The 227,285-nt window shown below is 58.0% G+C and carries 220 protein-coding genes, 6 tRNA genes and 2 pseudogenes (2 of these 228 cut by a window edge); 113 read left to right on the top strand and 115 right to left on the bottom strand.

The genetic code is table 11. The annotated features are described in order from the left end of the window. On the bottom strand, window positions 1–132 hold the 5' portion of the coding sequence (locus tag ACR3EG_RS05355; RefSeq protein WP_480483510.1) for an HAD family hydrolase. 570 nt of this gene lie to the left of the window's left edge; 132 of the gene's 702 nt are visible here — the first part of the coding sequence; its start codon is at window positions 130–132; its stop codon lies off the left edge, out of view. A gap of 93 nt (window positions 133–225) precedes the next feature. Between ACR3EG_RS05355 and clpS the strand changes: the two genes are divergently transcribed. From clpS to hemF, 4 genes are read left to right on the top strand one after another with little or no spacing between them, the layout of a single operon-like run. Beyond that, window positions 226–567, top strand: a complete 342-nt coding sequence (gene clpS / locus ACR3EG_RS05350) for an ATP-dependent Clp protease adapter ClpS (protein ID WP_170356801.1) — start codon at window positions 226–228, stop codon at window positions 565–567. A 24-nt stretch (window positions 568–591) separates the two neighbouring features. Beyond that, on the top strand, window positions 592–1,557 hold the full coding sequence (locus tag ACR3EG_RS05345; RefSeq protein ID WP_480483508.1) for a class I SAM-dependent methyltransferase: 966 nt from the start codon (window positions 592–594) through the stop codon (window positions 1,555–1,557). Window positions 1,558–1,594: 37 nt separating this feature from the next. Next, the gene (locus tag ACR3EG_RS05340) at window positions 1,595–2,392 is read left to right on the top strand and encodes an SDR family NAD(P)-dependent oxidoreductase (RefSeq protein WP_170356805.1); all 798 of its coding nucleotides are present in this window, start codon (window positions 1,595–1,597) and stop codon (window positions 2,390–2,392) included. Between the two features lie 4 nt (window positions 2,393–2,396). Continuing rightward, window positions 2,397–3,281 carry an oxygen-dependent coproporphyrinogen oxidase gene (hemF, locus tag ACR3EG_RS05335; RefSeq protein WP_480483506.1) on the top strand — a complete coding sequence of 295 codons (885 nt, stop codon included), beginning with the start codon at window positions 2,397–2,399 and terminating at the stop codon, window positions 3,279–3,281. On the opposite strand, the gene ACR3EG_RS05330 is transcribed toward hemF, so the two are convergent. From ACR3EG_RS05330 to modA, 5 genes are all read right to left on the bottom strand, one after another. Continuing rightward, window positions 3,282–3,695: a hypothetical protein gene (locus ACR3EG_RS05330; protein ID WP_480483504.1), complete on the bottom strand. Its 414-nt coding sequence runs from the start codon at window positions 3,693–3,695 to the stop codon at window positions 3,282–3,284. A 140-nt stretch (window positions 3,696–3,835) separates the two neighbouring features. Next, window positions 3,836–4,243, bottom strand: a complete 408-nt coding sequence (locus tag ACR3EG_RS05325) for a hypothetical protein (RefSeq protein WP_480483502.1) — start codon at window positions 4,241–4,243, stop codon at window positions 3,836–3,838. Window positions 4,244–4,327: 84 nt separating this feature from the next. Beyond that, on the bottom strand, window positions 4,328–5,425 hold the full coding sequence (modC, locus tag ACR3EG_RS05320; protein ID WP_209198332.1) for a molybdenum ABC transporter ATP-binding protein: 1,098 nt from the start codon (window positions 5,423–5,425) through the stop codon (window positions 4,328–4,330). After that, on the bottom strand, window positions 5,422–6,114 hold the full coding sequence (gene modB, locus ACR3EG_RS05315) for a molybdate ABC transporter permease subunit (RefSeq protein ID WP_480483500.1): 693 nt from the start codon (window positions 6,112–6,114) through the stop codon (window positions 5,422–5,424). Before modB ends, modC begins: the two co-directional genes overlap by 4 nt. 3 nt (window positions 6,115–6,117) lie before the next feature. Continuing rightward, on the bottom strand, window positions 6,118–6,897 hold the full coding sequence (modA, locus tag ACR3EG_RS05310; protein ID WP_480483498.1) for a molybdate ABC transporter substrate-binding protein: 780 nt from the start codon (window positions 6,895–6,897) through the stop codon (window positions 6,118–6,120). Between the two features lie 225 nt (window positions 6,898–7,122). Between modA and ACR3EG_RS05305 the strand changes: the two genes are divergently transcribed. Next, window positions 7,123–8,376, top strand: a complete 1,254-nt coding sequence (locus ACR3EG_RS05305; protein ID WP_480483496.1) for an aminotransferase class V-fold PLP-dependent enzyme — start codon at window positions 7,123–7,125, stop codon at window positions 8,374–8,376. A 62-nt stretch (window positions 8,377–8,438) separates the two neighbouring features. Then, a tRNA-Val gene (locus ACR3EG_RS05300) sits at window positions 8,439–8,514 on the top strand. Between the two features lie 279 nt (window positions 8,515–8,793). Here ACR3EG_RS05300 and ACR3EG_RS05295 read toward each other — a convergent pair. Next, window positions 8,794–10,110, bottom strand: a complete 1,317-nt coding sequence (locus ACR3EG_RS05295; RefSeq protein ID WP_480483494.1) for a SagB family peptide dehydrogenase — start codon at window positions 10,108–10,110, stop codon at window positions 8,794–8,796. Between the two features lie 26 nt (window positions 10,111–10,136). Here ACR3EG_RS05295 and ACR3EG_RS05290 point away from each other — a divergent pair, with 26 nt between their 5' ends. From ACR3EG_RS05290 to ACR3EG_RS05260, 7 genes are all read left to right on the top strand, one after another. Further along, a complete protein-coding gene (locus tag ACR3EG_RS05290) occupies window positions 10,137–11,423 on the top strand; it encodes a cytochrome P450 (protein ID WP_480483492.1) in 1,287 nt (428 codons plus the stop codon). 167 nt (window positions 11,424–11,590) lie between these two features. Further along, window positions 11,591–11,821 (top strand): hypothetical protein, encoded by a 231-nt coding sequence (locus tag ACR3EG_RS05285; RefSeq protein WP_170754847.1) that lies wholly within the window; start codon window positions 11,591–11,593, stop codon window positions 11,819–11,821. Next, window positions 11,812–14,103, top strand: a complete 2,292-nt coding sequence (locus ACR3EG_RS05280) for a TOMM precursor leader peptide-binding protein (RefSeq protein WP_480483490.1) — start codon at window positions 11,812–11,814, stop codon at window positions 14,101–14,103. The genes ACR3EG_RS05285 and ACR3EG_RS05280 overlap by 10 nt, the downstream gene beginning before the upstream one ends. Before the next feature lie 24 nt (window positions 14,104–14,127). Continuing rightward, entirely contained in the window at window positions 14,128–14,649 is a 522-nt protein-coding gene (locus ACR3EG_RS05275) for a hypothetical protein (RefSeq protein ID WP_480483488.1), read from the top strand. Window positions 14,650–14,654: 5 nt separating this feature from the next. Beyond that, on the top strand, window positions 14,655–15,977 hold the full coding sequence (locus ACR3EG_RS05270; RefSeq protein WP_480483486.1) for an FAD-dependent oxidoreductase: 1,323 nt from the start codon (window positions 14,655–14,657) through the stop codon (window positions 15,975–15,977). After that, the gene (locus ACR3EG_RS05265; protein ID WP_480483484.1) at window positions 15,974–17,287 is read left to right on the top strand and encodes a tryptophan 7-halogenase; all 1,314 of its coding nucleotides are present in this window, start codon (window positions 15,974–15,976) and stop codon (window positions 17,285–17,287) included. The genes ACR3EG_RS05270 and ACR3EG_RS05265 overlap by 4 nt, the downstream gene beginning before the upstream one ends. Next, window positions 17,280–22,823, top strand: a complete 5,544-nt coding sequence (locus ACR3EG_RS05260) for an AAA family ATPase (protein WP_480483482.1) — start codon at window positions 17,280–17,282, stop codon at window positions 22,821–22,823. Before ACR3EG_RS05265 ends, ACR3EG_RS05260 begins: the two co-directional genes overlap by 8 nt. Before the next feature lie 722 nt (window positions 22,824–23,545). Here the strand turns inward: ACR3EG_RS05260 and ACR3EG_RS05255 are convergent. The 3 genes from ACR3EG_RS05255 to ACR3EG_RS05245 all read right to left on the bottom strand — a co-directional run bounded on the left by ACR3EG_RS05255 (window position 23,546) and on the right by ACR3EG_RS05245 (window position 24,816). Then, complete coding sequence (locus tag ACR3EG_RS05255; RefSeq protein WP_480483480.1) at window positions 23,546–24,064, bottom strand: hypothetical protein; 519 nt, start codon at window positions 24,062–24,064, stop codon at window positions 23,546–23,548. Window positions 24,065–24,216: 152 nt separating this feature from the next. Continuing rightward, complete coding sequence (locus tag ACR3EG_RS05250; RefSeq protein WP_480483478.1) at window positions 24,217–24,669, bottom strand: hypothetical protein; 453 nt, start codon at window positions 24,667–24,669, stop codon at window positions 24,217–24,219. Continuing rightward, the gene (locus tag ACR3EG_RS05245) at window positions 24,670–24,816 is read right to left on the bottom strand and encodes a hypothetical protein (RefSeq protein ID WP_480483476.1); all 147 of its coding nucleotides are present in this window, start codon (window positions 24,814–24,816) and stop codon (window positions 24,670–24,672) included. It lies immediately after the preceding gene. Window positions 24,817–24,942: 126 nt separating this feature from the next. Here ACR3EG_RS05245 and ACR3EG_RS05240 point away from each other — a divergent pair, with 126 nt between their 5' ends. Beyond that, a complete protein-coding gene (locus ACR3EG_RS05240; RefSeq protein ID WP_480483474.1) occupies window positions 24,943–25,287 on the top strand; it encodes a helix-turn-helix domain-containing protein in 345 nt (114 codons plus the stop codon). A gap of 106 nt (window positions 25,288–25,393) precedes the next feature. Next, window positions 25,394–27,853: pseudogene (locus ACR3EG_RS05235) on the top strand (UvrD-helicase domain-containing protein); the annotation flags it as partial. Here ACR3EG_RS05235 and ACR3EG_RS05230 read toward each other — a convergent pair. The 7 genes from ACR3EG_RS05230 to ACR3EG_RS05200 all read right to left on the bottom strand — a co-directional run bounded on the left by ACR3EG_RS05230 (window position 27,806) and on the right by ACR3EG_RS05200 (window position 32,192). Beyond that, the gene (locus ACR3EG_RS05230; RefSeq protein ID WP_480483472.1) at window positions 27,806–29,002 is read right to left on the bottom strand and encodes a DUF6538 domain-containing protein; all 1,197 of its coding nucleotides are present in this window, start codon (window positions 29,000–29,002) and stop codon (window positions 27,806–27,808) included. The pseudogene ACR3EG_RS05235 and the gene ACR3EG_RS05230 sit on opposite strands and share 48 nt — an antisense overlap. A 63-nt stretch (window positions 29,003–29,065) precedes the next feature. Continuing rightward, a tRNA-Phe gene (locus ACR3EG_RS05225) sits at window positions 29,066–29,140 on the bottom strand. Between the two features lie 79 nt (window positions 29,141–29,219). After that, window positions 29,220–29,402, bottom strand: coding sequence for a DNA gyrase inhibitor YacG (locus tag ACR3EG_RS05220; protein WP_480483470.1), 183 nt, complete (start codon window positions 29,400–29,402; stop codon window positions 29,220–29,222). Beyond that, the gene (locus tag ACR3EG_RS05215) at window positions 29,399–30,421 is read right to left on the bottom strand and encodes a ribonuclease E/G (RefSeq protein WP_480483468.1); all 1,023 of its coding nucleotides are present in this window, start codon (window positions 30,419–30,421) and stop codon (window positions 29,399–29,401) included. The genes ACR3EG_RS05220 and ACR3EG_RS05215 overlap by 4 nt, the downstream gene beginning before the upstream one ends. Continuing rightward, window positions 30,418–30,996, bottom strand: a complete 579-nt coding sequence (locus ACR3EG_RS05210; protein ID WP_170353268.1) for a Maf family protein — start codon at window positions 30,994–30,996, stop codon at window positions 30,418–30,420. Before ACR3EG_RS05210 ends, ACR3EG_RS05215 begins: the two co-directional genes overlap by 4 nt. A gap of 11 nt (window positions 30,997–31,007) precedes the next feature. Then, window positions 31,008–31,226 (bottom strand): translation initiation factor IF-1, encoded by a 219-nt coding sequence (gene infA / locus ACR3EG_RS05205; RefSeq protein WP_005978431.1) that lies wholly within the window; start codon window positions 31,224–31,226, stop codon window positions 31,008–31,010. 87 nt (window positions 31,227–31,313) lie between these two features. Beyond that, window positions 31,314–32,192: a carbon-nitrogen hydrolase family protein gene (locus ACR3EG_RS05200; protein WP_480483466.1), complete on the bottom strand. Its 879-nt coding sequence runs from the start codon at window positions 32,190–32,192 to the stop codon at window positions 31,314–31,316. 86 nt (window positions 32,193–32,278) lie between these two features. On the opposite strand from ACR3EG_RS05200, the gene ACR3EG_RS05195 reads away from it, so the two are divergent. Continuing rightward, a complete protein-coding gene (locus tag ACR3EG_RS05195; protein WP_480483464.1) occupies window positions 32,279–32,749 on the top strand; it encodes a hypothetical protein in 471 nt (156 codons plus the stop codon). Window positions 32,750–32,788: 39 nt separating this feature from the next. Here ACR3EG_RS05195 and ACR3EG_RS05190 read toward each other — a convergent pair whose 3' ends face one another. The 10 genes from ACR3EG_RS05190 to ACR3EG_RS05145 form a co-directional block, all read right to left on the bottom strand. Next, window positions 32,789–33,382 (bottom strand): GNAT family N-acetyltransferase, encoded by a 594-nt coding sequence (locus tag ACR3EG_RS05190; protein WP_480483462.1) that lies wholly within the window; start codon window positions 33,380–33,382, stop codon window positions 32,789–32,791. Then, window positions 33,375–33,773 (bottom strand): ketosteroid isomerase-related protein, encoded by a 399-nt coding sequence (locus ACR3EG_RS05185; RefSeq protein WP_480483460.1) that lies wholly within the window; start codon window positions 33,771–33,773, stop codon window positions 33,375–33,377. Before ACR3EG_RS05185 ends, ACR3EG_RS05190 begins: the two co-directional genes overlap by 8 nt. Window positions 33,774–33,775: 2 nt before the next feature. After that, window positions 33,776–34,228 (bottom strand): arsenate-mycothiol transferase ArsC, encoded by a 453-nt coding sequence (locus ACR3EG_RS05180; protein ID WP_480483458.1) that lies wholly within the window; start codon window positions 34,226–34,228, stop codon window positions 33,776–33,778. Window positions 34,229–34,231: 3 nt separating this feature from the next. Next, window positions 34,232–34,711, bottom strand: coding sequence for a UPF0262 family protein (locus ACR3EG_RS05175; RefSeq protein ID WP_480496696.1), 480 nt, complete (start codon window positions 34,709–34,711; stop codon window positions 34,232–34,234). Between the two features lie 86 nt (window positions 34,712–34,797). Further along, complete coding sequence (locus ACR3EG_RS05170; protein ID WP_480483456.1) at window positions 34,798–35,619, bottom strand: hypothetical protein; 822 nt, start codon at window positions 35,617–35,619, stop codon at window positions 34,798–34,800. A 96-nt stretch (window positions 35,620–35,715) separates the two neighbouring features. After that, window positions 35,716–37,017 (bottom strand): histidinol dehydrogenase, encoded by a 1,302-nt coding sequence (gene hisD, locus ACR3EG_RS05165; RefSeq protein WP_480483454.1) that lies wholly within the window; start codon window positions 37,015–37,017, stop codon window positions 35,716–35,718. 23 nt (window positions 37,018–37,040) lie between these two features. Beyond that, window positions 37,041–37,529 (bottom strand): GNAT family N-acetyltransferase, encoded by a 489-nt coding sequence (locus ACR3EG_RS05160; protein WP_480483452.1) that lies wholly within the window; start codon window positions 37,527–37,529, stop codon window positions 37,041–37,043. Window positions 37,530–37,590: 61 nt separating this feature from the next. Further along, on the bottom strand, window positions 37,591–38,067 hold the full coding sequence (locus ACR3EG_RS05155) for a DUF2948 family protein (RefSeq protein ID WP_480483450.1): 477 nt from the start codon (window positions 38,065–38,067) through the stop codon (window positions 37,591–37,593). Then, window positions 38,067–39,335: a UDP-N-acetylglucosamine 1-carboxyvinyltransferase gene (murA, locus tag ACR3EG_RS05150; protein WP_480483448.1), complete on the bottom strand. Its 1,269-nt coding sequence runs from the start codon at window positions 39,333–39,335 to the stop codon at window positions 38,067–38,069. Before murA ends, ACR3EG_RS05155 begins: the two co-directional genes overlap by 1 nt. 6 nt (window positions 39,336–39,341) lie before the next feature. Continuing rightward, complete coding sequence (locus ACR3EG_RS05145; protein WP_480483446.1) at window positions 39,342–39,497, bottom strand: hypothetical protein; 156 nt, start codon at window positions 39,495–39,497, stop codon at window positions 39,342–39,344. An 83-nt stretch (window positions 39,498–39,580) separates the two neighbouring features. Between ACR3EG_RS05145 and ACR3EG_RS05140 the strand changes: the two genes are divergently transcribed. Further along, window positions 39,581–39,655: transfer RNA gene (locus ACR3EG_RS05140), tRNA-Thr, on the top strand. 118 nt (window positions 39,656–39,773) lie between these two features. Here ACR3EG_RS05140 and ACR3EG_RS05135 read toward each other — a convergent pair. Continuing rightward, complete coding sequence (locus ACR3EG_RS05135; protein WP_170353314.1) at window positions 39,774–40,280, bottom strand: hypothetical protein; 507 nt, start codon at window positions 40,278–40,280, stop codon at window positions 39,774–39,776. Between the two features lie 411 nt (window positions 40,281–40,691). After that, window positions 40,692–41,642: a GlxA family transcriptional regulator gene (locus tag ACR3EG_RS05130; protein WP_480483444.1), complete on the bottom strand. Its 951-nt coding sequence runs from the start codon at window positions 41,640–41,642 to the stop codon at window positions 40,692–40,694. Between the two features lie 121 nt (window positions 41,643–41,763). Between ACR3EG_RS05130 and ACR3EG_RS05125 the strand changes: the two genes are divergently transcribed. From ACR3EG_RS05125 to ACR3EG_RS05110, 4 genes are read left to right on the top strand one after another with little or no spacing between them, the layout of a single operon-like run. Beyond that, entirely contained in the window at window positions 41,764–42,471 is a 708-nt protein-coding gene (locus ACR3EG_RS05125) for a GntR family transcriptional regulator (RefSeq protein WP_170751485.1), read from the top strand. A gap of 7 nt (window positions 42,472–42,478) precedes the next feature. Further along, a complete protein-coding gene (locus tag ACR3EG_RS05120) occupies window positions 42,479–43,396 on the top strand; it encodes a dihydrodipicolinate synthase family protein (RefSeq protein WP_480483442.1) in 918 nt (305 codons plus the stop codon). A gap of 4 nt (window positions 43,397–43,400) precedes the next feature. Continuing rightward, window positions 43,401–44,897, top strand: coding sequence for an aldehyde dehydrogenase (locus ACR3EG_RS05115; protein ID WP_480483440.1), 1,497 nt, complete (start codon window positions 43,401–43,403; stop codon window positions 44,895–44,897). Then, window positions 44,894–46,234, top strand: a complete 1,341-nt coding sequence (locus ACR3EG_RS05110; RefSeq protein WP_480483438.1) for an NAD(P)/FAD-dependent oxidoreductase — start codon at window positions 44,894–44,896, stop codon at window positions 46,232–46,234. Before ACR3EG_RS05115 ends, ACR3EG_RS05110 begins: the two co-directional genes overlap by 4 nt. A 16-nt stretch (window positions 46,235–46,250) precedes the next feature. On the opposite strand, the gene ACR3EG_RS05105 is transcribed toward ACR3EG_RS05110, so the two are convergent. After that, window positions 46,251–47,798, bottom strand: coding sequence for a trimethylamine methyltransferase family protein (locus tag ACR3EG_RS05105; RefSeq protein WP_480483436.1), 1,548 nt, complete (start codon window positions 47,796–47,798; stop codon window positions 46,251–46,253). Window positions 47,799–48,063: 265 nt separating this feature from the next. Between ACR3EG_RS05105 and ACR3EG_RS05100 the strand changes: the two genes are divergently transcribed. The 7 genes from ACR3EG_RS05100 to ACR3EG_RS05070 all read left to right on the top strand — a co-directional run bounded on the left by ACR3EG_RS05100 (window position 48,064) and on the right by ACR3EG_RS05070 (window position 55,759). Then, window positions 48,064–48,969, top strand: coding sequence for a LysR substrate-binding domain-containing protein (locus ACR3EG_RS05100; protein WP_480496683.1), 906 nt, complete (start codon window positions 48,064–48,066; stop codon window positions 48,967–48,969). Between the two features lie 100 nt (window positions 48,970–49,069). After that, window positions 49,070–50,224 (top strand): aromatic ring-hydroxylating oxygenase subunit alpha, encoded by a 1,155-nt coding sequence (locus ACR3EG_RS05095; protein ID WP_480483434.1) that lies wholly within the window; start codon window positions 49,070–49,072, stop codon window positions 50,222–50,224. A 48-nt stretch (window positions 50,225–50,272) separates the two neighbouring features. Further along, on the top strand, window positions 50,273–50,512 hold the full coding sequence (locus tag ACR3EG_RS05090) for a hypothetical protein (RefSeq protein ID WP_480483432.1): 240 nt from the start codon (window positions 50,273–50,275) through the stop codon (window positions 50,510–50,512). A gap of 112 nt (window positions 50,513–50,624) precedes the next feature. After that, complete coding sequence (locus ACR3EG_RS05085) at window positions 50,625–53,045, top strand: GcvT family protein (RefSeq protein WP_480483430.1); 2,421 nt, start codon at window positions 50,625–50,627, stop codon at window positions 53,043–53,045. A gap of 104 nt (window positions 53,046–53,149) precedes the next feature. After that, window positions 53,150–54,622: a flavin-containing monooxygenase gene (locus ACR3EG_RS05080; RefSeq protein ID WP_480483428.1), complete on the top strand. Its 1,473-nt coding sequence runs from the start codon at window positions 53,150–53,152 to the stop codon at window positions 54,620–54,622. A gap of 1 nt (window position 54,623) precedes the next feature. After that, the gene (locus tag ACR3EG_RS05075; protein WP_480483426.1) at window positions 54,624–55,598 is read left to right on the top strand and encodes an alpha/beta fold hydrolase; all 975 of its coding nucleotides are present in this window, start codon (window positions 54,624–54,626) and stop codon (window positions 55,596–55,598) included. An 84-nt stretch (window positions 55,599–55,682) separates the two neighbouring features. Continuing rightward, window positions 55,683–55,759, top strand: a tRNA-Met gene (locus ACR3EG_RS05070). A 16-nt stretch (window positions 55,760–55,775) separates the two neighbouring features. On the opposite strand, the gene ACR3EG_RS05065 is transcribed toward ACR3EG_RS05070, so the two are convergent. Then, window positions 55,776–56,789, bottom strand: a complete 1,014-nt coding sequence (locus tag ACR3EG_RS05065; RefSeq protein WP_480483424.1) for a LacI family DNA-binding transcriptional regulator — start codon at window positions 56,787–56,789, stop codon at window positions 55,776–55,778. A gap of 219 nt (window positions 56,790–57,008) precedes the next feature. On the opposite strand from ACR3EG_RS05065, the gene ACR3EG_RS05060 reads away from it, so the two are divergent. From ACR3EG_RS05060 to ACR3EG_RS05040, 5 genes are all read left to right on the top strand, one after another. Beyond that, entirely contained in the window at window positions 57,009–58,313 is a 1,305-nt protein-coding gene (locus tag ACR3EG_RS05060) for an extracellular solute-binding protein (protein WP_480483422.1), read from the top strand. A 75-nt stretch (window positions 58,314–58,388) separates the two neighbouring features. After that, window positions 58,389–59,270 (top strand): ABC transporter permease subunit, encoded by an 882-nt coding sequence (locus ACR3EG_RS05055; protein WP_480483420.1) that lies wholly within the window; start codon window positions 58,389–58,391, stop codon window positions 59,268–59,270. 11 nt (window positions 59,271–59,281) lie between these two features. Then, the gene (locus ACR3EG_RS05050) at window positions 59,282–60,175 is read left to right on the top strand and encodes an ABC transporter permease subunit (RefSeq protein ID WP_480483418.1); all 894 of its coding nucleotides are present in this window, start codon (window positions 59,282–59,284) and stop codon (window positions 60,173–60,175) included. Window positions 60,176–60,186: 11 nt separating this feature from the next. Continuing rightward, window positions 60,187–61,233, top strand: a complete 1,047-nt coding sequence (gene ugpC, locus ACR3EG_RS05045; RefSeq protein ID WP_480483416.1) for a sn-glycerol-3-phosphate ABC transporter ATP-binding protein UgpC — start codon at window positions 60,187–60,189, stop codon at window positions 61,231–61,233. Further along, complete coding sequence (locus tag ACR3EG_RS05040; protein ID WP_480483414.1) at window positions 61,230–62,237, top strand: endonuclease/exonuclease/phosphatase family protein; 1,008 nt, start codon at window positions 61,230–61,232, stop codon at window positions 62,235–62,237. The genes ugpC and ACR3EG_RS05040 overlap by 4 nt, the downstream gene beginning before the upstream one ends. Window positions 62,238–62,280: 43 nt before the next feature. Here the strand turns inward: ACR3EG_RS05040 and ACR3EG_RS05035 are convergent, their stop codons facing one another. Further along, entirely contained in the window at window positions 62,281–62,640 is a 360-nt protein-coding gene (locus ACR3EG_RS05035) for a hypothetical protein (RefSeq protein WP_480483412.1), read from the bottom strand. 354 nt (window positions 62,641–62,994) lie between these two features. On the opposite strand from ACR3EG_RS05035, the gene ACR3EG_RS05030 reads away from it, so the two are divergent. The 10 genes from ACR3EG_RS05030 (at window position 62,995) to speB (ending at window position 74,059) form a co-directional block, all read left to right on the top strand. Further along, complete coding sequence (locus ACR3EG_RS05030; RefSeq protein ID WP_480483410.1) at window positions 62,995–64,257, top strand: imelysin family protein; 1,263 nt, start codon at window positions 62,995–62,997, stop codon at window positions 64,255–64,257. 124 nt (window positions 64,258–64,381) lie between these two features. Beyond that, a complete protein-coding gene (locus ACR3EG_RS05025; protein WP_170724151.1) occupies window positions 64,382–64,675 on the top strand; it encodes a (2Fe-2S)-binding protein in 294 nt (97 codons plus the stop codon). Continuing rightward, complete coding sequence (bfr, locus tag ACR3EG_RS05020; RefSeq protein WP_170751522.1) at window positions 64,623–65,108, top strand: bacterioferritin; 486 nt, start codon at window positions 64,623–64,625, stop codon at window positions 65,106–65,108. Before ACR3EG_RS05025 ends, bfr begins: the two co-directional genes overlap by 53 nt. Next, window positions 65,068–66,609 carry a di-heme oxidoreductase family protein gene (locus ACR3EG_RS05015; RefSeq protein ID WP_480483408.1) on the top strand — a complete coding sequence of 514 codons (1,542 nt, stop codon included), beginning with the start codon at window positions 65,068–65,070 and terminating at the stop codon, window positions 66,607–66,609. The genes bfr and ACR3EG_RS05015 overlap by 41 nt, the downstream gene beginning before the upstream one ends. Continuing rightward, window positions 66,609–67,619 (top strand): imelysin family protein, encoded by a 1,011-nt coding sequence (locus ACR3EG_RS05010; RefSeq protein ID WP_480483406.1) that lies wholly within the window; start codon window positions 66,609–66,611, stop codon window positions 67,617–67,619. Before ACR3EG_RS05015 ends, ACR3EG_RS05010 begins: the two co-directional genes overlap by 1 nt. 3 nt (window positions 67,620–67,622) lie before the next feature. After that, window positions 67,623–68,705, top strand: coding sequence for a DUF1513 domain-containing protein (locus ACR3EG_RS05005; RefSeq protein WP_480483404.1), 1,083 nt, complete (start codon window positions 67,623–67,625; stop codon window positions 68,703–68,705). 102 nt (window positions 68,706–68,807) lie between these two features. Beyond that, window positions 68,808–70,697 carry a biosynthetic arginine decarboxylase gene (speA, locus tag ACR3EG_RS05000; protein WP_480483402.1) on the top strand — a complete coding sequence of 630 codons (1,890 nt, stop codon included), beginning with the start codon at window positions 68,808–68,810 and terminating at the stop codon, window positions 70,695–70,697. A gap of 23 nt (window positions 70,698–70,720) precedes the next feature. Then, the gene (locus tag ACR3EG_RS04995; protein WP_480483401.1) at window positions 70,721–71,944 is read left to right on the top strand and encodes a saccharopine dehydrogenase family protein; all 1,224 of its coding nucleotides are present in this window, start codon (window positions 70,721–70,723) and stop codon (window positions 71,942–71,944) included. Window positions 71,945–72,050: 106 nt separating this feature from the next. Further along, complete coding sequence (nspC, locus tag ACR3EG_RS04990) at window positions 72,051–73,220, top strand: carboxynorspermidine decarboxylase (protein WP_480483399.1); 1,170 nt, start codon at window positions 72,051–72,053, stop codon at window positions 73,218–73,220. Further along, window positions 73,217–74,059, top strand: coding sequence for an agmatinase (speB, locus tag ACR3EG_RS04985; RefSeq protein WP_480483397.1), 843 nt, complete (start codon window positions 73,217–73,219; stop codon window positions 74,057–74,059). Before nspC ends, speB begins: the two co-directional genes overlap by 4 nt. Here the strand turns inward: speB and ACR3EG_RS04980 are convergent. Continuing rightward, the gene (locus tag ACR3EG_RS04980) at window positions 74,056–74,646 is read right to left on the bottom strand and encodes an HD domain-containing protein (RefSeq protein ID WP_480496680.1); all 591 of its coding nucleotides are present in this window, start codon (window positions 74,644–74,646) and stop codon (window positions 74,056–74,058) included. The genes speB and ACR3EG_RS04980 overlap by 4 nt on opposite strands. A gap of 101 nt (window positions 74,647–74,747) precedes the next feature. Between ACR3EG_RS04980 and ACR3EG_RS04975 the strand changes: the two genes are divergently transcribed. After that, a complete protein-coding gene (locus ACR3EG_RS04975) occupies window positions 74,748–75,578 on the top strand; it encodes a LysR family transcriptional regulator (RefSeq protein ID WP_480483395.1) in 831 nt (276 codons plus the stop codon). Here the strand turns inward: ACR3EG_RS04975 and lptF are convergent. From lptF to ACR3EG_RS04960, 3 genes are all read right to left on the bottom strand, one after another. Next, window positions 75,575–76,708, bottom strand: a complete 1,134-nt coding sequence (lptF, locus tag ACR3EG_RS04970) for an LPS export ABC transporter permease LptF (RefSeq protein WP_170527246.1) — start codon at window positions 76,706–76,708, stop codon at window positions 75,575–75,577. The genes ACR3EG_RS04975 and lptF overlap by 4 nt on opposite strands. Window positions 76,709–76,849: 141 nt before the next feature. Continuing rightward, window positions 76,850–77,053 (bottom strand): hypothetical protein, encoded by a 204-nt coding sequence (locus ACR3EG_RS04965; protein WP_480483393.1) that lies wholly within the window; start codon window positions 77,051–77,053, stop codon window positions 76,850–76,852. Window positions 77,054–77,189: 136 nt separating this feature from the next. Beyond that, window positions 77,190–77,265: transfer RNA gene (locus ACR3EG_RS04960), tRNA-Trp, on the bottom strand. A gap of 143 nt (window positions 77,266–77,408) precedes the next feature. Between ACR3EG_RS04960 and ACR3EG_RS04955 the strand changes: the two genes are divergently transcribed. Further along, the gene (locus tag ACR3EG_RS04955) at window positions 77,409–78,113 is read left to right on the top strand and encodes a lysophospholipid acyltransferase family protein (protein WP_480483391.1); all 705 of its coding nucleotides are present in this window, start codon (window positions 77,409–77,411) and stop codon (window positions 78,111–78,113) included. Here ACR3EG_RS04955 and ACR3EG_RS04950 read toward each other — a convergent pair. The 5 genes from ACR3EG_RS04950 to ACR3EG_RS04930 all read right to left on the bottom strand — a co-directional run bounded on the left by ACR3EG_RS04950 (window position 78,110) and on the right by ACR3EG_RS04930 (window position 85,286). Further along, the gene (locus ACR3EG_RS04950) at window positions 78,110–78,355 is read right to left on the bottom strand and encodes a MoaD/ThiS family protein (RefSeq protein WP_480483389.1); all 246 of its coding nucleotides are present in this window, start codon (window positions 78,353–78,355) and stop codon (window positions 78,110–78,112) included. The two genes, ACR3EG_RS04955 and ACR3EG_RS04950, sit on opposite strands and share 4 nt — an antisense overlap. After that, window positions 78,348–80,603: a xanthine dehydrogenase family protein molybdopterin-binding subunit gene (locus ACR3EG_RS04945; protein ID WP_480483387.1), complete on the bottom strand. Its 2,256-nt coding sequence runs from the start codon at window positions 80,601–80,603 to the stop codon at window positions 78,348–78,350. Before ACR3EG_RS04945 ends, ACR3EG_RS04950 begins: the two co-directional genes overlap by 8 nt. Then, entirely contained in the window at window positions 80,603–81,082 is a 480-nt protein-coding gene (locus ACR3EG_RS04940) for a (2Fe-2S)-binding protein (RefSeq protein WP_170353362.1), read from the bottom strand. The genes ACR3EG_RS04945 and ACR3EG_RS04940 overlap by 1 nt, the downstream gene beginning before the upstream one ends. After that, window positions 81,079–81,945, bottom strand: a complete 867-nt coding sequence (locus tag ACR3EG_RS04935; protein WP_480483385.1) for an FAD binding domain-containing protein — start codon at window positions 81,943–81,945, stop codon at window positions 81,079–81,081. Before ACR3EG_RS04935 ends, ACR3EG_RS04940 begins: the two co-directional genes overlap by 4 nt. Window positions 81,946–82,073: 128 nt before the next feature. Beyond that, window positions 82,074–85,286 carry a reductive dehalogenase gene (locus ACR3EG_RS04930; RefSeq protein WP_480483383.1) on the bottom strand — a complete coding sequence of 1,071 codons (3,213 nt, stop codon included), beginning with the start codon at window positions 85,284–85,286 and terminating at the stop codon, window positions 82,074–82,076. 75 nt (window positions 85,287–85,361) lie between these two features. Here ACR3EG_RS04930 and ACR3EG_RS04925 point away from each other — a divergent pair, with 75 nt between their 5' ends. Continuing rightward, window positions 85,362–86,264 (top strand): LysR family transcriptional regulator, encoded by a 903-nt coding sequence (locus ACR3EG_RS04925; protein ID WP_480483382.1) that lies wholly within the window; start codon window positions 85,362–85,364, stop codon window positions 86,262–86,264. On the opposite strand, the gene ACR3EG_RS04920 is transcribed toward ACR3EG_RS04925, so the two are convergent. After that, on the bottom strand, window positions 86,255–87,106 hold the full coding sequence (locus ACR3EG_RS04920; protein WP_480483380.1) for a LysR substrate-binding domain-containing protein: 852 nt from the start codon (window positions 87,104–87,106) through the stop codon (window positions 86,255–86,257). The two genes, ACR3EG_RS04925 and ACR3EG_RS04920, sit on opposite strands and share 10 nt — an antisense overlap. Window positions 87,107–87,209: 103 nt before the next feature. On the opposite strand from ACR3EG_RS04920, the gene ACR3EG_RS04915 reads away from it, so the two are divergent. Next, a complete protein-coding gene (locus ACR3EG_RS04915) occupies window positions 87,210–87,911 on the top strand; it encodes an SDR family oxidoreductase (RefSeq protein ID WP_480483378.1) in 702 nt (233 codons plus the stop codon). Between the two features lie 2 nt (window positions 87,912–87,913). Here the strand turns inward: ACR3EG_RS04915 and ACR3EG_RS04910 are convergent, their stop codons facing one another. The 3 genes from ACR3EG_RS04910 to ACR3EG_RS04900 are packed head-to-tail and all read right to left on the bottom strand — an operon-like array spanning window position 87,914 to window position 92,448. After that, on the bottom strand, window positions 87,914–89,185 hold the full coding sequence (locus ACR3EG_RS04910; protein WP_480483376.1) for an NAD(P)/FAD-dependent oxidoreductase: 1,272 nt from the start codon (window positions 89,183–89,185) through the stop codon (window positions 87,914–87,916). A gap of 39 nt (window positions 89,186–89,224) precedes the next feature. Then, window positions 89,225–90,259, bottom strand: a complete 1,035-nt coding sequence (locus ACR3EG_RS04905; protein ID WP_480483374.1) for an ACP S-malonyltransferase — start codon at window positions 90,257–90,259, stop codon at window positions 89,225–89,227. Then, the gene (locus tag ACR3EG_RS04900; protein ID WP_480483373.1) at window positions 90,256–92,448 is read right to left on the bottom strand and encodes a dehydrogenase E1 component subunit alpha/beta; all 2,193 of its coding nucleotides are present in this window, start codon (window positions 92,446–92,448) and stop codon (window positions 90,256–90,258) included. Before ACR3EG_RS04900 ends, ACR3EG_RS04905 begins: the two co-directional genes overlap by 4 nt. Before the next feature lie 164 nt (window positions 92,449–92,612). On the opposite strand from ACR3EG_RS04900, the gene ACR3EG_RS04895 reads away from it, so the two are divergent. Further along, window positions 92,613–93,503: a LysR substrate-binding domain-containing protein gene (locus ACR3EG_RS04895; protein ID WP_209195201.1), complete on the top strand. Its 891-nt coding sequence runs from the start codon at window positions 92,613–92,615 to the stop codon at window positions 93,501–93,503. Between the two features lie 165 nt (window positions 93,504–93,668). Here ACR3EG_RS04895 and ACR3EG_RS04890 read toward each other — a convergent pair whose 3' ends face one another. Both ACR3EG_RS04890 and ACR3EG_RS04885 read right to left on the bottom strand, forming a co-directional pair. Further along, complete coding sequence (locus ACR3EG_RS04890) at window positions 93,669–94,826, bottom strand: acyl-CoA dehydrogenase family protein (RefSeq protein ID WP_209195202.1); 1,158 nt, start codon at window positions 94,824–94,826, stop codon at window positions 93,669–93,671. Between the two features lie 101 nt (window positions 94,827–94,927). Continuing rightward, entirely contained in the window at window positions 94,928–95,494 is a 567-nt protein-coding gene (locus tag ACR3EG_RS04885; RefSeq protein ID WP_480483372.1) for a TetR/AcrR family transcriptional regulator, read from the bottom strand. A 300-nt stretch (window positions 95,495–95,794) separates the two neighbouring features. On the opposite strand from ACR3EG_RS04885, the gene ACR3EG_RS04880 reads away from it, so the two are divergent. From ACR3EG_RS04880 to ACR3EG_RS04850, 7 genes are all read left to right on the top strand, one after another. After that, window positions 95,795–96,259 (top strand): nuclear transport factor 2 family protein, encoded by a 465-nt coding sequence (locus ACR3EG_RS04880; RefSeq protein ID WP_170751567.1) that lies wholly within the window; start codon window positions 95,795–95,797, stop codon window positions 96,257–96,259. A 12-nt stretch (window positions 96,260–96,271) separates the two neighbouring features. Beyond that, on the top strand, window positions 96,272–96,892 hold the full coding sequence (locus ACR3EG_RS04875; protein ID WP_480483370.1) for a pyridoxamine 5'-phosphate oxidase family protein: 621 nt from the start codon (window positions 96,272–96,274) through the stop codon (window positions 96,890–96,892). A gap of 45 nt (window positions 96,893–96,937) precedes the next feature. After that, a complete protein-coding gene (locus ACR3EG_RS04870) occupies window positions 96,938–97,099 on the top strand; it encodes a hypothetical protein (RefSeq protein ID WP_480483368.1) in 162 nt (53 codons plus the stop codon). A 106-nt stretch (window positions 97,100–97,205) separates the two neighbouring features. Then, entirely contained in the window at window positions 97,206–99,677 is a 2,472-nt protein-coding gene (locus ACR3EG_RS04865; protein ID WP_480483366.1) for a heavy metal translocating P-type ATPase, read from the top strand. Beyond that, complete coding sequence (gene cueR, locus ACR3EG_RS04860) at window positions 99,674–100,063, top strand: Cu(I)-responsive transcriptional regulator (protein ID WP_480483365.1); 390 nt, start codon at window positions 99,674–99,676, stop codon at window positions 100,061–100,063. Before ACR3EG_RS04865 ends, cueR begins: the two co-directional genes overlap by 4 nt. Window positions 100,064–100,160: 97 nt before the next feature. Beyond that, the gene (locus ACR3EG_RS04855; protein WP_480483363.1) at window positions 100,161–101,033 is read left to right on the top strand and encodes an NAD(P)-dependent oxidoreductase; all 873 of its coding nucleotides are present in this window, start codon (window positions 100,161–100,163) and stop codon (window positions 101,031–101,033) included. A 108-nt stretch (window positions 101,034–101,141) separates the two neighbouring features. Further along, window positions 101,142–104,201: an aminotransferase class III-fold pyridoxal phosphate-dependent enzyme gene (locus ACR3EG_RS04850; RefSeq protein WP_480483361.1), complete on the top strand. Its 3,060-nt coding sequence runs from the start codon at window positions 101,142–101,144 to the stop codon at window positions 104,199–104,201. A gap of 52 nt (window positions 104,202–104,253) precedes the next feature. On the opposite strand, the gene ACR3EG_RS04845 is transcribed toward ACR3EG_RS04850, so the two are convergent. Both ACR3EG_RS04845 and hemP read right to left on the bottom strand, forming a co-directional pair. Beyond that, the gene (locus tag ACR3EG_RS04845) at window positions 104,254–104,715 is read right to left on the bottom strand and encodes a hypothetical protein (protein WP_480483359.1); all 462 of its coding nucleotides are present in this window, start codon (window positions 104,713–104,715) and stop codon (window positions 104,254–104,256) included. Then, complete coding sequence (hemP, locus tag ACR3EG_RS04840; protein ID WP_170751582.1) at window positions 104,712–104,879, bottom strand: hemin uptake protein HemP; 168 nt, start codon at window positions 104,877–104,879, stop codon at window positions 104,712–104,714. The genes ACR3EG_RS04845 and hemP overlap by 4 nt, the downstream gene beginning before the upstream one ends. 224 nt (window positions 104,880–105,103) lie before the next feature. Here hemP and gph point away from each other — a divergent pair, with 224 nt between their 5' ends. Next, a complete protein-coding gene (gene gph / locus ACR3EG_RS04835; protein WP_209195210.1) occupies window positions 105,104–105,778 on the top strand; it encodes a phosphoglycolate phosphatase in 675 nt (224 codons plus the stop codon). 256 nt (window positions 105,779–106,034) lie between these two features. Here gph and ACR3EG_RS04830 read toward each other — a convergent pair whose 3' ends face one another. The 5 genes from ACR3EG_RS04830 to ACR3EG_RS04810 all read right to left on the bottom strand — a co-directional run bounded on the left by ACR3EG_RS04830 (window position 106,035) and on the right by ACR3EG_RS04810 (window position 111,254). Continuing rightward, window positions 106,035–106,790 (bottom strand): ABC transporter ATP-binding protein, encoded by a 756-nt coding sequence (locus tag ACR3EG_RS04830; protein ID WP_170751586.1) that lies wholly within the window; start codon window positions 106,788–106,790, stop codon window positions 106,035–106,037. A gap of 9 nt (window positions 106,791–106,799) precedes the next feature. Next, window positions 106,800–107,555, bottom strand: coding sequence for an ABC transporter ATP-binding protein (locus ACR3EG_RS04825; protein WP_170751588.1), 756 nt, complete (start codon window positions 107,553–107,555; stop codon window positions 106,800–106,802). Between the two features lie 11 nt (window positions 107,556–107,566). Next, on the bottom strand, window positions 107,567–108,772 hold the full coding sequence (locus ACR3EG_RS04820) for a branched-chain amino acid ABC transporter permease (RefSeq protein WP_480483356.1): 1,206 nt from the start codon (window positions 108,770–108,772) through the stop codon (window positions 107,567–107,569). A gap of 3 nt (window positions 108,773–108,775) precedes the next feature. After that, complete coding sequence (locus ACR3EG_RS04815; protein WP_480483354.1) at window positions 108,776–109,807, bottom strand: branched-chain amino acid ABC transporter permease; 1,032 nt, start codon at window positions 109,805–109,807, stop codon at window positions 108,776–108,778. A gap of 100 nt (window positions 109,808–109,907) precedes the next feature. After that, entirely contained in the window at window positions 109,908–111,254 is a 1,347-nt protein-coding gene (locus ACR3EG_RS04810) for a substrate-binding protein (RefSeq protein ID WP_480483352.1), read from the bottom strand. An 866-nt stretch (window positions 111,255–112,120) separates the two neighbouring features. Between ACR3EG_RS04810 and ACR3EG_RS04805 the strand changes: the two genes are divergently transcribed. Both ACR3EG_RS04805 and ACR3EG_RS04800 read left to right on the top strand, forming a co-directional pair. Beyond that, window positions 112,121–112,777 (top strand): helix-turn-helix transcriptional regulator, encoded by a 657-nt coding sequence (locus ACR3EG_RS04805; RefSeq protein ID WP_480483350.1) that lies wholly within the window; start codon window positions 112,121–112,123, stop codon window positions 112,775–112,777. Then, on the top strand, window positions 112,777–113,265 hold the full coding sequence (locus ACR3EG_RS04800) for an A24 family peptidase (protein ID WP_480483348.1): 489 nt from the start codon (window positions 112,777–112,779) through the stop codon (window positions 113,263–113,265). The genes ACR3EG_RS04805 and ACR3EG_RS04800 overlap by 1 nt, the downstream gene beginning before the upstream one ends. 6 nt (window positions 113,266–113,271) lie before the next feature. Here the strand turns inward: ACR3EG_RS04800 and ACR3EG_RS04795 are convergent, their stop codons facing one another. From ACR3EG_RS04795 to urtA, 15 genes are all read right to left on the bottom strand, one after another. Next, window positions 113,272–114,255, bottom strand: a complete 984-nt coding sequence (locus tag ACR3EG_RS04795) for a type II secretion system F family protein (protein ID WP_480483346.1) — start codon at window positions 114,253–114,255, stop codon at window positions 113,272–113,274. A gap of 12 nt (window positions 114,256–114,267) precedes the next feature. After that, a complete protein-coding gene (locus ACR3EG_RS04790) occupies window positions 114,268–115,296 on the bottom strand; it encodes a type II secretion system F family protein (RefSeq protein ID WP_480483344.1) in 1,029 nt (342 codons plus the stop codon). 11 nt (window positions 115,297–115,307) lie between these two features. Then, on the bottom strand, window positions 115,308–116,705 hold the full coding sequence (locus ACR3EG_RS04785; RefSeq protein WP_480483342.1) for a TadA family conjugal transfer-associated ATPase: 1,398 nt from the start codon (window positions 116,703–116,705) through the stop codon (window positions 115,308–115,310). Between the two features lie 48 nt (window positions 116,706–116,753). Beyond that, window positions 116,754–117,956, bottom strand: a complete 1,203-nt coding sequence (locus tag ACR3EG_RS04780; protein ID WP_480483340.1) for a CpaE/TadZ family protein — start codon at window positions 117,954–117,956, stop codon at window positions 116,754–116,756. 11 nt (window positions 117,957–117,967) lie between these two features. Further along, the gene (locus ACR3EG_RS04775; RefSeq protein WP_480483338.1) at window positions 117,968–118,606 is read right to left on the bottom strand and encodes a TadE/TadG family type IV pilus assembly protein; all 639 of its coding nucleotides are present in this window, start codon (window positions 118,604–118,606) and stop codon (window positions 117,968–117,970) included. Continuing rightward, window positions 118,603–119,109: a TadE/TadG family type IV pilus assembly protein gene (locus ACR3EG_RS04770; protein WP_480483336.1), complete on the bottom strand. Its 507-nt coding sequence runs from the start codon at window positions 119,107–119,109 to the stop codon at window positions 118,603–118,605. The genes ACR3EG_RS04775 and ACR3EG_RS04770 overlap by 4 nt, the downstream gene beginning before the upstream one ends. After that, the gene (locus ACR3EG_RS04765) at window positions 119,106–120,683 is read right to left on the bottom strand and encodes a pilus assembly protein TadG-related protein (RefSeq protein ID WP_480483334.1); all 1,578 of its coding nucleotides are present in this window, start codon (window positions 120,681–120,683) and stop codon (window positions 119,106–119,108) included. Before ACR3EG_RS04765 ends, ACR3EG_RS04770 begins: the two co-directional genes overlap by 4 nt. Before the next feature lie 28 nt (window positions 120,684–120,711). Then, on the bottom strand, window positions 120,712–121,572 hold the full coding sequence (gene cpaB / locus ACR3EG_RS04760; RefSeq protein WP_480483332.1) for a Flp pilus assembly protein CpaB: 861 nt from the start codon (window positions 121,570–121,572) through the stop codon (window positions 120,712–120,714). A gap of 164 nt (window positions 121,573–121,736) precedes the next feature. Continuing rightward, window positions 121,737–121,916 carry a Flp family type IVb pilin gene (locus ACR3EG_RS04755; protein WP_209195222.1) on the bottom strand — a complete coding sequence of 60 codons (180 nt, stop codon included), beginning with the start codon at window positions 121,914–121,916 and terminating at the stop codon, window positions 121,737–121,739. A gap of 151 nt (window positions 121,917–122,067) precedes the next feature. After that, on the bottom strand, window positions 122,068–122,247 hold the full coding sequence (locus ACR3EG_RS04750) for a Flp family type IVb pilin (RefSeq protein ID WP_480483330.1): 180 nt from the start codon (window positions 122,245–122,247) through the stop codon (window positions 122,068–122,070). Between the two features lie 389 nt (window positions 122,248–122,636). Next, entirely contained in the window at window positions 122,637–123,332 is a 696-nt protein-coding gene (gene urtE / locus ACR3EG_RS04745) for an urea ABC transporter ATP-binding subunit UrtE (RefSeq protein ID WP_480483328.1), read from the bottom strand. Window positions 123,333–123,335: 3 nt separating this feature from the next. After that, a complete protein-coding gene (gene urtD / locus ACR3EG_RS04740; RefSeq protein ID WP_480483326.1) occupies window positions 123,336–124,076 on the bottom strand; it encodes an urea ABC transporter ATP-binding protein UrtD in 741 nt (246 codons plus the stop codon). Further along, window positions 124,073–125,302 (bottom strand): urea ABC transporter permease subunit UrtC, encoded by a 1,230-nt coding sequence (gene urtC, locus ACR3EG_RS04735; protein ID WP_480483324.1) that lies wholly within the window; start codon window positions 125,300–125,302, stop codon window positions 124,073–124,075. The genes urtD and urtC overlap by 4 nt, the downstream gene beginning before the upstream one ends. Window positions 125,303–125,305: 3 nt before the next feature. After that, window positions 125,306–127,258, bottom strand: coding sequence for an urea ABC transporter permease subunit UrtB (urtB, locus tag ACR3EG_RS04730; protein ID WP_480483322.1), 1,953 nt, complete (start codon window positions 127,256–127,258; stop codon window positions 125,306–125,308). A 61-nt stretch (window positions 127,259–127,319) separates the two neighbouring features. After that, window positions 127,320–128,600 (bottom strand): urea ABC transporter substrate-binding protein, encoded by a 1,281-nt coding sequence (gene urtA / locus ACR3EG_RS04725; RefSeq protein WP_480483320.1) that lies wholly within the window; start codon window positions 128,598–128,600, stop codon window positions 127,320–127,322. 360 nt (window positions 128,601–128,960) lie between these two features. Here urtA and ACR3EG_RS04720 point away from each other — a divergent pair, with 360 nt between their 5' ends. The 13 genes from ACR3EG_RS04720 (at window position 128,961) to ACR3EG_RS04660 (ending at window position 140,996) form a co-directional block, all read left to right on the top strand. Beyond that, on the top strand, window positions 128,961–129,815 hold the full coding sequence (locus ACR3EG_RS04720) for an urease accessory protein UreD (RefSeq protein ID WP_480483318.1): 855 nt from the start codon (window positions 128,961–128,963) through the stop codon (window positions 129,813–129,815). A gap of 1 nt (window position 129,816) precedes the next feature. Next, window positions 129,817–130,119 carry an urease subunit gamma gene (locus tag ACR3EG_RS04715; protein WP_480483316.1) on the top strand — a complete coding sequence of 101 codons (303 nt, stop codon included), beginning with the start codon at window positions 129,817–129,819 and terminating at the stop codon, window positions 130,117–130,119. Window positions 130,120–130,134: 15 nt separating this feature from the next. Beyond that, window positions 130,135–130,296 carry a peptidase M23 gene (locus ACR3EG_RS04710; RefSeq protein WP_170353404.1) on the top strand — a complete coding sequence of 54 codons (162 nt, stop codon included), beginning with the start codon at window positions 130,135–130,137 and terminating at the stop codon, window positions 130,294–130,296. Next, entirely contained in the window at window positions 130,293–130,598 is a 306-nt protein-coding gene (locus tag ACR3EG_RS04705) for an urease subunit beta (protein ID WP_480483314.1), read from the top strand. The genes ACR3EG_RS04710 and ACR3EG_RS04705 overlap by 4 nt, the downstream gene beginning before the upstream one ends. Then, on the top strand, window positions 130,598–132,307 hold the full coding sequence (gene ureC / locus ACR3EG_RS04700) for an urease subunit alpha (protein WP_480483312.1): 1,710 nt from the start codon (window positions 130,598–130,600) through the stop codon (window positions 132,305–132,307). Before ACR3EG_RS04705 ends, ureC begins: the two co-directional genes overlap by 1 nt. Window positions 132,308–132,428: 121 nt before the next feature. Beyond that, complete coding sequence (locus tag ACR3EG_RS04695) at window positions 132,429–132,653, top strand: DUF1127 domain-containing protein (RefSeq protein ID WP_480483310.1); 225 nt, start codon at window positions 132,429–132,431, stop codon at window positions 132,651–132,653. Between the two features lie 28 nt (window positions 132,654–132,681). Further along, complete coding sequence (locus ACR3EG_RS04690) at window positions 132,682–133,134, top strand: urease accessory protein UreE (RefSeq protein WP_170353408.1); 453 nt, start codon at window positions 132,682–132,684, stop codon at window positions 133,132–133,134. Next, the gene (locus ACR3EG_RS04685) at window positions 133,100–133,768 is read left to right on the top strand and encodes an urease accessory protein UreF (protein ID WP_480483308.1); all 669 of its coding nucleotides are present in this window, start codon (window positions 133,100–133,102) and stop codon (window positions 133,766–133,768) included. The genes ACR3EG_RS04690 and ACR3EG_RS04685 overlap by 35 nt, the downstream gene beginning before the upstream one ends. Next, window positions 133,765–134,424 carry an urease accessory protein UreG gene (gene ureG / locus ACR3EG_RS04680; RefSeq protein ID WP_170353409.1) on the top strand — a complete coding sequence of 220 codons (660 nt, stop codon included), beginning with the start codon at window positions 133,765–133,767 and terminating at the stop codon, window positions 134,422–134,424. Before ACR3EG_RS04685 ends, ureG begins: the two co-directional genes overlap by 4 nt. 643 nt (window positions 134,425–135,067) lie before the next feature. Next, complete coding sequence (locus ACR3EG_RS04675) at window positions 135,068–136,576, top strand: FMN-binding glutamate synthase family protein (RefSeq protein ID WP_480483306.1); 1,509 nt, start codon at window positions 135,068–135,070, stop codon at window positions 136,574–136,576. An 84-nt stretch (window positions 136,577–136,660) separates the two neighbouring features. Continuing rightward, window positions 136,661–138,334: an acetolactate synthase large subunit gene (locus ACR3EG_RS04670; protein WP_480483304.1), complete on the top strand. Its 1,674-nt coding sequence runs from the start codon at window positions 136,661–136,663 to the stop codon at window positions 138,332–138,334. After that, complete coding sequence (locus ACR3EG_RS04665; RefSeq protein WP_480483302.1) at window positions 138,331–139,716, top strand: aldehyde dehydrogenase family protein; 1,386 nt, start codon at window positions 138,331–138,333, stop codon at window positions 139,714–139,716. The genes ACR3EG_RS04670 and ACR3EG_RS04665 overlap by 4 nt, the downstream gene beginning before the upstream one ends. Before the next feature lie 281 nt (window positions 139,717–139,997). Beyond that, window positions 139,998–140,996: a LacI family DNA-binding transcriptional regulator gene (locus ACR3EG_RS04660; protein ID WP_480483300.1), complete on the top strand. Its 999-nt coding sequence runs from the start codon at window positions 139,998–140,000 to the stop codon at window positions 140,994–140,996. Here the strand turns inward: ACR3EG_RS04660 and ACR3EG_RS04655 are convergent, their stop codons facing one another. Then, on the bottom strand, window positions 140,997–142,130 hold the full coding sequence (locus ACR3EG_RS04655) for a Gfo/Idh/MocA family protein (RefSeq protein WP_480483298.1): 1,134 nt from the start codon (window positions 142,128–142,130) through the stop codon (window positions 140,997–140,999). A gap of 36 nt (window positions 142,131–142,166) precedes the next feature. Then, window positions 142,167–143,270, bottom strand: coding sequence for a Gfo/Idh/MocA family protein (locus tag ACR3EG_RS04650; RefSeq protein ID WP_480483296.1), 1,104 nt, complete (start codon window positions 143,268–143,270; stop codon window positions 142,167–142,169). A 127-nt stretch (window positions 143,271–143,397) separates the two neighbouring features. On the opposite strand from ACR3EG_RS04650, the gene iolC reads away from it, so the two are divergent. Genes iolC through ACR3EG_RS04635 form a run of 3 tightly spaced genes read left to right on the top strand, consistent with a single transcriptional unit; the run spans window position 143,398 to window position 146,047 of the window. Continuing rightward, window positions 143,398–144,366, top strand: a complete 969-nt coding sequence (gene iolC, locus ACR3EG_RS04645; RefSeq protein ID WP_480496694.1) for a 5-dehydro-2-deoxygluconokinase — start codon at window positions 143,398–143,400, stop codon at window positions 144,364–144,366. 8 nt (window positions 144,367–144,374) lie between these two features. After that, window positions 144,375–145,211, top strand: a complete 837-nt coding sequence (locus tag ACR3EG_RS04640; protein ID WP_480483294.1) for a 5-deoxy-glucuronate isomerase — start codon at window positions 144,375–144,377, stop codon at window positions 145,209–145,211. Then, on the top strand, window positions 145,208–146,047 hold the full coding sequence (locus ACR3EG_RS04635; protein WP_480483292.1) for a class II fructose-bisphosphate aldolase: 840 nt from the start codon (window positions 145,208–145,210) through the stop codon (window positions 146,045–146,047). The genes ACR3EG_RS04640 and ACR3EG_RS04635 overlap by 4 nt, the downstream gene beginning before the upstream one ends. 58 nt (window positions 146,048–146,105) lie before the next feature. On the opposite strand, the gene ACR3EG_RS04630 is transcribed toward ACR3EG_RS04635, so the two are convergent. From ACR3EG_RS04630 to iolG, 9 genes are all read right to left on the bottom strand, one after another. Continuing rightward, on the bottom strand, window positions 146,106–146,864 hold the full coding sequence (locus ACR3EG_RS04630) for an SDR family NAD(P)-dependent oxidoreductase (RefSeq protein WP_480483290.1): 759 nt from the start codon (window positions 146,862–146,864) through the stop codon (window positions 146,106–146,108). Next, window positions 146,861–147,667 (bottom strand): 5-deoxy-glucuronate isomerase, encoded by an 807-nt coding sequence (gene iolB / locus ACR3EG_RS04625; RefSeq protein ID WP_480483288.1) that lies wholly within the window; start codon window positions 147,665–147,667, stop codon window positions 146,861–146,863. The genes ACR3EG_RS04630 and iolB overlap by 4 nt, the downstream gene beginning before the upstream one ends. After that, the gene (locus ACR3EG_RS04620; RefSeq protein WP_480483286.1) at window positions 147,652–148,896 is read right to left on the bottom strand and encodes a phytanoyl-CoA dioxygenase family protein; all 1,245 of its coding nucleotides are present in this window, start codon (window positions 148,894–148,896) and stop codon (window positions 147,652–147,654) included. Before ACR3EG_RS04620 ends, iolB begins: the two co-directional genes overlap by 16 nt. A 47-nt stretch (window positions 148,897–148,943) precedes the next feature. Further along, window positions 148,944–149,843: a myo-inosose-2 dehydratase gene (gene iolE / locus ACR3EG_RS04615; protein WP_480483284.1), complete on the bottom strand. Its 900-nt coding sequence runs from the start codon at window positions 149,841–149,843 to the stop codon at window positions 148,944–148,946. Then, entirely contained in the window at window positions 149,840–151,672 is a 1,833-nt protein-coding gene (iolD, locus tag ACR3EG_RS04610; protein ID WP_480483282.1) for a 3D-(3,5/4)-trihydroxycyclohexane-1,2-dione acylhydrolase (decyclizing), read from the bottom strand. The genes iolE and iolD overlap by 4 nt, the downstream gene beginning before the upstream one ends. 71 nt (window positions 151,673–151,743) lie before the next feature. Beyond that, entirely contained in the window at window positions 151,744–152,565 is an 822-nt protein-coding gene (locus ACR3EG_RS04605) for an ATP-binding cassette domain-containing protein (protein ID WP_209195248.1), read from the bottom strand. A 1-nt stretch (window position 152,566) separates the two neighbouring features. Continuing rightward, complete coding sequence (locus ACR3EG_RS04600; RefSeq protein ID WP_480483280.1) at window positions 152,567–153,673, bottom strand: ABC transporter permease; 1,107 nt, start codon at window positions 153,671–153,673, stop codon at window positions 152,567–152,569. 68 nt (window positions 153,674–153,741) lie between these two features. Next, complete coding sequence (locus tag ACR3EG_RS04595) at window positions 153,742–154,662, bottom strand: sugar ABC transporter substrate-binding protein (protein ID WP_480483278.1); 921 nt, start codon at window positions 154,660–154,662, stop codon at window positions 153,742–153,744. 124 nt (window positions 154,663–154,786) lie between these two features. Beyond that, window positions 154,787–155,800 carry an inositol 2-dehydrogenase gene (gene iolG, locus ACR3EG_RS04590; RefSeq protein WP_480483276.1) on the bottom strand — a complete coding sequence of 338 codons (1,014 nt, stop codon included), beginning with the start codon at window positions 155,798–155,800 and terminating at the stop codon, window positions 154,787–154,789. A 340-nt stretch (window positions 155,801–156,140) separates the two neighbouring features. Between iolG and ACR3EG_RS04585 the strand changes: the two genes are divergently transcribed. Continuing rightward, window positions 156,141–156,302, top strand: coding sequence for a hypothetical protein (locus ACR3EG_RS04585; protein WP_480483274.1), 162 nt, complete (start codon window positions 156,141–156,143; stop codon window positions 156,300–156,302). A gap of 90 nt (window positions 156,303–156,392) precedes the next feature. Here the strand turns inward: ACR3EG_RS04585 and ACR3EG_RS04580 are convergent. From ACR3EG_RS04580 to ACR3EG_RS04570, 3 genes are all read right to left on the bottom strand, one after another. Further along, window positions 156,393–156,469: transfer RNA gene (locus ACR3EG_RS04580), tRNA-Arg, on the bottom strand. Between the two features lie 75 nt (window positions 156,470–156,544). Further along, a complete protein-coding gene (locus tag ACR3EG_RS04575) occupies window positions 156,545–157,021 on the bottom strand; it encodes a GNAT family N-acetyltransferase (protein ID WP_480483272.1) in 477 nt (158 codons plus the stop codon). Then, entirely contained in the window at window positions 157,022–157,333 is a 312-nt protein-coding gene (locus tag ACR3EG_RS04570; protein WP_170353429.1) for an ETC complex I subunit, read from the bottom strand. A gap of 153 nt (window positions 157,334–157,486) precedes the next feature. Between ACR3EG_RS04570 and uvrB the strand changes: the two genes are divergently transcribed. Then, on the top strand, window positions 157,487–159,673 hold the full coding sequence (gene uvrB / locus ACR3EG_RS04565) for an excinuclease ABC subunit UvrB (RefSeq protein ID WP_480483270.1): 2,187 nt from the start codon (window positions 157,487–157,489) through the stop codon (window positions 159,671–159,673). Between the two features lie 4 nt (window positions 159,674–159,677). On the opposite strand, the gene ACR3EG_RS04560 is transcribed toward uvrB, so the two are convergent. Both ACR3EG_RS04560 and ACR3EG_RS04555 read right to left on the bottom strand, forming a co-directional pair. After that, window positions 159,678–160,202: a uracil-DNA glycosylase family protein gene (locus ACR3EG_RS04560; RefSeq protein WP_480483268.1), complete on the bottom strand. Its 525-nt coding sequence runs from the start codon at window positions 160,200–160,202 to the stop codon at window positions 159,678–159,680. Window positions 160,203–160,342: 140 nt separating this feature from the next. Then, window positions 160,343–160,633, bottom strand: a complete 291-nt coding sequence (locus ACR3EG_RS04555) for an antibiotic biosynthesis monooxygenase family protein (protein WP_170353432.1) — start codon at window positions 160,631–160,633, stop codon at window positions 160,343–160,345. Between the two features lie 223 nt (window positions 160,634–160,856). Here ACR3EG_RS04555 and ACR3EG_RS04550 point away from each other — a divergent pair, with 223 nt between their 5' ends. Continuing rightward, the gene (locus tag ACR3EG_RS04550) at window positions 160,857–161,558 is read left to right on the top strand and encodes an ORF6N domain-containing protein (RefSeq protein ID WP_480483266.1); all 702 of its coding nucleotides are present in this window, start codon (window positions 160,857–160,859) and stop codon (window positions 161,556–161,558) included. On the opposite strand, the gene ACR3EG_RS04545 is transcribed toward ACR3EG_RS04550, so the two are convergent. Together ACR3EG_RS04545 and ACR3EG_RS04540 are read right to left on the bottom strand one after the other, a co-directional pair. After that, entirely contained in the window at window positions 161,555–161,908 is a 354-nt protein-coding gene (locus tag ACR3EG_RS04545) for an MmcQ/YjbR family DNA-binding protein (RefSeq protein ID WP_480483264.1), read from the bottom strand. The genes ACR3EG_RS04550 and ACR3EG_RS04545 overlap by 4 nt on opposite strands. Window positions 161,909–161,915: 7 nt before the next feature. Continuing rightward, window positions 161,916–162,323, bottom strand: coding sequence for an excalibur calcium-binding domain-containing protein (locus tag ACR3EG_RS04540; RefSeq protein WP_480483263.1), 408 nt, complete (start codon window positions 162,321–162,323; stop codon window positions 161,916–161,918). A gap of 141 nt (window positions 162,324–162,464) precedes the next feature. Here ACR3EG_RS04540 and ACR3EG_RS04535 point away from each other — a divergent pair, with 141 nt between their 5' ends. Next, window positions 162,465–162,968 (top strand): HugZ family pyridoxamine 5'-phosphate oxidase, encoded by a 504-nt coding sequence (locus tag ACR3EG_RS04535; RefSeq protein ID WP_170353436.1) that lies wholly within the window; start codon window positions 162,465–162,467, stop codon window positions 162,966–162,968. On the opposite strand, the gene ACR3EG_RS04530 is transcribed toward ACR3EG_RS04535, so the two are convergent. Then, entirely contained in the window at window positions 162,953–163,360 is a 408-nt protein-coding gene (locus ACR3EG_RS04530; RefSeq protein WP_170751677.1) for a universal stress protein, read from the bottom strand. The two genes, ACR3EG_RS04535 and ACR3EG_RS04530, sit on opposite strands and share 16 nt — an antisense overlap. A gap of 69 nt (window positions 163,361–163,429) precedes the next feature. After that, window positions 163,430–163,753, bottom strand: a complete 324-nt coding sequence (locus ACR3EG_RS04525; RefSeq protein WP_209195261.1) for an antibiotic biosynthesis monooxygenase family protein — start codon at window positions 163,751–163,753, stop codon at window positions 163,430–163,432. 123 nt (window positions 163,754–163,876) lie between these two features. On the opposite strand from ACR3EG_RS04525, the gene ACR3EG_RS04520 reads away from it, so the two are divergent. Next, window positions 163,877–164,557 (top strand): hypothetical protein, encoded by a 681-nt coding sequence (locus ACR3EG_RS04520; RefSeq protein WP_480483260.1) that lies wholly within the window; start codon window positions 163,877–163,879, stop codon window positions 164,555–164,557. Window positions 164,558–164,567: 10 nt separating this feature from the next. On the opposite strand, the gene ACR3EG_RS04515 is transcribed toward ACR3EG_RS04520, so the two are convergent. The 4 genes and pseudogenes from ACR3EG_RS04515 to phhA form a co-directional block, all read right to left on the bottom strand. After that, window positions 164,568–166,856 carry a glycosyl hydrolase family 28-related protein gene (locus ACR3EG_RS04515; protein ID WP_480483258.1) on the bottom strand — a complete coding sequence of 763 codons (2,289 nt, stop codon included), beginning with the start codon at window positions 166,854–166,856 and terminating at the stop codon, window positions 164,568–164,570. 137 nt (window positions 166,857–166,993) lie between these two features. Then, the gene (locus ACR3EG_RS04510) at window positions 166,994–167,395 is read right to left on the bottom strand and encodes a DUF4864 domain-containing protein (protein ID WP_480483256.1); all 402 of its coding nucleotides are present in this window, start codon (window positions 167,393–167,395) and stop codon (window positions 166,994–166,996) included. A 48-nt stretch (window positions 167,396–167,443) separates the two neighbouring features. Beyond that, the gene (locus ACR3EG_RS04505; protein WP_480483254.1) at window positions 167,444–169,018 is read right to left on the bottom strand and encodes a lysine--tRNA ligase; all 1,575 of its coding nucleotides are present in this window, start codon (window positions 169,016–169,018) and stop codon (window positions 167,444–167,446) included. A 131-nt stretch (window positions 169,019–169,149) separates the two neighbouring features. Continuing rightward, window positions 169,150–169,956: pseudogene (gene phhA, locus ACR3EG_RS04500) on the bottom strand (phenylalanine 4-monooxygenase); the annotation flags it as partial. Between the two features lie 102 nt (window positions 169,957–170,058). Between phhA and ACR3EG_RS04495 the strand changes: the two are divergent. Then, a complete protein-coding gene (locus ACR3EG_RS04495; RefSeq protein ID WP_480483252.1) occupies window positions 170,059–170,526 on the top strand; it encodes an Lrp/AsnC family transcriptional regulator in 468 nt (155 codons plus the stop codon). An 83-nt stretch (window positions 170,527–170,609) separates the two neighbouring features. Beyond that, a complete protein-coding gene (locus tag ACR3EG_RS04490; RefSeq protein ID WP_170353444.1) occupies window positions 170,610–171,032 on the top strand; it encodes a tellurite resistance TerB family protein in 423 nt (140 codons plus the stop codon). Here the strand turns inward: ACR3EG_RS04490 and dacB are convergent. From dacB to ACR3EG_RS04475, 3 genes are all read right to left on the bottom strand, one after another. Further along, a complete protein-coding gene (dacB, locus tag ACR3EG_RS04485) occupies window positions 171,029–172,507 on the bottom strand; it encodes a D-alanyl-D-alanine carboxypeptidase/D-alanyl-D-alanine endopeptidase (RefSeq protein ID WP_480483249.1) in 1,479 nt (492 codons plus the stop codon). The genes ACR3EG_RS04490 and dacB overlap by 4 nt on opposite strands. A gap of 65 nt (window positions 172,508–172,572) precedes the next feature. Further along, the gene (locus ACR3EG_RS04480) at window positions 172,573–173,193 is read right to left on the bottom strand and encodes a nicotinate-nucleotide adenylyltransferase (protein WP_480483247.1); all 621 of its coding nucleotides are present in this window, start codon (window positions 173,191–173,193) and stop codon (window positions 172,573–172,575) included. A gap of 32 nt (window positions 173,194–173,225) precedes the next feature. Beyond that, a complete protein-coding gene (locus ACR3EG_RS04475) occupies window positions 173,226–173,696 on the bottom strand; it encodes an MOSC domain-containing protein (protein WP_480483245.1) in 471 nt (156 codons plus the stop codon). Window positions 173,697–173,834: 138 nt separating this feature from the next. Here ACR3EG_RS04475 and ettA point away from each other — a divergent pair, with 138 nt between their 5' ends. From ettA to ACR3EG_RS04455, 4 genes are all read left to right on the top strand, one after another. Then, the gene (gene ettA, locus ACR3EG_RS04470; protein WP_480483243.1) at window positions 173,835–175,490 is read left to right on the top strand and encodes an energy-dependent translational throttle protein EttA; all 1,656 of its coding nucleotides are present in this window, start codon (window positions 173,835–173,837) and stop codon (window positions 175,488–175,490) included. Window positions 175,491–175,559: 69 nt separating this feature from the next. After that, window positions 175,560–176,555 (top strand): SIR2 family protein, encoded by a 996-nt coding sequence (locus ACR3EG_RS04465; protein WP_480483241.1) that lies wholly within the window; start codon window positions 175,560–175,562, stop codon window positions 176,553–176,555. 194 nt (window positions 176,556–176,749) lie between these two features. Beyond that, on the top strand, window positions 176,750–176,956 hold the full coding sequence (locus tag ACR3EG_RS04460; protein ID WP_170350547.1) for a cold-shock protein: 207 nt from the start codon (window positions 176,750–176,752) through the stop codon (window positions 176,954–176,956). 168 nt (window positions 176,957–177,124) lie between these two features. Next, window positions 177,125–177,685, top strand: coding sequence for a L,D-transpeptidase (locus tag ACR3EG_RS04455; protein ID WP_480483239.1), 561 nt, complete (start codon window positions 177,125–177,127; stop codon window positions 177,683–177,685). Window positions 177,686–177,698: 13 nt separating this feature from the next. Here the strand turns inward: ACR3EG_RS04455 and ACR3EG_RS04450 are convergent, their stop codons facing one another. Continuing rightward, window positions 177,699–178,325, bottom strand: a complete 627-nt coding sequence (locus tag ACR3EG_RS04450) for an arylesterase (RefSeq protein WP_480483237.1) — start codon at window positions 178,323–178,325, stop codon at window positions 177,699–177,701. A 48-nt stretch (window positions 178,326–178,373) separates the two neighbouring features. Between ACR3EG_RS04450 and ACR3EG_RS04445 the strand changes: the two genes are divergently transcribed. Next, a complete protein-coding gene (locus ACR3EG_RS04445) occupies window positions 178,374–179,069 on the top strand; it encodes an ABC transporter ATP-binding protein (protein WP_209195272.1) in 696 nt (231 codons plus the stop codon). Next, complete coding sequence (locus tag ACR3EG_RS04440) at window positions 179,066–181,594, top strand: ABC transporter permease (RefSeq protein ID WP_480483235.1); 2,529 nt, start codon at window positions 179,066–179,068, stop codon at window positions 181,592–181,594. Before ACR3EG_RS04445 ends, ACR3EG_RS04440 begins: the two co-directional genes overlap by 4 nt. Before the next feature lie 2 nt (window positions 181,595–181,596). Here the strand turns inward: ACR3EG_RS04440 and ACR3EG_RS04435 are convergent, their stop codons facing one another. Further along, complete coding sequence (locus ACR3EG_RS04435) at window positions 181,597–182,043, bottom strand: RrF2 family transcriptional regulator (protein WP_480483234.1); 447 nt, start codon at window positions 182,041–182,043, stop codon at window positions 181,597–181,599. Window positions 182,044–182,137: 94 nt separating this feature from the next. Between ACR3EG_RS04435 and ACR3EG_RS04430 the strand changes: the two genes are divergently transcribed. Further along, window positions 182,138–182,707 (top strand): gamma-glutamylcyclotransferase family protein, encoded by a 570-nt coding sequence (locus ACR3EG_RS04430; RefSeq protein ID WP_170353455.1) that lies wholly within the window; start codon window positions 182,138–182,140, stop codon window positions 182,705–182,707. 66 nt (window positions 182,708–182,773) lie between these two features. Here the strand turns inward: ACR3EG_RS04430 and gltX are convergent, their stop codons facing one another. Beyond that, the gene (gltX, locus tag ACR3EG_RS04425; protein WP_480483231.1) at window positions 182,774–184,099 is read right to left on the bottom strand and encodes a glutamate--tRNA ligase; all 1,326 of its coding nucleotides are present in this window, start codon (window positions 184,097–184,099) and stop codon (window positions 182,774–182,776) included. Between the two features lie 233 nt (window positions 184,100–184,332). Between gltX and ACR3EG_RS04420 the strand changes: the two genes are divergently transcribed. After that, a complete protein-coding gene (locus ACR3EG_RS04420) occupies window positions 184,333–185,265 on the top strand; it encodes an MBL fold metallo-hydrolase (RefSeq protein ID WP_170751699.1) in 933 nt (310 codons plus the stop codon). Window positions 185,266–185,268: 3 nt separating this feature from the next. Here the strand turns inward: ACR3EG_RS04420 and ACR3EG_RS04415 are convergent, their stop codons facing one another. From ACR3EG_RS04415 to ACR3EG_RS04405, 3 genes are all read right to left on the bottom strand, one after another. Beyond that, window positions 185,269–186,597, bottom strand: a complete 1,329-nt coding sequence (locus ACR3EG_RS04415) for an NAD(P)/FAD-dependent oxidoreductase (protein WP_480483229.1) — start codon at window positions 186,595–186,597, stop codon at window positions 185,269–185,271. Between the two features lie 135 nt (window positions 186,598–186,732). Further along, on the bottom strand, window positions 186,733–186,999 hold the full coding sequence (locus ACR3EG_RS04410; protein ID WP_480483227.1) for a hypothetical protein: 267 nt from the start codon (window positions 186,997–186,999) through the stop codon (window positions 186,733–186,735). Between the two features lie 257 nt (window positions 187,000–187,256). Then, complete coding sequence (locus tag ACR3EG_RS04405) at window positions 187,257–188,915, bottom strand: NAD+ synthase (RefSeq protein ID WP_480483225.1); 1,659 nt, start codon at window positions 188,913–188,915, stop codon at window positions 187,257–187,259. Between the two features lie 145 nt (window positions 188,916–189,060). Here ACR3EG_RS04405 and ACR3EG_RS04400 point away from each other — a divergent pair, with 145 nt between their 5' ends. After that, on the top strand, window positions 189,061–190,527 hold the full coding sequence (locus ACR3EG_RS04400; RefSeq protein ID WP_480483223.1) for an MORN repeat-containing protein: 1,467 nt from the start codon (window positions 189,061–189,063) through the stop codon (window positions 190,525–190,527). Between the two features lie 6 nt (window positions 190,528–190,533). On the opposite strand, the gene ACR3EG_RS04395 is transcribed toward ACR3EG_RS04400, so the two are convergent. After that, window positions 190,534–191,199, bottom strand: a complete 666-nt coding sequence (locus ACR3EG_RS04395) for an SDR family NAD(P)-dependent oxidoreductase (protein WP_480483221.1) — start codon at window positions 191,197–191,199, stop codon at window positions 190,534–190,536. A gap of 286 nt (window positions 191,200–191,485) precedes the next feature. Between ACR3EG_RS04395 and ACR3EG_RS04390 the strand changes: the two genes are divergently transcribed. Further along, window positions 191,486–193,054, top strand: a complete 1,569-nt coding sequence (locus ACR3EG_RS04390) for a 2-isopropylmalate synthase (protein ID WP_480483219.1) — start codon at window positions 191,486–191,488, stop codon at window positions 193,052–193,054. Between the two features lie 45 nt (window positions 193,055–193,099). Here ACR3EG_RS04390 and ACR3EG_RS04385 read toward each other — a convergent pair whose 3' ends face one another. Together ACR3EG_RS04385 and ACR3EG_RS04380 are read right to left on the bottom strand one after the other, a co-directional pair. Continuing rightward, a complete protein-coding gene (locus ACR3EG_RS04385) occupies window positions 193,100–194,833 on the bottom strand; it encodes an adenylate/guanylate cyclase domain-containing protein (RefSeq protein WP_480483217.1) in 1,734 nt (577 codons plus the stop codon). A 122-nt stretch (window positions 194,834–194,955) separates the two neighbouring features. Further along, a complete protein-coding gene (locus tag ACR3EG_RS04380) occupies window positions 194,956–195,741 on the bottom strand; it encodes a 23S rRNA (adenine(2030)-N(6))-methyltransferase RlmJ (protein ID WP_480483215.1) in 786 nt (261 codons plus the stop codon). A gap of 155 nt (window positions 195,742–195,896) precedes the next feature. On the opposite strand from ACR3EG_RS04380, the gene ACR3EG_RS04375 reads away from it, so the two are divergent. Genes ACR3EG_RS04375 through ACR3EG_RS04350 form a run of 6 tightly spaced genes read left to right on the top strand, consistent with a single transcriptional unit; the run spans window position 195,897 to window position 202,461 of the window. After that, a complete protein-coding gene (locus tag ACR3EG_RS04375) occupies window positions 195,897–196,943 on the top strand; it encodes a rod shape-determining protein (protein WP_039523195.1) in 1,047 nt (348 codons plus the stop codon). Between the two features lie 56 nt (window positions 196,944–196,999). Beyond that, entirely contained in the window at window positions 197,000–197,902 is a 903-nt protein-coding gene (gene mreC / locus ACR3EG_RS04370) for a rod shape-determining protein MreC (RefSeq protein ID WP_480483213.1), read from the top strand. Then, complete coding sequence (locus ACR3EG_RS04365) at window positions 197,895–198,428, top strand: rod shape-determining protein MreD (RefSeq protein WP_480483211.1); 534 nt, start codon at window positions 197,895–197,897, stop codon at window positions 198,426–198,428. The genes mreC and ACR3EG_RS04365 overlap by 8 nt, the downstream gene beginning before the upstream one ends. Continuing rightward, a complete protein-coding gene (mrdA, locus tag ACR3EG_RS04360) occupies window positions 198,428–200,377 on the top strand; it encodes a penicillin-binding protein 2 (protein WP_480483209.1) in 1,950 nt (649 codons plus the stop codon). Before ACR3EG_RS04365 ends, mrdA begins: the two co-directional genes overlap by 1 nt. Then, entirely contained in the window at window positions 200,374–201,513 is a 1,140-nt protein-coding gene (rodA, locus tag ACR3EG_RS04355) for a rod shape-determining protein RodA (protein WP_480483207.1), read from the top strand. The genes mrdA and rodA overlap by 4 nt, the downstream gene beginning before the upstream one ends. Before the next feature lie 15 nt (window positions 201,514–201,528). Then, the gene (locus ACR3EG_RS04350) at window positions 201,529–202,461 is read left to right on the top strand and encodes a 2-hydroxyacid dehydrogenase (protein ID WP_480483205.1); all 933 of its coding nucleotides are present in this window, start codon (window positions 201,529–201,531) and stop codon (window positions 202,459–202,461) included. Here ACR3EG_RS04350 and ACR3EG_RS04345 read toward each other — a convergent pair. The 6 genes from ACR3EG_RS04345 to ACR3EG_RS04320 form a co-directional block, all read right to left on the bottom strand. Next, window positions 202,450–204,462, bottom strand: coding sequence for a M3 family metallopeptidase (locus ACR3EG_RS04345; protein WP_480483203.1), 2,013 nt, complete (start codon window positions 204,460–204,462; stop codon window positions 202,450–202,452). The two genes, ACR3EG_RS04350 and ACR3EG_RS04345, sit on opposite strands and share 12 nt — an antisense overlap. Before the next feature lie 58 nt (window positions 204,463–204,520). Then, window positions 204,521–205,558: a HesA/MoeB/ThiF family protein gene (locus ACR3EG_RS04340; protein WP_480483201.1), complete on the bottom strand. Its 1,038-nt coding sequence runs from the start codon at window positions 205,556–205,558 to the stop codon at window positions 204,521–204,523. Beyond that, window positions 205,558–206,013, bottom strand: coding sequence for a dUTP diphosphatase (gene dut, locus ACR3EG_RS04335; RefSeq protein ID WP_170353472.1), 456 nt, complete (start codon window positions 206,011–206,013; stop codon window positions 205,558–205,560). The genes ACR3EG_RS04340 and dut overlap by 1 nt, the downstream gene beginning before the upstream one ends. Before the next feature lie 15 nt (window positions 206,014–206,028). Beyond that, window positions 206,029–207,225 carry a bifunctional phosphopantothenoylcysteine decarboxylase/phosphopantothenate--cysteine ligase CoaBC gene (gene coaBC, locus ACR3EG_RS04330; RefSeq protein WP_480483199.1) on the bottom strand — a complete coding sequence of 399 codons (1,197 nt, stop codon included), beginning with the start codon at window positions 207,223–207,225 and terminating at the stop codon, window positions 206,029–206,031. A 63-nt stretch (window positions 207,226–207,288) separates the two neighbouring features. Next, the gene (locus tag ACR3EG_RS04325; protein WP_480483197.1) at window positions 207,289–208,104 is read right to left on the bottom strand and encodes a ChaN family lipoprotein; all 816 of its coding nucleotides are present in this window, start codon (window positions 208,102–208,104) and stop codon (window positions 207,289–207,291) included. Next, a complete protein-coding gene (locus tag ACR3EG_RS04320) occupies window positions 208,101–208,979 on the bottom strand; it encodes an RNA polymerase factor sigma-32 (protein WP_480483195.1) in 879 nt (292 codons plus the stop codon). The genes ACR3EG_RS04325 and ACR3EG_RS04320 overlap by 4 nt, the downstream gene beginning before the upstream one ends. 99 nt (window positions 208,980–209,078) lie before the next feature. On the opposite strand from ACR3EG_RS04320, the gene cobU reads away from it, so the two are divergent. The 4 genes from cobU to ACR3EG_RS04300 are packed head-to-tail and all read left to right on the top strand — an operon-like array spanning window position 209,079 to window position 212,672. Beyond that, window positions 209,079–209,600: a bifunctional adenosylcobinamide kinase/adenosylcobinamide-phosphate guanylyltransferase gene (gene cobU / locus ACR3EG_RS04315; protein ID WP_480496692.1), complete on the top strand. Its 522-nt coding sequence runs from the start codon at window positions 209,079–209,081 to the stop codon at window positions 209,598–209,600. Continuing rightward, complete coding sequence (locus tag ACR3EG_RS04310; protein WP_480483193.1) at window positions 209,597–210,175, top strand: histidine phosphatase family protein; 579 nt, start codon at window positions 209,597–209,599, stop codon at window positions 210,173–210,175. Before cobU ends, ACR3EG_RS04310 begins: the two co-directional genes overlap by 4 nt. Window positions 210,176–210,233: 58 nt before the next feature. Further along, window positions 210,234–211,115: a glutathione S-transferase gene (locus ACR3EG_RS04305; protein ID WP_480483191.1), complete on the top strand. Its 882-nt coding sequence runs from the start codon at window positions 210,234–210,236 to the stop codon at window positions 211,113–211,115. A 45-nt stretch (window positions 211,116–211,160) separates the two neighbouring features. After that, a complete protein-coding gene (locus ACR3EG_RS04300; protein ID WP_480483189.1) occupies window positions 211,161–212,672 on the top strand; it encodes a YifB family Mg chelatase-like AAA ATPase in 1,512 nt (503 codons plus the stop codon). Here ACR3EG_RS04300 and gshB read toward each other — a convergent pair. From gshB to rsmI, 3 genes are all read right to left on the bottom strand, one after another. Then, window positions 212,669–213,601 (bottom strand): glutathione synthase, encoded by a 933-nt coding sequence (gene gshB, locus ACR3EG_RS04295; RefSeq protein ID WP_480483187.1) that lies wholly within the window; start codon window positions 213,599–213,601, stop codon window positions 212,669–212,671. The two genes, ACR3EG_RS04300 and gshB, sit on opposite strands and share 4 nt — an antisense overlap. 61 nt (window positions 213,602–213,662) lie before the next feature. After that, the gene (locus tag ACR3EG_RS04290; RefSeq protein ID WP_480483185.1) at window positions 213,663–214,034 is read right to left on the bottom strand and encodes a YraN family protein; all 372 of its coding nucleotides are present in this window, start codon (window positions 214,032–214,034) and stop codon (window positions 213,663–213,665) included. Between the two features lies 1 nt (window position 214,035). Beyond that, on the bottom strand, window positions 214,036–214,893 hold the full coding sequence (gene rsmI / locus ACR3EG_RS04285; RefSeq protein WP_480483183.1) for a 16S rRNA (cytidine(1402)-2'-O)-methyltransferase: 858 nt from the start codon (window positions 214,891–214,893) through the stop codon (window positions 214,036–214,038). Between the two features lie 87 nt (window positions 214,894–214,980). On the opposite strand from rsmI, the gene ACR3EG_RS04280 reads away from it, so the two are divergent. The 3 genes from ACR3EG_RS04280 to murJ are packed head-to-tail and all read left to right on the top strand — an operon-like array spanning window position 214,981 to window position 220,470. Next, the gene (locus tag ACR3EG_RS04280) at window positions 214,981–216,153 is read left to right on the top strand and encodes a penicillin-binding protein activator (protein ID WP_480483181.1); all 1,173 of its coding nucleotides are present in this window, start codon (window positions 214,981–214,983) and stop codon (window positions 216,151–216,153) included. Further along, the gene (locus tag ACR3EG_RS04275) at window positions 216,113–218,932 is read left to right on the top strand and encodes a [protein-PII] uridylyltransferase (RefSeq protein ID WP_480483179.1); all 2,820 of its coding nucleotides are present in this window, start codon (window positions 216,113–216,115) and stop codon (window positions 218,930–218,932) included. The genes ACR3EG_RS04280 and ACR3EG_RS04275 overlap by 41 nt, the downstream gene beginning before the upstream one ends. Further along, window positions 218,929–220,470, top strand: coding sequence for a murein biosynthesis integral membrane protein MurJ (gene murJ / locus ACR3EG_RS04270; protein ID WP_480483177.1), 1,542 nt, complete (start codon window positions 218,929–218,931; stop codon window positions 220,468–220,470). Before ACR3EG_RS04275 ends, murJ begins: the two co-directional genes overlap by 4 nt. Here murJ and ACR3EG_RS04265 read toward each other — a convergent pair whose 3' ends face one another. Next, on the bottom strand, window positions 220,471–221,157 hold the full coding sequence (locus tag ACR3EG_RS04265; RefSeq protein ID WP_480483175.1) for a rhomboid family intramembrane serine protease: 687 nt from the start codon (window positions 221,155–221,157) through the stop codon (window positions 220,471–220,473). It lies immediately after the preceding gene. Window positions 221,158–221,243: 86 nt separating this feature from the next. Between ACR3EG_RS04265 and trpS the strand changes: the two genes are divergently transcribed. From trpS to ACR3EG_RS04220, 9 genes are all read left to right on the top strand, one after another. After that, on the top strand, window positions 221,244–222,272 hold the full coding sequence (gene trpS, locus ACR3EG_RS04260) for a tryptophan--tRNA ligase (RefSeq protein WP_480483173.1): 1,029 nt from the start codon (window positions 221,244–221,246) through the stop codon (window positions 222,270–222,272). A 59-nt stretch (window positions 222,273–222,331) separates the two neighbouring features. After that, the gene (locus ACR3EG_RS04255) at window positions 222,332–223,195 is read left to right on the top strand and encodes a branched-chain amino acid aminotransferase (RefSeq protein WP_480483171.1); all 864 of its coding nucleotides are present in this window, start codon (window positions 222,332–222,334) and stop codon (window positions 223,193–223,195) included. A gap of 60 nt (window positions 223,196–223,255) precedes the next feature. After that, window positions 223,256–223,711: a universal stress protein gene (locus ACR3EG_RS04250; protein ID WP_170353488.1), complete on the top strand. Its 456-nt coding sequence runs from the start codon at window positions 223,256–223,258 to the stop codon at window positions 223,709–223,711. Then, window positions 223,712–224,305 carry a DsbA family protein gene (locus ACR3EG_RS04245; protein WP_480483169.1) on the top strand — a complete coding sequence of 198 codons (594 nt, stop codon included), beginning with the start codon at window positions 223,712–223,714 and terminating at the stop codon, window positions 224,303–224,305. A gap of 69 nt (window positions 224,306–224,374) precedes the next feature. After that, window positions 224,375–224,938: a NifU family protein gene (locus ACR3EG_RS04240; RefSeq protein WP_480483167.1), complete on the top strand. Its 564-nt coding sequence runs from the start codon at window positions 224,375–224,377 to the stop codon at window positions 224,936–224,938. Further along, window positions 224,928–225,515 carry a tRNA (adenosine(37)-N6)-threonylcarbamoyltransferase complex dimerization subunit type 1 TsaB gene (gene tsaB, locus ACR3EG_RS04235; RefSeq protein WP_480483165.1) on the top strand — a complete coding sequence of 196 codons (588 nt, stop codon included), beginning with the start codon at window positions 224,928–224,930 and terminating at the stop codon, window positions 225,513–225,515. Before ACR3EG_RS04240 ends, tsaB begins: the two co-directional genes overlap by 11 nt. After that, window positions 225,512–225,925, top strand: coding sequence for a GNAT family N-acetyltransferase (locus ACR3EG_RS04230; RefSeq protein ID WP_480483163.1), 414 nt, complete (start codon window positions 225,512–225,514; stop codon window positions 225,923–225,925). The genes tsaB and ACR3EG_RS04230 overlap by 4 nt, the downstream gene beginning before the upstream one ends. A 158-nt stretch (window positions 225,926–226,083) precedes the next feature. Continuing rightward, entirely contained in the window at window positions 226,084–227,082 is a 999-nt protein-coding gene (locus ACR3EG_RS04225) for a BMP family lipoprotein (RefSeq protein ID WP_480483161.1), read from the top strand. A gap of 88 nt (window positions 227,083–227,170) precedes the next feature. Continuing rightward, on the top strand, window positions 227,171–227,285 hold the 5' portion of the coding sequence (locus ACR3EG_RS04220; protein WP_480483159.1) for an ABC transporter ATP-binding protein. Its footprint extends 1,415 nt past the window's final position; the window shows 115 of its 1,530 coding nt (coding positions 1–115); its start codon is at window positions 227,171–227,173; its stop codon lies beyond the right edge, outside the window.

Below are 227,285 nucleotides of genomic sequence, written 5' to 3'. Positions count from 1 at the left end.
CATCAGATGATCCCGTTCGGCATGGTCCGCAAGCAGATCGGCGAAATAGGCCTGCGTCAGTTGAAAGAACCGTTCGTTGTGCCACAACGTATCATCAGCATCGAACCCGACGATGGTCAGCTTGTCTTCCATTGCGATTACGTCCTGCTGGCTCTTTTCTCTGGCCCCTAGGACGTTATATAACCGCTCAGATAAACCGAAGCCTGAATCGGACTTTTGCGCGCAATGTTTGAAAACCCTTGGATGATGTCTGACAATTCGGACGACGACGGCGACTCGTCCGTCCTGATTCAGACGCGCCCTAAAACCAAGCGCCCACCGCTGTACAAGGTGCTGCTGCTGAATGACGACTACACCCCGATGGAGTTCGTTGTGCACGTGCTGGAGCGCTTTTTCGGCATGACCCACGCCGAAGCGTTCGAGATCATGCTGACCGTGCACAAGAAAGGCGTCGCCGTGGTTGGCGTATTCAGCCACGAGATCGCCGAGACCAAAGTGGGTCAGGTGATGGACTTTGCTCGCCGACACCAGCACCCCCTGCAATGCACAATGGAACGCGAAGAGTAGCGTCTGCTCTTCCAACGAACGCGTATGTCCCCTCGCCTTGATCTTGCCCTGAACAGCGGCCTTGCGCTGTCACAGCCGCTGACGGTGATCGGGCCGACACCAGCCCATGACCTGTCCGAGCTGCCTCGCGAAACGCAGGTAGTACAGCCCTTCAAACCGTTCCATGATCATTTCGCGGCACAAGGTTTTGACGTTAGCCCCGAGACCCGTGATCCATGCCAGGATGCGGTGATATTCCTACCCCGCGCAAAAGCTTTGGCCCGCAGCCTTGTTCAACAGGCCTGCTTGCGCGCCAAGGGTACGATTGTGGTGGACGGGGCCAAAACCGATGGGGTGGACAGCCTGCTGAAGGACATCCGTAAGCGCGTGCCGGTCGAAGGGCCAATTTCCAAAGCGCATGGCAAGATCTTCTGGTTTGCCTCTGATCCAGAGGCTTTCGCCGACTGGGCCGCGCCCCATGGGCAAATGGTGGACGGCTTTACGACCGCGCCCGGTGTGTTTTCGGCGGACGGAGTGGACCCGGCCTCGGCCCTGTTGCTGGGCGCCCTGCCCGCAAAATTGGGCGCACGGGTGGCCGATCTGGGTGCGGGCTGGGGGTATCTGTCTGCCAACGTGTTGCAAAAACAGGGCTTACGCGCCCTATACTTGGTTGAGGCCGACCACATCGCCCTGACTTGTGCAAAGGCCAATATCACCGATGACCGGGCGTCTTTTCACTGGACCGACGCGGTAACTTGGCGCGCGCCCGAGGGGCTGGACGCCGTCGTTATGAACCCGCCCTTTCACACCTCGCGCAGCGCAGACCCCGCGCTGGGTCAGGGCTTTATTCAATCCGCCGCACGTAATCTCGCAAAACATGGTGAGCTGTGGATGGTGGCCAACCGCCACCTGCCTTACGAAACCACGCTGAACGAAGCTTTCTCGCGCGTCGACGAAGTCACTGGCGACAACCGGTTCAAGGTGTTCCACGCCTCTCGCCCTCGGCGGTGATCCCGGTTAATCTGCGCGCAACTCAGGGAGAAAACGCATGTCCTTTTCCATAGCAGGCAAGACCGCCATCGTCACCGGTGGCGCCAATGGCGTCGGGCTAGCCATTGGGCGGCATTTCGCGGATGCGGGTGCCAATGTGATGTTTGCCGACATGGATGAAAAGCGGCTGACCGACGAGTTGGGCGAGCAGGCCGACGACAGCAATATCCGCTTTTTCGCGGGCGATTTACGGGAAAAGCTGACCATCGCAAACCTGCTTTCCGCCACGATAGACGCCTTTGATCAGGTGGATATCCTGATCAACGGGTCGCGGCAGGTTATCCCGTCCGATCCGTTGGATACAGATGACGACTCGGTCAAAACCCTGCTGAATCAGAATTTGATGCCAGCCCTGCGCCTCAGCCAGGCTGTCGCCAAACGCATGATCAAACAATCCGGAGAAGGAGACGGCCCTGCCGGATCGATCATCAACCTGTCTTCGATAGCCGCACGTCGAACACATCCGGATCTGATGGCCTATTCCGTCTCGACCGCTGCGCTGGATCAGATGACGCGGTCACTGGCCGTGGCTTTCGCCCCGCACCGCATCCGCGTGAACTCGATCGCGCTGGGTTCGGTCATGAGCGCCTCGTTGCAGTCCACGCTCAAGGAAAACCGCGATTTCCGAGACGATATCGAAAAGCACACCCCGTTGGCCCGCATCGCCGCCCCGACCGAACTGACCGAGACGGCGCAGTTTCTGGCCTCGGACGCGGCAGGTTTCATCACCGGGCAAATCCTGACCATTGACGGAGGCCGCACCCTGCTGGACCCCGTCGCAGCACCGGCGCACTGACCCCATGTTTGACACCGAAAAATCTACCGCCTCCGCGTGGTTCCGCACCCTGCGCGACCAGATCGTAACTGCGTTCGAAGCCCTGGAAGACAGCCACGACACTGGGCCGTTTTCCGACGCCACCCCCGGCCGCTTCGAAGTGAAGGAAACCACCCGCCATTCAGACGACGGATCAGACGCAGGCGGCGGTTTGATGTCGGTGATGCGCGGCGGGCGCGTGTTTGAGAAAGTGGGCGTCAATATATCGACCGTTTACGGCACGCTGGGCGAGCGGGCACAGCAGGCTATGGCTGCGCGCAAAGGCATTCCGGGCATGACCGAAGACCCGCGCTTCTGGGCCTCGGGGATATCGCTGGTAGCCCATATGCAGAACCCACATGTGCCCGCCGTTCATATGAACACCCGCATGTTCTGGACGCCCCACGCCTGGTGGTTCGGCGGCGGGTCTGACCTGAACCCGTGTATCGAATATGACGACGACACCACACATTTCCACGCCACGCAAAAGGCGCATCTGGACCCGCATGGGCCTGCGCATTACCCGCGCCTCAAAGACTGGGCGGATGAGTATTTCTACATCCCGCACCGCAAACGCGCGCGCGGTGTGGGCGGCATCTTCATGGATGACTACTGTACCGGCGACTGGAGTGCCGATTTCGCACTGACGCAGGATATCGGCCGCGCCTTTTTGCCCGCTTTCCTGCCCTTGGTCGAAAAGCGCCGGGTGCAGGCGTTTGACGATGCAGACAAAAACACTCAACTGGTGCATCGTGGTCTGTATGCCGAGTACAACCTTGTCTACGACCGAGGCACCAAGTTCGGACTGGAAACCGGCCACGACCCAGATGCCGTTTTGATGAGCCTGCCTCCACTGGCGAAATGGGTGTGATTACTTCTTCATCCTGATATCCAGAACAGCGTCGTAACAATAGCTTTCAGCCTTGGATGCCGAGTAATTTTCGCCCACATACTTCACGGTGATCGAATGTTTGGATGTCGTGTCGGACTCAACTTGCGGGTCCAGGGAAAACTCTACGGTTCGAATACCCGGCTCATATGGTTTTGAAAGATAGATGCGCCGGGTCGACTCAGTTCCCAGTGTCCTGATCGCATAGTCCCCAATCCCGCACCAATACGCCAACGCAACTGATGACCCGACTACGTTCACTTCAAAATTGCCTGTTTGTAATGGCGTCACGTGAACTTGAAAGGTGGGGAATATACCAATACCCGGCTGATCCGCCTGAGCTTCCGCACAGAGAAGCAGCGCCAAAGCTAAAGGCATACATTTAAAGAGTTTCACGGTCGATTACCTCTGCGCAAGTCACAACAGCCCTCATTGGCCGCATACCTTGACTATGCAGCGTTGTTGAACCGCGAAGCGCTGGCAAAACACAAAAGCGTCATTCAGTCGTGATGAATCCCAGCAGAGCGTCCAGGCCCTCAGAATCCGAAATCGAGGAAATTGTCATAGCAATAGGTCTGCGCGGACCCCGCCGACAGGTTCTCGCCCACACGTTTGACCGTGACCGAGTATCCCGGAGTGGTATCGACCCCTTCTGGTGCGGTCAGTGAAAACTGAACCGTCCGGGTTTGTTTTTCATAGGCACGCGTGATGTAAATCCGCTGGGTCGCCTTGGTTCTGAGTGTTCGGATCGCATAATCCCCAATACCGCACCAATACGCGACCGGCGCTGAGGTCCCTCGGGTTGATACCTCGTAGATGCCATTGCCTTTGTCCGCCACGTCAACCCGGACCGCAGGGTTAAGATTCACTCCGAAACCGATCGCCTGAGCGACCCCTGGCAACAATACAATCGCCGCAATGGCAGGCATTTTCCGAAACCGCATAATCCCTTACCCTTTCACACTAAACACCACAGAACAAAGCATAGACAACATCACAGCCTAGTAAAGTTCCTGCACCACAACGTGCTATTCGCTCAGCACACGCCCGCCCACATTCTGTGGTGCCAGGGCAACCGTCTTGATTACCGCATAGCAAAGCTGGCCCGGTTGCAGGCCCAGCGCGTCGACCGAACGGCGAGTGATGCGAGCAAGAACAGATCCCGCCGGAGTTTTCACTGAAACGATCGCCCCCGGACCTTCGCCCGCGCGAATGGTGTCAACCGTGCCTTCCAGCATATTCAGCGCCGACAAACCCTCGGGCCGTTTGTTGGACAAGATGACCTCTTGGGCGGGGATACGGATTCGAAGGTCATCGCCAATCTGATGCGGAATACGCGGCAGGAACAGGCTTGTCCCGCCCGCGTTCAACTCGGTCAGACCATCGGAATGGTGCTTGGCTACCCGCACTTGAAGCACCGCCCCGACCGCGCGAATACCCGCAGGCGCAACCGATGGGTCGGCCAGAACTTCTGAGGCCGGACCGTGGCGCACAGCCTTTCCGTCTTGCAACGCCACAACCGACGTCGCCAGACGCGCCACTTCGGCGGCAGAGTGGGTGACGTACAGAATGGGCACCGACACCTCATCCCTGAGGCGTTCGAAATAGGGCAGGATCTCGGCCTTGCGCGCATCGTCCAGCGCCGCCAGCGGCTCGTCGGCCAAAATCAGGCGTGGGCTGGCCAGCAACGCCCGGCCAATGGCTACGCGCTGTTTCTCGCCCCCTGAAAGGCCAGCAGGACGGCGGTCCAGCAGATGGCCGATCCCCAACATTTCAATCACCTTGTCGGGGTTCTCGCGCGGCGCGCCCTTGGGTGCGAACCAACGACCGTATGACAGGTTTTGGCGCACCGTCAGGTGGGGGAACAGGCGTCCCTCTTGAAAGACATAGCCCAAACGCCGCTTATGCGGCGGAAGCCACAGATGTTTCTCGGTGTCGAACAGCTCCCATCCATCAACTGCGACACGGCCCGAAGTCGGTTTGAGCAATCCAGCGACGGCATTGACAACCGTCGTCTTACCCGAGCCCGAGCGTCCGAACAGAACAGTCACGCCGGACGGTGCGTCAAAATTGAGATCGAGTTTGATGTTGGGCAGATCATGCTGCAATCGGACAGAAAGGCTCATGACCCGGCCACTCTTGCTGCGACACGGCGGGCTATGAACTCTGACAGCAAAAGCGCGCTTAGAGCGATAACGACCGATATAACAACCAGCCGCGTTGCGGCCGCTTCACCGCCGGGAACCTGAAGAAAGGCGTAGACCGCTGACGGCAGCGTTTGGGTCTGCCCGGGGATATTGGACACGAAGGTAATGGTGGCGCCGAATTCGCCCATCGCCTTGGCAAAGGCCAGAATAGCCCCGGCGATAACGCCCGGCAGGATCATCGGCAGAGTGACGGTCGCAAACACCATAATGCGCGAAGCCCCCAATGTAGCCCCAGCCTGCTCTAGCTTGGGGTCCACCGCTTCGATCGACAAACGGATGGCGCGCACCATTAAAGGGAATGCCATGATCCCCGCCGCCAGCGCTGCACCGGTCCAACGGAATGCGAACACAATTCCGACTTCGGACAGGGCGCGACCCAACGGCCCCTGAATGCCAAAGGTCAGCAAGAGGAGGTAGCCCGTGACAACCGGCGGCAGGATCAACGGTAAGTGCACGAGCCCGTTCAAGACCTGTCGCCCCGGAAACCGCCAGCGGGCCAATGCATAGGCGGTGAAAACCCCAAAGGGCAATGTCACCAGCGTGGCCCAAAAGGATACGCGCAATGACAGCCTCAGGGCCTCAAGCTCTTCCGGACCCAACCATCCCATCGCTTATTGCTCCGGCAGGGAAAAGCCCTGCCTTTCAAAGATGTCTTGCGCTTCGGGCGACTGCAGATGCTCTAGAAACGCAAGTGCCTCTGGCCGGGCAGAGGTGGTCACACCAGCCGGGTAAATGATCGCGGGGTGCAAATCAGGCGAAAACTCAGCGAGTACGCGAACGCGGTCTTCGACCACGGTGTCCGATCGGTACACAATGCCCAAGGGCGCTGCTCCTGCCGCAACCAAAGCAAGCGCTGCACGCACATTGTCGGTTTGCGCCACTTGCCCCTGAACACTATCCCAAAGGCCCAGACTGCGCAGCGCCGCCTTGCCATAGATCCCAGCGGGTACAGCATCGACCAATGCCATGGCCAGATGCCCACCGGCCAAAGCCCCCGCCAAATCGGTTTCGGGGGTCACCTCGTGCATGTCGGGGGCCGAGGTACCGCCAATGAGAACCAGTCCATTGCCCAGCAGATCGACCCGCTTATTTGCTTCGATCAGGCCCTTGCCCTGCAGGACATCCATCCATTCGACATTCGCCGAAATGAACACATCCGCCGGTGCGCCCAGCTGAATCTGACGCGCCAGAACCGAGGAAGCCGCATAGGAAACCGTGATCTCTTGTCCTGTCTGTGCCTCGAACGCCGGAGCGATCTCGTCCAGAGCATTCTTCAGACTGGCTGCTGCAAAGACCAGTACGCCGTCTGCCCCCGCGCGCAGCGGAGCCAGTGTAAACATAGCCAGAGTGATGGCCGCAAGAAGTACACGAAGCAGACGTGACAGGATCATCTCATTCCCGCCCCTCGGGGTTAAGGTCCTCTTGGGGATATCTGAGGCACCGGGGGGCGTGCAAGCGCCGATGCGCCGCAGGTTCACCCAAAGGGCAGAGATTGCTGGAAAATCCTTGCCCCAAGCCATTTTCGTCAACAGACTCAGCGACAATGTCGCAAACGATCTTGATCCTGATACATGTCACGGGGATGCTGCGCGCGAGTCAGGAACAGGAAAGCCGACATGTTGCACACTATCCCAGGTTTGATTGACGCCGTACGCGCGCGTTTTGCCCATGTCGAAAGCTGTCCCTTTCAAGGGCCCCGGATTTTCTTTGAAAACGCAGGTGGGGCCCTGACGTTGAATTCCGTGGTCGAGACGTCGGCCAAGTTCGCCGCTATCCCTGACAATCAGGGGCGCGACAACGTCGCCAGCCATGCGCTTGTCGACATCATCAACACCGCCAAGGCTGACTTAGCTTTGTTCATGAATGCGCCGACGGGTCAGTTTTTTGTTGGAGAAAGTGGGACCGAACTTCTGTTTCGTATGATCCGCACCGCTTGCGTGAACGCGCCCAAAGGCGGCAAGGTCATCGGCAGTTCCATCGAACATCCCGCCAGTCGCAGCGCCGCCCGCCGCTGGGCTGACATTGCTGGGCTGGACTATGTCAACGTCCAGCACGACAACGATACAGGTCTCGTCACCGCCGAGGCATTCCGGGCTGCAATGACTCCGGACGTCTGTGTCGCCACAATCGTTCACGCCTCGCCGGTCACAGGTATGGGGATGGATGTGGCAGCCATCGCGCGGGCCATTCGTGAGGTCTCGCCCGAGTGTTTCATCATTGTGGACGGTATTCAGCACGCGGCTCACGGGCAGTTGGATATCAACAGCTACAATGTCGATGGTTATGCAATCTCACCCTACAAAGTGTTCTCGCGCCACGGGTATGGCGTTGCATGGATATCGGACCGGCTGACCGCCCTTCCCCACGACCAATTGATCGACGCCCCGTCTGAAGGGTGGGAATTCGGAACCCGCGACACCGGTGCTTACGCGACCATGTCCGACGTGGTGGCTTATTTCGGGTGGCTGGGCGACCGGGTCTCGGACCACACGGACCGCCGCGCCCGGATCGAGGCTGCTGGCCGTGCCATTCACGCCTACGAATCGCATCTGACAGATGCAATGATCAACGGCACCGGCAATCTGCCGGGCCTGCGCGATATGGAGCATGTTTCAATTCTTGGCGGCGCAAACAACCCTGCCCGCGAAGGGTTGGTTTCAATTGTCGTGCGGGAGATCCCCTCTGCCGATGTTGTTACACGCCTGAATGATCAGGGCATCCGAACCCACATCCGCAAAGCCGATCACTACAGCGGCAACGTTCTGACCCCGCTGGGCCTGAACGACTGCATTCGCATATCGCTTTGTCACTATAACACCGAACAAGAAGTCGCCTATTTGCTTGCCGCAGTGAACGAGATGACAGCTTGATCAAATAATTTCTTACAGACCCTCTTGCACCCGGGCGCTGGCTTGGCTAAATGCACCGTCACGGGTGATTAGCTCAGTTGGTAGAGCGCTTCGTTTACACCGAAGATGTCGGGAGTTCGAGTCTCTCATCACCCACCATCCTTTCCCTCAATGTATCAAGGTTTTACGCGACCAGCGCCTTCTGCTGTTCTGCGCATGAAACTGTGTCCGCTGCGCCTCCGCTGCACTTAAACGGAAAAGATGTCTCCTACACAGGAGATATGCAGACAATGCTGCTGTCAGGTGCCAAACGAAAAATGACCGCTCGCAGTCCAAAGCGGACTTGAAATGCAAGACTTTGCAATTCTGGCTTAAAGGAACTGATAGGTGGTTTGAAGCAGAAGTGGCCAGCCAAATTCTACGGGGGTCGTCGGTCGCTTAGTCGATTGATCCAATCATCATTTCACCAACCAAAGGCATATTGTGTAGATCACGGCTGCTAACAGCCGCGAATGCAACCGAGTTTGCCGTTCCCAGAGGACAGGTCGCCAGTTTCATCGCCGTGCCCGCAAGTTGGATGCTCTGATAAACCGCGCCAACCTCTTTCAAAACCAACGCGTAGGCCAAATCGCCATAGGCCGCTCGGACGGCAGTCATATCCGCAGAGAGCAGTAGCAGAACTTGCGTATGTTCAGAGCTTTTTGCCGACGCGGCGGCGTCCTTCAGCATGCTACACAACAGGGCGTTGACTTCTGCGATCATGTTAAGGCCATGCCCAGCACTGTCATAGACGTACAGACCGGCTTCTAGACCTTCGCAACGATTGACCAAAAGATACGCGGTCAACGCGTAAAGGCCGCCTCCGCTCGGATAAGAATGGTGTTGACCCAACGGATGGAAACACCGGAACAACAACTCGCTCAATTGGTCCTTCGCTATTGGTGTGCGCCCTTGTTCACGGCGGCTCTGGCGATTGCGGGACACCTCCGCGAACGGAGGATCACCTGCGGCAAGGGCGTCTACATCATGTTTCGGCAGGACTATTTCCGGATCATTGCCTGGGGCTTGGGTTGGGCGCTGCGCAGCTCCGGTTTTGCCGATATGCGCGCGGGTGAAGCCTAGGCGGGTGCGCTCGACAAATAGAGTTTCGTGAACCGGCGCAGCGGGTTTTTCGTCGCACTCCAGCAAACCGCACCAAGCAAACAGGCGGATAACAGCCTCGAAAACTTCCGGCTCAATCTCGGGCACACTGTTTGCTGCATTTGCGGAATCTGATCCGGCAGAGAGCTCGAAAAGCAGCGGCGACAGTTTGGCGTCTAAAAGTTGCATCGAAGCCCAGCTTCCTGGTACCCGCGCCTGCAACCCTTGCTTTTGCGGAGACAACAGTGTTTCACGAGACAGCCTGAGACTGTTTTTGGGCGTGAAATCCGGAAGGCCCGAGACAGGGGAGCGTTGCGGAACACAAACCGCGATAGGCTTGTCATCCTGCATAACGAACCGACAGAGAAACCCGCGTTGATCCAGACGAAACAAAAACGATGCACAGACATCCCCGGCCTCCGGGTTTCCGGATACGCAATTCATGAGGTCTGTTTCACTCATAAAGCCCAGCGCAAGCTGTTGGGCAAGCGTCACATGGGCATCGTCTGTCAGGTTGATCGACCCAATCGGACTATTGAGCCTCGTTTCCCCCGCTATCGTTTCCAGCAGAACATCAGGCGCCAGCCCATAGGCCCAGATAGTCGGTCGCTCCATCATATTCCTCCTGCCAGGCTATGGCCGTGACTTTGCCGCCCGGCCCGGTTGGGGCTCAACACGCGCGTCTGAACGCACAGTTCTTCCAACGCAGCCCGCTGACGTTTCTGGAATACCTGTTCGACACGTTCGGTAGCGTGTCGCAATTTGACCTGGGTGCTGGCCCGATCGTCTTTGTGCACGACGCCGATATGGTACGAGCGTTGCTTCGATTTCACGAGGCCGACCTGCGTAAGCCCGACTTTTTGCGAGATTCGAATACAGGCTATTGGGGCGACGGCCTGACAACACTGAATGACCCCGAGACTTGGCGGGCTCGACGACAGGTTTTGCTGCCGTTGTTTCGCAGCAGTCTGCGCGCACCTCGGCTGGCTTTGGCGGCTGAGCTTGCACATGAAACCACGGCGCGTTGGAAAGGCGGTGAACAGATTGACCTGCCCCACGAGGTTCGGTTGCTGATCAGCCGCCTCGCAACGCGCAGCGTGTTGGATGCCGACGTTCAGGGCTTTGGTACGGACCACGAGCGCAGTGGACTTGTGACCATGCAGGAAGCCTATGGTGAGGATTTCACCGCAACCCTGAGACATGCCACCGGAGCACTGCAAATGACGCGTCCTCGTGCGCCGGCGCGTATGGACAATGTAGTTGCCCTTATCCATGCGCGGTTTGACGACTTTATCGATCGCGGTGACATTCTGTCGGCATTGGTTGCGGCCCAGCGCAACGCGCCTGAAATTCTGTCTAGGCAAGATGTTATTGGCGAGGTTGTCCAGATGCTGTTTGCCGGGCATCTCACGATTCCATTTGCCTTGACCCAGTTTTGGCGCGATGTCGCCAGCCACAAGTTGCATGAAGGGCTGCATGCCGAGGCGACGGCTTTTGATGAAGAGAAACGCCTGAACGTTGCGACCCTTAGCGCAAGCGAAACGGTGGCAATCCTTCGCGAGTCGATGCGCCTGTCGCCCCCTGCGCCTATTCTTTACCGAGAAATCGCCAAAAGCTTTACGCTGCAAGACTATCAACTGCCTGAAGGTCTTGGGGTTTGGATCAGCCCGGAGTTGCTGCATCGGGATCCTCGTTACTTTGCTCAGCCATCCCAGTTTCAACCCGACCGCTTTGCCGCGGGACGCGTAAAGCCCAACTCAGCCAAAGCTTATATTCCTTTCGGGGCAGGTCCAAGAGTTTGCGTCGCGGCCGCTCAGTCACTTTTGCAGATGGCCGTTATCATTCAAGTAATTGCGCAAAAATGCAGCCTTCGCCCGATAGCTGGGACAGAAGGTCAGTTTGAAGTTCTAAGCAGAAACCAAACTTGAATTTAGACATGTAGATGAACCGGTTGTGTAGATGAACCGGTTGTGAACAAGACAACAGAAACCCAACTCGCACCTTGATCGACTCCTTAGCCTGTGAAAAGGTTAACAAAACGCTAAGGCCTAATGCAGTTTAGCAGAAGGCGACCTAAAATAGGGAGGGATGTTCCATGACAGCACCAACAAATGAAGACTGGGGCAAAATGCACGCCAAGGCTTGGAAAGACCCAGAGTTCCGGACGCTGCTAGAGCAGGACCCGACCTCAGCGGTCAAGGCGTATGGCGAAGAGATCGGCAAAACCTTCACTCAGATCGTAAACGTCGGCGACCGGCCAGACGGTGTGCATGACGATGACTTGCATGAGCATAACACCGCAGTCGCTCCACCAGCGTGCTGCTAAAGGCATGGGCCCCAATGTATGCCAGTGCCATTGCGGCACCGCGGTTTAAATCAAGCCTAGAGGCGATCGTTGTCCCGGAAGAGGGCTTGTACCTTTTCAGCCACAAGGGCCATGTTTGCCTGACCAGCCCAATTTTCTCGGATCTGGCACCATTGCTGGACGGGTCTTTTCTGGTTGACGACATATTTGACCAACTGTGCCGGCGCTATGTCAGTGCCGACATATTCTCAGCGTTGGACATTCTGAAACAGCGCGGCTTTCTAGCCGAAGATACGGCCCCCATCCCCCGCGAGCAGCAAGCCTTCTGGGAATGCGCTGGGGCATTGCCGTCGCAAGCGGCGGAACGTCTAGCAAACGCGACGGTCGATGTAATCTGCGACGATGGAACTGCCGAAGATCTGCGCATGTTGCTTGAAAGGAACGGGCTTTGTGTCGCGGATCGCGGCGAACTGAGTGTCGTTGTTGCAGACGATTACCTAAACCGGGACTTGGCCGAGTGGAACAAAATGGCCGTCGCAGAACAGAGGCCGTGGATACTGGTCAGCCCCGGCGGAATGGAAAGTTGGCTGGGCCCGGCGTTTGTTCCGGGCGAAACCGCATGTCTTGAATGTTTGACGCAGCGCCTTCGGTGGCATCGCAGGGTCGATACCCACATTGGTCGGTTAAATGGCTTGGGCAAAGCTCGGCTGGCTCCGCAAGGTAGTCTTGCCGCGTCAAAATTTGCGGCCCTCGCCGAAATCGCGACAGAAGTTGCACGCTGGATCGGAACAGGCGGCCCATCGACATTGGCCGACCGAGTGATCAGTACCGATCATATGTCGATGGCGCGAAAGACTCATATTCTGACCCGCCGACCGCAATGTCCGATATGTGGCGACCCTGCCCAAAACACGGCCGTGCCTCATCCACCGGCTTTGCAACCACGCCCCAAGCTGCAAGGAACAGATGGCGGGCACAGATCGCGCGGCCCTGCCGATATTCTGGCTCTTCTGGACAGGCATGTCAGTCCGATCACCGGGATTGTCGGCGCGCTGGAACCAGGTATCCGCAGCGGGCCCGATGGCAGCCCCGAGTGGATCACACCGACTTATTCTGCCGATCACAACTTCTCGGACCTGCACGACAGCAAGTTCTTCCTGCGCGAGGGTCTGCGGCGACGGTCTGGCGGGAAAGGACGTAGCCCGGAACAAGCTCGCATCAGTGCGATAGCCGAGTCGCTCGAGCGGTATTGCGGTGTGTTTGACGGCTCGGAACCTCGGCATCTTGCCCGGTACCGGGACCTAGCCACAGCGATCCTGCCAAACGCGTGTCAGGGCTATAGCGCCCAGCAGTTTGCGGATCGGGCCGAGCTTAATCGCAAGACGCACAAGGCCTATTGGGTGCCTGAACCTTTCGACCCTGAGGCGCAAATTGAATGGACACCGCTCTGGTCATTGGGAGAAGCGCGAATACGCCATCTGCCGACCTCTATGTGTTATTTTGGCTATCGAGGACCCGGCCCAAGTTTCGGCCGCGCCGACTCTAACGGCTGTGCCGCCGGCGGAACACTGGAAGAAGCCATTCTGCAGGGGCTATTGGAGCTGATCGAACGCGACGCTGTCGCGATCTGGTGGTACAACCGGCTGAACCGGCCAGGCGTCGACCTGGCCGCTGCGCGCGACTCTTACGGTCGTGACCTGTCTGCGCACTATGCCCAACTGCATCGAACCCTCACGGTGGTAGACGTTACAAGCGATATCGGCATCCCAACGTTCGCAGCGATATCGGCCCGAACAGACAAACAAGAAGAAGACATCATCTACGGCTTTGGTTGTCACCTTGACCCAGAGGTTGCCCTGTCGCGAGCTTTGACGGAAATAAACCAATCCCTTGAAGCCGTTCCTAAAACGTGTGGCACAACCATGCAGCAAAGCTATCTTGGCAGTTCGGATGCAATAGATTGGTGGCGCACAACACGGCTGCATGAGGCGCGCTACCTTGTGCCCGACGAAACGCAGCCCATGCTTGCGCTGGACAGTTCGCAAAGCCTCGCAGCTGACGACGTGCTTGTGGATATCCAGACCTGCCTCTCACGTTTGAAAGCAAAGAACATCGACGTTCTGGTACTGGATCAGACCCGACCGGACGTGAATTTCCCGGTTGTGCGGGTCGTTGCACCGGGCTTGCGCCACTTCTGGGCCCGGTTCGGCACCGGACGGCTTTATGACGTTCCCGTAGAGCAGGGTTGGCTTGCTGAGCGGGCGCAAGAGAATGACCTGAACCCGCATGTGATACAGTTTTGACCGCAACCAAATAGGATTTCGGATATGATCAGCCCTACCCCTTTTGACTATGCCCGCCCTTTCGACATTATGATCGGGATGTGGACCGGTCATTCGATCGTCTACGATAACAAGGGTGAATACCTGTACACTGGCCCAAGCATCCTGACCATCGACTGGAAAGAGCCTGGGAAGGTCATGCACTACCGGCAAGAAGACCTTGGCAGCCTTGACCAACTGATCCAGGAACACGAACACGGAAAAGCCCTAGAAGACCTTTTTGTGCTGCGAGAATTTGAACTGCAGGTTGATGGTAAATCGTGCCAATCGACTACTGGCGCGGTCAAGGTCCACGGTGTCGAAAGCTCACCGGGGACGTATCTGTTCCACCTCAATTTTCCGACCGGGGACTACTACAACAACCAGTATTTCCTGAACCCCAATCAACGGCGCATAATTGGGCCTTTTGTCCCGCGGGATGAGGAAGGCAAAACCGATGGCTTTCAGTTTGTCGTGTCGCAGACGTTCGAACGCATCTCTTATGATGTCCCCAAGGACGCATTCTGACACGCATGATCACGCCAGCAGCCTCTCAGCCCTTTATGCCAGCCAAGGAAGGCGCACATGCGCTGGTCATTGGTGGCGGTATTGCAGGGCTGCTGTGCGCACATATGCTGAAAGACCGGTTTACGCGCGTCACGGTGCTTGAACGGTCTGAATATGCCCAACCAAACAGCAGCGCCCCAGCGGCCCGCTCAGCCGTGCCGCAAAGCCATTGCCTGCACATGCTTATGGGTGCCGGGGCCCGCGCGTTTGACGATCTGGTGCCCGGTTGGCGCGCGGAATTGATCGCGCTGGGTGCAGTACCATACGATGCGGGCGCGGATGTCGCGATGCGGGTATCTTCGGGATGGCTCCCGCGGGTTGAAACCGGCATAACCCTGTACGGCGCTTCGCGGTGCCTGATTGAAACGGCGCTGACCCGATTACTGAGCCGCGCCGGAAACATACACATCCGCCAAGGCGATCGCGTACTGGGCCTGACGCTCACGCCAGACGCATCGCGCGTCTCTGGTGTCCGGGTTCAGACGACCACGGGCGTTGTTCAGGTCTTGGGCAATGCCGACCTTGTCATCGATGCCAGCGGTGCGGCCTCGCGGCTGCCGCGGTGGCTAGCCCAGCACTTCGGAGACACGCATCACATCACCCGAACCGAGATCGCGCCCGGTCGGCAATACATTTCACTTTGGGTTCGCCTACCTGCGGATAAAGCCCCTGACTGGCAAGGGCTTGCGCTGGCGCCTACCCGCCAATCGAGCGGGCGTGCGGGAATGATGGTGCGTGCTGAAAACGACCTTTGGGGCGTGGTATTGCAAACGCCCGAAAATGAACCTCTGCCCACTGATGGGCCGGGTGTACTGAAGCTGGCGGCTGGGTTGTCCGACCCCACCCTGAGTAACATATTGGAGCACGCCGAAACAGTCGCGCCACCGCATTTGTTTGGGCGCACAGCAAACCGTCGACGTCGGTATGAGGACTATCCCTCGTGGCCCGAAAACCTGTTTGCTCTTGGCGATAGTGTTTGCGCGCTGGATCCCTATGCCGGGCTAGGAATGACTGCGGCCGCGCGGGGGGTCCAGCTGCTTTCGCGATGGTTGGATCAGCCAGAACCAAATGCGCGGTCTTTCCAGTCTCAATTGGCCCGGCACAATGAATGGCCGTGGCGCATTGCCACCGGAATATGGACAGACCCTGAAGCAAATACCAACCTGACACCTCAGATCGAAAGTCTTGTTCAAGCCGCGCCATTTGACCCAGCGTTGGCCATAGTTTTGCTGGAGTTTCAGCATATGCTACGCCCACCCGAATCCCTTTTGAACGAGGCCGTAGCATGAAAGTTGCTGTATTGGGCGGAGGCACCGCCGGATTCATCGCTGCGGCCCATATGACCCGCTATTTCCCAAAGGCGCAGCTTTGGCATATCTACGATTCCCGCATTCCGACGATCGGCGTTGGTGAGGGAACCACACCACGTTTCCCGTTGTGGCTAGACGAAGTCACCGGCGTCGGCCCGGATGAAATCGCGGAACGGTGCGGCGCGACGGTCAAATCGGGGTCCTATTATGAAGGTTGGGGATCACGGGACGTGGATTTCGTGAACCGCTTCCAGCCACCGCGCCTGTTCGGATACCACTTTGACGCCGGTCGCGTGACTGGCATTATCCGAGACCATGTGCGCGCGACCCAGATGGATGCGAGGGTGGTTTCGTTGGACAGTTTGCCCGGCGGCGTGAACATTGGTTTTGAGGATGGCAGCCATCTGCAGTGCGACTATGTTCTGGACGCGCGCGGTTTTCCTTCGGGGGCGTGGGATCAAGCACCGGCAGACCCTGACATCATCCGAATGGATTGGATCCCGACAGGCCGCGCGATGGTGCGCCGCCTTCCGCCCAGCCCGGACACCAGCATGTCCCGCATCGTTGCCCGGCCACACGGGTGGATCTTCCAGATACCGCTCAGGGAATGGACATCGTGCGGATATGTATTCAATCCCTCGCTAAGCAGCGATGAGGATGTATTGGCGGATTTCGACAGCTTCCTCAAAGAAGAAGGTGCGGAATTGGCCGAGATTCGCGTTCGGGTCAGTTTTCCGAATTTCATGCGGCGCACGTGGTTTGATGGGCGCGTCTTTACCATCGGCAACGCGGCCTCGTTCGTTGAACCGCTTGAGGCCACCGCGATTGGCGCAACGATTATGCAGGTCCGTATTGCGCAGCGCTGGATGACGGACCATCACCCCCAAAGCACAACAGATATCCAAGCCGTTGATCATGCCAACAGAACAATGCGGGCTTATGTCCTGCGCAACTCGTTGTTTATCGCCTGGCACTATGTGCGTGGTTCACGCTGGAACAGCCCGTTCTGGGATTTGGCTGCGCGCAGTCTTGAGTACGCTGGGAAACACGCGTACCTGAGGGGGCATATCGGTGCCATGAGTGATTTTCTGGATGTCGGACGCGACTTACCGGGCACGGAAATCGGCGCTTGCACGAAACAGGATATTTGGGAGCAGGACATCTTGCCCAAGCTGACTAAATTCATCCCGTTCGGAAACTTCTCGGAACTAAATTTTGCACAAGTTGGCCATGGTATAGGCTACTATAACGCAAACAATACGTCGGCGGGTAACGGCACACATGTCTAATATCAATATGTCCTTCGTCCCGGGCTTCCAATTGTCCGAACGTCTCTATGAAGGCACCAACTCCTTTGTGTTTCGCGCAACACGGGACTCGGACGGGGAACATGTGGTCATCAAGATCCTCAAGAACGACTTCCCCAGCGCCAGCCGACTTGCGCGATACCGCAGCGAGTTTGAGATTACCAACAGCCTGAACCTGCCGGGCGTGATCCGTGCCCTTCAACTCAATCGTCACGACAAATCGCTGATGATGGTGCTGGAAGACTTCGATGGCATATCAGTCGGTGAACTGCTCTCCAGCCGGGCGCTGTCACATGACGAATTCCTTGAGACCGCCCTGCAGATCACCCGCGCCATAGAGGGCATCCACCAAGCCAACGTCATTCACAAGGATATCTCGCCTCAGAACGTATTGATCAATCCCGGCACGGGAGAAGTCAAACTGATCGACTTTGGGATTGCGACGCAGTTTTCGACCGAACATCCTGTTCTGAAAAGCCCCGAAGTTCTGGAGGGTACGCTTCCCTATATCTCGCCGGAACAGACCGGACGCATGAACCGGACCCTTGATCATCGCACCGACTTTTATTCCATGGGTGCGACTTTCTACGAAATGCTGACCGGCGTGCCCCCGTTTGAGGCCGAAGACAAGCTGGAACTGGTGCATTGCCACGTAGCGCGTGAACCGGTTCCGGCGCATCGCCGCAATCCAGATGTATCGCTGCCCCTGTCGAAGATTGTCGGGCGTATGATGGCCAAAAAGGCTGAAGACCGATACCAGAGCGCCGCAGGAATTATTGCCGATCTCGAAGCCGTTCGCCTTGGCGTGAACCTGGACCGGTTTGAACCGGGACGTCGGGACCAGACAGAACGCTTCACTGTGCCCCAGCGGCTATACGGTCGTGACCGCGAAGTGCGCACCTTGCTAGAGGCCTTTGAACGCGTTCGGCAGGGGCCGGCTGAAATGATGCTGGTTTCAGGGTATTCAGGCGTTGGTAAAACCGCGCTGGTCAACGAAGTCCACAAACCGATCACCCGTGAACGCGGGTATTTCATCAAAGGCAAATTTGAACAGTTCAAGAAGAACGACCCATATTCGGGTTTGACAGTCGCGCTGAAAGACCTTGTGCGGCAGCTCTTGACCGAAAGCCAGACACGCCACGCCACCTGGCACAAAGAACTGAACGAAGCCCTGGCGCCCAACGCCTCGGTTCTGTTGGACGTTGTACCCGAACTTGAACTGATCATCGGCCCGCAGCCGGAAGCTCCGGAACTGGACGCCGCCGAGTCGATGAACCGTTTCAATCAAACAGTTCGGCGGTTCTTGCGTGCTTTGTGTGCACATGACCGGGTTGTGGTGCTTTTCCTGGACGACCTGCAATGGGCCGACAGCGCAACGCTTGGTTTGTTGTCCGTGATTTTGACCGATGAAGAAATCGGGCGCCTTCTGCTGATCGGAGCGTACCGCAGCAACGAAGTGGACGCGATGCATCCGATGACCCGTGCTCTGGATGCTGTAAAAGAAGCCGGGGGACGTCTGTCCAGCCTGTCCCTTGCCCCATTGGGTATGTCGGATATCGCCAGCCTGATTGCAGATACGCTACACGCCGACGCATCACGACTGATCGACCTAGCGCAACTTGTGGTACAAAAAACGCAGGGTAATCCTCTATTCGTGCGTCAGTTCCTTACGGATCTGCACCATGAAAAACTGATCACCCAGCAATCCGAGTCAAACGGTGAACCCGCGAAATGGGTTTGGGACATCCAGGCGATCCGCGCTGCCAAAATAACTGACAACGTGGTTGATCTGTTGCTTGAAAAACTGCGGCGCCTTCAACAGGATACGCAGAACGTCCTGCAAATTGCGGCCTGTATTGGCAACCGTTTCGATATTGAAACACTGGCACTGATCCTCAAGATCGAACCTCAACAAGCATTTGAATGTCTGTTGCCCGCAATTAGGGAAGAGATGATTCAGCCATTGTCCGATCTTGTGGTGACGGAAATGGACAACGCGCTGTCGCCGCTTGTCGTGCGGGATTTCGCATTTCAGCACGACAGAGTGCAACAGGCGGCGTATGGCCTAATCGAAACGGACGGCCACAGCAGCGTGCACCTTGCAATCGGACGCCAACTGAGAGCCCGGCTTACGGAAGATGAAATAAACGACCGTATCTTCGAGGTGGTCGATCAGTTGAATATCGGCCGGGACGATATGGAGGACCGAGCAGAACAGCTTGATCTTGCCCATCTTGACCTGATCGCCGCCCGCAAGGCCTTTGACTCGGCCGCTTACGGTGCCGCGCTGTCTTTCGTGAACACCGCCTCAGAGCTTTTGGGGTCGGACGGCTGGAACCAGAATTACGAGTTGATGTTCGAGGCCCAAAACCTGTCAGCATCTCTGGAATATCTAACTGGTAATTTCGAACGTTGCACCGAAATCGTTAACGCAACCCTTGAACATGCGCGCACCGACCTAGAGAAAGCCGAGATCTACTTTACACGGATCGCCCAGCACACCCTTTTGATGGAGTTCGACGAAGCCATCAATGCGGGGATAAAAGCGCTGGAGCTTGTCGGGGTTCAGATGAGCCTCGAGAACCTCGAAGAGGCTGGGCAAAACGCTATCGGTCAGGCAGCCGGTATGCTGGGCGAGGGCAACCCAGCAGATCTTTTCGGAAACCCGGACGTGGACAGCCCAGAAATCGCGCTGGCCCAACGTTGTTTGCGGCATTTGACCATTGCGGCCTTCCTGAACAGGCAGGAACTTTTCCCACAGATCGTCGGCACCTCGGTTCAACTGTCGCTCAAGCATGGCAACGCACCGGAATCCGCGTTGTTCTTTGCCAATTTTGGCCTGATCATCGGTGCATTCATGGGCAAGTACCGCGAAGGTCTGGCCTTTGGGGAATTGGCCCTGCGGTTGTGTGACAAGTTCGGAGCGCGCGCGCCGACTGCAACCGTTTGCCTGGTCACAGGTGTCGAGTTGATCCCGTGGGTCCAACACGTTCGCAATGCGATTCCGGTGATCGAACGAGGCTATCGCGAGGGAATGAACTCGGGCGATATCTTGTGGGCCGGTTATCTGGTCATGTATCGGGTCGTGATAGACAGTTTTGCCGGCAAACCGCTGGACCAGGTTCTGGATGCGATGCCCGCGCAACTGGACGCTCTGCACAAAGCCCGGAACCATGGGGCAGCCGCAGGTATCAACGCCTATCGTCTGGGGCTTTCGACCCTCGCCGGGCGCACGCAATCCAGTGCCGATTTCTCCACTGACGACCTGGACGAAGCCGCGTTTCTGTCAGCGTGCGAGCAGAACCAGATGTCCATGGCCATCTGTTTCTATCGGATTTTGAAAGCGCAGGCTCTGTATGTCTTTGGACGCCCACATGACGCACTGCTCGAGACAAAACTCGTCGAGCCCCTTCTGAGCTTTGTGATTAACCATCCTTGTCTTGCCGATCACCTGCTTTATCAGTCCCTGTCCATTGCGGCCATTCTGCAGCACGGTGACCCCGACCCGGATCTCAGAGCCCAGCTTGATGCAAATCTTGAAAGGCTGGGCCAATGGGCTGAGTCCGGCCCAGATAACTTTGAAGCCAAACGCCTAATGGTCGCTGCTGAAGTCGCACGTCTGGATGGCAAAGATGTCGAAGTCCTCGATCTGTTTGACGGGGCTATTGAGGCGGCTCAAAAAGGTCGGTTCCTTCAGGACGAAGCGTTGGCCTGCGAACTGGCCGCGCGGTACATCATGACCCCACGACCGAATGCCCGGATCGGGATGATGTATCTGCGGGATGCACGACATGCCTACCGCCTTTGGGGGGCTCAACGCAAAGTCGAAGAGCTTGAGCTGGAGTTCCCGCAACTGCTTGCCGAACATCGCGAGCGTCGCGCCACCAGCCAGCCTGTGACAGAAAGCATTTCTGCGAGTACGCAAGTCGCGACCAATCACTTGCTTGGGCAAGATCTTGACCTGAACACCTTACTTAAGGCCGCGCAAACCATTTCAGCCGAAGTGGTTGTAGGGCGCCTATTGGATCGGCTGCTTGGAATTTTGATCGAGAACGCCGGTGCGCAGCGCGGCGTTCTATTACTGGCGCGCGGGGACGATCTGGTGATCGAAACCGAGGTTAACGTCATTTCCGACGGAACTGGCGTTCAGGAACCCGTTCGGCTCGACTCGGCTGAAGGCGCACGTTTGGTCCCGGCCAGCGTGATCAACTATACGGCGCGTACGCATGACGTTGTTCTCGTGGACGACGCTCAGATCGATGAGCGGTTCATGGTGGACGCCTATGTCCAGGAAAACGAAACACGTTCGGTTCTGTGTCAGCCGATCCTGCACCAGAACGAACTGATCGGCCTTGTATTTCTGGAAAACAATCTGGTCAGTGCAGCGTTTAAACCTGAACGCGCACATTTGCTTTCACTGCTTTCGGGTCAGATTGCGGTATCTATGCGCAATGCCGAGATCGTTGAACATCTCGAAGACAAAGTCCGCGAACGCACCGAACAACTTGAGGTTCACGCCAAGTTCCTAGAACAGACCTTTGGCCAGTTTCTGGCCAGCGAAGTCGTCGATCAACTGTTGAAATCTGCGGACGGGATCGACTTTAGCGGTAAGAAGACGACGGTCACGGTGTTGATGTCAGACCTGCGGGGTTTCTCGACCCTGTCCGACACACTGCCGCCAGAAAACATCGTGGCTATGCTGAACAGCTACCTCAGTGAGATGACAAACGTCATTCAGAAATACAACGGCACGATTGATGCCTTTATCGGTGATGCAATCCTTGTGGTGTTTGGCGCCCCCCTGCAAAGACCCGACGACACCGAACGCGCCCTGGCCTGTGCTTTGGAAATGCAGCAGCGGATGGTGCGGGTGAACGAATGGAACACCGCGAATGGTTTCCCTGAAATCGAGATGGGAATCGGGGTGAACACAGGTGAAGTTGTGGTCGGAAACATCGGCTCAGACAAGCGCGCAAAATACAGTGTTGTCGGTAGCACGACCAATCTGGCGGCGCGGATCGAAAGCTATACTGTCGGTGGGCAAATTCTGATTGCAGATGAGACACTCAAGTCGTCAAGAGCGCCCCTGGAACTTGGCAGCAAGCGCACAGTCGAACCCAAGGGTGCTGGCAAGCCGCTGGTGCTGCACGAACTTTTTGGCGTGGGTGGAACTTATGAAATCAGCCTGTCCGCTCAACCGGTCGAATTGGTCGAGATAAATCCACCTCTACCCGTTCACTTTAGGACCGTCGTGGGCAAGCAAGTCGTTGGCGAAGTTCAGGAGGGCCTGCTTTTTAAACTCTCACCGTCGGAAGCCTGTATTACGACGACAGAGGCGCCCAGCCCCCTTACGGATCTGCAAATTCAAATCACGCAAGCAAACGGCTCTACCGAACCCCTGACGGTGTTTGCGAAAGTACTGGATCAAAACGATCAGGACGGATGCTTTACGGTTCGCTTTACAGCCGTACCCCCTGACGTTCGAGCGTCGCTTCAGAAGTTCGCTAGGGAGACCTAAACCACAACGCTTCGCATTCAATTGTGTTGGCGCGACAAAACAAGTCTTCACTGGCGAAGGACTCGTTGAGTTTCCACCCAGACGAATGCGAGGCATTGTTTTGTGTGTGATCCAGTGCCGTTTCACCGGACAACTAAGCGGTATTGGTTTTTGGCTCTATGAACTTGCGCGGCGGTTTCCATTGCAGGTCGCTGTGCGGGTGGTTTCCGCTTTGATCTTGGGATCCAATTTCCCATCAATTAGAGGACGCTTGCAGCGCCGGGGCCTTCTCATCACTAAGCGGGTCAAAATTGGCTGCCGAGGCAGAGTCGGTTTTGAATGCCGATTGACGGGAAGCCATCGACAACGGTGCGTTTCGCAAATTGCTGTTAACGCGCGTCACAAAGAACATCCTCGCGGATTCTGAAAACCAGAATGCCTTTGATACAGTTACCTACTTCTTCAACAGCTTGGGTCTCTGCCTGGAAGGGAGTATATGTGACAAAAAGACAGTTCAAATATTCTTCGGAGGGACTGTCGCTCAATTCATGGAGTACTTTGAAGAACCACTCAGCGTCGTTGTCGAATATGATCATGGCTATGGGTCAGGATTGTCTAAACTGAAAGAGATAATAGATAGAAGCTGATTATTGCTAAAAAGATATGTGCTTTGGAGCTATCCCGTCTTAGAGCAACCCCAAGTGTTCGATTATGGGCTGTCGCATGCGAGCGTTGTAGTTTTGCTAGAGCAGATCATTTACGGGCAAGAGCGGATTCACCAAAGCAAGGGACCGGCATTTGGATTGCAGTGAGCGGATCGCTTCGGTTGGAATAGGGTCACGATCTTCGACACCGGCACTTCTGTCGTAGTACACACCAGCGATTGGGTTGGTCAGTGTGATACCGGCTTCAGAAGCAGCGAAGTTGGTGACTGATCTGACTGTCCCAAAGATGCGGGTGATACTGCTACCCGCCAATTCTCGCTTCACCAGCTCGTCGCGAAAGCTCCAACCAAACCAAGCATCTTCCCCGATACGCAGGTTTTCTCTGCTTGGTCTTTGCGTGAGTTCACTGCGATTGCCGCCGGTGATACCCAAATCCCTCATGGCGTTGTCATCAGTTGGGCGGATTTCAAAACGTTCCGAATGCGTGCCGTAGCGAACAGGATACGGCGCACCAACTATGTTGAACTGATGCGGCATTTTGGTGCCGCTCCCATTCCAACCATCGCGGGTAAAGCCTTGGCTGCGTTCATAGCGCATGTCTTCATGCCATTGGCTTCGTGGCCAGTTGGGATCAGTGGGTTGCGCTAAGGCCGTTTTGAACCAAACACAAGGCAGCGACGGCGGCAGTTATCAAAAGGCTTTTCATGATGCTCCAAATGAAATTTTGGTTTTCCTTCTTGGTTGGCACGTCATTGTGCCAACGTGATGCCCCTGATTTCGGCTTCCCAACGCAGTGAGGGGTGCAAAGACGCATCCACATTGTCGAGTTGAAGAACCCGCCAACAATTGCTCCACACTTGGTCAGCACCAACGATGCGATCAGCGGTCTCATACCGGGTGGCCACAGGCTCGGAATGATTGGGCTGAAATCCAGTGATTGAGAACCGCATATTGGTGATGGCGGTGTCACCACCATTGTGGATCGTCACCCGCACATGGCGCTCTTCGCATTGATCCGAATATTGAGCGACTACCAATACATTTGCGCTGTCTTCGGCCAATTGATCAGCGCCAAATTTGTACAACGCAAAGATCAGCACCGCCCCAACGAACAACCAACGTGGATTGCGCAGCCCCGCTCCCAGCATATTGAAAGCCAGCAGCAGGATCAGTGCAACGACGAGGCCAACGACGATGGCCATTCAGCGGATTTCACCAACTATGGTGACTTTGTCTGCGCCAAACTGAGCTTCCAGCAGTTGCTTAGCATGCAGCATGTCCCGCGCATCAATGGTTGTGGTGGTGAAGTTACCATCGGCGGTGCGGATACGGGCTTCATAAGTTTTCATCTGCTGCTCCTTGGTGTTCGAAGACGAGTTTGAATTCAGTAATCGGCTCTAAGAGCCGACTTCAGCAGCAATAAGCGAAACCTCATTACATGGGCAAGAACTTTACACGGCTTTATACATCGCGTTATGAGCAAGCAGTTGAAGCAAAACATCGGGTTGCGTGTGAAAGCAGCACGGCAACAAAAGGGCCTCACACAGGCTCAACTGGCGGAAGCCATAGACAAAGCGTTCGAGACGATTTCCAACATCGAGCGCGGCAAAACTGCGCCCAATTTTTCCACGCTCTACGACATCGCCAACGTGCTGGGTCTGCCCATGCGGGAGTTCTTTGAGCTTGAGGATGCTGATGTATCAGATGCTCGCCAACGATTGCTAATGCAGTTGAACACCATGATTGCCCAGATGGATGACCATCAGCTGAATTTGCTACTCAAGTTGGGCAAGGTGCTGCAGGAGAACGAGACCAATTGAAGCCACACGGTGACTTCCAAACAAAATGTAGGGCTCAGTGGCTCTCGAACTCAATCAATACGCGTATCCTTTAGATTACTGCCGTAGCCGTTGAATTGCATTTGTCTTGAGCCCCGTTAGAAACCTAAAACCTAAGCCGATCTCGGGCTTCCTACTCAATCTTTTTGGGCGGAATAGCAGAGGCGTTCAATACGACGGCAACGTATTGACGATTTTTGCACGCCTACCATCCAAAATATCGCTAGCGGAACTGTCCTCGGCACCCACCGTTACCTCGGGCTTCTGGGGGGCGACGCTCAGTTTCAAAGCGGATGAACGCGATGATATTCAGCTCAAAGGTGCAAAGCCAAGCGAGGCGGAGCAGTTCTCATCGATAGTCCAGCAAGACTGGCAACAGTTTCATCAATCGCAGTGGCAAGAACGCCATGCAGAAATCGAAGCGATCATTCAGAGAATTGCAGCACTGAACCAAGCGAGCTCGTATCCAGCTGCCTGCTTGGTCGAACCGTTGTTGGTACAAGCCCGTAAGCTGGACACAACTCTACTTTCTAAGCTCCCAAAAGACGCCATGGCGCAGCAACATCTGCAAAACATTGAGATAGTTCAGGGGTTTATAAAAGCCGCCAAACAAGCGCGTGGTAAAGCCATAGAGGCATTTCAACAACATGAATTGACGGCATGGGCTGAGTTCTTCGATACGTTTGAAAGCAACCCTTTGACGCCGGAACAACGCCTGTCCATCGTGACCGATGAAGACGCGACCCTAGTTCTGGCCGGTGCAGGATCAGGCAAAACCAGCGTTATCACCGCAAAGGCTGGTTACCTGCTAAAATCGGGCATTCGAAAGCCGGAAGAAGTTCTCTTGCTGGCCTTTGCTCGTGATGCCGCCAAAGAAATGAGCGAACGCATAGAAGCCAAATGCAGAGCGCCTTTGGAGGCTCGCACGTTTCACTCTTTGGCCTATGAAATCATAGGTTCAGTCGAAGGCAGCAAACCGGCTCTCGCAGCGCATGCAACGGATGATAAGGCCTTCCTGGCGCTTATTCGTGAAATCCTAGTGGCACTGGTGCGCACCGCCTCAGAGGTTTCGAAATCCATCGTTGGTTGGTTTTCTCATGCGCGCCTAGAGGACAGAAGCGAATGGGACTTCAAAAAGAAGCACGCCTACTACACCTATGTGGAAAAGCTGGACCTCCGCACGCTTCAAGGGGAACAAGTCAAGAGCTTTGAAGAGCTGATGATCGCCAACTGGCTCTTTGAAAACGGTATCGAGTACGAATATGAACCAGATTACGAACACAAGGTGTCCGAGGGCGGATACCGTGACTATTGCCCCGATTTCAGGCTGACAAAAAGCGGGGTCTACATTGAACATTTTGGTGTTCGTCGCGACATGGAAGGCAACCTAACCACTGCGCCGTTCGTTGACCGCAGCGAATATTTGGAAAGCATGGAGTGGAAACGAGGCGTCCATGCCGAACATGAAACCACGCTGGTTGAGACTTTCAGCTATGAACGCTCTGAGGGGCGGTTGTTGGATGCGCTTGCTGAAAAAACTGCACCATACGAGACGGTTTCACCCAGGTCGCCGGATGTGTTGTTTGATCGGATTGTAGAGCTCAACCAAGCAGACAGTTTCGTTCAGTTAATCGGCACATTCCTGCGCCACTACAAGGGCGGTGGCTATCAACTTGAAGAATGCGCAGCAAAGGGAGAGGCGTTAAAGTTGGGCAAGCGAGCCCAAGTATTTCTTTCAATTTTCAAACCAGTCTACACCGAATATCAGCGGCGATTGGATGGACGGATCGACTTTGAGGATATGATCCTGCGCGCCACAAAATACGTGGAATCCGGCGAGTATAGGAGCCCGTTCAAACACATTCTGGTGGACGAATTCCAAGACATCTCGCGCAGCCGAGGTCGATTGGTCAAAGCACTAAAAGCTCAGCATTGGGATGCCCGGGTCTTCGGTGTTGGCGACGATTGGCAGTCCATCTATCGGTTTGCGGGTTCCGACATCAATCTCATGCGGAATTTTGGGGCTGAGTTTGGCGGCGTCTTTGATGGCGAAACAGGTGTCCACCAAACCGTAGGCTTGGGCCGTACATTTCGGTCCATCGACCAAATCGCGCACGCGGCGAAGCGGTTCGTTCTGCAAAACCCAGCCCAATTGGACAAGACTGTTATACCAGCGGGATCGGCAGAAGAGCCTGCGTTGAAAGTCATCCAGACGCTGAAATCAGACGAACAATCCAAATTGACGCAGGTGCTGCGCCCACTGAACAGTTCCGGCGACCCCGACAAACGAACTTCAATCTTGTTGTTGGGGCGATACCGCTACCTTGCACCTTCAAACCTATCACAGCTAAAGCGCGACCTGGCTAACTTGGATATCTCATACCGAACAATTCACGCTTCGAAAGGTTTGGAAGCGGACCATGTGGTGATTTTGAACATGTTCAGGGGACGAACTGGGTTTCCTTCGGAAATCGTGGATGATCCGTTGCTGAGCCTCGTTTCACCCGAAGCCGAGCCATTTGAAAATGCGGAAGAACGCAGGGTCATGTATGTGGCGATGATAGCCCCTACCATATCCTTGCCCGACGCCCTCTGTTTGCCAGCCACCAATCTGGTCGACAATGTCGGATGGACACTCGACGGCGCGAAGCCTGTCACGCATCGAATGACGAAAGCTGTGCATGGTGCAACGGCTCGGTACATATGGCTTCATCCATTTGTTCAGCGCGGCACTGGCAGAATTAGCGTTCGTGGTTTTCGATTTGTTGTACCGGGGAAAAGCGAATTGGCTGTCAGTGTTCTCAGAGAGCAAGCGCTTGGCGGCCCATAGTGACGCCCCGACCAGAGGCACCTTTCGGTTGCTACCTGATGTCTTCAGCCGACGCCAAGGATGCTCTTGGACAACTACGTGAGGCACTGGGTCATTCAGCTCAAAATCCTCTTTGAGCAAACCCGCAGCTTCTGCAAGCCGCATCCCTGTGTCCGAGACCAGAGCAACAAGCCATCGCAAGTCGTCATCAAGGGACCGGCATTTGGATTGCAGAGAGCGGATCGCTTCGATTGGCATAGGTTCACGATCTTCGACACCGGCATTCCTGTCGTAGTACACGCCAGCGAATGGGTTGGTCAGTATGATACCGGCTTCAGAGGCAGCGAAGTTGATAACTGACCTGATGGTCCCAAAGATGCGGGTAATACTGCTACCCGCCAATTCTCGCTTCACCAGCTCGTCGCGAAACGCATTGGCATCCGCCTTGGTATAGCTTCTGATGTCTTTGTCCCCGCAAACATCCAAGACATAGCCACACGACCGCTCAGCAGCCCTGTGGAAAGTGATTGGACGTCCTTGCCCCTTCAGCTGCAGATAGACTGACACGGCCTCTGAGAGCTTTATAGCGTCGACACTGGCTTGATCGGTGCGTGACATCGAAGACCCAAACTCGACCGCAGCTCCAATCCTCAGAAGATGCTTGCCCGGCAGGTCTACGTCTTGGATGCGTAGGTGATACCAGTGTTCATCCAGTTGCTGAGCAGCTCTATGCGCTCGGGACTTTGCGACCGCTGCTGATCTTGTCCGTAGGGAGAATGATATTTTTCTGGTGGTATAGTGGTGATCGAGGTCTTTCGGGATCCGTCGTGTGAAGTAGAAGACCCCTGCTTTTACAAATGAGAAGGGAACGGTTTTGTTCTCCAGCATGTACTACGCCCTTTGTCAGCTCCAGTTAAAGCTGAAGGGAAACAGTAGCTTACCTGTTGGGAATGGTGCCCGGGGGCGGAATCGAACCACCGACACGAGGATTTTCAATCCACTGCTCTACCCCTGAGCTACCCGGGCACGGGAACGGTTGCAGCCGTTGGGTGGAGGCGTTCTATGACTTGCCACTGGCAGTGTCCAGAGCCTTTTTTACATTTTTTCAATGCCGACGCGAATGAGCGGTTTCTTCACCCTCAACATCGGCGTCAGCGTCTTCCTCCCTCTGAGACGGGACCGCATATGAACCGTTCAACCACTTGGCAAGGTCCAGATCGGCACAACGTTTTGAGCAAAACGGACGGTACGCCTGAACAGTATCTTCAGCACAAATCGGACAGGTCATTTCAGCACCTCGCTTAAAGACACTCGCCCCCTTTTGCGTTGCAGTTCAAAATGTCCCAAAGGCGTCCAGCCCGCAAGTGTGGTCTCAATCGGGTCGGACTTGAAGGCAGAGCGCAGGGCGGACTCGAATCCTCTGCGGTCCTTCTTGGGCATCGGTGCCAGATCAAGCGTGATCTGCCCTCCTAAACCCCGCACTCGCAAGGCGCGGGCGAGCGCTTTGGCGCATGCAAAGTTGGCCTTCGTACCCGCCGCCAGAGACGTATCGGCACCAGTGTTAACATCGACGGCGACCAACGCGCGTGTCGGCTGAATGTAGAGGTGCCCTCCGCCAGGTAAAGGCTCAGAGATACCGCGGGCCGTGTCCAATGCCTCCAGCACGCCATGGGTGCCGAAACTACCTGCGCGGGTTTCGACCTCGGCCGGGTCGGTCCAGTCGCGCCAGGCCAGAACATGAGGGCCGTCGCCTTCAAGCAGCAATTCAGGCTCGGTTCCGGGGTCGTTCACCACAGCGTCCGCGTGAGCCAGCATGGCGCTGATATCTTCAGCGATCTCACCCGCATCCTCACCCGCGCAGCACGAGCGCAGGATCAGGCCGTAATCGCTGCCTTCCATCACCTCATGCGCGATCTCAAGGAGGCGGTCACGCTCATCCTCATCGCGGATCGAGCGCGAGATGTTCAGGCCCGGCGCATCCGGAGTGACAATCGCATAGCGGCTTTTGAACAGGACACGATCGGTCACCGGCAGGGCTTTGCCCGGCTCGGCATAGCCAGTCACCTGCGCCAGCAGCAGCGCACCGGGGGCAAGCCCCTTGACCTGCCGCAGAAACGCGGGGCCGTCGGGTGTCGACAGGAACATGCCGCCCTGCCCTTTCACGGGCCGATCTGCGCGAGCACGGTAGATTGTGCCCGGTGCAGGCGCATCGGCGGCGATCAGGAAATCATCCAGCTTGCCGTCGACCATCAACGCGGCCGCCTCGCGGTCGTTGATGTGATCCAGAACGATAGTGCGACCCTTCATGATGCCTCACGATACAGGGGATAGCCGATACCTTGCAAAAGGGCGGCGGTTTCAGACAGGGGCAGACCGACGATACCGGTGAACGATCCCGAAATCCACGGGATGAACGCACCGGCAGGGCCCTGAATAGCATAGGCGCCTGCTTTGCCCTGCCAGTCTCCGGTCGCCAGATAGGCGTTGATCTCAACATCCGACAGGCGCTTGACCTTGACCTGTGAAACCACGTCGCGTTGCAGCACCCGATCCCCGCGTCGCACCGCGACCGAGGTGATTACCCGGTGGCGACGCCCGGACAGGGCGTGCAGAAACTCGGCCGCTTGGCCTGCATTTTCGGGCTTGCCCAGAATGCGGCGACCCAGCGCCACGGTGGTATCCGCGCACAGGGTAACGTCATCGCTATCCGCCTGCACCGCCTGCACTTTTTCGCGTGTGATGCGGCTGCAGTAGGGAACCGGCAGCTCGCCCTTCAGGGGCGTTTCGTCGATGTCAGGGGGGCGGATCGCATCGGGCTGCACGCCAAGCTGGGCCAACAGGTCCAGCCGCCTTGGGCTGCCCGATCCGAGGATAAACGCCATGAGATAAGGCGTTACTTGAAGCGGTAGTTGATCCGACCCTTGGTCAGATCATAAGGGGTCATTTCGACCTGAACTTTGTCGCCGGCCAGAACACGGATGCGGTTCTTGCGCATCTTGCCTGCCGTATGTGCGATGATCTCATGGCCGTTTTCCAGCTCGACCCGAAACGTCGCATTAGGCAGGAGTTCCTTCACGACACCGGGAAATTCGAGCGTATCTTCCTTGGCCATGTTGTCTCCACATTTACGTTGCACTCGCAGAATCTGCGAGGATGTGCGCTTAAATGAGCCTATTTCGGGCTTATTTCAAGGCCGGAATCACGAAAGAGCAGAGATTGTGACTGTTTCAACCCGGGGCATTTGCTCCTGCCAATGGGTTCTGTTCAACACATGGCCATCTGCGCGAACCGCCGCGATCGCGGACAGGTCGACATCGGCATAGGTCCAGCCCGGCTGATTCAGCGCCCCTTCGGCCAGAACGCCGGTGCCCGGAAAACCCTTGTCGGGCGGGCCGAAAATGCCGCCGGTTCCGGTGTTCTTGTCCACCGCCTCGGACCAGTCATTGTCGCCGACCAGCGAGGCCATCACCGTTACGCATTGGTTCTCCAACGCCCGCGCCATCGCGCCGATCCGCACGCGCCAATAGCCCGCCAATGCCTCGGTGCAGGAGGGCACGAGGATCACATCCGCCTCGCGCAGCGCGCGACCCAGCAGGGGAAACTCGCTGTCATAACAGATCAGAATGCCGATTTTCCCCAGCTTGGTATCGAAGAGTTTCAGCGGGCCGCCGGGTGCGATATCCCAGTCCTCACGCTCGAACCGGGTCATGATCTGTTTGTCCTGATGATCCTGCCGGCCATCCGGCGCATAAAGCGCCGCACGGTTCACCGGACGGCCCGGGCCCGCCATAACCGGGGCCGATGCGCCCAGAATATAGGTGTTATAGTCGCGCGCCAGCCGTTGATGCAGCGCCTGCGCCTCTGCCATCCGATCAGACACCGCGCGGATCGACTGTTCCAGATCACCCGCCACATCAGGCCCGTCCAACGTCGACAACTCCATCGCGCCATATTCGGGAAAGACCAGCAATTCGGCCCCCTGTTTGGCGGCCTCGCTGACCCAGCGATCCAGCTTGTCTTCGTATTGCGCCCAACTGTCGAGCCAATCGAGGCTGTAGGCGGCGGCGGCGACTTTCATGGGAGGGGGTTCCTTGCGGTCCAAACTCGCGCGAAATCTAAGTGTGAGATTGCGGACTGTATAGCCCAATCCTGACCCTGTGGATTTTGAACGTTCAAATCCGCTTTAAGTTCATTGCGGAGTTTTCCAAATGCCACCAAACTGTGCAGATGGAGAAAGGAAACGAAAAGACAAGGAGAATGGCTTTGCGCCGCGAAAACGGCACAAGGGAAGTTACGGACACTTCGAAACTCAGACCACTAGGGCCTGAGTATTTGGTAGCAAACGCTTGCTTTGTTTGCCGCAAATCATGGAAAATGTACCCGAAAAAAGATGGGCATACCTGCCCGGAGTGCTCTGGCAAAGTTTTTGAGATGGGCCGATCATTCAAAGTACCCAAGAAAACAGACCACGAGCAGTGGGAGAAAGTCGAAAAATTATGGTTTGCTGGATTTCGGTTCTTTAGCTTCCGTAGTTACCCTGACGCGGAACCATTTCCTGAACAGTCGCGTGATGTGGATGATTTCATTGCACGCAATCCCGATCATCCCTTTAGAGTTGCGAGAAAGTCTGCGTAGGACCAACGTTAGGTTGCTGCGCATAGCAAACAAAAATATCTACAAATCCCGTATCCAGAACTGCAGCGGTTTCTGCGTCTCAGCCTTTTCACCAATATCCTTCCACGAAAACCGCGCGATCACGCCGGGCAGGGGCGCGTAGCCCCGCGCGCGCCAGAACGCATCCAACGGACGATACGCAGCGGGGCGCATGGGATGATCCGCCGGACGTTGGACGCTGCAGAAGGCGCATTTGGAGAAACCCAGTGCGCGGGCGCGGGCCTCGCGTTGGTTAAAGAACTTATGTCCCACGCCCTGCCCCCGGTACTCCGCCAGAAGGACGGATTCGGCGCAGTAGAAAATCTCAGACAGGTCCAGCCCGGTGCCGTCGAACGCCGCAGCAAAATCCTCGGCGTGATCGGCCAGCGGCGCGCCGGTTGAGGCTCCGATCAGGCGGTCGCCGTCAAACGCCCCCACCACGATGGCACGGTCGCTGTCGCGGTAGGATTGCAGGTATTTCCGTTCGTAGTCCAGATCGCCGTCATAGAGATACGGCCAGTCGTGAAACACCGCGATCCGCAGCCGCGCCACATCGTCCAGAGCGCCCTCAAGCGCCGCTCCGGTCAGAGGGCGGATGTCGGTGACCTCAGCCACCGGACACCTGTTTGGTCCAGTCGGCCAGGTTGTAATAGGTGGTCACGCGAGTGATCTTGCCGTCTTGCAGGTCAAAGAACGACCCGGCGGGCAGACGATAGGTCTGACCATGGGCTTCGGGCAGGCCCTCATCGGTTTCAAGATAGGTGCCGTTCACGATGAACTCGGCCGCCGCGCGGGTGCCGCATTGCGCGTCAAAGACCACAATATCAGTGAGGTTTTCGCGATAGCAGCGGTTCATATGGGCGCAGAAGGCGGTGAATTTCTCTTTGCCGACGCGAAACTGGCCTTCGTTTACATGATGGGCCACGTCGTCGGACAGGCAGGCCAGCATGCCGTCAACGTCACCGGCGTTGAAGGCGTCGAAATAGGTTTTGACGGTCTCGTTCATGATCACTCCGTTGGGTCCCCCCAGCGATCCTTCAGATGTTTGATGATCTGATCGCGGGTCTGTCGGTAGTGGCTTAGCTTGTCTTCGCGCGTCTCGCCCAGCCCGGTAGGGTCCATTATTGGCCAATAATCGACATCCAGATGAAAAATACGGGTCAAATCCAACGCTCGCCTTTGGCTGGCGGGTGACAACGCGACGATCAGGTCGAACGAGCTGAGGTCATCGCCCCATTCCTGCATCTCGTCGAAGGAACGCGACCTGTGTCGCGAAAGCTCAACGCCGATTTCCTGGCAGACGGCGACGCAGAAACCGTCGATCTCCAGATCGTTATGGACACCGGCAGATTGCACATAGGTACCGGTGCCGTAGAACTTTTTCATGATGCCTTCGGCCATCGGGGACCGAACCGAGTTGTGGTCGCAACAGAACAGAATGGACTGCGGCAGAGACGTCACCCGTCAGCCCCCAAAGTGCAATACGCAAATCAGCGTGAACAGGCGGCGCGCTGTATCGGTGTCCACTTCGGCCTTGCCATCAAGCCTTTCCTGCAGAACCCGGCTGCCTTCGTTGTGTATGCCGCGCCGCGCCATATCGATGGTTTCGATCTGACTGGGTGGCAGCGACTTCACTGCATCAAAATAGCTTTCGCAAATCTGGAAATAGTCTTTGACAACTTGCTTGAAAGGCCCCAGCGAAAGGTGGAACTCGGCCGCCTTTTCTTCGGCCTCAGTGGCAACGTCAAAGACCAACCGTTTGTCCCGAATGGACAGTTGCAGATGATAGGGGCCGTCAGGCACCACGCGGTCGTCGCGCGCGGGCAACGCAAAGGAGTTCTCCTCCAGCAGATCATAGATCGCGACCTTGCGCTCCTGTTCGATCTCGGGCGTCGGCGGAGGCAGGTTTCGGTCGTCCAGTTCGATATGCGAAATACGGGTCATGGGTGTCTGGTCCATAAGGGTTGAGACAGCCATATCGTAAGAAAAGTGAATGGGCAACGCGCAGAAAATCGGTCTAGGCCAATTCGTCACAAAGGATGTTTGGAGGGGTCAATCCCGTGCTTTGACAGGAGTGTATCGACCAAAGACCCCCGGTTGATCTCCATTTCACGAAACATCTTTCGGAACCACGAACCAAAGAAATGGATCGACATTTTGTTTTGCCACTCCAAAAAATCGAGCTTTGACATATCCGGGTCATTCCACAACCTGCGATGCCTTAAAGGCACGGCGTACAGCTCGGTTCGGGCCGAATTCATCTCGTGTTCTGGCGAGCCATAAAGGCAATGGAAAAAAAGTGGTGGTCCCAGAGTCGACAATGGGAGGCTCCAATATGAGGAGCGGCCGTAGAGTTCGCGATACACCTTCTGATGATCCTCCGACCACCAGAATGGAACAAGATCGCTTTCAAAAGCAAACCGACACATCTTTTGCAGCGCAGAACTGTCGCGTGGCAACGCGACAACGCCGTTCATCATGCGCTGCCGCGCCAAATTCGCTTTTGGAAAAAGATATCCTGCGTTGGTTTCGAATGGCCGAAGGGCATAGGCATCCGCATCGACCCAGATATAATCGGTCTGTTGCATGAGCTTTAGACGAAAAAGATCGGCATGAACGGCAACTGATCGCGTGATCGGGTCACGGTAGATTTCAGAAACATCAAAGATTTCCCGCGCATCACGCGCTTCGACGTAGTCCGGAATGTCTTCAAGCTCGCCATAGTGGTAAACAATGGGCGTCTGGTCGACATCCGCAAAGGACTTCAGGCAAAGATGCTCCAGATAGCTGAACCGCTTACCGATCCACAATGTTGCTACACGTTCCAAACTTACTTCTTCCGACGTTGTCACGTCAGCAAGACGCCTCCGTTCCGTGAGTAAGATCAAGACATATTGTTTAATGAATGAGAATGGCGCAGGGCGTTGTGACCCTCAAACCATAGCTACTTAGTCGTTCAAGCGTTTCAATCTTGCGGTGACCGACAAGCCATGTGCCTCAAGGCTTTCCGATTTCGCAAGTTGTTCGGCCGCAGGGCCGATGGCCCGCAGCGCAGCAGGTGTCATCTGGCTGAGTGTCGTGCGTTTGAGAAAGTCCATCACGCTGAGCCCCGAAGAAAACCGTGCCGATCGCGCCGTGGGCAGAACATGGTTAGGACCACCCACATAATCGCCGATGGCCTCAGGAGTGTATTGACCCAGAAAAATTGCGCCCGCGTGAACGGTTTTCTTGCTAAGCGCCACAGGGTCGCCCACGCAAAGCTCAAGATGTTCCGGGGCGATCCGGTTGGACAGGGCTGCTGCCTCGTCCAGATCACACACAGTGATCACCGCACCAAAATCACGCCAGCTGGGGCCGGCTATTGCGCGGCGTTGTAATGTCTCAAGCCGCTTGTCCACGGCCTCGGCCACCGCCTGCCCGAACGCCGCATCATCGGTGATCAGGATCGACTGTGCACTTTCGTCATGTTCCGCCTGACTCAGCAAATCCAGCGCGATCCAGTCGGGGTCGTTGTCCTTATCGGCAATCACCAGAATTTCGGAGGGGCCGGCGATCATGTCGATGCCCACCTTGCCAAACACCCGCCGCTTTGCCGCCGCGACAAAGGCGTTGCCGGGACCTGTAATCTTGTCCACCGGGGCGATGCTGTCTGTGCCATAGGCAAGCGCTGCAATCGCCTGAGCACCACCGATGCGATAGATCGTATCCACACCTGAAAGCTGCGCCGCCAGCAGGACAAGCGGGTTCACCACCCCATCCGGCGTCGGCACCGCAATGGCCAGCCTTTCAACCCCCGCCACCTTGGCCGGAATCGCATTCATTAAAACCGAGGACGGGTAGGACGCCAGCCCGCCGGGCACATAAAGCCCCGCAGCAGACACCGCCGACCAGCGCCAGCCCAAAGTCGCCCCGGCTTCATCCGTCCATTCGTGATTCTCAGGCAACTGCTTTTCGTGATATGCGCGGATGCGCGCGGCGGCCAGCTCCAGCGCGGCGCGATCCTCATCCGAGACCTGCGCCACCGCAGCCGCAATTTCTTCGGCAGAAAAGGCCAGAGTATCAGGCGTCAACTCAAGCCGGTCGAATTTCGCGGTCAGCTCGATCACCGCAGCATCGCCCCGATTGCGAACATCTTCGATGATCTCAGCCACAACCGCGTCTACATCCGGGCTGTCCTCGCGTTTTGCTGACAACAACGCCCGAAAGGCGAGCTCGAACTCGGGCGAGGTCGTATCAAGGAAAACGGGCATGAGCAGGCACTCCGAACGGGATTTTACCGGGACATATCGCCCGCAGCAGATGGTCTCAACCCTTCGTCGGGTGGGTGCAACGATTTGCGCATAGGATAATGTCGCATTCCGCACCATTGTTCAGGGCCACCCGCATCCTGCCAACCATATCGGCGATAGAATGCACGCGCTGTTGCGGTGGCGTTCAGATGCGCAATCGTGCAGCCTTGCTGCGCAAGCTCGTGCTCCATTCGAACCAGCAGGGCCAACCCGACACCGCGCCGAACATAGGCCGGATCGACATACAACAACGCGATTTCCGACCCGAAGCGAAGAGCCCCGACGCCCGAGACTTGGCCCTCCATTTCGGCCAACCAAAGTTCGGTTCCCGATTGCAACCAGCGTCGGATCGTCTGGGGGTCTTTGTTCGCACTCCACGCCGCCAGCAGATCGGGATCTTTCCGATGATCTGCTGCACCAAGGTAGGTAATCGACCGGATCAACACCTGACTGATCTGAAAAACGTCGAACACGGTCGCCGGACGCAAAACCAGACCCGTTGAGGGTCCGGCAAAGGCTTGTGCTATGCCCCGTTTATTCCGGATGATGCGGTGCCTGACCAGAAGGCGCCTGATAGGGCCGGGTCACATCCTTGAGGGTGACGTCCAGTGCCTCGACCGTCAAACGGATCGCTCCGTCCCCGGCCAGCGTCAAAACAATATGATCCGAGCCATCTTCGCCGGGCTCGAAATCAAGCGACAGCAGGGACATAACCATGTCCTTGTCGCTGCGGTCCACCCCCTGGCTGGCAACCGACAGGACGGAATCGAAAACAAGCAGCGCTTGGACCCGTTCAAACGGACGGTCACGTTGGCTTGCAGCATCTTTGTCCTCCCAGCGGAACCGGTTCAGCAAAAGGCCAAATCGACGCTCCGACGGACGCCATGTCATCTCGGTGATTGGGAACACCGCGTCCTGCGTCAGGGTTGAAATCACCTGAAGGTCATCCGCATCCTCTGCCCCCAGGTTCAGCGGGGCCTCACGACCGTCGTGGAAACTTGCGTCTGTCATTACTGGCCCTTGATCCGTTCAATCTTTGCACCCACGCCTTCCAGCTTGCGCACCACATGTTCATATCCCCGGTCCAAATGATAGACCCGGCTTACAGTCGTCTCACCTTCGGCCGCCAAACCGGCCAGAATCAACGAAACCGAGGCGCGAAGATCCGTCGCCATCACCGGTGCACCTTTCAGACGCTCGACGCCCGTAACCGTAGCATTACCGCCATGGACCTCGATATTGGCCCCCATACGTACCAGCTCAGGAGCGTGCATAAACCGATTCTCGAAAATCCGCTCTTCAAGAACGGACACGCCTTCGGCAGTGCACATCAGCGCCATCATCTGCGCCTGCAAATCGGTCGGAAATCCGGGGAAGGGTTCGGTGACAACATCGACAGACCGTACGCGTCCGTTCTTGCGCGCAACTTTCAACCCGTTTGCTGTTTCCGTGACATCAATGCCTGCAGCATCCAGCTTGGCCGCGAAAGAGTCGACAAGAGACATCCGTCCGCCCAGGAGTTCAACCTCGCCGCCACAGATCGCCGGTGCCAGCATATAGGTGCCCAGTTCGATCCGATCCGTTACAACCTGATGGGTTGCACCGTGCAACCGGTCGACGCCTTGAATTTCGATTGTCGAAGTCCCTTCGCCCGAGATCTGCGCACCCATCTTACGCAGACACTCTACCAGATCGACGATCTCGGGCTCACGCGCGGCATTTTTCAGCACGGTAGTGCCTTTGGCTAGCGTGGCAGCCATGACGATGTTCTCGGTCGCGCCGACAGAGGCAAACCGCATCTCATGCACGGCCCCTTTCAACCCACCCGACGTTTTGGCGTGCAGATACCCGTCTTTCAACTCGATCTCAGCGCCCAGCGCCTCAAGTCCCTCGACATGCAGATCCATAGGTCGCGCACCAATCGCGCAGCCGCCAGGCAACGAGACCACGGCCTCACCAAACCGCGCCAGCAGCGGACCAAGCACCAGGTTCGAGGCGCGCATCTTGCGCACTATCTCGTAGTCAGCGGTATGGCTGGTCAGGTTGTGGCTGGACATGGCCAGCACTTGTCCGTCCTGCAGCGCCGACACTTCGGCCCCCAGCGATTGCAGCAAAGCAGTCATCGTCTTGATGTCGCTCAGCCGGGGTGCGTTTGTCAGCGTCAGCGGCTCTTCGCTTAGCAGCGTCGCTGGCATAAGCGTCAGACATGCGTTCTTGGCCCCCGCAATCGGTATCTGACCGTTCAGCGGACCATTGCCCGTAACCAGAATCGAATCCATGTGCTCTTATCCCTCGTCCTTATCGGTCTTCTCTCCGGATACCGCCCGTGCCTTGGCTTGCGCCTTACGTCGCGCCATATTCGCCTTAAGCGCAGCCTTCAGTCGCTCCTCGCGCGGATCGCGGGTTTTGCTGTGTTTTTTTGGTGTATCTTTGTCTGCCATGATCTTTCTCTACAGGAGGCGAAAAAAACCGTCCAGACACCCTTGCGCCGCGTTTCGTTTGAGTCTAATCACCCGCCCACAGCGCTGCTGTAGCTCAGAGGTAGAGCACTCCCTTGGTAAGGGAGAGGTCGAGAGTTCAATTCTCTCCAGCAGCACCACCTTACAATACAGTATGTAGATGTGCGGATATTTAGTCTAATGTCCCTGCGCCGACAAAGCGTTATTGCGCAGCATCACCGCCATTTGCCGCGCAATTGAACACTTCAGAGCTGTGAATTAGTTCAGACGGCGGGACGCAGCCAACGCCCCTGCCAGAGCATTTTCAATCTCGCCCGGAAAGCTCCGGCCTTTTTCGTGCAGCCCAGCGGCGACCCATCCTACAGTATGTCCACGCGCACCGATGTCGTTGGCCCTGACCACCATCGGAGAAGTCTTTTCAACCCGAACCAGCGCCATCGACTCTTCCACATCGCTTTCGGACAGGATCATTTTGACGGCGCTGCATATATCCATAGATACCTGCAGGGTCTGATGCTCAAGCCGATGGACGGATTCGGACAACAACCGGGTGCAGAAGGCAGACAAGAAATACCACCGAAAGATTTTGAAAACCCGCTTCTGGAAATCACCACTCGCTTCCATGTTACAGGATGCGCTTTGGGAAATCTGTTCGAATGCTGTTTGGGCTAACTGTGCCGCTTCACAAATCTGCGCCTCGCGCTGTTCGACAGGCAAGCCGTGCAAACCCGAGAAAATTGCAGTTTCTTGAGTTTCTAAATTCATTTCGGTCCTCCAGCTTTAACTCCTGAGAAGGACATGGGAAACTTCAAGGCCATTCGAATGTGATTTTCTGCCATAAATTAACATGTCAGTCTGATTTCTGACTTTACAAAAGTGCCACAAACTCGCGCTTAAGGCAAACATGCCTATGATTAACTTATCTTTAAGGGCCAAACTGTGGCCCAGAAGAGGCATTTGAAATGAGGCAGGATGATCGTTTCCCCGCCAAAAAACAGCGCGGAGATGACATGTTCTGGCAATAGTTACGCCCATATTACGGTTTAAACACAGTCAATCTCGCGGAATTGTTGACCAGTTGAATTTTAACGAGGGGGTACAAGCGGGAACACGGGGGTGAGCGCATGTCCAGCCCACCTCGCCAATTGACAGAGCGGCTCCCCCCGTCACCACAATTCAATCGATCTTGCTTTTCTGCGCATGGGGCGTGACCCCGAAACTTGAGCGATACACCCGCGAAAAATGACCGGGGCTTTCGAAACCACATGCCATGGCAACTTCTGTGACCGAGGCTTCGGTCTGCAGCAACAGCCTTTGCGCCTTTTCCAGCCGCAGTTCCATGAAATACTTCTTAGGTGAGGTGTTTAGGTATTTGCCGAACAAACGCTCCAACTGTCGGGTCGAAATGCCAAGCCCATCGGCGATCTGCGATGGAGAAATCGGAGACTCGATACAATCGCGCATTATGTGGATCGCCTTGGCCAGATGGGCATTGCGCATCCCGTTGCGAGATTGCAGCGATACGCGTTGCTTAGCGGTCGCATTTCGCACGGCGTTGTAAACCATCTGGTCGGCCACAGCGATGGCCAGTTCTTCGCCGTGATCCCGCTCAATCAGGTGCAGCATCAGATCCGCTGTGGCCGTCCCGCCCGACGCGGTGATGTGCTTTTCATCCGCCACAAAGACACTGCGCACCAGATTCACCTCGGGGAATGCCTCCATGAATGCGTCGTGGTATTCCCAGTGGATCGCCGCTTGCATTCCGTCCAGAAACCCTGCCTCGGCCAACAGCCACGCGCCGGAACACAAGGCACCAATGGCCGTGCCACGCGCGCGTTCGCGGCGCAAGGCGGCCAGCAGAGGCCGGGTGACGTGGTTGCGCATATGGATGCCGGACAGGACAAATAGCTGGTCGGTCTTAGGCAGGTCTTGCAACCCGCCATGCACCAGCGTCACCAACTCGTTCGAACAGACCGCGCGCTCACCGTCCTCGGAAATTAACGTCCACTCATACAACTCTTCCTCACTGACCAGATTGGCGATTCGAAGAGGTTCGACCGCGCATGAAAAGGCAAGGTGCGAGAACTCCTCGATCAAAATGAAGGTGATGTGCCGAGGCTGACGCATGGGTGGTTCCATTTGGTTGAGCATAAGTCATGCTGCACGATTCTTTTTTGTATACAGTTTGTATTTTTATAGAATACAGAATGAAAGGCCCAGCGCGAATCGTGCATCGACGGAGGACCAGGTGAAAGACGACAGCAAATCCCGCAAAGCGGACCTGACCGAACATCTGAAGGTCGGTATTTTGACCCTGCGCCTGCAGCCTGGAACCGATCTGGATGAGGCACATCTGTCCGATGCGTTCGGCCTGTCCCGCACGCCCCTGCGCGAGGTGTTCCGGCAACTGGCCGGTGAGGGCTATCTGGACCTGCGCACCAACCGATCCGCGCGCGTGTCCGAAATGTCATATACCACATTGCGCGATTTCTTTCTGGCCGCGCCGATGGTTTACGGCGCCATCCTGCGGCTGGCTGCGCAGAACGCCACAGGAACGCAGATCGACGCGCTGAAGGACGCCCAGCAGGCGTTCAAGGCCGCCTTGCGTGCTGGGTCCGCCGAAGATCGCGCGCTGGCCAACAACCGGTTCCATGACGTGACCGGCGAGATGTCGGGCAATGTCTACTTGTTGCCCTCGTTCAATCGGCTTTTGATTGACCACGCCCGTATCGGGATGACGTTTTACCGGCCTCAGACCGCCAAAATGACCGAGAACCTGTCCCAGGCCAGCAATCAGCACGACGCCATCATCGCCGCCATCGAGGCGGGCGATGAGGCGGCTGCTGCGCAGCTGGCCGAGGACCACTGGAACCTGTCACGCGATCAGATTGAGCTGTTCGTGATGCCTGACGCGCTGGATGTGCCCATGGGCGCGCCCCTGTCGAAACCTGCATGAGGACGCAATGAACCCGGTTTTCAAGTTTGAGGGGATCTATACCCCCGTAGTCACGCCCTACCACGCCGATGGGTCCGTGAATTGGGATGCTCTGGCGCAGGTGATCGAGTTTCTGATCAACCATGGCGTGCATGGGCTGATCTCGGGCGGGTCGACGGGTGAGAACTATGCCCAAACGGTCGAAGAACGGCTGGAACTGGCGCGTTTCACGCATCACCAGTTGAAGGGCCGTCTGCCCTTGGTGGTCGGCACCGGTGCGATGTTGACGGCGGATTCGATTGCGTTGGCCTCGGGCGCGCGAGAGATCGACGCGGACGCGATCCTACTGGCCAGCCCACCCTATGCGGTGCCCACCGACCGCGAGAACGCGCTGAACGCGCTGGCCATCGACAAGGCCGCCGACCTGCCGGTGATGCTGTATAACTATCCGCACCGTACCGGCACGATGATGGGAGAGGAGTTCCTCGACCGCGTTGGCCGTAGCCGCAATTTCTGCGGCATCAAGGAAAGTTCGGGCGATATCAACCGGGTTCATCTGTTGGCGCGCGAATACCCTCATATCCAGCTGGGCTGCGGCATGGATGACCAGGCACTGGAATTCTTCGCCTGGGGTGCGCCCTTCTGGGTCTGCGGCGGATCGAATTTTCTGCCTGCCGAGCATGTGGCTCTGTACCAAGCCTGCGTGGTCGAAGGCGATTTCGCCAAGGGCCGACGGATCATGTCGGCGATGATGCCCCTGATGCGGGTGTTGGAACAGGGCGGCAAGTTCATCCAGACAATCAAGCACGGCGTCACAATGAACGGGATTGATGCGGGGGGGATGCGGCCTCCGCTGAAAGGTTTGAACAAGGACGACAAACGCGCGCTGGAACAGGTGACGCGCGTTTTGAAAAAGACAATCGCTGACATCGTGGCGGAGGAGTAAGGCAATGGAACTGCTGACACAGGACGAATACACATCCATCGCCGCCGGGCTGGACCTGCCCACCGGGGCATTCATCGATGGGGGCTATCGCCCCGCGATCTCGGGCCAGACGTTCGCGACGGTGAACCCCGCAACCGGCGCGAAACTGGCTGATATCGCCGCCTGTGGTGCGGCGGATGTGGATTTTGCTGTCGAAAAAGCGCGTGAGGCGTTTGATGATGGCCGTTGGTCGAAACTCCACCCGTCCGAACGCAAGGACGTGCTGATCCGTCTGTGCAAGCTGATGACGCGCAACGCCCGCGAATTGGCGGTGATAGAGAGCATCGACAGCGGCAAGACCATCTATGATTGCGAAACAGTGGACGTGCCCGAGACCATTCACTGCCTGAAATGGCATGCCGAGGCGATCGACAAGATTTACGATCAGGTCTCGCCCGCCAGCGACGATCACATCGCCATGGTGGTGCGCGAACCCATCGGCGTAGTGGGTCTGGTGCTGCCGTGGAACTTCCCGCTGCTGATGCTGGCGTGGAAGATCGGGCCGGCCCTGGCGGCGGGCTGTTCGGTGGTTGTGAAACCGGCGGCTGAGACCACGCTGACCGCCCTGCGACTGGCCGAACTGGCGATGGAAGCCGGGGTGCCGCGCGGTGTGCTGAACATCGTTCCGGGTGGCGGGGCCGAGGTGGGCGAGCCCATCGGGCGGCATATGGATATCGACATGGTGTCCTTCACCGGTTCCACCGTCACCGGCAAGCGGTTTCTGACCTATTCGGCGGAAAGCAACGCCAAGGAAGTGGTGCTTGAGATGGGCGGCAAGAACCCCGCCATCGTGATGGAGGATGCCGAAAATCTGGATCGCGTCGCCGCGCATATCGTCAATGGCGCGTTCTGGAATATGGGCGAGAATTGCTCGGCCTCGTCCCGCCTGATCGTGCATAAGGACGTGAAAGCCGAGTTGCTGGAACGGATCGCCCATCACGCGAAACAGTGGAATATCGGCGACCCTCTTAACCCGGAGACCCGCATGGGCGCGCTGGTCAGCGAGGGGCATTTCACCAAGGTCTGCGGTTATCTGGAACAGGCTGAAAACGTGGTGATAGGCGGCACCGCCACGGATGGGTTTGTCGAGGCCACGGTGGTCGAGGTGCCCGGAAACGACGCGGTCTTGGCGCAAGAGGAGATCTTTGGCCCGGTGCTGTCGGTGATCGAGGTTTCGGGCTTTGATGAGGCCATCAGGATCGCCAATGACACCGAGTATGGCCTCTGCGCCTCGATCTTCACGGCCAATGTCAAACGCGCCATTCGCGGTGCGCGGGCGATCCGCGCCGGGACGGTCACGGTCAACAGCTTTGGTGAGGGCGACATCACCACGCCCTTCGGCGGTTACAAGCAATCGGGCTTTGGCGGGCGCGACAATTCGGTTCACGCGCATGATCAATACACCCAGCTGAAAACCATCTGGATTGATCTGGCTGACGACGAGGATGAGGCGGTGGATTGAGCAGCTACACCGCCCGCACCCTGCCTTTACATCGCGGGCCAGCGGCGTGGAGCGTCCTTCTGGGCGATCCTCCGCCCGCGCGGGAACTGAGCGACAACATCACCGCCGATTTCACCATCATCGGCGCGGGGTTTGCCGGGCTGTCGGCGGCGCGGCGGCTGACCCAATTGCAGCCCGACGCCAAGATCGTGGTGCTGGAGGCTGGACGTGTCGCCGAGGGCGCTGCGGGGCGGAACTCGGGCTTTATGATCGACCTGCCGCATGATCTGGCCTCGGATGATTATGCGGGTGCGGGCGATGACCGGGCGATGATCGCGCTGAACCGGCAAGCCATCGGTTTTGCGCGCGAGGCCGTCGCGCAATATCCGATCGACCCGAACTATTTCGACCCGGCAGGCAAGGTGAATGGTGCGGTCAGCGCAACCGGTCACGCGCATAACGAAAGCTACGCGCAACATCTGGCCAGTCTCGGCGAGACCAGTGAAATGCTGGACCCACAGCAGATGCATGAGTTGACCGGATCGCGCCACTATCGCTCGGGACTTTACACGCCGGGGACGGTGATGCTGCAACCGGCGGGCTATGTGCGCGGCTTGGCGGCGGGGCTGGTCGGACATGGGGTCGCGGTGTTTGAAAACTCGGCTGTCACGGGGTTCGCGAAACAGGGTAGCGCGTGGCAAGTGCAAACCGAACGCGGCACGGTCAGCACAGGCACGGTGATCCTGACGATGAACGGGCATTTGGAAAGCTTCGGGATCGAGACCGATCGGCTGATGCAACTGTTCCTGTTTGCCGCTATGACGCCCGAGCTGGGCGCCGAGCAGATGGACCGTATCGGTGGCCAGCCCCGCTGGGGTGTTACACCGTCTGACCCGATGGGCACAACAATGCGGCGGATTGATACCGGCCAAGGTGGCAACCGGATCATTACCCGAACCTGCGCCACGCTGCGCCCTGGTATGGCGGCGAAAGCGCGCGATCTGAACCGGGCCGCCCGCGTCATGCAGCGCAAGTTCGATCAACGCTTTCCGCAGTTGGCGGGTCTGCAGATGCAATACCAATGGGCCGGTCATCTGTGCCTGAGCCTGAACGGCGTCTCGGTCGCGCGGCAGATCGAACCCGGTGTCTTCTCGGGCTGCGTTCAGAACGGGCTGGGCACCGCGCGCGGCACGTTGACAGGTATCGCTGCGGCGGAACGCGCCTGCGGACACACCTCCGTCATCACCCACCACTTTGAGGCGGAACAACCGCCAAAACGCCTACCTCCACAGCCTTTCCGCGAGCTTGGAGCGAATGCGGTCCTGCGCTGGAAAGAGTGGCGGGCCCGCGACGAATGAACGGACCCGACCCTATTCAGTAGCTTTGATTCAACTCGTCGGCGGCCGGGATTTCGCGTTCGCGCCGGGCGATATAGTCCAACAGGGCTTCATCCTTCGCCTCGTCCAGTTTCGGTTCCTGATATTCCTCCAGCAGAGTTTTGGCGCGATTCAGGGCGCGTTCCGTAATCTCGATGCTGCCTTCGGCCTGCCATTGCTCGATCGAGTTGTTGTCGAAGAGTTCCGGCATGAAGAAGGCGCTTTGGAAATTGTCCTGCGTGTGCGGATGACCCAGATAGTGCCCGCCGGGGCCAACATCCGGCACAGCAGCCAAAGCCTGATCGAAATCACCCCACTTCGGCCCCTCGGCCATACGATAGGCCATGGCGCATTGTTCTGCATCGACGATGAACTTGGCCACGGAACAGTGCATCCCGGCTTCATTCCAGCCCGCCGAATGCCAGATATAGTTGGCCCCCGCATGGATCACCGCCTGCAAGGTAGTGGCGGATTCGTATCCGGCCTGCGCGTCAAAGGTCTTGGCCCCGCCCAATGTGTTCGAGGTCCGCCACGGCACGCCGTAATGGCGCGCCATCTGGCCGATCATGAAATTCATCAGGCTGATCTCGGGCGTGCCCGCCATTGGCGCGCCAGATTTCATCGAGACGGTTGACAGGTAATGGCCGTAGATCGCGGGCGCGCCCTTGCGAATGACCTGCGTATAGGCCAGCGCGCTTAACGCCTCGGCGTTCAACTGCGCCACCGTGGCGGGAACTGATGCAGGTGTGTTGGCCCCACCCAGAACGAAGGGAGAGCAAAGAACCGGCTGATTGCGTCGGCAGAACGCCCGCATCGCGCCCAACATCGTCTCATCCCAGACTAGTGGCGAGTTGCCGTTGCAATTACCCGTCGTGACGGGGTGATCCTCAAGGTAGTCTTCGCCGAACAGGATGGCGCACATCTCCATCACGTCCTCGGCGTTTTTGGGGCTGGTGGTCATGCCCATGAAAGTCTTGTCGGAATGTTTCATCGACGAATAGGTGATCCGCAGATGGCGCTGGCTGATCGGGTGGTCATAGGGTTCGACGATGTGGTGTGCGCTGGAATGCAGCGCAGGCAACATATGCGACAACTTGTGAAACATCGCCAGATCATCCAGCGTCGGATTGCGGCGCACGTCATCGAGATCGCGTAGGAACGGCGCCCCGGTCATCGGCACAAAGATCGAATGCGGTCCGCCCAAGCGCACGTTCTTTTGCGGATCGCGCGCGTGATAGGTGAAATCGCTTGGGATCGAGGAAATCAGCTGACGCACCAACCCGCGGTCCAGATAGACCAGCTCCCCTTCGACCTTGGCCCCAACCCGTTTCCAATCCTCTAACGCGATAGGGTCGCGAAACTGAACACCCACATTTTCCAGAATGTCCATCGAGGCCGCATCGATACGGTCTACTTGCGCACCATCCATAACTTCGCACAAGGGAATGCCTCGGGTCAGGCCAGGCAGCATGTCAAAGTTCGGCGCGGTGCGCAGGGCGCGACGGGCCTGACGGCCTCCGGCGCGGGTTGCGGTGCGAATGTTCATTGGGCGGTCCTCCGATCTTGTGGTCCAGATTGAGGGATTCGGAGGCGTCCTACGTCACTGTTTGCGAAACCTGTTTGCAGGAAACGACACAGATGCCTGCTTTGAATACCGTCACCCCGGGCGCCCGTGCGGGGCCGCAAGCCGGTTGACGGTTTTGTCCGATCGCTTTCAAAAAAACCTGAGAACACTGGTTTTCTTGCACGGATACACCGATATTGACGTGAACCAAACTCATGCGAATGCACTACCCAAGGTCCCTGCGATTATGTCCAGACGTCACTACAACCTACCCCCGCTGACAACGCTTGCCGCGTTCGAAGCCGCCGCGCGGCATCTGAGTTTCAAGAATGCGGCCGAAGAGTTATCGGTGACGCCCGGTGCTGTCAGCCACCAGATCAAGGCATTGGAAGGCGATTTGGAAACGACCCTTTTTCAACGCAAGCATCGCGGGGTTGAACTGACAGAAGACGGAAAAGCCTTGTTCGAGGCACTGTCATCTTCATTTTCCAACATCTCAAAGACTCTGGCCACAATTCGTGGTCGCGTGTCAGTGGGTAAGGTCACTGTCGGATCCACGACCGCCGTAGCAGCCCTGTGGCTGTCGCCGGCTGTGATCCGGTTCTGGCGCGAGATGCCCGAGGTCAACGTGGATCAAATTGCGCAGGACAGACCATTCCGTGACCGGCCGGATATCGACTTTTTCATACGCTATGGTCGCGATAGTGACCCGAGCCTATCGCATACACCATTGTTTCGCGACCACTTGACCCCCGTGGCAAGCCCGGAACTGGCCGGGCAACTGACCGGCTCCGATCTGAAACAGCTTGCCGCGCAGCGCCTGATTCATCTTGAATCGGATGACCGCAGTTGGACCACGTGGCCCGAATGGTTCCAGCAGCTTGGCTACCCCGGTAAAATCCCGATCGTATCCCGCGTGAACAGCTATTCGGTCGCGTTGCAGCTGGCGCGCAAAGGGGCGGGCCTGGTGCTTGGTTGGCAGCGCCTTATTCAACCCATGCTGCAATCGGGAAAACTGGTGACCCTTGGGCCGCATCACCTGACCGCGCCTAACCAATTCTACCTTGTAGGGCGGCCGGATGACGAACTGTCTGAAAGCGCGCGCGCGTTGAAAGAATGGATCCTGCAAGAGGTACGGGATGGTTCGGTTTAGGTGAAGTCACCCAGTGATGAGGTTTTCTGGTATTGAGAAAGGGCAGGCCCTTCCGCCAAAACGGATGAAACGCATCCAGCAATACCCTCAGGAGAGCCCGATGAACAAATATAGCCCGCTGTCCTCGGTTCTGGCCGATGTGAATGTGGCCAACGGTCTGCCGAACGAGCATTACATCGACCCGGTCGTCTTTGCCGAGGAACGCAAGTCCGTCTTATATGCTAACTGGTCAGGGATCGGGTTCGGCAAGGACGTGCCCGAGGAAGGCGATGCCAAACCGGTCGATTTTCTGGGCATGCCCCTGTTGATCGTCCGCGACCGGGATGGTGAGGTCGGTGTATTCCAGAACACATGCCGCCACAGGGGCATGATACTGGTCGACACCCCCCGCAAGATCGGCGGCGCGATCCGCTGCCCCTACCACAGCTGGTGCTACAGCCTGAAAGGCGAGCTACGCGCGACACCCCATGTGGGCGGCCCCGGCCACAACACACACAAGGATGTTGACCGCAAAGATCTGGGTCTTGTCCGCGTCCGCTCGTATGTCTGGCGTGACGTGATTTTTGTTAACGTGGACGGCAACGCCCCCGCATTCGAGGACGCCCACGCCGCGCTAATGGAACGTTGGAAAGAGTTCGACAAACCGGTGCATCACGGTGGCGAGACCTCCTCGTTCAAGCTTGAGGTCAAGACCAACTGGAAGCTGGCAGTCGAAAACTATTGCGAAAGCTATCACCTGCCTTGGGTTCACCCCGGCCTGAACAGCTATTCCCGGCTGGAAGACCATTACAATATCGAAGAGCGCGGGCATTACTCGGGTCAGGGCACATTGGTCTATCGACAGCTGACCGACCAAGACGGCGCTACCTTTGATGATTTTGACGGCCTGAGCGACAAATGGAATGAGGGCGCGGAATATGTGGCGCTGTACCCGAATGTCCTGCTGGGCGTGCAGCGCGACCACGCCTTCGCAATTGTGCTGGAGCCGGTCGACCAGGAAAATACGGTCGAACACATCGAGCTCTACTATGCGAAAAGCATCGACGAGACACCACAGCACGACGGCCTGCGCGCCTCGAATGCGCAACTGTGGAAGACCGTATTCGAAGAAGACGTCTTCGTGGTCGAAGGGATGCAGAAAGGCCGCCACGGCGTGCTGTTCGACGGAGGTCGTTTTTCGCCCGCGATGGACGGTCCGACCCATAACTTCCACCATTGGGTTGCCTCGCAGATCGAAAACGGTCGCGCAGAGTAAGATAGCGGGCTGGTCGGCTTTTTGCTGATCGGCCCTGATGGAGACCCGATGGACAAGACCGATCTGGATCGCCTGCTGCTTGAAGCCCATGATCACAACGATCATGGCGCCCTCATTCGCTATTATACGATGGCCGCAGACGAACGCGAAGCGGTGCAGGATATCGACGCGGCCTGTTTCTATCTGACCCATGCCTTTGTGTTCGCTCTGGAATCCGGCGCGCCTGAGGCAAAGACCCTGAACGCACGACTGGCCGCCTACGGGCGCACTCATCGGTTGGAATTCTGAGGTTAGCGTCAAGTTAAACTCGCTCAACTCAACTTGAAATTTATGTCCGTTGTCCGCGCAACACCCTTGGTGACACAAAGCGCGAAGAACCCAACTTGGATATGGCAGGCTCATGAAAACGAATGCACAGGCGGTGGTAATTGGCGGCGGGGTGATCGGGTGTTCTATCCTGTATCATCTGACCAAATTAGGGTGGTCAGATGTGGTGCTGCTGGAACGGGATGAGTTGACCTCGGGCTCAACCTGGCACGCGGCGGCGAACATCCACGGGCTGCATGACAGCACCAATATCAGCCGTATTCAGCACTATACCATGACCCTGTACAAAGAGCTTGAGGCCGAAACAGGCCAGAGCTGCGGCGTGTTCCAGCCCGGCTCGCTCTATCTGGCGCAGACCCAAGAGCGCGAGCATCAGCTTCGCCTGCAGGCGGCCAAGGCCAAGCTCTATGGCATGAATTTCTATGAGATAAGCATTGAAGAGGCCCAACGCCTGAACCCTCTGGTCAACTATGACGGCATCCGCTGCGTGATGTTCGAACCCGATGGCGGCAATGTGGACCCGTCGGGCGTGACCAATGCCTATGCGGTGGGCGCGCGCCAGCGCGGGGCCGAGATTCATCGTTTCACTCCGGTTACGGCAACCGATCAGCAAGAGGATGGCAGCTGGATCGTGCGCACGCCCAAGGGTGACATCAAAACGCCCTGGGTGGTGAATGCCGCCGGTCTGTGGGGCCGCGAAGTGGCGCAGCTGGCGGGGATCGAGCTGCCGCTGCAGCCCACCGAACACCAGTATTTCGTGACCGAAGCGATGGCAGACGTGCAGGCGCATGGCACCCGCCTGCCCTCGGTCAGTGATCGGGATGGAGAATATTATCTGCGGCAAGAGGGCAACGGCCTGCTGGTCGGTGCTTATGAGAAAGACATGAAATTCTGGGCCGAAGACGGCACGCCGCTGGATTTTGCCCATGACCTGTTCCCCGACGATCTTGAGCGGATCGAAGAGAACATGATGAACGCCATCGAGCGCCTGCCTGCCGTAGGTGAGGCCGGGATCAAGCGTGTCATCAACGGCCCGATGATCTGGTCGCCGGATTCGAATGTCTTGATGGGGCCGGTGCCCGAGGTTGATGGCTATTTCTGCTGCAACGGCATCATCCCCGGCTTTTCGCAATCCGGTGGCATGGGCCTTATGGCCGCGCAGTGGATCATCGAAGGCGAAACCCAATACGACATGTTCGCCTGGGATATGGCCCGGTTCGACACATGGGCGACAAAGGAATTCACCAAAGCCAAGGTGCAGGACCAATACGCCCACCGCTTTGCAATCCACTTCCCGAACGAGGAGCGCAGCGCAGGCCGCCCTGCCCGCGTGCGCCCGATCTATGAGACCCAAAAGGCCATGGGTGCGGTATTCGGCCTGAATGTCGGCTGGGAACATCCGCTTTGGTTCGCGGATGAGCCGGGCACGGTGGATACCAACGGCTTTACCCGCCAGAACTGGTGGGGACCTGTGGGCGAAGAATGCAGGATGCTGCGCGAGCGGGCGGGCATCATCGATATCTCGAACTTTGCCAAATATATCTGCAAAGGTCCCGGCGCGGCGGATTGGCTGAATGCGGTCTTCGCCAACACCATGCCCAAGGCGGTTGGCCGGTCTTGCTTGACGCCACTGATCTCGAAACGCGGGGGCATTGCCGGGGACTTTACTGTCACCCGCGTGACCGAGGACGAATTCTGGATCATCGGCTCGGGCATGGCCGAGCGATATCACAAGCGTTTCTTCAAGCAGGTTCCGCTGCCCAAAGGCACCACATTCGACAGCCACACCGAAGCCATGTGCGGCTTCAACGTCGCCGGTCCGAAATCGCGTGAGATCCTGCAACGCCTGACTAACACATCGTTGGCGACTGAGGACTTCCCGTTCATGCGATCGGCCAGAATCGAGATGGCCGGGATCAAGGTTCTGGCCCTCCGCGTGTCCTTCACCGGTGACTTGGGGTGGGAGTTGCATTGCAAGACCGAAGATCAGGCGCAGCTTTATGAGGCGCTGCTGGCAGCTGGCAAAGAATTCGGTGCAGGCCCCGTGGGCAGCCGCGCGCTGATGTCGCTGCGGGTCGAAAAAGGCTATGGTTCATGGAGCCGCGAATACAGCCCCGAATACTGGCCGCACGAAGTTGGGCTGGATCGTTTGTGCAAGTTCGACAAAGACTTCCTGAACAAGGAGGCCGCGCAGAAGGTTCTTGACAACCCTGCCCGAGAACAGCTGGTCCTGCTGCATCTGGATGAGGCCGACGTGACGGCCTCCAACGCCGACGCAACCGGCGGTGAGCCGATCTTCAAAGACGGCGTAGGCATCGGTCGTGTAACGTCGGGCACCTACGGGTACACGGTCGGAATGTCGCTGGCGCTTGGGTATGTCAAAAACGCCCAACCCGGCGATGAGGTCGAGGTGATGGTGCTGGGCCACCCGCACAAGGCCACCATCCTGCAAGAGCCTCCGTTCGATGCAAACGGTGAAAAACTTCGCGCCTGATCGAACCGTGATCTACCCCTGACCCTACGAGACCCTATCCACGCGCCCTGCCCTGCCTATATCCTTCACATACCATCTGGATCGTTTTGGGAGGGGCGGGGCGCGTGGAACATAAGACCGACATGCTGATTATTGGTGCCGGGTTCTCGGGGCTGATCATGGCGATTGAGGCCCGTAAGCGCGGGATTACCGATATCGCGATCCTTGAAAAAGCGGGCGATATCGGCGGCACATGGCGTGAAAACACCTATCCCGGCGTTGCCTGCGATGTGCCTTCGCACCTTTATTCAATGGCCACTCATCTGAACCCCGACTGGAGCCGCGCATACGCAGGCGGGGCGGAAATCCAGGCTTATCTGCGTAAAGTCGCACAAGACGAAAGCGTGTACGACCTGTGCCATTTTCATCAACAGCTTAAGTCCGCGCGGTGGGACGGAGCCCAATGGCAGGTTGAAACCGAAGACGGGCAGCATTGGTCGTCGCGGATACTGGTTTCCGCCATAGGCGCACTGCACGTGCCCAGCATTCCAGACATCCCCGGCGCGGACAGTTTTACGGGGCCAAGTTTCCACTCTGCCCAGTGGAACCACGACGTCTCTTTGTCGGGTAAACGTATCGCGGTGATCGGCACCGGAGCCTCCGCAGTCCAATTCGTCCCCGAGATCGCGAAAATGGCGGGGCATGTCACAATCTACCAACGCAGCGCCCCATATGTTCTGCCGCGCCCGGATGGCCCAATCGCGCCGTGGGTCCGCAGGCTGTACCAGCGTGTTCCCATGTTACCGAAATTGCGCCGCAAGCTGATCTACATGGTATTCGAATACCGCCACCGGGTTTTTCGCGGAGAAAAAGGCGCTGTGAACTTTGCCATGAAGATGTGGCGCTCTGCCATGGAAAAGGCGATCAGTGACCCGGACGAGCGCGCCAAGCTTACACCCGACTACCAAATTGGCTGCAAGCGTATCCTCAGCTCGAACGATTGGTATTCGACTCTTGCGCGTTCAAACGTGTCCGTTGTTCCGCAGGGCGTGACCGCAATCGAGGGCGATCAGATCACGGCTGCGGATGGATCCCAATCACAGGCCGATATACTGATCTGGGGTACCGGATTTCACGTCACCGATATGGTCGAGTACCTGAATATCTCGGGCGACGACGGTGTAAGCCTGCGCGACGCATGGGCTGACGGAATGAAAGCCAATCTGGGAACTGCGATTGCAGGCTTCCCGAACTTCTTCATTCTGCTTGGGCCCCATACGGGATTGGGGCACAATTCTGTGGTGCTGATGATCGAAGCGCAGGTTCGCCATATCGGCCGCGTTTTGGACGAAATGCAGCGCGACGGTCTGCAGGTTGTAACGCCCGACCCCGAAAAACAGGCGGCCTTTATCCAAGAAATGCAGGACCGGCACACGGACAGCGTTTGGCAGGCGGGCGGATGTACGTCATGGTATCAGGACGCCCAAGGCCGCAACACCACGCTATGGCCCGGAACTGTATCCGAATTTGAAAAGCGTATGGCGCGCTCGGGGTTAGAGCATTACCAACCCCTTCCTTCCCAACACGCGGAGAATTGAGATGAACGTAATTCTGATCCTTGTCCTTCTGATCGCCGCATTTTTCGTGGTCATGAATGTTTGGACCCGAAAGCTGACCCGCGACGGGCTTGTCCGTGTTCCTCAACTGGGTCAGATCACTCCAGTACGTGGGGGCAATATCCACTATGTCGAAAAAGGCGACCCCTCCAAACAGACGCTTGTGCTGATTCATGGCCTCGGTGGGCAGCTGCAACACTATACCTATGCGATGGTCGACCTGCTGGCCGAGGATTACCACGTCCTCGCAGTGGACCGCCCCGGCTGCGGCTACTCGACCCGCGATACTGCTGAACTGGGCCGACTACCGGAACAGGGCCGCATGATACAGGAGTTTCTGGACACCAAAGGCGTGTCTGATGCAATCCTTGTCGGGCATTCGCTCGGGGGGGCGGTCTCATTGGCCATGGCATTGGACTATCCCGAAAAAACAAAAGCATTGGCCCTGTTGGCCCCGCTGACCCAAGTGATGCCCGGGCCGCCTGCCGTGTTTAAACCGCTAGAGATCCGCACCCAATGGCTGCGCACCTTTATCGGCAACACCATTGCCGTTCCAATTGCCGCAAAAACTGCCCCACATACACTTAGCGCGGTGTTTGATCCCGAACCGGCGCCCAGTGATTTTCTCGACCGCGCTGGTGGCGCATTGGGCCTGCGCGCTTCGGCATTCATTACGGCCTCGCAGGACATTGTCGGCATTGACGAAAGCCTTGAGGGGCAAGTGGCCCGCTACGGTGACCTCAAAACCCCCGGAGGCATCCTGTATGGCGCACAGGACGCGATCCTTTCACCCGAGGCACATGGCGCTCCGATGGCTCAATTCGGTCTGGCCGAAGAGCGACTTGAGGGGCTGGGTCACATGATCCCGATAACCGCACCCGACACCTGCGCGGACTTCATTCGCCGCATCGCGAAAAGTACAGCAGAGGCTGATAACTCCGATACCGGAACGATGTGAGACAGGGTTAAAAAAGAATCTCGTACCGGGGCCATTTCCCTCTTGACCCTCTTGGGCCCCTCGCTTAAATCGCCTCTCACCCATGGCGGAGTAGCTCAGTTGGTTAGAGCAGCGGAATCATAATCCGCGTGTCGGGGGTTCAAGTCCCTCCTCCGCTACCATTTCTTCCCACACGATTCAGTGTGTCCCACGCGGAACGAAGAAGGGGTCAATCAACACTGTCTCACTTTCTTTTGCCGGGTCGGCGAGACGCCGCTCTAGCAGCCAGATGACCTGCTCGACAGCCTCGTCAATTGGATTGTTTACTGTACTCAGATTAAACATGGGCCAGCCCGCCATTTCAATGTCATCAAAACCGACAATCGACAGTGCACCCGGCACATCCAAGCCGAGCTCTCGCGCAGCTGCTAGGGCGCCGATGGCGCTTGCATCATTGGCGCAAATCAACGTGTCCAGCTGGTGGGCTTCAAGCATCCTCATCGCTGAACGGTATCCTGCTTCAACTGTGAACTCTCCGACCTCTTCTGCCACCAAAGAAAGACCGGCATCCCCTAGCGCTTGCATCACGCCAGCTTTGCGGTCAGCAGAGGACCCAAACCCTGTTGCGCCCGCTATATAGCCAAATCGCTGGCGACCGCGATCAACCAAAGCCCGAGTTGCTATCTGCATACCTAGCGCGTTTCTGCAGCATACATTGTCTACGCCCAATGCATCCACGATGCGCCCTGATGAGATCATTGGGACGCCGAATTTACTGCATTGCGTCACTACCGATTCAGGCATACTGCCGCCGCGCAGAATCAAAGCGTCCAGCGGGTAGCGCAGCACCTGGTCGATAGCGGAGCCGGCCCGATCATCTTCACCATCAATCAGGACCGGCCACTTGTTCAAAGCATTCAATCGACCGACCAAACGATGCACGAATTCCGAGTCATACGCGCTGCGCATATTGCCAACAAACACCGCCACAAGATGCGAGCGTCCGCCCTTCAGCCCTGCGGCCAACGCATTTGGTTGATACCCCATATGTGCGGCAATTTCTTGAATTTTCCGGCGCTTACCCGCATCAAGATACGCGCCCGGAGTAAACGCGCGCGACACGGCAGACCGCGAAACCCCGGCGGCGTCAGCGACGGTTTGCGCCGTTACACGGCGAGGCCTTTCGGCAGGTTTACTGTTGTCGTCAGCCACCCCTAAGCTGTCCTCCGTTTCCATATAATTTGTCAATATTGCAATAAATCTTTCACCGAACTGTCACAGGAACTGCGTATGTGACCACGTGTGCACACACTGTGCATTCGCAAGCGGACCATGTCCGTTTGTTTTGCTTTTTTGATGCTGCAAGGGGCACCAGCCCCGCGAACTGGTGTGTTGGCCGCAAGCGCGGGAACCACCAAACCGGAGAGAGACATGACCAACCTGACATTCTGCGCAACGGCTGCCGCTGTCGCCTTTACCGCGACCGCAGCTTTTGCCGAAACCGAAATCACCTGGTGGCACGCGATGGGCGGCCAACTGGGCGAGACCGTCAACAAGATCGCCGAGGATTTCAACGCCTCGCAGGACGAGTACAAGATCACTCCGGTCTACAAGGGCAGCTACGAAGAAACCCTGACCGCAGGCATCGCCGCCTTCCGCGCGGGCGAGCAGCCCAACGTCATGCAGGTGTTCGACGCCGGTGCCGCCACCGTCATCGGTGCCAAAGGCGCGACCATCCCGGTTCAGGACCTGCTGGCCGACAATGGCGTTGATTTCGACATCAATGACTACATCGCCGGTGTGCGGTATTTCTATGCCGACAGCGACGGCAAGATGATCGGCATGCCCTTCAACTCGTCCACGCCGATCCTGTACTACAACATGGACGCGCTGGAAGCTGCAGGCGTCACCCCGCCGAAAACCTGGGAAGAGTTCCAGTCGACCACCGCCCCCGCGCTGAAAGACGCAGGCTACATCGCGCTAAGCCAGTCGCACCTGCCCTGGATCTTTACCGAAAACTTCATGTCGCGCCACAACCTGCCGTTTGCCACCAACAACAACGGCTATGACGGCACCGACACGCAGATCCTGGTCAACAACGACGCCATCAAAGCCCATTTCACCGCCGTGAGCGAGTGGAAAGAAAACGGCATGTTTGAATGGTACGGCACCGGCTGGGGCGACAATGCCAAGCCGTTCGAGGAAGGCAAAGTGGCCATGTGGCTGGGTTCTTCGGGCTCGTTCGGCGGCCTGCTGCAGAAAGATCTGCCGTTCGAATTCAGCGCCACCGAGCTGCCCTATTGGGAAGTAGTGACCGCCGAGCCCACACAGACCTTCATCGGTGGTGCCGCTCTGTTTGCCATGTCCGGCCAATCGGACGAGGAGAACAAAGCCACGGCCGAATTCTTCCGCTTCCTGACCGCGCCTGAAACCCAGTATTTCTGGCATCAGGAAACCGGCTATGTGCCGATCACCGAAGCCGCTTATGAAGTTGCCAAGAAAGACGGCCATTATGACCGTTACCCAGCTGCCGAAGTTGGCGTCAACCAACTGCAGGCCGAGGCGGGCGACAACACCAAGGGTTACCGCATGGGCTTTTACGTTCAGATCCGCGACATCATGAACCGCGAATATGGCCGTATCCTGACAGGTGAAACCGACGTGGAAACCGCGTTCAAAACCATCGAAGAGGAAGCCAACGAACTGCTGGCCCGCTTCGCCAAGACCCAGGGCTAAGTACCCGTATCACCCCCAGGGATGGTCGCGCTGTCACGGCGCGGCCATCGCTCTTTTTTCTTACTGGACCACTCAATGAAACGTGCGGGCTTCGACAATATCTGGCTGCCTGTGGCGCTACTGCTGCCACAGTTAATGATCATCGCCATCTTTTTCTACTGGCCTGCGGGCTGGGCACTGCAATCCTCATTCTATCTGCAGGACCCTTTCGGGTTTGGCTCGACCTTTGTGGGTGGCGAGAACTACACGTCGCTTGTGGGCAACGACCAGTACAAGCGTGTCGCCGGATTTACGATCATCTACTCGGTTCTGGTGACGTTCTTCTCTCTGGCCATCGCGCTGTTGCTGGCCGTGAAGGCAGACAAGGTAATCCGAGGCGCCAAGACCTATCGCACGCTGCTGATGTGGGTCTATGCCATCGCGCCGCCCGTTGCCGGCTTCATGGGTATCCTGTTCTTTGATCAAAGCACCGGACCGCTGACCAAGCTCTTTCAGATGTTCGGGTGGGATTTCAAACTGGGCGTGGATTACAACGCCACTGCAACCGCCATGGTCATGGTGGCCGTGTGGAAGCAGATCCCGGTGAACTTCATCTTTTTCCTGTCCGGTCTGCAATCCATCCCCCGATCGGTGCGCGAGGCCGCGATGATCGACAACCGATCCGCCACCGGACGGTTCTGGCAAGTGACCTTCCCGCTGCTGGCCCCCACCGCATTTTTCTTGCTGATCATCAACATCACCTACGCCCTGTTCGACACGTTCGGCATCATCGATGCATTGATGAAGGGCGAGCCGGGCAACAACCCGATGACGCTGGTCTACAAGGTCTATCTGGACGGCTTTCGAGGCAACGACCTGGGCGGATCATCGGCGCAATCGGTCATCCTGATGGTGCTGGTTCTTTTGCTGACCGTGTTTCAGTTCCGGCTGGTGGAACGCCGGATTCACTATACGTAAGGGCTTTGGACATGGCTGAGACAACACTCGAAACTCCCGTTGAAACACATCGTCCCCGCCGCATTAAATGGGGCGCGATCGGCGATCACACCGTCCTGATCCTAGGGGCTTTGCTGATGATGATACCACCGCTGCTGGCGCTGACCACGGCCAGCCACGATGCGGTGACGATCCACCGCGAGGGGTTGCAGCTGACGCTGGGCGACGATCTGGGCAAGAACTTCCATGCCGCCATGTTCGAAAAGGGTGGGTTCACCCAGACGGTGGATGGCACGCTGATGCTGATGAACTCGTTCATCCTTGGCATCGGCTTTGCGGTGGGCAAGATCGTGATCTCGATGATGGCGGCCTATGCCATTGTCTATTTCCGCCTGCGGTTCGCGACGCTGGCCTTCTGGGTGATCTTCACCACACTGCTGCTGCCGCTTGAGGTGCGCATCCTGCCCTCCTACGAGGCGATCCAGAAACTGGGCCTGACAAACACCTATACCGGTCTGATCGTGCCGCTGATCGCCTCCGCAACCGGCACGTTCTTTTTCCGTCAGTTCTTCATGTCCGTCCCTGAGGAGCTGGCAGAGGCCGCCCGGATCGACGGCGCAGGCCCATGGAAGTTCTTTGTCGATATCCTTGTGCCGCTTAGCCGAACGATGATCGCTGCGATCTTCATCATCATGTTTGTCTTTGGATGGAACCAATATCTATGGCCCACGCTGATCACTACGGATGAGAGCTTTTTCACCCTGGTCCGGGGCATCAAACAGATCGTGCTGTCCTACACAGATAGTCAGATCCCAGAACACGGGCAGGCATTGGCGCTGGCCATTGTCGCGATGATCCCACCCGTAGCGATCGTCGTCTTTTTCCAAAACTGGTTCGTCAAGGGCCTAACAGAATCCGACAAATAAGGAATACGCGCATGGCTCAGGTTTCATTAGAGGGCGTCCGCAAGGTCTATCCCAACGGCTTTCAGGCGGTTCAGACCACCAGCTTCACCATTCAGGACGGCGAGTTTGTCGTGCTGGTCGGCCCCTCGGGCTGCGGCAAGTCTACCTTGCTGCGGATGATCGCGGGGTTGGAGGAAATCACAGAAGGTACGCTGAAAATCGGCGACCGGGTGGTCAATGACGTGGATCCGGCGGACCGTGACATCGCGATGGTGTTCCAGAACTATGCGCTATATCCGCATATGACGGTGCGCAAGAATATCGGCTATGGCCTCAAGAATCGCGGCACCCCGGCCGCCGATATCGCAGCCAAGGTCGAAGACGCCGCCCGGATGCTGAATCTGACCGAGTATCTGGACCGCAAACCAGCGCAGCTGTCGGGCGGCCAACGTCAGCGCGTCGCCATGGGCCGTGCCGTCGTGCGTGATCCGGCGCTGTTCTTGTTTGATGAACCGTTGTCGAACCTCGACGCTAAGCTGCGCAACCAGATGCGGATCGAGATTAAGGCCCTGCAACGCCGCCTTGGCACCACAGCCGTCTACGTGACTCATGATCAGGTCGAAGCGATGACGATGGCCGACCGGATCATCGTCCTGAACGCGGGCCGGATCGAACAGATCGGCACTCCGTCCGAGATCTATCACAACCCCGCCTCGACCTTTGTGGCCTCGTTCATGGGGGCACCACCGATGAACCTGATCCGGGCTGAAATCGATCAGAAACAGGTCAAAATAGATGGGTATGACGGGTTAATGGTCGCCCCTGAGGCGTTTAGCGGCCCAATCACAATGGGAATACGCCCCGAAGATGTAGAGCTGGACGACCAAGGCCAGGTGAAATTTCATGTTGATATCCTTGAGGAATTGGGCGCTCATCGCCTGCTGCATGGGCGGATCGATGACCAGCCGTTCTCGGTCATGATTGGTAAAGAAGATACAGCCCATACAGGTGAAACACGGATCAAGTTGAAGCCCGAAGCACTGCGCCTGTTCGACAAGGATACGGGGCTGCGACTGTGATTACTCAAACCCTTGCGACGCTACCTGCGGTTTCACCAAACCAGCGGGCTGCAATCCTGTCGGCGGATCGCACGGCACAAACACACCGCCATTTGCTTGGTGATCTTCCGGCATTGAATGCTGTCCAGGTCGGTGGAACACCTAAGGCAGACCAGTTGCCGTCAGAATTCACGGTCGCCGCCTGGAACGTTGAGCGCTGTTTGTTCCCGGAAGAGACGGCCGCGCATCTGCATAGTGTTTCTCCTGATGTCGTTCTGTTGTCCGAAGTAGACCACGGCATGGCCCGCACGGCGCAACGGCACACGACCGAGGCAATGGCAAGCGCACTTGGCATGACCTATGCTTTCGGAGTCGAGTTTCACGAGCTTGGCTTGGGCGGAGCAACCGAACGCTCCTATTGCACGGACGCTACCAATTCTCTCGGTTGGCATGGCAACGCGATCTTGTCCTCGGTTCCGTTCGAGCGTACGGCGCTGATCCGGCTGGACGATCACGGACACTGGTTCTGCACCGATTCCGGCGCCGCTGACCCAGAGCAGCCAAGAATCGGAGGTCGCATGGCGATCGCGGCGGTGGTTCCAACCGACCGTGGGCTTGTATGTCTGGTGTCCACACATCTGGAAAGCAATGCCGATGCTGCGCATCGTTTCGGTCAATTCCAGAAGCTGTTGCAAGCTATAGACGAATTCGCGCCCGGTCTGCCCGTTCTGATCGGAGGAGACCTGAACACCGGCAATCATATACCCCCCGCCTTTGACTGGAGGGACGAAACCTTGTTCGGATTGGCCGAATCTCAGGGCTATGATTGGGGTTTCACCGCGCCGGGTTTCACCACACGCCCCAGCCTTATCACGCCGCATCCCGAACGTCAGATGAAACTGGACTGGCTGGCTGGTCGGAAACTGACCCCGTTAGAGACAGGTATCGTGACGTCCATATCAAGGGATGGAAAGCCACTCTCGGATCATGACTGCGTCTGGAGTCGCATTACCTTTAAAGACTGAGCCGGGCTGAGGTAATTCCTGACACCCAGCTTGGCCCCGCACTTCAGGAGCTTTGCAAGGATAAACCCGCATCTGCCATATGGATGCTGAAACCTTTGGTGTTGGCAAAAGGGGTAAGGGTTTCCCCAAAGCGCTTCAACACAGCTGCATCCTGGCACGCAACTTCATACTTCGCTTCGAACTTCAAATCCAAAACATCACCGGCCACCAAGGTCCCGCGACCTAGCCCGTAACCCGAAAGAACCACACGCGCAGACGTCACTGAACACTCGGCCTCGACCGGAAGGCCTAAAAATCCATGAGGGTCTGACAAATCCGAGATCGCCCGAGCGATCAGCGCGTTGTCGTCCTCAATCCCACTGGCGGAGACGTCCCCTAGCACATCAAAAGTGGCGACTGTCATGGATATCAGAAGGCGGGAACCAGAGTGAACTGCTTCACTACTCGGCTCTCTATCGCGCCACGCTGTTGCCGGACCAGCCTGGCTGACAAATAAAAACGACAGTGCCGCGAAAACAGTCGAAAAACAAATCCTACGCACAAAAAAAACCAATCAACTAACTTTAGCTTAAACTGGTTGTACCTCCTACAGGTGCGGCCTTGAAGATGGAAGCCCACTATATTTGGGGAAGTCTTTACACCCAAATACCTGACAGTAAAACTCAGGTTGACATAGCCGACTAATTCACTCAGTTATCAGGCAACCGACGCTTTCGTGGCGCCGGATCTGAATTTCTGAGATGAAAGACCTGCCCCAATGACCAGATTGATTGCAACCACAAGCGCCCTGACACTTTGCGCCGTTTCTGCGGTCGCTGCCCCGGCGAAAACTGATGTTCTGACCACTTACGCCAATATTGCCGAAGCCAAGTATGAAGACAGCCTGATTGCAGCCCAGACGTTGCAATCTGCAGTGAACGCGCTGATCGCCAACCCGTCAGATGCAACCCTGAACACTGCCCGCGCGGCATGGATCGCCGCCCGTGTTCCCTATCAGCAGACCGAGGTCTACCGCTTTGGCAACGCCATTGTTGATGACTGGGAAGGCAAGGTGAACGCGTGGCCTCTGGACGAAGGTCTGATCGACTATGTCGATGCCACCTACGGCGGGCCGTCCGATGAAAACGAGTTTGCAGCACTGAACGTCATCGCCAACCCAAGCTTTACGCTGTCCGGTGAAACGATCGACGCATCGGAAATCACGCCTGAATTGCTGGCAGAAACCCTGCACGAAGCAGACGGGATCGAGGCAAACGTGGCCACTGGCTACCATGCGATCGAGTTTCTTTTGTGGGGTCAGGACCTGAACGGCCATGATGCTGGCGCAGGTGACCGTCCGTGGACCGATTATGCCCAAGGTGACGACTGCACCGGCGGACATTGCGACCGACGCGGTCAATACCTAAGCGCAGCCACCGACCTGTTGGTCAGCGATCTGGAGTGGATGGCAGCCCAGTGGGCCGAAGGTGGTGACGCGCGCGTTGCTTTGACCGAAAACGAAGCTGCAGGTGTCAGCGCAATTCTAACGGGTATGGGTTCGCTGTCTTATGGCGAACAGGCGGGCGAGCGGATGCGTCTTGGCCTGATGCTGAATGACCCTGAAGAAGAGCATGATTGTTTTTCCGACAACACCCATAACAGCCACTATTACGACGGCTTGGGCATCCAGAACGTTTATCTGGGCAGCTACACCCGGATCGACGGAACGCCGATCTCGGGCGCGTCACTGTCTGATCTGGTCACCTCTACCGACCCGGCGCTCGACGCCGAGATGAAGGTTAAGCTGGCCAACACCATGCAGGCATTGGGCCTGATCAAATCGACTGCTGAAGCCGGTTTTGCCTATGACCAGATGCTGGAACGCGGCAACGAAGGTGGCGAAGCCTTGATCATGGGCGGCGTGAACGGTCTGGTCGACCAGACCAAAACGATCGAACGGATCGTTACGACGCTGGAGCTGGATCAGATCAGCATCGAAGGTTCGGACAGTCTGGATAACCCGAACGCAGTATTTCAGTGACCTTGGCCGAGAGGCGGCTCACCGCCGCCTCTCGGGCTTTTGAGAGCTGAATGACAGTATGACGCAGGACTTCTGTCAATTAACCAACTATTATACTCAGATTAGCAACCTAAGACACCTTGCCATGATCGTTTGCCATTGCACGAACATCTCGGACACCGAAATCCATGCCGCGATCGACTGGATGCGCGCGTCGGACCCCCATGCAGTGATCACCCCGGGCAAAATCTATCATGCCCTTGGAAAATCAGCGGATTGTGGCGGATGCATGCCACTTTTCCTAGACACGATGCGTTCCAGCGATAAGCTGGAAGTCCCCATGCAACTTCGCGCGTTGCGCAGCGAAGTATCACAGGAGAGTGCAGATGAAGGGCGACCCCAAAGTAATCGAATACCTCAACAAATCCCTGCGGCATGAGCTGACAGCGGTCAGCCAGTATTGGCTTCACTACCGTTTGCAGGAAGATTGGGGTCTTGGCCATATGGCCAAGAAAAGCCGCGAGGAAAGCATCGAAGAGATGGGCCACGCAGACAAGCTGATCGAACGGATCATCTTTCTGGAAGGCCACCCCAACCTGCAAAAGCTGGACCCTCTCCGGATCGGACAGACGCCCAAAGAAACACTGGAGTGCGATCTGGCCGCCGAACACGACGCGCGCGCTTTGTATGTTGAGGCCCGCGAATACTGCCGCGAAGCCGGGGACTACGTAACCATGTCCCTGTTTGAAGAATTGATCAGCGACGAAGAGGGTCATATCGACTTCCTCGAAACGCAGCTTGATCTGTATGAAAGGATTGGCGAAGCCAATTATGCGCATCTCAACGCATCGAAAATGGACGAAGGCGAGTAAACTTTCGATCTTGGTGGTGGCGGCTTTGGCGGCCACCCCCTCACTGTCCGGCGAATTGCAGGACCTTCACCTCAACTTTCTGCCGAGAACCGAAGACGAGGCCGCGCGGATCGCCAAAGTGACCGCCCTGCCTGAAGATTTCAGCGCACCGCAACAGTTCGAAGAGTTGCCCGCAGGGGCGGCGACTGTTCGTTTGCGCACGGATGCGGACGCGTTTTCGCAACCGTCAGGCAATCTGGAGTTCGAACAGGAGCTGGACTTCAAGGTCGGCAATGGGCTTTTCAAAAAGCTCTGGGTCTCGTCTCCGTCATCGACTTTGGCGTCAGATGGGCTGGGGCCGCTTTATAATGCGCGGTCCTGCCAGCGGTGCCACATCAAAGACGGGCGCGGTCATACGCCGAATGGGCTGAATGACAGTGCCGTGTCGATGTTCCTGCGCATCTCAATCCCCGGCGGGGCCAACCCTACCGAGATCGAAGATTACATCGCCACGCAACCTGAACCAAACTATGGCGGGCAGATGCAGGATCTGGCACTGCCCGGCCATCCGGCAGAATACCGGCTGGACATCACCTATGAGGACATCCCAGTTACGCTTGCAGGTGGCGAAACTGTCACGCTGCGCAAACCGACATATGTCGCGGCAGATCTGGGTTACGGGCCGTTACACCCTCAGGCCATGCTTAGCCCGCGGGTCGCGCCTCAAATGATCGGCTTGGGATTGCTGGAAGCGATTCCGGTCGAAGACCTACTGGCCAAGGTCGATCCCGACGACGCAGACGGAGACGGGATTTCCGGGCGACCCAATATCGTTTGGGCTACAGAATATGCACAGCCCATGATGGGCCGCTTTGGCCATAAGGCCGGAATGCCCACGATCATGGAGCAATCGGCAGCGGCCTTTGCCGGAGATATCGGAATTTCAAGCCCGCTTTATCCTGCTGGCCACGGCGATTGCACTGAATTGCAGGTGGATTGCGTGAAGGCGCCGCATGGCGATGGCGACGACCGCACTTTCGAGATCGACCAGCAAGGCATGGACCTGATCACCTTTTACAGCAGGAATCTGGGAGTGCCCGAGCGTCGCAACTTGGGCGATCCACAAGTTCTCCGCGGAAAACAGGTGTTCCACGAAACGGGATGCACGTCGTGCCACACCCCGTCATATGTGACTCACCGCTTGGAAGACCGCCCCGAGCACAGTTTCCAATTGATCTGGCCCTACACCGATCTGTTGCTGCACGATATGGGCGAAGGTTTGGCCGACAACCGCCCCGAAGCGCGGGCCACAGGCCGGGAATGGCGCACTGCTCCTCTGTGGGGAGTGGGCCTGACACAACAGGTTTCGGGTCATACCCAGTTTCTGCATGACGGGCGCGCACGCTCGCTGCTCGAAGCGATCTTGTGGCACGGAGGGGAAGCACAGGCCGCTCGTGACACAGTTGTTGCCATGCCAAAACCCGATCGCGACGCCCTGATCCGCTTTCTAGAGAGTCTATGATGCGTAAATTCGCTTTGGCACTATCAATATGTCTGCCTGCAGTGGTGTCGGCACAGGATCGTGGGCAAGTTCTTGTGGATGTGACTGAAGAACACATACTGCCCAGATTTTCTGAATTGTCAGAGGCGACCTTTGTGCTCTCCGCAACAGCGCAGGCAGATTGTACACCTGAATCGTCTGAACTGCGCGCCGCTTATCACGCTGCTTTCGACAAATGGATTTCCGCCAGCCACCTTAGGTTTGGTCCATCCGAAGTGGACGACCGTGCGTTTGCTTTGGCTTTCTGGCCCGACACCAAAGGGTTCACAACCAAAGCGTTGTCCGGGTTGATCGCTTCGGAGGACACCGCTGTCGAAACCCCTGGGCTCTTCGCTGAAACCTCGATCGCCGGTCGCGGATTTTTTGCTTTGGAACTGATGATGTTCGAACCTCAGTTTTCGGACCAGGGTACCGAGGTTTATCGTTGCGCGCTCATTCGTGCCATCACGATTGACATCAACAGCAATGCCAACGCCATGTCGGAAGAATGGAAAGTTTACGCGCCATCATTGTCCCAGCCAGGTGCCGACAGCCCTTACCGCTCGGATGACGAAGCCCTGCAAGAGTTATTTAAATCGCTGGTCACAGGGCTGGAATTCACCGCCCAAACACGTTTGGGGCGTCCGATGGGGACTTTCGACCGACCCCGTCCCAAGCGCGCCGAGGCACGTCGCTCTGGCCGCTCGCTGAGGCACGTAGAGCTATCTTTGATCGCACTGAAAGACCTTGCAACACATCTATCCGCAAACCACCCCGAAATTTCGGCCGATCTCAATCGTGCATTCGAAAAAGCAATCCTCCGCGCACAATCCTTGGACGATCCGACACTTGGCGGAGTGTCGTCACCGCAAGGACGGCTTCGTATCGAGGCTCTGCAGCAGTCAATCGAAGATGCCCGTCAGATTGCCGCAACTCGGCTAGGCCCGACTTTGGGTATCAGCGCAGGGTTCAACTCATTGGACGGGGATTAACGGATGACCAACCGACGTCATTTCCTGGCCGGTCTGGTGGCTACAGGTCTCGTCCCAATGCCCGGTTGGGCTGCGGTCGGCGCGCCTGATTTTCTGGCCGCTGCGCTCTTTCCAGACGACTCCTACCGGCTTGTCGGGCTAGCAGTAGACGGTGACATCCAATTCTCCCTTCCGCTGCCAGCTCGTGGCCACGCTGCAGCTGCCCACCCATCCCGCGCGCAGGCCGTCGCGTTTGCCCGACGACCAGGTACTTTCGCCGTGGTTATCGACTGCGCGGCGGGTGCTGAGATGGCACGCCTGAAAGCACCCGAAGGTCGCCATTTCTATGGCCACGGCGTGTTTTCAGCAGATGGCTCGCAACTCTTCACTACCGAAAACGACTATGAGGCGGGCGCGGGTGTGATCGGCGTCTGGGACACGGCGACATATTCCCGACAAGGCGAGTTTCCCTCGGGCGGGGTTGGTCCGCATGACATGCGCCTGATGCCCGATGGCAAGACGCTGGCCGTGGCCAATGGCGGTATCGAGACCCACCCCGAGACGGGGCGCACCAAGCTGAACCTACCTGTGATGCAGCCAAGCCTGACCTATCTGGACTTGGCGGGCACGGCGCTAGAGCAGGTCACACTGCCAAGAGCGCTGCACAAGAATTCGATCCGCCATCTGGCGGTGCGGTCTGATGGGGTGGTGGCGTTTGCGATGCAATGGCAGGGGGACAGGACGCAGCATCCTCCGCTACTGGGTCTGCACCAGCGCGGCGAGGCCCCCCGCTTGTTGGCCACCTCAGAAGCCGACCAGAACACGCTTCAGGGCTACGCCGGCAGCATCGCCTTTACTAAAGACGGCCAAAGCGTCGCCATCACATGCCCGCGCGGCAACGCGTTGCATCAATTCGACGTCACTACCGGCGCGCTGACCGCCGCTCTCACTCTTGAGGATGTCTGCGGCATCGGCCCCGGCCCCACGGGATTTGTCTTTACCACCGGAACCGGGCAGATCGGAGCCTTCACCTCGTCAGTCCGCATCTCAGCCCACCCAGACTGCCAGTGGGACAATCACTTGATCCCGGTCGGCACTTGCGCGTAACTTCGTCAGTTCCCGTCACATAGATTACACTTGGACGAATCAAACTGCTGCCGTATGGGCAGGCGCAAAACTGCACTCCCACGGATCAAAGGACTGACTTGATTGAAACAGACGCCCGACGCACCGCATTCCGTCTACGGAGTTGAGAAATGGGGCAAGGGCCTTGTCGAGGTGACAGAGCAGGGCGAGATCGGTCTGAGAAACCCACTGGTCCTTGACGCGGCTGCAATCAGCCTGCCGGGTATTCTGGCCGATCTGGATGACCGGGGGATCAAGGCGCCGATGGTGCTGCGGGTCAGTTCCTATCTGGAACATGAGATCGCGCATCTGAACGAAAGTTTTGCCGACGCCATCGCACGGGTGGGCTACAAAGGCCCTTATCGCGGCGTGTTTCCGATCAAGGTGAACCAGCAGGCGCAGGTGGTCGACCGCATCGTCGCGTTCGGCAAGAAGTACAACTATGGGCTTGAGGCCGGATCGAAACCCGAACTGGTCGTGGCGCTGGCTCATCGTCTGGCCCCCGAGGCGCTGATCGTCTGCAACGGCGTCAAGGATGCCGAGTTCATCCAGCTGGCGATCCTGTCCCGCAAGATCGGCTTCAACACAGTCATCGTTCTGGAAAGCCCGAAAGAGGCCGACACAGTCATCGAGGTTTACAACGAGCTGGGCATCGAACCCCTGATCGGCGTGCGGGTGAAGCTGACCAACCAGATCAGCGGCAAATGGGAAGAAAGCTCGGGCGACCGCTCGGCCTTTGGCATGAACACGGACCAACTGGTTGCCACAGTGGACAAGCTGAAGGCGGCGGGGCTGCTGCATTGCCTGAAGCTGCAGCACTCGCATCTGGGGTCGCAGGTGCAGGACGTGAACGATGTGCGCCGCGCCGTGGGTGAGGCGTGCCGCTACTACACCGAGCTCACGCGCGAGGGCGTGCCGCTGACCCATCTGGACCTCGGCGGCGGTATGGGCGTGGATTATACCGGCGAGAAAAAGGCCGCCGAGAACTCGATCAACTACACGGTTGAGGAATACTGCGCCAATGTGGTCGAAACTGTTGCCTATGCCATGGATGAGGCCGAAATTGCGCACCCCACGCTGGTCACCGAAAGCGGGCGCGCGGTGGTGGCGACCTCGTCGATGCTGGTCTTCAACGTGCTGGAGAGCACGCTCTACGACGCCCCCACGGGTCCCGAGGTTGAACCCGACGATCATCATCTGGTCGCCGACCTTGCCGCCGTTCACGGGTATCTCAGCCAAGACCGTCTGCAGGAATGCTGGAACGACGCCACCTTTTACCGCAACGAGCTGCGCGCGCTGTTCCGCCGGGGCTATGTCGACCTGCGCCAGATGGCCCGCGCCGAGCGCATTTACCTGTCACTGATGGCCCGCCTCAAGTCGCTGGCGGCCAGTGACGAGCTGGACACGGATGTGGACGACCAGCTTGAGAAAGTGGCCGATATCTATCACTGCAACTTCTCGCTGTTCCAATCCCTGCCCGATGTCTGGGCCATCGACCAGCTACATCCCATCGTGCCGCTCCAAGGGCTGAACCACCCCGCCGACCGCCGCGCCGTTTTGTCAGACATCACCTGCGACAGTGACGGCAAGATCGACCAGTTCATTCTGGCCGACGGCGTATCCCCCAGCCTGCCGGTGCATTCCCTGCCCGAGGATGGTGAGTACTTCATGGGCGTCTTCTTCGTCGGTGCCTATCAGGAAACGCTGGGCGATCTGCACAACCTGTTCGGCGACACCAACGTCGTCACCATCGACCTGCGCGCCGATGGCGGGTTCGACCTGCTGCACGAACAAGAGGGCGACACGATCAGCCAGGTCCTGTCCTATGTCGAATTCGACCCGCAAGACTGCGTCGCCGCTTTCCGCAAAATGGTGGACGAGGCGATCTCGACCGGTACTCTGATGGCCAAAGACCGCAAAACCCTGATGAGCGCCTATCGCGACTCCATCAACGGCTACACCTATTACGAATAACCCCCTGAGAGGAGACGACCCCCATGGGAACTTTGAGTGGAAAAACACTGGTTGTCGGCGCAGGCGGCGTATCGCACGCCGCGGTGCATAAAATGGCGATGAACTCGGACATCTTCACCGAGATCACTCTGGCCAGCCGCACGAAATCGAAATGCGATGCCATCGCCGCAGCCGTGAAAGACCGTGTGGGCGTTGATATCTCGACCGCCGAACTGGACGCCTACAAGGTCGAAGACACGGTCAAGCTGATCAAGGAAACCGGCGCGGAAATCCTCGTGAACCTCGCCCTGCCTTATCAGGATCTGGTGCTGATGGATGCGTGCCTTGAGGCCGGTATCCACTACATCGACACCGCGAACTATGAACCCGAGGACGAAGCCAAGTTCGAATACCACTGGCAATGGGCCTATCAGGAGCGCTTCAAAGCGGCCGGCCTGACCGCCATTCTCGGATCTGGCTTCGATCCGGGTGTAACCAGCGTGTTCGCCAAATGGTTGAAAAAACACAAGCTGGACACGATCCGCCAAATCGACGTGCTGGACGCAAATGGCGGTAGCAACGATCAGGAATTCGCCACCAACTTCAACCCCGAGATCAACCTGCGCGAAGTGCTGGCCGAAGTCCGCCACTGGGAAGGCGGCGCGTGGCAACACTCCCCCGCCATGACCCACAAGGTCGAGTTCGACTTCCCCGCCATCGGCCCCAAAAACATGTACCTGATGTATCACGAGGAACTGGAGAGCCTCAGCACCCACTTCCCCGAGATCGAGCGTGCGCGCTTCTGGATGACCTTTGGCGACGCCTATATCATGCACGCCAAAGTGCTGGAAAACGTCGGCATGACTCGCATCGATCCAGTGATGCATGACGGCAAGGAAATCATCCCGATCCAGTTCCTGAAAACCCTTCTGCCCGATCCCGGCGATCTGGGCGCGGAAACTAAGGGCAAAGCCTGCATCGGCGACATCGCCACGGGTCAGGCCAAGGACGGCTCGGGCGAGAAAACCTACTACATCTACAACATCTGCGACCACGAGGAATGCTATGCCGAGGTCGGCAGCCAGGCCGTCAGCTACACCACCGGCGTCCCGGCGATGATCGGCGCGGCACAGGTGCTGAAAGGCAACTGGACCGAGCCGGGCGTGTGGAACATGGAACAGCTCGACCCCGATGACTTCATGGACATGCTGAACACTCACGGCCTACCATGGCAGGTCCACGAACTCGACGGCCCGGTCACCTTCTGATCCGCGCGGGCGGCCCCCACGGCCGCCCTGCTTCATCTGGCAAAAAATACCTCGGGGGGACCGGGGGGCTGGCCCCCCGGCTTCTCCACAATCGGAGACGCCTGACATGTCCGACATGATGACGACCCAAGCCGGCGACGCCGGTGCCTTTCGCGCTTTCGATCTCAACCGCGTCCCCACTCCCTGTTTCGTGGTCGACGAAAAGGCAGTTGAACGAAACCTGCGCATCCTCGCCGAAATCGGCACACAGTCGGGCGCACATGTTCTTTCAGCACTCAAGGCATTCTCCATGTTCTCTCTCGCCCCGCTTGTGCGCCGACATCTCGGCGGCACCTGCGCCTCTGGCATTTACGAGGCACGTCTAGGCCGCGAAGAATATGGCGGCCAAGTCGCGACTTTCTGCGCTGGATACAAGGATTCCGATATCGACGAAATCCTGTCACTCTCCGATCACATCATCTTCAACTCTCCGGCGCAAAAGGATCGGTTCCTCGCCAAAGCCCAAGCCGCCAATGTTCAGGTTGGCCTGCGCATCAATCCGGAACATTCCGAAGGCGAAATCCCAAAATACGACCCCTGCGCGCCCTGCTCGCGCCTTGGGACACCCGTCAGCCAACTGACCCAAGATACATTGATCGGAGTTGACGGTCTGCACATGCACACGCTCTGCGAACAGGGGTTCGAGCCATTGCAACGCACATGGGATGCGGTCGAACCAAAACTCAAACCCTTCCTCGGCCAGCTCAAATGGCTGAACTTCGGCGGCGGGCACCACATCACTCGCGACGACTATAACCGCAAAGGGCTGATCGCATTCATCAAGACCATCCGCGAAACGCACAACGTCGACGTCTACCTCGAACCCGGCGAAGCCGTCGCTTTGGACGCGGGCATTCTGATCGGTGAAATCCTCGACCTGCCCACCAATGGCATGAACCTCGCCATCACCGATATCTCGGCCACCTGCCACATGCCCGATGTGATCGAAGCGCCCTATCGCCCCGCCCTGATGGGCGAGTCTGAGGCAGGCCATACTTACCGTCTGGGCGGGCCGTCCTGTCTGGCGGGCGACGTGATCGGTGACTACACTTGGGACCGGCCGTTGGAAATCGGCCAGCGCTTTGCCTTCCTCGATCAGGCGCATTATTCGATGGTCAAGACCAACACGTTCAACGGCGTGCCCCTGCCGACCATCGCCTTGTGGAACAGCGAAACGGACGAGCTGAAACTCATCAAACAGTTCGGCTATGAAGACTTTAAGGACCGCCTCTCATGAGCATTTTCCTCGACAGTGAACTGACCGCCGCCGAGCGTACCGAAGACGCGCGGTTCCGCGTGATACCCGTGCCGCTGGAGCGCACCGTGTCCTATGGATCAGGCACCGCCAAAGGCCCCGAAGCCATCATCGAGGCCAGCAATGAGCTGGAGCGGATCACCGGCCACGCGGAACCCTGTGTCGAGGGTATCTTTACCGAACCAGCCATCGACTGCGATGCCTCCCTGGCCGAGATCATGGAGCGCCTTGCCCAACGCACCGAGGCCGCCATTCGCGCCAGCAAAGTGCCGGTGACGCTGGGCGGAGAGCACTCGCTCAGCTACGGCGCGGTGATGGGCGTGGCGCGGGCGCTGAATCAGCCCATCGGCATCGTCCAGATCGACGCCCATGCCGATCTGCGCAATGCCTATCAGGGCGAGAAACACAGCCACGCCTCGGTCATGCATCTGCTTGCCGAAGAAGGCATCAAACTGGCCCAGTTCGGCGTCCGCGCCTTTTCCACCGAAGAGGCGCACAGCCGTCTGAAAAACCACGTCTTCCACGTGGATGCCGAGGAATTGGTCACCGGCAATATCCACGCCGTCGACCTGCCCAAGGATTTCCCCGAGCTGGTCTATGTCAGCTTTGACGTGGACGGTCTGGACCCGTCGCAAATGCCTGCCACCGGCACGCCGGTTCCGGGCGGGCTCGGTTACTACCAAGCCCTGCGGTTGGTCGAACATGCCCTTAAAGGCCGCAAATGCGTGGGGTTCGACGTGGTCGAATTGGCCCCCGATGGCAACGCGGCGTGGGATTTCACCGCCGCGCAGATCGTCTATCGGCTTATGGCGTCCTGTTAACCTTCGGAAGTCTCGTTCAATTCCATATGCCCCTCGCCCTTGTTCAATACGCGACGCAGCATGGGCTCGAAAAACTCCAGAGGTTTGGTCGGGTAATCCGGGTCGAACGCCTTCTGATCGTATTCATGGCAGAAATAGCGGCAGTCCTCCCAGTACGGGCTGTCGCGGTATTTGTCGCGGGCGTTTCGATCGCCACCAAGATGATGGTTGTAGTAATAGCCCTGAAACACGCAGTGATATTTCAAAATCCAATAGGTCCTTTCACTGACATAAGGCTTCATCATCGCCGCTGACAGCTCACCGTGATTGTATGGCGACAGGATATCGCCGGTGTCATGGATCAGGGCAGCGACCACCAGTTCCTCATCAGCCCCATCCTCATAGGCGCGGGTCGCGGCCTGCAAACTATGCTGATAGCGGTTGACCGGGTATGGCGTCCACTCCTCGTCCAGCGACCGGATCGCGTCCAGAATACGGTCGGGCAAAGCGGCATTGTACGCCTCTTCATACTCCATGACCGCATCCCAATCGGCTTTCGTCGCCTCTTCGAAACTAGTCCAGGTGGGTTTGTGGCTTTTGTCCAGCATGACACGGTCCTTATGCACATCGTTCACAACAGAGTAGCGCGGAACCATGCCTCCAAAAAAATGATTTGATTTTATCAATTCGATGAAAAAATACTTTCAACATGCAAATCACAGCGCTCGAGACTTTCCTATGCGTGGCCGAAACCGGAGGGTTCCACGCCGCCGCCCGCAAGCTGAACGTGACACAGACCGCAGTCAGTGCCCGTATCCGGTCGATCGAGGAATCGACCGGAAAATCACTATTTAACCGCGGTGCAGGTGGCACCACCCTGACTGATTTTGGTCGACAATTCCGCCCCTATGCCGAGCAGATGTTGTCTCTGTGGTCTTTTGCTTCGCGGGATTTGCCTGCTCAATCGACAAACCGGATAGCTCTGCGTCTTGGAGCGCAACTCAGCATCTGGGATCCGTTGCTTGTCGATCTTGCTGTTCGATTTGAGCAGAAACTGGGCCAGTTGCTGCTGACCCTTAACTACGACCATGATCTGGACATGATCAACGCGGTCGCCACGCATGTATTGGACGCGGCCCTTACCCACGAAAGACCGTCAGACACACGGATCATTTCTGACGAACTAGCCCCAGAGCGCTTGCGGCTCGTCAAATCCGCAGGCTTGGGCGGCGACCCGGTGTTCGTCAACCTGGAACTGGGTGAGGTCTATCAGGACCATGTCCGCTCAACCGCGCGCAGTGCATCGGGACAAACAGTGTTTCTGGGCAATTGCATGATGGCGCTTCGCTATATCCTGCGGCGGGGCGGGATCGGCTATTTTCCAGACTACGTTATCGCCGACCATCTGGCATCTGGCGAATTGACGGCTGTGCCCGACGCGCGAGATCTGATGTTGCCACTCTATCTGGTCACGCGCCGTTCCAGCCCCGCGTTTGACAACATTCGGGATTGCCTGACTGATCTGAGAAAACCTGTCTAAGCTGCAGACGCCTGCCGCAGTCTGGACCGTCCTCTTACCAACGGCCTCCCTGCAATCAACAGGAACAGACATGATATCAGGATACCGATAATCGCTGGCAAATACAGCACGATCCACAACCCCGGATCGGCAACGACAATGGGCGAAACAAAACCGCGCACACCCTCTAAAAGCACCAAAATCGTAAAGGCACCGAAGATCTGCGGCCATAGGCCAAATCGCGAAAAACTACCCAGCATCAGGGTTGCGTATCCGGCCATTGAAACGGCGACGCAAATGGCGATCCACGAGAACCTCTGATGCAGCTCCTCGATCAATTCACCCTCAGTGAACCCTTCCGCCGCTGCTATTTCCGCCCGGTTTTGAAAAAGCTCATTGGTCGGGATCGCCTCGAGGCTTCGTTCTGTCATACGATTGGTGTTCGTTAACCCTGAGATGTCGTACGAGGCGTCCTCGAACAGTGTCGAAGAAAGCGTTTTGCCCTCTTGATCCAGGCGCAAAGCAACACCGTCCACCATAACCAGATGGATACCCGAACCGCCATTGACCAGATAGGCCGTTTTACTGGAGTAGCTCACGGGAGTTGCCTCATCCCTGCGGTCGGACACAAAGACCTCGTGCAAAGTCCCATCCAGGTCAATCCGACCGATATATACCGTGACGCCAGTGGTCGGGTGCAGAAACTCACCTTCGTTCAACAGCTGAGCGGTCACGTCGCCTGCGACTTCGGCCTGACGCAGTTCCAGCTGTTCGACCGAGGCAGGGCGCAGGAAAATACTGATCGACGCCATCATGGCGCCAGACACAAGACCAAACAGGAAAACCGCGCGCGCAAGGCGCCACGGGCTGGACCCGGTCGCCAGCATTACGGTCAGTTCACTTTCACGACTCAGTCGGTTGGTTGCGTAGACGGCCGCAGCAAATACAGCCATTGGCATCACGGTTCGGATTAGCGTCGGCAGAGTCAGGGCGGTAAATTCCAGAAACACAAGCGCCGACTGTCCGCCACTGATTACCCGGTCAAACAAGCTTACCGAGCGAGTGATCCAGAAGACCCCCACCAGAATTAGAGTGAAAAAGCCGAACAGAATCAGCAATTGTCGCAGGAAATATCCATCGAAACGCGACATGTATCCTCATCCGGCCCCTGGGTGTTTCACCGGACAATATGCCAATCGCTGGGCCGAGGAAACCGGAATGCGAAGGAATAGCCCAAATTGACCGTCCGTCGTCAGGGATTGCGGAGCAAACTACATTATCTTCGCGTACGGTCAGGCCGTCGGTCGTCCTGGTGCGTCACCCAATGCAAGCAACAACAGGATCGCCAATAAGGGTGATGCGACAAGACCTATCAGAAACCAGATGAGACCGGATCGGTTGCGGCGTCCCGCCATCGTAATCGGCAGAATGTAGAGCCAGATCACGAAAATGAATAACAAGAGCAAAAGAACAAGTTGGATAATAGGTGCGTCCATATCTGGGCCTCGTAATTTTATTACGAATCTGCCCGTTCTACGCGCAGTGTCAACACCGGCCGTTAGTTGCGTATTGACATAAAAAGCCTCGGATCCCGGGATCCGATCTCTCGACCTACTGATACAAAGTGTAATTTGGCAGGGGCAGCAGGGTTCGAACCCGCGACCTACGGTTTTGGAGACCGTCGCTCTACCAACTGAGCTATACCCCTAAGGTGCGCATCAGATATGCCAGCCGCGCGGCGGACTCAAGAGGCTTTTTCAGATTCTGTTGCTCTAAACCTGTGCGACAAACAAGTTGCGCATGGCGTTGAGTTCTATAAGACACAATTTGCTTGGCAAAAGGACCCCGCCCGTGAGTATCCGCAAGAAGATCGCTGATAGTGAAGCCCTGTTGAACTGGGCCGCGCGGCGCATTGCGTGGTATATCCGGCTGGTCCATCGCAACACCGAATGGCAGCGTATTGGCTATGAGGAACTGGACCAGTTGGCCGAACAGGGCGAACCGGTCATCGTGGTGCTGTGGCACCAAAGGCTGGCGCAATCGCCCTATTTCTATCCGTTGGACAAGGGGCCCATCTGCTCCATCACCTCGTCCGCGCGCGCGGGCAGCATGGTTGGTCGAGTGCAAAAATTGTTCGGCATGGACACGATCGCCATGACCAGCAAGAAATCGAACAACATTGCCGTGTCGCGCGAAGTGATCGGCAAAATGAAGCAAGGCATTTCCATCGGCATCGCCGCCGACGGTCCACGTGGGCCGGAAAGGGTGTTGTCCACGGTGCCTTTAGTCTGGGCAAGGACCTCGGGAAAGCGGGTGTTCGGGATCACCTTTTCCGCGGAACATGGTCGCGAGGCGGGCACATGGGATCGCCTGCTAATGCCGCGTCCCTGGCGCAACAAGGGCGTGTTTATTTGCCGGGAATGGACGGAAACCGTGCCGCGCAAAGCCTCGGACGAGCAGATTGAGGCGCTGCGCCTCAGCCTTGAACAACATATGAATGACATCACGGCCGAGGCCGACCGCATGGTTGGCCGCGAGCCTTGGTCGCCGTCCTAACCGCCGCGCAGACGCTGCATTAAGTAAACTTCACTGCCTTCGGGGATCGGTTCGGTCAGGCCGGTGGCGATGACGCGTCCGTCGATGGCGATGGACACGCCCGCCTCAATCGGGCCTTCCAGTTGCGGATGCGCCCTGACCAGTTCCCGCAACAGATCGCCGGTGGTTTTGGCCTCGACCTCCACCACCTGCTGACCCCCGGTCAAAGACCGGAGGCCGGACCAGAGGTGGACCTCAACCATTGTCCTTGAGCGCCGCCAGAATGCGCGGCGGGGACATTGGCAGTTGCTTCATCCGCACGCCAGCCGCGTTGGACACGGCATTGGCGATGGCGGCCAAGGGCGGCACGATGCCCGTCTCACCCACACCGCGCACACCGAAGGGGTGGCCGGGGTTGGGAACTTCGACGATCACCGTGTCGATCATGGGCAGGTCGCTGGCAACGGGAATGCGATAGTCAAGAAAGATCGAGTTCTGCAACCGCCCATCCTCGCCATAGATGTATTCCTCGTTCAGCGCCCAGCCGATACCTTGCGCGGCACCGCCCTGGAACTGGCCCTCGACATAGGTCGGATGGATCGCCTTACCGGCGTCCTGAATGACCGTATAGCGGGTGATCGTGGTCTTGCCGGTTTCCGGATCGACCTCGGCGTCAACAATGTGGGTGCCAAAGGACACGCCTGCGCCTTCGGGCGTCGCCTCAAAATGGCCCGAGATCGGACCCCCGGTGCGTCCCATTTTGGCGGTAATATCTGCCAACGGCATCGGGTCAAAGTCACCCGCGTTCGGGCCTGAAGGCACGGCGCAACCGTTTTCCCACTTTACGGCTTCAACCGGGATATCCCATTTGGCCGCCGCACGTTCGCACAGTTTTTCGACAGCATGGCGCGCCGCCTTGATCGTTGCCAGACCCGAGGCATAGGTCACCCGGCTGCCATGGCTGACGTCGTTATACCCCAGCGAGGCAGTGTCAGCGACCGTGACACGGATGTTCTCATATGGAATGCCCAACACCTCAGCCGCCATCAGCGCCATAGACGCGCGCGAGCCGCCGATGTCGGGCGTACCCACCATCAACTGGGCTGAGCCGTCTTCGGACAACGCCAAGGTTACCGACGTTTCACCCCCGTGGTTGAACCAGAAACCGCAGGAGACACCGCGTCCCTGCCCCGGCTTCAACGGCGCCGAATAATGCGGATGCGCCTTGGCGGCCTCGAGCGTTTCCACCAGACCGATGCGTTCATAACGCGGGCCATAGCTGGCCTTGGTGCCCTCATGCGCGGCGTTCTTTAGACGCACCTCGATCGGGTCGAGACCCAGCTTGTTGCACATCTCATCAATGACCGACTCGACCGCAAAAGCCCCCATCGGCGCGCCCGGCGCGCGATAAGCGGCTTGCTTGGGGCGGTTGGCCATCACGTCATAGCCGATCTGTTTGACGTTGGTCAGGTTATAGGCCGCAAAGGCGCACATGGCGGTCATATCGCCCGGCGCACCGGGGAACGCGCCGCCTTGCAGACGGAACTCGCCGCGTGCTGCGGTGATCGTGCCGTCCTTCTTCATGCCAATCTTGATATCCATCGAGGCCGAGGCGGTCGGCCCCGTCGCCCGGAACACTTCGGATCGGGTCATGACCAGCTTGACCGGGCGGTTCGCCTTGCGGCTCAGCGCCAGCGCGACCGGTTCGATGAAGACCGTGGTCTTACCGCCAAAACCGCCGCCAATCTCGGACGCGGTCACGCGCAGCTGCGAGGTTTCGATGCCCAGCAATGCCGCACATGTCTTTTGCGCAATCCAATGGCCTTGGGTGGTGCACCACAGCTCCCCCTTGCCATCGCTGCCCAGCAGGCCAAGACAGGCGTGGGGTTCGATATAGCCCTGATGGGTCGCCTCGGTGACAAAGCTGTCTTCGAGGACCAGATCTGCCTCGGCAAAGCCTGCGTCGACATCGCCATGACCGCTTTCGTGATACCGCACAACGTTGGGGTGCATCCCTTCGGGCACGGAATAATCCGCCGCACCTTCGCGAATGACCGGTGCATCCGGGGCCATCGCTTTGTCAACGTCGGTCACATGAGGCAATACCTCGTACTCAACCTCGATCAGCTTCAGCGCATCCCGCGCGGCCAGCGCCGAAGTCGCCGCCACCGCAGCCACCGCATGACCATCATAGAGAGCTTTCTCGCCCGCCATGACGTTTTCCAGCACGTTCCAGAATTCGCCCGCCAAACCGGGTTTGAACGGCACGTCGGCGAAATCAGCGCGTGTCACCACGGCTTTGACGTCTTTCAGCGCCTCGGCCTTCGATGTGTCGATTTTCACGATCCGCGCATGGGCGTGGGGTGAGCGCAGGATGGCGCCATGCAGCATGCCCGGTGCCGACATATCCGCGCCGAACTTGGCGCGGCCCGTTACCTTGTCCAACCCGTCAGGGCGGTTCGGACGGGTGCCGACAAAGGTGAAATCCGTTTTACGATCGTCCAGAGCCATTACGAAGCCTCCCGCAATTCTTCTGCCGTTTCCATGACGGCGCGAATGATCTTGTCATAGCCGGTGCAGCGGCACAGGTTGCCGGCTAGCCAGTACCGGGTTTCTTCCTCGGTCGGGTTGGGGTTTTTCTCCAGCAGCGATTTGGCCGCCACCAGAATGCCCGGCGTGCAGATGCCGCATTGCAGGGCTGCATGTTCGATGAATTTCTGCTGCAGCGGATGCAGCACGTCACCATCCGCGATACCTTCGACGGTTTCGATGGTCTTGCCCTCGGCTTCAGCACCCAGCATCAGGCAGGAACAGACCAGACGGCCATCAACTGTGACCGAGCACGCGCCGCAATCGCCAGTACCGCAACCCTCTTTCGCGCCGGTCAGGTTTAGCTTGTCGCGTAGGCAATCCAGCAGGGTTTCGCGCGGGTCGCACAGAAAATCGACCTCATCGCCGTTCACGGTGGTCGTTACGTGGAGCTTGCTCATGCTTTCTCTCCCTTCGCGCGGGCATAGGCGCTTTTCGCGGCGCGCTTGGCCAGAACGCCAGCGACCTCGGTGCGGAATGCGATCGTGCCGCGTTTGTCGTCGATTGGGTTACAGGCGGCCGATGCCGCAGCGGCCAACGCATCCAACGCAGCATCGTCCAGAGTGCTGCCGATAATGGCCTTGGCACAATCGTCAACCAGCAGGACAGTTGGTGCAACAGCCCCCAGCGAGACGCGTGCCTCGGTCACGGTATCACCGTCCAGACGCAGGCTGACACCCACGCCAACAACGGCGATGTCCATCTCGGTGCGCGGGATGAACCGCAGATACGCGTCACCCGCATTGTCCCCGCGCGCAGGGATGTTTACGGCCGAGATCACCTCACCCTTGGACAGCGAGGTCTTACCGGGTCCGGTTGGGATATCCTCGACAGCCACCTCACGCGTTCCATCCGGGCCAGTGACAGAAACGGTCACACCAGCGGCAACCATCGCAGGCACCGAATCCGCCGCCGGGGAGCCATTACACAGGTTGCCCGTCAACGTCGCGCGTCCTTGCACCTGGGTCGATCCGATCAGGTCCATCGCTTCAACCACGCCGGGCCAGTCGCGGCTCAGTTCAGCATGTTCGCTCATCTCGGCACCGGTTGCGGCAACGCCAAGGGTCCAACTGCCGTCTGCATTACGGGTGATGTCACTGACACCGTCGATCTTCTTGATGTCGATCAGCGTATCGGGCGTGACCAGTTCCGAGCGCAGCTGCACCAGAACATCCGTGCCTCCGGCCAGAAAGCGGGTGACCCCCGTTGCATTTGCAGCCAGAGCCGACGCCTCGGCAAAATTGGCGGGGCTGTGATAATCCATGAAAATACCTCGCACCTGTTGATCAGGGTTCACTAGGGTTCGGCAGGGACGTTAGTGCAGCGGCGCCCCAACGTCCATGGTTGGAGCGACCAATTTTTAAGATAAAAAAGTCGTTTCCTGACCTTGGCTCAGAGGTCGATCTCGATCACACCATCCGGCTGCGTCGCCCGGCTTTGGCACAGGATGATAGCGCTCTCACGTTGTTTCTTTGACAAAACGAAATCGCGGTGTTCGACCTCACCCGAAATCACGCCGCATTTGCAGACCCCGCAGATGCCATCGGCGCATTTCACATCGACGTGAATGCCTGCCTCGTTCAGCACCTGCGCTGCGTCTTTGTCGGCGGGAACAGTCAGATCACGACCCGATTTTGCCAGCCGCAAGGTGAAGGCGTGATTCTCATAGTCCGGCTGCTCGGGGACCGAGAAATACTCCAGATGCCGCGCTTCTTCGGGAAAGCCCTGACGCTCAGCCGCTTGCATAACTCCGTCCATGAAGCGTTCAGGACCGCAGGTATAGACGTGCCAGCCGTCTTGATACCCCGAAAGGACGGCTTCCAGATTGGCCCGTGTGCCTTCATCCGAGAAATGATAGTGCACGTGATCCGCCCAAGGCATCGCTGCCAGATCCTTCAGATACCCGGCCCCGGCACGGGTACTGGCCGAATAGTGAAGCTCGAACGGTTTGCCCAAGGCATGCAGACGGTGAGCAAAGGCGATCATCGGAGTGATGCCGATCCCGCCGCCCATCAGGAAGGTCTTGGTTGCGCCCTCGTCCAGTTCGAAATGGTTGATGGGTTTCGAGATGAAGACCTTGCGCCCTTCGTTGAAGATCCGGTGCAACAGGGCCGAGCCGCCGCGCCCCTCATCCTCGCGCAGCACGCCGATCTGATAAGTCATGCGGTCGGACGGGTCGCCGGACATAGAGTACTGCCGCAGAAACTCCGGCGCGACCAGCACGTCCAGATGCGCGCCCGCTGTCCATTCAGGCAAGGGTGATCCGTCCAGCGTCGAGAATTCGTACTTAGTCACATCTGCGGTCATTTTGTCGACCTTGGTCAGCGCCACACGCATCACCGGGGCATCGCCCGCGATAGTATAGCGGTGGATCACCGACAGATCGCCCGCCGCTTTGCGCGCCTTGTATTCCTCGGCCGTGACCATGGCCTCATAGGCTGAGATCCCAGCCTCGCGGTCCATGGCGAACGGATAGGGCCAGGGATGCGGGGCCAGATAGGCGGGGTAGACGGCCAGAGTCTGATCCTCGTATTTCAGGTCGAGGTCGGTTTGCAGATCGCGCCGGTTCAGCGGGTGGTCGGTCGGGCGATAGGCACCGTCCGGTTGCAGCTCCAGATCCCACCACCATTTCTTGACATCGTTCAGCCCGCCATTGCCCACCACATCATCCAACCGCGCCAGCGCGGGCGCGGCTTTGGGAATATTCATCGCGGCCCAGCGGAAGGGACGTTCCTTGAAGATGCCCTCAAGGTTCCAAGGGCAGGTCTTCATACACCGCCCGCACATCGCGCCGCCCGGCGTGGTCACGCGATAGGTGGCGCATTTCTGGCTGTCGGATTTCCAGATTTCATAGCCGTTGAACATCAGCTTCGGACCAGCAGTGATCGCACCCGAGGGGCATTCGCGGGCGCATTTGTTGCAGCTTTCGCAGAAGGTCTGCAGACCGAAATCGATCGGCTTGTCATGCGCCATCGGCATATCCGTCGTCACCGCGCCTGATTTCAGGCGGGGCCCCAAATAGGGGTTCAGGATCACTTCCCCGATCCGGCTAACCTCGCCCAGCCCAGACAACAACAGCAGTGGCGGCTGTAACACCTCGCCATCCATTACGGTATGCGCGCGGGCCTTATAGCCCAGATTGCGGATCTGCTGCGCGATCACTCCACCCAGCAACGAAAACCGCAGATAGGCGCGCATCGACTGGGCCACGCTGATCCAGTCATCACCGCTGGCGCCTTCCATCGTCTCATAACCCTGGTCGATGATCATGCTGATGGCCTGGTCGTGGGGCGGCGCGATCTCCTCGCCCGTTGCATCGTGCGAGTACCACGCCCAGTCCGGGCACCGGCTGAGGCCCACCGCATCGACCCCCAGAAAATACGTGGCCGCCTTGATATTCGCGGCATTGCGCGCGGCATCGGTCGGTGGCGTAGTCACCGCGCTTTCCCCATCCTGCAGCAACACAAACGCGCCCAGCGCGCGGCGTTGCGCGGTACTGGGCGCGGCCTTGCGCACGTAATACCCGCCCTTGGCCCCGTCTTGCAGATGCTTGCCCATATCCCCGAACTGCGCACGGGCGAACATGTCGGCGCGCTTGGGGACGCGGGCCACGTTTTCCTCATCAATATAGGTGGTTGGCGTTTCGACCCGCTTGAGGGTCTCAAACGGATGCGCCCCGTCCACATAGCGCCGCTTGGCAAAAGGATCGCGGTTCAACGCGTTCTTGGCAAAGCCCGTGCCCAACCACCATGCTGGGCCTTGAGTGCGGAACCACGGCTGCTGCGTCATGGGTTGCAGAGGCTGATCATGGGCGATCTCCATCTCGGTCGTGACCGCAGCCAGTCCGAACCGTTTACCCAGCCAAGGCGCGACCAGCTCTCCATCTTCGACCGAACATAGCCCCGCCGCGACGGCCAGCTTACCCAGATCAACCTCGGAAGACATGACCGTATGCGCCCGGGCGTCAAAGCCCAGAATGCGGATGTAGTTGGCGATGACCACGGCGTTTTCGGTCGCCAGAAGACAAGCGCGGTGGTCCTGCGCATCGGTGATCCAATCTGCGCCAGGCTCGTTGGGGTCCGGGTCGCGGTTGTGTTCGTACAGAAAGACAATCGCATGGCGATGGGTGTCCATGGGGCGCGGTTTGGCCTCCATGCTTTCTTTCAGATCGGCCATGATCAGGTCGATGCCTGAGGCCAGCGTCTTGGTCTGCCGTGTCTTAAGCGCATGCGCCAGACGGTCGATATCAGGGTTGCGGCGCGGCTCGGCCAGCAATACCTCGGGCGGCAAAGGTCCACAGCCCATCATTGAGGCATCGTTGAAATAGCCGAACGCTTTTAGATGGTTGGCACGACCGGTCAAATCGGCAGGCACCTCGGACTCCACCGGATTCACGAACCCATCCCGGATCGTATCCAGCATCGCTTGAAACTCACCCATCGCATTGACAATGCTCTCAGGGCGCTCAGGGCGATGAAAGCCAAGTGTTGGCATGGGCATCATCTCGGAAAGATCAGGCAAATCCGACTGCCGTGCTAACCGTTCTAGCGGGTATTGCCCCATATGAACCGGGCGGTTCTTGTCCGAGAAAAAGCGGATTCCCATCGCGCACCTCCTGATGATGACAGTCACCTATTGCGCACTGGACTGCAAATCCATTCATGAATAATCATACACGTCATGAGGAAAACTGATTTTACTGATCTGGACGGTAAGGTCTTGCGCGTGTTTCTGACCATTCTCGAAGAAAGTTCAGTATCGAAAGCGGCCGACCGGTTGGGCGTGACGCAATCAGCGATAAGCCATACGCTGGCCAAATTGCGACAGGTTCTAGGCGATCCGCTGTTTGTCCGCTCGGGTCAGGGGCTGACCCCGACCGAACGGGCTTTGTCGCTGAAAGACCCAGCGCAAAACGTGCTGGATGCAATGCGGGCGCTGACCGAAGACCGCCCGTTTGATCCGATGCTTGAGGAAATGCAATTTCAGATCGCTACCAACGACATGCCGCGCGAACTGATCTTTCCCGAACTGCTGCGCGCCACACGGGCCGAGGGCGTCCGGTTGCGGCTAGGGTTCATACCTTCGGGTGTTCCCGATCCGGACTTGTTGCGCAGCGACCGGTGCCAGCTGATGCTGACGCCCCTGCCGCCGGATGGGCCGGACATCTTTCAGAAACGTATTCTCTGCAGCCCATTGATGATCTTTTACGATGCAGAACGACGCTGTCCGCCGGACAGTTGGCACGCCTACTGTGCGACCGAACATGTTGACGTTCGGTTTCCCGATGGCCGCAGTTCGCGCGCCGTGATGCGGGGCGTAGACCAAAGCCAGATCAGACCATCCACCGTCACCTTGCCTCATTTCAACGCCATCCCGTCCTTTGTGAAAGGCAGCGACCTGATCTCGACCGACACCGCGTTGATGAAACGCGGGCCACTGGCTACGCTGGACTGCGCGCCCTTGCCGTTTAAATGCGAGCCGGTCTCGATCTACATGGTCTGGCATCAAAGGTCGGCAAACGATCCCGCTCATCGCTGGGTACGTAACAGGATCGAGTCCACCGCGGGCGCCCTTCAGACCTGAGAAAAAAGCCATTTTTGCACCACCTCGACCAGTTCCGGTTGTCGGGGGCGTTTTGGCACGACGATGTGAAAACCCAGATCCACGACCAGTATATCAGGCAGAGGTTGAACAAGGCGTCCTGACGCCAGTTCAGCCGCAACCAATGGCGCATTAGCAAGCGCTATCCCTTGCCCGGACACAGCCGCGTCAATGGCAAGGCTTGTCTGGCTAAAGTTCATCATTCGTGGCTTGCCGACGACTCCGGCCCGATCAAGGAACAAAGGCCAAAGACCGTGGGTGTCGTTCAAAAGGACTGCGCCTGACAGGTCCTGCGGCGCTTTGACTTGGGTGGCCAACGAAGGGCTACAGACCACAAGGAAATCAGTCGAAAACAGAGGCACCGATGATAAGTCGCTGCCAAATGGGGATCGACCCTGTCGCACGGCGATATCGACCCCGTCGCTTTTGAAATCTGCCAACCGCTCGCGCGCGTCGATCTGAACGGCGATATCCGGATACCGCGAGGAAAAGTCCTTTAGCCGTGGCACCAACCATTTCGACGCGAAACTGGGCGTGACCGAAATCGTAACATGTCTGTCGCCGGACAGATCAGTGACCGCCTCTTCGATCAAACGAAAAGCGCGGCGCAGAGGGGCATGAAACCTGCGTCCGGATTCGGTCAGCGCAAGGCCACGTGGCAGGCGATCAAACAGCTTCTCGGCCAATCGCGCTTCTAGTCCGCGCACCTGTTGGGCAACCGCCCCTTGCGTCACGCCCAGCTCTTCTGCTGCCAGTCGAAAGTTGAGATGTCGCGCCGAGGCTTCAAACGCGCGTAGGGCATTGAGCGGGGGTAATGCGGTCATATGACCATCCTGTAGATTTTCTACAGCATAGAAACAGAAGAACTGATTAGTCAAATGCGCCGACGAGGCGCATTTTCGGGTCATCAACAAACGGAGAGATCAAATGACCAAAGTGGCGCTTATCACAGCCGGTGGCAGCGGAATGGGTGCGGATTCCGCCCGGCGGCTGGCTGCAGACGGGTTCAAGGTCGGTATCCTGTCCTCTTCGGGCAAAGGCGAGGCACTGGCGCATGAATTGGGCGGTGTTGGCGTGACCGGTTCAAACCAATCTATAGAGGATCTGCAAAAGCTGGTCGACGCCGCGATGTCCCATTGGGGGCGTGTCGACGTTCTGGTCAACTCGGCCGGGCATGGACCCCGCGCATCGGTGCTGGAGCTGACGGACGAGGATTGGCACACAGGCATGGACGTCTATTTCATGAACGCCGTTCGCCCCACCCGTCTGGTTACACCGATCATGCAAGCGCAAGGGGGCGGGTCGATCATCAACATCTCGACTTTCGCCGCCTTCGAACCGGACCCGGTCTTCCCAACGTCGGGCGTGTTCCGCGCCGGACTGGCCGCCTTTACCAAGTTGTTTTCCGACCAATACGCCGCCGACAATATCCGCATGAATAATGTCCTGCCCGGCTTTATCGACAGCCTGCCCGAGAAAGAAGAGTTCCGCGCCCGTATCCCGCTGGGCCGCTATGGGCGCAGCTATGATGAGATCGCCTCGGTCGTGGCAATGCTGGCGTCCGAAGGCGGAGGCTACATCACAGGACAAAACATACGCGTCGACGGTGGCATCACGCGATCCGTCTAGGATCAGAACCGCGCCTTAATCAGATGCGTAAGCGCCGCGCCTGTCTCGAAACAGGCGCGCCGCAGGCCAGTCCAATTTTCCGAGTACTCAGCAACTGCCGGGACAGGCAGCAGACCCGGATCATTGCGCAACAGGCTTTTGGCCATTTGACGGCCAAAAACGGTACCTGGGCCGATACCACGGCCCGAGAACCCATGCGCTGCCAAGGCATTCGGGCCAATCTGCGTGATTTTGGGAATATGGTCTGACGTCATCGCAATGCGACCATGCCAACCTTGGGTCAGGGGCTGGTCGGACAGCTGCGGATAAAGCTCGGCCAACTTGCGTCTGATCCACGCCCTGTGGGCCCCGCTCCCTGCATGGCCCAGATCGCCCATCGCCCCGATGATAAAACGTCCCTCGTGATCCAACCGAAACGAGGTCATGATCAGGCCAGTATCCCAGGCACCCTCGCCTTGGTGCAGAATACTGGCGCGCAGGTTGTCCGAAAGCGGGCCTGTCGCGAACTGAAAATAGTAAACCGGTACATAGGCTGGCGCCGTTCCGGGTAAACCCCGGTGATAAGCGTTTGTGGCCTGGATCAATGCTTTGGCCCGAACAGTACCTTCTGCTGTGGTCAACACCCACACATCGCCGTCACGCGACAGCGATTGAACCGGGCTTTGCGTAAAGACCTGCGCCCCCGCCTCAACTGCCGCACGCGCAAGCCCGCGGACATAGTCCAACGGCTGGATCGTCCCCGCACGCGGATCAAAAACCGCACCGTGAAAAGCCGCGCTGCCGGTGCGCTGGCGGGTTTCGTCGGCTGACAAAAGCTCAATCGGGGCACCGGTCGCACTGAGTTGTGCATGACGGTTTTTCAGGTCCTTAAGCCCGGCAGGCGAATGCGCACAATGCAGGGTACCGTTGCGCACGGGCGCGCAGTCGATCCCATGTTGCTGGATCAGGTCAAACACATCGCCCGGCGCAGCCCCCAAAAGGTCGATAAGGCGGTCGCCTGCCGCCTCTCCCAAAAACGCACGAATTTCATCCGGTGGCAGCCACAGACCTGCATTGGCAAAGCCGACATTTCGGCCCGATCCGCCATGCCCGATTTCCTGCGCCTCAAGCAGAGCAACCGATGCGCCGGACTGCGCCGCCGTCAAAGCCGCTGAGCAGCCAGTGTACCCACCACCGATCACAGCCAGATCAACCGTCAGATCACTGGTCAAAAGGCTACTGGCCACGTGCTCCTTACCGGTATTCAGCCAGAGGGACTGGTCATGGTCGCTCACGTCGGACTCCTTGCGAATAAGCAGATCATCAAGACTGTGTCAGCCGGTTGCAAGTGTGCGTTGATCATCGCGGCCCATGGCAATCAGGAAGGGTTGCGCGTCCTGCCGCGCCTGAAACGCGGGTTTGTCCGCCAAGCCGCGCCAATCCGCCAATACCAGAGACTGTGCCACTGCGCCCCCAAGGGTTGCCCCAGGTCCAGCAACGATAAACAGGTCCGGTGCAAATTCGCGCGCTGCGGTTTGGATGGCGCGGGTGAAGTCATAAGGTTCGGTGACTTGGTGACCTAAAGTGTAGTTCCACAACGCTTGCGTATCCGTCGCTGCAGGCCACCAGATTTTGCCGCGTCCGTCGATCAGAGGGCGCTCGGGCTGGCCAAACAGGTCGGCCCCCAACCGCGCGCGGCCCTCGGCGGCGACCGGGGCTTGCAGCGCCGTGTGAAAGGCGGCGTGATTGGCCAGACGCATCGGGAACCGGTCCTGCTGGGCGGGCTGAGACGCCTCGAACGCAGTCAGCCCCGCCTCATCCCCGGCCAGAACCAGCATCCCACCCAAATCAATCGACAGGCCAAGCGTGTGGCCGTCCTGCGCATTGATCCGCGCGACCTCGGCCAGCAACTCCTCCTTCCGAGCAGAGTCGTTTACCCAGTCGTCACCGATGAATGGATAGACCAGTTGCCCGCCGATCAGGTGATCTTGCATCAGCGTGCCCATGGTGTTCACCACCCGAAACCCGTCCTGCGGCGACAACGCCCCGCCCGCAGCAAGCGCGCTGTACCAGCCCATCGAGTTCCCCGTGACCGCAACAACCTCGATATCATCAGCCACGGCCTGCGCATCCGCCAAAGACGCCGCATAGATCAGAGCCGAAGCCACATCCCCGCGCGAATAGGTACTGACCGTGAACCGGTCGGCCCCATCTAACGCAGTCACAGCCTGCTGCCCCGCCTCGGCACGCAGGGCATCGAAACTGTGAAACAGGTCCATCCGCTGCGCGTGGTGACGGTGCAGATAGCCCAGCTCGGGCTTGTTATAGGTGCCTCGACCGGGGCAGATCAGAACAGCGGTACGGGTCATGCGCGGCCTCCGGTTAGGTTTAATGCGGCGGCAACGATCCCGTCTTTTGACGGCAAAGGGGCTGCATAGGCGGGGCCGGTTGCTATGAAACTATCCTCGGCCACAACACGGGCGATTGGGGTGGCGGGACTTTCTTCGACGAAGAAAGTCATCAACGCCTCAGACTGGCTGCCGGTGCGGCGACATTCGTCGACGACCAAAACATGCGCGCATGTTTTGGTGGCCGCGCGCAGGGCATCCATCGGCAACGGGGCCAGCCAGCGCAGGTCGATGATCCGCACGTTCAGCCCCGCCGCTTCCAACTCAGGCAGCGCCTGTTTCGACAGGTAATGCCCGTTGCCATAGGTCACGATGGCCAGATCGGTGCCGTCGCCATGCACCCCCACCTCACCCAGCGCGATCCGCCGATCCGGCGCGGGATAAGTCGTCATCCAGCCCCCATCCTGCGCCTCATGCAGATCACGCATGGGATAGAGCGCGATGGGCTCCAGAAACACAACCACCCGTTGTTCCTCGCGCGCCAATCGCACGCATTCGCGCAGCATCTGCGCCGCGTCCTCTCCTGTCGAGGGGCAGGCGATGATCACTCCGGGAATATCGCGCAGCACGGCCAGCGAGTTGTCATTGTGGAAATGCCCGCCAAACCCTTTCTGATAGCCCAAGCCAGCAATCCGCACGACCATAGGGTTGGTGAATTGCCCGTTCGAGAAAAACGGCAGCGTCGCGGCCTCGCCCCTGATCTGGTCCTCGGCATTGTGCAGATAAGCGAGGAACTGGATTTCGGGGATCGGCACAAACCCGTTATGACCCATGCCAATCGCCAGCCCCAAAATCGATTGCTCGTCCAGCAGCGTGTCGATTACCCGGTCCGGTCCGAACCTCTGTTGCAGCTTTTGCGTGACCCCGTAGACGCCCCCCTTGCGGCCCACATCCTCGCCCATGCAGACGATTTCGCCATGTTCCAACATCAGATCAGTCAGCGCCCAGTTGATCAGGCGGCTCATGGGCTGAGGGTCATTCATTGCTCGCATATCCCCGCCAAACGCATCTGCGCGCGCCTGTTCGCTGGGGCCGTTCGAAGGTTTGCAGACCCGTTTGGGCGGGATCAGACTTGCCATCACCTCGGCGGCGCCACTCAGATGCGGGCGCGTGGCGGCCTCGGCAGCGATGCGATCGGTACGGGCGCAAGTGTCCTGGTATATCTTCAGCGCCTGCTCCGACGACAGCGCCCCGGCCTGATCCAGCAGGCGCACGGAATGCAGCAAGGGATCGTTGGCCTCATCCGCTTCGACCTCGGATTTGGGCATATATGTCGTCGGCACATCCGCCCCCGCATGGCCGTAAAGGCGCACGGTTTTCAGATGCAGGAAGGCAGGTTTCCGGCGAGTACGCACATAATCGGCGGCCTCTTGCGCGACGGCATAGGTCTCGTAGATATCCAGCCCGTTGGTCTGAAAATACCGGAGGCCGGGGCGATGCTCCATCGAAGCCTGTATCCAGCCTTTGGGTGTTTTGACCGAGATGCCAATCCCGTTATCCTCACACACGAACAACAAGGGCAGCGGCGTCGATTGCACGCTGGTCCAGCCCGCCGAATTGATCGCCCCCTGCGCGGTCGAGTGGTTGGCCGAGGCATCTCCGAAAGAACACATTGCGATGCCATCCTCGGGCAGTTCACGATGCTCGGGGTCATGCCGTCGGGCCGCGCACAGCGAATAGGCCGCGCCGACCGCCTTGGGCAGATGGCTGGCAATGGTCGAGGTCTGCGGCGGGATGGTCAGCGCCTTGGACCCCAGCACCTTGTGCCGTCCGCCCGAGGTGGGGTCTTCGGAAGAACACGCAAAACTCAGCAGCATGTCCCACGCGATCTGCTGGCCCGGCACCTGCTCGGCCCGCGCGATCTGAAAGGCGGCGTCGCGATAGTGCAGAAAGGCGATATCCGTCGGGCGCAGTGCATGGGCCACAGCCGCCATCCCCTCATGCCCGGATGAGCCGATGGTATAGAACCCCTGCCCCGCCTTCTGCATTGCGCGGCTGGTGCGATCCAGCGCCCGGCTTAGCACCTGCGAGCGAAACAGAGATACCGCTTCGGGCGCAGTCAGTCCCGACTGAGGAGGCGCACCATGGGGGAAGTCGTGTTGCGCCACACGGGTCAGGAAATTCTCATGAACGATCTGAGCGCGATCCATTTGCGGGTCCTTTTGGTTAAACCTGGTGGCAACATCAGAAATACAGCGCCCCCTTCTTGCAGGCATTCAGCAGCTTAAGCAAAGGAAATGCCTGTGATGTGTATCGGGCTGGCGCAGCGCAAATGCCAGTGATATTCCGTCCCAAAGGTATGAGGATTTGTCATATGATTGCGCCCCGTCGTTTCCTACCCTCAATCCCATCGCTTCTGGCTTTGGAAGCGGTAGACCGGCTAGGCAGCGCCTCGGCTGCAGCTGAAGAGCTGTCGTTGACCCAAAGCGCGATCAGTCGACAACTCAAGGCAATGGAAGAGCAACTGGGCGTCGATCTGATTCAACGCAACCAGATGCGACTGAACCTGACGCCCGCGGCAAAAGAATATGTTCAGGTCGCCCGGTCCAGCCTGAGCCAGCTTGCTCAGGCGTCTCTGAAGCTGAAGGCCAACCCGACCGGCGGCTCACTCAATCTGTCGATTCTGCCAGCGTTCGGGATGCACTGGCTGGCCCCCCGCCTTCAGGATTTCGCCCGCAAACACCCCGAAGTCACCGTAAACCTGAACACGCGTCTTAGACCGTTTGAATTTGAAAACGAACACTTCGACGCCGCGATTCACTTTGGCGGACGGACATGGGCCGGTGTGAATTACTTGCCGATCATGCGGGAAGATGTTCTGCCGGTCTGCGCGCCAGATCTGCTTCCGACACAGAACGACAACCCCGACTGGCTTTTGAGTGCACCCTTGCTGCACTTGGAAACGCGGCCAGATGCGTGGGAAAGGTGGTTCGCTGTACAAGGTCGGTCCGTTAGCGGTATTTCTGGCATGCTGTTTGACCAGTTTTCGACGATGGGTCAGGCGACAATTCACGGGCTGGGGGTCGCGCTGCTGCCGACCTATTTGATCGAAAACGACTTGAAAACAGGCAAACTGGTGCTTGCATGGAACGGCCCGAGTGTCAGCCTTGGCGACTTTTTTCTTGTCTGGCCCCAATCCCGAGCGGAATCTGAACCGCTCCGATCGTTTCGAACATGGCTACAGGATCAAATCTCTTTAGCCTGAACCGATACACAAGACTTACCGAGCAAAACTGCGCGGCCTTAGGCCTTGCGTCCTGCGGACAGCAGGGGCCGGGCAGGCGCGGGCTACGCCCGCGCCTGCCCGGCCCAACGGAAGGAGATGTTTCTTCAGAAACGTCGACGACGGGCGGGAGTATCCCGCCGGGCTTTATGTGTCCAAGGAACGTGCGATGAGTTCCTTCATGATCTCATTGGTGCCACCATAGATCATTTGAACACGCGCGTCGGCGTAGAGGCGCGCGATAGGGTACTCCATCATAAACCCATAGCCTCCGAACAACTGCAGGCATTCATGCATGACTTCGTTCTGCACCTCGGAACCCCAATACTTGGCCATCGATGCCGTCGCTGCGTCCAGCGTTCCAGCTTCAAGCCGAGCGATACAGTCATTCACAAAGCTGCGCAGAACCTCGGCTTTGGTTTTGCACTCGGCCAGTTTGAATCGTGTGTTCTGGAAATCCATAACCCGCTGACCGAAGGCTTTGCGCTCTTGCGTGTAACGCACCGTCTCGGCAATCGCGAAGTCGATCGCGCCAAGTGCGATGATCGCAATCGTCATACGCTCCCACGGCAACTGCTTCATCATTTGATAAAAGCCCTGCCCTTCTTCCGGGCCGATCAGGTTGGTCATCGGCACCTTTACGTCCTCGAAGAACAGTTCGGCCGTGTCGTTGCCCTTCATCCCCAACTTCTTGAGGTTGCGCCCCTTCCGGAACCCGTCCGCGCCTCCGGTCTCGACCGCCACCAACGAAACACCTTTCGAGCCCAGCGATTTGTCCGTTTTTGCTGCGACAAGGATAAGATCAGCCGACTGACCGTTAGTAATAAAGATTTTCGAGCCGTTTATGCGGTATGAATTGCCATCTTTCTCGGCAGTTGTCCGAATGCCTTGAACATCGGAACCAGTTCCCGGCTCAGTCATCGCCAACGCGCCGACCATTTCACCCGAAGCCAGCTTGGGAAGCCATTTTTGCTTTTGCTCTTCGCTGCCATAAGCGGTGATGTAATGGGTCACAATCGATTGGATCGGGTAACCCCATCCACAATCTCCGTGCGACGCCTGCGCGTACATCGTAACCGCATCGAAACCAAGACCGCCCCCGACACCGCCATGTTCCTCAGAAATCGACCCGGCCATAAGACCCATTTCCCCAGCCTTGTGCCAGAACGCTCGATCAACTTGCCCCTGATCGTTCCAGCGTTCGGCGTTGGGGACCAATTCATCCTGCATGAAACGGTCCGCCATCTCTGCGAACATCCGATGCTCTTCGGTTACCCAATTGGCGGAATTCGTAAACAAAGACATTTCGTGTCCCCTCAAGTCAGTTTCCTTGAAGGTAACCCCCGCGATCCGGCAATCCAATGCGCCAAGAGCTTTGCTACGCAACGTCTTTTAAACGTAACGACTCAGACCGGTAGCGCATTCGCCAACAACACCCGGGCTGCTTCCTTGGCGTCGCGCGCAGGATCACAGCTTTTCAGCAGAACAGCAGTGACAATCGCACCTTCTTTCAACAGCAGAATCTGACATCCCAGCTTTTCAGGCTCGCGGGCGCCTGCGTCGCGGGCCAAATCGGTGAAATATTCGAGCAGCAGACGTTTGTGCTCGGCTGCTTCCAGATGGATGGGGTGGTCTTTGTCCTGGTATTCAGCACCGGCTTTGATGAACATGCAACCGCGATAGCCGTCCTCTTCAAACCACTCTTGCAAGGCATCGAAACTGGCCAGCAGTTTTTGCGCGGACGTGTCGGCAAGCGCGTCGATCCGGCCATAGAACCAGTTGCGGAAATTCTCATCCCGCAAGCGTAAGGCGGCAACGATCAATTCCTCTTTGGTTCGGAAATGCTTGTACATCGAGGTCTTCGACACACCTGTCTCTGCCACCAGTTTGTCCATACCGGTGGCGTGAAAGCCATCCCGGTAAAAAACCTGCAGAGCATTGCGGACCAGCTCGTCGCGTTTGTTCGGGCGCATAATTCGGCTCCTGAGTGTACTGATCAGTACATAACCATAGTTTCATTTCGCGACAAGATTGCCGGGAACTCAACCCCTGAAGCCTTTAAATTATAGCTCTTTCAAGGTCATTCAAAAATTTTCTCAAATTGAGACTTGCAAAAGTTTACCGATCAGTACACATTAACCTCAAGATGTACCGATCAGTAAACCTTGGAGCTAGACGATGAAACGCCGCAACAGCCCATTTTCCCCTCAGTATGTCCCCTTCCTGTTGACCCTTGCGCTGCTTGCTGCCGCACTGACCTGAAAGACCAAGATATGAGCCGACCCCCTCTGCCACCCTTCACTCTTGAGACCGCCACACAAAAAGTCCGTATGGCGGAAAACGGCTGGAACAGCCGCGACCCCGATCTTGTGACACCCGCCTATACCGAGGACAGCCAATGGCGGAACCGCGCCGAATTCCTATCGGGCCACGAAGACATCCACGCCTTCCTGACCCGCAAATGGAACAAAGAGCTCGACTACCGGCTGATAAAGGAACTGTGGGCATTTACGGAAAACCGAATTGCCGTACGCTATGCCTATGAATGGCATGACGATAGCGGTCAGTGGTTCCGGTCCTATGGCAACGAGAACTGGGAATTTGCCGAAGATGGCCGGATGGCCAAACGCCACGCCTCGCTGAATGACCTGCCGATTGACGAAGAAGACCGTCTGTTTCACTGGCCCCAAGGCCCCAGACCCGAAGACCACCCCGGCCTCTCTGATCTGGGCCTCTAGAAAGGATCACCCATGCCCCGCGCCTTTTCTGAACTGACCTTTACTCCCGCCGTCCGCGCCCATCAGGAAAGAATGGGATCGGCCAAGACCTATGCCAAATTCCTAGAAGGCGGGCCACAACAGGGGCATCAGATCGGCCCTGCGGAAAAAGCGTTTATCGAGGCGCGGGACGGTTTTTACCAATCTACTGTGTCCGAGACCGGTTGGCCCTATGTGCAATATCGCGGCGGGCCAATCGGGTTTCTAAGGGTGCTTGGGCCGACAACCATCGGATACGCCGATTTCTCGGGCAACAAACAGTATATCTCGCGCGGGAATTTGGACGGAAACGACCGGATTGCCATGATCCTGATGGATTACGCCAACCAACGACGGTTGAAAATACTGGGTCGGGTCGATTTTACCGAAGGCGAAGCCGCCGCCGCCAGCCTCTATCCCGACGGGGCGGAAACGCCCGCGGAACGCGCCGCAATCATCCGGGTCGAGGGGCTGGACTGGAACTGCCCCCGCCATATCACACCTCGCTTTACCGAGGCCGAACTACGCCCCCATCTGAACACGCTTGGTCAGCAATTGGCGCAACTTCAGGCCGAGAACGAAAAATTAAAACAGGAACTGGCAAAACGGGGCTGAACCGAATTGCGATCCGCCCTCAGATTGGAAACAGGGATTACCATCATGCTGCGCTCGACACTGAACCTCGCCAGTTTCTGCCTTTTTGGCATGTTTATGTGTGTGGCCATTCTGATGCTGGGGTTTTTCGCGTCTCCAGAAGCTGTCCGCAGCGCGCCGCCCGCCCAATACAACTCGCTTTTGCTCGAGGTTTTTTCAGATCGCTGACCCCAAACGCATGGCAGCTATGCGTTGAAAACCCACGCAACCCCTTGACCTTCCCGTGACTGGAACCCCCATTTAAAGGAACAAATATCTACACGGGATGAGTCGGATGACAGCCGTACACGAAATCAGGCTGAACATAACCGGAATGGGATGCGCATCATGCGTGGGACGTGTCGAAACGGCCCTGCGCGCTGTGGATAGTGTGACCGATGCTTCGGTGAATTTCGCAACCAAAGTGGCGCAGGTTACCCACGACGGCCCGATCACCCAGCTAACCGATGCGCTGGACGCCGCCGGATATCCCGCCGCAACAGCCACAGCATCGCTGAAGATCGAGGGGATGAGCTGCGCGTCGTGCGTGGGCCGGATCGAGCGTGTCTTTCAGGCGGACCCGGCCGTGATCAGCGCGCAGGTCAACCTCGCCACCGAAGGCGCAACAATTCAGTTCGTTGAGGGGGCTAGCGATCCCTTAGCATTGGCCAAGCTATGCGCTGATGCAGGTTATCCAGCGCATGTCGCGCAGGTGGATGAGGGCGCGACGGACAAAGCGCAAGAAGCCACCGCACTGACGCGCACGACCCTCTTAGCTGCGGTACTGGCTCTACCCGTCTTTGTCCTTGAAATGGGTGGGCACATGGTCCCGTCCTTTCATCACTGGGTGCATCAGACCATTGGGTTGCAGACCAGCTATTTGATTCAGTTCGCGCTGACCACGGCTTTGCTGGCTGGACCGGGAAGAGTGTTTTACGCAAAGGGTGTTCCATCCCTGTTACGCCGCGCACCGGATATGAATGCGCTGGTCGCGATGGGCACGGGTGCGGCTTATTTGTACTCGATCGTCGCCACATTCGCATCGGGTCTCCTGCCGCAAGGCAGCGCGAATGTGTATTTCGAGGCCGCCTCGGTCATCGTTGTCCTTATTCTTCTGGGGCGCGCGATGGAGGCACGGGCCAAGGGCCGCACCGGCGCTGCTATCCGCAAATTGGTGGGCCTGCAACCAAAGACGGCTCGGGTTGAACAAGGTGGCGCCACTGTAGATCGTCCCATTGCCCAGATCGTGGTGGGTGACATTCTGCAAATCCGCCCTGGTGAACGCGTCGCAGTGGATGCCGTGGTGCTGGAGGGTACGTCATACATTGACGAAAGCATGATCAGTGGCGAACCCATTCCGGTCGGCAAAGCACCAGACGACCCGGTTGTGGGTGGTACGGTGAACGGCACCGGCGCGTTGCGCGTCCGTGCAACGCGGGTTGGGGCCGACACGGTGCTGGCGCAGGTCATCCGCATGGTCGAACAGGCGCAGGGTGCCAAGCTGCCGATTCAAGGGTTGGTCGATAAGATCACGGCTTGGTTCGTTCCCACCGTGCTCGTCGTTGCATTGCTGACCATTGCGGTCTGGCTGGCCTTTGGGCCCGCGCCGGCGCTGCCGATGGCGCTGGTCACCGGTGTTTCGGTCCTTATCATTGCATGCCCTTGCGCGATGGGTCTGGCGACGCCGACCTCGATCATGGTTGGCACCGGGCGCGCGGCTGAGTTGGGTGTTTTGTTCCGCAAGGGCGACGCGCTGCAACAGTTGCAGCAGGCAAAGGTGGTTGCATTGGACAAAACTGGCACTCTGACACTGGGTCGGCCCGAATTGGAAAGCATCACCACCGTCAACGGATTCGACCGCGATGACGTTCTGCGTCTGGCCGCTTCGATTGAGGCGCGGTCCGAGCACCCGATTGCCACCGCGATCACACGCGCCGGACCTGCGGATCTGCTGCAGCCAGTCGAATTTGAGTCTCTGACCGGATTGGGCGTGCGGGCCGTGGTCGAAGGGCGCGAGGTGTTGATCGGGTCGCCTCGGTTTATGGATCAGGGCGAAGTGGACCTGTCTGAGCTGACGTCCGAGGCAGATCAACGCGCCGCCGCAGGGGCCACGCCTTTGTTCGTTGCAGTGGACGGTCGGGCCGCTGCTTTGCTGACGGTTTCCGATCCGATCAAGCCGGGGACGACCGAGGCTTTGGACCGGTTGCACGCGATGGGCCTGACTCTGGCCATGGTCACAGGAGACAACGCACATACAGCACAAGCCTTGGCCAACAAGCTGGGTATAGATCATGTCACCGCCGAGGTTCTGCCCGACGGCAAACTAAAAGCGATCAACGCACTGCGCGACCGGTTCGGGGCGCTGGCCTTTGTGGGTGACGGTATCAACGATGCGCCTGCGCTTGCCTCTGCTGATACTGGAATTGCCATCGGCACGGGCACGGATGTGGCGATTGAAACGGCCGATGTTGTTCTGATGTCCGGAGATCTGCGCGGCGTCGCCAATTCGGTCGAGATCAGCCGCCGCACGATGCGCAACATCCGCCAGAACCTGGGTTGGGCATTCGGGTATAACGCAGTGTTGATCCCGGTCGCGGCGGGCGTTTTGTTCCCCTTCGGCGGACCGTTGCTGTCCCCGGCTTTGGCGGCAGGGGCGATGGCATTGTCCAGCGTCTTTGTCGTGACCAACGCCCTGCGCCTGCGACGGGTGCGGGCCACGCTGCCCGAGCGGCAGGCAGAACACCAACCTCAGACGGTGACCTCATGAATATCGGAGATGTTTCGACCCAGACGGGCCTGCCCGCCAAGACGATCCGCTACTACGAAGACATCGGGCTGGTTAAACCACTGAGGGATAACAACGGATACCGAGTGTTTCGCAGCCAGGACGTGCACAAGCTGAACTTTCTGGGCCGCGCCCGCGCCTTGGGATTCACCATCGAAGATTGCCGGACCCTGATGGCTTTGTACGAAGACGAGACCCGCGCCAGCGCTGATGTGAAAAAAGTCGCGCGCGCGCATCTGGCGCAGATCGAGGCCAAAATCGCCGACTTGAATGCGATGCGGGATACGCTTGGTCATCTGGTGGACGCCTGCGCAGGCGATGACCGTCCAGACTGTCCAATCCTTCAAGATTTGGGTGGGAACCCTTAGCGCAGGGTTGCCCTTTCCTCGTAGCTTTGATTTGTCTCTGCTGAACATTCCGGACTGCTGCGCTAGGTGGTTGTCGGACAGCAGAGAGGATCTCCACATGGCAAAAGTCGCGTTTCTGGGTTTGGGTGTAATGGGCTATCCGATGGCCGGTCACCTGCAGGCTGCAGGCCACGATGTCACCGTCTATAACCGCACCACAGCCAAGGCCGAGGCTTGGGTGGCCCAACATGGTGGATCAATGGGGACGACGCCGCGCGAAGCTGCTGAGGGCGCGGAATTTGTCATGGCTTGCGTGGGCAATGACGATGACCTGCGCATGGTCTGCACCGGAGAGAACGGCGCGTTTCACGGCATGTCCGAGGGGGCGATTTTTGTCGATCACACAACAGTATCCGCCAAGGTAACGCGTGAGCTCTACGACGCAGGCAAAGCCGCAGGTATCGCGTTTGTGGACGCTCCGATCTCGGGCGGTCAGGCTGGGGCCGAGAATGGGGTCTTGTCGATCATGTGTGGTGCGGATCAAGCGGCCTATGATGCAGCAGAACCGGTGATGCAGGTCTATTCCAAAATCTGCCGCCGCATCGGTGACAGCGGCGCAGGTCAGATGACCAAGATGTGCAACCAGATTGCCATTGCAGGTTTGGTGCAGGGTTTGAGCGAAGCACTGCATTTCGCTGAAAAGGCCGGATTGGACGGGCGCTCGGTCGTTGAAGTGATCAGCCAGGGGGCGGCCGGCAGCTGGCAGATGGCCAATCGCTATGAGACGATGCTGGACGACCATTTCGACCATGGATTTGCGGTCGACTGGATGCGCAAGGATCTGGGGATTTGTCTGGATACGGCGGATGAGACCGGGGCATCTCTGCCGGTGACGGCTTTGGTCGATCAGTTCTACAAGGATGTGCAGAAGCTGGGCGGGGGGCGGTGGGATACGTCCTCGTTGATCAAGCGGCTGCGCGCTTTGGGGTAACGGGTCAGGGGGGCTGTCTGCCCCCCATCGCGCCGGGGCGCGATTCCCCCCGAAGGTATTTTTAGCCAGATGAAAAGGATCCCGTTTGCAAACGGGGCAGGTTTGGGAATGGAAAACATGACGCAGTTCTGGGCCGATGCATTGCGCCAGCATTGGGGTCTTGAGGCCAAGCTGACGCGGCTGGACGGCGAATATGACCTGAATTTCATGGTCCATGCCACCAATGGTCAGGATTATGTGTTGAAGGTTATGCGCGCAGGGTGCGAGGCCGAATTCGTCGACTTGCAGGTCAAGGCGCTGGAGCATATCGCGGCTGAGGCGCCGGGTCTGCCGTTTCCCAAGGTTTTCCCTGATCTGAAAGGCCGTCTGCTGCCTGAGATTTCTGATCAGGACGGGCATCCCCGACTGGTCTGGTTGCTGGAGCGTTTGCCGGGCGAGTGCTATGCCAAGACCGCGCCGAAATCCGAGGCATTGATCCTGAAGCTGGGCCGTGCGTTGGGGGCGACTGACCGTGCGCTGGAAGGGTTCTCGCATGACGGTTTGCAACGCGATGGTTTCAAGTGGGACATGATGCAGGCAGGTTGGGTTGCGGATCAGCTTGAGGCGATTTCTGATCCCGCGCGGCGCGCTTTGCTGGCCCAGGTTTGTGCCGGGTTTGACGCGATATCACCGGTTCTGTCTCGCCTGCCCAAACAGGCCATCCATAATGACGCCAATGACTATAACATTCTGGTCGAGGGTGAGATGGGCCAGCGGCAGAGCGTCTCGGGCCTGATTGATCTGGGGGATATGTGCGCGGCACCCCGCATCTGCGACCTGGCGATTGCCGGGGCGTATATCGTGTTGGACCAACCCCAGCCCGAACGCGCGCTGACCGCCTTGGTGCAGGGCTATCACGCCGCGAACCGCTTGCGCACGGATGAGGTTGATCTGATCTGGCCGCTGTTGCGGATGCGGCTGGCGGTGTCGGTGGTGAACTCGACCCTAATGGCCATCGACAATCCCGATGATCCGTATGTAACCATCAGCCAAGCCCCCGCCTGGCGGTTTCTGGAGAACGCTTCGGTCAATGGCGGCTTGATGGCGGCGCGGCTGCGCGTTGCCTGTGGGTTGCCGGTGACAGAAGGGGCCGAGCGTGTCCACGCCTATCTGGCCGCGCATCGCGGTCAGTTCGCGCCGATGTTCGGACAGGATCTGGATGATGTGCCGATGGGGTCGCTGTCGGTTGAAAACTGCGTCTGGCCGCAGAACCCGTTTCATATGCCTTTGGCCGAGGCCGCGCGCGTGGGCGAGGAATATGGCGAGGGCCTGTGGCTGGGCTATTACAATGAGCCGCGCCTGATCTATGCCGAGCCGGGGTTCCGCAAAGGGCCGTGGAAGGCCTCGGACCGGCGCACGGTGCATCTGGCGGTGGATGTGTTCGCCCCGGCGGGCACCGTGCTGCACGCGCCGATGAGCGGGCGGGTTGAGGCGGTGGAAAACCGTGACGCCCATCTGGATTATGGCGGCGTGGTGATCCTGCATCATGAAACGCCAGAAGGGGATGCGTTCTATACGCTCTATGGTCATCTGGACCCCGAGGTGTGCGATCGGCTGAACCCCGGCGATCCGGTGGCGCAGGGCGCGGCGTTTGCGCAGCTAGGGGATCACACACAAAACGGCGGTTGGGCCCCGCATGTGCATTTCCAGCTGGCGATGACCACGGACGGGATGCAGAACGACTGGCCCGGCGTTGGTGACCCCGATGAGATGGAGCTGTGGCACGCGGTTTGCCCCAACCCGGCGGCCTTGCTGAACCTGCCTGATGACAAGGTGTTCTATCAACCGACCGACAAGCAGGCGATCCTGCAGGGGCGGCACGACAATTTTGGCGGCAATCTCAGCCTGACCTATGACGACCCGGTCATGTTGGTGCGCGGGTGGAAACACCACCTGTTCGATGAATGGGGCCGTCCCTATCTGGACGCCTATAACAACGTCCCCCATGTGGGCCACGCGCATCCGCGTATTCAGGCCGTGGCGGCAGATCAGCTGCGGCGCATGAACTCGAACACGCGCTATCTGCATCCGGCGCAGACCGAATTTGCCGACAAAGTGTTGTCGAAACTGCCTGACCACCTTGAGGTCTGCTTTTTCGTCAATTCCGGCACCGAGGCGAACGAGTTGGCCCTGCGGCTGGCCCGCGCCCATACCGGGGCCAAGGGGATCGTGACGCCGGATCATGGCTATCACGGCAATACGAATGCGGCGGTCGCGATCTCGGCCTATAAGTTCAACAAACCCGGCGGCGTGGGTCAGGCGGATTGGGTCGAACTGGTTGAGGTGGCCGACGATTATCGCGGGTCTTTCCGGCGCGACGATCCCGACCGCGCCACAAAATTCGCGAATTTTGTGGACCCTGCGATTGCCGCTTTGCAAGACAAGGGCCACGGCATCGCCGGTTTTATCGCAGAAACCTTCCCCTCGGTCGGCGGGCAGATCATCCCGCCCAAGGGCTATCTGCCTGCGGTCTATGAAAAAATCCGCGCCGCCGGAGGGGTGTGTATCGCTGATGAGGTGCAGACTGGGCTGGGACGTCTGGGTGAGTATTACTTTGGCTTCGAACACCAGGGCGCCCTGCCCGATATCGTGGTCATGGGCAAACCGATCGGCAACGGGCACCCCTTGGGCGTTTTGGTCACCACCAAAGAAATCGCCCAAAGCTTTGACAACGGGATCGAGTTCTTCTCGACCTTTGGTGGATCAACCTTGTCCTGCCGGATCGGGAAAGAGGTGTTGGACATCGTCGATGATGAGGGGCTGCAGGACAATGCCCGCGTGATGGGCGCGCGGCTATTGGATGGCCTGCACGGGATCGAGGCTGATTTCGGCTGTGTCGGCGACGTGCGGGGCATGGGCCTATTTTTGGGAGTCGAGTTGATTAACCCGGACGGTTCCGAGGGCTCCGAGATTTGCAAATACGTCAAGAACCGGATGCGCGATCATCGCATTCTGATCGGCAGCGAAGGGCCAAAGGACAACATCCTGAAAATCCGCCCGCCCCTGACGATCGAGGCGGATGATGTCGACATGATTCTGTGGGCGCTGCGCGATGTGCTGACCGAGGTCGGTGACTATGCCCCTGCCCCCGCCTGCGATCACCACCATGCCGGTTGCGGGTGTTGCTGAATGAACAAACCCCCGGCCTGACTAGGACGGGGGTCTGAGCCTGACCGAGTTGTTAATGCAACACGGCAGAGGGGGTTACGTGGCCGGTCGAAGGCAGCGGGGCCGCGACTGACATGCGACGCAATGCCAGCGCCAATTCCTCGGACAAGGCAGCAAGGGCGGGCGCGAAATCCGGACGGACGATAAGCGCCGCCAACATCATTGTGTCTTCACGCGCACCTTCCGAGGCTGCGGCGATCATCTGCGCGAAACAGTTCTCATCCGCGCCCAGACAGGAACACCCCAGTCCGTGGCGGATCAACGGTCGTCTGCCATGATGAGCACAGAGTGAACACAAGCGATCCATAACACTCATCGCAACGCTGTCCTGATCGGATTCTTGCGCCAAACCATCTGCGCACGCCAACGCTGCATCGCTCCACTGCCGCAAGTACAGAACCGCGCTGGCTTCAATAGGGCTAAGGTCCGTCAGTCGACCAACGGTAGCCCCGCCGCGGGTAAAACGCGCGCTCATTTCGTCAGGATCAGTTTGCCAGCGCGGGTGATGCGCAGGGTGTAAAGCTGATCACCCAGCTCAATATGAGCCAGATTTCCGCCTTTCGTCAGTTCTTCGGCCTTATGTGCCGGCAGCATGGATACGGGGTAAGATTGCGTGGGGTTCGGGTTCTGCACATTCATCAGGTCAACTCCAGAGGGTCACGGGCGAAAGGCCGATTTCTGTTCGCTTTTTCAGTGGCTGGCTGACCCGAATCCGGGTTGGCTTGGTGTCTTGACCTTTAATCTGATTATTTTACTCAGGTATGTCAAGCGTCAAAATCAAACCTCATTCATCCGCGCGGAATTGCGCTGCTTTGGCGATCGGGCTAAGCCTGATGCGACAATTCAAACGCCCGAGGTTTTCCATGACTGCAACGCTCATGTTCGATCTGGACGGAACGCTGATCGACAGTTTGCCTGATATCGCGGCCGCCGCGAACCGCATGCTGCAGGACGAGGGACGCCCCCATCTTCCACAAGAGACAATCCAGCAATTCGTTGGGAATGGCCTTCCCAAATTGGTCGAACGTGTCATCAGGCATTGCGACATGCCACTTGATCGCCATGCAGAACTGACTGAGCGTACACTTGCACATTATTCCGCCGCATCCAGTGCGCTGACCGTGCCCTATCCCGGTGTTTCCGAGGCGCTACAGCAGCTGCGCGATATGGGATGCGTGTTGGGCATTTGCACCAACAAGCCCGAGGCCCCCGCCCGCGATATTCTGCGGGATTTGGGCCTCGCTCATCATTTCGAAACCGTCTTTGGCGGCGATACTCTGAACACACGCAAGCCCGATCCCGCGCATCTTCACGCCAGTTTCGCCGCCGTCACCCCGACCGGTCCGCGTCTGTTTATTGGCGACAGCGAAGTCGACGCCGAAACCGCGCAACGTGCGCAGGTTCCGTTTCTGCTGTTCACCGAAGGGTATCGGAAGTCACCCGTCTCCGAAATCCCGCATGCACTTAACTACGACCACAACGAAAAACTGCCCTCGTTGGTCCGGCAAGCGATATCGAAACTGGAAGAAACGGCCTGACCCAAACGACTGAGGGGCCGGCCGAGGGGGTAAGAAGCCAGCCCCTCAAAGGGGGAAATGTCCTTGGTAAAACCTTGGATGATTTACGGTTAACTCCGTTGGCGCCCAAGGCATATTGGGGGTTTCCCGTAGTGGCCATTAACCCCATGAAACCGCAGTGAATTAATCCACTCCTTTTTTTGCAGCGGTCAGAAAAAAGGCGGCGTGATCACTCACTCCGCCTTAACTCTGTAAATTTGTCGGTTAACCAAATGGATCAGATTGCCAGGTATTCCTCACGCAGCTGCGTATTCTCCAGCACTTCGCTAGCCGTTCCATCAAACACAATACTGCCTGTATCCAGGATGATTGCGCGGTCGGCCAGTTCCAACGCACGCACGGCGTTTTGTTCAACGATGATCGTGGTCATACCCTGTTGCTTTACGTGGATCAGAGTCTTTTCGATCTCATCCACGATCACCGGGGCCAGTCCTTCGTAGGGCTCGTCCAACAGCAAAACCTTGATGTCGCGCGCCAATGCACGCGCTATGGCCAGCATTTGTTGCTCACCACCTGACAGGGTCACGCCCTCTTGCTTGCGGCGCTCGCCAAGACGGGGGAACAACTCGTAGATACGTTCAAGCGACCAGCCAATTGGTGGCGCAATCTGAGCAAGTTGCAGGTTTTCCTCGACCGTCAAGCCAGGGATGATCCGGCGATCCTCGGGGACAAGACCAAGACCGGCCGCTGCGGCCTCGTAGCTTGTTTTGTTGTGCAGAGGCTGGTGGTCCAGCCAGATCTCGCCATGGCGCACTTCGGGGTCATCAAGACGCGCGATCGAGCGTAGGGTCGAGGTCTTACCAGCCCCGTTCCGGCCGAGCAGAGCTAGAATTTCGCCCTCGTGTACGTTGAAGCTGACGCCTTGAACGATGTAGCTTTCGCCGTAGTACGAGTGCATATCCCACACCGAAAGAAAGGCGGGCGCAGTTGTGGCCATATTGGCGTTTTTCGAAAAGTCCGGTTTCTGATTCATAGCTTTTCCTTACGCTGCCTCGCCCAGATAGGCTTCGCGAACCTTGGGGTTACCGCGAATGTTCTCTGGCGCGTCTTCCACCAAGGGTGTGCCCTGTGCCAGCACGGTAATCCGTTCGGCAAGGCTGAAGACCACATGCATATCGTGCTCAATGATCGCGATGGTGATGTCGCGTTCATCCTTGATTTGTTTCAGCAGGTCGATCGTGTTGTTGGTATCGGCCCGCGCCATTCCGGCCGTCGGTTCATCCAGCAGCAACAGACGCGGGTTCTGGCTAAGGCACATGCCGATCTCAAGCCGACGCTTGTCACCACGCGACAAGGAAGCGGCATGCATTTCGCGCTTGTCGGCCATGTTCATCTCGACCAGCATCGCTTCGGCCTGTTCCACGATGTCCTTTTCCTTGGCAATCGTCTCATAGGCGTGCATCCGAAACGCCCCGTCTCGCATGGCGAAAATCGGGATTAACATGTTCTCCATCACCGTCAACTCACCGAAAATCTCGGGGGTCTGGAACACACGGCTGATGCCCATCTGGTTGATCTGAAACGGTTCGAGCCCTAGCACCGAGTTGTTGTCAAACAGGACCGACCCGGTGTCCGGCATCAGTTTACCCACAAGACAGTTCAGCAGGGTCGACTTGCCGGCGCCATTGGGGCCGATGATGGCATGAACCGAATTTTCCTCGACGTTCAGGTTCACGTCCGTCAGCGCCTTTAGGCCACCGAAGCGTTTACTGACGTCTTTTACACGTAGAATTGCCATAGTCGCCTCCTTTATTCCGCTGGCTCGGTTTTGCCCGAAGGCGCATCATCCGAACCGGATTTCCGACGTTTGAACCAGTTCGATACCCGCTGTCCGCCTTCGACAAGGCCGCCCGGCAGATAAATCACCACCAACATGAACAGAATACCCAATGTCAGGTGCCAGCCTTTGCCGATGAACGGGTGGATGATGAACACCACGGCGTCCTCCAACCCGTCGGGCAGGAAGGCAAACCAGCTGTGCAGGACGTTATCGTTGATTTTCGAGAAGATGTTCTCGAAATACTTGATGAAGCCCGCGCCCAGAACCGGACCGATCAGCGTTCCGGTACCGCCAAGGATGGTCATCAGAACCACCTCGCCCGAGGCTGTCCACTGCATCCGTTCGGCCCCGGCCAGCGGATCCATCGCGGCCATCAGGCCACCAGCCAGACCAGCATACATGCCAGAGATCACAAAGGCCGCCAGCGTATAGGGTTTCGAGTTCAGCCCGGTGTAGTTCATCCGCTGCTGGTTCGATTTCACCGCCCGCAGCATCATCCCGAAAGGCGACCGGAAGATGCGGATCGCCAGATAAAACACGACCATCATAACCACCGCACACAGGTAGTAGCCTGCGTTGAAGTCAAAGCTCCACGCGCCAATGTCCAGCGTGTAGGTCGCGCGCATGGGTAATCCGAACAGATGCGGCAGATCGGGCGCATTGGCCCCCTGCAGAATCTGCGGGTCATCTGCATAGACCTGAAGGCCAGTTTCCCCGTTGGTGAGGTTGAATTTGGGGTTCGACAGCACCGAATAGGCCAGCGCAAAGCTCATCTGTGCGAAGGCCAGCGTCAGGATCGAGAAATAAATCCCTGACCGCCGCAGGCTGACATAACCGATCAGCAAAGAGAACAACCCAGCGATCACCACGCTCAGCGCGATGGCGGGAATGACGTTATAGCTGAGCAGCTTGAACATCCAAACGGCCGAATACGATCCCACGCCCAGAAAGGCCGCATGGCCGAAGGACAGGTATCCGGTCAGGCCAAACAGGATGTTGAACCCGATGGCGAAGATGCCAAAGATCACAAACCGCTGCATCAGGTCGGGGTAGCCCGCGTTGAACTGCGCCATGGCGCTGTCCGCCGGGAACGGGTTCAGGATGAAGGGGGCCAGCAGCGTCAGAATCCCAACGATGACCAGCAGCCCGGTGTCTTTTTTGTTCAGTCCAAACATGGATTAGTCCTCCATCACGCCTTTGCGCCCCATCAGCCCGCGTGGCCGCAGCAGCAGCACGATGATGGCGACAAGGTAGATGATGATCTGGTTGATGCCCGGAATCGTGGTTGTGGCCCATGTGGTTGAGGCAAAGCTCTCGAGGACCCCCAGCAAGAACCCCGCCAACACGGCCCCAGGCAGCGATCCCATGCCACCTACAACAACCACGACAAAGCTAAGGACCAAGAAGTCCATTCCCATGTGGTAGTTCGGCGGATTGAGCGGCCCGTACATAACCCCGGCCAGTCCTGCCACCGCAGCAGCGATCCCGAACATAATGGTAAATCGGCGGTCGATGTTGATGCCCAACAGACCCACGGTTTCTCGGTCGGCCATACCGGCGCGAACAACCATGCCGAAGGTGGTGAATTGCAGGAATGAGAAGACTGCACCGATAATGGCAACCGCAAAGCCGAAATAGACCAGACGCCAGATCGGATAAATGATGGCGTTCGGATCGAACCCGATCATGGTGCCCAAATCGACAGAGCCATTCAGCGCGTCCGGCGGCGGGGTCTGAATCGGGTTGGCTCCGAAGAAATACTTGACGACCTCTTGCAGCACGATAGCCAGACCAAATGTCACAAGGATTTGATCCGCATGGGGGCGTTTGTAGAAATGCTTGATCAGCCCGCGCTCCATCACATAGCCGACCAACAGCATGATCGGGATCGCGAACAAGATCGCCAGAGGCACCGACCAGTCGATGATTGACGCACCGACCTCGGGACCGAACCATGCCTCGACATAAGGTGTCTCGACCTTCAGCGGATTACCCAGAAAGTCCGTCTGGGTTTCGTCGATGGTCTGAAAGCTGAGGCTAAACAGCTTTTGCAGGGTAACAGCACAAAAAGCGCCGATCATGAACAGCGCCCCGTGGGCAAAGTTCACAACACCCAGCGTGCCAAAGATCAACGTCAGCCCTAACGCGATAAGCGCATATGCCGATCCCTTATCGAGCCCGTTTAGGATTTGAAGAAGTATGGCGTCCATTGTCCCCCCCTTTTATTGCCTTCAAGGCAGGCTCCCCTGCGTCAGCAGGAGAGCCCAGTTTCAGGTACAAGAATTTTCGTCGAAAATTCTGAGGCGCGGATTATGCGCCCGAGTTACACGAACCCAGGGCACCGCCAGAGAACATCGGGTGATCCGGTGCATAGGTCACCTGCTCGACCGGGGTCACTTCAACGATTTCCAGCGTGTCATAGGCGTTGGTCGGGTTTTCGTTGCCACGCACGACCAGCACATCTTTGAAGCACTGGTGATCTTCGGCGCGGTACAACGTCTTGCCGTTGCCCAGACCGTCGAACTCGAACCCTTCCAGCGCTTCGACAACGCCACAGGGGTTGAACGTACCCGCACGCTCGACCGCATCGGCATATAGCAGAACCTGCGCATAGCAGGTCTGGGCCGAGTTGGATGGCGGTTTGCCGTACTTTTCACCGAAGGATTTCACGAAGGCCTTGGTGCCCTCATCCTGCAGCTGCCAGTTCCAGTTCATCGAACCCAGCACGCCCTTGATGTTCTCGCCCGCACCAGCGGCCATCAGTTCGGAATACAGCGGCACGACAATCTTGAAGTCCTTGCCGTTGGCCACCTTGTCCAGCAAGCCGAACTGAATCGCGTTGGTCAGCGAGTTCACCATGTTGCCGCCATAGTGGTTCAGAACCAGAACATCCGCGCCCGAGTTCAGAACCGGAGCGATGTAGGACGAAAAGTCCGTTGACGCGAGTGGTGTTTTGACCGTGTTGACCGTTTCCCATCCCAAGGCTTCGGTCGAAGCAACAATCGACTCTTCCTGGGTCCAGCCCCAGTTGTAGTCAGCTGTCAGGTGATAAGCGCGGCGTTCCTTGCCCATCTCAGCCGCCAGCACCGGCGCCAGCGCGGCACCCGACATATAGGCGTTGAAGAAGTGGCGGAAACCGTTGGCTTTCTTGTCTTTACCGGTGGTGTCATTGGCATGGGTCAGACCCGCCATAAAGATCACGCCTGCCTCTTGGCACAGACCCTGAACCGCAACAGCCACGCCCGAGGACGATCCGCCGTTGATCATCACGGCCCCGTCTTTTTCGATCATCGACTTGGCCGAAGCGCGGGCTGCATCCGATTTGGTTTGTGTATCACCGGTTACGAACTCGACCTTTTTGCCAAGGATACCGTTCCCCTTGAGCGCCTTGGACGTAAAGGTGTTCAGGCAACCGCCATCGCCTTCACCATTCAGATGCTCGACCGCCAGCTGTTGCGCCAGAAGTTCATCATTTCCTTCTTCGGCATATGGCCCGGTCTGCGGGACGTTGAAACCAAGGGTAACCGAAGACCCTGTGGGCTCGTTAGTGTAGGCTGCTGCTGACGAAGCGGTGAAGATCGTAGGCAGGGCCAGACCGGTTCCCGCAACGGCACCGGACTTCAGCACGCCGCGGCGTGTGACAGATTTGTTAGTCATTCATTCCTCCCATTTCCCAATTTTCACTCTCTGGCTCCTCTTCCAGCGAGTGAAGGCGCATTTCTGCGTTCTATGAGTATGGAGGCCCATCCGAAAATTTCTCAACAACCTATTAAACTTGCAACGATGTTAAGTAAACAAATATACAAGAAAATAGAAAATCAGTTAATGTTTCGCCATTCTGGTTTTTTTTACTATTTAATTACAGATGTTTAATTGTGAACTCAATATTCCTGTCAAAAACCTAAAACCGCCACCAAACTCGCTGATTCAAGATGCACCCTTAGGGTCAAATGCGAAGAGTTCTCACAATGACACTTGTCCGCGCCGCATTGATACACCTGAGAGCACATTCTGAAGAGCTTAAACTTACCAATATTTGACGAGTTTATTTTCCGACATAATTCCCATTATGAACGCTCATAATGACTCAAGCCAGAGCGCCTGACACGCCATGAAAGAAACAGTCTAAAAGAGCTCGCTCGTTTGTCCCCAGAAAGGAGGCCATAAAGTCACAACTTTCGTTCGTTGCTCTAAATTTATGTTCCATTAATTTTCAGTTAATTTTTTAGATGGTACGTTAGTCTTTCAAAAGAATCGTTAAAGAATCGAGTGGGCATTTGTCCGCTTTTGGCGTAAGCCGCATTTTTGTTGTAATTAGTATGGAATGGTGACGTATGAATGGGGGGAAGGCTCAAACTGGAGCGTGGCTGCCAAATGCGCTTCATGCACGAGCAATCATAAATTTCATTCATTGGAGTCAGGGCGGCCTTGTTCTGGACGCAGCTCTCAATGGTATAGTGGAAGCCTTCGGTGCAGACTGCGCCGTCATAAGCCGTTTGTGGCTGAACAAAGGTGCCCACAGGGTGGCCGCGCGTTCGGACGCGCGCGATCCATCAATCAGCCGCCCTCTGTTCTTGTCCTATGCCAATGACGCGCTTGGACCTTTTCGCAACATGCCGAAAAGGGCATCGGTTTTCAGTTTGCGTGAAGATGGCGAGGACCCTGCGAAACTGTCACCGGTTCTGACAGATTGGATTGCGCATCGCAAAATCTCGGACATCCTGTTCCTGTGTCTGGACCATCAGGCTGGCGAAATAGACTTTCTTGAGCTGCACTTTGGTCAGAATCCCGAACCCGGCTATAAAGAGGCAATCGAACAGATTGCTCCGCAGTTATCTGAGACGTTTCAGAGCCGGCGCGCTGGCCTTGTGACCGAGGCATTGTCCCGGCAGACCGTCGCAACCATCCGCAAGACAAGTATTGAAGTGCCCATCTTGAGCACCGAAAACCCTGCGGGGCTTACCCGTGCCGAATGGCGTGTGTGCGTATTGGTGTCTCGCGGCATATCATCCCAAGGTATCGGAGCTGAGTTGGGAATTGGACCTGCAACTGTCAGGACACACCTCAAACATATCTATTCGAAAACCGGTCTGGATAATTTCCATATGCTGGCACGCAGACTAGTGTCGGTCGAAGAGCGCGAGGCGCTGTACGGGAAACTGCATCAAGCAAGGGCTTAATGCCTGAATTAGACTGGCAAAACTGGATTGCCCTATGGCTGTTCGCGCCGCTGTTTGCGGCTACAGCGTGGACTGATTTCACTCAGCTGCGAATTCCTAACACCTATTGCATCATCGGCCTGGTCATCTTCGTGGCCACGACCCCGTTTCTGGACTGGCACGAGTTGTTCATGCGCCTCATGATTGGCGGAGCGTGCTTTCTGCTTTGCTTTGGCCTGTTCGCAGTCAGATGGCTGGGCGGCGGGGACGCCAAGATGCTTCCTGTCGTGTTTCTCATTGTTCCAAGCCCAGCAATTCCCGACTATTTACTGCTCTTGGCCGCAGGTATGGGTCTGGGGCTTGTTGGGATGGCCTTGGTACGGCGTTATGCCAAAACCCTATCTCCGCGCTTCAAATCAACTGCCCAATCGCGAGAGTTTCCAATGGGGATCGCGATCGGGTCTTCGGGACTGGTTTTGACCGTGCATTCTGTCCTTCAGTATGCGTAGTCAGACTTAGCTTCCAAAAGTCTCCATGTATCGAATCACGATCGGAGCCAGGATCAAACCAGCAATAGCTGGCAACATCAGGCTGGCCATGACTGCCGACATTTGGACGGGCAATTTGTTGGCCTTTTCCTGAGCGCGCACTTCACGCAGTTCCCGCATCTCTTCCGCATACGTGTTCAAGGCAGAAGCAAGCGGAACACCAAACCGGGTCGACTGAAGAACGACACTTACAAAAGCACTCATTTCCTCGATCCCGGTTCGACGCGCCATACGCATAAGAGCTGTGTCACGATCCCGACCTGCCTGAATCTCGCTTAGCGCGATCAGTATTTCTTCGGACAGTTCTGGAGCAACCAATTGCATTTCGACAGCAACTTTTAGCAGAGCCTGATCGAATCCCATACCAGCTTCGATCCCGATCTGCAGAAGATCCAGCATGTTCGGGAAGGCGCTCTCCATCTGCCATTTGCGCTCTTTGATGCGGGCTTTCATCCACAGATGAGGAACGTAGAACCCGATCGCACCCAAAATGACCACGTTTCTTAGAGTCGCCAGCAAGTCCAGGCCGCCCATATATTCTGCAATCCGCGCGCCAAAGTTGTTCGGCGGCTGCCAGTTGAGCAAAAAGATAAAGGTCATCGGCAAAAAGGTCGCCAGGCCCAACCGGATAAAGTAGTAACCCGCAATCGCGTTCTTCCCGCGAAAGCCAGACTTGGCCAGCACCTGCCCGACTTCGAGGCGCTCGCTTGCATCGGCAGGGATAAGCGCTGCGCTCAGGCCAGTCGGCGTTTCGCCTTCCAGTTTATCCGGCGTTCCCCGAGCCAGATTTTGGCGCGGCCGACTTGGCGCCATGCGATCAGCAGCGGTTGAGCGTTCTTTGAACGTGGACGAAATTCCAAAAAAGGCAAGCACTGCACCAAGAATCACAATTGCAAGCAAAAGGATTTGAGACCCAATTTCGTCAGCAAGAATAGAATTGATATATTCCATCGGGGAAACTCCTTATATCCGGAAATTCACCAGCTTAAACAAGATGATGGCATTCAGAACCACCGCTACCCCGATCACACCCATTACCGGCCAGAATGACGGAGCATCCGCAACATCGCCGTAATAGGTCGGTGTCATGATCGTCATAAAGACAGCAATGAGAACGGGAATACTGGATAGGATAAATGCGGTCATTCGACCTTCCGCCGAGATCGCCTTAACTTTACGGCGCAGCGACATTCGCGCGCGAATAACCCGGGCCAGAGTTCTGAGGATTCCGGCAAGATCACCCCCGGTACCATGCTGCATCATCAACGCAACGGCCAAGTACTGAATGTCTTCTTCGTCAATACGATCGGCAAGGGTTTTCAAGGCATCCGGCAGTTCTTCTCCGTAGGCAACCTGGTCGACAATCAGCCCGAACTCGGTGCCGATAGGATCAGGCATCTCTTCGGCAACGCTCTGCAACGTCGTGTTCAGCGGATGCCCAACTTTCAAACCCCGGGCCATAAGGTCCAACGCATCAGGCAGTTGCTTGATCAGCGTGGCCTTACGCTTTCTCAACGTGCTTCCGAGGATAACAAGCGGGCCCAGCAAGAAAACCACGGCCGAGATTGGCACAACCTGCACCGGGTTAGACACGAGCGAACCGCCAATTGCGCAGACAAGAAAGGCCGCAGCACAAGCCATCAGGAACACCTCGGGGGCCATGTTTAACCCGGACGCTTTCAACGCTGCCGGAAGATCCCCCACGAACGGGAAATTCCGGATCAATGGCTTGGCTTCCTGCGGTTTAAGCAGGTTCAGAACATCTTCGCCGCTCTTACCTTCGTTTAGCAACTGAACGCGACGATTGATCGCTTCTTCGCGGTTTTCACCCCGCTTCAGGAATTGCCGCAGCCCTTCCCATGCGATCAGAGCCCCCAGAAAAACAGCCAACGCGAGAACAAAGCGCGCATCAAAACCGAAGATTTCCATCTCGGGCCCAACAATGCCGTTGATATCGAGATTGGAAAAGAATGATCGAATTTGCTCGAACATGACCCGCCTCCTTAGGTGAACTGGACGGTGGACAGGTCTACCCCAGCAGCGGCCAATGCTTCGCTCGACTTCGGCCGGATACCGGTTGCCTTGAACCGTCCCAAAACTTTGCCGTTCTCATCTTTACCTTCGCGCTTGAAGACAAAGATGTCTTGCATGGTCACAATGTCCCCTTCCATGCCGGTCACTTCAGCAATGGAAGTCACGCGGCGGGTACCGTCTGACATTCGGTTCAACTGCAGAACAAAGTGCACTGCCGAGGCAATGGTGGCGCGAATGGCCGAATGTGGCAGTTCCATTCCACCCATCTGAACCATCTGTTCGACACGCGACAGGGCATCTCTTGGGCTGTTCGCGTGGACCGTAGTCATCGATCCGTCGTGGCCTGTGTTCATGGCCTGCAGCATGTCAAAGGCTTCCGAGCCGCGTACCTCGCCTACGACGATACGGTCCGGGCGCATCCGCAGCGCATTTCGAACAAGGTCACGCTGCGCCACAGCTCCTGTTCCGTCCAGACCAGCCGGACGTGTCTCCATGCGCAGCACATGTTCCTGCTGCAACTGAAGTTCCGCGGCATCTTCAATGGTCACGATCCGTTCATTCGAGCCAATGTAAGAAGAAAGCGCGTTCAGCATCGTCGTCTTACCAGAGCCTGTACCGCCCGAGATCAAAACATTCATCTTGGCGTCAACCAGCCCTCTCAGCAGGTTTGCGGCACTGTCGTTCAAGGCGCCGTTGTTCACCAAACGCTGCATCGTCAAAGGAACGCGTGCAAATTTACGGATCGACAGGGCAGGACCATCCAAAGCGCAAGGCCGAATAATAGCGTTCACACGGCTACCATCCTCGAGACGTGCGTCCACCCAAGGCTGACGTTCATCAATACGGCGACCAACCCGGCTAACGATTTTGTCGATGATACGCAGCAGGTGGCGTTCATCACGGAACCGGGCTTCAGTTTTTTCAAGGATACCAGCGCGTTCGACAAAGATCTGCTCATGGCCGTTGACCAGGATATCGTTGATCGTAGGGTCGGCCAGCAATGGCTCGAGCGGGCCAAGGCCCAGGACTTCATGCATTAGCTCTTCGACAAGCTCTTTGATCTCTTCGCTGCGCATCGCACGGCCTTCATGGCGCAACAGATCTGTAGCGTGTTTGCCAATCTCGCCGCGCAGAGTGTCCTCTTCAACCTTGTCGATGACCGCGAGGTTCAGCTTGTCCAGCAGCGAGTTGTGCATCCGCGCCTTCAGGTCAATGCGATCCAACTGTCTTTCGCGATCAACGACCTTTTTCTCGGCTTCAAAGGCTGCGATGTCTGATACGTTAGAGTCCAGCTTCTTGGTATCCAAGGGAACGACCTTGGGTGCGCTGGGTGCTGTACGGCTCGTTCTGTCAAATTCACGAAACATTCTTTCAACCTTTTACTTTATCTTGCATCACGGCTTGGGGAACGGACGTCAGCTGTTCACGCGCGGCGGCAGAGACGCCCGCGTGTCATCCGCCAGCTTCTTGATCGCCCGGGTCGCTGGCGCCCGGTTGGACACGTCCTGCAAGGGAACGCCTCGATCAACGGACTCGCGCACTGTACGCTCGTCCTTTGGCACCCAATACGAGAAGTCTTTTTCAAGTAGCTTGGTCGCCGCGCGGTGATGGGCCGCGGGGAACAAGGGTTTTTTCTCAAGGCTTGCAACCAGTTGAATGTCCAAAGCCGGGTTTTCGCTGTGATAAAAATCAATCAGCTTGCGGGCAGAGCGCACCGACGGCACGGCAACATCCGTAACCAGATACAGCCTGTCCGCCTGAGCGAGCACCGGAGTGATCCATTCGACCAAAGCACGCGGCAGATCAACCACAACGTAGTCGTGAGACCGGCGCAAACTGTCCAGAATAGCGTCAATCTGTTCGTCTTTGATGGCAGACAGCGGGCCATAACGTGATGGAGCTGCCAGAACATCTACACCGCATGGTGCTTTGGTCATCGCCTGATCCAGAAACGCAGTGTCAGGAATGCTTTCTTCCATTGCCATGCGCCACATGGCATCGCTTTCTTCCACGTCCATCAGGGCCGCGATGGAACCAAACTGGAAGTCCAGATCAACCACTGCAACCTCGTTGGCCGCTTTCTTCTTGAAGAAACCTTCTTTCTGCTGCAACTCGTTGGCCATATTTGCGGCCACAAGCGAAGAACCAACACCACCACGAGATTTTGCCACGGCAATTACTTTGCCCAGCGTTGCATGACCGCCCCAAACTGCAGGCAACTGAGCTTGGCGGCGAGTCCGGATCGCATCAACCTGCGGCACGATCTCCTCGTTGATCGCGGTCCGGGGTAAAACGTCATCGACGCCCAATTTCTTAAGCTGTCTAGCTTTTTCAAGCGGCAGATCTTCCGGGGCCAGCGCAATGATAATTGCGTTGGGCATCCGCGCATCGCAGATGCTCTGTGCTGTTTCCAGCATTTTGTCGCTGTCTTCCTCGACGTCGAACAGAACCACATCATTCAGCGCCGTAAGCGAGATGGCCGAACCGTTCACACCCGAGACCGTATCTTTTCGGCCAGTGAACTGGCAGTTCTCCTGTTCAGCAAGAGACCCTTCAATCGCCGAGTAGATCTCTTCGTCGGGCGAAATCAACAATACTGAAATCTGTTTTCCACTCATTATCTTTCTCCTTACTCTGCTGCCCCGATGCCCAGGTCTTCGGCAGGAACCGAAGTGCTCATCGCGGGAAGGGAAATACTATTTGGGGTGTTTGAAGTTACCGCCGGGCTATTGGAAGCCAGTGCTGCCAGTCCGGCCAGCGGCATTACGAAATCGAAGTCCACATCAATCAATTCGGCCGTAACAACTGGCGTATAAGGGCCGCCCAGAAAACCCAGGCGTGGATCGTGAGTATAGGCGAACTGCACATTCGTCGGGGTTGTGCCAGGTGGCAGAAGCGATTGGATTTCATCCCAGATACGCTCACCGTAGGCAGTGCTTGTGTCCAGACGGCACGGGGCAGGCAAGTTCGGGACTGCACAGATGCCACCTACGCGGCACAAGGTTCCGAACCGAGGAGTACCTGTTGGATTGTTGACCAACTCATGTGACGCAGGCAACGCTCCGCACTGCGCAGGACCGACAGTTGCCAGCCGTGCTGCTTTTTGCATCGCCTTCTGAGCCGTTGTTGTCGACCAGTACAGGCGACCATAATCCACGATGCCAAACATCAGCAAAAGGAACATCGGAACGACCAGCGCCATTTCAACAAGGGCTGCACCGCGTTCTTGCGTACGGAATTTGCGAAAGATGCTAACCAGACGTGTCATATGCCAAACACCCTGCTTTGATCCGAGATTTCCATGTTCAACGGGCCCAGAGCGCCACCGAACAAGCTGAAAACGTTGCCGAACAAGAATTCGACGCGAACCTGAGCGGTCACTTCCACCACCGAGGCCGGGTTGACCCTATAGGCGCCATTACGACGCAGGCAGGTGGGGATCACGTCCACGACAGACGTCCCAACCGGCATGATAGACGTGCCGCCAAGCTGGTTTGTAACGATTTCTGTCGCTGTTATTTCGTAGTCACCGCCCAATGTGACCGGTCCAGTGGCCGTTGCGCACAAGTCAATCGGAGCCGTCCTTGCGATCATCCGGGATGCATCGCGGACACCGGCAGCAGCAGCCTGATGCGCCCAGGTGATCCGGCTGCCTTCGATAATCACTGCAATGAACAGCAGCAGCAGCGGAAGAACCATCGCGAATTCGACCATCGGTGCGCCAGATTCACAGCGCTTGAGGCGTTGGATATGCGAGATCAAGCGTTTCACCGGTACAACCTCACGACATCGCGGAAAATACCGTCATCTTCACTGCCGCCCAAACCGGCGCCGCCGACTTGTTCGACCACTTCAAGGTAAATGTCGAAATCGGTACCCGATGAATTCGCCAGAGGCTGGATCATGAAGCCTTTGACATATTCCTCAACCGGAACATCTACGGCACGGCCTTGAACGTTGTTCGCGGCGCAGTCGATCGCAGCCAGAATAAAGGTGCGGCGGTCGGGATCAGTCGACGCAGGCGTGGAGCACTGCGCGCGCCCAGTTTCCGAGCGATTAGACAGGATCGGGCCGCCTGAGAATTGATTGATCTCTTCAAGATACATTTGGTAGCGCGTTGTTCCGCCTGCAGATGGCAGTCCAGTCGGCATGTTACGGATCACATTGGCTCCGTCGGAATTGTTTACCGGCAGCGGATTGTTCAAAGGATCAAGGCCCGCGCCATAGTTCACATCCAGATAATCCTGACGACCATTGGACCAATCGCCATTTCCAAACCGACCACCGCTGTTGGGGACTAGCGAACCGCAAGTATCAGTTGCAAAACAGTCATCCGGCGGGAAAGGCATGGTATCTGTGGACAGCGTGGGCTGACCGCTGATACAGCTGTTGCCATTTCCATTGCCATTTCCATTGCCATTTCCATTGCTAGTGGGTTGAACCCATCCTGAAATAACCTGCGGCCCCGGCGCGTAATCGGGATCATTTCTTTCGTTGGTCAAGGTCGACGTAAAATAGTCAAAGCGCGAGTTATAGATTGCTCCGCCGATGCCCTGGCGCTGACCGGGTTCGGTATCAACACCCCGCTGCACGACGCAACGACCTTTGTTACCCTCAGCAGCGATCAGGCAAATGTACAGGTTCGAGCCGTTCAGCCCCGCACATGGCCCCGTCGGATTGATGCCAAAATCAGTTGGATCAAGGAACCCAAAGTTGCCCGGACCCCACGCGGCATTGGCCTGACCAGTGCGCAGTTTGATCGTGGATCCGATATTCGCGTTAGCAGTCCAACCCGGAGGGATGCAGAACATAAGCGGAGTGACATCACAGGCGTAGGCCGTGAAACCTGCAATCGCCTGTGCGCTGACCTCGGCATCTTGCGGGGTCGCACCAAGCAAAGTTGCCAAAGCGCGCGAGAATGGAAGGAAAACTGTCCGTGGCGTTGCGGTAACCTCAGCCATGACGGCCAAAGTCGGGTCGGTCGTCACAAAACTGGCGACAGAGGCTTCGTCGCGCGCGTCATTGGGCAAACCAGTCAAAAACTGGATATCGAAATCTGCGGCCGAGTCCAGTGCGCGATCGCCTTCGGCAAAGAACTGTTCGTCCGCAATCATCGCAGCGGCAGCGGCCTCAGCCCGGGTAATCGCATCTCCTTCGCCGTCCAGTTCACCAGCGGCAGCCAGCGCAACGTGATCAGCGTAGGACTGAAGGTCGGTTTGGGTGGAAACGACACGGCCAAGGTCAAAAGTCAGCGCGACAAAGCCAAAGATGAAAACCAGGCTCATTCCAACAAAAACCAGAATTGCGCCGTCTTCTTTTTTCTTGAACTCTTTAACCGTAAACATCGTCAAACCCTCCCAAACTCTCCGTGCTTTAATTCACTGTCCCGGACGTGTCTGTGACGGGGACGTCCTGTTCGGCAGCGGCCGCAGTGGGATTTTCCACCCTGAACTCCTCGACCTCGGAAATACCGCGACGCACTTTGACAATCGGTTGCGGTTCACCATCTTCTGCTGGTGACTTTTCCAGAAGAATATCGCTCAGGCGTACTGCTTCGAGCGGCTCATCGTCTTCTGTGTTCAGTGAACGCAGTGAGAGGCTCAACTGACCTGCCTTTTGCGCCAAGGCCAAACGCTGACCTTGCTGCGGGGTGACTTCAACCGTCACGGTCCGTGCGATACCGGGTTGATCCAGCTCCTCATCCGCAGTTTGGTCGACGCCGATAATGCGAATATTTTGAAGAATTGTAATGGCGCGCAGCTCATCATTGGACCCGCGGGTCAACACGATGTCTACGAAATCGCCAGGTGTGACGAAACCGCCAACGCCGGTTTGCGCATCGACACTGATGGCAACCGCCCGGTTGTTTTCCCCGATCGTCTGCACAATCGTGACTTTCTCACCAAAGTCCGAGACCTTTGAGGCCAACAAAATCTCACCCTGCGCCAAAGCACGCTTCGCGCGACGCGGATCTGCTCCGGTTTCAGGTAGAACATCATCAAAGTTGGTAAACACACCAGCCGGAACCGACTCTGCCGGCCAGTCGATCGTGGTCAGCTTGTACCTTTCGATCGGTGTTCCAAATGGAATGTCTTCAGCAACTGCAACAACGCGGACGATTGATGCGTCTGCAGCAGCTTCCTGATTTCGTTGAATTTGGTCCTGGGCAATAAGAACGGCACCGCCTGCCAAACCGACACCCAAGAATGTCATCAAAAAAGACTTAACGCGCATAGTGCCCTCCAATTTCCGAAGTCGGTTCAGGCCGTCAGATTGGAGCGAATTGCTGTCTTCATTAACAAACCGACTGATGAACTGACGAAAAAACCGTTAATTCTGGGGTGACACCCCGACTTTTAGCCGGGGAATCAAAGTTTTAACCTATCATTGAAGATTGGTTAGCGGGTCGCCGCACCAACCGCGTCTGAGAAGTTCGAGCTAGTCGCGTTAGCCAAACCGGTCAGAACCACACCGCCAACAACAATAGCAACAAACAGGGCAATGCCATATTCAACCAAAGTTGCTCCGCGCTCATCTTCACGCAGTCTCAAGAAAACCTTGCGGATAGAATTTTTCATAAGGTCATACTCCATAATGTTTAACCGAGTACGAGATTTAAGCGCAAACCCGTGGTAGGTGCTTCTACTTAAACTGATACCTCAATGAGGTTTTTCTTCACCAACGTATGAGGTATCAACTGTTCAATCTCGTGTCGTAGCACAGGATTGGTTAGCGGGTCGCCGCACCAACCGCGTCCGAGAAGTTCGAGCTGGTGGCGTTGGACAGCTGAGTGAGCACTGTACCGCCAACAACGATCGCAACAAACAGGGCAATACCATATTCAACCAGGGTCGCGCCGCGCTCGTCTTCACGCAGTTTCAGGAAAATCTTGCGAATTGAATTCTTCATAATTTGTACTCCAGACTGTTTTACCAAGTGCGAAATGACCGCACACACACGAGGTTCACATCCCCGTTAACAAAATTGATACCAAGCGAGTCGCGATGGAACCTCCCCCCAAACGAAAAGGTTTTCCCGCATAACGGGAATTTTCTTTCAACTTGGGCGGATTTGTGGCCAGAGTTGGGCTGAATATGACCGCCAAACACAAAAATTCACAGATTCGCCACGCACACGAATCGTGTTTTGACAGCTCGCGTAAGCCCAAAAGCCCGACAAAACACCGAAAACCAGTGCACTTTTCCGAAGTTGACCGGAAAACCTAAGCCACAAAATGCAAAACGGCCCCTCGCTCGCTCGGGGGCCGTACAGCGTTTTTCGTCTTAAGTTGCTAGACGTTAGACCGTCACGCCCTGTAAAACCTGCTCTCGCGACAAGTCCTGCCTTGCCCCTTCCATCAGGATGGAACCACGTCTGAGCACGACAAAACGGTCGGCAAGGTCGTAGGCAAAGTCGAAATACTGTTCGACAAGAACGATGGCCATCTCACCCTTGCTTCTGAGATGCCGTATGACATCGCCGATCTGTTGGATGATATTGGGCTGGATACCCTCGGTCGGCTCGTCCAGCAAAAGCAGTTTGGGTTTGGTGATCAAGGCACGCGCAATTGCCAGTTGTTGCTGTTGGCCGCCTGACAGGTCGCCTCCCCGGCGATTTTGCATTTGCTTCAGGACGGGAAACAGATCGAAAATCTCGTCCGGGACGAAATGCTCGTCCTTTGGCAAGCACGCAAACCCGGATTCAAGGTTTTCGCGAACAGTCATCAATGGGAAGATTTCGCGACCCTGCGGAACATACGCTACTCCTTTCCATGCCATCTTATGTGCGGGCAAGGGCGGCAACACTTCCCCATTCAGCTCCAACCCACCGCCCGAACGCGGGTGGGTACCGGAAATCGCCTTGATCAGGCTGGTCTTGCCGACGCCATTGGTGCCCATCACGCAGGTAACTTCGCCTTGCGCGGCCTGCATCGAGATACCGTTCAGGATTTGCGAATGCCCGTAATGCAGGGTCAGATCGTTCAGTTTCAGCATCGCCTAGCGCCCCAGATAGACGTCGATGACGTCCTGATTTGATGTGACATGGTCCAAAGACCCTTCGGCCAGAACCGAACCCTCGTGCAGCACGGTGACTTTGCAGTTCAGGCGGCGGACGAACTCCATATCGTGTTCCACGACCACCACAGCGCGGGTCTTTGCAGCCTGCACCAGCAGATCGGTGGTGTGTTCGCGTTCCTGCGGGGTCATCCCTGCGGCGGGCTCGTCAACCAGCAGCAAGCGCGGCTCCTGCGCCAGAAGCATCCCAATCTCGAGCCATTGTTTCTGCCCATGGCTCAGCTCGCCCGATTTGCGGGTTAACTCGTCCTTCAGGCCGATCTCGGCGGCCAGTTCCTCGACTTTCTCCAGATCACCCTTTGCAGGGCGATAGAACAGCACGCCCAGCCAGCCGCGTTTGTTCTTCAGCGCCATAAGCAGGTTTTCCTGCACGGTCTGATCTTCGAACACGGTGGGTTTCTGGAACTTCCGCCCGATGCCGGCCTGCGCGATCCTGGCCTCGCTCATGCGCAGCAGGGATATGGATTTCTCACCCCAGATCACGCGGCCTTCGTCGGGCCGGGTCTTGCCGGTGACGATATCCATGAAGGTCGTTTTACCTGCCCCGTTCGGCCCGATCACGGCGCGCAGTTCCGCGTTGCCGATCTGAAACGACAGGTTGTTGATGGCGCGGAACCCGTCGAAGGTGACGGACACGCCACTGACTTCTAGCAGAGTGCTCATTCCGTGGCCTCCTTTTCGCGCAACGCGCTTTCATCGGGTCCAAGGGCCGCGCCGTGGCGCTGTGGCGCGCGGCGGTTGGACCAGAGGTCGAACAGCCCCCCGATCCCCTGCGGGGCGAACAGTGTGACCAACACGAAGGATACGCCCAGCAGCACCTGCCACCAGTCAACCCATTTGATCGTGTAGAATCCCAGCGGAATGTCCGGGGCCTGCCCGCCCGTAAACCACGTGCTGAGTAGGCTGACGAACGCCGCACCAATGACGGCACCGTACAGGCGACCGCGCCCGCCGATGGCGACCCAGACAGCCAGATAGATCGAAGCGATGGGGGCCATCTCTTCGGGGTTGATGATGCCCGCCTGCGGATAATAGAGCGCGCCAGCGATGGCGGCGATGCAAGCGGTCAGGGTGAAGACGGCCAGCTTGTAGACCTCGACCGAGTAGCCGAGGAACCGCACCCGCGCCTCGTTATCGCGGATGCCGCGGATGACCGAGCCGAACTTGCCCGACACCACCCATGCCGCCAGCATGTATCCCAGCCCCAAGGCCAGTGCCGAGGCCCAAAGGAACCAGACCGACACCACGTCCTGTGATGCGGTGACTCCCGGCAGGTTCTGCAAGCCCGACAGGCCATTGTTGCCGCGCAAGCCGCTGTCGTTCTGAAAAAGGTACAGGGCCAGAGCCAAGGTCATCGCTTGCGTCAGGATCGACAGGTAAACGCCCGTGACCCGGCTGCGGAACGCGAGCCATCCGAAGATCAGCGCCAGCAGGCCGGGCACCAGCACGACCAGTACCAGTTGCAGGAACAGGCTGTCCGAGAAAGCCCAGATCAAAGGGAACTCCGACGATCCGACCACGCCGAAGATCTGCGTGCCGATGGCGTCAACGACCTCGGATGACATCGGAGGGATTTCGGCTTGCGACAGCGACTCGACCACGATCAAGCGGGTGCGTTCGTACATTAGCCACATGCCGATCATGTAGCCGCCCAGCCCGAAAAAGGCGAAATGGCCCAGTGAGAGGATGCCGGTAAAGCCCCAAACCAGATCCATTGCGACAGCGATCAGGCACAGGCACAGGGTCTTGCCCAGCGTCTTGACGAAACTGGTCGAGATCACGCCGATGCCGAACCCTTCGGACAGGACGGTAACGCCCAAAGTGAACAGCGATAGGATGGCCAGAAAGACCAGCACCGATGGGTTTTTGGCGACAAAGCTGCGTTCCATGGCTCAATCCCCCGCCGCGCGGCCTTTTAGGGCGATGATGCCCCTTGGCCGGAACTGGATGAAAATGATGATAAAGACGATCATGTAGGTCTGCGCTGCGAGGGTGTTCGATGGGTTCATCCACTCGATCCCCTTTTGCAGGAAGCCGATCATGCCTGCGCCTGCCAGCGCACCCCAGATGTTGCCGACGCCGCCCACAACAACTGTCATAAAGCTCTGCACGATATAGTCGTTGCCCAGATCGGATGTGACCTTGGCGAACAGACCAATCGCAACCCCGGCTATTCCAGCGATGCCGGAACCAAGCCCAAAGGTCAGCATATTCACCCGCCCCGGATTGATCCCCATCGACCCCGCCATGCGCGCGTTCTGCGTCACCGCGCGCATCTCAAGCCCCAAACGGGTACGCTTCATAATATACAGGAACAGCCCCAGAAAGATCATCGCCAGCACGAATATCGCGATACGGATGTAACTGATCGAGACCACATCGTTCAGCACCCATGCTCCGTCCAGCCAGCCCGGTGCAGTCAGTGGGCGGGCCTGCGTGCCAAAGATGTTCTTGGCCAGTTGTTGCAGCGCAATCGAGATACCAAACGTCGCCAGCAGAGTCTCCAGCGGGCGAGAATAAAGCCAACGGATCACCAGCCGCTCCATCGCGACGCCCATGGCGAAAGTGACGGCAAAGGCCATCGGGATGGCGACGATGATCGACAGCGTATGGTCGGGGATAAACTGCTGCACCACATAGCCGGTATAGGCGCCCATCATGATGAACTCGCCATGGGCCATGTTGATCACGCCCATCACGCCGAAGGTGATGGCAAGACCGATAGCGGCGAGGAAATAGATCGAGGCCAGAGAAATCGCGTCCAGCGTCAGGTCGAGGGTCTGGTTCAGGCCGACCTTCAGTTCGATTTGGTCCAGCGCCTTTTCGGCGGCGGCTGTGACTTCGCCCGACGGCTCTGCATAGGTTTCAAAGAACACATGCGCGCCCAGCGCTGCATCGATGTCAGTCTGCGTGATCAACGCGGGAACAGTTCCGGCTTCGGCCAGCGCCGCATAAGCCTGCGCGCGGGCGGCGTCGGAGTTCAGTTGCGCGACCGGAACACCGCCCACGCGGCCTCCGTCGATATTGGCAGCCAACGCCGCACGGATGTCATCCGCCGAAACACGCGGCGCGGCCAAATCGCTGGCAACCAACAGGTCATAGGCCGCATCACGCGGCAGGTCATCCGAGCCGGGCTGCAGAACACCGGCGATATTCACATCCGAAGGCAGGTCCGTCGCCGTCTGTAGCTTGGTCACGACCAGAGGGTTCAGCGCCGCGCGGACATCCACCCCCAGATCGTCGGACATCTCCTCGATCGCGGCCACGCGCGCGGCGGTATCTTCGTCATACCCAATGGTCAGCAACCGTTCCAACCGCTGTTTCTGCGTTTTCAGATCGGTATCGGGTTCGTCGTCAATCGACGCGCGCAGCGGCTCAAGCAAGGCGCCTTCGGGGTCACGTTGGATAGATGTCAAAGCAGCCAGTCGTTTTGCACGATCCGGGTCGGACAGCTGAAATTGCACCAAGGCCGTACCGATCATCGCACGGACGCCACTGTTGGGTTTCAGCTGTTTCAGCTCGGATTTCTCGAACGTGCCGACCACCTCTCCGGTGTCGAAATCGGTCAGCTCATAGGACCGTCCCTCACCCTTTTTCCCGGCAAAGAACAGGCCATCCGACTTGCGCATCCACACGTTTTTGGCGGCCCATGTCTCAAGCATTACCTGCGCCTGCGGCAGCCCACTGCTGGCGATCGCGTCAATCGCTGGTCCGATCGTCTTGCGCGAGCTTTTGGCGATGATCTCCTGATGCTCTTGCAGGATCGGTTGCAGACCGGCCTCTTGCGCGTTGGCAGTCAGGCAGGCGCACAGGATTGCGAGGCCCGCAAGGAATAGTCGTAACATGTGGAGAAACCCGAGTGTCTTTGGGGGCAAGGCGGGCGGTCACACCCGCCTTGCGTATCGTTTAGTAGTTCGACAGCGTCTGAACGCAGGTCTTGGTCTCGGTGTTGTACATACCGCAGCCCAGCTCTTTCCAATCCGAGATCAGAACCGCCGATTCCGGCAGGAAATCGGTCCAGGCATCGCCCGGCACAACGTCGGTCTCGCTGATGATGTCGAACTGACCGTCTTCCTGAATCTCACCGATCAGAACCGGCTTGGCCAGGTGGTGGTTCGGCAGCATCACAGCCGTACCGCCGGTCAGGTTCGGGAATTCCTGCCCGTACATCGCGGCGCGCACATCGTCGACTTCGGTCGAGCCCGCTTCGGTCGCGGCGTTCACCCACATGTTGAAGCCGATATAATGCGCCTCCATCGGGTCGTTGGTCACGCGTTCGTCGCCCATGGTGGCTTTCCATGTTTCGACGAATTCAGCGTTCGCATCGGTGTCGGCCGACTGGAAATAGTTCCACGCGGCCAGATGGCCCACAAGGTTCGCGGTATCCAGACCGGACAGTTCTTCTTCACCAACCGAGAAGGCCACGACCGGAATGTCATCGGCTGAGACGCCCGCGGCCGCCAGTTCTTTGTAGAAGCCGATGTTTGCGTCACCGTTGATGGTCGAGATCACGCCAACCTTCTTGCCATCCGCGCCCAACGCGACAACGTCCGCCACAATCTTGGACCAGTCGGAATGACCGAACGGGGTGTAGTTGACGAAGATATCCTCGTCCGCGATGCCTTTGCCCTTCAGGTAGCTTTCCAGAATGTTGTTGGTGGTCCGCGGGTACACATAGTCAGTGCCCAGCAGCGCGAATTTCTCGACACCCAGCTCGTCCAGGAAGTAGTCAGTCGCAGGGATCGCCTGCTGGTTCGGCGCGGCGCCGGTGTAGAAGACGTTTTTCGACGATTCTTCGCCCTCGTACTGAACCGGATAGAACAGCAGGCCGTTCAGCTCTTCGATCACGGGCAGAACCGATTTCCGGCTGACCGAAGTCCAGTTGCCAAAGATCACATCCACCTCATGCACAGTCAGCAGCTCGCGCGCTTTTTCAGCGAACAGCGGCCAGTCCGATGCGGGGTCGACGACAACCGCCTCAAGCTGTTTGCCCAGCAGGCCACCCTTGGCGTTTTGCTGGTCGATCAGCATCAGCATGGTGTCTTTCAGCGTGGTTTCCGAGATCGCCATGGTGCCCGACAGCGAGTGCAGCACGCCCACCTTGATGGTGTCTTCTTCGGCCAGCGCGGCGGTCGCCATGGCAGCAAAGACAAGCGAACCGGCAAGTGTGGATTTGAGAGATGTCATAAAGATCCTCCTGGCAGGGCGCAGGTGAGGGCTTGCGCAGCAGCGCGCCTTTCTTCTACCTGATCCCCGCAACTGTTGTTGCGTTCCGTGTGGCGGTTGTGTCCGAGGTCCAATTCGCGCAGCCGTCACACACCCCCAGGGATCGTCCCCGTGGCGGGCACCCATACGGTTTCTGCATCGCAGAGAATTTAGCAAATGGTTGACAGATCATTTCCCTCGATCCGTCGTATTTGTTTAATTTTAAGGCAGTCGTTAACGTGATCGCCTAAAAATTAATCTGCCGCACCGAAACACCACCCAAATCCGACACGGAAGAATAGAGTTCCGACGCCCAAACGGTGAAACAGGCGGCAGAACAACGTGATCCGCAGGTGCCCCATTACACATCATGCCTCGATATTGCCCACGCAGGCCGCGCAACCGCCGCGCGCACAGGGTGCGATTCGGCTGAGTGCCAAACGATTGGGCAAAACTTCGGTTCTGGACGGCTTCCGGCAGTCAGGCTCTTTCAAATGCCTGTTCCCGCGCACCGAAGGTGACGCGCTGGACGCTGTACTGTTGAACACCGCAGGTGGGATCACCGGCGGCGACACGTTCCGCTTTACCGGCCACGCGGGCAAAGACACGACCCTGACGCTAACCACCCAAGCCTGCGAACGCGCGTACAAAGCCAAACCCGGCCCCTCGGGTCAGATCGTGAACCACCTGAGCGTCGCGCCGGGCGCGCGGCTGAATTGGCTGCCGCAGGAAACCATCCTGTTTGATGGCAGTGCGCTGGATCGCCGGTTGCAGATCGACCTTGCCCCGGATGCCACTGCACTGATGGTAGAACCGCTGGTCTTTGGCCGCATGGCCATGGGTGAGACCCTGACTGATATCCGCCTGCGCGACCGGATCGAGATCCTGCGCGATGGCACCCCCCTGTTTCTCGACGCGATGCAATTCACAGGTGATCTGCACGCCCATCTGGCCAAACCGCATATTGCAGGCGGTGCGGGCGCGATGGCGCTGGTGGCCTTTGTCTCACCCACAGCCGAGGGCCAGATCGACCCCATTCGCAATATGCTGCCTGACACTGCTGGAGCCTCGCTGATCCAGGACGATCTGCTGGTGATCCGGGTGCTGGCCGAAAACAGCTTTACCCTCCGCCGCACGCTGATGCCGATGCTACGGCGGCTGAACAATGACACGCTTCCCCGATGCTGGATGATCTGACATGAACCTGACCCCCCGTGAAAAAGACAAACTGCTGGTCGCCATGGCCGCCGAGGTCGCCCGCAAACGGCTGGCCCGCGGCGTCAAGCTGAACCACCCCGAGGCGATCGCCCTGATCACAGACGCGGTGGTCGAAGGTGCGCGCGACGGCCGATCGGTGGCTGACATGATGCAAGCCGGGGCCGAAGTGATCACCCGCGCGCAATGCATGGAAGGCGTGCCCGAGTTGATCCACGAAGTTCAGGTCGAGGCCACCTTCCCTGATGGCACCAAACTGGTGACCGTCCACAACCCTATTCGCTAACAAAGGAAAACTGATATGACCCGTATGCTCTTCCCCGCCCTGATCCTTGCTGGCCCCGCTGCGGCCCACAACGGCACACATGTCCACGCGCATGGCACAGACTATGCCACTTTGGGCGTCGGTCTGGCGGTTGTCGCGCTGGCCGCCGTCGCATTGATGGTAAAGCTAAACAAATGATCCCCGGAGAGCTGTTCCCAGCCGAGGGTGAGATCACCCTGAACGCGAACGCCGAGGCGATCACCCTCATGGTCGCCAATACCGGCGACCGTCCGGTTCAGGTCGGCTCGCACTATCATTTCGCCGAAACCAACCCGGCGCTGGATTTCGACCGCGCCGCCGCACATGGCCTGCGTCTGGACATTGCGCCCGGCACCGCCGTTCGGTTCGAACCCGGTCAGGCGCGCGAGGTCCTGCTGATCCCCATCGGGGGTGCGCGCAAGGTGTACGGGTTCAACCAAAAGGTCATGGGGTCACTCTGATGCCAGCAACACTCAAACGCTCTGACTATGCCGCCATGTTCGGCCCCACCACTGGTGATAAGCTGCGGCTGGCCGATACCGATCTGGTGATCGAGGTCGAACGCGACCTGACCACCTATGGCGAAGAGGTCAAATTCGGCGGCGGCAAGGTGATCCGCGACGGGATGGGGCAGTCTCAGGCCACGCGGGCCGAGGGGGCCGTGGACACGGTCATCACCAACGCGCTGATCGTGGATCACTCGGGCATCTACAAGGCGGATGTGGGTCTGAAAGACGGGCGCATCGCCAAGATCGGCAAGGCCGGAAACCCCGACACGCAGCCCGGTGTTGACATTATCATCGGGCCGGGGACTGAGGCCATCGCGGGCGAAGGGCGCATCCTGACCGCCGGCGGGTTCGACAGCCATATCCATTTCATATGCCCGCAACAGATCGAAGATGCGCTGCATTCCGGCCTGACCACCATGCTGGGCGGCGGCACTGGCCCGGCCCATGGGACGTTGGCCACCACCTGCACACCTGGCCCCTGGCATATCGGGCGGATGCTGCAGGCCGCCGACGCGTTTCCGATGAACCTGGCCTTTGCAGGAAAGGGCAACGCCTCGCTGCCCGCCGCGCTGGAAGAACAAGTCAACGCGGGAGCCTGTGCTCTGAAACTGCACGAGGATTGGGGCACAACCCCTGCCGCCATCGACTGCTGCCTGACGGTGGCCGATGCGATGGACGTGCAGGTGATGATCCATACCGACACGCTGAACGAATCCGGTTTCGTGGAAAACACCGTAGGTGCCATGAAGGGCCGGACCATCCATGCCTTCCACACCGAGGGTGCGGGTGGCGGCCATGCCCCGGACATCATCAAGATCTGTGGCGAGAACCACGTTCTGCCCTCCTCCACCAACCCGACGCGGCCCTTCACCGTGAACACGGTTGAGGAGCATCTGGATATGCTGATGGTGTGCCACCACCTCGATAAATCCATCCCCGAGGACGTGGCCTTTGCCGAAAGCCGCATCCGGCGCGAGACGATCGCGGCCGAGGATATCCTGCACGACATGGGTGCCTTCAGCATCATCGCGTCCGACAGTCAGGCCATGGGCCGGGTCGGAGAGGTTCTGATCCGCACATGGCAGACCGCCGACAAGATGAAGAAACAGCGCGGCCGCCTGCCCGAGGAAACCGGCGAAAACGACAATATGCGCGTGCGTCGCTATATCGCCAAATACACAATCAACCCGGCGATTGCGCACGGTCTGAGCCATCAGATCGGCAGTATCGAAGAAGGCAAACGCGCCGATCTGGTGCTGTGGAACCCCGCCTTTTTTGGGGTCAAGCCCGAGATGGTTCTGCTGGGCGGCACCATCGCCTGCGCGCAGATGGGTGACCCGAATGCCTCGATCCCGACGCCGCAGCCGGTCTATAGCCGACCGATGTTTGGGGCCTACGGGCGCTCGGTCGAGCATTCGGCGATCACGTTCGTCTCGGGCGCGGCGCAGGCTGCAGGGATTGGTGACACACTGGGGCTGGCCAAGCAAACCGTTGCGGTAGAGAACACCCGCAATATCGGCAAGCGCGACCTGCTGCTGAACAACGCGACGCCGCAGGTTGAGGTTGATCCCGAAACCTACGAAGTCCGCGCCGATGGCGAATTGCTGACCTGCCAACCGGCCGAGGTTCTGCCGATGGCCCAGCGGTACTTTATGTTTTGACCAAAAACTGTGCTGCGTTGCTGCATTTGCAACGCGGCCATGACCAAAAACCCACTACTCAATGAGGCTGACATGACACATTTTCAAGCTCATGGGAGGACCAACGGAAACGAGGGTCCAAATGGCACATTCAGCAACTCATACCCCGACGCGGTTCTCGCTATTCGGGCTGATCGCAAACTTCGCAACACGCGTCAATTCCATGCTGATCCGCATGGCCGAAGCCCAGACACGGGTTCGGCAAGTCGAGTTCCTGCAATCGCTCAGCGACGAGGAACTGCACAAACGCGGCCTGACCCGCGACCGGATCGTTCACAGGGTGTTTGCGGACTCGATCTGGCTCTGACCGCGCGCGCTGCAGAAGGGGCCAAACTATGACCGCCCTGCTCTGCACTGCTCGTCGATACAGTGACCATACGCACGGTGATCCCGCGGATCACCTGTCGCTTACCTACGAGGACCGTTTTCTGCGTCGCAAAGTTCTGACCTGCGACAGCGGCGAACAAATCCTTATTGATTTGTCCCAAACCACATCACTGGACCACGGAGGCGCATTGGTTCTGGAAGACGGGCGCGAGGTTCTCATTCAGGCCGCGCCTGAAGCGCTGCTTGAGGTCACATCCGACGATCTCACCCGCATCGCGTGGCATATCGGCAACCGCCACACACCGTGTCAGGTCGAGCCGGATCGCCTGCTGATACAGGTCGATCACGTCATCCGCGACATGCTGTTGAAACTTGGGGCAACTGTGCGCGAAATCCGCGAGCCTTTCACCCCCGAAGGTGGTGCCTATGGCCACGGCAGGACCCATGGCCACGCCCACTGACGCCGATATCCTGACGCTGACGCAATGGCTGTCGCCCGCATACCCTGTGGGCGGCTTCGCCTATTCCCACGGTCTGGAATGGGCCATTGAAAGCGGCAGCGTTTCCTCGGCCGCTGAAACGGGGGAGTGGATAGCCGATGTGATCCAGCACGGCTCAGGGCGCGCCGATTGCATTTTTCTGGCCGCTGCCAACACTGGATCGGCGGATAGGATTGCTGAAATCGACAGGCTGTCGCGCGCCTTTTGTCCCTCGTCCGAGCGTTTAATGGAAACGCGCCTTTTGGGAGAAGCGTTCAGCACTGTCACGGCAGAAGTATGGTCAGTTGACCTGCCATCCCTGACCTATCCCGTGGCTCTGGGCTATGCCGCAAAACTGAACGGCCTGCCTCTGCTGCTGACTGCACAGATGTATCTGCAAGCGTTCATGTCCAATCTGGTCGCATGCGCAATGCGTCTGGTGCCCTTGGGCCAAACCGAAGGCCAACGCCTGATCCGAGATCTGACCCCGTTATGTCAGCACGTGGCAACGGACGCTCTGGATGCGACACTGGACGATCTGACGTCCACTGCTTTCCTGTCGGACATTGCGTCGATGAAACATGAAACCCAATATTCAAGGATGTTCCGAACATGACCAGCATGAACGGCCCTCTGCGCGTGGGCATTGGCGGCCCTGTCGGCGCAGGCAAAACCACGCTGACCGCAGCACTGTCTGAGGCACTGCGCGACCGTCTTTCAATCGGTGTAATTACCAACGATATCTACACCCGTGAAGACGCCGAGGCCCTGATGCGGATGCAGATTCTGCCCCAAGACAGGATCATCGGTGTCGAAACCGGTGGCTGCCCGCATACGGCGATCCGCGAGGACGCCTCGATCAACCTTGCGGCCGTGGCTGAAATGCAGGCCCGGCACCCCGATGTCGACGTTGTTCTGATCGAAAGCGGCGGCGACAACCTATCCGCAACTTTCAGTCCGGAATTGGCGGATGTGACGCTCTATGTGATTGACGTGGCTGCTGGCGAAGAAATCCCCAGAAAGGGTGGCCCCGCGATCACCAAATCCGACATCCTGATCATCAACAAAACCGACCTTGCGCCCCATGTCGGTGCATCGTTGGATGTCATGGACCGCGACGCGACGAGGATGCGCAACGGGCGGCCGTTTGTCTTTGCATCTCTGAAACATAGACAGAGCGTCGACAGGATTGTGGACCTGCTGGCGCAGATAGGTGGATTGAACCTGTCATCAAGCTCAGATGCCCAACAACCCGTGGTTCAGAATGCGTAACCTCTGATACTGCAAAACGCACGACAGGTGCGCGGTTTCAGAACCTATTGTTCTACCAGTCTTGCGGCGTCTGCCCCAAAAACGTCGGGCCGAAACGAATTCAGCCCGACTTAGGAGCATCAGCTGCCTTGATTGCGAAAGCTCTCTTCGAACTCTTGCGTTTGATTTTCTGCGCTGCCGCCGCTTGGACCTTCGCAGGCGGCCACAAAGAGTATGCTGGCAGTGATGAGGACGGCTCGGATCATTTTGGTGGCCTTTGCATTGAGGACGTGGACATAAAAAGTGTGAGTGCTTTTGAGTAACACAGCGCGGTACGACAGCGGGTCAAACCTGTGTGACCGTTCTGTGAGCACACACAATCCCGCGGAGCCTGCGGCGCTTAAACTGTGAGTGCTAACCCCCACAGATGTGTGCGCACTGCTCATCAGCTAAGAAAAAACAAAAGTGTTCTGGGAAACAGAGACCAATTTAAAAGTGAACAGGCTTTCGTCATCACGGCTTTGTTGACGCTTATTAGCAAAATCGTGATTGCTGCTGGAACAAAGACTCGGAACCCCCAATCTAGGTTGCATCCTTATTCTTCGACTTAGAAGTCCGCTTGATCCTGGCGAATTTTGGTCGATCCCAACAGACGAGCCAAGCCATGTCGCAATTATCAACGTCCCTCCTCAGCGTTTTGGAAATCCTGTCCTTGGTTTTTGTCTTTGCTGTCGGACTTGTGGTTCTATGGGCTGTCGTCGCCTACTTTCGGGACAAGACACAAACGGAAAGTACACTGCGACGGAACTATCCGGTTGTGGCCCGGTTCAGGTATTTCTTTGAACATATGGGGGAATTCTTCCGTCAGTATTTCTTTGCCCAGGACCGCGAGGAAATGCCATTCAACCGGGCGGAACGATCTTGGGTTTACCGGGCTGCGAAGAACGTGGACTCCACCGTCGCATTTGGCTCGACACGGGATCTACGCCCCACGGGTACCGTATATTTCGCCAACTGCCCCTTCCCGACACTGGAACAGGATGCGCAAGGACCGTCGGCTGTTACAGTTGGCCCCTTTGCACGCCACCCCTATACGACGGATTCAATTTTCAACATTTCCGGCATGAGTTATGGCGCGATTTCGATCCCTGCCGTGCGGGCGCTGTCCCAAGGGGCGAAGAAAGCGGGCATGTGGATCAATACCGGCGAGGGCGGTCTATCGCCTTATCATCTGGAAAGCGGTGCGGATGTGGTGTTCCAGATCGGCACCGGCAAATTCGGGGTGCGCAAACCCGAGGGTGGGTTTGACGAGGACAAGTTGCGCACCGTCGCGGCCCATGATGCGGTGAAGATGTTTGAAATCAAGCTGAGCCAAGGCGCCAAACCCGGCAAAGGCGGCATCCTTCCCGGCGCCAAAGTGACCGAGGACATCGCCGAAATCCGCGGGTTGCAAGTAGGTCAGGACGCGATCAGCCCGAACCGCCACCCAGAAATCGACAGCGTGGGCGATCTGCTGGATATGATCGCTTATGTGCGCGACGTCACCGGCAAGCCGGTCGGCTTTAAAGCGGTTATAGGGTCGTATGGGTTCTTTGACGATCTGTGCGCCGAGATTCTGAAACGTGGGCCAGAAAGCGCGCCGGATTTTGTGACCATCGACAGCTCGGATGGCGGTACCGGTGCGGCCCCGATGAGCCTGATTGACAACATGGGAATGCCACTGCGCGAAAGCCTGCCTCTGACTGTAGATATGCTGAAGAAGTACGGGCTTCGCGACAGGGTCAAGGTTTGCGCAAGCGGCAAGATGATCAACCCGTCCGAGGTGGCATGGGCCTTTTGCGCGGGTGCGGATTTTGTGAATTCAGCGCGTGGGTTCATGTTTGCACTGGGCTGCATCCAAGCCTTGCAGTGCAACAAGAATACCTGCCCGACCGGAATCACCACGCATAATACCAAGCTGCAGTTCGGCCTTGATCCAACCAGTAAATCGGAACGTGTGGCAAGCTATGCCCGGAACATGAAGAAAGAGGTTGGCATAATCGCCCACAGCTGCGGTGTGGCCGAACCGCGCCAGCTGAAGCGTCACCATGCGCGTATCGTGTTGGATAATGGCCGATCCGTTTCGATGCACGAGCTGTATCCCGAACCTGCGCAATTGCAAGCAGCGGAATAACATCGCACCATTCATCTCAGTTCAATTGTGACCTTTGCCACCGCCGGATTCGTGCGCGCATCCGGCGCGCTATCAGGAGACACCATGTCCGATCATTCGCAAAACACACCGTCTGTCACGAAAGCCTCGGATCTGCTCGTCGCAGCGCTTGAGGCCGAAGGGGTCGACTATATCTTTGCCGTACCGGGTGAGGAAAACCTGGATGTGCTGGAATCCTTGCGGACTTCAAGGATTGAGCTGGTCCTGACCCGCCATGAACAGGGCGCGGCATTTATGGCGGCGACCTACGGGCGCTTGACCGGCAAGGCGGGTGTTTGCATGGCAACACTGGGTCCAGGGGCCACCAACTTTGCGACTCCTGCCGCTTATGCGCATCTGGGCGGCATGCCTCTGATCATGATCACAGGCCAAAAGCCCATCAAGAAGTCAAAACAGGGCCAATTTCAGATCATTGATGTGGTCGGTCTATTCGACCCGATCTGCAAGATGTCCAAGCAGATCGTTCATGGCAACACCATCCCATCCCTGATCCGCGAGGCGTTCCGCGTCGCGCAAGAGGAACGCCCCGGCGCGGTCCTGCTTGAATTGCCAGAAGATATCGCTGCTGAAGACACAACGGAACATGTGCTCGAGCCGCATCCGCGCCATTACGCTGTCGCGGGCGACACGGTCCTGAACGAAGCCGCTGAAATGATCCGGTCGGCGAAAATGCCCTTGTTGTTGCTGGGTGCCGGAGCCAACCGCAAGCACGCTCGCAGTGCGCTAAGCAAATTTGTCGAAGACACGCAGATCCCCTTCTTCAACACGCAGATGGGCAAGGGCGTGGTGGATGAACGATCCGACCTGTTTCTTGGGACGGCTGCGCTGTCGGATGGCGATTACCTGCATTGCGCCATCGAACGGGCCGATCTGATCATCAATGTGGGCCATGACGTGGTCGAAAAACCGCCCTTCTTCATGGAGGAAGGCGGCACCAAGGTGATCCATGTGAATTACAAGGCCGCGCAGGTCGATCAGGTCTATTTCCCGCAGGTCGAAGTCGTCGGTGATTTGGCACAATCCATCGCGCGGCTAGGTGATAAACTGGGCGGCCCGCTGGATTTCGACCGAAGCTATTTCCAGCGCGTCAAGCAAGAGACCGACCAGCATACATCTGAAGGTGCCGATGACCCACGTTTCCCCGTAATCCCACAGCGTTTTGTAGCCGATACCCGCAAAGTGATGGGCGATTGCGATATCATTGCGCTGGACAACGGCATCTATAAAATCTGGTACGCGCGAAACTATCTTGCCTATCAGCCCAATACCGTCCTGCTGGACAATGCTCTGGCCACCATGGGGGCCGGGTTGCCTTCGGCCATGATGGCGGCCAAGCTTTACCCCGACCGCAGGGTCATGGCGATCTGTGGCGACGGCGGGTTCATGATGAACAGTCAAGAAATTGAAACCGCGGTTCGACTTGGCCTCAATCTGGTTGTGACCGTTTTGAATGACAGCTCATACGGGATGATCCGGTGGAAGCAGTCACATGCGGGGTTCGACGACTGGGGGCTGGAATTCAACAACCCCGATTTCGTGCAATACGCCAACAGTTACGGCGCGACCGGCCATCGGATCGCACGTACCGAGGATCTGGTCCCAACCTTCGAAAAGGCGTTCCAGGCGGGCGGCGTTCACCTGATTGACCTGCCGGTGGACTACAGCGAAAACCAGCGTGTGCTGATTGATGAACTGGCTGCAAAGGTGTGCCTGATATGAGCGACACTCTGGACGTTCTCAACCCTTTTGATCTTGAGAAGATCGGTAGTGTTGCGATCAACACGTGGGATGATGTGGATTCCATGTTGGACGTGGCCCATGGTTTACACCGGTCGCGCGACGCGTGGTTGCCGGCCTTTCAGCGGATCGAGATCCTGAAAAACACCGCCCGCATCATGTCTGAACGGGCCGACGAACTGGCGATGCTGATCGCCAGTGAAGGTGGCAAGCCTTTGGTCGACGCGCGCATTGAAGTGACCCGCGCAATCGACGGGGTCGAACTGTGCGTCCACGAGATTGGCCATATGGCTGGCAAAGAAATCCCGATGGACCTGACAGCGGCGGGCTCGGGTCGGGTCGCCTTTACACAGCGCGAACCGATAGGCGTGGTTGTCGCGGCCAGCGCGTTCAACCATCCGCTCAACCTGATCGTTCACCAAGTCGCCCCCGCAGTGGCTACAGGCTGCCCGGTGATCGTCAAACCCGCTTTGGATACGCCACTGTCCTGCAAGGCATTTGTCGAAATTCTGCATGAGGCTGGTTTACCTGAGACTTGGTGCCACCTCGCGATTTGCCACAACGACGTGGCCGAGCAGATGATCACCGATACGCGCGTTGGGTTCTTTTCCTTCATCGGCTCGGCCAAGGTGGGTTGGATGCTACGGTCCAAGCTGGCCCCCGGTGTGCGATGTGCGCTGGAACATGGCGGGGCCGCACCCGTGATCGTGGATGAAAGCGCCGATATTGAGGGAATGATCCCACTCGTGACCAAAGGCGGGTTCTATCATTCGGGGCAGGTCTGCGTCTCGGTCCAGCGCCTTTTCGCGCCCACGGGCATCGCAAAGGACATTGCACAAAAACTGGCCAAAGCGGCGTCCGCACTTAAGGTTGGTGATGCGCGTCAGGAAGATACCGAATGCGGCCCCCTGATCCGTCCCGGCGAAGTTGATCGCGTTGCCGAATGGGTGGACGAGGCCGTTGAGGGTGGCGCAACCTTGCTGACCGGCGGACGAAAGCTGGGTCCGACGACATATGCGCCAACCGTCCTGCTGAACCCACCCGCCAACGCTCGGGTATCAACATCCGAAGTCTTTGGACCAGTGGTCTGCGTCTATAGCTACGACAGGATCGAGGATGCGTTCGCCGCCGCCAACAGCCTGCCTTTCGCGTTTCAGGCGGCTGTCTTCACCAAAGCGCTGGATACGGCCATGCAAGCCATCAGGCATCTGGATGCAACCGCCGTTATGGTGAACGATCACTCGGCATTCCGGGTCGATTGGATGCCCTTCGCGGGACGGAGGCAATCGGGATACAACACGGGCGGCATCGGCTATACGATGCATGACATGACTCAGGACAAGATGGCTGTGATCAAGCTTTGAGGAAATTGACTAGGGCGAGCAGCTGCCCGATGTTTTGCCTGATGCGTCAGGAAAGATCAGGCCGCAACTTTTCTGTTTGATCCAGCCCAAAGTGCCTTTTGTGTCGATGATACCTGTTTCTGCTGACCTTGGGGTCGACCAAGTTTTCGCATACAGGCCCAGTTTTCTTTGCTCTTGCTGCAACGATGCCGTTGCAACCGATTGCAACCGCGATGCAATATTGCGTAGTATTTCCTTATGACCGCACCAATTTCTTCCATAAAACCGACTAGGCCCACATCATGAGTGTCACACTGAAAGATGTCGCGGCGCTGGCCGGAGTTTCGCGGTCTGCTGTGTCGCGCACCTTTACCGAAGGCGCCTCGGTTTCAGCCAAAACCCGCAGCAAAGTCGAAAAGGCCGCTGCCGAACTAGGCTACAGCCCAAATGCTTTGGCGTCGTCACTGACAACGGGGCGAACCAAGCTGATCGGCCTGATCTCGAACAACTTTCACAACCCCATATTCCTTGAGGTGTTCGACCTGTTCACCCGCACCCTTCAGGAACGCGGCTTGCGGCCCCTGATCGTCAACCTGACGGACGAAGTTCAGCCCGCAAACTCTGTCAGGATGTTGCGGCAATACTCGGTCGATGCGGCCATCGTGGCTTCTTCGACGTTGCTGCCAAGTTTTGCCAAGGCGTTCCACGATGCAGGCGTTCCCGTGGTGCATACATTCGGGCGCTCTGCCACGTCGCCCGAGGTTCACGTGGTGGGGATCGACAATGTGGAATGCGGGCGCATGGCTGCACGAGAGTTGCTTGCACGAGGGTACAGACGCATCGGTTATCTGGGTGGCCCCAAAGATGCGACCTCTGCCATGGACCGCTATCGCGGCTTCATGGAAGAGGTCGAAAAACACCCCGACCTGAACGTTTCGCATTCCTTCGCGGGTGCCTATTCGTTCGAGGCAGGTCGCGCCGAAATGCTGCGTCTGTTAGCGGATACCCCTGCCGAAGGGTATTTTTGTGGCGACGATATTTTGTCAATCGGCGCATTGTCAGCCTTGAGCGATCACGGGATAAAGCCGGGTCATGATATCGGAATCATCGGCCTGAACGACATGGAGATGTCGCGTTGGGAAAACGTTGACCTCACGACAATCCACCAGCCGATCAAGCAGATCATCACGGCGTCTGTCGATCTTGTGGAAGAGATGTTGAAAGACCCCGACCGCTACCCCGAGGCCCGTATCTTTCCCTGTCGGGTGATTGAGCGGGGCACATTGCGCCCCCGCCCCTGATCAGCGAAACATCGGTGGGCGCGCGTCGGTCCAGGCACCTTCATTTTTGGACGACGCCACCGCTGCGTGAACGGCTGCGATGGATCGGACGCCGTCGGCAGGGGTTGGCAGGCCATCTCGGACCTCTCCCTGAATGGCATCGGCCAGATCGCAATAGATATTGGCCACCGCCAGCGGGAATCCTTCGGGGTGGGCAATCGCCACGCGTGACAGGCGCTGCGCGTCGTCGTGCAAACCCCCTTCGCCTTTTTCGATGATCTGAGTGCGCCCTCCCACCGGTGTATAGACAAGCTGGTTGGGCTGCTCGGATGCCCAGCGCAAACCACCGGTTTCGCCAAAGACCTGAATGTCGAATCCGTGCTGCCGACCAATCGCCACCGAGGATGTCCACAATCGCCCCACTGCGCCACCTTCGGTACGGAAGTTGATCATGGCGTCATCCTCAAGTTCGCGACTGGGGATGGTCGAGGCCATATCCGCCGACAGGGTCTTGACCTCGTCATCGCTGATGAAGCTCGCCATATGCAGCGCATGGATACCGCAATCGGCGAATTGACCAGAAACGCCTGCCATTGCTGGGTCATAGCGCCACCGCACGCGAGGGTTATCCGCGTCGGTCGCGTCACCGTGGTGGCCGTGGCTGAAATTCGTCACCACCAGACGCACTTTGCCGATATCGCCCGCCCGCACCATCGCACGGGCCTGCCGCACCATCGGATAGGCGGAATAGCAATAGTTCACCGCGCAGATCTTGCCCGAGGCTTCGGCCACACGCACGATCTCTTCGCCCTCTTCCACCGTCATGGTCATCGGCTTCTCGCATAGCACGTGGAAACCGGCCTCGAGAAAGGCTTTGGCGATCTCGAAGTGGGTCGCGTTCGGGGTGGCGATCGTCACCAGATCAATGCGGTCAGGGCGGTCTTTTTCACCAGCCAACATTTCTTGCCAGTCGCCATAGGCACGGTCCTGCGCCACGCCCAGACGCTGCGCATACTCGCGCCCGACATCGGGGCGGTGGTCCAACGCACCCGCAGTGAATTCAAACATCCCATCGGCCAGCGCGCCCAACCGGTGCGCGGGCCCGATCTGACTGCCCTCGCCGCCACCAATCATGCCCCATTTCAGCTTTGCCATGATCTTAGTCTCTCTGTTGTCTTGTCGTTTGTTCGGTCAGAATTGACTGACGTCCTGCCATTGCCGCTGGTCCGAGGACGCAAGCACCGCCGCCAAAACGCGGTTCACCTCATGCCCGTCGCGGAAAGTCGGCCAGATGTTTTGGCCTGTATGGATGGCCTGCAGGAAATCCTTCGCTTCGATGATAATCTGGTCCTGATACCCGGTGCCATGGCCCGGTCCCTGACAGAAGGGCTCATAGTCCGGGTGCGCCGGACCGGTCAGGATCTTGGTGAAGCCCCGCGACGCCTCAGGCCCTTCGCGGCGGTACAGCCACAGGGCATTCTGATCTTCCTGATCAAAGCGGATCGCGCCTTTGGTGCCAGAGACCTCATAGGCGTACCCCATCTTCCGTCCCGTCGCGACGCGGCTGAAATAGAGGTTTCCCATGACGCCATTTTCGAACCGGCACATCATCTGGGCGTGGTCGTCATTGGTGACCTCTCCGCCCGGCCTGTGCCGGTGGACGGTTTCTACATCGGCCATCACCTGCGTAATCGGCCCGATCAGGGCCATCGCACCGTTGACCATATGCGGGGCCAGATCACCGATCGTGCCGTTTGCCATGCCCGTCGTGCGCCAGGTCGCCGGAGCATCCGGATCCGCGTAGAAATCCTCGGTATGTTCGCCTCGGAACCAGGTGACGTCGCCAATCTCGCCGCTGGCAATCAACTGTCTTGCATATTGACTGGCGGGGGTCCGGATATAGTTGAACCCAACCATATTAATTACACCGGCTGCTTCAGCGGCTGCCACCATGGCGCGGCTGTCCTCCAGTGACGCGCCCAGAGGCTTTTCGCATAACACCGGCTTGCCCAGCGCAGCGGCAGCCTCGGCTATCTGGCGATGCGTAGACTGGGGAGAGGCGATCACGATTGCCTCGACCTTTGGGTCGGCGACCAAGGCGCGCCAGTCGCTGGTCGCCCGCGCGAACCCATAGGCTGCGCGATACCGCTCTGCGCTCTGCGACGTCGACGCGCAGATCACCTCAAGCCGGGGTCGCAATGCTGTGTTGAACACCGCCCCCACCGCGGCCATTGCGACCGAATGAGCCTTGCCCATATAGCCGCCGCCGACGATTCCAATTCCGATTTCTGGCACTTGCAACCGCTCCGAACATTATATTTGCAACCGGTTGCAAAATGAGTATCGTGTGAATCGATTCAACGCAAGGACCAACCATCCCTGCCCGCCCTATTTCGCCGGAGGACACGACGTGAGCACCCTGATGGATGGGATCAAAGGAAACCGATTTGCTGTTTTCGGGCGCGCAGGCATTGACCTGTTTGCAGATCCTGTCGGTGTCAAAAGCGAAGATGCCGGCGCCTTTGGAGCCGACTTGGGGGGATCTTCGGCCAATATCTGCGCGGGGCTGGTAAAACTTGGCAGTCAGGCATCTTTGGTCACGTCGATTTCGGATGATGCGGTAGGGCGGTTCTGCATGAACAGGCTGACCCACTACGGAGTGGACACATCTTACATCCGCGTTCTGGGGGGTGAATATCGCACTTCGCTGGCGCTGTATGAAAGCCGGACCGAGGATTTCCAGAACGTCATTTACCGGAACGGAGCGGTCGACTTTCAGGTCACCGAAGAAGACGTCGACCGGGTAGACTACACTTCATTCACAGCCGTACTGTCCGCCGGAACTGTCTTTGCGGCTGAACCCTCGCGCAGCGCCACATTCCGCGCCCTTCAAAACGCCCGCTCGGCCGGATTGCCGGTGATTTTCGACATCGACTACCGTCCTTACAGCTGGCCGTCTGCGGAAGTGGCGGCAGATGTTTTGTCGCGCGCGGGCGCGGCCAGCGATCTGATTGTCGGAAACGATGAAGAATTCGGCTTCATGGCTGGCGGTATAGAAAAGGGCTTTGCCAAAGCGCAAGAACTGGCTGGGAAACCGGGGCGCGTCGTCATCTACAAAATGGGTGAAAAAGGCGCAGTGACACTGGCCAACGGACAAGAAATCGAAACCGGCATCTACCCTGTCGACGCGATCAAACCTGTGGGCGCTGGCGACAGCTTTATGGCAGGTCTGCTGGCCTCGATCGCGGCGGGGTATCCGCTGAAAGACGCGGTGATGCGCGGGTCGGCCTGTGCGTCAATTGTCGTGTCCAAACCCGGATGCTCACCAGCCATGCCAACGACGTCTGAGCTGGATGCGTTTCTGGCGTCCCATCCCGGTCCAACGACCTAGGAGGTCTCATGCATATTGCCCCATTCGACAACCAGAACAAACCCATTGTGGATACTGATGACCCGACAGTGCCGTTGAACTATTTCAACATCGTCAAATTGAAAAAGGGCGAGGCGTTCGAATATCAGGTACCCGGATATGAAACCTGCATTGTTCCGGCAACCGGCAGCATCGATGTCGACGTGGAAGGCGTCCCCTTCCCCGCTTTGGGAAACCGTGGCGAAGACGTTTGGGATGGCGAACCCGAAGGGGTCTATGTTCCCGTGGGTGCCAAAGCGCAAATGGTCTGCGTGTCTGACTCCGCCGAGGTTTTTGTAGCTGGTGCAAAATACGACAAGGTGCTGGATCCGTTCGACGTGCGTGAACATGACCTTGTGCAATATGGCAGCGATGACACCAAGACCCATCGCAAGATCAAACATATTCTGGGTCAAAAGCAGCATGACAAAGTGGGCCGGCTGCTGGTGAGTGAGTTGTTCACCGTCGGTCAAGGCGGCTGGTCAGGGTTCCCCAGCCACAAGCACGACACCAACCGGCTACCCGATGAGACGCGGCATGATGAGACCTATAATTTCCGCTTCAAACCCAACTGGGGCTCGGGTCTGCAGATGTTACAGCGCGAAGATAACGCCCCTGGCGATGCTTATCACATCGTCGATGGCTCGACTGTTTGTATAGACACCGGGTATCATCCCTGCTGCGTCTTGCCAGGGTACGAGATGTATTACTTCACCATCCTCGGTGGCCTGACCCAGCGATCTCTGGTGCAGTATTTCCAACCCACCCATGCCTATCAGATCGAAACGATTCCGGGCATCAAAGACATGATCGCCAAGTTCAAATGACCCTTGTTACGCTGAAAGATGTGCTGCAACCGGCCTACGCGCAGGGCTATGCTGTTGGCGGGCTGGTAGCGCTGGGCTGGGAGGACATGCGCGCCTATGTGGCCGCAGCCGAAGCCGAAAATGCGCCCGTCATCCTGCAAGCCGGACCAAGCTGTCGCGAGCATACGCCCTTACCCATTCTGGGAAAAATGTTCCGGTACCTGGCTGAAAACGCCTCGGTCCCTGTCGTGGCGCATCTGGATCACGGCTATACGTATGAGGAGTGCAAGATCGCGCTGGACAGCGGCTTTACCTCCTTGATGTTCGACGGGTCGCGCAAGCCTCTGCAGCAGAATATTGACGAGACCGCTGCCATCGCCGAAATGGCCCATAAGGCAGGAATTTCCTGCGAGGGTGAGATCGGGTTTGTCGGCTATTCCGGCGGGGAAGGATCGAACGGCACAGACCCCGCCGAGGCGGCGCAATTCGCCCGGCAAAGCGGTGTCGATGCGATGGCGATCTCGGTCGGCAATGTGCATTTGCAACAAGACAAAGAAGGCGGATTGGACGAGGCCCGTATTGCCGAGATCGACGCGTTAACCGATGTACCACTGGTGATCCATGGCGGCTCGGGCGTGCCGGTGGAACAGCGCGCGCGGCTGTCGTGCGACACGTCGATCTGCAAGTTCAATATCGGCACCGAACTGCGGATGGCCTTTGGGAATGCCCTACGCGCAGCAGTCAACAGCGACCCAAACCGATTTGATCGCGTGACTATCCTGAAAGAAACGCAAGACCCGGTCGAGGCCGCCGCCCGCGCCGTGATCCGCGCTTTTGGGGCACCACCGCAGAAGTAAGACACACATGGTCAGCGGGTCGCGGCCCCCGCAAGCCTGATGCCGCGAAAGAGCGGGGTCAGATCGAGCCACCCTCGACCATGAAATTCCCGGCACTGCACATGGCCGCATCGTCCGAGGCCAGAAAAACCACCATCCGCGCCACATAGACCGGGTCGATCGGGTCAGGCAAACACTGGCGGTCGACCTGTTTGGCCAGCGCCTCGGGCGTGACCCACAGGTCCTTTTGGCGCTCGGTCATGATCCAGCCGGGAACGACGGTATTGACGCGGATGCGGTGATCGCCCAATTCGCGCGCCATTGTGCGGGTCAGGCCATGCACGGCGGATTTCGCCGTGGCATAGGCCGGGAACCCTGCGCCACATTCCCACCAGGAATTCGACCCCAGATTGATGATCGAGCCGCCGCCCGCTGCAATCATACCGGGCGCAACAGCCTGAATGGCAAAGAACATGTGGCGGATATTCGTCGCCATACGTTCATCCCAATATTCCGGAGTGACTTCGCGCCAGTCGTGGCGATCATCATGGGCCGCATTGTTGACCAGAACGTGCGCCGGGCCCAGTTCTTCGGATAGTTGTTCTAGTGCGTCGCGCAGCGCGTCAATGTCGCGCAGATCGCACTGCGCGAATGCGTGCTCGCCTTCCAACTCGGCCAGCAGTGCGTGCCCGGCATCAGCGTTGATATCCAGAAACCCGACTTTCGCGCCTTGCTGGGCAAACGCTCGGACGGTCCGCGCTCCGATACCGCCGGCGCCGCCAGTAATTACGACGGTTTTGCCTTTCAAACTGGGGTAATTCGCAAATTCTTGGGTCAACTGTCTCGCTCCATGATCCACTCGACCTCGGGGGCCGGGACAAACCGCCACTTGCGCAGAGGGCCTGCCATGACGTTCAGATAATACATCTCAAACCCATAGGGGGCGCCGCAAGGGTGGTGGCCCCGCGGTACGGTCACAACGTCGCCATCGGATACAGCCATCGTCTCGTCCAACTGGCCGTCATCGGTATAGACGCGCTGAATGCCGAACCCGTTGGCGGGGTTCAGTCGGTGATAATAAGTCTCTTCCAAATAGGTGATCCGGGGATAATCATCCTCGTCATGGCGATGGCTTGGATAGGATGACCAGTTGCCGTTGGGCGTAAAGACCTCGGTAACCAGAAGGCTGTCGGCATAGTCTTCGTTTTCCATCGCGATATTGTTGATATAGCGCGTGTTGGTGCCCTTGCCCCGTTCGGTCAGAGTAATGCCGTCCGGCCCGATACGACGCGCTTGATGTCCGCCTTGACCAGGGGCCGTGCATACCGCGATGATGCAATCAGTCTCCGCAACCGCCTGCCAGTCGGTCCCGTTGGGCAGGTACAGGCAATGCGGCGGCGTCCTTTCGAACACATCCATCCGGTCGCCCAGCACGCCCCAATCCTGCCCCGCCCCGGTGATCTGCGCCTTACCTTCGACCATGACCAGGATGACCTCGCGATCACCGGTCACCTCGGCAGCTGTGTCGCCCGCGCGCAGATGGTACAGGCCAAACCCGACATAGCGCCAACCGGCACTGGCCGGGGTGATATCGTGCACCTTACCGCGCGTGCCGAAGGGTTTTTTCAAAAGGTCTGCCATCTCGTGTTCTCCGTGTTGGGCGGGCATGGTCGCCCGCCCGATATTGCCTTATGCTGCCTGTCGGGTTTCCAGCGCTGCAAGCGTCTGTGCCAGCTGTTCTTCTGTCCACCCTCGGATACCGCGCTGCGCAGGATATCGGCTTGACTGGCAGGGGCGTTCCCGCCGACCGGAGGGTCCGTGTCCAGATTGGTTGGAAATGGATACCCCTCGGCAGTTGCCGCAATGGCCGCGTCCAGCTCTGACCCCGACAGATCACCACGCTGCTTCAACGCCACCAGCGCCGGGAACGCCCTCAGCGACATGGCACGTCGATCTATGGCCTCCATCGCGCGCCCAAAGGCTGAAGAGACCTGAAGCAGGTTTGCCATCCTGTTGATATCCGCGCTGCGATTCTCGCCCGCCGCGTGAAACAGCGCCGGGTTGAAGAAAACAGCATCGCCTTTATCCAGTGGCAGTTGGATATAGTTGGCTTCGAAGTGGTCGCGATGCGCCTCATCGTGGAACGCCAGATAGCCCGGTGCATAAAGCTGCGAAAACGGCAACAGCTTGGTCGGGCCACTTTCCACCGGCATATCGCAATGAGCCACCGCGCCCTGCAAGGTCAGAGTCGCTGTCACCAGATGCGCGTGAACGGGATACCGCGCAGTACTATCCGCGCTTTGAAACCCCAGATGATAGTCCCGATGCGCTTGCTGCGCCTTGCCACCGGGGCGGACCTGATTGACCTGTGCAGTCATCTGATAGTTCGGACCCAGCCAGGCCTCACACGCGGCCGCAATCGAGGTGTTGCCGAAGTAAAGCGCAAAACCTTCGGGATCCTTCATGCATTGCTTTTGCAGCGCATTCCACACCCGGTCATTGGCACCCGAGGCCGCAAAGTGATCGCCTTCGCCTGCCCCACCTTCGCGCTCTGCGTCGATGATCTGCTGAAACACTGCGGTGGCACGGTCGACCACGGTGGTATCCGCATAAGCGCCTTTCAGCGCGATCACTCCGGCCGAGCTGTTCAACACCTGCCCCCATTCCGCCAGCAGAGCTTGACGCTGTGCGCCATCCTCTAGCGCAGGCCGCAGGGCATTCATGTCATAAACGGGTACGTTCTTTTCAATGCCCGCCGCATGGGGCACCGCTGACGCCTGTAAGGCCTGAGAGGTCAACACCTTGAATTCATCCAGATCACAGGATTCCCGGTCAAAATATCCGACATATCCAAGTTCTTGGTGCACCATGATTTTCTCCTTTCTCATGGCTTCGGTGTTGCCCATCGGGCGGTGAGTTATGCAGTGATCGTCAGCCCAGCCTCCCCGCAGACTTCGACAATGTGCTCGTAACCATTCTTCGAATATTCGTAAGGTGGCGCTTTGGCGGGATCCTGTTCGGCCTCAACCACGATCCAGCCGCTGTAATCCATCGTCTTCAGCGCGTTTGCGACGGCCTGAAAGTCGATGCAGCCATCTCCCGGCACGGTGAAGGCGCCAGCAATGACGGCATCCAGAAAGCTGCGATTGTTCTCGCGCGTATCCTGTACGACCTGCGGGCGGATATCCTTGAAATGCACGTGATGCACACGGTCACCCCAGCGGTTCAGAGTGGCCAGCACATCGCCGCCCCCAAACAGCAGGTGGCCGGTGTCAAAGCACAGCTTCACCTCGGGGCCCGACCCCTCCATCAGCCAGTTCACGTCGTCTTCGCTTTCGATGATCGTACCCATGTGATGGTGATAGGCCATGGGCATACCGTGATCCGCCATCCACTTGGCCAATTCGGTGATCTTGGCCGCATAGGCCAGAACTTCATCCTTCGACAGTTTCGGGCGGTCGTTCACCGGCGTTCCGATCTGACCCTGAACGGTGTTCGAGCATTCGGCGTATACGATACAGGGGCTGTTCAGCGCCACGAATTGTTCGACCTGTTCGCGCACAGCCTTGCGTTCGGTGGCAAAATCATTCACCAGCGACGCGCCCGAGCACCAGCCACCGCAAAGCGCAATGTCATTCGCCTCAAGATAGGCGCGCAGACCTTCGGTATCGCCGGGCATCCGCTGGCCGCGCTCAACGCCGGTATAGCCGATCTCACGCGACTCTTTCAGCGCCTGCTCCATGGTGTAGGCAGCGGTCAGATCCGGCAGATCATCATTCTGCCACGCGATCGGAGATATTCCGATTTTCACGCTCATTTGGTGTTTCTTTCCTTGATCGCCAGCTCATAAGCCGCGCGTTTTTCGTTCACTTCGGGGCGGATGCTGACCTCGGGCACCGCCACCTCCCACCACGTGCCGCCATATTCGGTCGAGGGGTAAGGATCGGTATCGATGACAACCACATACGGCCCCTTGATATCGGCGCGCTTGGCAAGCGCGTCCTCGAGCTCGGCAATCGAGCCGACCTTGACCGAGGTCGCCCCCATCGCAGCCGCATGGGCGGCAAAGTCGATATTGGACGGGTTCTCATGCACCGCATGGTCCAACAGGTTGTTAAACTCGGCCCCGCCGGTGCCCATCTGCAAACGGTTGATGCAACCAAAGCCACGGTTGTCGGTGATCACCACGGTAAACGAGACACCCATCATCGCGGCCGAGGCCATCTCGGAATTGGCCATCATATAGGTGCCGTCGCCGGTAAAGCAGATCACGTCGCGCTCGGGCTCGGCCATCTTGATGCCCATGGCGCCCGCGATCTCGTACCCCATGCAGCTAAAGCCGTATTCCATGTGATATGCGCCAGGGCGCGGGGCTTTCCACAGTTTGTGCAGTTCACCCGGCATGGTCCCAGCCGCACACATCACCACCGTATCGTTATGCGAGGTGCGCTGAACTGCGCCCACCACCTGCATATCCGTCGGCAGTGCGTTCCCGTCGCCGGGCGCGTCCGTCAGCTTATCGACCTTACCATACCAATCCGCCTTGAGCGTGTCCGAAACCGGATCGGCGCGATAGCCTTGAAGGGCAGCGCCCAACTCCTCCAAACCCACGCGCGCGTCCGATTGCAGCGGCATCGCGCCGTGTTTCTCAGCGTCATAAGCGTTGGTGTTCAGGCACACCATCTCGCGGTCCGAGTTCGAGAACAAACCCCATGACCCAGTTGTGAAATCCTGCAGCCGCGTCCCTACTGCCAAAACCAGATCAGCTTCGGCGCAGACATCATTGGCCGGTTCACCTCCGGTCACGCCAACGGGGCCCAGGTTCAACGGATGGTCCCAGGCCAACGCGGACTTGCCGGCCTGTGTTTCGGTGACGGGGATGTTGTGCATTTCCGCAAAGCTTTGCAACGCTTCCGTCGCATCCGAATAGTGCACCCCGCCGCCTGCGATGATCACCGGCCGTTTGGCCGCCTTGAGCGCCGCCACTGCGCGGCCCAGCTCACCTTCATCCGGGCGGATGCGGCGCTGATACCAGACGCGGGGCTCAAAGAAGCTCTCGGGATAGTCATAGGCTTCAGCCTGCACGTCCTGACAGAAGGACAACGTGACCGGCCCGCAATCGGCGGGGTCCGTCATGGTGCGGAAGGCGCGCGGCAGAGCGGTCAGCAGATGTTCAGGTCGCGTGATGCGGTCGAAATAACGGCTGACCGGGCGGAAGCAGTCATTGGCGCTGACCGTGCCGTCGCTGAAGTTCTCGGGCTGTTGCAGAACCGGGTCAGGACCGCGCGTCGCAAACACGTCGCCGGGCAACAGCAAGACCGGCAGGCGGTTCACATAGGCCAACGCGGCTGCCGTCACCATATTCGTGGCCCCCGGCCCGATCGAGGACGTCACTGCCATCGTCTGCGTCCGGCGCTTTTGCTTGGCATAGGCAATCGCGCAATGGGCCATGGTCTGCTCGTTATGGCCGCGATAGGTGGGCAGGCTGTCTTTCACTGCATGCAGCGCCTCGCCCAGTCCGGCCACATTCCCATGGCCGAAGATGGCCCAGACGCCTGCGATAAACGGCTCTCCGGCCTCGTTCATCTGCGCACCCAGATAGCGCACCAAAGCTTGCGCTGCGGTCAATCGGACTGTGTTGCCCATTGTGATCCCTTTTCAACACAAGGCCATCCCGGCCATTCCTGCAATTTCGATAAGTCCTGACGGGCTGGACGTTACACCGTTCCGCCCAAAGAGCCTTCGAGTTCGGCCATTTCCTGACCGCCCGCCATCAGATCCTGCAACTCTTCGGGCGTAATCTCGCCCCGTCGCGCAGTCCCCAATGTCTTGCCGCGATTGAGCACGGTAAACCGGTCACCCACGGCCAGCGCGTGACGCACGTTGTGGCTGATGAATACAACACCCACGCCCTGACTGCGCACCCGGTCAATCGTTGCCAACACGTTCGAGGTCTGGCGAACACCCAAGGCCGATGTAGGCTCGTCCAGGATCAGAATCTTCGCCCCGAAATAGACGGCCCGCGCAATCGCGACGGTCTGACGTTCACCGCCGGACAAGGTGCCCACAGCCTGATCAGGACCGCGCAGGTTGATGCCCATTTTGCGCATCTCTTCCATGCAAACGTCGTTCGCCTGCTCGACATCAAACCGTTTGAGCAAACCTTTCCCCTTGGTCGGCTCGCGGCCCATGAAGAAATTGCGGGTCACGCTCATCAACGGGATCATCGCCAGATCCTGAAAGACGGTTGCGATCCCTGCCTCCATCGCATCGCGGGGCGTGTCGAAATGCAGTGGTTTGCCTTCGAAATAGATCTCGCCTTTGGTCGGCTTGTGCACACCGGACATGGTTTTAATGAAGGTCGATTTGCCGGCTCCGTTATCGCCCAGCAAACAGTGGCATTCGCCCGGCTTCACATCAAAGCTGACGCCCGCCAGCGCGATGATATTGCCGAAATGCTTTTCGATATCCTTCATCTCGACAATGGGTGCACTGTCCGTTGCGGAATCTCCGTGGTGGAACTTGGTATCTTCGGTCATATCAGCGCTCTCCTGTCACGCGTTTGCGGATCGCGTTGTTGAACAGAACGGCGATCAGCAACATCGCACCCAGGAAGACCTGAAACCAGTCCTGATCAAAATCAGTGTAGGTCAGGCCGATGACCACCATGCCAAAGATGATCGCACCAAAGAAGGCGCCGATGGCGGAACCGTAGCCGCCAGTCAGAAGACAACCGCCAATCACCGCAGCGATAATTGCCTCGAACTCTTTCTGGAACCCCCGGCGCGCATCGGTCGAACCCGCATCCATCACCGTGATGATCGCGACCAGTGCGGCACAACAAGCCGTCAGCATAAATAGAGAAACCTTGACGCGGTTCACTGGAACACCCGAATTCGACGCAGCGGTTTTGTCTCCGCCCGATGCAAAAATCCAATTCCCGGCCGGTGTACGCAACAACACATAGGTCGCGGCCAAGGCCAGCACGATGAACCACAAAATCTCGACCGGAATACCGGGCACCTTGGGCGCGCCGCTTTTGAACGTATCGATCATTCCGTTGGCCGCCAACCACGAGAACAGGCCAGCGAACGCCTCGCCCGAGAAAAACGGAGCAAGCCAGTCATTTTCAGTCGCATCCCGAACGCCACGCAGCTGCGTCGACCCACCGGTCGCCATTTTCAATCCGACCAGCGACAAGCCCCTCAGAATGAACAAAAATGCGAGCGTCACGATGAATGAGGGCAGCCCCGAGCGGATCACGATATTGCCGTTGATCGCGCCGACGAATGCCGCAAACACAAAGGTCATCGGGATGGCAAACATCAGCGGCAGCTGCCACGTGACAACACAGACACCAAAGAACAGACCGGCAAACGCCACCATCGAACCAATCGACAGGTCGAATTCCCCCCCGATCATCAGCAGCGCGGCCCCAATCGCCAGGATGCCAAGCTGTGCGGCAGGGGTCATGAAATTCATCACTCCGGCCAGGGTAAACATGGACGCGTCGGCGGTGAGGCCAAAGAAGATGACCACCAATACGACACCGGCCATCGCACCCAATTCTGGTCTTTTCATCAATTTTGTCAGGAACGGTTCTTTTTTCACCCGTTCGTCTGCGGCAACTGGCGCTGTCTCGCTCATGGTTCCCTCCCACTTCGATTGAAACGGCGCAACAAGGCGCCGTTTCGGTTTTCACTGTCCCTTTTGGTTTAGCGAATGCCCTGCGACGACAAGTCGATGACCTGTGCTGCTTTTTCCGTTGTCACAAGGTTCGGGCCTGACGGAACATTGCCACCCGGCATCAGGCCATACTTGGCGTGCAGCCCCATGAAGTTCACTGCCAGATACCCCTGCAGATACTGTTGCTGGTCGATGGCAAACGCAGCATCGCCATCCGCAATCGACTGCAAGAAGTTTGCCGACAGGTCGAACGACGCCACGTTCACGTCGCGCCCCGACGCCTTGACCGCTGCAACTGTCGGCTCACCAGCCGAGCTGGCACCCAGCGCCATGACTGTGTCGACATCTTCGTTCGCAGCCAGTGCAGCAGATACTTTGGATTCGATCTCGGACGGATCGTTCGAGGTCGGCAGTACTTCAACACTACCCCCAAACCCTTCGGCAAAACCCGCACAGCGTAGATCCAGCGCAACGTTGCCTACCTCGTGGTTTACGCAAATTGCATTGCTGCCTCCCATCGAGGCTAGCTTTTCGCCCGCTGCCTTACCCGCGTCGAATTCATCCTGACCTACGTGCAACAAGGCACCAAGCTCTTTGGACACATCGGAACCCGAGTTGATCGAGATCACCGGGATACCGGCCGCGACAGCCCGCTCGATTGACGGCCCCAGCGCATCCGCATCGGGGATCGAGACGATCAGCCCGTCAGGCTCTTGGTTCACAGCGGCGTCGATCAACTGCGACATGGCCACCATGTCAAAGGTTTCAGGCGCGCGATATTCGACGTTGACGCCGACGTCCTTGCCTGCCTGCTCGACCCCGTTTTTCACAACGTTCCAGAACGCATCATTCGCCTGCCCGTGGGACACGACCACGATTTCCTGCGCAAATGCAGGCGTGGCCAGTGCCAACGCACCTGCGGCTACTACGCCTTTAACGAACTTATTCATTTGGTTTCCTCCCATTAGAACAGTTTGTCTTTTTTGTCGGGGCGTCAGCCCCAATCATTCGGACGGACCGAATCTCCTGTGCTCCGGAAACACGCGGAGCTTTCCCCAGTTTCCGGAATTCGATTCATTTTGCAACCGGTTTCAAAACATCAGCCAAAGCCACTGACTGACCAGACCGCAGTGATCGGGTCGCGGCCTCGGCCATGGCTAGGGCGGCCACTCCGTCTGCAAGAGTGACCGGCATAGGTGAAGAGTGTTGCGCTGCCCTCACAAACGCATCCCATTCTGCGCGGTACGCTGGCATATAACGCTCAAGGAAAAAATACGTTGGCTTGGCACCTGTGACGCCTTGAGCCGTGGATTTTACCACAGCGTTTTCCAATACGTTGTTGGCTTGCAGCAATCCGCCGGACCCCAACAACTCGATCCGCTGATCATAACCATAGACCGCACGCCGTGAATTCTTGATAACCGCGATCTGACCGCTGCTGTAAGTCATTGTTACAACAGCCGTATCCACGTCACCTGCTTGTCCGATTTCGGGATCGACAATCGCGCTGCCAATGGCGGAAATCTGTTCCGGCAACTGCCCCATCAAATAGTTCGCCATATCAAAATCGTGTATCATCATGTCGCGGAACAGGCCGCCAGACACTTTGACATAGCTGATCGGAGGAGGCGCCGGATCGAAGCTAGTAATAGATAGCATCTCGGGCTTTCCGATCTCCCCCTGATCAGCCGCAGCTTTAAGGGCCGAAAAGCTGGGATCGAACCGACGATTAAACCCGATCATCACGGGTTGAACTGTCTCAGCAACCGCCATTTGACAGGCTTGAGCACGCTCTAGGTCCAAATCCACGGGCTTTTCGCACAGAACAGCCTTTCCCGCGCTGGTTGCGGCTTGGATCAAATCGGAATGCGTGTCGGTTGGCGTAGCGATAAGGACCGCATCTATCGAGGAATCAGCGATAATTTCTTCAGAACTGGCCGCCTTGGCGCCGTATTGGGTCGCCAAAGTATCCGCCGCCTCGGTCACTGCGTCAGAGATTGCCACCAACTCGGACTGGGGATGCCCGGCGATTGCATCTGCATGCACACGCCCGATACGCCCTGCTCCCAGTAATCCGATCTTTAGCATGGGGGCCTCCCGAATCCTCTTCTCAGCGTAACAATGTTCATTTTTGCAACCGGTTGCAATGTTTTTTCTCGCGGTCGGGGCATCCGTATTGCAAGTCACAAGCTCTACTCAGACTCGATTGCAGATCGAAGATCGAATGATACCTTCACGATTTCAAACGTTTCGAAGTCAGAAACCTTTCTGAAACCTGGGTGATTCTGGTGGCGCACATTCACACTCCCAAAAACATGGGTGGTGTAAGGCCTTAATTTTCAGACACTTACGTGTCACTCACCTGAGACGAAGAATTTTTACAAAATTTATGTCATAATGACCCATTGTTTTGTGGGGTGCTGTCAAAATGTTTGATTATGGAATTACATCGAAATTCAGTTTGGGTGGGTTCAATTTCGGAGAATTCGGCGTATCAACCTGGATCGGTCAAATCGTCGGGAACCCGGTTTTCCTGATCATCGCAGTGGTTGGATTGTATTTTCTGGCTCGGCTGGTTTTCGCCAAATAGGCAAAACCATCGCGACAATGTTGCTAACTCCCCTTGGCTGGTCGCCAAGGGTTCGGTCTTTTTTAGTCAAAACTCAGCCGTCAGATGAAGTGGCGCCCACGGGAGGACTCGAACCCCCAACAGCCCGATTAGAAGTCGGATATTCTATCCAGTTGAATTACGTGGGCGCAAGTTCGCTTTTATTGGACAACGCCAACCGATAAGTCAACGCGGTAATTGCGACCCTGACGCGCGGCCGAGTTTCAAGCCTTTGGGTTAAGGTCCAATCGCATGAACGCGCTATTTGGGTCTGCCTCATATCCGTAAATCGGTCCGCAATATGCGTAGCCCAGAGCTTCATAGAGCTTACGTGCGGCGTCATATTCCCCAAGATGCGCCGCTCCGGTTTCAAGAACCAATGCCGAAACGCCCTCGGCCCGCGCCAAAGCTGCCAAGTGGTTCATTATCTCGCGCGCCAGCCCTTTCCCCCGTTCAGATGATAGAACATGTACGGACTTCACCTCGGCGGTGCCGTCCGGCAGTGTTTTCAGCGCGCCACAACCGACAGGCCTGCTGTCGTTGTACACAGCCCAAAACCGCATGTCCGGCCCGGCCAGCCCCTGCGCATCCATAGTATGATTGCTTTCAGCCGGTCCTGCCGTTTCACTATGTGCAAAGTGAGCCTGCACCAGTTGCCGCACACCATCCGATGAAGGATCAGCCTGCCGAATGTGGATCATTCAGTGCGTCCAGGGCGCGCGTCGGTCGGTGGCGAAATTCTCACCATATCCACGGGCGCGCAAATTTGGTTTGCGCTTATGCGGCTCGCTGACAATGGCTTCGATACCGTTGTCTTTAGCGTAATCCAGCGCCTCTTCCTTGGTATCGAATTTCAGGCGCACCTGTGTCTGCGTATCGGACGACGACGTCCAACCCATCAGCGGATCAACCTCGCGCGAAGACGCAGGGGCATATTCCAGAACCCACTTGCGGGTCTTGGCCATTCCCGAAGTCATGGCATTCCTTGCAGGTTGGTAAATCCGTGCGCGCATGTCGCCTCTCCGTACTCGCTTGGCTAGGGGTGTTTATGCGTCAGACGCGCCGCCCGGACAAGCCCGCAATTGTCGCAATTGAAGCGATTGGAAATGCCCCCTTGAACAAGAACAAAAACAGACCAAAATCAGGCCCGAAAGGAATCCCCCCTCATGGCCTATGCACATTCCGACAAGACGCAACTGACCTCTGAAGATGTCCGCGCCCGCCTGAAGCTGGAAGGCGGCAAGGCGTTTGTCATGCACACTGATTTTGCGCCCGCAGGGGATCAGCCCACCGCCATCACGGAGCTGGCGGGCGGCGTTCGCGATGGCGAGCGCGATCAGGTTCTGCTGGGCGCGACGGGCACAGGCAAGACTTTCACAATGGCCAAGGTGATTGAGGAAACCCAGCGCCCCGCCATCATCCTTGCGCCCAACAAGACGTTGGCCGCGCAGCTCTATGGTGAGTTCAAAGGCTTCTTCCCCGAAAACTCGGTGGAATATTTCGTCAGCTACTACGACTATTACCAGCCCGAGGCCTATGTGCCGCGCAGCGACACCTACATAGAAAAAGAATCCCAGATCAACGAACAGATCGACCGGATGCGCCACTCGGCCACGCGGGCGCTGCTGGAACGCGATGACGTGATCATCGTGGCCTCAGTTTCGTGCATCTACGGTATTGGCTCGGTCGAGACCTATGGGGCGATGACCCAAGACCTGAAAGTCGGCAGCGAATATGACCAGCGGCAGGTGATGGCTGATCTGGTGGCTCAGCAATACCGGCGTAACGATCAGGCGTTTCAGCGCGGGTCGTTCCGTGTGCGCGGTGACAGCCTCGAAATCTGGCCCGCCCACCTTGAAGACCGTGCGTGGAAGCTGTCCTTCTTCGGCGAAGAACTGGAACAGATCACCGAATTCGACCCGCTGACCGGCGAGCGCACCGCGACGATGGAGCAGGTGCGGGTCTATGCGAACTCCCACTACGTGACGCCGAAACCGACGATGCAGCAGGCGATCATCGGGATCAAAAAGGAACTGCGCATTCGGTTGGATCAACTGGTTGGCGAAGGCAAATTGTTGGAAGCGCAACGTCTTGAACAGCGCACCAATTTCGATCTGGAAATGCTGGAGGCCACCGGCGTCTGCAACGGGATCGAGAACTACTCGCGCTATCTGACCGGCCGCGCGCCGGGCGAACCGCCCCCGACCCTGTTCGAGTTCATCCCGGACAACGCCATCGTCTTCGCTGATGAATCCCACGTCTCGGTCCCGCAGATCGGCGGCATGTACCGGGGCGACTATCGGCGCAAATTCACGCTGGCCGAACACGGCTTCCGACTGCCGTCCTGCATGGACAACCGCCCGTTGAAGTTCGAGGAATGGGACGCCATGCGCCCGCAATCCGTCTTTGTCTCGGCCACCCCTGCGAAGTGGGAGATCGAACAGACCGGCGGCGTCTTCACTGAACAGGTGATCCGCCCCACTGGCCTGCTGGACCCCGAGGTCGAAATCCGCCCGGTCAGCATGCAGGTCGACGACCTGCTGGACGAGGTGCGCAAGGTCGCAGCCGATGGATATCGCACGCTGGTCACGACGCTGACCAAACGCATGGCCGAGGACCTGACCGAATACATGCACGAACAGGGCATCAAGGTGCGCTACATGCACTCGGATATCGACACGATCGAGCGGATCGAAATCCTGCGCGATCTTCGGTTAGGGGCCTTCGACGTCCTGATCGGCATCAACCTGCTGCGTGAGGGGCTCGACATTCCCGAATGCGGGCTGGTCGCCATTCTGGACGCGGACAAAGAGGGCTTTCTGCGGTCCGAGACCTCTCTGGTCCAGACCATCGGCCGCGCCGCGCGCAACGCTGATGGCCGCGTGATCATGTATGCCGACAAGATCACGGGCTCCATGGAGCGCGCGCTGAGCGAGACCAACCGCCGCCGCGCCAAACAGATCGCCTATAACGAGGAGCACGGCATCACGCCCGAGACGGTGAAGAAGAATGTCGAGGACGTTCTGGCCGGGCTTTATGAGGGCGACGTCGACATGAACCGCGTCACCGCCACCATCGACAAACCGATGCACGGCGCGAACCTTGAGGCGCATCTGGACGGGTTGCGCGAACAGATGCGCAAAGCCGCCGAGAATCTGGAATTTGAAGAGGCCGCCCACATCCGGGATGAGATCAAACGTCTGGAAGCGGTCGATCTGGCCGTCGCCGACGACCCCATGGCGCGGCAATGGGCGGTCGAGAAGGCCTCGGAAGACGCAGTGAAAGCGCGCGGGCGGTCAACGGCTGGCAGGCCGGGTCAGCGGGGTGGGAATGTGAAGAGGCGGAAGAGGTAGAAGATTATTTCTTTTCGCCAAGAAGCGTTTTCAACTCAAGCATTTTCACTTCGACTTCACTGCGTTTAGCAAAAGGCCCAGGCATTTTGTATGTATCGAAGCCCTCTGCATTTAGTAATTTTTCTGACAGTTTAGCAGCTTCAGAAAAGACGAAGATAATTAACGGGCGATCGGGTAGCTTGCTTAGTTTTTCAACGAAACTCACCGCAGCCCGTTTCTTTTCGTTTCTACTCAGTTGATGAGAGCGGGCCGTCGGAACTCTAGAAATGTCGGAAAAGCCAAAGCCATTGCTCCAAGCGTGTGAATCTTCTCTTGAATTAGGAAGATCGAGAACAATCTCAAATTCGCGTATCCGTGACCAAAATCGCTTCCCGAGTTTTCCTTGGTAATAATGTCCTTCTGCGACCGAAACAGGCGAAGGATTGATACCAACAAATATTGCTTTCAGCCCCGGCGAAACGTACTCTTTTAGTGTGAGAATTGACTCATTCCCGATTTGAATCGTTTCAACATTCATAAACGTTTTCATTGTCATCACCGCGTCAATCTACAGCACCAATAGTATGGGTTTCCAACCCATCACCCCGAGGCCATCCAACCCCATGATGGGGTAAAACCCCATCCTACATCGCCCCAAAAAACAAGGGCGGGAAAATCCCGCCCCGCCGTTCACCCCTTATCCCAATGGGCAATCACATCATACCCAACTGGTGAGGGAGGGCCTTCCATAAATTCAGCAAAATGCCCCCAGAGCTCGGCCACTTTCGAGGCGTTCGCGTTCGATGTTTCCTCACTCTCGACCACCGAGATCACATAGCCTGAACCGTCTTCATTCATGACATTAGTAAAGCTGTGCATGCCGGGCATGCCCATAATTTCGGATTTCAGTGCATTCATCTTCTCAGTTGCGGCGTCACGGGTGCCGGGCTTCATTTTAAATTGAGTAATTCGCGCAAACATCATTTTCCTCCCTCATGGGACGAGATTGCGCTGTGCTGGGTTTGTGCAACCTCGCCAAGAACATATTAGCACGCCGCTAAATAATCTCATATTGAGAGTTTGATATTCGAGGTAATTTCAACTTTAAGCCTCAGCAATTTGCGGCAGCTGACACTTCACAGTTGCAGCCCAGCGCTCTCTGCTTCACGTTTGAAATCACAAATTGTGATTCCAGACGGTTGCCATGACGAACACCCTGCCCTCCACGCATGACGTCCAAAGCGCCATTCACCGGGTGCGCGGCACTCGCGTGGTGCTGGCCGAGGATCTGGCACAGTTCTATGGAAAATCCGTCAGCGCCTTCAATCAGGCCGTGTCGCGCAACAAGGGCCTGTTCGAGGGCTACCGCTTTCAACTGACCGATGCCGAAGTCGCCGATTTGCAATCACGGAATGTGATTTCAAAACCCAAGGGGCGCGGTGGGCGGCGGGTCAACCCTTGGGTCTACACGGATTACGGCGTGGCCATCGCCTCGGCCCTGTTCAAGGACTCGCGTGCGATCAGGATCACGCGGATGATTACCGAAGCCTTTGTCGACGGCGCGAATGCTTTGGCCGAAACTCCGCGCAGCGTGCCGGAAGTCCTGCCGCCCGAGGACACCCCCGCCCCGCTGCTGCCCAATGGTGAGCAGTTGCGCGATCTGGCCGAAAACATCCTCGATTCCGGACAGCAGAGCCTTGTGGACTACATCGCCAACCCAACCACCAAGCGCCAGCAGGCCGTGGCGGCGATCATGAAAACCCTGGCTGAGACCGCAGGTGAAGAGGTCCGCACCCAACAGGAACGCCTGCGCCTGCGCATTGCCGAGCGTCTGGCTACCGGTGACTATGCCGATGATGATGACCGCAAACAGTTGCTGGAATTGCTGCAGGCGATGAAGGGTTAAACCCCCAGCTCTGCCCGCAACTTTTTGGTCAGCTTCGCAACGACCAGATCATAAGAGGTCACGATATGTTTTCGCAGCGACGCGTCACTCATCCCGCGTTCCTCGTGTACCTGCAGCCATTTCATTCCGCGCGAAGCCAGATAGGGCGCTGGGCGGATACCGGGCTCGTCGCTCAGAACCTCAAAGGCGAGATCGGTGGCTTTGAAGGTGAAAGCATCCTGGCCATTGTTCCAGCCGCAGATCGCAAACACCTTGCCGCCCACTTTCCAAACATCCGCATCACCCCATTGCACCACATGGGTGGTCGCTTTGAGAGTGTCGCAGAAACTGTTGAACTCGTCGCGGGTCATGCAGGGATCAGGGGCGCAGGAATTTGGCGTTACCGACCTGTTTCTCCGCTTGCAAAGGCGTCTCTACCGCGCCTTGTCGGCCAGAGTCGCATGCGATTCCATCTGCATCCGGGTCATTGCGCAAATGATAGCCAGGCTGCCCTTCGTAATACGGACCGGGCAGGATTTTTTGCGCCGCGTGGCACCCTCCAACAAGCGCCGCAAGGTGAAACACGGCCTCTTCCCGTTCAAAATCCGATGTGCGTATGAACACGCTCAGCGCAATCGCCGCAGTTGTGACCGGAAGCATCAGAATCATCAGCAAAATCCGAACCGGTGACAGCGCCCTTTTACGGGTCACTTCCGCACGCCGCTGGCGTTCTGGGCAGGTCGGGTCGGTAAAGACCGGACGCAGGGAGGATTCTCGGGTCGTCATACGGTCTAAGTATACACGGTTTGCGGCAATTCCGAGCCCCCTGAGTCCGAACACGTGTGATTAAGTTTTGGTGATCGGAACTGTCGCGAACCGAGACATCAAAGGTTAAAGTAATTTGGACCAGAGCAGGCGGTGCACAGAATGACAGAAACGAACCCTTTTCGAGCCGTAGATGATTACGCCCGGAAACTGGCCTACGACCTTATTGCGTCGGCGACCTTCGGGGCGTTGGCGGTAAACCGCCCGGATACAGGGTTGCCATCTGTCTCTCGGATCGCGCTGGCCATGGCACCAGATGGGTTGCCCATGACGCTGATCTCTGCGTTAGCTGATCATACGCGCGCCCTGACCGCATATCCAAACTGCGCCATTTTAGTTGGTGAACCCGGCGACACCGGCGATCCGCTGACCCATCCGCGTCTGACCCTGCATGCGCAAGCCGGATTTGTCGTGCCCGGTACACCTGAACACTTTGACCTACGTGACAGCTACCTAAGCCAACGCCCAAAAGCCAAGCTGTATGTCGATTTTTCGGATTTCAGATTTGTCCGCTTTGCAGTCACTGATGCGCTGTTGAATGGCGGTTTTGGCAAGGCATGGCGCCTTGCCCCTGAAGATATTCGAGCCGATCAACGCACAACATGAACCGCACACGCCGCGTGCCGCACAACGTGGTTCGCCGTAGAGCCCAACAGCAAGTCCTGCATTCCTGGGCGGTGCGATGCCATAATGATCAAGTCAGGTTTATGCTCACTGGCCCAATCCAGGATAGTACGGCCTGAATGCCCCTCGATCACGATACCCTTTGCATTGGGCAATTTGGCGGCAAGGCTGTCCAACTCGGCCTGAAGCGCTTTGCGCGCCTCGGTCAGATACTCGGGTGGCATGTACGAGATGGCATAGTTGGGGATATGTTCAACCACGTGAAGTAGAGTGACCTGAGCATCTGGCGTTGCCAAAACCTCTGCCAGTTTCAAAGGGCCGGAAATATCCCGTTCTGCATCAAAGGAAATCGGGACCAAAATATTGTGATACATGACGCGTACCTCCGTTTCATTCATCGGAAATTTGCATCAATACCAAGGGGTCGGCTTTGATTTAGGTCACTAAGTACCAAATGTTTCGGCAACGTCATACATCACCGGCTCGAAGCTTTTGCACATTTCGTTAATTCTGCGATTGCGGTCGCGCATTTCCGGCGTGCGTAGCATGGCCAGGAAATCCTCGCGCCGTTCCCATTGCGAATAGTTGGCAATCCGAGTTTGTGCATCATTGACATGTAAACCTGCGGCGATGAACCCCGGCTGCTTGGAAATGAACTCGGCATAGGCATCGGTCAGCGCTTCAAGCAGGTCATGACATGTGCCCGGCGTCATCTCGAATGTGGTGATTACGGTCTGGACGCTGGCATTTTTCGCGATGTTCGGCATCTGGAATCTCCCTTGTTCTGGTCGAGCCTAACACAAGTTCTAAAAAGGTCCCGGGGTTTCCTGAACGGTGCGCCACAAACCGGTATTTGCGAAAAAGTAAGAATAACTAACGATCCGTTAACCATGCTGCCCGATGCTTTGCGCATGTTCCGGCTTGGCTGTCTTTTTGCTCTGTTGTTTGTGGCGTCCCCCGCGTGGCCCGGCGCCTGGCTGCGCGCCAAGGACTCGGCATTCACTGCCGCGTCGGTCACAGTTTTCAAAGATGACTACGGGTATGACTATAAGTCAGCTCTGTATGCGGAATGGGGCTACCGCGAGAACCTGACACTGGGTTTCGACTTTGAAGAAAACCGAGACATTTATGGGCACGCCACCGTTTTCGCCCGCGTTCCGGTTGCCGATTTGAACAATATAGGGCGCTTCGCAGCAGAGTTCGGCGTCGGAGTGCATCACCGACACCGTGACGCCTGGGCCCTTTACAAGGCGACACTGTCCTACGGCAGAGGTTTCCAGACCGGCTGGGGCAGCGGGTGGGTCGCAATTGACACAACGCTGGAATACCGCACTCATGATGTGCTGTTCAGAAAACTGGACATCACGACTGGTCTGTCGGCACCCAGATTGGTCAACCCGATGTTGCAGATCGAAACATCCTATCGGTCCGGGGACCCGTTGTATTGGCGTGTCCGCCCTTCAGTCATGATACGCAAGCAGGACAGACCGACAACATGGGTTCTGGGGTTGGAACGAAAAGATGCCCGCAATGATACGGGCATCAAGGTCGCAATATGGGCGGATTTTTGAAACCCGCAGATCAGACCTCCATTCGGATCATGGTAGACACCGTTCCGCGAAGTGACTGCGACCAGCGAAGGTTGATCACGTCATTGCCTGCACCTTGCTCAAGTTCGACATAAGGCGTGTCATGCACGATTTGCCCAAAACTATTTCTCAGCGGCCCCAGGACTGTGACCGCATCACACCCGCGTGCTTTTCCCCCAAATGGTAAACGCCCTTGAGCCCAAACTCCCCACACTTGCGAGTTTGAGTTCTGCGAAAACCGCAAACGCAAAGGATTTTCGACCTTGGTCGTAACACCGTGAAACGTGTTGTCCCTGACACTTACGTTCAGGTGCCTAAAATGGTTCAGCCCCGCAAAAGTCGTGTCCACGCGTTCAGCACGATCAATAGTTCCGTTGACCGACCGGAATTTATTCCCAGCAATGACGACTCCATTCAGGAAATGTCCGGGGCCATGCGGGCGGATCACAATATTGCTGAACCACGGCGCAACCTCGTTGCAGTAAAAAATATTGTCCGTGATGGTCATGGCACTGAACGAAAACCCGGCCGTGTAAGTCGGGTTCGCATCCCTCTCGTTCGTCCACTGCACAAAACAGTTGTCGACGTAGTTCTCGGAAATAGTCGAGCTGTTATATGTGCCAATCATGACAAGCCCTGCGCTGCGCACGCCTCGGGCGATACTGTCCCCCTGGAAGAAATGGTTACCAAGCACCAGGTTGTTCGTCCCCGCCAGAACCGCGAAACTTTGGAACCTGACAGCTCGGTTGTGTCGCAATTTGACGTCATTGGCCGTCGCATTCAAGGCAATGGACCTGCGGTCCGGCACATTGAACGACTCCTCGCTCGACAGGAACTGACAATTATCAATCAGCATTCCCTGACATCCCGTTCCAATCGAGGTGATGCCCCGGTCCTTCGGACGGCTTATGAAACAGTTGGCGACCGCGAAAGTACTCCCGGACGGAGCAAGCCGGATCGCGCTACAGCGACCGTTGCACTGAAACTCAATCTCCTCCATGCCGAACTTGCGCAGAGTGCCAAAGCCGATGAAATCCAAAAGATACTTGAACGCATAAAACGTGAAGTTTTGGGTGCCCGCGGCGTCAAAAATGGGGGCATTCAATCTAATTTCGCCCGCACCCACGTTTTTGGACCGGACATATATTTCGCGACCAACACCGTTTCCCTGAACCAACGCACCAACTGGTATATTGGCCACATTGGCAACATTGGTCAGGCGGGTCGGGTCCGAAGGGTTATAGGTGGCGACCGAAGTGAAAACTTCGGTATCCCAAGCCGAATTGCTTTTCACATCAAACTGGCCGTTTCGGATGACGCGGCGCGTGGAAAAACCGCTCTGCCGGTTGGGAACCGCCGCAGCCATATCTATCGGACCGTTGACCGAAATTTTGCGCCCACCCATGTCTAGCGATTCATGATCCGAATTGTTCAGCAACGCCTGAAACGCTTTTTTAAAGGCCAGCTCTTCGTCCCCAAAAGCCGTGATGTAGGCGGGCAGATCAAAGTTTTTCGTCAGTAGCAACATCTTGTCGTCAGGCATTGTGACAGTGCCTTCAAACTCGATCTCAGAGGCGATGGTCGTGTTTTGCGTCAGCGCATATGTCCCTTCTGACACGAAAACACGACGCCCGGCCGCTGCCTGATCAGCAGCCACAAATGCAGCCGTATCATCTGCGACGCCATCACCAATCGCACCGAAGTCGCGCACATCGACAAGGCTGATCATATCGCGCAGGAAAACACTTGTGACATCGGTGATCTCGATATCATCAACGCGAACAACGGCACCGTTTGCCCCAACCAAGTCCAATCCGAAGTGGCCGTACAGCGCTGCGACGCCCCACGGCATATCAACACCGTTGCGCTGACCCGTGCCAACAATCGCGGTGATTTCCTGAACCCTACCATATCCTGAAAGCTGGGTTGCGGGGCCTTGTTCGATCACGCCATTCACATGCGAGTCACCTGCACCCCCTGCCCATGCGGCGATCCGAACTTCGGGCAAGGGACCGCTGATCGCTTTCACCCTCGCTTTGATCTGAAGATAACATCCCGGCTGCAAGGGTGTCTGACTCATATACCGCAGTTTTTGCGTGGGGCTGACCTTTAGGATCTCGAGACAGCCGCCAAAATCCGCATCCGCAGGAACGAACGCACCAGTTCCCGATCCGTCATAAGTGGGCGACCCCGGTGTACCGTCTCCGCTGGACCAGACGTTCAAACCGTTTGCGAAAGCAGGCGGCATGAACACGATGCCGTCGGTGATTGCCTTGTTCATAGAAATCCCTTTCCCAATCGCGCCAAAGCCAAACGCCGCGCGCATTAACCCAGTGTCCGGGGGACGCCCCGAACGCATAGGCCTGAGTAAAGAAAAGGAATTAACCGCCGCTCATGACAGCGCACGGTGGTGTTGCATCAGGCCGACGGATCACCGTTACCCAAAAGCTGCACACCATTGATCTTCCAGCCGTTTTCACGCTGCACCATCTGATAGTCCAGAATATGAACCCGACCGTCGCCATCGGTGATCATCACCTTTTGCCACAATGACCCGGCGACGTCGCGCAGTTCCAGAAACCGCACATCCGACGGACGCCAAACCATCGGATAGCCGCGCTTGACCATCACGCCGAAATTCTCGGGTGTTTGAAACAGACGCTGGATGTTGGGGCTGGCAAAGGTAAAGGCGGTGGCGAAGTCATCCGCCTGAAACGCCTGTATCTGTGCGGCGATATTGGCCTCGATCTCGGCATTCTGGGCAAACGCACCCGTGGCCAGACCGGCACTAAAGGACAAAGCAAGCAATAGTCGACGCATGGGGCCACCTCCTTAAGCAAGAGTAGCCCCACACGGTATCAGGTCAAATCAGACCAGTTCTCCGGCCAGCGCTTTGTTGATCAGAGCGATGGTTTCAGGCACACCATAAAGCGCGATGAACCCGCCAAAGCGCGGGCCTTGCGACGCACCCAGCAACACTTCGTAGAGCGCCGTGAACCAGCCGCGCATCGGGTCAAACCGCTCGCGTCCGATGGAATAGACCACCGATTGCAACGCCTCATCCTCAAGCGCGCCGTCATAAGCCTCTAGCGCAGCTTTCAGCGCCTCCAGCGCCTCACGTTCCTGCTCGGTCGGTGCGCGGTGCTGTCTGGTGGGTTTGACAAAATCGTTGAAGTAGCGCACCGCAAAACCCGCCGCCTGATCCAGATCGGGATGCGTTTCTGCGGTCGCCTCGGGCGCGTAGCGGCGGATAAAGCCCCACAGTGCTTCTTTGTCCTCGGCACCAGATACCGAGGCTAGGTTCAGCAACATCGCAAACGGCACCATAAGCGTCGACTCAGGCACGTCACCGCCATGGATATGCCAGACCGGGTTGTTCAGCTGCGCCTTCAATTCTTGCCCCGGATAGGCACGCAGTTGCTGGTGATATTCATCCACCGCCTTGGGAATGACGTCGAAATACAGACGCTTGGCCGTCTTGGGCTTTTGGTACATGAAATACGACAGGCTTTCCGGCGCGGCATAAGTCAGCCACTCTTCCATCGACAAGCCGTTGCCCTTGGATTTCGAGATCTTCTGCCCCTGCTCATCATTGAACAGCTCATAGCTGAGCGACTCGGGCGGCTGTTTGCCCAGCGCCCGGCAGATTTTCGAGGATTGCGTGACCGAGTCGATCAGGTCTTTGCCGGACATCTCATAATCCACGCCCAGCGCGGCCCAACGCATAGCCCAGTCGGGCTTCCACTGCATCTTGACGTTGCCGCCCGTGACCGGGATTTCGACCTTTTCGCCATCGGGCTCCTGATAAACAATCGTGCCCTTGGCCACGTTACGCTCCAGCGTCGGCACTTGCAGCACGTGACCGGTTTTCGGGCTGATCGGCAAGAAGCAGGAATAGGTCTCGCGCCGTTCAGGCCCGAGGGTCGGCAGCATGATTTCTTGTATCTTGTCGAACCGCTCCAAAGCGGTCAGCAGAGCCTCATCAAACTTGCCGCTGGTGTAGTAATCAGTGGCCGAGGCAAATTCATACTCGAACCCAAAACTATCCAGAAAATCGCACAGCATCGCGTTGTTGTGCTGCGCGAAGCCTTCATGCGTGCCAAACGGGTCGCGCACCTTTGTCAGTGGCAAGTGCAGGTCTTCTTTCAGCTCGTCCTGCATCGGCACGTTGGTCGGCACCTTCCGGAACCCGTCCATATCATCCGAAAAGCAGATCAGCTTGGTCGGGATATCGCTGATCTGTTCAAACGCGTGCCGTACCATCGAGGTCCGCGCGACCTCGCCGAAGGTACCGATATGCGGCAGGCCCGACGGGCCATAGCCGGTCTGGAACAGCACATACCCTTTTTCCGGCGCACCTTGTCTGTAGCGTTTGAGGACCCGGCGCGCCTCTTCGAAAGGCCAGGCCTTGGACGACATCGCGGTTTCACGCAGTTCAGACATGTTCTCAGGTGCTCCATCGGGAAATACAGCGCCGGACGCCCTTTGCGGCCCGACCGGCCCCTCCTATTGTGCCGGTGCAGCATGAGTCAATAAAGTGCGCTGTTTTTCTGAGCGGAAACCCCGGTTGCGGTTTATTCGGCTGCTGTCACTTTCGGTGGGAATTTATTAGGCAAAAGACCCAAACGCTGTGCCTGATGCACATCAGCCAGCAGATCCCGATCAGCGGCGGCAAACAGCTCTTCGGGGTGGCCCAGTACAAAATACCCCATCTGGTGCATGTCGATCCGATAAGGCGTGCGCAAGATTGTCACGATATCGAACGGGTCCCGGTCAGGAATGTCGCTTTCCACAGCATAGACCAGTTCCGTGGGCGAGGACGCCAACCCCGAGCCCAGCGCCTTGATCTGCCCGTCCTGTCGGCGCAATCCGAATTCAATCGAAAACCAATAGAGGCGTATCAGCCACGCATAGTCCTTGTCCCCCGCCTGCACCCCGGCCTTGCCGATCGCATGGCTGAAAGCCGCAAAACGCGGGTCGCTCAGTAAGGGCGTGTGGCCGAAGATTTCGTGAAAGATGTCGGGTTCTTCAATATAGTCAAAATCCTCGCGCGACCGGATGAACGAGGCTGCAGGAAAAACTCGATCCGCCAGCATACCAAAGAAGGTCTTGAAACCGATCAGCGCAGGTACCGGCTGCACCCGCCACCCGGTCAGGTCCAGAAGACGCTCGGATATATCCGCACAGGACGGAACGCGGGTCTTGGGCATCTCCAACCGCTTCAACCCGTCCAGATATTCACGCGCCATGTAGCGCTGCACGTTTTCCTGCTGCGCTGCATAAAGGTCCGCCCAAACCGCATCCTCTTCGGTGGTATAAGCAATATGGCCGCGCGCGTTGGCCTGTTTGGCCACGTATTTGGTGGATTTGGGCATGGAACGTCCTCCTTGATAGAATTTTAGCCCATACTCGTGGTAAAATTGACCTCATGGCGTGAGTAATTGCTAGATTTTTGACCGAAAAATTTCGATAATTCTTAAATTATGACCCAAATCCTTCAGCCTGCCGACATCGCCATTCTACAAGAGCTTCAGTCAGACGGACGTCTGTCCATGCAGGATCTCGCCGACCGAACCGGGCTGTCGGCCTCGCAATGCTGGCGGCGCGTGAGGGATCTTGAGGCCACAGGCGTCCTCGCAGGATATGCCGCGCGCGTGCCCGCAAAATCGGTGGGGCTGAACGCGATCGCCTACGTTCACATCGCCCTGAAAGACCACCAAGAAGACAGCATCGCGTCCTTCCTGCGTCTGGTCGAGACAGAACCCCAGATCGTCGAATGCGCATCGATTACCGGAGATCACGACTTCATCCTGAAAGTCTATGCGCGTACGCCCGAAGACCTTGAGCATTTCATTATGCAGCGCTTACTGAAGTCCGGCCTTGTGCGCGACACCCGCAGCAATTTCGTGTTACGTCAGACGAAAACGCGCGGACCTCTGCCCATCCTGTGACGCTTTGGCCGCCGAAATGCGTTGAACCCGATCCCGGTCCCTCCTATCGTGCGCCCTCAGAACAGCTCTATCAGGACCCCGCCATGACCGATCAAGTGCCTCACCCGATGTCACCGCAGGATTGCCTTGTTGCGATCATGGTGGCGATTTCAGCGTCGGACGAAACCATTCGCACGGCTGAACTGGTCAAAATCGAAGGCGCGGTGAACATGCTGCCGGTTTTTGCAGAATACGATGCCGACCGCACCCGTCGTGTATCGCAAATCGTGTTCGACCTGTTCGAGCAAGAGGACGGGTTAGACGCATTGTTCGGCCTGATCCGCGAAAACCTGCCCGCGCGGTTGAACGAAACAGCCTATGCACTGGCCTGCGACGTGGCAGCCGCTGATGGGTCGCTTGCGGAAACCGAGCTGCGTTTGTTGGAAGAAATCCGGTACGAGTTGAATATCGACCGCTTGCATGCTGCAGCGATCGAGCGTGGCGCGCGTGCGCGGCACACGACTTAACTGCCGCTTAGGGTTCCCCATCTTGCAATGAGGGCGCGCTGCAATCTGCGCGACCGGCTATTCCAACTTCGTGCGCCTGACGGGCGTTCGCGCTGAGAGCGTGGTATTTTTGCGCGATGATCAACATCGGCGGTGAAGATGGCGAAAGCCAGTTCAGACCCGTCGGGCGTCGTAATAAATCCACCCAGGCCGGACACGAAATTCAACGTCCCGGTTTTGGCGTCCACCTTGATTGGATGGTTCTTGACCGGCCGACCCTGACTGTCAGTTAGATTAAACCGTTTCAGCAATGGACGCAGCGCGCCAGATTTTTGCGCCGCGACCAGCATCTTGACCAGCGCGCTCGGGGCAATGCGCGACGCATCCCCCAATCCCGAGTGATCCACCATTGCGACGCCATCAACCCCATAAGTCTCGGCGGCCCAAAGGTTCATCTCATCTGCCGAATCCGTCAGACTCTGCAATTCCGCGCCACGCGCTCTTGATGCCGTCATACCCACCATTTCGGCAGTGATGTTGGTCGAGTATTTGAGCATTCCGCGCAAAATGCTGTCGAGCTGATCGCTGTTATGCACAACCAAAGCAAGACCGACTGGCGCCTGGCGCGTCACTTGCACCCGATCCAAGACAATCCCGTTGGACCGGGCAAGCGTCCGAAACACATCTCCCACATAAAGGGCGGGTTTGCGCACCGGTAGCCATCGCGCTCCGCCATTGCCTAGGGCGGCACGCGCCACGGTCCAGCGATCCTGCCGGGCACTGGCTTCATAGGTGTAGATCGGGGCCTTGCGGGCTTCGACCCACATCGTCGCCATGTCCACCGCGGGCTTATACCGCGCGCTGCGCGCATCCATGGTCACATCGTAGTTGGTTCCGGCCCGTTTCCATTCAAAATGAACACGGTTGAAGTTCAGGGATATCCCGCTGATTGCAGGGCTGTAACCCAAATGGTCAGGTTGCCCCGGATCAATGCTGAACACGTAAGGCAACGCCCCATCATACACTTTGAATGCGCCCCGAACTTCGGTGATCCCAACCTCGCGCAGATTGGCTGCCATCGTTGCCAACGCATCTGTGTCCAGCAATGGGTCGCCGCCACCCACAAGGATCAGGTCGCCATTCAAAACGCCATTTTCAATGGTGCCATCCGCAACCAGCTTTGTCTCAAAGCGGAATTCCGGGCCCAGAACATCCAACGCGTAAAGCGCGGTCAGTGCTTTTGCCACGCTCGCTGGCGGCAAGCCGAGATCTCCTCCGACCGTTTCCAACTCGACCCCGGTCTGCGCATCGGCAACGGCGAAAGCAACCTCACCGCGCAAACCCGCAGCCTGTATCAGACGTTCCGCCCCTAGCGGTTGCGCGCCCCGGAGTTGAGGCCTAAGAGAAACCAGCGGTGCATTCGCCAGGGCAACGCCCGGAGCCATCGCTGCCCCAAGGCCAGCCAAAACAAAACGACGTGTGAAACGATCAGCCATAGCCAATTAAAATCCTACAGATCGCGGGCGAACAACCGGTCAAAAGGATTATGCTCCGGTGGGGGCTATTCCGGCAACACCCCATTCGCCGTGATGCCGCGATTGCGAAGTTCAGTTGAACTCACATCGAGCATTGGGACATTGACAAAACACCACGCCGGGGCCTGCGCCCGCCCCAGAAGATGCCGCGCCTGCCCGTCTATGCGATACGTCGCATAGACCTTGGCCGCCGGAGACATTCGCGCTGAAATACGATCACCTGGGCGTGCGACAACACCGACAGGCACGTTATCCATGATGGTTCGCCAATCTTGCCAGAGGTGGAACTGGGCAAGATTGTCAGCCCCCATGATCCATACGAACCGTACCTGCGGATAAAGTCGCTGCAAAGCCGCCAGAGTATCTGCGGTCGCCCGGGTCCCCGTCGCCGCCTCGATATCCGTGACCTCCACACGCGGATGTTGCATCACGTTCTGCGCGGCCCGGACACGCTCCGCCAATGGCCCTGGCCCGCGTGCTTTCAGGGGATTTCCGGGGGATACCAGCCACCATACCCGATCCAATCCAAATGCCTTCATAGCCTCTCGCGTGACATGAACATGTCCCTGATGCGGTGGATCAAAAGACCCCCCGAACAAACCGATTACCTGACCGGGCCTCGCATATGGTATGGCAAAACGCTCCATCCTTTGCTGTTGTTCAGAACTGGGACGGCTTGTCAATCAACGGGCTGCACGACATCGCCCAGCTTGACCCGGCCGGGTTTGACGACTTCAGCACACCAGCCCCCGTGGCCGCGCACGGCAGAATAGCCGCCTTTACCGAAAGCCTCCTCCATCCGGCTGCAGGGCGCGCAGATCACGGTAAAGCGCAAAATCGCTTCACCGACTTGCACCTCACGCCCCTTGAGCGCTGCCAGATTAATCCCCGAGACCACCAGATTGCGCCGCAGGATTTCAGGCGTGACTGGCCCTTGACCGAGATATGACCCAATCGCCGCTAGATGTTCCTGCTGGATCAGCGTCACCGCCCGTTTGCCCGCACGAGCGCGGTCGCCTTCCAAACCATCGGCGGAGATCAAAACAGTATCGACCGGTTGCACCTCCGCCCTGCGACCAGGTCGCAGACCAATCCATTCCAGCCGACCCGGCTTGGCCCATCCTGCAATCAGTGCCGCCAAATCCGCCATGCTTCCCCCCTTTGCTACAATCGGACAACTACCGCCGCACATCCGAATGCAAAATTCACAAAACCACCAGCTTGCCCCGCCCGCCCCGCTTGGATATCAAGCGGATCAACCCAATTTCCCCGACCCAGAGGACGCGACATGGCCGCCTATCAATATGTCTACCACATGCAGGGTGTCTCAAAGACTTATCCCGGTGGCAAGAAGTGCTTTGAAAACATCCACCTGAGCTTTCTGCCCGGCGTGAAAATCGGTGTTGTCGGCGTCAACGGCGCGGGTAAATCGACCCTGATGAAGATCATGGCCGGTCTCGACAAGGATTTCACCGGCGAGGCATGGGCCGCCGAAGGTGCCAAGGTCGGCTACCTGCCGCAGGAACCGCAGCTGGATGAATCGCTGACTGTCCGCGAAAACGTTATGCTGGGCGTGGCCGAGAAGAAAGCGATCCTCGACCGTTACAACGATCTCGCCATGAACTACTCGGATGAAACCGCCGACGAAATGGCCAAGTTGCAGGACGAGATCGACAGCCAGAACCTCTGGGATCTCGACAGCCAGATCGACGTCTCGATGGAGGCGCTGCGCTGCCCGCCGGACGATGCCAACATCGCCAACCTCTCGGGCGGTGAGAAACGCCGCGTGGCGCTGTGCAAGCTGCTGCTGGAAGCGCCGGACGTGCTGCTGCTTGATGAGCCGACCAACCACCTGGACGCCGAGACCATCGCCTGGCTGCAGCAGCACCTGATCGACTACAAGGGCACCATCCTGATCGTCACCCATGACCGGTATTTCCTGGACGACATCACCGGCTGGATTCTGGAACTCGACCGTGGCCGCGGCATTCCGTACGAGGGCAACTATTCTGCATGGCTTGAACAAAAAGCCAAACGGCTGGAGCAGGAAGCCCGCGAGGACAAGTCCAAGCAAAAGACGCTGCAGCGCGAACTGGACTGGATGCGTCAGGGTCAAAAGGCCCGTCAGGCCAAATCCAAGGCCCGGATCAACGCCTATAACGAGCTGGCCGAGCAGTCCGAGCGCGAAAAGCTGACCCGCGCCCAGATCGTCATCCCCAACGGCCAGCGCCTTGGCGGAAAGGTGATCGAGGTCGAGGGCCTGTCGAAGCATATGGGCGACAAGCAACTGATCGAAGGGCTGGACTTTGCCCTGCCCCCCGGCGGCATCGTCGGTGTCATCGGCCCCAACGGTGCCGGTAAATCGACCCTGTTCAAAATGCTCACCGGTCAGGAACAGCCCGACAGCGGCACCATCACGCTGGGTGACACGGTCGAGCTGTCTTATGTCGACCAGTCCCGCGACGACCTTGCCGACAACGACACCGTGTGGGAGGCGATCACCGGCGGTGCCGAGATCATCCAGTTGGGCGACGCGCAGGTCAATTCCCGCGCCTATTGCTCGTCCTTCAACTTCAAGGGCGGCGATCAGCAGAAAAAGGTCTCGCTGCTATCCGGTGGTGAGCGCAACCGCGTCCACATGGCCCGCCTGCTGAAGGAGGGCGGCAACGTCCTGCTGCTCGACGAACCCACCAACGATCTGGACGTCGAAACCCTGCGCGCGCTGGAAGACGCGCTGGTCGATTTCGCGGGCTGCGCCGTAGTGATTTCGCACGACCGTTTCTTCCTCGACCGGATTTGCACCCATATTCTGGCGTTTGAGGGCGACGCGCATGTCGAGTGGTTCGAGGGCAACTTCGAGGACTACGAAGAGGACAAAAAGCGCCGTCTGGGACCGGACGCTCTGGAGCCGAAGAGGTTGAAGCATAAGAAGTTTGCGCGGTAGATGCTATCTTCTTGATACTACCTTAACGAGAGATATTGTACTCCTACATATTTTGTTTGGAGTACAATAATGCCAAAGAAACTAGTGATTTTTGGTAATGGTCTTGGAAGATCTTTCGACGACAATTTTTATCAGCTGGAGAGAGCTCTAAAAGCCTCATGGGACGCTGACAACGTTCTTGATGAAGAACAAAAACAACTGATCTGCAACTGTCTGGATGATGATCTGATTGAAGGCGATCTAAAAGCCCCAACATCGGAAGATCAACTGGAGAATCTCCAGAAAATTCTCGATGCCTGCGATATGATCAAAACATTTGAGACCAGAGATGGCGCCCCGGAACTGGGATGGTTAAGTGACCACGGGAAACGCTTTCCTATCGCAATTCGAAAGTACTTTCACCACGCTGCGGGTCAGTTCCATAATTCGAACAAACGACTACCATCCGCATTTGCCAACCAACTTCGTGGATTCGTGCGGTCGGATCGCCCGCATATTGCGACACTGAACTATGATGACCTTCTCTATGAGTGCTTCACTGAAACGGATGTCTTCCGGGAGCACATGCTGAGAGATGGATTTTTCGGTGACTTCGATATTGAACGGCATAGGCAATTTCACGATCCAACAAATGAAGGATGGTTCTTACACCTGCACGGCTCTCCGCTTTTTGTTAATCGCAACGGTTCACCACGAAAAATCATGCGCTCTCAACTATCTGATTATGTTGGTAATAATAGCGTACATCTAGTGCTCACCAACGCAAAATCTAAACCAGCGGTAACATCCAACTCACAAATATTGACTGAATATTGGAGAGAACTGACCAAGATTCTCGCAAAACCAATGCATGTGACGCTGTTCGGCTACGGAGGCGGCGATTTGCATCTCAACGAGCTTTTGGCGAACACAAATGATGCAACCGAGGTTCGGATAGTGTGTCGATCAGTAAGCAGAACACAGGAGCAAGCAGAGCAGTTTTGGCGTGAAACACTGTATCCAAAACCGGAAGATAAAATCTTTGTCGAACAGGTTCACAGTTTAACCGACTTTAGTAATTGGTAGCTATGGAGGTCTGAACACGGCTATGTCGTGAAACTCCACCCTTGCCACATCCCCACCGCAATGCCATATCCAAAGGGCTAACGTTTTTCTATTTCGACCTACTGTCTCCTTTTCCGGCGCTCAGTCATTCGATCCAGACTACGACGCCAGGCTGCCGCATCCCCGTGGGCAGCACCAAACAGGAGAATACGGATATGCCCGCAGGCACCGTTAAATGGTTCAACACCACCAAAGGCTACGGCTTTATCGCACCCGAAGATGGCGGCAAAGACATCTTCGTTCACATCTCGGCTGTCGAGCGTTCGGGCCTGACCGGTCTGGCCGACAACCAGAAAGTCACGTACGAGCTGCGCTCGGGTCGTGACGGCCGCGAAAGCGCCGACGACATTCAACTGGCATAAGCCATTGAAAGGGCAGAGGCTTTCCTCTGCCCTTTTTCTCAACGGGCCCGAATAGTGTGGCCCGTTGACGACATCACATTTCAGTTACTCTTCCCCGCAGATTGACCGGATCGGATATCATTCCGACACTCTGTTCAAGATTTTGTTTTTCGAGTGAAGAGATAAGACATGTTCACACGCCGAAGCTTCATGACAAGCGCCACCGCCCTAAGCCTTGTGCCGGGCGTTGCATCAGCAAAAACGAAGACTGCTGAATACGACCCGACGCCCCAGTACGTTCGGATCAAGAAAGAATTCCTGCCCGGCCAGCTTCTGGTCGTACCGAGGTCTTTCTACCTCTATTTCGTGACCGAACCGCGCAAGGCGATTCGCTATGGCTGCGGAGTCGGCAAAGCAGGGCTAGAGTTTACTGGAACAGCGACCATCGACGTCAAGAAAGAGTGGCCCACTTGGCGCCCCACCAACGAGATGATCGAGCGCGAGCCGGTAACCTATGCCCGTTTCAAGGATAACGACTACGTCCAACCCGGCGGAGGGGACAACCCGCTTGGCGCGCGGGCGTTGTACCTGTTTCAGAGCGGGGTCGACACGTATTTTCGCATTCACGGCACCACGCAGCCACAGACGATTGGCACCGCCGCATCTAACGGATGCATCCGGATGCTGAATTCACATGTTGTCGATCTTTACGAACGTGTGCCGATCGGAACCGTGGTTACAGTCATTTGATCTATTCTATGGCTTAATCGGCAAGATCCAGAACGTAAGGCCCAAGGTCCTGAACGATTAACGCAACGCCTTCGGAATTGGGGTGGATGCCGTCAGGTTGCATAAATCGGCGCGCTGCATTCGGGTCTGCGTCAGATGTGAGACCCGTGAAAAAGCTGGGGGCATAGGCGGTGTCAAATTGCTGCGCCAGATCAGGGTACATCTGATCGAAGGCCGCCTTATATTCAGCCCCGTAGTTGCCCGGGGCCTGCATGCCGACCAGCAAGACCTCAACACCCGCCTCCTGCGCGGTTTTCAGGATGGCTGTAAGATTGGCACGCGAAACGGCCGGATCGATTCCCCTCAATAAGTCATTTCCGCCAAGTGCGACGATCAACCCGTCAACTTCGGGGGTCAGGGTCCACCCCACCCTTGCCGCACCGCCAGCGGTCGTGTCGCCTGAAACACCAGCGTTGATCAAGCGGATGTCAGCATTCTGACCTTCAAGCCAACGGCCAAGTTGCGGCACAAACCCATCACGCTCTGGCAGGCCGTACCCTTGAGTCAGGGAATCCCCCAATGCGGCAATTACAACCGTTTCCGCTGTTGCCATGACGCCCCAGCAGGCAAAAAGCACCGTGATCAAAGCCTTGCGCAACATCATAACCGCTCCATATCAATCATCAACGCCCCCGCTTTGGATCGCCCTATGACTCTACCAGTTCTGTCCCTTGAACATGCCGCTTTATCGTTGGATGGCAATGCCGGTCGGGTGGATATCCTGCATGACATCACTCTTTCGGTTGCACAGAATGAAACTCTGGGGCTGGTTGGGCCGTCAGGGTCTGGCAAGTCTTCGCTGCTGATGCTGATGGGTGGGTTGGAACGGGCAACCAGCGGCAAGATCAGCGCACTCGGCCAGGATTTGAGCCGTATGGACGAAGATGCTTTGGCTCGGTTCCGTCGTAACACGATGGGCGTGGTGTTCCAGAACTTTCACCTGATCCCAACCATGACGGCATTGGAAAATGTAGCAACGCCACTGGAACTTGCCGGCCAGAAAGATGCATTCTCCCGTGCGCAAGCGGAATTGGATGCGGTCGGCCTTTCCCACCGGCACGACCATTACCCTGCACAGCTGTCGGGTGGCGAACAACAGCGCGTCGCACTTGCGCGCGCGGCAGCTCCTCGACCGAAAATATTGCTGGCGGATGAGCCAACTGGAAACCTTGATGAAACCAACGGGGCTGCAATCGTCGATCTTCTGTTTGACCTGAGGGACCGCCACGGCGCGACATTGGTCCTTGTAACCCACAGCCATAGCCTAGCCCGTAGGTGCGACCGTGTGATCCGCTTGCGTGATGGCAGGATTACCGAAGACACACGGCAAGAGGCCGCCGAATGAGCCTTCGGCTGGCAGGGCGCCTAGCGCGGCGCGAGTTGCGCGGCGGCTTGCGTGGTTTCCGCGTTTTCCTTGCCTGTCTGGCGCTTGGGGTGGCTGCCATCGCAGCTGTCGGCTCGGTCAGATACGCAATTCAGAGCGGCCTGTCACAGGAAGGGGCCGCGTTGTTGGGCGGAGACGCACAGTTAGAGTTCACCTATCGCTTCGCGTCCGACGATGAGCGTGCCTGGATGGCACAGGCGGCCGAGGCAACCTCCGAAGTCGTCGATTTCCGGTCGATGGCCGTAACCGGGCAGGCAGAGACCGCGCAGCGCGCGCTGACGCAAGTAAAATCCGTGGACGATGCCTATCCTTTGGTGGGCGAAACTGTATTAGAGCCCACCATGACTCTGTCCCAGGCTCTTGAGGGCGATCAGGATTTGCCTGGTGCGGTCATGGACCCGTCTTTAATGGACCGATTGAACCTTTCGGTGGGCCAAACTTTTGCTCTTGGCTCGCAAGACTTTGTGCTGACAGCTGCGCTTATCCACGAACCCGACGGAGCGGCAGACGGGTTCGGGCTGGGCCCACGCACACTGGTTCGCACCGAGGATTTGGGCAGTTCGGGATTGTTGGCACCCGGAACACTGTTTTCAACCAAGTACCGGTTGGACTTGCCACGCGACACTGACCTTGCCCAGCTGGCCACGACCGCAGAAAAGACGTTCGACAGCACCGGAATGCGATGGACCGACGCCCGAAACGGGGCACCCGGCATCGCCGAGTTCGTAGATCGGCTCAGCGCGTTTCTGGCACTGGTTGGCCTGTCCGGACTGGCGGTCGGAGGCATCGGCGTATCAGCCGCCGTACGGGCCTATTTGTCGCAAAAAACGGAAACGATCGCGACGCTGCGCACACTGGGTGCGGATCGAGCGACAATTTTCCAAACCTATATGATCCAGATCGGGATCCTGTCTGGTATCGGCATCCTGCTGGGCCTTGTGCTGGGTGGTCTGACACCCGTGCTTCTTGCCCCATTGATCGAGGCGCGCCTGCCCGTACCCGCAGTGTTTTCTATCTACCCCAAGCCGCTGGCCGAGGCGGCACTTTATGGAGTACTAACTGCGTTTTTGTTTACACTTTGGCCATTGGCCCGCACTGAACACGTCCGAGCGGCAACACTCTTCCGCGATGCCCTTTCATCGGCACGCATTTTTCCGCGCCCTGTATTCCTAGTGGCGACGGTCATCGGGCTGGGATTGCTTGTTGCCTCTGCAGCTTGGTTCAGCGGATCAACCCGCCTGACGCTCTGGACTGCCGGAGGATTGGTCGGCGCGCTGGCTCTGTTGGCCCTATCCGCATTTGCCATCCGCAAGCTCGCTCGTGTCAGCGCCCCCTGGGCACGCGGTAAACCCGCAATACGATGGGCGCTATCGGCCATTTCCGATCCACGGGAAGGGGCAGCGTCGGTTGTTCTTTCGCTTGGGTTGGGGTTGTCTGTTTTGGCGGCAGTTGGCCAAATCGACGGCACACTTCGCAATGCGATCTCGGGAAATCTGCCGGATGTGGCACCATCGTATTTTTTCGTAGACATCCAAAAAGACCAGATGCCCAGCTTTCTCGAACGTCTGGAAACCGACCCGGCGGTCAACCGCATCGAGAGTGCTCCGATGCTGCGCGGCATCATCACTCAGATCAACGGCAGCCCTGCGCGTGATGTGGCGGGTGATCACTGGGTTTTGGACGGCGACCGAGGCGTTACGTATTCAGCAACGCCACCAAGCAACGCACGTGTCAACAAAGGGGACTGGTGGGACGAGGGCTATGCAGGCCCCCCTCAGGTCAGTTTCGCCGCAGAAGAAGCCGAAGAGATGGGGCTTAACCTTGGCGACATGCTGACAGTCAACATCCTCGGGCGCGACATAACGGCAGAGCTGACATCCCTGCGCGAAGTCGACTTTTCCAATGCTGGCATGGGATTCATCATGTCGATAAACCCGTCCGCCTTGGCCGGAGCACCGCACAGTTTCATCGCGACAGTCTACGCCGAAGAACAGGCCGAAGGTCCGATACTGCGTGACCTTGCCGGGCAGTTTCCCAATATCACTGCCATTCGGGTGCGCGACGCAATTGACCGGGTATCAAACCTACTGGCCGGTCTGGCCGCTGCAACGTCTTACGGTGCAGGCGTATCGCTGTTGACCGGTTTTCTGGTTCTGATCGGCGCCGCGGCGGCGGGCGAACCGGCCCGACGATATGAAGCCGCGATCCTGAAAACGCTGGGCGCTGACCGGCGTCGCATCCTGCTCAGTTTCACCATGCGCGCAGCTCTCTTGGGGGCAGCTGCCGGAAGCGTGGCACTGTTGACGGGTATTCTGGGTGGATGGGCGGTTGCCACCTATATTTTTGACACCCGTTTTGCGGTCATCTGGCCCTCGGCCATTGGCATTGTTCTGGCCGGAGTTCTGGTCACGCTGGGCGCGGGTCTGATCTTCGCTTTGCGCCCTCTCGCGGTGAGACCGGCACGCATTCTGCGCGCCAGTGACTGATCCTATCGCACGCAGGCCACGGGTTGCAGTATCTGCAGCAGTTGGTCGTTGTCGCATACCAGCGCGTCCAGCGTGATGTCATCTAACGACACATAAAACACTTCGGCAGCGTCTTGCAGCGCCAACCGCAAACGACACGCATCGGTCAATGGGCACGTATTGTCTGCATCGGCAAAACACTCGGCCAGCGGCAGGTTCCCTTCGACATGGCGAAAGACCGACCCGATACGAATCTGGTCAGCAGGTCTGGCAAGCGTCATGCCCCCGTTTCGACCCCTTTGCGTGCTGAGATAGTCAAGCTGGCTAAGTTGATTAATCACCTGCGCCAAGTGGTTTTCCGAGATGTTGCACACTTCGGCAATCTCGGATTTGGTCACAAGCCTGTCCTGATGCGCGGCACAATACATCAGCAGGCGCACTGCAATATTCGTCCGTTTGGTAATGCGCATGGTCGCCTCCCAAATTTCAAGATGCGACCTTATTGCATGTCCGGCAAAAAAGCGGTTTGACATACATCAATCGGCGCAAAGGACACAGTGGCACATGGCAGACCCTTACTTCTTTGGCTACGGCAGCCTGGTCAACCTTGCGACCCACGATTTTCCGGATGCCCGCCCTGCCCGCCTGAAGGGCTGGCGCCGCGCTTGGAGGCATACGGACCTTCGCCCGGTGGCATTTCTAACGGCCATCCCTGATCCGAACAGCGAAATCGAAGGTATGATCGCACATGTGCCTCGAAACGATTGGGCCGCTCTGGATGAACGCGAATGGGCCTATGACCGAGTACCCGCAACCCAAGCCGTGACACATCCCCTGACTCACGATGTGGAAATCGCCGTCTATGCAGTGCCTCATGGCCGCCACGCCGAACCGACTAATCGCCATCCCTTGCTGCTCAGCTATATCGACGTGGTTGTACAAGGCTATCTGCGGGCCTTTGGCGAAGCCGGGGCGGACCGCTTTTTTGCCACCACTGATGGATGGGATGCTCCGATCCTGAACGACCGCGCCGAACCTCGCTATCCGCGCCACCAGCAGTTGAAACCGAACGAGACCGAATTTGTGGATACCCGCCTGCAGCATCTTTCTGCAAAGCTGGTCCACTCTTTGTAAAAAAGGCCGGGAATGCTTGCCCGGCCATTCTTTGGTAGAAGATACGTGCGCCGCAGAGCGCGTTTATCACCCGCGCGCGCGGATCACTTGCAGCAAGGGCAGCAAAGTCGCCATTTCCGGTCCGCGCTCCATCCCTGTCAGCGCTTTGCGCAATGGCATGAAAAGCCCCTTACCTTTGCGGCCCGTGGCCTCTTTGACGGCCTTGGTCCAGGCACCCCAAGTCTCACCGTCAAACGGTCCTTCTGGCAACAGCGCAACGGCTTCGGCGATGAATGCCTGATCCTCGTCAGCGATCAAAGGTTCGGCACCGTCGCGGCACAAGTCCCACCAGCCCTTCAGATCCGCCAGAGTCGTGATGTTCTCGCGCGCCATGGCCCAGAAAGACTCGGCCAGATCAGCGGGGACACCCGCATCGGCGACCGCATCGGCCACATCGGCCAGTGGCAACGATTGCAGGTGTTTTGCGGTCAGCGGAAACAGGTCCTGCACGTCGAATTTGGTCGGCGCCGCGCCAAAACGGCCAATGTCAAACCCGTCAATCAGCTCGGCCATGTCCGAACGCAATTCGACCGGATCAGAGGACCCCAGACGCGCCATCAAGCTCAGCAGAGCCATCGGCTGCACGCCCTGTTCGCGCAGATCGCGCAAGGCCAGCGTACCCAGACGTTTCGACAGCGCCTCACCCTGCGGGCCAGTCAGCAGCGAGTGGTGCGCAAAGCGCGGGCAGTCTCCGCCCAGCGCCTGAATAATCTGAATCTGCGTCGCGGTATTGGTCACATGATCTGATCCGCGCACCACATCGGTCACGCCCATCTCGGTATCGTCGACCACCGACGCGATGGTATACAGAACCTGACCATCCCCCCGGATCAGCACCGGATCAGACACTGACGCCGCATCAATCGAGATGTCGCCCAGAATGCCATCATTCCACTCGATCCGCTCGTGATCCAGCTTGAAACGCCACACACCATTGCCACGTTCGGCGCGCAGGGCCTCTTTCTCGGCGTCAGACAGGTTTAACGCGGCGCGGTCGTAGACCGGCGGCTTGCCCATGTTCAGCTGCTTCTTGCGTTTCAGGTCCAGCTCGGTCGGTGTCTCGAACGCCTCATAGAAACGACCCATCTCGCGCAGCTTGTCGGCGGCCTCGGCATAGCGGTCCAGACGCTCGGACTGACGCTCGACCCGGTCCCAATGCAGGCCCAACCACTCCAGATCCTGCTTGATCGCGTCGACATATTCTTCCTTCGACCGCTCGGGATCGGTGTCGTCGATGCGCAGGATGAACGTACCGCCTGCCTTGCGAGCGATCAGATAGTTCATCAGCGCGGTGCGCAGGTTGCCCACATGGATGTAACCGGTGGGCGACGGGGCGAAACGGGTGGTTGTCATAGGTGTCTCCTGTTGGCGCGGCTCTTGTCACAGGATGGGCATTTTGTCCAGCACATGCAGGAAAACGGGGCGGCAAGAAACAAATCTGCCTTCAGATCCGGCGCGGATCGCAACATGAGCAAAAATTAACATGCTATGTTCGCTCACGCAGCCCATTTCACTGATGTGTGAACTGGCAAGTGGCCTTCACCGATCTAGGATTAAAACTGGTGCTCTGACAGGGAGAATGAGACATGACCATCAAACTGACACGCCGCGCAGCGCTCGGATCAGCCGCAGCATTGCCTTTTGCCGCCGCTGCAACGCCGGTTCTGGCAGCAACAAACGAAACCAAAGCGAACTCGACAATCGCCAAATCGTTTCAACTGGGCGATTTCACGGTCACCTCGCTTTTGGATGGCAGTTTGCCGCGTGACGGCGCCAAAGAGATTTTCGGCGGCGGTGCCTCGGACGAGGAATTTGCCAAGGTCTCGGCCGACAACTTCATCCCTGCCGACCAAGCACAATTCTTCTTTACCCCGACGCTGGTCAACACCGGATCCGAGCTGGTTCTGTTCGACACCGGCTTGGGTCAGGGGGGTATTCAGGCCGCTCTTGCAGATGCGGGGGTTACCGCTGATCAGATCGACGTCGTCGTGCTTACCCATATGCATCCCGACCACATCGGCGGCATGACAACCAATGATGCCCCTACTTTTACCAACGCGCGTTTTGTGACCGCTTCGCCCGAATATGATTTCTGGGCAGCTCAGGATGCAGGGAACCGCGTCGGCGATCTGGTTGCCGCCAAGGTCACTCCGCAAGCTGAAAAGATGACATTCCTTGGCGATGGCGGAGAAGTCGCATCAGGCATCACAGCCGTCGCGGCGTATGGCCATACACCGGGACACACTGTCTATCACCTTGAAAGCAACGGGCAGCGTCTGGTTCTGACTGCTGACCTCGCAAACCATTACGTCTGGTCTTTCGCGCATCCCGAATGGGAGGTTCGCTTTGACATGGACAAGGCTGCAGCCACAGCATCACGCCGTAAGGTTTTGGGTATGCTGGCCGCAGACAAAGTCCCGATGATCGGATTCCATATGCCGTTCCCTGCAGCAGGTTTTGTTGAAACACGCGGGGATGGCTTCCGCTTTGTCCCCGTCAGCTATCAGATGATGGGTTAACCCTTAATATCCTGGGTCCGGCCGCACGCGTGAGCCATCGGTAAAACGTGACAGACGAAACGCGGCCGGATCAACACATGGTGTTGTGTCCGCGACCAAATCAGCCATAAGGCGGCCCGCGCCGGGCGCTATGCCAAAGCCGTGGCCGGAGAAGCCCGTGGCGATGAACATACCCGGCATCGTATCCACACCCGAAATGACAGGTATGGCATCGGGTGTAACGTCGATCATCCCCGCCCAACTCTGAACCAGTTCACTTGCCTGTAAGGCCGTAATTGCTTTCTGCGCACTCGCCCAAGCGCGGCGGAGAACCTTGCCCGAAGGATCGGGGTCCAGAACGCGGGTATGCTCGAACGGCGTGACATCGGTAGGCAGCCACGATCTGTCCTCTTGTGCTTCGACCGCCCAACGTTTGGACCATCGGAACCGCAGTGATCGCCATTCCTGCTTAAATGCGGGCAGAAAACGCCGGGCCAATCGAAAGCTGTCAGGGACGATATCAACCGTATTCTCATGGCCAGATGCTATTGTGTACCCTCCGTCCGCACGTTTACGAATTGCGAAGTCGTCCGACCACAAAGCTGTCTCGGGACCTGCGACCGGAGAAGCCCGTAACACCGTGTTCAGCACTTTGAGCTGTGGCAAATCTATACCCGCGTTGCCTGCGAAAAGGCGGGACCAGGCACCACCTGCCAATACCGCGAAATCACAGGTGACACGGCCGCGTTCAGTGAAAACCCCGGCAATGCGCCCATCCTGCACATCCACGCTGCGCACTGCACAGTTGGTCATGAGCACAGCACCCCTGTCGCGGGCTGCCTCGGCGATCGCAGGGGCTGCCCACTGCGGCTCGGCCCGCCCGTCGCGAGGCATGTAAAGCGCGTAGTTCAATCCAGTTTCGTGGTCCGGCAACACAGCGTCCAGTTCAGCGCCAGACAGCAATTCTGCGCCTGTCTGCAATCCCTCAACATGCTGCGCCCACCGTTCGAGGTTTTGGGCCCCGCGGCGACCCGAAGCACCAAACAGAATTCCTGACCGGGTAAATCCGGTTTTGCGCCCGACACGGTCATCAAGCCCATCCCAGAGTTTCTGGGCCTCCAGCATCAAAGGAATTTCGCGAGGATCCCGCAAACCCAATCGCACCCAACCCCAATTGCGCGAGCTCTGCTCACCAGCTATGTGGCCTTTTTCGCAAAGTAGAACCCGTGCGCCCCGCTCGGACAGCTCCAAGGCGGTTACGGCACCAATAATACCTCCTCCGATCACCACGACATCCACGGATTTCGGAAGGTTCAAATCTGGTTCCACGTGGGTGGGTTTCGGGCCGGGCATCTACCGCTCTTTTATCATTGCTCGGACCGCAATGAATGCCCGTGGCACAACCAGTGGCAATACGACCGAAGTCGTGGTTGTCACTATTTTCGTGATCTGTGTCTATCGCGCACAGTTTCCAAAAACCGCAAGCGCTCAGGCCGCCCCGACCAGTTCAGCCCATTTTTGCCGTAGCGAGGCAGAAAACCCGATGACAGTGTCAGGTGCGGCTTCGTGCGGCTTGTCCTCGGATACCGGAATCGTTGGCGGTGTTGGCTCTGGTTCCGACTTGACCGAATGCTCTTGGTTCATCAGGTCGGCAATCGCCAGGTCCAGTTTGGTTTCATCCAGAACCTGACCTTCCGATTCCATGGACTTCCACGGTAACGGAGAATGCAGCGGTTTATCGTATTCCTCACGCATGGCGATACCAAATCGTTAACACAGACATCTGAGGCGACGCGCAAACTGACCTGATCGGGTCAATCGTCCGGGTTCTTCAACCCAATTGCGTCACACCCGCCCGACATTGGGCGACAATACAGCTAAAATGTGTCGAAAAAGCGGCCTGTAGACAAGGAAAACTGCTAAATAAAGGCTGTCACCCCGCTCAAAGGGGATTGAGTGGAAACACTTTATCACAGTTAGGGAAATTGGATCGGGATTGCCGACAATCTATCTCAGGAGCGGTCGCGCCACCGGTTCGCTATCGGATAGCGGCGATCCAGCCAGAAGGCACGATTTGTCAGACGTGTTCCGGGCGCAGACTGAAACCGCTTGTACTCTGAGATATAGATTAGATGCTCGACCCTGCGGGCATCCGCTTCGTCAAAACCAGCAGCAACGCAATCAGCGATCGACCCGTCCTGGTCGACCAGAATATCCAAAAGTGCGTCCAACACCGGATAATCCGGCAAGCTGTCACTGTCTTTCTGATCCGCGCGCAGTTCGGCGCTGGGGGGTTTGTCGATGACCGACGGCCGAATAACTTCGCCATCGGGGCCCTTCATCCAGTCGCGATGATTGGCATTCCGCCAACGGCATGTTTCGAAAACCCGTGTCTTGTACAGATCTTTGATCGGGTTATAGCCGCCATTCATATCGCCATAGATCGTGGCATAGCCCACGGCGACCTCGGATTTATTACCGGTGGTCAGCAACATCTCGCCGAACTTGTTCGAGATCGCCATCAGCAGCAGCCCACGCAGACGGGATTGAATGTTTTCCTCGGTCAGATCCTCGTCCAGCCCGGCAAAGAGCTGGGACAGAGTCTCAGTAACGGCCGCCCGGCTATCCGAAATCGGAACATAGTCGTAATGCGCGCCCAGCGCCTTGGCGACGGCCTCGGCGTCGTCCAGCGAAGCCTGGCTGGTATATTCCGACGGCAGCATGACACAGCGCACGTTCTCGGCCCCAATCGCATCCACGGCAATCGCGGCAACGAGCGCCGAATCCACCCCTCCGGACAGTCCAAGGACACATTTTTTGAACCCCGTTTTACCCATGTAATCACGCAGAGACTGGACCATGGCGCGGTAGTCCTGCTCCCATGCATCGGGCTGCGGCACGATATCTGCCGGAACGATACGCCACCCGTCGTCCCCACGCTCCAGATCAACATGAGCCAGAGCCGCGTCAAAAACGGGCATTCGGAAAGCAAGCTCTCCGCCCGGGTTCAGGCCAAAGGTCGCGCCGTCAAATACCTGATCGTCCTGTCCACCGACCATATTCAGATAGATCAGGGGCAACCCGGTCTCGATCACACGTGCAACCATATGATTCAGGCGGATATCGTATTTGTCGCGAAAATAGGGCGAACCATTCGGGATCAGCAGGAACTCGGCCCCGGTCTCCTCCAGCGTCTCGGCCACATCCGGATGCCAACTGTCCTCGCAGATCGGGCTGCCGATGCGCGTATTGCCAACTGAGTAAGGCCCGCCCAAAGGGCCTGAATCATAAAGGCGCACTTCGTCGAAAACGGTTTCATTGGGAAGATGATGTTTCAACACCTTGCTACTGACCTTGCCGCCCTTCAGAATCAGGTAAGCGTTGTATAGGTGGCCATCTTCCACCCAAGGCCCGCCGATCGCCAGAGCAGGCCCATCTGCACATTTCGCGGCCAAAGCCTCGACAGCGGCCATGGCCGTGCGATGGAAAGCAGGCTTCATGACCAGGTCCTGCGTATTGTACCCGGTTATGAACATTTCCGGCAACGCCACCATGTCGGCCCCTGCGGTGCGTGCTTGTTCCCATGCGTCAAGCGCCTGCGCCGCATTGCCTTCGATATCCCCCACAGTCGGGTTGAGTTGCGCCAGAGTGATGCGGAAACGGTCGGCCATGCTGCCCTCTTGCCCTCGTCAGTCTTATGCCATTTAGCAGATCGCAGCGCGAGTGAAAGGCAAATGCGGCAAAAGCCGTTGCCCTGCCCCCTGCGGTATCTTAGTTTTGCGCAAAAGGATGATAACCGGGCAGGTTGGAACGATCATGAATGCATTCCGCACCTCAATTGCTGTAACGGCCCTGGCCTTGATGGCCGGAACCGTTAGCGCGCAGGAAGGACAAGTGATCACGGCCGATGACGAGGTCGGCGGCGTCTACGAAGGTACGTTTCTGAACGGCCTGCGCCACGGAACCGGCACGTATCGCCTACCGGATGGGTTCGAATACACTGGCCAGTGGTCCGAGGGTGAAATTCAAGGCAGCGGCATTGCCCGATACGCGAATGGGTCGATCTACCAAGGTATGTTTGCAAAGGGTCAGCCCGAGGGGCGTGGCAAGATCATCTATACTGACGGTGGCAGCTATGAGGGCGACTGGGCTAACGGCACGATCAACGGCACCGGCATTGCGACTTATGCGAACGGTCAACGGTACGAAGGTGGGTTCAAAGATGCCAAGCGTCACGGCAAAGGCACTCTGACCAATCCGAACGGCTACACCTATGACGGTGATTGGGTCGAAGGCGTCAAGCAGGGCAAGGCCAAAATCACCTGGGCAAACGGTAACGTTTATGAAGGCGACGTCCTGAATGGGCAGCGCCATGGAGAAGGCACTCTGACCGTTCCCGACGGCATGACCTATAGCGGTGCGTGGCTTGAAGGTCGGATGACCGGAAAGGGCCGGCAGGTTCTGGCGAACGGAGACGTCTACGAAGGCGACATGGTGGACGGGCGCCGTCAGGGCACCGGCAAGGCGACCTATGTGAACGGCACGACATACGAAGGCGCGTATGTCGATGACCGTCGAGAAGGCAAGGGCCGCTTTGTTGGCGCAGACGGGTTTGAATATAACGGCGAATGGTCCGGAGGCCAGATCGACGGGTTCGGCGAGATGACCTATCCTGACGGCTCGGTCTATGTGGGGGATTTCAGCGTCGACCTGCCTCACGGCAAAGGCGTACACACTTACCCGGATGGCACTGTCTACGACGGTGACTGGATCGCTGGCATCTACGAAGGCCGCGGAACCGTCACCTACCCCAACGGCGTGGTCTATTCGGGCCAGTTCAGGAACGGCCTGAGCCATGGCTCAGGTGTTCTGAAATTGGCCAATGGCTATGTATACGAGGGCGAATGGATTGACGGAAACCGCCAAGGCACTGGCAAAGCCAGCTTTCCGGATGGCACGGTCTACGAAGGCGAATTCCTGAACGGCAAGCGGCACGGTCAAGGCACCGTCACTACGGCACGCAATTTCACATATACCGGTGGGTGGGTTGACGGAAAAATCAGCGGTAGCGGTATCGCGACCTATGCCACCGGCGACGTCTACGAGGGCAATTTCCGCGACAATAAACGCCACGGTGACGGCACCATGCGTTATGCCAATGGAGAGGTCGAGACTGGCACCTGGGAAAACGACGTCTTGCCCAACAGCGGCGAGGCTGAGACGACAACGCCAGAGGAAACCCCGCCCGCGTCCCAACCGACCGAGACACCCTCGGACGGGTAGCTCAGGCTACCACGGAACGGTCTGACCCGCCCAATCGAAAAAGCCGCCGGTATCAGCATGAGTCAGTGATTGCGCCACAGCCAGCAGGTTCTGAGCCGCCTTGTCCGGTTTAACTGCCGGATGACGACCTACGTATTTCTCGGTGAACGCGGTTTGAACCGTGCCAGGATGCAATGCCACGCACACACTTTGTTTATGCGTCCGCGCCAATTCGATCGCGGTTGTATGCACAATCTGGTTCACGGCGGCCTTGGCCGCGCGGTAACTGACCCATCCACCCAACCGGTTGTCGCCGATTGACCCTACGCGGGCCGAAAGCACGGCAATCAAGCAGCGCCTGTCACGGGGCATCAGTCTGGCTGCGTGCCCCAGCACCAAAGCGGGGCCTACGGCGTTCAACGCGAACTGATCCATCATGGCCTGCGCAGACACTGCCTTTATCGACTTTTCCGGCGCGGCCCCCTCGATCTCAAGCGCGCCGGACGCGACGAAGATCATGTCATAAGGGCCAGTTAGCGTGCCGAGAATCGCGTTGGATTTGTCCGGATCCATCAAATCGAACCCGTCCGCAGAGCGCGACAGGGTCGTAACTGAAACAGAGTGCCCAAGTAGCCGCGCGTGAAGGGCTGAACCGATCCCTCCGGACGCGCCGATGATAAGTGCCGTTTGCATGCCTCTTCACCTAGCAGCCTGCCCTCACCAATCAATATTTCCCGAAAAACAAACACGACCGGTAACAAGCTGCAAATTCCGTCTTTTCATTCGCAGCGCTGTCTGTATAACCTCGAACCCATGATCAACCGCGCAGATATCCTTGTTGCCGACACCGCCCTTTGCGGTGCGTCGCTGCGTGGCCTACTGATCCTAATCCGCCTCTGAGCGTGCCACCCGGCGCGCCCGCTCAGAGGAGGACGCCCGCGCGCCATAGGCTTTAGGACAGAAGAAGAAAGAGATTCCCATGACCAACGTGACCGACCAAGACCGCGTCTTGATCTTTGACACCACCTTGCGCGACGGCGAACAAAGCCCCGGCGCAACCATGACCCATAACGAAAAGCTCGAAATTGCCGAGCTGCTGGACGAAATGGGCGTCGACATCATCGAGGCCGGTTTCCCCATCGCCTCCGAGGGTGATTTCAAAGCTGTCAGCGAGATTGCCGAGCGCTCGAAAAACAGCCGTATCTGCGGTCTGGCCCGCGCCAATTTCGCAGACATTGACCGCTGCTGGGAGGCGGTGAAACACGCACGGCAAAACCGTATTCACACCTTCATCGGCACCTCTCCGCTGCATCGCGCCATTCCGAACCTGACCCAGGACGAGATGGCCGAGAAGATCCACGAAACGGTCAGCCATGCACGCAATCTGTGCGACAACGTGCAGTGGTCGCCGATGGATGCCACCCGGACCGAGTGGGATTACCTGTGCCGCGTGATCGAGATTGCGATCAAAGCGGGCGCGACCACGATCAACATCCCCGACACGGTGGGTTATACCGCTCCGGTAGAAAGCGCCGACCTGATCAAACGCCTGATCGAGACCGTACCGGGTGCAGATGAGGTCGTTTTCGCCACCCATTGTCACAACGATCTCGGCATGGCGACGGCGAACTCGCTGGCCGCTGTGGCGGGCGGAGCGCGACAGATCGAGTGTACCATCAATGGTCTCGGCGAACGCGCCGGCAACACCGCGTTGGAAGAGGTCGTGATGGCCCTGCGCACGCGCAATGACATCATGCCGTGGCACACAGGTATCGACACCACGAAGATTATGCATATCTCGCGTCGCGTGGCGACGGTGTCCGGGTTCAATGTGCAATTCAACAAAGCTATCGTCGGCAAAAACGCCTTTGCGCATGAAAGCGGCATCCACCAGGACGGGATGCTGAAGAACCGCGAAAACTTTGAGATCATGCGCCCCGAGGATATCGGCTTGTCCGGCACGTCTTTGCCGTTGGGCAAACACTCGGGCCGCGCGGCCCTGCGCGACAAGCTCGAGACCTTGGGCTTTGATTTGGGCGACAACCAGCTCAAGGACATCTTTGTTCGGTTCAAGGATCTGGCCGACCGCAAGAAAGAGGTTTTTGACGACGACCTCATTGCCTTGATGACCATGGATCAGCACGACGACTATTTGCAGCTCGTGTCGATGAAGGTGACCTGCGGCACAGGCGGCCAAGCCGAGGCTACGGTCGAACTTGAGATGGACGGCAAGGATATCATCGCCACCGAACATGGCGACGGTCCAGTGGACGCGACTTTCAAGGCAATCCGTGCTATCTATCCCAACAAAGCGCATCTACAACTCTATCAGGTCCACGCAGTGACCGAAGGAACCGATGCCCAAGCCACGGTGTCTGTTCGGTTGGAAGAGGACGGCATGATCGCCACCGGTCAGTCGGCGAACACCGATACCGTCGTCGCCTCGGCCAAAGCTTACATCCACGCGCTGAACCGCCTGATTGTAAGACGTGAAAAAGCGGGTCCGGGCGCTGATGCGCGCGAGATCAGCTACAAAGATTTGACCTGACCGAACGGCGGCCCGTCTTTGCGGGCCGCTTTTTCGTCGCAAAGGTCAGGACAACCCGGCCTTTTGCATCCCATCCACAAAATGCCGAAAATCTTCATCGCTGGCGTAGTGCAGCATGCCTTCAATATCAGCGATCTTGAACTCTGGCTGGGCCTCGTAAATTGCGTCAACGTACGCTCGCGCTTCGACCTGGTTTCCCAGCCACGCATGGCAGGCAGCGACATATGCGTTCTGAAGCGAGTCGAGGGCAGGCAACCGGGCGAAATCCTCTAATGCCTGATCATACTTCTTAGCACCGAACCGCGCCTTTCCAAGATGGCTCCAAAACCGTGCAGGGTGGTGAGGGTTCAGACGCATCGCCTTTTGTATCCACTCGGCACCTTCATCGGCACGACCCGACCATGTCAGCAATTCGCCCATCTGAACCACAACCAGATCGTAATTCGGGTTCAGCGACAGCGCGCGTTCCTGATGATACCGCGCCCGGCCAAGGTTGTTTCGCAAAATCTCTACCGCAGCCATCAAACGATGAACATCCGCGTCGTTATCATCCAGAGAAGCGGCCTTGAGGATCGCCTTTTCACACTCGCCCAGCATGGCTTCACGATCATCGCACCAACCGTATCCCCAGGCCTGACCGCGGATACAACCGCTCCAGGCATGGGCGTGCGCGTAATCCGGATCCAGTTCAATAGCGCGATCGATCAACTTTGTCGCCTCGGCATTGTCCTCGCGCGTGCTGCGGTGGTGCAGGACTTTCGCGGCCAAAACGCATTCATAGGCTGCAAAACTGGAAGGTTTCTTGCGCGTCAGCCCCTCTTGCTGCGAGGCTTCGATACGACCGGGAAGTGTGGCAACCACGGCCGAGATAACCTCGTCCTGTATTGTGAAAATGTCATCCAGGTCCCGATCATACTTCTCAGCCCAGACATGGCCATCACTGTAACTATCAATCAGCTGAACGGTGACACGTACCCTGTTGCCAGCCTTTCGGACACTACCTTCGACGATGTATTGCGCACCCAGCTTAGCACCCACTTCGCGTACATTCACAGCCTGTCCCTTGTAGACAAAACTGGAATTGCGCGAGATCACGAACAGCTCATGCCGGCGGCTCAACTCGGTCAGCAAATCTTCGGTAAGACCGTCGGCAAAAAACTCCTGTTCGGTATCTCCACTCATGTTTGCGAAGGGCAAAACCGCGATAGAGGGTTTGACCACTTTGGTATCGCCATCACCTGCTGGCGCATCGTCTGCAACCGTGCCATCCAAAGCGACCCGATAGGCATGAACAGGTTGAGACAGGTTCTTAAGTGTCAGATCGCCTAGATCATCATATTGCAACTCCAATCGGTCCGAGACTTGTTCATGCACCGCGCCCGAGATCAGAACCTCACCGGCATTTGCAGATTGCTCAAGCCGGGCGGCAATATTGACGCCGCTACCAAAAATATCCCCATCCTCGAAAATGATCTCATCCAGATTTATGCCGATACGAAAGTGAATACGCTGGTCCTTCGAGACATCCGCATTGCGACGCAGCATCCGGTTCTGCACTTCGACAGCACAGGTTACGGCGTCGCTGGCACTGGGAAATTCAACTAGCATTCCGTCGCCCGTCGTCTTGATGATCTTTCCGCGGTTCTTGTCGATGGCCGGGTCGATCAACTCAATCCGGTGTGTGCGCAGGCGGGCAAGCGTGCCTTGCTCATCAGCTTCCATCAGGCGACTATAGCCCACCATGTCAGCGGCCAGAACCGTGGCTAGTCGGCGATCCATCGCGCACCTCCCTGACCAAAGTCTAGGACCGAACACCCCATTTCCAAAACAGATTTTGTAAAAACACCCAAGGCGTGTACCGCGTAGACGCAAATGCCCTGATCAAGTGTATTCAGGCATCTTCAGAGCTTGGCAAACAACGCATCCAAACGGCGCATCTCATCCGCAATTCCGAATGGCGCATTTACAACGAACATCCCTGATCCGATCATGCGATGCCCTTCGCGCGCGGCGGGAAATCGGACTTCGTGACACTCGACCTTTGGTAAGTCTTGCCCTAGCAGCGCCGCGACCATCGACTTGTGCCGCCCGTCCGCAAGTATTGGATACCACAAGGCAATAACGCCTACGTTCCATTTCCGATGCACTTTAGAGATAAAACCCGGCAGCCGGTCATACTCTGACTTCACCTCGTAGCTCGGATCAATCAACAGAACCCCTCGCCGCGGCGTTGGCGGCAGCAGCGAATGCGCCAACTCATATCCGTCCTGCTTGTAGGTTTTTGCTCCGAACCGCGACACGGCCAGCGACAAGGCGCCGAATTCTTGTGGATGCAGTTCGGCCAAATGCATGCTGTCCTGATCGCGAAGCAAATTACCCGCAATCAGGGGTGAACCCGCATAGGCGTGCCGTCCGTGTGTCGCCTGAACCTGCGTCAGCGCACGAGACAGCGGATGATCCGCTGCGAACCAACCTTCGCGCTGCACCCGCTTTATCCCGGCCAAAGCCTCGCCTGTTCGCACTGCTTCATCCGCGTCCAAGTGATACAAACCACGACCTGAATGTGTTTCGAGATAGGTCAATGGCTTGTCTTTTTGGGTCAAATATTCCAGCACCCATGCCAACAAAGCGTGCTTTTGCACATCAGCCAGATTTCCAGCATGGTAAATATGTTGATATGAGAGCATGTTGCCTTCTAAAGTCCCTATCATTAAGGCGGAAAGGTGCTGATTGACGCGGAATCAGCCCTTTTACCGGGCGAGATGGCACCCTATAAGACATCCGTCCCGGAACCGTCGAGTCGCGGGCAGTGGAAATTTTGACGAACGGGATCATTGAAAACATGGGAATCTTTGGCAATCTGGGCGGCCTGTTCACGGCGGACATGGCGATTGACCTTGGAACGGCGAACACGCTGGTTTATGTCAAAGGACGCGGTGTTATCCTGTCAGAACCCTCGGTGGTGGCCTATCACGTCAAGGACGGCGTCAAAAAGGTTCTGGCCGTGGGCGAGGATGCCAAGCTGATGCTGGGTCGGACGCCCGGCTCGATCGAGGCGATCCGCCCAATGCGTGAAGGCGTCATCGCCGATTTCGACACTGCCGAAGAGATGATCAAGCACTTTATCCGCAAGGTGCATAAACGGTCGACCTTTTCGAAGCCTAAAATCATCGTGTGCGTGCCACACGGTGCGACACCTGTTGAAAAGCGCGCGATCCGTCAGTCGGTTCTGTCGGCAGGCGCGCGCCGCGCGGGCCTGATTGCCGAACCGATTGCGGCCGCCATTGGTGCAGGCATGCCGATCACTGACCCGACCGGCAACATGGTTGTCGATATCGGCGGCGGCACCACCGAAGTTGCCGTTCTGTCGTTGGGCGACATCGTCTATGCGCGCTCGGTCCGCGTCGGCGGAGATCGTATGGACGAAGCAATCATCTCGTATCTGCGCCGCCAGCAAAACCTGCTGGTGGGCGAATCTACTGCAGAACGCATCAAAACCACCATCGGCACCGCCCGGATGCCAGACGATGGCCGTGGCCAGTCAATGCATATCCGGGGCCGCGACCTGCTGAATGGCGTGCCTAAGGAAATCGAGATCAGCCAAGCCCAAGTGGCCGAGGCCCTTTCAGAACCTGTCCAGCAGATTTGCGAAGCGGTGATGACTGCATTGGAAACCACACCGCCCGATCTGGCTGCGGACATTGTGGACCGTGGCGTTATGCTGACCGGCGGCGGCGCGCTGCTGGGTGATCTGGACCTTGCCCTGCGCGAACAGACTGGTCTGGCTGTGTCGATTGCCGATGAAAGCCTGAATTGTGTGGCTTTGGGCACCGGCAAAGCGCTGGAATACGAAAAACAACTGCGCCACGCGATTGACTACGAAAGCTAAGGCGCGCACCCTTTCGGGGTAAGAACTCGGGCAAGAGCAGCACGGGAAGGTAACCTGTGGCAAACGACCGATCACAGCGCGATGAATACACGGCACCTCTGCGCCGCTTGTTGCTGGGGATTGTTGTGCTTTGCCTGTTGGGCATCTTTCTCGTCTGGCGCATCGACAGCCCTCGGGTTGAACGTTTCCGCGCGCAAGTGGTCGACAAGGTTGTGCCCTCGATGGAATGGGCGATGGTGCCAGTCACAGGAATCGTCAATCTGGCCCGTGACTTCCAAAGCTATCAGCGGCTGAGCGAACAGAACCATGAACTGCGCAGCGAGTTGCGCCTGATGCGCGCCTGGAAAGAGGCCGCCCTGCAGTTGGAACAGGAAAACGCGCGCCTTCTGGACCTCAACAACGTACGTCTTGACCCGCGCCTGACCTATATCACCGGTGTCGTTATGGCCGACAGTGGCTCGCCCTTTCGGCAATCGGTTTTGCTGAATGTTGGTGAACGCGACGGCATAATGGATGGCTGGGCAACGATGGACGGTATTGGCGTGGTGGGGCGCATCTCGGGCGTTGGCCCCGACACGGCCCGGGTCATCCTGTTGACCGATGCCTCAAGCGCTATTCCCGCGACGATTCAGCCTTCGGGCCAGACTGCACTGATCGCAGGCGATAACACATCCGCACCCGCCGTCGAGTTTCTGGAAAACCGCGAACTTGTACGACCGGGCGACCGTGTTGTCACGTCAGGTGATGGCGGAGTGTTTCCCGGTGGCCTGCTGATCGGCCAGATCACGGCCGATCCGGGCGGGCGCCTGCGCGTACGCCTGTCTGCGGATTTCGAACGGCTGGAATTCTTGCGTGTTCTTAGGTTCCACTCGGCTCCTGCCATCGAAGACTCGGGGGATATCGTCGGACCACGACGTCCCGAAGCCGCCCTGACACCAGCAGAGGTCGGAGATGGATAGGAACGCGTCTCAGCTTTGGACCAAGCGCGCATTGTATCTGTTTCTGGCAATGCTGATCTTGTTCATGCACCTTCTTCCGCTGGATACGAAACCGGACCGCTGGCCCTTTCCCGATCTGTTGATCGCGTTGACGTTCGCGTGGGTCATGCGCCGGCCCGAATTTGTGCCGATTCCGCTGATAGCGGTTGTGATGCTGACCGCCGACCTGTTGCTTCAGCGTCCGCCGGGCCTGATGGCGGCATTGGTGGTCATTGGCGCGGCCTATCTGCGAACAGCATCGCTGGGCATGAGGGATGCCGGGTTTCCAAGTGAGTGGATGACATCAGCGGTGGTGATCACGGCAGTTTTTGTGCTTAACCGCGTTATTCTTGCTATTGTGTCCGTGCAACAGGCGACATTGGGGCCCGTCGTGATTCAAGTGGTTTTGACAATAGCTATTTACCCCTTGATCGTTCTGCTGACACAGAGCGTATTCGGCGTTCAACGCATATCCGCCGCCGAAACCGGCACGATGGGGGCACGCTGATGAAGCAACAGAAGCCCAAGTCACAAGGACTTGCTTATAAGCGCTTACCTCGTCGGGCCTTGATTCTTGGCGGGTTGCAAGCTGCCTTTATCGGGGGTTTGGCCGCCCGCATGCGTTATATGCAGGTCGATCAGGCCGACGAATACCGCCTGCTGGCCGAAGAAAACCGCATCAACATTCGCCTGATCCCTCCGACGCGCGGACGTATCTATGACCGAAACGGTCAGATCATCGGGCAAAACTCACCTTCCTACCGTATCGTGATGGTCCGCGAGGACGCAGGCGATGTGGACGAAGTGCTGACGCGACTGTCGTCCCTGATTCCGCTGACCGAAGACGAAATGGAACGCGCCAAGACCGAGATGCGCCGTTCGGCCCCGTTTCTTCCGGTCACGTTGGCTGATCAGGTCACGTGGGAGGATATCTCGAAAGTCGCCGTCAATGCGCCCGCCCTGCCGGGGGTGACACCCGAAGTTGGCATGACGCGGCAATATCCGCGCTACGAGGACTTTGCCCATGTGGTCGGATATGTCGGCCCAGTCAGTGATTATGACCTAAGCCAGATCGACGACCCCGAGCCGGTTTTGCGCATCCCCCGCTTTCAAATCGGCAAGGTTGGACTTGAGGCCAAGCAGGAAAGCACCCTACGCGGCAAGGCCGGGGCCAAGCGGGTCGAAGTCAACGCCACCGGTCGCGTCATGCGCGAATTGGACCGGCAAGAAGGCGAGGCCGGCGCCGATCTACAACTTTCCGTCGATGCCGATCTGCAGCAATACGCGCAAGCCCGTTTGGCGGGTGAAAGCGCTGCGGCGGTGGTGATCGACTGTGAGACCGGCGATATCCGTGCGATCAGTTCAGCCCCCAGTTTCGACCCCAACCTGTTTGTGCGCGGTATCTCGGTTGGGGATTACCGAACCCTCACACAAGACAATTACCGCCCGCTTGCGAATAAGACAGTCCAAGGCACGTACCCTCCGGGATCAACCTTCAAGATGATCACCGCCATGGCCGCGCTTGAGGCCGGAGTGATCGGCCCCGGCAATACCGTTTATTGCCCCGGCCATCTCAAGGTGGGCAGCCGCCGTTTCCACTGCTGGAAGCGCGGCGGGCATGGGACTGTCGATCTGAACCTTTCGCTCAAGCGCAGCTGTGATGTTTATTACTACGATGTGGCACTGCGGACCGGTATCGACAAGATTTCCGACATGGCGCGTGTTTTCGGGCTGGGCGTCAAACATGACATTCCGATGTCGGCAGTTGCGGCCGGGCTGGCCCCGAACCAGGCATGGAAAGAGCGGGTACACGGTGAAAGCTGGCTTGTAGGCGACACAGCAAATGCGTCGATTGGTCAGGGTTTCATGCTGGCCTCACCTCTGCAGCTTGCGGTCATGACTGCACGGATCGCCACCGGACGTGAAGTGAAGCCAAGACTTGTTCGTTCGATTAACGGCGTCGAAGAACCCTCGGGTCTGGGTGAACCTTTGGCGGTCAACCCGAACAATCTTGAACAGGTACGCAAGGCCATGTTCTCGGTCTCGAATGATCGGGGTGGTACCGCCTATCGCAGCCGCATCATTGCTGACGATCTGCGCATGGCTGGCAAGACCGGCACCAGTCAGGTGCGCAACATCACCAAGGCCGAACGTGCCGCAGGCGTAATCCGAAATGAAGACCTGCCATGGGAACGCCGCGACCACGCGCTGTTCGTCAGCTTTGCCCCCTATGACAAACCCAAATACGCAATCGCTGTTGTTGTGGAACACGGTGGAGGCGGCTCTAAGGCCGCCGCACCCGTCGCGCGGGATATTATGCTACAGGCGCTTTACAACGGCACGCCCCCACTCGAAGCCTATCCTGTCGCAGACCGGGAACGCATAAAGGAACAACAGAAACAGCTTGAAGGCGACCGCCGCCCCAAAGCGCGTCCAACTACAAAGGACCGCGCATGAGCTATCTTGAATACGCAGTCAAATCCACGCCATCGGGGTTCCGCAAGTTCCTGTACATGAACTGGCCCCTGACGCTTTTGCTGATAAGCACAGCCAGCGCCGGGTTCCTGATGCTGTTTTCCGTGGCCGGAGGGTCCTGGGCCCCGTGGGCCGAGCCCCAGATGGAACGTTTTGGTCTGGGCCTCACAGTAATGTTTATCATCGCACTGGTTCCGATTTGGTTCTGGCGAAACATGTCTGTTTTGGCCTATCTGGGCTCGATCGGACTACTGATCTTGGTTGAGCTTTTCGGAACAATCGGTATGGGCGCGCAGCGCTGGATTGATCTGGGCTTCATGCGGCTGCAACCCTCCGAGGTGATGAAAGTGGCGTTGGTGATGGTACTGGCCGCTTACTACGACTGGCTCCCTTCGCATAAAACCTCACGCCCGATATGGGTTCTGATCCCGGTTGCGCTGATCCTGATCCCGACGGCGCTGGTCCTAAAGCAGCCTGATCTGGGCACGTCGATCCTGCTGCTTGCGGCGGGCGGAGGACTGATGTTCCTGGCCGGTGTCCACTGGGCCTATTTTGCCGCCGTCATCGCGGCGGTGGTCGGCCTGATCGCCACTGTGTTCAACAGCCGCGGGACCGAGTGGCAATTGCTTAAAGACTACCAGTTCCGTCGCATTGATACGTTTCTGGACCCGTCGACCGATCCCCTGGGCGCGGGGTATCACATCACCCAGTCCAAGATCGCGCTGGGATCAGGGGGGTGGAATGGGCGCGGCTTCATGCAAGGCACGCAATCGCGCCTGAACTTCCTGCCGGAAAAACACACCGATTTCATCTTTACCACCTTGGCCGAAGAGTTCGGCTTTGTCGGCGGCATCACCCTGCTGACGCTATACGGGCTGATCCTTGTGTTCTGCCTAGTCACGGCGCTGTCGACCAAGGACAGGTTCTCGTCGCTGGTGACGCTGGGCATCGCGTTGAACTTCTTCCTGTTCTTCGCGGTCAACATGTCGATGGTGATGGGGCTGGCCCCGGTCGTGGGTGTGCCGCTGCCGATGGTCAGCTATGGCGGCTCGGCCATGCTGGTTCTAATGGCCGCTTTCGGCATCGTGCAAAGCGCCCACATCCACCGTCCCCGCTGATCTGAAAGGCCCTATATGCCCGTGAACGTCCTGTTTTCCGCGCGCCCCGAATTGTGGCCCGTGTATGAACCACTGCTGACCAAAGGCTTGGAGCAAGCGGGCGTGGACGCCCATCTGGCCACCGACCTGCCGGCCGATCAGGTCGACTATGTGGTCTATGCCCCGAATGGAGGGCTGCTGAATTTCACCCCCTATACGCACCTCAAGGCCGTGCTTAGCCTCTGGGCCGGGGTCGAGAAGATCGCGGGCAACGCCTCTCTGACCGTCCCGCTGGCGCGGATGGTCGATCACGGCCTGACACAAGGCATGACTGAATGGGTGGTCGGCCACGTGCTGCGATATCATCTGGGGATGGACCGTCATATCACCCTGCAAGACGGCACATGGACACCCGAGGCCCCACCACTAGCCCCTGATCGCACCGTCTGCATTCTGGGCCTTGGCATGTTGGGCGAGGCATCCGCGCGGGCACTGGCGGCGTTGGGTTTCAACGTCACGGGCTGGAGTCGTTCGCCCAAGGACATCCCCGGCGTTTCCTGTCTGCATGGCGATGGGGGGCTGCGCAACGCGCTGACCAGCGCCGAAATCGCCGTTCTGCTTCTGCCCGACACACCGGCGACCGAGAACCTGCTGAACGCGGAAACCCTCGCCCTACTGCCCAAGGGCGCGTGTCTGATCAATCCGGGCCGAGGCCCTCTGATCGACGACGACGCCCTGCTGGATGCGCTGAACACGGGGCAGATCGGCCACGCCACGCTGGACGTCTTCCGGGTTGAACCCCTGCCCGCCAACCACCCCTATTGGGCACATCCGAATGTGACGGTCACGCCGCATATCGCCTCGGAAACGCGGCCCGAAACAGCCGCGCAGGTGATTGTCGAAAACATCCGACGCGGCGAGGCAGGCGAGCCATACCTGCACCTCGTCGATCGTGCTTTAGGCTACTAGCCCGCGCCCTTTTAGCAACGCCTCAACCCCCGGCAACCGGCCCCGGAAGGCCAGATACAGGTCTTCGGCCTCGCGCGAGCCTCCGGTGGACAGGATGTTCTCCTCCAGCGCTTTGGCGCGGTCGGGGTCAAAGGCACCTCCGGCCTCTTCAAACGCGGCGAAGGCGTCGGCGTCCATGACCTCGGACCACATATAGCTGTAGTAGCCCGAGCTATAGCCGTCGCCCGCGAACACATGCGCGAAATGCGGCGTCGCGTGGCGCATCCCGATGGCCGGGGGCATCCCCAGACCCTTCAGCACCTGCGCCTGTTTCGCCATCGGATCCGCCGGGGCCGCGCCGTCATGGAACTCCAGATCGACCAGCGCCGAGGCGACATATTCGACCGTCTGAAACCCCTGATCGAAATTGGCGGCCTTCAGCACCTTGTCCAGCATGTCCTGCGGCATTGGCGCGCCGGTGTCGGCATGGGTGGCAAACTCGGCCAGAACTTCGGGCACTTCCAGCCAGTGTTCGTACAATTGGCTGGGCAGTTCGACGAAATCGCGCGCGACAGACGTGCCCGAGATGCTTTCATAAGTCACATCTGAAAGCATCTGATGCAGCGCATGGCCGAATTCATGAAACAGTGTCCGCGCATCATCATATGACAGCAGCGCCGGATCGCCCTTGGCAAAGTTGCAGACATTGATCACGACCGGAGCTTGCACCGTAGGAAACTTGGCCTGCGACCGCATCGCGCTGCACCACGCGCCGGATCGTTTGGACCCGCGCGCGAAGTAATCCCCGATGAACACCGCGATATGCTGATCGTTGCGCGTGACTTCCCACGCGCGGCAATCCGGGTGGTAGAGCGGCACATCCAGCGGCGCGAACTCCAACCCGAACAGACGGTTGGCACAGGCAAAGGCGGCCTCGATCATCCGGTCCAGCTGCAGGTAGGGTTTCAGCGCGGCCTCATCCAGATCATGCTCGGCCTTGCGGCGTTTCTCGGCATAGTAGCGCCAGTCCCACGCGGCCAGTGGGCCATTGACCCCATCCGCCTGCATCATCTGCGTCAGGGTCTCGGCATCCGCATCCGCGCGGGCCTTGGCGGGCTCCCACACTTGCATCAGCAGGTCACGCACCTTGTCTGGAGTGCGGGCCATCTCGGTTTCCAGCTTGTAGGCCGCGAAATTGTCATAACCCAACAGCTTGGCGCGTTCTTCGCGTAGGGACAGGATTTCGGCGGCATTTTCGCGGTTATCCGTCTCGCCCCCATTCGCGCCACGCGCGGTCCAGGCCTTATAGGCCGTCTCGCGCAAATCGCGGCGGGGCGAAAATTGCAGGAAAGGGACAATAACGGACCGCGACAGGGTCACAACCGGGCCATCTGCACCCTTTTCTTGCCCTGCGACGCGGGCCGCATCCACGACGAAATCGGGCAGACCTTCCAGATCGTCCTCGGACAGGGGCATGAACCAGTCCCGCTCATCCGCCAGCAGGTTCTGGGTGAAGGACGTCCCCAGCGAGGCCAGTCGCGCCTTGATCGCCTGCATCCGCGCATCCGCATCCCCGGTCAGCGCTGCGCCTGCACGCACAAAGCCCCGATGGGTCAGCATCAGCACCCGCGCCTGTTCGTCCGTCAGACCCAGATCATCCTTGCGGGTCCACAGATCGGCCACCCGCTGAAACAGCGCTTTGTTAGAGGAAATGCCCGAGAAATGCGCCGCCAGCTTGGGCGAGAAGTCACGCTGCAGCTTTTCACGCGCCGGGTTGCTGTCAGCCCCGGCCACGGTGAAAAAGACGGACAGGACCTTGTCCAATTGATCACCCGCAGCCTCAAGCGCCTCAACCGTGTTGGCAAAGCTGGGCGCGTCGGGTGTGTACGCGATGGCATCGATCTGCGCGTTGTGCGCCTCTAGGGCCGCGTCCAGCGCGGGCGCGAAATCGGTGTCGGCAATCGTGTTGAAGGGCGCGATTTCAAACGGTGTGGTCCAGTCGGACAGGATCGGGTTGGTCATGAAATTCTCCTTTGACCACAACCTAGGAACGCGGGGCGGAATGATCCAGTGCGCGTGGTCACTTACCACAAATCGGGCAATCGGCGCGGCGCGACAGGGTGATCTTGCGGCTTTCGCCATAAAGCGCGTCATAGATCAGCATTTCACCGCGCAGGGCCTGCCCCGCCCCGGTGATCACCTTGATCGCCTCAACCGCCATCATCGATCCCACCACGCCGGGCAGAGGGCCGATCACCCCCGCCTCGGAACACGACGGGGCCAATCCGGGGGCCGGGGCCTCGGGGAAGATGCACTGATAGCAGGGGGCGTTATGAGCGGGGTCAAAGACGCTCAGTTGCCCTTCCCATTGCGACAGCGCACCCGAGATCAGCGGCTTGCCCAGCGCAACCGCCGTGCGGTTGGCCAGATAGCGCGTGTCGAAATTGTCAGTGCCATCGAGGATCAGATCGAAATCGGCAAACAGGTCTGCGGCAATCTCATCGGTCAGACGGCGGTGATAGGGCAGCACCGTCACGTTTGGATTCTGCGCCAGCATTGCTTGCTGGGCCGAGAACACCTTGGGCATCCCGATATCCGCGTCGCGGTGGATCACCTGACGTTGCAGGTTCGCGTTCTCAACCTCGTCATCGTCGATCACGCCGATGGTGCCCACCCCGGCGGCGGCCAGATATTGCAGCGCGGGCGCGCCCAGACCACCTGCGCCAATGACCAGCACACGGGCCTGTTTCATCTTTTTCTGACCTGGCCCGCCCAGTTCCCGCAGCACGATATGGCGGGCATAACGTTCCAGTTCGGTCTCAGAGAATTGGTCGGATGGCATGGCGGGCTCCTTCGTGGCGGGCGTTGCACGGTTTCGCAACGCGTTCAACACCCTTCCATAAACCAGAACCAGAACCGCGAAACCACCCAAGATCAGCCACATCGCTGCAGAGCCGCCAGTCGCCTGACGCAAGGGGTGCCCGTCCGGTAGAACCAGTTGCGCCGTGATCACGCCCAACAGCAGCACCCCGACGGATGTCATCCGCGCGGTGCGCGACACGCCCGCCAGATAGCCAACACCCCACAGCCCTGCGGCCAGAACGAAAACCAGCAGCATCAGCCCCGCCCGGTCGAGCCGAACCCACCCGCGCCGCGTTCGGTGTCGCTGAGTGTATCGGTAGACTCAAACGTGGCCTGCACGACCGGGGCCACGACAAGTTGCGCGATGCGTTCACCGTGGGTGATCTCGAACACCTCTTGCCCCGCATTCAGTACGATTACGCCAAGCGGGCCGCGATAGTCGCTGTCGATTGTACCCGGTGTGTTAGGCAACGTGATCCCGTGTTTCAACGCCAGCCCGGACCTTGGGCGGACCTGCACTTCATAGCCATTCGGGATTTCGATCCGCAGCCCGGTGGGAACCAGGGCGCGCTGGCCAGGCTCCAACGTCATCGACGCGCCACCCGGCAGGTTGGCCCGCACATCGGCCCCCGCCGCGCCGGTGGTTTCGTAGGACGGCAACGGAACTGAGGGGTCAGAGCCGTCCTCGCGGATCACACGGATTGCAACCATCTTGTTTCCTTTCCCTCACGCGGTCAGCGCGTCAGCGATCTTGCGCGCCAAACGCTCGGCCACGTCGTCCTTGCCCATACGCGGCCATACTTCGGCCCCTGCGTCCGAGATCAGCGTGACCGCATTTTCGGACCCGCCCATGATGCCGGTGGCGGGGCTGACGTCATTGGCCACGATCCAGTCGCACCCCTTACGCGCACGTTTTGCGGTGGCGTGGTCGATCACATTGTCGGTTTCGGCCGCAAATCCCACGACCAGCGCGGGGCGACCCGTTTCCAGATGCGAGACGCGTTTCAGAATGTCTGGGTTTTCTGCAAACTCCAGCGCAGGCAAACCGTCGCGGGTTTTCTTCAGCTTCCGGTCCGAGGCGCTGGCCACCCGCCAATCCGCCACAGCCGCCGCGAACACGCCCGCATCCACGGGCAAGGCGGCGTCCACCGCATCCGACATCTGTTGTGCGGTCTCGACCGCGACCACTTGCACCCCTTGAGGCGGGGCAACATCCGCAGGGCCGGTGACAAACACCACCTCGGCCCCCAGCGCGGCCAGCGCCCGCGCCACCGCCGTTCCCTGCGCGCCCGAGGACCGGTTGGCGATATAGCGCACCGGATCAATAGGTTCATGTGTGGGGCCAGACGTCACCAGAATACGCTTGCCCTGCAACGGGCCACCGCCCAGATGCGCCTCGACCGCAGCAACGATTTCAAGCGGCTCGGACATACGACCGGGGCCGTACTCGCCACAGGCCATATCGCCCTCGTTCGGGCCAACAAAGCGGACACCATCCGCCTGCAGTTGCGCCAGATTGCGCTGCGTCGCCGGGTGATCCCACATCCGCACATTCATCGCGGGCGCACTCAAAACCGGCGTGTCGGTCGCCATCAGCAGGGTCGAGGCCATGTCATTGGCCAACCCACCCGCCATTTTGCCCATCAGATCGGCAGTGGCCGGGGCGACGACCACCAGATCGGCGGAGCGGGACAGTTGGATATGGCCCATCTCGGCCTCATCGGTCAGATCGAAGAGATCGCGATAGACCTTTTCTCCGGCCAAGGCAGACACGGACAAAGGCGTCACGAATTCTTCAGCCGCGCGGGTCAGAACCGGGGTCACGGCCGCGCCGCGCTCGCGCAGGCGTCGGATCAGATCCAGTGATTTATAGGCCGCGATGCCTCCGCCGATGATCAGCAGAATTCGTTTCGATGCCAGCATGTTCAGCCCTTCCCGTCCCGGTCGGCCCTGACATTAGGCAAGCAGGCCAGACAGTTCCAGCGGTTAATTCTGCGTCTGGAATGCCAGACAGGGGTCTTCGCGTTCGACCGAAGGGCTGTCGATCACCGCGTCAAACTCGCCTGAGATCGCGCCATCCTCGGACTGCCCCAACACAAAGACTTTCAAACCAGGGCGCAGCCGGGACGTGAACGTCGGAATCCCGCGATCCTTGCGGGCATGCCCATTGCCGGTGATCACAGCAATCGGCCCGCCTGTTTCGTCATCGGCACGCAAGATCGAACGCGTCAGAACCGCGTCGCGCAAACGTTGGATGGCCACCATCTGAGGCAACGCCTCTTGCGGGAGCGCATCGCAATGCGCCGCCAGTTGATCTGCCTCGCGTTCAGCCTGATCCGCAGCCGAAAGAGGCACTGTCAGCCCATAGCGCGCCGCATCCGCGCCCAGCGCCGTGGCAGCACCCCGTTCCATTGCAGCGCGCGCCGCCGCACGGGGAACCATCGCGCCATAGACCGGCGCATCGGTAGCCTGAAAGACCGGGTAATACATGCTGAGGGACGGCCACCCCATCTCGGCCCATTTCAGAATACGGTCCAATTCCTCGGGGTTCGTCGCAGCTTTCTGAGCCAGCCGCTGCGCACCCTCTTCGGTGACCATTTCCCAGACCACGGCCGAGGGGTTGATAATCTCCAACGCCTCTTTCTGGACGATGTGATGCTGTGGGTTGTCGTGGATTTCACCCAGGATCACCACGTCAGCCGCACGCATCGCATCGGCGACGTCATCCGGAATCAAACCGTCAGCCCGGCCTATACCGGCTGTAACCACAAACGCGCACAGCAGAATCGCAAACTGTCTCATGCGATGAAGTGTTGCACCTCGCGCGATTGCGCTTCAAGGTTCTTGCGCATTTTTACAAATGCTGCAGCCTCAAGCTGACGGACACGTTCTTTCGACAGGCCCAGTTCTTCCCCAAGACTTTCCAAAGTCCGCGATGGCTCGCGCAGTTTGCGTTCGCGCACGATGAACCGTTCGCGGTCATTCAGCGCCTGCATAGCCGCCACCAGCCATTCGCGCAACTGTTCGGTATCGTGGTTAATTTCAACGGTTTCGGCGGCCTGTTCGCGCTCATCTTCCAACGCGTCGATCCATTCACGGCCGTCCTCATCCGACGATTGCACCGCGTTCAGCGAAAAATCCGAACCCGACAGACGGCCTTCCATCATTTCGACGTCACGCAAAGGCACGCCGATTTCTGCGGCAATCATTTGATGCAACTGATGGCGGTCCAAATCCATTCCATCCGTCGCGGCCTCACGCTCCAGCCGGGCCTGCACACGACGCATATTGAAAAACAGAGATTTCTGGGATGAGGTCGAGCCGGTGCGCACCATCGACCAGTTGCGCATCACGTAATCCTGAATGCTGGCCTTGATCCACCAAACTGCATAGGTCGAGAACCTCACGCCCCGGTCAGGATCGAACTTGTCGGCGGCTTTCATCAGGCCCAAACCGGCCTCTTGAATCAGGTCATTCATCGGCGCGCCGTACCGTTTGAATTTGGCCGCCATAGAAATCGCCAGCCGCATATAGGCGGTAATCAAGCGATGCAGGGCTTGCTCGTCGCGGTGATCTCGCCACGCATACGCCAGTTTCAGCTCGGTTTCTGCATCCAGCAGTTCCGCTTTCATCGCCTGTCGCGACATCGAAAAATCGTTTGTATTATCCAGAGCCATGGAAGCCTCCCTTTTTCGCAGGCCTAGCCAGCCTTGCCTTGTCGACTTGTGGTCGATACGCAGGACAAAACCGGGTGGATCACATGGAAGGTAACACCAGTGGGTTCGGATTTGACCTTTGTTATCGGCGGAGCAGCCTCGGGAAAGTCGGCATTTGCCGAACAACTCACTGTTTCAACAGGGAAAATCCGCATTTACCTCGCGACTTCACAAGTGTTTGATGATGAAATGCACAAAAAGGTGAAGTCGCACGTGAAGCAACGAGGGGAGGGTTGGACGACGATCGAGGCTCCGTTCGACCTGCACCCTGCTCTGGCCGCTCTGACGCAGGATCAGGTCTGTCTGATTGACTGTGCGACGATGTGGCTGACCAATCATATTTTGGCGGAAAACGATCTGGAACAAGAACAAGCCCTGCTTTTGGATGCGCTGAATACCTGCAAAGCCCAGATTGTAGTCGTATCGAACGAAGTCGGCCACGGCATTGTCCCAGACAACGCCCTGTCCCGCCGCTTTCGCGAGGCACAGGGACGGCTGAACATCGCATTGGCCGCGCAGGCCGATCTGGTGGTGCAAGTCACAGCCGGGCTGCCTCTGGTACTGAAAGGACAGCTGCCGTGACTCGCCTGCATCTTGTCCGCCACGGCCCGACCCATGCCAAAACCATGGTCGGCTGGTCCGACCTGCCCGCTGATCTCAGCGACACAGTGGCGATCCAGCGTTTGCATGACCATCTGCCGTCTGATGCGGTTGTTATCTCATCCGACCTGTCCCGCGCCGCGGATACGGCCTCGGCCATTCAGGGAACACGCACCCGCCTGCCCCATCACCCCGACCTGCGCGAGATCAATTTCGGCACGTGGGAGCTGCGCGGTTTCAAGGATATTGAGGCCGAAGACCCCGAACTGGCCTTTGCCTATTGGGACAATCCCGGTGACGTGCGCCCCCCAAGCGGCGAAAGCTGGAATGAGGTGCGTACGCGGGTAGATGCCGTGATCGACCGGCTGATTGCCGATTATTGCGGGCGCGATCTGGTCATTGTGGTGCATTTCGGCGTGATCCTGACACAGGTACAGCGCGCGCTGGACGCAACCGCACAAGAGGCGTTCAGCCACAAGATCGACAACCTCTCGGTTACCGAACTGACTCATCACGGGGATCGCTGGTCGGTCGGGCGGATCAATCACCTCGCGTGATGCACCGGCGCACAAATCTCTGATTTACCGCCGTGCCGGGCCACGCCATCCTGCGTGCATGACCTATGATCTGTTTATCGGAGACCGCCTGTTTTCCAGCTGGTCCATGCGCGGCTGGCTGATGCTGGAAAAGTTCGGCCTGCCTTACAAAACCCAAATGATCGGCCTCTATTCCGGCACCATGGCCGAGGATATGAAGCCACTCGCCCCTGCCCGTCTGGTGCCCGCCTTGCGCATACCCGATGGAACGGTGGTGGGCGAAAGCCTCGCCATGGCCGAAACTCTGACCGAACGACATCCCGACGCCGGGCTGTGGCCTGCAGATCCAGCCGCCCGCGCCGCCGCGCGCTGGTTATGCGCCGAGATGGTGGCCGGGTTCATCGCCTTGCGCGGCGAATGCCCGATGCAATTGCGCCATTGCTGGACCGGTTTTGAACCCTCGGCGGATACCCTGCGCGACCTTGACCGGATCGAGACCCTGTGGGCCCATGCTCGCAGCGTGTCCGGGGCTACCACCGGTCCGCTGTTTGGCGACTATTCCCTGGCGGATGTCTTCTATACGCCGGTGGCCGCGCGGATCATCGGCTATGGTCTGGCAGTCTCGGACGCAAACCGGGTCTATTGCCTTGACCTGCTGTCAGACCTGTCCGTCCGCCAATGGCGCGCGATGGGATTGGCCGTGGCCTATGATCCCTTCCCTTACGCACTGGGGTTGGCAACACAACCCTGGCCAGTCGGCTCGCCCGCAGCCCGCGTTGTAGACGCAGGCCCCTCGGTCAACGCCACCTGCCCCTATTCCGGCGACCCTGTGACGGATTTCCTTGAACTGGACGGCCGCATCTGGGGCTTTTGCAACCCGTTCTGCCGTGACAAAACCGCCGCAGACCCGGGCGCTTGGCCGAAATTCTCGGCCATGATCGCAGGCGTTAACGATTCCTAAACCGGCGGCGTGCCAGCAACGACCTGTTAACCAAAAAGGTCGTTTATGGTCGCCCGCTCTCATACCGTTTCTTTCCAAGGGGTCGAGGCCCGCCCGGTCGAGGTCCAATGCGCCGTCTCGCCGGGTCTGCCCGCTTTTTCCATCGTCGGCCTGCCCGACAAGGCCGTGTCCGAGGCCCGCGACCGCGTGCGCAGCGCGCTCAGTTCCATGGCCATCGCGCTGCCGTCAAAACGCATCACTATCAACCTCTCGCCTGCCGACCTGCCGAAAGAAGGCAGCCATTTCGACCTGCCCATCGCCGTCGCGCTGCTGTCTGCGCTGGAGATCATTCCCTCCGACGCCGCCGAAGGCGCGGTATCCTTGGGTGAGCTGTCACTGGACGGATCGCTTGTACCCGTGGTCGGCGCTCTGCCCGCCGCCATGACCGCCGCCGCCGAAGATCGCGCGCTGCTATGCCCCAAAGCCTCCAGCGCCGAGGCGGCTTGGGTCGATGCTACACAGGTTATCGGGGCCACGTCGCTGGGCGATGTGGTGCGGCATTTCTCGGGTCAGGCACCATTGTCGGCAGCCCAACCCGGCGAGGTCAGCCTTGCGCCCAGCGCGCGCGACCTGCGCGATGTAAAAGGGCAAGAGCGGGCCAAACGCGCGCTAGAGATCGCCGCCGCCGGGCGGCATCACCTGATCATGATCGGCACGCCGGGGTCGGGCAAATCCATGCTGGCCGCGCGTCTGCCGGGAATTCTGCCGCCTTTGACCCCATCCGAGGCGCTGGAAACCTCTATGATCCAGTCGCTCTGCGGATTGCTGGACGAAGGCGGGATCAGCCGCACTCGCCCGTTTCGCGAGCCGCACCACACAGCCTCAATGGCTGCGATTGTCGGCGGAGGTCGGGGTGCGAAACCCGGTGAGATTTCATTGGCCCATAACGGAGTTCTGTTCATGGATGAATTCCCTGAATTTCCGCGCACCGTTCTGGAAACCCTGCGCCAACCGATTGAAACGGGCGAGGTCATGGTCGCCCGCGCCAATGCCCATGTGAAATACCCTTGCCGCTTCATGCTGGTGGCCGCCGCCAACCCCTGCAAATGCGGATACCTAACGGATCCCGCCCGCGCCTGTTCCCGCGCGCCGGTCTGTGGCGAGGATTATCTGGGCCGTATCTCTGGCCCGCTTTTGGATCGGTTCGACTTGCGGATCGAGGTGCCTCCGGTCGGGTTCACCGATTTGGACCTGCCGCCTTCCGGGGACAGCTCTGCCACGGTGGCCGCACGGGTCGAAGCCGCACGCGCCGTGCAGGCGGAGCGGCTCGAGGGCATGGTGCCCCGCCAGAACGCAGATATGGAAGGCAAGCTGCTGGAAGAGATCGCCGCCCCCGACACTGAGGGCAAAGAGCTGTTGCTGAAAGCCTCTGAACGGTTCGGCCTGTCGGCGCGCGCCTATCACCGCATCCTGCGGGTCGCGCGCACCATTGCTGATCTTGAAGGCGCGCCGGATATCCGCCGACCCCATGTGGCCGAGGCACTGAGCTTTCGCATCAGCGCCCGCGCGGCGTCTTAAACCTTGGCTTCAATCGCCTGCCAGATTTTTTCAGCGATGTTGACACCGTCGAACCGCTCCAACTCCTGAATACCGGTGGGCGAGGTCACGTTGATCTCGGTCAGATAATCTCCGATCACGTCGATTCCGACGAAAATCTGGCCTTTTTCCTTCAGCAGCGGGCCGATGGCGGCGCAAATCTCCAGATCGCGCTCGGACAGGCCGATCTTTTCCGGGCGACCGCCCACATGCATATTCGACCGCGTCTCGCCCTTGGCAGGCACGCGGTTGATTGCGCCGACTGCCTCACCATCAACCAGAATCACCCGTTTGTCGCCATTGCTGACGTCGGGCAGGAACTTCTGCACGATCAGCGGCTCACGCGAGAACCCGGTGAACAGTTCATGCAATGAGGTCAGATTTCGGTCATTGGCATCCAACCGGAACACGCCCGCACCGCCATTGCCATAAAGCGGCTTGAGAATGATATCGCCATGCTTTTCCTTGAACGCTTTGATCGTCTGTAGATCGCGCGCAATCGTCGTCGGCGGCGTCAAATCGGGGAAATCCAGAACCAGCAGCTTTTCGGGGTAATTCCGCACCCAAAACGGATCGTTCACGACCAGCGCCTTGCCCTTCAGACGGTCCAGCAAATGCGTTGAGGTGATATAATGCATATCGAACGGAGGATCCTGACGCAGCCAGATCACATCGAAATCAGCCAGATCAACCTCACGCTCGGGGCCCAGCTCTGCCGGATTGCCCGCCACGCGCTGAACGGTCATGTCGTGGCCGCGCGCCGTGACCCGCCCTTCCTGATACGCCAACTGATCCGGCTCGTAGAAAAACAGAGAGTGCCCACGCGCCTGCGCCTCTTCGGCTAGTCGGAAAGAGCTGTCTGCATTGATATCCACGGCCCCGATCGGGTCCATCTGAAAGGCGATTTTCATGGCGTGTCCCTCAGTTTCACGCCAGATACATGGCCCAGCGAGCCCGAGGGTTCAATGGGGGTCAGGCTTGCCCAAAGGCGTTTTCGATGATTTGAACAGCGCCCGAGGCATCCACAAGCGCGGCGTCAAAGCGCACATTTGTCAGCTGTCCATCCGGCTCATGTTCCAGAAACTGCGCGGCCGAGGCGCAAATCCGGTTCATCTGCCGCCGGTTGATCCGCGACGCCGCCTGATCAAAACTGCTGCTTTTCTTGACCTCGATGAACACCAGACCATCGGCGTTACGCGCGATCAGGTCTATTTCCCCACCGGCCCCGCGCCAACGACGATGCGCAATCGAAAAGCCGCGACGTTCATAATCGGTCGCAACCTGCATCTCGGCGGATTGACCCGCCTGGTAAGACACAGAACTTCGAACAGATCGCGCAGACATGTCATCCCTTTCCCAGTTTCAGCGCCTTCTGATAAATTGGACGGCGCGGAAGTTTGTACATTTCCGAAACCAGATCCGCCGCATCCCGAACCGAATGGGTTTCCAAGGCCCTTTTCAAAGCCTCTTCTACGTCAGATTCGTTAACAGTTTCCGAATGGCTCCGATCAACCAACAGAACGATTTCGCCTTTGATTGTCTGATCCTGCACCCCTTCGGCAAGGTCTTTCAGCGTCCCGCGGCGAACTTCTTCGAATTTCTTGGTCAATTCGCGGCACAGGGCGGCATGACGCGACTCTCCCAATACATCTGCCAGATCGGAAAGGCAGGCCGCGACACGCTTTGGCGATTCGTAGAAAACAAGCGTGCCGGGAATGTCGCGCAACGCCTCGATCCGTGCCCGGCGCGCGCCCGATGCATTGGGCAAGAAACCGGCAAAAAAGAACGCATCCGTTGGCAATCCGGCCAGTGTCAGGGCCATTAAGGCCGCCGATGGCCCGGGCGCACAGGTCACCATGTGACCGGCCTCAGCCGCCTGACGCCCCAGATCATAACCCGGATCAGCAATCAGTGGCATCCCGGCCTCAGAGGCATAGGCAACGGATTTCCCTTCGGCCAGCGCGTCCAGGATCTTGCCCCGCGCACCTGCACCGCTGTGATCGTGATAGGCCAGAATGCGCCGCCCCTCCAACGGCACACCGTGAATCTCCATCAGGCGCCGAAGGCTACGGGTATCCTCGGCGGCGACCACATCAGCCGAGGCCAGCACATCCAGCGCCCTGAGCGTGATATCGCGCGCCGCGCCGATCGGAGTGGCGACAAAATACAGGCCCGCGCCCAATCTGACTTTTTGGTGATTCAAAGCTGGACCCTCGCAGCGTGACGTTTATTATCGCGACCTAATAAAATGGCGTCTTTCAAGTCGCCGGGACAGGGAGTTTTCATTCAGATGTTTACCGTTTGCAAGCCCGTTCGCAAACTGGCAAAAACCGCCGCCGTTTTGGCCACCGCCGCTTTTCTGACCGCCTGTGAGACAACAGGACTGGGCGGAGGGCCATCGATTAACACCTCTAAGCCGGTGCCTGTGGCGCTGCTGGTTCCTGCGGGATCAGCCAATTCGGGCGATGCGGCCTTGGCCCGAAGCCTTGAGAACGCAGCACGAATGGCCATGGCAGATTTGCAAAATGTGCAGATCGACCTGCGGGTTTATGACACGCGCGGTAGCTCGAACACGGCGGCCGAGGTGGCCCAACGGGCCGTTGCGGATGGTGCAAAGGTTATCCTGGGTCCGGTTTACGCGCAGGCCGCAAACTCGGCAGGGTTGGCCGTTTTAAACAACAATGTGAATGTCCTGTCTTTCTCGAACAACACCAGCATCGCTGGCGGGAACGTCTTTGTCCTGGGTCCCACCTTCGACAACACGGCCAATCGACTTGTTAATTTTGCCGGTTCGCAGGGCAAAAACAACATGGTCATCGTGCACAGCAACGATGCGGCAGGCCAGTTGGGTCAGTCGGCCATTGCCAATGCGCTAAGCAACAGTCGCGTCAACAATGCAGGCACAATCGGCTATGACCGGTCTCAGCAGGGCGTGATCAATTCAGTTCCCACAATCAAGGCCACGGTGGATGCATCGGCCGCGGATTCGGTGTTCCTGACAGCAACAACAGCCGGTGCGTTGCCACTCTATACACAGTTATTGCCCGAGGCAGGTATCTCGCCAGCAATGACGCAATATATCGGTCTGACACGCTGGGATATTCCAGCTCAGACGCTTGAATTGCCGGGCGTGCAGGGGGGATGGTTCGCGCTGCCCGACCCGGCCAAGGCACAGTCCTATCGTCAGCGGTACAACAATACCTATGGTGAGGCACCGCATCCAATTAGCGGTCTGGCCTATGACGGCATTGCCGCCATCGGAGCCTTGGTCAGCCAGGGTAAATCGGATGCGCTGACGGCTTCGGCCCTGACACAGAATGCCGGTTTCCAGGGTGTAGGAGGCATCTTTCGCCTGCGCTCGAACGGTACCAACGAACGCGGTCTGGCAGTTGCCACGATCCAGAACAAACAGGTAGTAGTGATTGACCCTGCCCCACAAAGCTTCTCAGGCGCCGGTTTCTGATCGACCGGCGCTGACGCTCACCCCAAAAGGTGAGCTGATCTGCCCGGCCCAAGACATCTTCGACAGCGCCACCGTTCTGGCGCAACTGTCGGAAGCCTTTGAAAACGTTTCAGACAACACCGCGCGCCGGGCAGAATGCGTGCGCATTCTGCGGGATGCCCAAAAGGCAGGGCGGCAAGCCATCGCTGATGCGTTTTCCCAAAGCCCGTTCGACGCCCGGCCGCTGACCCATTCTTACACCTATCTGACCGATGGGCTGGTCTGCACCGCCATGCAGGTCGCAAGCCATGACCTTCACCCTCTGGCCACGCCGACGCAGGGCGAAAAGATCGCCGTTCTGGCCGTGGGCGGCTATGGGCGGGGCGAGATGGCCCCCGCCTCGGATGTCGATCTGCTGTTTTTGACGCCCTACAAAATCACCGCCTGGGCCGAAAGCGTGATCGAGTCCATGCTGTATATCCTGTGGGATTTGCGTCTGAAGGTCGGGCATTCTTCGCGCACCATCAAGGATTGTCTGCGGCTTGGGGGCGAGGATTTCACCATCCGCACAGCTATGCTGGAGCAGCGTTATCTGGCGGGCGACACGGCCTTGGGCGATGAACTCAAAACCCGCCTGCGGGACGAGTTGTTCAAAGGCACCGAACGTCAATTCATCGAAGCCAAACTGCAAGAGCGTGACGAGCGCCACAAAAAGCAAGGCCAGCGTTATATGGTCGAGCCCAATGTCAAAGAAGGCAAAGGCGGGCTGCGCGACCTGCAATCGCTGTATTGGATCGCGAAATACATCTACGATGTTCAGGACGTGTCTGAATTTGTACCGCTGGGGCTGATAACAGAAGACGAGTACAAAGCCTTCGACGAGGCCGAGGAGTTCCTGTGGGCCGTACGCTCGCATCTGCATCTGGTCACGGGCCGCGCCACTGAGCACCTGACCTTCGATATGCAGGTCGAGGTGGCCGATCGCATGGGCTATAAGGATCGCGCCGGTCGCCGTGCCGTCGAGGTTTTCATGCAGCGCTATTTCCGCGAGGCAACGATGGTGGGTGAATTGACCCGCATCTTCCTGACCAAGCTGGAAGCCGCACACATGAAGGGCGCACCGCTGCTGGAACGGATTTTCCGCCGGCGCCCACGGGTCAAGGCAGGGTATCAAGTCGTCCATGGCCGCCTGGACGTGGCCGACCCGGACCAGTTCCTGTCCGATAAGGTGAACCTGCTGCGTCTGTTCGAGGAAGGTTTGCGCACGGGCATGCTGATCCATCCGGATGCGATGCGTCTTGTGACAGCAAATCTGAACCTGATCGATGAGGACATGCGTGAAGACAAGGAAGCACAACGTATCTTCCTTGATCTTATGCTGAAACACGGCAACCCCGAACGCGCGCTGCGCCGGATGAACGAGCTGGGGGTCCTGTCGGCCTTTATCCCCGAATTTGAGCACATCGTCGCGATGATGCAGTTCAACATGTATCACAGCTATACGGTGGACGAACACACCATCCAGTGCATCGTCAACCTCAACCAGATCGAACGCGGAAAACTGGTGGAATCCCTCCCGTTGGCTTCGTCGATCCTGAAAGAGGGCGTGAACCGCAAGGTTCTGTACGTCGCCCTGCTGATCCACGATATTGCCAAGGGGCGGCCCGAAGATCACTCGATCCTCGGTGCGCAGATGGCACGCAAAATCGCGCCGAGGCTTGGGTTGAACAAGGCTGATTGCGAAACGGTCGAATGGCTGGTGCGTTATCACCTGCTGATGTCCGATATGGCGCAGAAACGCGATATTTCCGATCCGCGCACGGTACGCGATTTCGCGAAGGCCGTGAAAACGGTCAAACGGTTGGACCTGCTGACAGTTCTGACGGTCTGTGACATTCGCGGCGTTGGGCCGGATACGTGGAACAACTGGAAGGCCACTCTGCTGCGGGCGCTGCACGCGGAAACCAAGCGCGCGCTTGAGACCGGGATGGAAGACCTCAACCGTGCCAATCGCGGGGCCGAGGCGAAAAAGACCCTGCGCGCCGAATTGGCCGATTGGTCCAAGGCTGACCTGAAAACCGAGACCGGTCGGCATTACGACCCCTATTGGCAGGGCCTTAACCTGTCGACGCATGTTGAATTTGCCGAGATGCTGCAAGCGCTTGATCACAGTGGCGACGCGGGCGCGATGGAAATTCGCCTGCAACCGGACGAGGATCGCGATGCCACTCGCGCCTGTTTCGCCATGGGCGATCATCCGGGTATTTTCGCGCGGATCGCTGGCGCGCTGGCGCTGGTTGGAGCGAACGTGGTCGATGCGCGCAGCTATACGACCAAGGACGGCTATGTGACTGATGCGTTCTGGATACAGGATGCAGATGGCCGCCCATTCGAAGCCAGCCGCCTGCCACGCCTGACGCAGATGATACACAAAACGTTAAAGGGCGAAGTTGTAGCGCGTGACGCGCTGAAATCGCGCGACAAGATCAAGAAACGCGAACGCGCCTTCAACGTTCCGACGCATATCATCTTCGACAATGACGGGTCCGAAATCTACACGATTATCGAGGTCGATACCCGCGACCGTCCCGGCCTGCTCTATGATCTGGCGCGCACGCTGGCCGCGGCGAATGTCTATGTCGCCAACGCGGTGATCGCGACTTATGGCGAACAGGTGGTGGACACGTTCTATGTCAAAGACATGTTCGGGCTGAAATACCACTCGGACAGCAAGCAGCGCGGGCTTGAAGCCAAGCTGCGCAAAGCCATCACCGAGGGCGCTGAGCGCGCGGAATCATGAAGCAAATCCGGCTGTTCTCGGGTCTTTTCACGGTCGGGTTCTGGACCCTGGCCAGCCGGATATTGGGGTTTCTTCGGGAAATTCTTCTGACGGCCTTTATCGGGCCGGGCCCGGTGATGGACGCCTTTGTGGCCGCCTTCCGCCTGCCCAACATGTTCCGCCGCTTCTTTGCCGAAGGTGCGTTCAACGCGGCCTTCGTGCCGATGTTTTCCAAACGGGTGGAAGGGGACGAGAACGCCGAAGGATTCGCACAGGATGCCTTCAACCTGCTGGCCGTGGCCGTTTTGGCGCTGGTTGGGCTCGCGATGGTGTTCATGCCCGCACTGGTCTGGATCACCGCCGAAGGATTCTACGGCGACGATCGGTTCAATCTGGCCGTGGATTACGGCTATATCGTGTTCCCATACATCCTGTTCATGTCACTAGCAGCGCTGTTTTCTGGTGTTCTGAACGCCACAGGCCGCTTTGCGGCCGCTGCCGCCGCGCCGGTTTTGCTTAACATCTTTGCCTGCACCGCCCTGATCGCCGGAGCCATTTCGGGCGGCGAGGTCATCCGCTGGCTGATCGCCGTTATCCCCTTGGCCGGAGTTGCGCAGCTGGCGCTGGTTTGGATCGCGACCGAGCGCGCAGGCATCCGTATCCGCCCCGGTCGCCCGAAGCTCAGCCCGGAAATGCGCCGCATGGTCCGTATCGCCGTCCCCGCCGCGCTGGCGATGGGGGTGACGCAGGTCAATCTGGTGGTGGGGCAGCTTGTGGCCTCAAAAACCGAAAACGCGGTCAGTTGGTTGTTTGCCGCGGACCGGCTGTATCAACTGCCTTTGGGTGTGGTGGGCATCGCCGTTGGAATCGTTTTGCTGCCTGACCTGTCTCGCCGCCTGCGTGCGGGTGACAAAGACGGCGCCCGCAACGCCTTTTCCCGCGCCGGAGAGTTCACGCTGCTGCTGACCCTTCCGTCAACAGTGGCCTTTGTGATCATGCCGATCCCTCTGGTTTCGGTCCTGTTCGAGCGTGGCCAATTCACCACCGAGGATACCGCCGCCACCGCGCTGGCCGTGGCGATTTATGGCATTGGCCTGCCGGCTTTCATGCTGCAAAAGCTGCTGCAACCGCTGTTCTTCGCGCGCGAGGACACAAAATCTCCGTTCCGCTACGCGGTGGTGGCGATGGTGGTGAATGCGGGGCTGGCCTTTGGGCTTTATCCGCTGGTGGGCTGGATTGCGCCTGCGATTGCGGCCTCGGTCGCCGGGTGGGCCATGGTCGGACTGCTCGCGCTAGGAGCGCGACGCATGGGCGAGGAGGCGCGCTTTGATGACCGGTTCAAACGCCGGGCATGGCGGATCGCGGCCGCATCGCTTGGGATGGGCGTTGGCCTATTTGCCGCGCTTTCGCTGTTCGGGTGGGCATTTCACCTGCCAGGCTGGCGCTACGTCGCACTTTTGGCCCTCATCATCGGTTCGGCAGTGCTGTATTTTGTGCTGGGCCACCTGCTGCGCGCCTTTGAGGTAGCCGAGTTCAAAAAGGCCCTGCGGCGGTCCTGATCAGTCGCGGCGGATACCACCAATGATCCGGGCCCAACCGCCGGGACCAACCACAAATGACAGAGCAAAGCCTGTAGCGAACCCGCCGAGATCTGCCACCCAGTCCAGCGTGCCGCCGAAGATCAGACCGAACAACAACTGGATCCCCATCAATACGGCAATCAGGCTGAAGGCGCGAGATTGGTTTTCACCCACCAGCGACAGCTTACGCCACAAAATCCACGTGAATGCTCCGATCAGGCCGTAGACGGGTGGGAACCCTCCGACCAGCGGATATTGCGGGTCCAGCAGCAGCGCATAGGCCAGCGCCCCGCCGATGCCCGACAGCACAAAGATCACCAGCATCTGCACGCTGCCAAAAACCTCGGCCACCATTTTGCCCATGGCCAGAACAAAGACGCAGACAAAGATGGCCTGAGTGAAATTGGCCGACACGAACGGATATGTCACTAAGCGGATCAGATGTTCAAACGGCCAGCGCCCGTTTTCCATCATCCAGTCGAATATGTCCGGCGAAAAGGAATAGTGCTGCAACGCATCCAGCCGCCAGCCTACGGCCGATGGCCCTCCGATCAACCCGCGCGAGCCCAGCGTCAGGGCCAGTTCGATCCCGAAGATGAACAAGGCCAACGCCGCCACCACGGGCGGCAAAGGGTTCACGGCGGGTGTATAATGCTCACTGCTCATTGGGCTGGCCTTTCGCGGCTGTTGACGTCCCTTTGCCCCATGGGTAAGCGACGGGGGCTGATTTTTCCAGACGGGAGTTCCCTTCGATGACCGACACCCAGTTCACACCGCGCGTGTTTTCCGGCATCCAGCCGTCGGGGAACCTGCACCTTGGCAACTACCTGGGTGCGCTCAAGCGGTTCGTGGATATGCAGGGCGACGATTTTGAGACCATCTACTGCATGGTCGACCTGCACGCCATCACCGTCTGGCAGGACCCGGCCCGCCTGCGCGAGAAAACGCGCGAGGTTTGCGCCGGTTTCATCGCCGCCGGTCTGGACCCGGAAAAATCCATCCTGTTCAACCAAAGCCAGGTGCCCGAGCACACGCAGCTGGCCTGGATTTTCAACTGTATCGCCCGGATGGGCTGGATGCAGCGGATGACGCAGTTCAAGGACAAGGCGGGCAAGAATGCGCAGAATGCCTCACTGGGTCTGTTTGCTTATCCGGCGCTGATGGCGGCGGACATCCTAACCTACCACGCGACGCATGTGCCGGTGGGTGAGGATCAGAAACAGCATCTGGAACTGACCCGCGACATCGCCATCAAGTTCAACCATGACTATGGCGTCGAGTTCTTCCCTGTGACCGAACCCGTCATCGGCGGCCCTGCCCCGCGCGTGATGAACCTGCGGGACGGGTCGCGCAAGATGTCGTCCTCGGACCCGTCAGATATGACTCGGATCAACATGACCGATGACGCCGACACGATTGCCAAGAAAATCCGCAAGGCCAAGACCGACCCCGATGCTCTGCCTTCGGATGTGGATGGCCTGTCCGAACGTCCCGAGGCGCGCAATCTGGTCAATATCTACGCGGCGCTCAGCGATCAGACCGCCGAGCAGGTTCTGGCAGAGGTTGGCGGCAAGCAGTTTGGCGAGTTCAAACCGAGGCTGGCCGAACTGGCCGTGTCGAAACTGGCTCCGATTTCGGGCGAGATGGCGCGCCTGATGGGCGAAGAGGCCGAGATTGACCGGATTCTGGCCAATGGGGCAGAAAAGGCGCGCGCTGTTGCCGCCCCGATCCTGCAACAAACCTACGAAATCGTGGGCATGGTTGGCGCGAAACAGGGCTGATTGCTCTGGACGTTGCCGCGGCGTCTTCCTAGGTTTGCCGCAAAGCTTGGGAGGGCGTGATGGCAGTCGGCAAGAATATTCGCACCTATTTCGAAGGTCAGTGGCATGACGGGGATGCGCCCATCATGCGGGCAGCCGATCACGGCGCTTGGCTGGGGTCGTCCGTCTTCGATGGCGCCCGCTATTTCGACGGTCTGGTCCCCGATCTTGATGCGCACTGTGCCCGCGTGAACCGCTCGGCCGAGGCTTTGATGCTGACGCCGTTTGTGACCACCGAGCAGATGGTCGAGATCATCCGCGAAGGGCTGGAAAGTTATGCGCCGGACGCGGCGGTGTATATCCGCCCGATGTATTGGGGCATCGACGGCGACCGCACGGCGATCGTGCCGCTTGAAGACAGCACAGGTTTCGCGATTTGCCTCGAAGAGATTCCAATGGCGCCCGAATCTGCGTCGGTCACACTGGGCTATACGCGCTTCCGTCGCCCGGTTCTGGAATCAGCAGTGGTGAACGCCAAGGCGGGCTGCCTATACCCCAACAATGCGCGAATGTTGCAAGAGGTTCGGTCCAATGGTTTCTCAAACGCCCTGGTCGCGGATGCGTTGGGACATGTGGCCGAAACCGCGACTGCGAACATTTTTATGGTCCGGGATGGCGAGGTATTCACCCCCACCCCCAATGGTACGTTTCTGGCCGGAATCACCCGCGCTCGCCATATCGAAAACCTGCGTGCAGATGGTGTAACCGTGCACGAAGCGATCCTGAGTTTCGATGATTTCCACAAGGCTGATGAGGTCTTCATGACCGGAAACATGAGCAAAATCACCCCGGTCACGGCGTTGCAGGACACGCAATATCAGGTCGGACCCATCGCACGTCGTGCGCGCGAGCTGTATTGGGATTGGGCTGCCACCACGCGATAGGCTTCGGTTGCCAGCGCGCATTTGGTCGGGCATGATCGCCCGAAATGAATGAGGACACCCATGCGTAAGTTCCTGGTGGTATTGGATGACAGCCGCGAATGCCTGAACGCAATGCGTTTTGCAGCCATGCGCGCGGCCCATACGGGCGGCGGCGTGACGATCCTGTCGGTCATTCCCCCCGATGAGTTCAACCACTGGATCGGAGTGGCCGAGGTGATGCGCGAGGAGTCGCGCGAACGCATCCACGCCCATTACGAAGTGTTCGCCAAATGGATGCGTGACAAGCAGGGCGTTGATCCGGAACTGGCCATCCGCGAGGGCGAACCAGTGGCGCAAATCATCGAACACGTGCAATCCGATCCCGAGATCGGCGTGCTGGTACTGGGCGCGGGCGTTGAAAAGAAGGGCCCCGGTCCTTTGGTGACGCAACTGACCAAAAACTCCGGCAGTTTACCGATCCCGATCACTATCGTCCCCGGTGATCTGAGCAAGGAAAAACTGGAAGAAATCACCTAGATGCCCCGCAGCATTCAGTTCTGGTTCGAGTTCGCCTCGACCTATTCCTACCTCAGCGCAATGCGGATCGAAGAGGCCGCCGCCCGGCATGGCGTGAGTGTCGATTGGCAGCCCTTCCTGCTGGGTCCGATCTTTTTTGCACAGGGCTGGACGGATTCGCCCTTCAACCTCTATCCAGCCAAAGGGCAGTATATGTGGCGCGATATGGAGCGTCTGACCGCCCACCGCGGCCTGCCGTTCCAGCACCCCGATCCATTTCCGCAAAACGGCTTGAAGGCGGCCCGCCTGACGCTGGCCATCGAAGACCCGGCCCAAAAAGCCGCCTTTGTCCGCGCCGTATACTCTGCCGAGTTTGCCCATGGCCAGAACATCGCTGATGACGCGGTTCTGGTTACTTGTCTGACCGCCGCCGGATTGCCCGAAGAGACGCTGAGCCAGACGCAAAACCCTCAGATCAAAGCTGCGTTAAAAAAACAATCCGAGATCGCGCAGGCCAAAGGACTGTTCGGTGCCCCCAGTTTTCTGGTCGGGGATGAGCTGTTCTGGGGCGATGACCGGCTGGATGATGCGATAAAGCTGGCGACTGAGATTTAGAACCGTTCCAAATCTTGACTTCCCGCGCGCGGACCCGCATATCAGAGGCAACTGAAACGGAGCCGCGCTATGTTCATCCAGACCGAATCCACGCCGAACCCTGCAACCCTGAAATTCCTGCCCGGTCAAACTGTGCTGGAGGCGGGCACCGCAGATTTTCCATCGGCAGAAGCGGCTGAGAAATCACCTTTGGCCAACCGGATTTTCACCGTCAGCGGTGTAACCGGCGTGTTCTTTGGCAATGATTTTGTGACTGTCACTAAATCTGACGATGTTCAGTGGGACCACATAAAACCCGCGATCCTTGGCGCAGTGATGGAGCATTACCAGTCGGGCCAGCCGGTCATGGCTGCTGACGCCACAACCGCATCTGGCCATGCCGAACACACCGGCGAAGACGCGGAAGTCGTGAATCAGATCAAGGACCTTCTGGATAGCCGCGTGCGCCCTGCTGTGGCCCAAGATGGTGGCGACATCACCTTCCATGGTTTTGACCGCGGCGTTGTGTACCTGCACATGCAGGGGGCCTGCGCGAACTGTCCGTCCTCGACCCTGACACTGAAAATGGGGATCGAGAACCTGCTGCGTCACTACATCCCTGAAGTGACCGAGGTTCGCCCCGTTGCCGTCTGACCCGCTGATTCTGGCGTTTGATACATCGGCCGCGCATTGCGCGGCCGCTTTGTTACGCGGAGATCAGATCATTGCGGTTCAAGTCGACGCCATGACACGCGGTCAGGCAGAACACTTGATGCCCATGCTGGAAGATTTGCTGACCCAGGCCGGATACACGTGGAAAGACCTTTCAGCCATCGGCGTTGGTATCGGGCCGGGCAATTTCACCGGCATCCGAATTTCAGTATCCGCTGCGCGTGGGCTGGCGTTGGGCCTTGGCGTTCCGGCTGTCGGCGTTTCGGGTTTTGAGGCGCTGGCGCAAGAAACTCAAGGCGCTTTACCGGCCATTCGCGCGCCACGGGATCAAGTGTATATCTCACCCGAGGGTCAAGACCCGGCCTTGATCCCGCTTGAACAGGCAGAATCACTAGGTCCACTGGCTTTCAACGATGACCCTGTAGTACAGGTTCGCGGGATCGCAAATGTGGCGTCTCAGAAGTGGCAAAACACAAACAGCGCGCCTGCGCCGCTTTACATCCGCGCGGCAGATGCGGCCCCGTCCAAAGACTCGCCGCCAGTATTGTTGGACGGATGACTCCGCAAGCCCTTGCCAAAACCCATTCTGCGGCTTTTACACAATCGCGCGCGTGGTCCGACGCAGAATTCGCGGATTTACTGCAGAATCGTTTTACTCATTTGGTCGGGGTCCCGGCGTCCTTTGCTTTGTTTCAGGTAATCGCCGACGAAGCGGAATTGCTGACAATAGCGACGCATCCTGACCTGCAACGTCAGGGGCTTGCAAGAATCCGTATGGCCGAGTGGCATGCAAAGGCCCAAAGATTGGGCGCGACGCGCGCCTTTCTGGATGTGGCGCAGGACAATCTTCCGGCGCTGTCCTTGTACCATAGCTGCGGCTACCGCCCCTGTGGATTACGCAAATCGTACTATGTGCGCGAAAACAATCAGAAAATTGACGCTCTCGTGATGGAATGTGACTTGACCTGAATAGTCGTCGAATTTTTTCTCGACCAAGTGGTCAAAAATCAGTTGACCCCGGCTGTTGCAAACGGCCTTAATTCCCGCCATCACAACAGATATGCTCGCTCTTAGTGGGTGAACGGGGCTATCTTGGCTCCGACCGACAATAACAACGGGAGTAACAAATGACCCTGATGAAATCCTTGATGGGCGCCGCCGCAGCCGTCGCACTAACCGCAGGTGCGGCCCTGGCTGAGCCGGCCCTGATCTTTGACCTGGGTGGTAAGTTTGACAAGTCATTCAACGAGGCCGCCCATAATGGCGCGCAGCGTTGGGCCGATGAAACCGGTGGCAGCTATCGCGAAATCGAACTGCAATCCGAAGCCCAGCGCGAGCAGGCTTTGCGTCGCTTTGCCGAGGCCGGTCTGAACCCGATCATCACCATGGGTTTCGCCATGGCCGACCCGCTGTCGGCAGTTGCGGGCGACTACCCCGACACCAAATTTGTCGCGGTTGACGTGAACTGGCTGGACGCTCCGAACATTCGTCAGATCGGCTTTGCCGAGCATGAAGGATCGTATCTGGTTGGCATGATGGCGGCGATGGCGTCTGAATCTGGCACCGTTGGTTTCATTGGCGGCATGGACATCCCCCTGATCCGTCACTTTGGCTGTGGTTATGCCCAGGGCGCCAAAGCTGTGAACCCCGATATCGAAGTTGTGGCCAACATGACCGGCACCACTCCGGCTGCATGGAACGACCCGGTGAAAGGGTCCGAGCTGACCAAAGCGCAGATCAGCCAAGGTGCTGACGTGATCTATGCAGCCGCAGGCGGCACCGGTGTAGGTGTTCTGCAAACCGCTGCCGACGAAGGCATCCTGTCGATCGGCGTGGACAGCAACCAAAACCACCTGCATCCGGGCAAAGTTCTGACCTCGATGCTGAAACGCGTAGACGTCGCCGTTTATGACGCGATGAAAGCAGGTGAGAACCTTGAAACCGGCGTCTTCGCCATGGGTCTGGCCGAAGAAGGCGTGGGCGTTGCCATGGACGACAACAACGCGTCGCTGGTCTCGGACGAGATGAAAGGCGCAGTCGACAAGGCGCGTCAGGAGATCATCGACGGCAATGTCACCGTGACCAGCTATTACGAGAACGACAGCTGCCCCGCACTGCAGTTCTGATATCGCGCGGGCGGGGGGTTTAAGCCTCCGCCCGGCCTCCTACCCTGCCGCGTGCCATGCGGCCCTTTCGGCAATCTGAGGACAAGACATGAGCGTCCCCGCCATTGAGCTTAAGGGCATTTCCAAAGCCTTTGGGCCGGTTCAGGCCAATAAAGACATTTCCATCAGCGTCGCCCCCGGTACGATCCATGGGATCATCGGTG

The sequence above is a fragment of the Ruegeria sp. AM7 genome, from assembly GCF_056535965.1.
Note: the sequence above shows the minus strand (reverse complement) of the source record. Positions and strands in the feature narration are given on the sequence as shown.

Coding starts and splice junctions, on each gene's coding strand:
- ACR3EG_RS04665 (WP_480483302.1), top strand. CDS start 138,331: ATGAGCGACACTCTGGACGTTCTCAACCCTTTTGATCTTGAGAAGATC.
- ACR3EG_RS04655 (WP_480483298.1), bottom strand. CDS start 142,130: ATGGCAAAGCTGAAATGGGGCATGATTGGTGGCGGCGAGGGCAGTCAG.
- ACR3EG_RS04290 (WP_480483185.1), bottom strand. CDS start 214,034: ATGTCTGCGCGATCTGTTCGAAGTTCTGTGTCTTACCAGGCGGGTCAA.
- gshB (WP_480483187.1), bottom strand. CDS start 213,601: ATGAAAATCGCCTTTCAGATGGACCCGATCGGGGCCGTGGATATCAAT.
- ACR3EG_RS04620 (WP_480483286.1), bottom strand. CDS start 148,896: ATGGTGCACCAAGAACTTGGATATGTCGGATATTTTGACCGGGAATCC.
- trpS (WP_480483173.1), top strand. CDS start 221,244: ATGACCGACACCCAGTTCACACCGCGCGTGTTTTCCGGCATCCAGCCG.
- iolC (WP_480496694.1), top strand. CDS start 143,398: ATGGATGGGATCAAAGGAAACCGATTTGCTGTTTTCGGGCGCGCAGGC.
- ACR3EG_RS04600 (WP_480483280.1), bottom strand. CDS start 153,673: ATGAGCGAGACAGCGCCAGTTGCCGCAGACGAACGGGTGAAAAAAGAA.
- ACR3EG_RS05095 (WP_480483434.1), top strand. CDS start 49,070: ATGAACAAATATAGCCCGCTGTCCTCGGTTCTGGCCGATGTGAATGTG.
- ACR3EG_RS04780 (WP_480483340.1), bottom strand. CDS start 117,956: ATGAGTGGAAAACAGATTTCAGTATTGTTGATTTCGCCCGACGAAGAG.
- ACR3EG_RS04435 (WP_480483234.1), bottom strand. CDS start 182,043: ATGCGCATTACCAAACGGACGAATATTGCAGTGCGCCTGCTGATGTAT.
- ACR3EG_RS05010 (WP_480483406.1), top strand. CDS start 66,609: ATGCGTAAATTCGCTTTGGCACTATCAATATGTCTGCCTGCAGTGGTG.
- ACR3EG_RS04445 (WP_209195272.1), top strand. CDS start 178,374: ATGACTCTACCAGTTCTGTCCCTTGAACATGCCGCTTTATCGTTGGAT.
- ACR3EG_RS04875 (WP_480483370.1), top strand. CDS start 96,272: ATGCCCCGCGCCTTTTCTGAACTGACCTTTACTCCCGCCGTCCGCGCC.
- ACR3EG_RS04510 (WP_480483256.1), bottom strand. CDS start 167,395: ATGCGTCGACTATTGCTTGCTTTGTCCTTTAGTGCCGGTCTGGCCACG.
- ACR3EG_RS05145 (WP_480483446.1), bottom strand. CDS start 39,497: ATGGCAGACAAAGATACACCAAAAAAACACAGCAAAACCCGCGATCCG.
- urtC (WP_480483324.1), bottom strand. CDS start 125,302: ATGGAACGCAGCTTTGTCGCCAAAAACCCATCGGTGCTGGTCTTTCTG.
- ACR3EG_RS05185 (WP_480483460.1), bottom strand. CDS start 33,773: ATGAACGAGACCGTCAAAACCTATTTCGACGCCTTCAACGCCGGTGAC.
- ettA (WP_480483243.1), top strand. CDS start 173,835: ATGGCCGCCTATCAATATGTCTACCACATGCAGGGTGTCTCAAAGACT.
- ACR3EG_RS04855 (WP_480483363.1), top strand. CDS start 100,161: ATGGCAAAAGTCGCGTTTCTGGGTTTGGGTGTAATGGGCTATCCGATG.
- lptF (WP_170527246.1), bottom strand. CDS start 76,708: ATGTCGCGTTTCGATGGATATTTCCTGCGACAATTGCTGATTCTGTTC.
- ACR3EG_RS04795 (WP_480483346.1), bottom strand. CDS start 114,255: ATGGAATATATCAATTCTATTCTTGCTGACGAAATTGGGTCTCAAATC.
- ACR3EG_RS05305 (WP_480483496.1), top strand. CDS start 7,123: ATGTTGCACACTATCCCAGGTTTGATTGACGCCGTACGCGCGCGTTTT.
- ACR3EG_RS05090 (WP_480483432.1), top strand. CDS start 50,273: ATGGACAAGACCGATCTGGATCGCCTGCTGCTTGAAGCCCATGATCAC.
- ACR3EG_RS05260 (WP_480483482.1), top strand. CDS start 17,280: ATGTCTAATATCAATATGTCCTTCGTCCCGGGCTTCCAATTGTCCGAA.
- ACR3EG_RS04670 (WP_480483304.1), top strand. CDS start 136,661: ATGTCCGATCATTCGCAAAACACACCGTCTGTCACGAAAGCCTCGGAT.
- ACR3EG_RS04825 (WP_170751588.1), bottom strand. CDS start 107,555: ATGGCAATTCTACGTGTAAAAGACGTCAGTAAACGCTTCGGTGGCCTA.
- ACR3EG_RS05055 (WP_480483420.1), top strand. CDS start 58,389: ATGAAACGTGCGGGCTTCGACAATATCTGGCTGCCTGTGGCGCTACTG.
- ACR3EG_RS04895 (WP_209195201.1), top strand. CDS start 92,613: ATGATTGCGCCCCGTCGTTTCCTACCCTCAATCCCATCGCTTCTGGCT.
- ACR3EG_RS04530 (WP_170751677.1), bottom strand. CDS start 163,360: ATGTATCACAATATTTTGGTCCCGATTTCCTTTGATGCAGAACGGGAT.
- ACR3EG_RS04325 (WP_480483197.1), bottom strand. CDS start 208,104: ATGAGACAGTTTGCGATTCTGCTGTGCGCGTTTGTGGTTACAGCCGGT.
- ACR3EG_RS05340 (WP_170356805.1), top strand. CDS start 1,595: ATGTCCTTTTCCATAGCAGGCAAGACCGCCATCGTCACCGGTGGCGCC.
- ACR3EG_RS05245 (WP_480483476.1), bottom strand. CDS start 24,816: ATGAAAACTTATGAAGCCCGTATCCGCACCGCCGATGGTAACTTCACC.
- ACR3EG_RS04950 (WP_480483389.1), bottom strand. CDS start 78,355: ATGGTTGAGGTCCACCTCTGGTCCGGCCTCCGGTCTTTGACCGGGGGT.
- ACR3EG_RS05325 (WP_480483502.1), bottom strand. CDS start 4,243: ATGCGGTTTCGGAAAATGCCTGCCATTGCGGCGATTGTATTGTTGCCA.
- ACR3EG_RS04265 (WP_480483175.1), bottom strand. CDS start 221,157: ATGAGCAGTGAGCATTATACACCCGCCGTGAACCCTTTGCCGCCCGTG.
- mrdA (WP_480483209.1), top strand. CDS start 198,428: ATGAAGCAACAGAAGCCCAAGTCACAAGGACTTGCTTATAAGCGCTTA.
- ACR3EG_RS04865 (WP_480483366.1), top strand. CDS start 97,206: ATGACAGCCGTACACGAAATCAGGCTGAACATAACCGGAATGGGATGC.
- ACR3EG_RS04390 (WP_480483219.1), top strand. CDS start 191,486: ATGACCAACGTGACCGACCAAGACCGCGTCTTGATCTTTGACACCACC.
- ACR3EG_RS04915 (WP_480483378.1), top strand. CDS start 87,210: ATGACCAAAGTGGCGCTTATCACAGCCGGTGGCAGCGGAATGGGTGCG.
- ACR3EG_RS04255 (WP_480483171.1), top strand. CDS start 222,332: ATGGCAGTCGGCAAGAATATTCGCACCTATTTCGAAGGTCAGTGGCAT.
- iolD (WP_480483282.1), bottom strand. CDS start 151,672: ATGGGCAACACAGTCCGATTGACCGCAGCGCAAGCTTTGGTGCGCTAT.
- modC (WP_209198332.1), bottom strand. CDS start 5,425: ATGAGCCTTTCTGTCCGATTGCAGCATGATCTGCCCAACATCAAACTC.
- ACR3EG_RS04845 (WP_480483359.1), bottom strand. CDS start 104,715: ATGAGCGCGCGTTTTACCCGCGGCGGGGCTACCGTTGGTCGACTGACG.
- ACR3EG_RS04640 (WP_480483294.1), top strand. CDS start 144,375: ATGCATATTGCCCCATTCGACAACCAGAACAAACCCATTGTGGATACT.
- ACR3EG_RS04905 (WP_480483374.1), bottom strand. CDS start 90,259: ATGACCCGTACCGCTGTTCTGATCTGCCCCGGTCGAGGCACCTATAAC.
- ACR3EG_RS04440 (WP_480483235.1), top strand. CDS start 179,066: ATGAGCCTTCGGCTGGCAGGGCGCCTAGCGCGGCGCGAGTTGCGCGGC.
- ACR3EG_RS04415 (WP_480483229.1), bottom strand. CDS start 186,597: ATGCCCGGCCCGAAACCCACCCACGTGGAACCAGATTTGAACCTTCCG.
- ACR3EG_RS05240 (WP_480483474.1), top strand. CDS start 24,943: ATGAGCAAGCAGTTGAAGCAAAACATCGGGTTGCGTGTGAAAGCAGCA.
- ACR3EG_RS04450 (WP_480483237.1), bottom strand. CDS start 178,325: ATGTTGCGCAAGGCTTTGATCACGGTGCTTTTTGCCTGCTGGGGCGTC.
- ACR3EG_RS04925 (WP_480483382.1), top strand. CDS start 85,362: ATGAGGAAAACTGATTTTACTGATCTGGACGGTAAGGTCTTGCGCGTG.
- ureC (WP_480483312.1), top strand. CDS start 130,598: ATGCCAGCAACACTCAAACGCTCTGACTATGCCGCCATGTTCGGCCCC.
- ACR3EG_RS05230 (WP_480483472.1), bottom strand. CDS start 29,002: ATGCTGGAGAACAAAACCGTTCCCTTCTCATTTGTAAAAGCAGGGGTC.
- ACR3EG_RS04465 (WP_480483241.1), top strand. CDS start 175,560: ATGCCAAAGAAACTAGTGATTTTTGGTAATGGTCTTGGAAGATCTTTC.
- ACR3EG_RS04930 (WP_480483383.1), bottom strand. CDS start 85,286: ATGGGAATCCGCTTTTTCTCGGACAAGAACCGCCCGGTTCATATGGGG.
- ACR3EG_RS05115 (WP_480483440.1), top strand. CDS start 43,401: ATGGAACTGCTGACACAGGACGAATACACATCCATCGCCGCCGGGCTG.
- urtD (WP_480483326.1), bottom strand. CDS start 124,076: ATGAGCACTCTGCTAGAAGTCAGTGGCGTGTCCGTCACCTTCGACGGG.
- ACR3EG_RS04520 (WP_480483260.1), top strand. CDS start 163,877: ATGCTGCCCGATGCTTTGCGCATGTTCCGGCTTGGCTGTCTTTTTGCT.
- coaBC (WP_480483199.1), bottom strand. CDS start 207,225: ATGCTGGCATCGAAACGAATTCTGCTGATCATCGGCGGAGGCATCGCG.
- ACR3EG_RS05295 (WP_480483494.1), bottom strand. CDS start 10,110: ATGGAGCGACCGACTATCTGGGCCTATGGGCTGGCGCCTGATGTTCTG.
- ACR3EG_RS04880 (WP_170751567.1), top strand. CDS start 95,795: ATGAGCCGACCCCCTCTGCCACCCTTCACTCTTGAGACCGCCACACAA.
- urtA (WP_480483320.1), bottom strand. CDS start 128,600: ATGACATCTCTCAAATCCACACTTGCCGGTTCGCTTGTCTTTGCTGCC.
- ACR3EG_RS04815 (WP_480483354.1), bottom strand. CDS start 109,807: ATGGACGCCATACTTCTTCAAATCCTAAACGGGCTCGATAAGGGATCG.
- ACR3EG_RS04540 (WP_480483263.1), bottom strand. CDS start 162,323: ATGACGACCCGAGAATCCTCCCTGCGTCCGGTCTTTACCGACCCGACC.
- ACR3EG_RS04280 (WP_480483181.1), top strand. CDS start 214,981: ATGTTTACCGTTTGCAAGCCCGTTCGCAAACTGGCAAAAACCGCCGCC.
- ACR3EG_RS04705 (WP_480483314.1), top strand. CDS start 130,293: ATGATCCCCGGAGAGCTGTTCCCAGCCGAGGGTGAGATCACCCTGAAC.
- ACR3EG_RS04890 (WP_209195202.1), bottom strand. CDS start 94,826: ATGTCTTTGTTTACGAATTCCGCCAATTGGGTAACCGAAGAGCATCGG.
- ACR3EG_RS04380 (WP_480483215.1), bottom strand. CDS start 195,741: ATGCTCTCATATCAACATATTTACCATGCTGGAAATCTGGCTGATGTG.
- ACR3EG_RS04555 (WP_170353432.1), bottom strand. CDS start 160,633: ATGTTTGCGCGAATTACTCAATTTAAAATGAAGCCCGGCACCCGTGAC.
- ACR3EG_RS04675 (WP_480483306.1), top strand. CDS start 135,068: ATGTCGCAATTATCAACGTCCCTCCTCAGCGTTTTGGAAATCCTGTCC.
- dacB (WP_480483249.1), bottom strand. CDS start 172,507: ATGGCTGATCGTTTCACACGTCGTTTTGTTTTGGCTGGCCTTGGGGCA.
- ACR3EG_RS05025 (WP_170724151.1), top strand. CDS start 64,382: ATGATCGTTTGCCATTGCACGAACATCTCGGACACCGAAATCCATGCC.
- urtE (WP_480483328.1), bottom strand. CDS start 123,332: ATGCTGAAACTGAACGATCTGACCCTGCATTACGGGCATTCGCAAATC.
- ACR3EG_RS04940 (WP_170353362.1), bottom strand. CDS start 81,082: ATGAGCAAGCTCCACGTAACGACCACCGTGAACGGCGATGAGGTCGAT.
- ACR3EG_RS04245 (WP_480483169.1), top strand. CDS start 223,712: ATGCCCCGCAGCATTCAGTTCTGGTTCGAGTTCGCCTCGACCTATTCC.
- modB (WP_480483500.1), bottom strand. CDS start 6,114: ATGGGATGGTTGGGTCCGGAAGAGCTTGAGGCCCTGAGGCTGTCATTG.
- ACR3EG_RS04300 (WP_480483189.1), top strand. CDS start 211,161: ATGGTCGCCCGCTCTCATACCGTTTCTTTCCAAGGGGTCGAGGCCCGC.
- ACR3EG_RS05250 (WP_480483478.1), bottom strand. CDS start 24,669: ATGGCCATCGTCGTTGGCCTCGTCGTTGCACTGATCCTGCTGCTGGCT.
- ACR3EG_RS04695 (WP_480483310.1), top strand. CDS start 132,429: ATGGCACATTCAGCAACTCATACCCCGACGCGGTTCTCGCTATTCGGG.
- ACR3EG_RS04850 (WP_480483361.1), top strand. CDS start 101,142: ATGGAAAACATGACGCAGTTCTGGGCCGATGCATTGCGCCAGCATTGG.
- ACR3EG_RS05255 (WP_480483480.1), bottom strand. CDS start 24,064: ATGCGCTATGAACGCAGCCAAGGCTTTACCCGCGATGGTTGGAATGGG.
- ACR3EG_RS04870 (WP_480483368.1), top strand. CDS start 96,938: ATGCTGCGCTCGACACTGAACCTCGCCAGTTTCTGCCTTTTTGGCATG.
- ACR3EG_RS04225 (WP_480483161.1), top strand. CDS start 226,084: ATGACCCTGATGAAATCCTTGATGGGCGCCGCCGCAGCCGTCGCACTA.
- ureG (WP_170353409.1), top strand. CDS start 133,765: ATGACCAGCATGAACGGCCCTCTGCGCGTGGGCATTGGCGGCCCTGTC.
- ACR3EG_RS05120 (WP_480483442.1), top strand. CDS start 42,479: ATGAACCCGGTTTTCAAGTTTGAGGGGATCTATACCCCCGTAGTCACG.
- ACR3EG_RS04320 (WP_480483195.1), bottom strand. CDS start 208,979: ATGGCTCTGGATAATACAAACGATTTTTCGATGTCGCGACAGGCGATG.
- ACR3EG_RS04785 (WP_480483342.1), bottom strand. CDS start 116,705: ATGTTTCGTGAATTTGACAGAACGAGCCGTACAGCACCCAGCGCACCC.
- ACR3EG_RS05135 (WP_170353314.1), bottom strand. CDS start 40,280: ATGAATTTAGAAACTCAAGAAACTGCAATTTTCTCGGGTTTGCACGGC.
- ACR3EG_RS04775 (WP_480483338.1), bottom strand. CDS start 118,606: ATGACACGTCTGGTTAGCATCTTTCGCAAATTCCGTACGCAAGAACGC.
- ACR3EG_RS04420 (WP_170751699.1), top strand. CDS start 184,333: ATGACCATCAAACTGACACGCCGCGCAGCGCTCGGATCAGCCGCAGCA.
- ACR3EG_RS04575 (WP_480483272.1), bottom strand. CDS start 157,021: ATGATCCACATTCGGCAGGCTGATCCTTCATCGGATGGTGTGCGGCAA.
- ACR3EG_RS04810 (WP_480483352.1), bottom strand. CDS start 111,254: ATGACTAACAAATCTGTCACACGCCGCGGCGTGCTGAAGTCCGGTGCC.
- ACR3EG_RS04350 (WP_480483205.1), top strand. CDS start 201,529: ATGCCCGTGAACGTCCTGTTTTCCGCGCGCCCCGAATTGTGGCCCGTG.
- ACR3EG_RS05100 (WP_480496683.1), top strand. CDS start 48,064: ATGTCCAGACGTCACTACAACCTACCCCCGCTGACAACGCTTGCCGCG.
- ACR3EG_RS04750 (WP_480483330.1), bottom strand. CDS start 122,247: ATGAAGAATTCAATTCGCAAGATTTTCCTGAAACTGCGTGAAGACGAG.
- ACR3EG_RS04975 (WP_480483395.1), top strand. CDS start 74,748: ATGCAAATCACAGCGCTCGAGACTTTCCTATGCGTGGCCGAAACCGGA.
- ACR3EG_RS04660 (WP_480483300.1), top strand. CDS start 139,998: ATGAGTGTCACACTGAAAGATGTCGCGGCGCTGGCCGGAGTTTCGCGG.
- ACR3EG_RS05105 (WP_480483436.1), bottom strand. CDS start 47,798: ATGAACATTCGCACCGCAACCCGCGCCGGAGGCCGTCAGGCCCGTCGC.
- ACR3EG_RS04455 (WP_480483239.1), top strand. CDS start 177,125: ATGTTCACACGCCGAAGCTTCATGACAAGCGCCACCGCCCTAAGCCTT.
- iolE (WP_480483284.1), bottom strand. CDS start 149,843: ATGAGCGTGAAAATCGGAATATCTCCGATCGCGTGGCAGAATGATGAT.
- ACR3EG_RS05275 (WP_480483488.1), top strand. CDS start 14,128: ATGATCAGCCCTACCCCTTTTGACTATGCCCGCCCTTTCGACATTATG.
- murJ (WP_480483177.1), top strand. CDS start 218,929: ATGAAGCAAATCCGGCTGTTCTCGGGTCTTTTCACGGTCGGGTTCTGG.
- ACR3EG_RS04400 (WP_480483223.1), top strand. CDS start 189,061: ATGAATGCATTCCGCACCTCAATTGCTGTAACGGCCCTGGCCTTGATG.
- ACR3EG_RS05050 (WP_480483418.1), top strand. CDS start 59,282: ATGGCTGAGACAACACTCGAAACTCCCGTTGAAACACATCGTCCCCGC.
- ACR3EG_RS04305 (WP_480483191.1), top strand. CDS start 210,234: ATGACCTATGATCTGTTTATCGGAGACCGCCTGTTTTCCAGCTGGTCC.
- ACR3EG_RS04340 (WP_480483201.1), bottom strand. CDS start 205,558: ATGCTGCTGGTTTTCGTTCTGGCCGCAGGGCTGTGGGGTGTTGGCTAT.
- ACR3EG_RS04250 (WP_170353488.1), top strand. CDS start 223,256: ATGCGTAAGTTCCTGGTGGTATTGGATGACAGCCGCGAATGCCTGAAC.
- ACR3EG_RS04495 (WP_480483252.1), top strand. CDS start 170,059: ATGACCCAAATCCTTCAGCCTGCCGACATCGCCATTCTACAAGAGCTT.
- ACR3EG_RS04410 (WP_480483227.1), bottom strand. CDS start 186,999: ATGCGTGAGGAATACGATAAACCGCTGCATTCTCCGTTACCGTGGAAG.
- ugpC (WP_480483416.1), top strand. CDS start 60,187: ATGGCTCAGGTTTCATTAGAGGGCGTCCGCAAGGTCTATCCCAACGGC.
- ACR3EG_RS04550 (WP_480483266.1), top strand. CDS start 160,857: ATGACGAACACCCTGCCCTCCACGCATGACGTCCAAAGCGCCATTCAC.
- uvrB (WP_480483270.1), top strand. CDS start 157,487: ATGGCCTATGCACATTCCGACAAGACGCAACTGACCTCTGAAGATGTC.
- ACR3EG_RS04505 (WP_480483254.1), bottom strand. CDS start 169,018: ATGTCTGAACTGCGTGAAACCGCGATGTCGTCCAAGGCCTGGCCTTTC.
- ACR3EG_RS04765 (WP_480483334.1), bottom strand. CDS start 120,683: ATGTTTACGGTTAAAGAGTTCAAGAAAAAAGAAGACGGCGCAATTCTG.
- ACR3EG_RS05015 (WP_480483408.1), top strand. CDS start 65,068: ATGCGCATCTCAACGCATCGAAAATGGACGAAGGCGAGTAAACTTTCG.
- ACR3EG_RS04820 (WP_480483356.1), bottom strand. CDS start 108,772: ATGTTTGGACTGAACAAAAAAGACACCGGGCTGCTGGTCATCGTTGGG.
- ACR3EG_RS04545 (WP_480483264.1), bottom strand. CDS start 161,908: ATGACCCGCGACGAGTTCAACAGTTTCTGCGACACTCTCAAAGCGACC.
- ACR3EG_RS04755 (WP_209195222.1), bottom strand. CDS start 121,916: ATGAAAAATTCTATCCGCAAGGTTTTCTTGAGACTGCGTGAAGATGAG.
- hemF (WP_480483506.1), top strand. CDS start 2,397: ATGTTTGACACCGAAAAATCTACCGCCTCCGCGTGGTTCCGCACCCTG.
- ACR3EG_RS04885 (WP_480483372.1), bottom strand. CDS start 95,494: ATGCGCCCGAACAAACGCGACGAGCTGGTCCGCAATGCTCTGCAGGTT.
- ACR3EG_RS05175 (WP_480496696.1), bottom strand. CDS start 34,711: ATGACCCGTATTTCGCATATCGAACTGGACGACCGAAACCTGCCTCCG.
- iolB (WP_480483288.1), bottom strand. CDS start 147,667: ATGGCAGACCTTTTGAAAAAACCCTTCGGCACGCGCGGTAAGGTGCAC.
- modA (WP_480483498.1), bottom strand. CDS start 6,897: ATGATCCTGTCACGTCTGCTTCGTGTACTTCTTGCGGCCATCACTCTG.
- infA (WP_005978431.1), bottom strand. CDS start 31,226: ATGGCCAAGGAAGATACGCTCGAATTTCCCGGTGTCGTGAAGGAACTC.
- ACR3EG_RS05075 (WP_480483426.1), top strand. CDS start 54,624: ATGAACGTAATTCTGATCCTTGTCCTTCTGATCGCCGCATTTTTCGTG.
- cueR (WP_480483365.1), top strand. CDS start 99,674: ATGAATATCGGAGATGTTTCGACCCAGACGGGCCTGCCCGCCAAGACG.
- ACR3EG_RS05200 (WP_480483466.1), bottom strand. CDS start 32,192: ATGAAAGTCGCCGCCGCCGCCTACAGCCTCGATTGGCTCGACAGTTGG.
- ACR3EG_RS04710 (WP_170353404.1), top strand. CDS start 130,135: ATGACCCGTATGCTCTTCCCCGCCCTGATCCTTGCTGGCCCCGCTGCG.
- ACR3EG_RS05215 (WP_480483468.1), bottom strand. CDS start 30,421: ATGAAGGGTCGCACTATCGTTCTGGATCACATCAACGACCGCGAGGCG.
- ACR3EG_RS04345 (WP_480483203.1), bottom strand. CDS start 204,462: ATGACCAACCCGATCCTGTCCGACTGGACCACACCGTTTGAAATCGCG.
- ACR3EG_RS04385 (WP_480483217.1), bottom strand. CDS start 194,833: ATGGATCGCCGACTAGCCACGGTTCTGGCCGCTGACATGGTGGGCTAT.
- ACR3EG_RS04790 (WP_480483344.1), bottom strand. CDS start 115,296: ATGTTCGAGCAAATTCGATCATTCTTTTCCAATCTCGATATCAACGGC.
- ACR3EG_RS04900 (WP_480483373.1), bottom strand. CDS start 92,448: ATGGATCGCGCTCAGATCGTTCATGAGAATTTCCTGACCCGTGTGGCG.
- ACR3EG_RS04375 (WP_039523195.1), top strand. CDS start 195,897: ATGGGAATCTTTGGCAATCTGGGCGGCCTGTTCACGGCGGACATGGCG.
- ACR3EG_RS04395 (WP_480483221.1), bottom strand. CDS start 191,199: ATGCAAACGGCACTTATCATCGGCGCGTCCGGAGGGATCGGTTCAGCC.
- ACR3EG_RS05130 (WP_480483444.1), bottom strand. CDS start 41,642: ATGCGTCAGCCTCGGCACATCACCTTCATTTTGATCGAGGAGTTCTCG.
- ACR3EG_RS04935 (WP_480483385.1), bottom strand. CDS start 81,945: ATGGATTATCACAGCCCCGCCAATTTTGCCGAGGCGTCGGCTCTGGCT.
- ACR3EG_RS04605 (WP_209195248.1), bottom strand. CDS start 152,565: ATGACCGAAGATACCAAGTTCCACCACGGAGATTCCGCAACGGACAGT.
- ACR3EG_RS04920 (WP_480483380.1), bottom strand. CDS start 87,106: ATGACCGCATTACCCCCGCTCAATGCCCTACGCGCGTTTGAAGCCTCG.
- ACR3EG_RS04585 (WP_480483274.1), top strand. CDS start 156,141: ATGTTTGATTATGGAATTACATCGAAATTCAGTTTGGGTGGGTTCAAT.
- ACR3EG_RS04560 (WP_480483268.1), bottom strand. CDS start 160,202: ATGAAAACGTTTATGAATGTTGAAACGATTCAAATCGGGAATGAGTCA.
- ACR3EG_RS04490 (WP_170353444.1), top strand. CDS start 170,610: ATGACCGATCAAGTGCCTCACCCGATGTCACCGCAGGATTGCCTTGTT.
- cpaB (WP_480483332.1), bottom strand. CDS start 121,572: ATGCGCGTTAAGTCTTTTTTGATGACATTCTTGGGTGTCGGTTTGGCA.
- ACR3EG_RS04430 (WP_170353455.1), top strand. CDS start 182,138: ATGGCAGACCCTTACTTCTTTGGCTACGGCAGCCTGGTCAACCTTGCG.
- murA (WP_480483448.1), bottom strand. CDS start 39,335: ATGGATTCGATTCTGGTTACGGGCAATGGTCCGCTGAACGGTCAGATA.
- rodA (WP_480483207.1), top strand. CDS start 200,374: ATGAGCTATCTTGAATACGCAGTCAAATCCACGCCATCGGGGTTCCGC.
- ACR3EG_RS04460 (WP_170350547.1), top strand. CDS start 176,750: ATGCCCGCAGGCACCGTTAAATGGTTCAACACCACCAAAGGCTACGGC.
- ACR3EG_RS04230 (WP_480483163.1), top strand. CDS start 225,512: ATGACTCCGCAAGCCCTTGCCAAAACCCATTCTGCGGCTTTTACACAA.
- hisD (WP_480483454.1), bottom strand. CDS start 37,017: ATGCCCGTTTTCCTTGATACGACCTCGCCCGAGTTCGAGCTCGCCTTT.
- ACR3EG_RS04475 (WP_480483245.1), bottom strand. CDS start 173,696: ATGGCGGATTTGGCGGCACTGATTGCAGGATGGGCCAAGCCGGGTCGG.
- gltX (WP_480483231.1), bottom strand. CDS start 184,099: ATGACAACCACCCGTTTCGCCCCGTCGCCCACCGGTTACATCCATGTG.
- hemP (WP_170751582.1), bottom strand. CDS start 104,879: ATGAATGTGCAGAACCCGAACCCCACGCAATCTTACCCCGTATCCATG.
- ACR3EG_RS05210 (WP_170353268.1), bottom strand. CDS start 30,996: ATGGCGTTTATCCTCGGATCGGGCAGCCCAAGGCGGCTGGACCTGTTG.
- ACR3EG_RS04240 (WP_480483167.1), top strand. CDS start 224,375: ATGTTCATCCAGACCGAATCCACGCCGAACCCTGCAACCCTGAAATTC.
- ACR3EG_RS04945 (WP_480483387.1), bottom strand. CDS start 80,603: ATGGCTCTGGACGATCGTAAAACGGATTTCACCTTTGTCGGCACCCGT.
- ACR3EG_RS04995 (WP_480483401.1), top strand. CDS start 70,721: ATGGGAACTTTGAGTGGAAAAACACTGGTTGTCGGCGCAGGCGGCGTA.
- ACR3EG_RS04685 (WP_480483308.1), top strand. CDS start 133,100: ATGGCCACGGCAGGACCCATGGCCACGCCCACTGACGCCGATATCCTG.
- ACR3EG_RS04830 (WP_170751586.1), bottom strand. CDS start 106,790: ATGAATCAGAAACCGGACTTTTCGAAAAACGCCAATATGGCCACAACT.
- ACR3EG_RS05220 (WP_480483470.1), bottom strand. CDS start 29,402: ATGACCTGTCCGATTTGTGCTGAAGATACTGTTCAGGCGTACCGTCCG.
- clpS (WP_170356801.1), top strand. CDS start 226: ATGTTTGAAAACCCTTGGATGATGTCTGACAATTCGGACGACGACGGC.
- ACR3EG_RS05005 (WP_480483404.1), top strand. CDS start 67,623: ATGACCAACCGACGTCATTTCCTGGCCGGTCTGGTGGCTACAGGTCTC.
- ACR3EG_RS04800 (WP_480483348.1), top strand. CDS start 112,777: ATGCCTGAATTAGACTGGCAAAACTGGATTGCCCTATGGCTGTTCGCG.
- ACR3EG_RS04525 (WP_209195261.1), bottom strand. CDS start 163,753: ATGCCGAACATCGCGAAAAATGCCAGCGTCCAGACCGTAATCACCACA.
- speB (WP_480483397.1), top strand. CDS start 73,217: ATGAGCATTTTCCTCGACAGTGAACTGACCGCCGCCGAGCGTACCGAA.
- ACR3EG_RS04980 (WP_480496680.1), bottom strand. CDS start 74,646: ATGCTGGACAAAAGCCACAAACCCACCTGGACTAGTTTCGAAGAGGCG.
- ACR3EG_RS05035 (WP_480483412.1), bottom strand. CDS start 62,640: ATGACAGTCGCCACTTTTGATGTGCTAGGGGACGTCTCCGCCAGTGGG.
- dut (WP_170353472.1), bottom strand. CDS start 206,013: ATGGTTGCAATCCGTGTGATCCGCGAGGACGGCTCTGACCCCTCAGTT.
- ACR3EG_RS05270 (WP_480483486.1), top strand. CDS start 14,655: ATGATCACGCCAGCAGCCTCTCAGCCCTTTATGCCAGCCAAGGAAGGC.
- iolG (WP_480483276.1), bottom strand. CDS start 155,800: ATGCTAAAGATCGGATTACTGGGAGCAGGGCGTATCGGGCGTGTGCAT.
- ACR3EG_RS04405 (WP_480483225.1), bottom strand. CDS start 188,915: ATGGCCGACCGTTTCCGCATCACTCTGGCGCAACTCAACCCGACTGTG.
- ACR3EG_RS04365 (WP_480483211.1), top strand. CDS start 197,895: ATGGATAGGAACGCGTCTCAGCTTTGGACCAAGCGCGCATTGTATCTG.
- ACR3EG_RS04635 (WP_480483292.1), top strand. CDS start 145,208: ATGACCCTTGTTACGCTGAAAGATGTGCTGCAACCGGCCTACGCGCAG.
- ACR3EG_RS05345 (WP_480483508.1), top strand. CDS start 592: ATGTCCCCTCGCCTTGATCTTGCCCTGAACAGCGGCCTTGCGCTGTCA.
- urtB (WP_480483322.1), bottom strand. CDS start 127,258: ATGTTACGACTATTCCTTGCGGGCCTCGCAATCCTGTGCGCCTGCCTG.
- ACR3EG_RS04535 (WP_170353436.1), top strand. CDS start 162,465: ATGACAGAAACGAACCCTTTTCGAGCCGTAGATGATTACGCCCGGAAA.
- ACR3EG_RS05155 (WP_480483450.1), bottom strand. CDS start 38,067: ATGACAGACGCAAGTTTCCACGACGGTCGTGAGGCCCCGCTGAACCTG.
- ACR3EG_RS05030 (WP_480483410.1), top strand. CDS start 62,995: ATGACCAGATTGATTGCAACCACAAGCGCCCTGACACTTTGCGCCGTT.
- ACR3EG_RS04690 (WP_170353408.1), top strand. CDS start 132,682: ATGACCGCCCTGCTCTGCACTGCTCGTCGATACAGTGACCATACGCAC.
- ACR3EG_RS05060 (WP_480483422.1), top strand. CDS start 57,009: ATGACCAACCTGACATTCTGCGCAACGGCTGCCGCTGTCGCCTTTACC.
- ACR3EG_RS04480 (WP_480483247.1), bottom strand. CDS start 173,193: ATGGAGCGTTTTGCCATACCATATGCGAGGCCCGGTCAGGTAATCGGT.
- bfr (WP_170751522.1), top strand. CDS start 64,623: ATGAAGGGCGACCCCAAAGTAATCGAATACCTCAACAAATCCCTGCGG.
- ACR3EG_RS05085 (WP_480483430.1), top strand. CDS start 50,625: ATGAAAACGAATGCACAGGCGGTGGTAATTGGCGGCGGGGTGATCGGG.
- ACR3EG_RS04715 (WP_480483316.1), top strand. CDS start 129,817: ATGAACCTGACCCCCCGTGAAAAAGACAAACTGCTGGTCGCCATGGCC.
- ACR3EG_RS05285 (WP_170754847.1), top strand. CDS start 11,591: ATGACAGCACCAACAAATGAAGACTGGGGCAAAATGCACGCCAAGGCT.
- ACR3EG_RS04570 (WP_170353429.1), bottom strand. CDS start 157,333: ATGCGCGCACGGATTTACCAACCTGCAAGGAATGCCATGACTTCGGGA.
- ACR3EG_RS04595 (WP_480483278.1), bottom strand. CDS start 154,662: ATGAATAAGTTCGTTAAAGGCGTAGTAGCCGCAGGTGCGTTGGCACTG.
- nspC (WP_480483399.1), top strand. CDS start 72,051: ATGTCCGACATGATGACGACCCAAGCCGGCGACGCCGGTGCCTTTCGC.
- ACR3EG_RS05265 (WP_480483484.1), top strand. CDS start 15,974: ATGAAAGTTGCTGTATTGGGCGGAGGCACCGCCGGATTCATCGCTGCG.
- ACR3EG_RS04515 (WP_480483258.1), bottom strand. CDS start 166,856: ATGAACAAGGCAATCACCGACGGCATCGTGTTCATGCCGCCTGCTTTC.
- gph (WP_209195210.1), top strand. CDS start 105,104: ATGACTGCAACGCTCATGTTCGATCTGGACGGAACGCTGATCGACAGT.
- ACR3EG_RS04965 (WP_480483393.1), bottom strand. CDS start 77,053: ATGGACGCACCTATTATCCAACTTGTTCTTTTGCTCTTGTTATTCATT.